Source organism: Enterococcus sp. DIV0294 (assembly GCF_050558155.1).
Classification (GTDB): Bacteria; Bacillota; Bacilli; order Lactobacillales; family Enterococcaceae; genus Enterococcus; species Enterococcus faecalis.
Genome location: NZ_CP187889.1, coordinates 1,917,736 through 2,148,421 on the forward strand (window position 1 = coordinate 1,917,736; position 230,686 = coordinate 2,148,421).

The 230,686-nt window shown below is 37.7% G+C and carries 211 protein-coding genes, 1 tRNA gene, 6 pseudogenes, 3 riboswitches and 2 other annotated features (2 of these 223 running past the window's edge); of the genes and pseudogenes, 33 read left to right on the forward strand and 185 right to left on the reverse strand.

All coding sequences use genetic code 11. The annotated features are described in order from the left end of the window. From IGJ20_RS09345 to IGJ20_RS09365, 5 genes are all read right to left on the reverse strand, one after another. A protein-coding gene (locus tag IGJ20_RS09345) for a xanthine phosphoribosyltransferase (RefSeq protein ID WP_002356804.1) crosses the window boundary here: on the reverse strand, window positions 1–556 show its 5' portion. It extends 26 nt beyond the left edge of the window; the window shows 556 of its 582 coding nt (coding positions 1–556); the start codon lies at window positions 554–556; the stop codon falls past the left edge of the window. Between the two features lie 154 nt (window positions 557–710). Further along, window positions 711–808, reverse strand: a riboswitch (purine riboswitch). Between the two features lie 146 nt (window positions 809–954). Next, window positions 955–1,641 carry a hydrolase gene (locus tag IGJ20_RS09350; RefSeq protein ID WP_002356802.1) on the reverse strand — a complete coding sequence of 229 codons (687 nt, stop codon included), beginning with the start codon at window positions 1,639–1,641 and terminating at the stop codon, window positions 955–957. A gap of 19 nt (window positions 1,642–1,660) precedes the next feature. Then, window positions 1,661–2,302, reverse strand: a complete 642-nt coding sequence (locus tag IGJ20_RS09355; protein WP_002366997.1) for a glycoside hydrolase family 73 protein — start codon at window positions 2,300–2,302, stop codon at window positions 1,661–1,663. Window positions 2,303–2,401: 99 nt separating this feature from the next. After that, on the reverse strand, window positions 2,402–2,581 hold the full coding sequence (locus IGJ20_RS09360; RefSeq protein ID WP_002384259.1) for a hypothetical protein: 180 nt from the start codon (window positions 2,579–2,581) through the stop codon (window positions 2,402–2,404). Between the two features lie 59 nt (window positions 2,582–2,640). Then, window positions 2,641–3,165 (reverse strand): hypothetical protein, encoded by a 525-nt coding sequence (locus IGJ20_RS09365; RefSeq protein ID WP_002382789.1) that lies wholly within the window; start codon window positions 3,163–3,165, stop codon window positions 2,641–2,643. A 166-nt stretch (window positions 3,166–3,331) separates the two neighbouring features. Between IGJ20_RS09365 and IGJ20_RS09370 the strand changes: the two genes are divergently transcribed. Further along, window positions 3,332–4,291 carry a Gfo/Idh/MocA family protein gene (locus tag IGJ20_RS09370; RefSeq protein ID WP_002382786.1) on the forward strand — a complete coding sequence of 320 codons (960 nt, stop codon included), beginning with the start codon at window positions 3,332–3,334 and terminating at the stop codon, window positions 4,289–4,291. A gap of 47 nt (window positions 4,292–4,338) precedes the next feature. Here IGJ20_RS09370 and asnS read toward each other — a convergent pair whose 3' ends face one another. The 15 genes and pseudogenes from asnS to rseP form a co-directional block, all read right to left on the reverse strand. Further along, entirely contained in the window at window positions 4,339–5,691 is a 1,353-nt protein-coding gene (gene asnS / locus IGJ20_RS09375; RefSeq protein WP_002376912.1) for an asparagine--tRNA ligase, read from the reverse strand. Window positions 5,692–5,707: 16 nt separating this feature from the next. Next, window positions 5,708–6,907: a pyridoxal phosphate-dependent aminotransferase gene (locus tag IGJ20_RS09380; RefSeq protein WP_002359774.1), complete on the reverse strand. Its 1,200-nt coding sequence runs from the start codon at window positions 6,905–6,907 to the stop codon at window positions 5,708–5,710. A gap of 38 nt (window positions 6,908–6,945) precedes the next feature. After that, the gene (locus IGJ20_RS09385) at window positions 6,946–7,464 is read right to left on the reverse strand and encodes a DUF5590 domain-containing protein (RefSeq protein WP_142425656.1); all 519 of its coding nucleotides are present in this window, start codon (window positions 7,462–7,464) and stop codon (window positions 6,946–6,948) included. 75 nt (window positions 7,465–7,539) lie between these two features. Continuing rightward, the gene (locus IGJ20_RS09390; protein ID WP_142425655.1) at window positions 7,540–10,329 is read right to left on the reverse strand and encodes an ATP-dependent DNA helicase DinG; all 2,790 of its coding nucleotides are present in this window, start codon (window positions 10,327–10,329) and stop codon (window positions 7,540–7,542) included. Between the two features lie 180 nt (window positions 10,330–10,509). After that, entirely contained in the window at window positions 10,510–11,886 is a 1,377-nt protein-coding gene (locus tag IGJ20_RS09395; RefSeq protein ID WP_010777836.1) for a hypothetical protein, read from the reverse strand. 218 nt (window positions 11,887–12,104) lie between these two features. After that, entirely contained in the window at window positions 12,105–13,562 is a 1,458-nt protein-coding gene (locus IGJ20_RS09400) for an amino acid permease (RefSeq protein WP_002356790.1), read from the reverse strand. A gap of 210 nt (window positions 13,563–13,772) precedes the next feature. Beyond that, entirely contained in the window at window positions 13,773–18,128 is a 4,356-nt protein-coding gene (locus IGJ20_RS09405; RefSeq protein WP_002381593.1) for a PolC-type DNA polymerase III, read from the reverse strand. A gap of 240 nt (window positions 18,129–18,368) precedes the next feature. Continuing rightward, a complete protein-coding gene (locus IGJ20_RS09410) occupies window positions 18,369–18,704 on the reverse strand; it encodes a hypothetical protein (protein ID WP_010818969.1) in 336 nt (111 codons plus the stop codon). Between the two features lie 3 nt (window positions 18,705–18,707). Beyond that, the gene (locus IGJ20_RS09415; protein ID WP_010818970.1) at window positions 18,708–18,998 is read right to left on the reverse strand and encodes a hypothetical protein; all 291 of its coding nucleotides are present in this window, start codon (window positions 18,996–18,998) and stop codon (window positions 18,708–18,710) included. 13 nt (window positions 18,999–19,011) lie between these two features. Beyond that, on the reverse strand, window positions 19,012–20,325 hold the full coding sequence (locus IGJ20_RS09420; RefSeq protein WP_202227645.1) for a hypothetical protein: 1,314 nt from the start codon (window positions 20,323–20,325) through the stop codon (window positions 19,012–19,014). A 13-nt stretch (window positions 20,326–20,338) separates the two neighbouring features. Then, window positions 20,339–20,874: pseudogene (locus IGJ20_RS09425) on the reverse strand (hypothetical protein). Between the two features lie 51 nt (window positions 20,875–20,925). After that, a complete protein-coding gene (locus tag IGJ20_RS09430; protein ID WP_002384246.1) occupies window positions 20,926–21,267 on the reverse strand; it encodes a hypothetical protein in 342 nt (113 codons plus the stop codon). 12 nt (window positions 21,268–21,279) lie between these two features. Beyond that, the gene (locus tag IGJ20_RS09435) at window positions 21,280–21,816 is read right to left on the reverse strand and encodes a hypothetical protein (protein WP_010818972.1); all 537 of its coding nucleotides are present in this window, start codon (window positions 21,814–21,816) and stop codon (window positions 21,280–21,282) included. 515 nt (window positions 21,817–22,331) lie between these two features. Then, entirely contained in the window at window positions 22,332–24,050 is a 1,719-nt protein-coding gene (locus IGJ20_RS09440; protein WP_002359769.1) for a proline--tRNA ligase, read from the reverse strand. Between the two features lie 71 nt (window positions 24,051–24,121). Continuing rightward, entirely contained in the window at window positions 24,122–25,390 is a 1,269-nt protein-coding gene (gene rseP, locus IGJ20_RS09445) for an RIP metalloprotease RseP (RefSeq protein WP_142425654.1), read from the reverse strand. A gap of 416 nt (window positions 25,391–25,806) precedes the next feature. Between rseP and IGJ20_RS09450 the strand changes: the two are divergent. Further along, a pseudogene (locus IGJ20_RS09450) lies at window positions 25,807–26,588 on the forward strand (SDR family oxidoreductase). 84 nt (window positions 26,589–26,672) lie between these two features. After that, window positions 26,673–27,275 (forward strand): YczE/YyaS/YitT family protein, encoded by a 603-nt coding sequence (locus IGJ20_RS09455; protein WP_142425653.1) that lies wholly within the window; start codon window positions 26,673–26,675, stop codon window positions 27,273–27,275. 163 nt (window positions 27,276–27,438) lie between these two features. On the opposite strand, the gene sufB is transcribed toward IGJ20_RS09455, so the two are convergent. The 11 genes from sufB to IGJ20_RS09510 all read right to left on the reverse strand — a co-directional run bounded on the left by sufB (window position 27,439) and on the right by IGJ20_RS09510 (window position 37,712). Further along, window positions 27,439–28,833 (reverse strand): Fe-S cluster assembly protein SufB, encoded by a 1,395-nt coding sequence (gene sufB, locus IGJ20_RS09460; RefSeq protein ID WP_002356769.1) that lies wholly within the window; start codon window positions 28,831–28,833, stop codon window positions 27,439–27,441. An 18-nt stretch (window positions 28,834–28,851) separates the two neighbouring features. Continuing rightward, window positions 28,852–29,319: a Fe-S cluster assembly sulfur transfer protein SufU gene (gene sufU / locus IGJ20_RS09465; RefSeq protein ID WP_142425652.1), complete on the reverse strand. Its 468-nt coding sequence runs from the start codon at window positions 29,317–29,319 to the stop codon at window positions 28,852–28,854. After that, window positions 29,306–30,541, reverse strand: a complete 1,236-nt coding sequence (locus IGJ20_RS09470; RefSeq protein WP_142425651.1) for a cysteine desulfurase — start codon at window positions 30,539–30,541, stop codon at window positions 29,306–29,308. Before IGJ20_RS09470 ends, sufU begins: the two co-directional genes overlap by 14 nt. Further along, a complete protein-coding gene (gene sufD / locus IGJ20_RS09475) occupies window positions 30,538–31,824 on the reverse strand; it encodes a Fe-S cluster assembly protein SufD (protein ID WP_010823041.1) in 1,287 nt (428 codons plus the stop codon). Before sufD ends, IGJ20_RS09470 begins: the two co-directional genes overlap by 4 nt. Window positions 31,825–31,838: 14 nt before the next feature. Next, window positions 31,839–32,609 carry a Fe-S cluster assembly ATPase SufC gene (sufC, locus tag IGJ20_RS09480; protein ID WP_002356763.1) on the reverse strand — a complete coding sequence of 257 codons (771 nt, stop codon included), beginning with the start codon at window positions 32,607–32,609 and terminating at the stop codon, window positions 31,839–31,841. 369 nt (window positions 32,610–32,978) lie between these two features. Beyond that, complete coding sequence (gene frr, locus IGJ20_RS09485) at window positions 32,979–33,536, reverse strand: ribosome recycling factor (RefSeq protein WP_002356762.1); 558 nt, start codon at window positions 33,534–33,536, stop codon at window positions 32,979–32,981. A gap of 3 nt (window positions 33,537–33,539) precedes the next feature. Further along, window positions 33,540–34,262, reverse strand: coding sequence for a UMP kinase (gene pyrH / locus IGJ20_RS09490; protein WP_002356761.1), 723 nt, complete (start codon window positions 34,260–34,262; stop codon window positions 33,540–33,542). 260 nt (window positions 34,263–34,522) lie between these two features. Next, window positions 34,523–35,404: a translation elongation factor Ts gene (tsf, locus tag IGJ20_RS09495; protein WP_002356760.1), complete on the reverse strand. Its 882-nt coding sequence runs from the start codon at window positions 35,402–35,404 to the stop codon at window positions 34,523–34,525. A gap of 105 nt (window positions 35,405–35,509) precedes the next feature. After that, window positions 35,510–36,295 (reverse strand): 30S ribosomal protein S2, encoded by a 786-nt coding sequence (rpsB, locus tag IGJ20_RS09500; protein ID WP_002356759.1) that lies wholly within the window; start codon window positions 36,293–36,295, stop codon window positions 35,510–35,512. 183 nt (window positions 36,296–36,478) lie between these two features. After that, entirely contained in the window at window positions 36,479–36,916 is a 438-nt protein-coding gene (locus tag IGJ20_RS09505) for a GNAT family N-acetyltransferase (protein ID WP_002382772.1), read from the reverse strand. 19 nt (window positions 36,917–36,935) lie between these two features. Further along, window positions 36,936–37,712 carry a TrmH family RNA methyltransferase gene (locus IGJ20_RS09510; protein ID WP_142425650.1) on the reverse strand — a complete coding sequence of 259 codons (777 nt, stop codon included), beginning with the start codon at window positions 37,710–37,712 and terminating at the stop codon, window positions 36,936–36,938. A gap of 106 nt (window positions 37,713–37,818) precedes the next feature. Between IGJ20_RS09510 and IGJ20_RS09515 the strand changes: the two genes are divergently transcribed. After that, window positions 37,819–38,094 (forward strand): acylphosphatase, encoded by a 276-nt coding sequence (locus tag IGJ20_RS09515; RefSeq protein WP_010706543.1) that lies wholly within the window; start codon window positions 37,819–37,821, stop codon window positions 38,092–38,094. A gap of 166 nt (window positions 38,095–38,260) precedes the next feature. Further along, window positions 38,261–39,193: a membrane protein insertase YidC gene (yidC, locus tag IGJ20_RS09520; RefSeq protein ID WP_002356755.1), complete on the forward strand. Its 933-nt coding sequence runs from the start codon at window positions 38,261–38,263 to the stop codon at window positions 39,191–39,193. A 33-nt stretch (window positions 39,194–39,226) separates the two neighbouring features. Here the strand turns inward: yidC and IGJ20_RS09525 are convergent, their stop codons facing one another. The 12 genes from IGJ20_RS09525 to IGJ20_RS09580 all read right to left on the reverse strand — a co-directional run bounded on the left by IGJ20_RS09525 (window position 39,227) and on the right by IGJ20_RS09580 (window position 50,270). Continuing rightward, complete coding sequence (locus IGJ20_RS09525) at window positions 39,227–39,418, reverse strand: hypothetical protein (protein ID WP_142425649.1); 192 nt, start codon at window positions 39,416–39,418, stop codon at window positions 39,227–39,229. A gap of 39 nt (window positions 39,419–39,457) precedes the next feature. Continuing rightward, complete coding sequence (gene glyS, locus IGJ20_RS09530; protein ID WP_002362185.1) at window positions 39,458–41,542, reverse strand: glycine--tRNA ligase subunit beta; 2,085 nt, start codon at window positions 41,540–41,542, stop codon at window positions 39,458–39,460. Between the two features lies 1 nt (window position 41,543). After that, the gene (gene glyQ / locus IGJ20_RS09535) at window positions 41,544–42,452 is read right to left on the reverse strand and encodes a glycine--tRNA ligase subunit alpha (protein WP_002379669.1); all 909 of its coding nucleotides are present in this window, start codon (window positions 42,450–42,452) and stop codon (window positions 41,544–41,546) included. Between the two features lie 525 nt (window positions 42,453–42,977). Beyond that, on the reverse strand, window positions 42,978–43,766 hold the full coding sequence (gene recO, locus IGJ20_RS09540) for a DNA repair protein RecO (RefSeq protein WP_142425648.1): 789 nt from the start codon (window positions 43,764–43,766) through the stop codon (window positions 42,978–42,980). An 82-nt stretch (window positions 43,767–43,848) separates the two neighbouring features. Continuing rightward, on the reverse strand, window positions 43,849–44,751 hold the full coding sequence (gene era, locus IGJ20_RS09545) for a GTPase Era (RefSeq protein ID WP_142425647.1): 903 nt from the start codon (window positions 44,749–44,751) through the stop codon (window positions 43,849–43,851). 13 nt (window positions 44,752–44,764) lie between these two features. Continuing rightward, the gene (locus tag IGJ20_RS09550) at window positions 44,765–45,166 is read right to left on the reverse strand and encodes a diacylglycerol kinase family protein (protein WP_002382764.1); all 402 of its coding nucleotides are present in this window, start codon (window positions 45,164–45,166) and stop codon (window positions 44,765–44,767) included. Continuing rightward, a complete protein-coding gene (gene ybeY / locus IGJ20_RS09555) occupies window positions 45,150–45,629 on the reverse strand; it encodes an rRNA maturation RNase YbeY (protein ID WP_142425646.1) in 480 nt (159 codons plus the stop codon). Before ybeY ends, IGJ20_RS09550 begins: the two co-directional genes overlap by 17 nt. Next, on the reverse strand, window positions 45,629–47,827 hold the full coding sequence (locus tag IGJ20_RS09560) for an HD family phosphohydrolase (RefSeq protein ID WP_142425645.1): 2,199 nt from the start codon (window positions 47,825–47,827) through the stop codon (window positions 45,629–45,631). Before IGJ20_RS09560 ends, ybeY begins: the two co-directional genes overlap by 1 nt. 28 nt (window positions 47,828–47,855) lie before the next feature. After that, entirely contained in the window at window positions 47,856–48,770 is a 915-nt protein-coding gene (locus IGJ20_RS09565) for a PhoH family protein (RefSeq protein WP_369810298.1), read from the reverse strand. Window positions 48,771–49,012: 242 nt separating this feature from the next. Then, window positions 49,013–49,462: a GatB/YqeY domain-containing protein gene (locus IGJ20_RS09570; protein ID WP_002356741.1), complete on the reverse strand. Its 450-nt coding sequence runs from the start codon at window positions 49,460–49,462 to the stop codon at window positions 49,013–49,015. A gap of 25 nt (window positions 49,463–49,487) precedes the next feature. Further along, complete coding sequence (gene rpsU / locus IGJ20_RS09575) at window positions 49,488–49,664, reverse strand: 30S ribosomal protein S21 (RefSeq protein WP_002356740.1); 177 nt, start codon at window positions 49,662–49,664, stop codon at window positions 49,488–49,490. Between the two features lie 165 nt (window positions 49,665–49,829). Next, window positions 49,830–50,270, reverse strand: a complete 441-nt coding sequence (locus tag IGJ20_RS09580) for a Fur family transcriptional regulator (RefSeq protein WP_002387080.1) — start codon at window positions 50,268–50,270, stop codon at window positions 49,830–49,832. Window positions 50,271–50,368: 98 nt separating this feature from the next. Here IGJ20_RS09580 and IGJ20_RS09585 point away from each other — a divergent pair, with 98 nt between their 5' ends. After that, window positions 50,369–51,226: a pyruvate, water dikinase regulatory protein gene (locus IGJ20_RS09585; RefSeq protein ID WP_002389973.1), complete on the forward strand. Its 858-nt coding sequence runs from the start codon at window positions 50,369–50,371 to the stop codon at window positions 51,224–51,226. Between the two features lie 44 nt (window positions 51,227–51,270). Here the strand turns inward: IGJ20_RS09585 and thrB are convergent, their stop codons facing one another. From thrB to guaD, 12 genes are all read right to left on the reverse strand, one after another. Then, complete coding sequence (thrB, locus tag IGJ20_RS09590) at window positions 51,271–52,134, reverse strand: homoserine kinase (protein ID WP_002364438.1); 864 nt, start codon at window positions 52,132–52,134, stop codon at window positions 51,271–51,273. Then, window positions 52,131–53,186 (reverse strand): threonine synthase, encoded by a 1,056-nt coding sequence (gene thrC / locus IGJ20_RS09595; protein ID WP_002356733.1) that lies wholly within the window; start codon window positions 53,184–53,186, stop codon window positions 52,131–52,133. Before thrC ends, thrB begins: the two co-directional genes overlap by 4 nt. 2 nt (window positions 53,187–53,188) lie before the next feature. Then, window positions 53,189–54,481 carry a homoserine dehydrogenase gene (locus tag IGJ20_RS09600; protein ID WP_049096089.1) on the reverse strand — a complete coding sequence of 431 codons (1,293 nt, stop codon included), beginning with the start codon at window positions 54,479–54,481 and terminating at the stop codon, window positions 53,189–53,191. 52 nt (window positions 54,482–54,533) lie between these two features. Continuing rightward, window positions 54,534–54,842, reverse strand: a complete 309-nt coding sequence (locus IGJ20_RS09605; RefSeq protein WP_002356730.1) for an ArsR/SmtB family transcription factor — start codon at window positions 54,840–54,842, stop codon at window positions 54,534–54,536. A 116-nt stretch (window positions 54,843–54,958) separates the two neighbouring features. After that, complete coding sequence (gene proC, locus IGJ20_RS09610; RefSeq protein WP_010730034.1) at window positions 54,959–55,741, reverse strand: pyrroline-5-carboxylate reductase; 783 nt, start codon at window positions 55,739–55,741, stop codon at window positions 54,959–54,961. Between the two features lie 106 nt (window positions 55,742–55,847). Then, window positions 55,848–57,572 carry a phospho-sugar mutase gene (locus IGJ20_RS09615; protein WP_010816158.1) on the reverse strand — a complete coding sequence of 575 codons (1,725 nt, stop codon included), beginning with the start codon at window positions 57,570–57,572 and terminating at the stop codon, window positions 55,848–55,850. A gap of 120 nt (window positions 57,573–57,692) precedes the next feature. Next, window positions 57,693–59,144: a PLP-dependent aminotransferase family protein gene (locus tag IGJ20_RS09620; protein WP_142425644.1), complete on the reverse strand. Its 1,452-nt coding sequence runs from the start codon at window positions 59,142–59,144 to the stop codon at window positions 57,693–57,695. Between the two features lie 134 nt (window positions 59,145–59,278). Continuing rightward, window positions 59,279–60,307, reverse strand: a complete 1,029-nt coding sequence (locus IGJ20_RS09625; protein ID WP_010712673.1) for a permease prefix domain 1-containing protein — start codon at window positions 60,305–60,307, stop codon at window positions 59,279–59,281. Then, window positions 60,304–60,636: a PadR family transcriptional regulator gene (locus IGJ20_RS09630; RefSeq protein ID WP_142425643.1), complete on the reverse strand. Its 333-nt coding sequence runs from the start codon at window positions 60,634–60,636 to the stop codon at window positions 60,304–60,306. The genes IGJ20_RS09625 and IGJ20_RS09630 overlap by 4 nt, the downstream gene beginning before the upstream one ends. Before the next feature lie 162 nt (window positions 60,637–60,798). Next, on the reverse strand, window positions 60,799–61,776 hold the full coding sequence (gene guaC / locus IGJ20_RS09635) for a GMP reductase (protein ID WP_430605182.1): 978 nt from the start codon (window positions 61,774–61,776) through the stop codon (window positions 60,799–60,801). A 141-nt stretch (window positions 61,777–61,917) separates the two neighbouring features. Continuing rightward, complete coding sequence (locus IGJ20_RS09640; RefSeq protein ID WP_002359736.1) at window positions 61,918–63,249, reverse strand: nucleobase:cation symporter-2 family protein; 1,332 nt, start codon at window positions 63,247–63,249, stop codon at window positions 61,918–61,920. A gap of 3 nt (window positions 63,250–63,252) precedes the next feature. Beyond that, window positions 63,253–64,638, reverse strand: coding sequence for a guanine deaminase (gene guaD, locus IGJ20_RS09645; RefSeq protein ID WP_142425641.1), 1,386 nt, complete (start codon window positions 64,636–64,638; stop codon window positions 63,253–63,255). A gap of 219 nt (window positions 64,639–64,857) precedes the next feature. On the opposite strand from guaD, the gene IGJ20_RS09650 reads away from it, so the two are divergent. Together IGJ20_RS09650 and IGJ20_RS09655 are read left to right on the forward strand one after the other, a co-directional pair. Beyond that, window positions 64,858–65,484, forward strand: a complete 627-nt coding sequence (locus IGJ20_RS09650) for an MBL fold metallo-hydrolase (protein WP_002356716.1) — start codon at window positions 64,858–64,860, stop codon at window positions 65,482–65,484. Window positions 65,485–65,524: 40 nt separating this feature from the next. After that, window positions 65,525–66,235: a histidine phosphatase family protein gene (locus IGJ20_RS09655; protein WP_010712674.1), complete on the forward strand. Its 711-nt coding sequence runs from the start codon at window positions 65,525–65,527 to the stop codon at window positions 66,233–66,235. A gap of 49 nt (window positions 66,236–66,284) precedes the next feature. Here the strand turns inward: IGJ20_RS09655 and IGJ20_RS09660 are convergent, their stop codons facing one another. The 5 genes from IGJ20_RS09660 to IGJ20_RS09680 all read right to left on the reverse strand — a co-directional run bounded on the left by IGJ20_RS09660 (window position 66,285) and on the right by IGJ20_RS09680 (window position 71,382). Then, window positions 66,285–67,133, reverse strand: coding sequence for a MurR/RpiR family transcriptional regulator (locus IGJ20_RS09660; protein ID WP_002382748.1), 849 nt, complete (start codon window positions 67,131–67,133; stop codon window positions 66,285–66,287). A gap of 86 nt (window positions 67,134–67,219) precedes the next feature. Beyond that, window positions 67,220–68,674, reverse strand: coding sequence for a PTS transporter subunit EIIC (locus IGJ20_RS09665; protein ID WP_010730037.1), 1,455 nt, complete (start codon window positions 68,672–68,674; stop codon window positions 67,220–67,222). 22 nt (window positions 68,675–68,696) lie between these two features. After that, window positions 68,697–69,587 (reverse strand): N-acetylmuramic acid 6-phosphate etherase, encoded by an 891-nt coding sequence (gene murQ / locus IGJ20_RS09670; protein WP_002384221.1) that lies wholly within the window; start codon window positions 69,585–69,587, stop codon window positions 68,697–68,699. Beyond that, window positions 69,562–70,671, reverse strand: coding sequence for a DUF871 domain-containing protein (locus IGJ20_RS09675; RefSeq protein WP_002380596.1), 1,110 nt, complete (start codon window positions 70,669–70,671; stop codon window positions 69,562–69,564). The genes murQ and IGJ20_RS09675 overlap by 26 nt, the downstream gene beginning before the upstream one ends. Before the next feature lie 150 nt (window positions 70,672–70,821). Further along, window positions 70,822–71,382 carry a PTS sugar transporter subunit IIA gene (locus IGJ20_RS09680; protein ID WP_002389987.1) on the reverse strand — a complete coding sequence of 187 codons (561 nt, stop codon included), beginning with the start codon at window positions 71,380–71,382 and terminating at the stop codon, window positions 70,822–70,824. A 115-nt stretch (window positions 71,383–71,497) separates the two neighbouring features. On the opposite strand from IGJ20_RS09680, the gene IGJ20_RS09685 reads away from it, so the two are divergent. Continuing rightward, the gene (locus IGJ20_RS09685; RefSeq protein ID WP_002356708.1) at window positions 71,498–72,328 is read left to right on the forward strand and encodes an undecaprenyl-diphosphate phosphatase; all 831 of its coding nucleotides are present in this window, start codon (window positions 71,498–71,500) and stop codon (window positions 72,326–72,328) included. Between the two features lie 38 nt (window positions 72,329–72,366). Here IGJ20_RS09685 and IGJ20_RS09690 read toward each other — a convergent pair. The 3 genes and pseudogenes from IGJ20_RS09690 to IGJ20_RS09700 form a co-directional block, all read right to left on the reverse strand. Then, window positions 72,367–73,152: pseudogene (locus IGJ20_RS09690) on the reverse strand (ChbG/HpnK family deacetylase). Window positions 73,153–73,170: 18 nt separating this feature from the next. Next, window positions 73,171–73,794, reverse strand: a complete 624-nt coding sequence (locus tag IGJ20_RS09695; RefSeq protein WP_002356705.1) for a DUF47 domain-containing protein — start codon at window positions 73,792–73,794, stop codon at window positions 73,171–73,173. Between the two features lie 12 nt (window positions 73,795–73,806). After that, on the reverse strand, window positions 73,807–74,841 hold the full coding sequence (locus tag IGJ20_RS09700; RefSeq protein WP_002356704.1) for an inorganic phosphate transporter: 1,035 nt from the start codon (window positions 74,839–74,841) through the stop codon (window positions 73,807–73,809). Between the two features lie 209 nt (window positions 74,842–75,050). On the opposite strand from IGJ20_RS09700, the gene rpsT reads away from it, so the two are divergent. Then, window positions 75,051–75,302, forward strand: coding sequence for a 30S ribosomal protein S20 (rpsT, locus tag IGJ20_RS09705; RefSeq protein ID WP_002356703.1), 252 nt, complete (start codon window positions 75,051–75,053; stop codon window positions 75,300–75,302). An 86-nt stretch (window positions 75,303–75,388) separates the two neighbouring features. On the opposite strand, the gene IGJ20_RS09710 is transcribed toward rpsT, so the two are convergent. Then, a complete protein-coding gene (locus IGJ20_RS09710; RefSeq protein ID WP_002382741.1) occupies window positions 75,389–75,946 on the reverse strand; it encodes an acyl-CoA thioesterase in 558 nt (185 codons plus the stop codon). 168 nt (window positions 75,947–76,114) lie between these two features. On the opposite strand from IGJ20_RS09710, the gene IGJ20_RS09715 reads away from it, so the two are divergent. Next, window positions 76,115–77,056, forward strand: a complete 942-nt coding sequence (locus IGJ20_RS09715; RefSeq protein WP_142425640.1) for a ketopantoate reductase family protein — start codon at window positions 76,115–76,117, stop codon at window positions 77,054–77,056. 51 nt (window positions 77,057–77,107) lie between these two features. Here the strand turns inward: IGJ20_RS09715 and holA are convergent, their stop codons facing one another. From holA to IGJ20_RS09815, 20 genes are all read right to left on the reverse strand, one after another. After that, entirely contained in the window at window positions 77,108–78,136 is a 1,029-nt protein-coding gene (gene holA / locus IGJ20_RS09720; protein WP_002364451.1) for a DNA polymerase III subunit delta, read from the reverse strand. 57 nt (window positions 78,137–78,193) lie between these two features. After that, complete coding sequence (locus IGJ20_RS09725) at window positions 78,194–80,458, reverse strand: DNA internalization-related competence protein ComEC/Rec2 (protein ID WP_185935497.1); 2,265 nt, start codon at window positions 80,456–80,458, stop codon at window positions 78,194–78,196. A 34-nt stretch (window positions 80,459–80,492) separates the two neighbouring features. Continuing rightward, a complete protein-coding gene (locus IGJ20_RS09730; protein WP_129193705.1) occupies window positions 80,493–80,996 on the reverse strand; it encodes a ComE operon protein 2 in 504 nt (167 codons plus the stop codon). A gap of 122 nt (window positions 80,997–81,118) precedes the next feature. Further along, window positions 81,119–81,796: a helix-hairpin-helix domain-containing protein gene (locus tag IGJ20_RS09735; protein WP_185935490.1), complete on the reverse strand. Its 678-nt coding sequence runs from the start codon at window positions 81,794–81,796 to the stop codon at window positions 81,119–81,121. 62 nt (window positions 81,797–81,858) lie between these two features. Continuing rightward, window positions 81,859–82,929, reverse strand: a complete 1,071-nt coding sequence (locus IGJ20_RS09740) for a SepM family pheromone-processing serine protease (protein WP_185935489.1) — start codon at window positions 82,927–82,929, stop codon at window positions 81,859–81,861. Continuing rightward, on the reverse strand, window positions 82,916–83,407 hold the full coding sequence (coaD, locus tag IGJ20_RS09745; protein WP_002356693.1) for a pantetheine-phosphate adenylyltransferase: 492 nt from the start codon (window positions 83,405–83,407) through the stop codon (window positions 82,916–82,918). Before coaD ends, IGJ20_RS09740 begins: the two co-directional genes overlap by 14 nt. A gap of 1 nt (window position 83,408) precedes the next feature. Beyond that, on the reverse strand, window positions 83,409–84,002 hold the full coding sequence (gene rsmD / locus IGJ20_RS09750) for a 16S rRNA (guanine(966)-N(2))-methyltransferase RsmD (RefSeq protein WP_002414371.1): 594 nt from the start codon (window positions 84,000–84,002) through the stop codon (window positions 83,409–83,411). 59 nt (window positions 84,003–84,061) lie between these two features. Beyond that, the gene (locus tag IGJ20_RS09755; RefSeq protein WP_002359714.1) at window positions 84,062–84,412 is read right to left on the reverse strand and encodes a YlbG family protein; all 351 of its coding nucleotides are present in this window, start codon (window positions 84,410–84,412) and stop codon (window positions 84,062–84,064) included. Continuing rightward, complete coding sequence (locus tag IGJ20_RS09760; protein ID WP_002356689.1) at window positions 84,402–84,836, reverse strand: YlbF family regulator; 435 nt, start codon at window positions 84,834–84,836, stop codon at window positions 84,402–84,404. Before IGJ20_RS09760 ends, IGJ20_RS09755 begins: the two co-directional genes overlap by 11 nt. Beyond that, on the reverse strand, window positions 84,833–85,957 hold the full coding sequence (locus tag IGJ20_RS09765) for a CAP-associated domain-containing protein (RefSeq protein ID WP_142425636.1): 1,125 nt from the start codon (window positions 85,955–85,957) through the stop codon (window positions 84,833–84,835). Before IGJ20_RS09765 ends, IGJ20_RS09760 begins: the two co-directional genes overlap by 4 nt. Before the next feature lie 16 nt (window positions 85,958–85,973). Beyond that, entirely contained in the window at window positions 85,974–89,402 is a 3,429-nt protein-coding gene (locus IGJ20_RS09770) for a pyruvate carboxylase (RefSeq protein ID WP_142425635.1), read from the reverse strand. Window positions 89,403–89,434: 32 nt separating this feature from the next. Then, entirely contained in the window at window positions 89,435–90,643 is a 1,209-nt protein-coding gene (locus IGJ20_RS09775; RefSeq protein WP_142425634.1) for an FtsW/RodA/SpoVE family cell cycle protein, read from the reverse strand. A gap of 3 nt (window positions 90,644–90,646) precedes the next feature. Next, window positions 90,647–90,952: a YlaN family protein gene (locus tag IGJ20_RS09780; RefSeq protein WP_002356684.1), complete on the reverse strand. Its 306-nt coding sequence runs from the start codon at window positions 90,950–90,952 to the stop codon at window positions 90,647–90,649. 226 nt (window positions 90,953–91,178) lie between these two features. Continuing rightward, window positions 91,179–92,948 carry a DNA helicase RecQ gene (gene recQ / locus IGJ20_RS09785; protein ID WP_002381558.1) on the reverse strand — a complete coding sequence of 590 codons (1,770 nt, stop codon included), beginning with the start codon at window positions 92,946–92,948 and terminating at the stop codon, window positions 91,179–91,181. A gap of 317 nt (window positions 92,949–93,265) precedes the next feature. Further along, window positions 93,266–94,081 carry a glycerophosphodiester phosphodiesterase family protein gene (locus IGJ20_RS09790; RefSeq protein ID WP_033594478.1) on the reverse strand — a complete coding sequence of 272 codons (816 nt, stop codon included), beginning with the start codon at window positions 94,079–94,081 and terminating at the stop codon, window positions 93,266–93,268. 74 nt (window positions 94,082–94,155) lie between these two features. Further along, the gene (gene typA / locus IGJ20_RS09795; protein WP_002356682.1) at window positions 94,156–95,991 is read right to left on the reverse strand and encodes a translational GTPase TypA; all 1,836 of its coding nucleotides are present in this window, start codon (window positions 95,989–95,991) and stop codon (window positions 94,156–94,158) included. 220 nt (window positions 95,992–96,211) lie between these two features. Continuing rightward, window positions 96,212–96,994, reverse strand: a complete 783-nt coding sequence (locus IGJ20_RS09800) for an inositol monophosphatase family protein (protein WP_002359710.1) — start codon at window positions 96,992–96,994, stop codon at window positions 96,212–96,214. After that, the gene (locus IGJ20_RS09805) at window positions 96,995–97,273 is read right to left on the reverse strand and encodes a UPF0223 family protein (protein ID WP_002356679.1); all 279 of its coding nucleotides are present in this window, start codon (window positions 97,271–97,273) and stop codon (window positions 96,995–96,997) included. Window positions 97,274–97,322: 49 nt separating this feature from the next. Beyond that, entirely contained in the window at window positions 97,323–98,588 is a 1,266-nt protein-coding gene (locus tag IGJ20_RS09810) for a voltage-gated chloride channel family protein (protein WP_002356676.1), read from the reverse strand. Between the two features lie 76 nt (window positions 98,589–98,664). Beyond that, window positions 98,665–98,734, reverse strand: a riboswitch (Fluoride riboswitch). Between the two features lie 64 nt (window positions 98,735–98,798). Beyond that, window positions 98,799–99,122, reverse strand: a complete 324-nt coding sequence (locus tag IGJ20_RS09815) for a hypothetical protein (RefSeq protein WP_002401897.1) — start codon at window positions 99,120–99,122, stop codon at window positions 98,799–98,801. Between the two features lie 93 nt (window positions 99,123–99,215). Here IGJ20_RS09815 and IGJ20_RS09820 point away from each other — a divergent pair, with 93 nt between their 5' ends. Further along, a complete protein-coding gene (locus IGJ20_RS09820) occupies window positions 99,216–99,548 on the forward strand; it encodes a helix-turn-helix domain-containing protein (protein ID WP_033626436.1) in 333 nt (110 codons plus the stop codon). A gap of 81 nt (window positions 99,549–99,629) precedes the next feature. Here the strand turns inward: IGJ20_RS09820 and IGJ20_RS09825 are convergent, their stop codons facing one another. The 7 genes from IGJ20_RS09825 to IGJ20_RS09855 all read right to left on the reverse strand — a co-directional run bounded on the left by IGJ20_RS09825 (window position 99,630) and on the right by IGJ20_RS09855 (window position 107,215). After that, on the reverse strand, window positions 99,630–100,130 hold the full coding sequence (locus IGJ20_RS09825) for an HD domain-containing protein (RefSeq protein ID WP_002356666.1): 501 nt from the start codon (window positions 100,128–100,130) through the stop codon (window positions 99,630–99,632). 155 nt (window positions 100,131–100,285) lie between these two features. Next, window positions 100,286–101,977: an arginine--tRNA ligase gene (argS, locus tag IGJ20_RS09830; protein ID WP_002372206.1), complete on the reverse strand. Its 1,692-nt coding sequence runs from the start codon at window positions 101,975–101,977 to the stop codon at window positions 100,286–100,288. A 73-nt stretch (window positions 101,978–102,050) separates the two neighbouring features. Beyond that, window positions 102,051–102,254, reverse strand: a binding site (T-box leader). Window positions 102,255–102,296: 42 nt separating this feature from the next. After that, window positions 102,297–103,343, reverse strand: coding sequence for a tRNA (adenosine(37)-N6)-threonylcarbamoyltransferase complex transferase subunit TsaD (gene tsaD / locus IGJ20_RS09835; protein ID WP_002362640.1), 1,047 nt, complete (start codon window positions 103,341–103,343; stop codon window positions 102,297–102,299). Beyond that, a complete protein-coding gene (rimI, locus tag IGJ20_RS09840; RefSeq protein WP_002384200.1) occupies window positions 103,340–103,804 on the reverse strand; it encodes a ribosomal protein S18-alanine N-acetyltransferase in 465 nt (154 codons plus the stop codon). Before rimI (IGJ20_RS09840) ends, tsaD begins: the two co-directional genes overlap by 4 nt. 7 nt (window positions 103,805–103,811) lie before the next feature. Next, complete coding sequence (rimI, locus tag IGJ20_RS09845; protein WP_002384199.1) at window positions 103,812–104,366, reverse strand: ribosomal protein S18-alanine N-acetyltransferase; 555 nt, start codon at window positions 104,364–104,366, stop codon at window positions 103,812–103,814. Beyond that, window positions 104,338–105,057, reverse strand: coding sequence for a tRNA (adenosine(37)-N6)-threonylcarbamoyltransferase complex dimerization subunit type 1 TsaB (tsaB, locus tag IGJ20_RS09850; RefSeq protein ID WP_202522636.1), 720 nt, complete (start codon window positions 105,055–105,057; stop codon window positions 104,338–104,340). The genes rimI (IGJ20_RS09845) and tsaB overlap by 29 nt, the downstream gene beginning before the upstream one ends. A gap of 115 nt (window positions 105,058–105,172) precedes the next feature. Further along, window positions 105,173–107,215, reverse strand: a complete 2,043-nt coding sequence (locus tag IGJ20_RS09855) for a penicillin-binding transpeptidase domain-containing protein (RefSeq protein WP_002400876.1) — start codon at window positions 107,213–107,215, stop codon at window positions 105,173–105,175. A gap of 207 nt (window positions 107,216–107,422) precedes the next feature. On the opposite strand from IGJ20_RS09855, the gene IGJ20_RS09860 reads away from it, so the two are divergent. From IGJ20_RS09860 to IGJ20_RS09875, 4 genes and pseudogenes are all read left to right on the forward strand, one after another. Further along, window positions 107,423–108,655 (forward strand): SPFH domain-containing protein, encoded by a 1,233-nt coding sequence (locus IGJ20_RS09860; protein WP_002356656.1) that lies wholly within the window; start codon window positions 107,423–107,425, stop codon window positions 108,653–108,655. A 103-nt stretch (window positions 108,656–108,758) separates the two neighbouring features. Beyond that, window positions 108,759–109,904 (forward strand): TFIIB-type zinc ribbon-containing protein, encoded by a 1,146-nt coding sequence (locus IGJ20_RS09865; protein ID WP_430605188.1) that lies wholly within the window; start codon window positions 108,759–108,761, stop codon window positions 109,902–109,904. Then, window positions 109,901–110,710: a TPM domain-containing protein gene (locus IGJ20_RS09870; RefSeq protein ID WP_142425631.1), complete on the forward strand. Its 810-nt coding sequence runs from the start codon at window positions 109,901–109,903 to the stop codon at window positions 110,708–110,710. Before IGJ20_RS09865 ends, IGJ20_RS09870 begins: the two co-directional genes overlap by 4 nt. A gap of 10 nt (window positions 110,711–110,720) precedes the next feature. Continuing rightward, window positions 110,721–110,915, forward strand: a pseudogene (locus IGJ20_RS09875) (SHOCT domain-containing protein); the annotation flags it as partial. 23 nt (window positions 110,916–110,938) lie between these two features. Here IGJ20_RS09875 and IGJ20_RS09880 read toward each other — a convergent pair. From IGJ20_RS09880 to IGJ20_RS09960, 17 genes and pseudogenes are all read right to left on the reverse strand, one after another. Further along, window positions 110,939–111,670: an HAD family hydrolase gene (locus IGJ20_RS09880; protein ID WP_002390007.1), complete on the reverse strand. Its 732-nt coding sequence runs from the start codon at window positions 111,668–111,670 to the stop codon at window positions 110,939–110,941. A gap of 146 nt (window positions 111,671–111,816) precedes the next feature. Then, complete coding sequence (locus tag IGJ20_RS09885; RefSeq protein ID WP_002362220.1) at window positions 111,817–112,044, reverse strand: hypothetical protein; 228 nt, start codon at window positions 112,042–112,044, stop codon at window positions 111,817–111,819. Between the two features lie 87 nt (window positions 112,045–112,131). Beyond that, window positions 112,132–112,782, reverse strand: a complete 651-nt coding sequence (locus tag IGJ20_RS09890) for a diphthine--ammonia ligase (RefSeq protein ID WP_142425630.1) — start codon at window positions 112,780–112,782, stop codon at window positions 112,132–112,134. A gap of 763 nt (window positions 112,783–113,545) precedes the next feature. After that, entirely contained in the window at window positions 113,546–114,346 is an 801-nt protein-coding gene (locus IGJ20_RS09895; protein ID WP_002359680.1) for a phosphatidate cytidylyltransferase, read from the reverse strand. Beyond that, window positions 114,343–115,158 carry an isoprenyl transferase gene (locus IGJ20_RS09900; protein ID WP_142425629.1) on the reverse strand — a complete coding sequence of 272 codons (816 nt, stop codon included), beginning with the start codon at window positions 115,156–115,158 and terminating at the stop codon, window positions 114,343–114,345. Before IGJ20_RS09900 ends, IGJ20_RS09895 begins: the two co-directional genes overlap by 4 nt. A gap of 347 nt (window positions 115,159–115,505) precedes the next feature. Continuing rightward, window positions 115,506–116,324, reverse strand: coding sequence for a MetQ/NlpA family ABC transporter substrate-binding protein (locus tag IGJ20_RS09905; RefSeq protein WP_016616121.1), 819 nt, complete (start codon window positions 116,322–116,324; stop codon window positions 115,506–115,508). A gap of 14 nt (window positions 116,325–116,338) precedes the next feature. Next, window positions 116,339–117,025: a methionine ABC transporter permease gene (locus tag IGJ20_RS09910; protein WP_002362617.1), complete on the reverse strand. Its 687-nt coding sequence runs from the start codon at window positions 117,023–117,025 to the stop codon at window positions 116,339–116,341. Then, complete coding sequence (locus IGJ20_RS09915; protein ID WP_002356639.1) at window positions 117,018–118,055, reverse strand: methionine ABC transporter ATP-binding protein; 1,038 nt, start codon at window positions 118,053–118,055, stop codon at window positions 117,018–117,020. The genes IGJ20_RS09910 and IGJ20_RS09915 overlap by 8 nt, the downstream gene beginning before the upstream one ends. A gap of 113 nt (window positions 118,056–118,168) precedes the next feature. Then, window positions 118,169–118,416 (reverse strand) — a binding site (T-box leader). Window positions 118,417–118,469: 53 nt separating this feature from the next. Continuing rightward, window positions 118,470–118,784 (reverse strand): glycine cleavage system protein H, encoded by a 315-nt coding sequence (locus tag IGJ20_RS09920; protein ID WP_002413422.1) that lies wholly within the window; start codon window positions 118,782–118,784, stop codon window positions 118,470–118,472. 5 nt (window positions 118,785–118,789) lie between these two features. After that, entirely contained in the window at window positions 118,790–119,149 is a 360-nt protein-coding gene (locus tag IGJ20_RS09925; protein WP_002368937.1) for an arsenate reductase family protein, read from the reverse strand. A gap of 24 nt (window positions 119,150–119,173) precedes the next feature. Continuing rightward, window positions 119,174–120,361, reverse strand: a complete 1,188-nt coding sequence (locus IGJ20_RS09930; RefSeq protein ID WP_002367107.1) for an FtsW/RodA/SpoVE family cell cycle protein — start codon at window positions 120,359–120,361, stop codon at window positions 119,174–119,176. A gap of 208 nt (window positions 120,362–120,569) precedes the next feature. Beyond that, window positions 120,570–120,971, reverse strand: a complete 402-nt coding sequence (locus tag IGJ20_RS09935; protein ID WP_225620469.1) for a hypothetical protein — start codon at window positions 120,969–120,971, stop codon at window positions 120,570–120,572. A gap of 377 nt (window positions 120,972–121,348) precedes the next feature. After that, entirely contained in the window at window positions 121,349–122,785 is a 1,437-nt protein-coding gene (locus tag IGJ20_RS09940) for a helix-turn-helix domain-containing protein (protein ID WP_142425628.1), read from the reverse strand. Continuing rightward, window positions 122,786–123,487: a bacterial Ig-like domain-containing protein gene (locus IGJ20_RS09945; RefSeq protein ID WP_002356634.1), complete on the reverse strand. Its 702-nt coding sequence runs from the start codon at window positions 123,485–123,487 to the stop codon at window positions 122,786–122,788. 198 nt (window positions 123,488–123,685) lie between these two features. Next, window positions 123,686–127,990: pseudogene (locus tag IGJ20_RS09950) on the reverse strand (bacterial Ig-like domain-containing protein). A 174-nt stretch (window positions 127,991–128,164) separates the two neighbouring features. Beyond that, window positions 128,165–129,496 carry a hypothetical protein gene (locus tag IGJ20_RS09955; protein WP_142425627.1) on the reverse strand — a complete coding sequence of 444 codons (1,332 nt, stop codon included), beginning with the start codon at window positions 129,494–129,496 and terminating at the stop codon, window positions 128,165–128,167. A 112-nt stretch (window positions 129,497–129,608) separates the two neighbouring features. Continuing rightward, complete coding sequence (locus IGJ20_RS09960; protein WP_002362234.1) at window positions 129,609–130,160, reverse strand: helix-turn-helix domain-containing protein; 552 nt, start codon at window positions 130,158–130,160, stop codon at window positions 129,609–129,611. Between the two features lie 213 nt (window positions 130,161–130,373). Here IGJ20_RS09960 and IGJ20_RS09965 point away from each other — a divergent pair. After that, window positions 130,374–131,081: pseudogene (locus IGJ20_RS09965) on the forward strand (AzlC family ABC transporter permease). After that, window positions 131,068–131,394 carry an AzlD domain-containing protein gene (locus tag IGJ20_RS09970; RefSeq protein WP_142425626.1) on the forward strand — a complete coding sequence of 109 codons (327 nt, stop codon included), beginning with the start codon at window positions 131,068–131,070 and terminating at the stop codon, window positions 131,392–131,394. Before IGJ20_RS09965 ends, IGJ20_RS09970 begins: the two are co-directional and overlap by 14 nt. Before the next feature lie 48 nt (window positions 131,395–131,442). Here the strand turns inward: IGJ20_RS09970 and IGJ20_RS09975 are convergent. Beyond that, window positions 131,443–131,515: transfer RNA gene (locus IGJ20_RS09975), tRNA-Thr, on the reverse strand. A 158-nt stretch (window positions 131,516–131,673) separates the two neighbouring features. On the opposite strand from IGJ20_RS09975, the gene IGJ20_RS09980 reads away from it, so the two are divergent. After that, complete coding sequence (locus IGJ20_RS09980; protein ID WP_002381528.1) at window positions 131,674–131,910, forward strand: hypothetical protein; 237 nt, start codon at window positions 131,674–131,676, stop codon at window positions 131,908–131,910. A 73-nt stretch (window positions 131,911–131,983) separates the two neighbouring features. Here the strand turns inward: IGJ20_RS09980 and IGJ20_RS09985 are convergent, their stop codons facing one another. The 8 genes from IGJ20_RS09985 to IGJ20_RS10020 all read right to left on the reverse strand — a co-directional run bounded on the left by IGJ20_RS09985 (window position 131,984) and on the right by IGJ20_RS10020 (window position 139,741). Further along, a complete protein-coding gene (locus IGJ20_RS09985) occupies window positions 131,984–132,256 on the reverse strand; it encodes a membrane protein (RefSeq protein ID WP_002356625.1) in 273 nt (90 codons plus the stop codon). A gap of 105 nt (window positions 132,257–132,361) precedes the next feature. Beyond that, a complete protein-coding gene (gene upp, locus IGJ20_RS09990; protein ID WP_002356624.1) occupies window positions 132,362–132,991 on the reverse strand; it encodes a uracil phosphoribosyltransferase in 630 nt (209 codons plus the stop codon). Between the two features lie 131 nt (window positions 132,992–133,122). After that, complete coding sequence (gene glyA, locus IGJ20_RS09995; protein ID WP_142425625.1) at window positions 133,123–134,361, reverse strand: serine hydroxymethyltransferase; 1,239 nt, start codon at window positions 134,359–134,361, stop codon at window positions 133,123–133,125. 75 nt (window positions 134,362–134,436) lie between these two features. Continuing rightward, on the reverse strand, window positions 134,437–135,459 hold the full coding sequence (locus IGJ20_RS10000) for an L-threonylcarbamoyladenylate synthase (protein ID WP_142425624.1): 1,023 nt from the start codon (window positions 135,457–135,459) through the stop codon (window positions 134,437–134,439). A 43-nt stretch (window positions 135,460–135,502) separates the two neighbouring features. Then, window positions 135,503–136,336, reverse strand: coding sequence for a peptide chain release factor N(5)-glutamine methyltransferase (prmC, locus tag IGJ20_RS10005; protein WP_142425623.1), 834 nt, complete (start codon window positions 136,334–136,336; stop codon window positions 135,503–135,505). Next, window positions 136,329–137,402: a peptide chain release factor 1 gene (prfA, locus tag IGJ20_RS10010; protein WP_002356619.1), complete on the reverse strand. Its 1,074-nt coding sequence runs from the start codon at window positions 137,400–137,402 to the stop codon at window positions 136,329–136,331. The genes prmC and prfA overlap by 8 nt, the downstream gene beginning before the upstream one ends. Window positions 137,403–137,413: 11 nt before the next feature. Continuing rightward, entirely contained in the window at window positions 137,414–137,998 is a 585-nt protein-coding gene (locus tag IGJ20_RS10015; RefSeq protein ID WP_002356618.1) for a thymidine kinase, read from the reverse strand. A 225-nt stretch (window positions 137,999–138,223) separates the two neighbouring features. Then, complete coding sequence (locus IGJ20_RS10020) at window positions 138,224–139,741, reverse strand: flavocytochrome c (RefSeq protein WP_002356617.1); 1,518 nt, start codon at window positions 139,739–139,741, stop codon at window positions 138,224–138,226. A 369-nt stretch (window positions 139,742–140,110) separates the two neighbouring features. Between IGJ20_RS10020 and IGJ20_RS10025 the strand changes: the two genes are divergently transcribed. Further along, window positions 140,111–141,526: a Ktr system potassium uptake protein D gene (locus tag IGJ20_RS10025; protein ID WP_002385738.1), complete on the forward strand. Its 1,416-nt coding sequence runs from the start codon at window positions 140,111–140,113 to the stop codon at window positions 141,524–141,526. A gap of 37 nt (window positions 141,527–141,563) precedes the next feature. On the opposite strand, the gene nifJ is transcribed toward IGJ20_RS10025, so the two are convergent. The 23 genes from nifJ to ssnA all read right to left on the reverse strand — a co-directional run bounded on the left by nifJ (window position 141,564) and on the right by ssnA (window position 170,017). Further along, complete coding sequence (nifJ, locus tag IGJ20_RS10030) at window positions 141,564–145,097, reverse strand: pyruvate:ferredoxin (flavodoxin) oxidoreductase (RefSeq protein WP_430605193.1); 3,534 nt, start codon at window positions 145,095–145,097, stop codon at window positions 141,564–141,566. A 20-nt stretch (window positions 145,098–145,117) separates the two neighbouring features. After that, on the reverse strand, window positions 145,118–146,536 hold the full coding sequence (gene gltA, locus IGJ20_RS10035) for an NADPH-dependent glutamate synthase (RefSeq protein ID WP_126254637.1): 1,419 nt from the start codon (window positions 146,534–146,536) through the stop codon (window positions 145,118–145,120). Continuing rightward, window positions 146,529–147,386 (reverse strand): sulfide/dihydroorotate dehydrogenase-like FAD/NAD-binding protein, encoded by an 858-nt coding sequence (locus IGJ20_RS10040; protein ID WP_161970845.1) that lies wholly within the window; start codon window positions 147,384–147,386, stop codon window positions 146,529–146,531. Before IGJ20_RS10040 ends, gltA begins: the two co-directional genes overlap by 8 nt. Window positions 147,387–147,423: 37 nt before the next feature. Continuing rightward, window positions 147,424–147,888, reverse strand: a complete 465-nt coding sequence (locus tag IGJ20_RS10045; RefSeq protein ID WP_002382673.1) for a flavodoxin — start codon at window positions 147,886–147,888, stop codon at window positions 147,424–147,426. A gap of 232 nt (window positions 147,889–148,120) precedes the next feature. Next, entirely contained in the window at window positions 148,121–148,951 is an 831-nt protein-coding gene (gene yqeB / locus IGJ20_RS10050; RefSeq protein WP_002379704.1) for a selenium-dependent molybdenum cofactor biosynthesis protein YqeB, read from the reverse strand. Then, window positions 148,915–149,670, reverse strand: a complete 756-nt coding sequence (yqeC, locus tag IGJ20_RS10055; protein WP_002384172.1) for a selenium cofactor biosynthesis protein YqeC — start codon at window positions 149,668–149,670, stop codon at window positions 148,915–148,917. The genes yqeB and yqeC overlap by 37 nt, the downstream gene beginning before the upstream one ends. After that, window positions 149,658–149,915: a DUF3343 domain-containing protein gene (locus IGJ20_RS10060; protein WP_002362598.1), complete on the reverse strand. Its 258-nt coding sequence runs from the start codon at window positions 149,913–149,915 to the stop codon at window positions 149,658–149,660. Before IGJ20_RS10060 ends, yqeC begins: the two co-directional genes overlap by 13 nt. Before the next feature lie 20 nt (window positions 149,916–149,935). Beyond that, window positions 149,936–150,523 (reverse strand): sulfurtransferase-like selenium metabolism protein YedF, encoded by a 588-nt coding sequence (yedF, locus tag IGJ20_RS10065; RefSeq protein ID WP_002374269.1) that lies wholly within the window; start codon window positions 150,521–150,523, stop codon window positions 149,936–149,938. A 15-nt stretch (window positions 150,524–150,538) separates the two neighbouring features. Continuing rightward, entirely contained in the window at window positions 150,539–151,561 is a 1,023-nt protein-coding gene (gene selD, locus IGJ20_RS10070; RefSeq protein ID WP_002359657.1) for a selenide, water dikinase SelD, read from the reverse strand. 15 nt (window positions 151,562–151,576) lie between these two features. Then, window positions 151,577–152,725 (reverse strand): selenocysteine lyase SclA, encoded by a 1,149-nt coding sequence (sclA, locus tag IGJ20_RS10075; protein WP_126254639.1) that lies wholly within the window; start codon window positions 152,723–152,725, stop codon window positions 151,577–151,579. A 13-nt stretch (window positions 152,726–152,738) separates the two neighbouring features. Beyond that, the gene (mocA, locus tag IGJ20_RS10080) at window positions 152,739–153,320 is read right to left on the reverse strand and encodes a molybdenum cofactor cytidylyltransferase (RefSeq protein ID WP_126254640.1); all 582 of its coding nucleotides are present in this window, start codon (window positions 153,318–153,320) and stop codon (window positions 152,739–152,741) included. A gap of 13 nt (window positions 153,321–153,333) precedes the next feature. Then, complete coding sequence (gene xdh / locus IGJ20_RS10085; protein WP_126254641.1) at window positions 153,334–155,907, reverse strand: selenium-dependent xanthine dehydrogenase; 2,574 nt, start codon at window positions 155,905–155,907, stop codon at window positions 153,334–153,336. A 121-nt stretch (window positions 155,908–156,028) separates the two neighbouring features. After that, on the reverse strand, window positions 156,029–157,036 hold the full coding sequence (locus IGJ20_RS10090) for an XdhC family protein (protein WP_104675244.1): 1,008 nt from the start codon (window positions 157,034–157,036) through the stop codon (window positions 156,029–156,031). After that, the gene (locus tag IGJ20_RS10095; protein WP_002356595.1) at window positions 157,033–157,392 is read right to left on the reverse strand and encodes a winged helix-turn-helix domain-containing protein; all 360 of its coding nucleotides are present in this window, start codon (window positions 157,390–157,392) and stop codon (window positions 157,033–157,035) included. Before IGJ20_RS10095 ends, IGJ20_RS10090 begins: the two co-directional genes overlap by 4 nt. A gap of 93 nt (window positions 157,393–157,485) precedes the next feature. Further along, window positions 157,486–158,805 carry a nucleobase:cation symporter-2 family protein gene (locus IGJ20_RS10100; RefSeq protein WP_002356594.1) on the reverse strand — a complete coding sequence of 440 codons (1,320 nt, stop codon included), beginning with the start codon at window positions 158,803–158,805 and terminating at the stop codon, window positions 157,486–157,488. 93 nt (window positions 158,806–158,898) lie between these two features. After that, a complete protein-coding gene (locus IGJ20_RS10105) occupies window positions 158,899–159,279 on the reverse strand; it encodes a RidA family protein (protein WP_002362244.1) in 381 nt (126 codons plus the stop codon). A gap of 14 nt (window positions 159,280–159,293) precedes the next feature. Further along, window positions 159,294–160,238: a carbamate kinase gene (arcC, locus tag IGJ20_RS10110; RefSeq protein ID WP_002362589.1), complete on the reverse strand. Its 945-nt coding sequence runs from the start codon at window positions 160,236–160,238 to the stop codon at window positions 159,294–159,296. 240 nt (window positions 160,239–160,478) lie between these two features. Further along, window positions 160,479–161,672: a knotted carbamoyltransferase YgeW gene (gene ygeW, locus IGJ20_RS10115; RefSeq protein WP_002359643.1), complete on the reverse strand. Its 1,194-nt coding sequence runs from the start codon at window positions 161,670–161,672 to the stop codon at window positions 160,479–160,481. A gap of 38 nt (window positions 161,673–161,710) precedes the next feature. Further along, on the reverse strand, window positions 161,711–163,036 hold the full coding sequence (locus tag IGJ20_RS10120) for a YgeY family selenium metabolism-linked hydrolase (protein WP_126254643.1): 1,326 nt from the start codon (window positions 163,034–163,036) through the stop codon (window positions 161,711–161,713). Beyond that, on the reverse strand, window positions 163,003–164,220 hold the full coding sequence (gene dpaL / locus IGJ20_RS10125; protein ID WP_126254644.1) for a diaminopropionate ammonia-lyase: 1,218 nt from the start codon (window positions 164,218–164,220) through the stop codon (window positions 163,003–163,005). Before dpaL ends, IGJ20_RS10120 begins: the two co-directional genes overlap by 34 nt. A gap of 23 nt (window positions 164,221–164,243) precedes the next feature. Then, a complete protein-coding gene (gene hydA / locus IGJ20_RS10130; protein WP_126254645.1) occupies window positions 164,244–165,617 on the reverse strand; it encodes a dihydropyrimidinase in 1,374 nt (457 codons plus the stop codon). Between the two features lie 29 nt (window positions 165,618–165,646). Further along, on the reverse strand, window positions 165,647–168,652 hold the full coding sequence (ygfK, locus tag IGJ20_RS10135) for a putative selenate reductase subunit YgfK (protein ID WP_126254646.1): 3,006 nt from the start codon (window positions 168,650–168,652) through the stop codon (window positions 165,647–165,649). A 30-nt stretch (window positions 168,653–168,682) separates the two neighbouring features. Beyond that, window positions 168,683–170,017: a putative aminohydrolase SsnA gene (gene ssnA, locus IGJ20_RS10140; RefSeq protein ID WP_126254647.1), complete on the reverse strand. Its 1,335-nt coding sequence runs from the start codon at window positions 170,015–170,017 to the stop codon at window positions 168,683–168,685. A 401-nt stretch (window positions 170,018–170,418) separates the two neighbouring features. On the opposite strand from ssnA, the gene IGJ20_RS10145 reads away from it, so the two are divergent. The 5 genes from IGJ20_RS10145 (at window position 170,419) to IGJ20_RS10165 (ending at window position 175,319) form a co-directional block, all read left to right on the forward strand. Beyond that, on the forward strand, window positions 170,419–171,057 hold the full coding sequence (locus IGJ20_RS10145) for a helix-turn-helix transcriptional regulator (protein WP_002381503.1): 639 nt from the start codon (window positions 170,419–170,421) through the stop codon (window positions 171,055–171,057). 468 nt (window positions 171,058–171,525) lie between these two features. After that, window positions 171,526–172,878, forward strand: a complete 1,353-nt coding sequence (locus tag IGJ20_RS10150) for a Mur ligase family protein (RefSeq protein ID WP_126254649.1) — start codon at window positions 171,526–171,528, stop codon at window positions 172,876–172,878. Continuing rightward, window positions 172,868–173,560, forward strand: a complete 693-nt coding sequence (locus tag IGJ20_RS10155) for a type 1 glutamine amidotransferase (protein WP_002356583.1) — start codon at window positions 172,868–172,870, stop codon at window positions 173,558–173,560. The genes IGJ20_RS10150 and IGJ20_RS10155 overlap by 11 nt, the downstream gene beginning before the upstream one ends. Window positions 173,561–173,674: 114 nt before the next feature. After that, window positions 173,675–173,719: riboswitch (PreQ1 riboswitch) on the forward strand. Between the two features lie 77 nt (window positions 173,720–173,796). Next, the gene (locus IGJ20_RS10160) at window positions 173,797–174,771 is read left to right on the forward strand and encodes a nucleoside hydrolase (RefSeq protein WP_002376589.1); all 975 of its coding nucleotides are present in this window, start codon (window positions 173,797–173,799) and stop codon (window positions 174,769–174,771) included. 2 nt (window positions 174,772–174,773) lie between these two features. Then, complete coding sequence (locus IGJ20_RS10165; RefSeq protein ID WP_002359620.1) at window positions 174,774–175,319, forward strand: ECF transporter S component; 546 nt, start codon at window positions 174,774–174,776, stop codon at window positions 175,317–175,319. Between the two features lie 54 nt (window positions 175,320–175,373). On the opposite strand, the gene manA is transcribed toward IGJ20_RS10165, so the two are convergent. The 10 genes from manA to licT all read right to left on the reverse strand — a co-directional run bounded on the left by manA (window position 175,374) and on the right by licT (window position 188,136). Then, window positions 175,374–176,345 (reverse strand): mannose-6-phosphate isomerase, class I, encoded by a 972-nt coding sequence (gene manA, locus IGJ20_RS10170; protein WP_002356580.1) that lies wholly within the window; start codon window positions 176,343–176,345, stop codon window positions 175,374–175,376. Between the two features lie 41 nt (window positions 176,346–176,386). Beyond that, window positions 176,387–177,430, reverse strand: coding sequence for a serine hydrolase domain-containing protein (locus IGJ20_RS10175; protein ID WP_126254650.1), 1,044 nt, complete (start codon window positions 177,428–177,430; stop codon window positions 176,387–176,389). Window positions 177,431–177,559: 129 nt separating this feature from the next. Continuing rightward, window positions 177,560–178,429, reverse strand: a complete 870-nt coding sequence (locus tag IGJ20_RS10180) for a VOC family protein (protein ID WP_161970843.1) — start codon at window positions 178,427–178,429, stop codon at window positions 177,560–177,562. Window positions 178,430–178,591: 162 nt separating this feature from the next. Then, window positions 178,592–180,460 carry an ABC transporter ATP-binding protein gene (locus IGJ20_RS10185; protein WP_002362258.1) on the reverse strand — a complete coding sequence of 623 codons (1,869 nt, stop codon included), beginning with the start codon at window positions 180,458–180,460 and terminating at the stop codon, window positions 178,592–178,594. After that, entirely contained in the window at window positions 180,457–182,184 is a 1,728-nt protein-coding gene (locus IGJ20_RS10190) for an ABC transporter ATP-binding protein (RefSeq protein ID WP_002356575.1), read from the reverse strand. Before IGJ20_RS10190 ends, IGJ20_RS10185 begins: the two co-directional genes overlap by 4 nt. Window positions 182,185–182,204: 20 nt before the next feature. Beyond that, complete coding sequence (locus tag IGJ20_RS10195) at window positions 182,205–182,882, reverse strand: TetR/AcrR family transcriptional regulator (protein ID WP_002367146.1); 678 nt, start codon at window positions 182,880–182,882, stop codon at window positions 182,205–182,207. 147 nt (window positions 182,883–183,029) lie between these two features. Then, window positions 183,030–183,599, reverse strand: a complete 570-nt coding sequence (locus IGJ20_RS10200; protein ID WP_126254651.1) for a guanylate kinase — start codon at window positions 183,597–183,599, stop codon at window positions 183,030–183,032. 181 nt (window positions 183,600–183,780) lie between these two features. After that, on the reverse strand, window positions 183,781–185,226 hold the full coding sequence (locus IGJ20_RS10205) for a glycoside hydrolase family 1 protein (RefSeq protein ID WP_010821044.1): 1,446 nt from the start codon (window positions 185,224–185,226) through the stop codon (window positions 183,781–183,783). Between the two features lie 24 nt (window positions 185,227–185,250). After that, window positions 185,251–187,131, reverse strand: a complete 1,881-nt coding sequence (locus IGJ20_RS10210) for a beta-glucoside-specific PTS transporter subunit IIABC (RefSeq protein WP_010821045.1) — start codon at window positions 187,129–187,131, stop codon at window positions 185,251–185,253. Window positions 187,132–187,293: 162 nt separating this feature from the next. Beyond that, window positions 187,294–188,136: a BglG family transcription antiterminator LicT gene (licT, locus tag IGJ20_RS10215; RefSeq protein WP_002356570.1), complete on the reverse strand. Its 843-nt coding sequence runs from the start codon at window positions 188,134–188,136 to the stop codon at window positions 187,294–187,296. Window positions 188,137–188,437: 301 nt separating this feature from the next. Here licT and IGJ20_RS10220 point away from each other — a divergent pair, with 301 nt between their 5' ends. Further along, the gene (locus IGJ20_RS10220) at window positions 188,438–189,064 is read left to right on the forward strand and encodes an FMN-dependent NADH-azoreductase (RefSeq protein WP_126254652.1); all 627 of its coding nucleotides are present in this window, start codon (window positions 188,438–188,440) and stop codon (window positions 189,062–189,064) included. Window positions 189,065–189,125: 61 nt separating this feature from the next. Here the strand turns inward: IGJ20_RS10220 and IGJ20_RS10225 are convergent, their stop codons facing one another. The 28 genes from IGJ20_RS10225 to groES all read right to left on the reverse strand — a co-directional run bounded on the left by IGJ20_RS10225 (window position 189,126) and on the right by groES (window position 214,662). After that, window positions 189,126–190,295: an AI-2E family transporter gene (locus tag IGJ20_RS10225; protein WP_002381494.1), complete on the reverse strand. Its 1,170-nt coding sequence runs from the start codon at window positions 190,293–190,295 to the stop codon at window positions 189,126–189,128. A gap of 4 nt (window positions 190,296–190,299) precedes the next feature. Then, window positions 190,300–190,668: a PTS glucitol/sorbitol transporter subunit IIA gene (locus tag IGJ20_RS10230; RefSeq protein WP_002356567.1), complete on the reverse strand. Its 369-nt coding sequence runs from the start codon at window positions 190,666–190,668 to the stop codon at window positions 190,300–190,302. A 127-nt stretch (window positions 190,669–190,795) separates the two neighbouring features. Beyond that, a complete protein-coding gene (locus IGJ20_RS10235) occupies window positions 190,796–190,972 on the reverse strand; it encodes a DNA-directed RNA polymerase subunit beta (protein WP_002356564.1) in 177 nt (58 codons plus the stop codon). A gap of 13 nt (window positions 190,973–190,985) precedes the next feature. Beyond that, window positions 190,986–192,287, reverse strand: a complete 1,302-nt coding sequence (murA, locus tag IGJ20_RS10240) for a UDP-N-acetylglucosamine 1-carboxyvinyltransferase (RefSeq protein WP_126254653.1) — start codon at window positions 192,285–192,287, stop codon at window positions 190,986–190,988. A gap of 102 nt (window positions 192,288–192,389) precedes the next feature. Further along, entirely contained in the window at window positions 192,390–192,626 is a 237-nt protein-coding gene (locus tag IGJ20_RS10245; protein ID WP_002356560.1) for a DUF1146 family protein, read from the reverse strand. 188 nt (window positions 192,627–192,814) lie between these two features. Next, the gene (locus tag IGJ20_RS10250; RefSeq protein ID WP_002356559.1) at window positions 192,815–193,234 is read right to left on the reverse strand and encodes a F0F1 ATP synthase subunit epsilon; all 420 of its coding nucleotides are present in this window, start codon (window positions 193,232–193,234) and stop codon (window positions 192,815–192,817) included. Between the two features lie 16 nt (window positions 193,235–193,250). Beyond that, window positions 193,251–194,657 carry a F0F1 ATP synthase subunit beta gene (gene atpD, locus IGJ20_RS10255; RefSeq protein WP_002356558.1) on the reverse strand — a complete coding sequence of 469 codons (1,407 nt, stop codon included), beginning with the start codon at window positions 194,655–194,657 and terminating at the stop codon, window positions 193,251–193,253. Window positions 194,658–194,730: 73 nt separating this feature from the next. After that, on the reverse strand, window positions 194,731–195,639 hold the full coding sequence (locus IGJ20_RS10260; protein WP_002395717.1) for a F0F1 ATP synthase subunit gamma: 909 nt from the start codon (window positions 195,637–195,639) through the stop codon (window positions 194,731–194,733). 15 nt (window positions 195,640–195,654) lie between these two features. After that, window positions 195,655–197,211 carry a F0F1 ATP synthase subunit alpha gene (gene atpA, locus IGJ20_RS10265; RefSeq protein ID WP_002356555.1) on the reverse strand — a complete coding sequence of 519 codons (1,557 nt, stop codon included), beginning with the start codon at window positions 197,209–197,211 and terminating at the stop codon, window positions 195,655–195,657. 28 nt (window positions 197,212–197,239) lie between these two features. Continuing rightward, a complete protein-coding gene (gene atpH / locus IGJ20_RS10270; RefSeq protein WP_002356554.1) occupies window positions 197,240–197,782 on the reverse strand; it encodes an ATP synthase F1 subunit delta in 543 nt (180 codons plus the stop codon). Continuing rightward, window positions 197,769–198,299, reverse strand: a complete 531-nt coding sequence (atpF, locus tag IGJ20_RS10275; RefSeq protein ID WP_002365031.1) for a F0F1 ATP synthase subunit B — start codon at window positions 198,297–198,299, stop codon at window positions 197,769–197,771. The genes atpH and atpF overlap by 14 nt, the downstream gene beginning before the upstream one ends. Before the next feature lie 137 nt (window positions 198,300–198,436). Beyond that, window positions 198,437–198,658, reverse strand: a complete 222-nt coding sequence (gene atpE / locus IGJ20_RS10280) for an ATP synthase F0 subunit C (protein WP_002356552.1) — start codon at window positions 198,656–198,658, stop codon at window positions 198,437–198,439. A gap of 48 nt (window positions 198,659–198,706) precedes the next feature. After that, window positions 198,707–199,426: a F0F1 ATP synthase subunit A gene (gene atpB / locus IGJ20_RS10285; protein WP_002356551.1), complete on the reverse strand. Its 720-nt coding sequence runs from the start codon at window positions 199,424–199,426 to the stop codon at window positions 198,707–198,709. Window positions 199,427–199,728: 302 nt separating this feature from the next. Beyond that, window positions 199,729–200,193, reverse strand: coding sequence for an SsrA-binding protein SmpB (gene smpB, locus IGJ20_RS10290; RefSeq protein ID WP_002356550.1), 465 nt, complete (start codon window positions 200,191–200,193; stop codon window positions 199,729–199,731). Window positions 200,194–200,205: 12 nt separating this feature from the next. Next, window positions 200,206–202,575: a ribonuclease R gene (rnr, locus tag IGJ20_RS10295; RefSeq protein WP_002388384.1), complete on the reverse strand. Its 2,370-nt coding sequence runs from the start codon at window positions 202,573–202,575 to the stop codon at window positions 200,206–200,208. Beyond that, on the reverse strand, window positions 202,575–203,348 hold the full coding sequence (locus tag IGJ20_RS10300) for an alpha/beta hydrolase (RefSeq protein WP_002384145.1): 774 nt from the start codon (window positions 203,346–203,348) through the stop codon (window positions 202,575–202,577). Before IGJ20_RS10300 ends, rnr begins: the two co-directional genes overlap by 1 nt. A 145-nt stretch (window positions 203,349–203,493) precedes the next feature. Further along, window positions 203,494–203,730, reverse strand: a complete 237-nt coding sequence (gene secG, locus IGJ20_RS10305; RefSeq protein WP_002356546.1) for a preprotein translocase subunit SecG — start codon at window positions 203,728–203,730, stop codon at window positions 203,494–203,496. A gap of 167 nt (window positions 203,731–203,897) precedes the next feature. Then, on the reverse strand, window positions 203,898–204,173 hold the full coding sequence (locus IGJ20_RS10310; protein WP_002388385.1) for a GNAT family N-acetyltransferase: 276 nt from the start codon (window positions 204,171–204,173) through the stop codon (window positions 203,898–203,900). Further along, window positions 204,163–204,447 (reverse strand): (4Fe-4S)-binding protein, encoded by a 285-nt coding sequence (locus IGJ20_RS10315; RefSeq protein ID WP_010710643.1) that lies wholly within the window; start codon window positions 204,445–204,447, stop codon window positions 204,163–204,165. The genes IGJ20_RS10310 and IGJ20_RS10315 overlap by 11 nt, the downstream gene beginning before the upstream one ends. A 91-nt stretch (window positions 204,448–204,538) precedes the next feature. Beyond that, on the reverse strand, window positions 204,539–206,368 hold the full coding sequence (locus IGJ20_RS10320; RefSeq protein ID WP_161970842.1) for a heavy metal translocating P-type ATPase: 1,830 nt from the start codon (window positions 206,366–206,368) through the stop codon (window positions 204,539–204,541). A 168-nt stretch (window positions 206,369–206,536) separates the two neighbouring features. After that, a complete protein-coding gene (gene nadE / locus IGJ20_RS10325) occupies window positions 206,537–207,364 on the reverse strand; it encodes an ammonia-dependent NAD(+) synthetase (RefSeq protein ID WP_002356540.1) in 828 nt (275 codons plus the stop codon). A 2-nt stretch (window positions 207,365–207,366) separates the two neighbouring features. Beyond that, window positions 207,367–208,851, reverse strand: a complete 1,485-nt coding sequence (locus IGJ20_RS10330; RefSeq protein ID WP_077932753.1) for a nicotinate phosphoribosyltransferase — start codon at window positions 208,849–208,851, stop codon at window positions 207,367–207,369. Between the two features lie 77 nt (window positions 208,852–208,928). Then, window positions 208,929–209,339: a GtrA family protein gene (locus IGJ20_RS10335; protein ID WP_002356537.1), complete on the reverse strand. Its 411-nt coding sequence runs from the start codon at window positions 209,337–209,339 to the stop codon at window positions 208,929–208,931. A 100-nt stretch (window positions 209,340–209,439) separates the two neighbouring features. Beyond that, window positions 209,440–210,921: a glucosaminidase domain-containing protein gene (locus tag IGJ20_RS10340; protein ID WP_126254655.1), complete on the reverse strand. Its 1,482-nt coding sequence runs from the start codon at window positions 210,919–210,921 to the stop codon at window positions 209,440–209,442. 16 nt (window positions 210,922–210,937) lie between these two features. Continuing rightward, a complete protein-coding gene (locus tag IGJ20_RS10345; protein WP_126254656.1) occupies window positions 210,938–211,648 on the reverse strand; it encodes a hypothetical protein in 711 nt (236 codons plus the stop codon). Between the two features lie 23 nt (window positions 211,649–211,671). Next, a complete protein-coding gene (locus IGJ20_RS10350) occupies window positions 211,672–212,391 on the reverse strand; it encodes a response regulator transcription factor (protein WP_161970841.1) in 720 nt (239 codons plus the stop codon). A gap of 303 nt (window positions 212,392–212,694) precedes the next feature. Beyond that, a complete protein-coding gene (gene groL, locus IGJ20_RS10355) occupies window positions 212,695–214,320 on the reverse strand; it encodes a chaperonin GroEL (protein ID WP_002362559.1) in 1,626 nt (541 codons plus the stop codon). Window positions 214,321–214,377: 57 nt separating this feature from the next. Continuing rightward, a complete protein-coding gene (gene groES / locus IGJ20_RS10360) occupies window positions 214,378–214,662 on the reverse strand; it encodes a co-chaperone GroES (RefSeq protein ID WP_002356531.1) in 285 nt (94 codons plus the stop codon). Window positions 214,663–214,894: 232 nt separating this feature from the next. On the opposite strand from groES, the gene IGJ20_RS10365 reads away from it, so the two are divergent. Together IGJ20_RS10365 and IGJ20_RS10370 are read left to right on the forward strand one after the other, a co-directional pair. After that, window positions 214,895–215,071 carry a hypothetical protein gene (locus IGJ20_RS10365; RefSeq protein ID WP_002356530.1) on the forward strand — a complete coding sequence of 59 codons (177 nt, stop codon included), beginning with the start codon at window positions 214,895–214,897 and terminating at the stop codon, window positions 215,069–215,071. Between the two features lie 18 nt (window positions 215,072–215,089). After that, window positions 215,090–215,743 carry a CPBP family intramembrane glutamic endopeptidase gene (locus IGJ20_RS10370; protein WP_002356529.1) on the forward strand — a complete coding sequence of 218 codons (654 nt, stop codon included), beginning with the start codon at window positions 215,090–215,092 and terminating at the stop codon, window positions 215,741–215,743. Between the two features lie 42 nt (window positions 215,744–215,785). Here IGJ20_RS10370 and IGJ20_RS10375 read toward each other — a convergent pair whose 3' ends face one another. Beyond that, entirely contained in the window at window positions 215,786–216,436 is a 651-nt protein-coding gene (locus IGJ20_RS10375; RefSeq protein WP_002356528.1) for a redox-sensing transcriptional repressor Rex, read from the reverse strand. Between the two features lie 213 nt (window positions 216,437–216,649). Between IGJ20_RS10375 and IGJ20_RS10380 the strand changes: the two genes are divergently transcribed. The 4 genes from IGJ20_RS10380 (at window position 216,650) to IGJ20_RS10395 (ending at window position 222,336) form a co-directional block, all read left to right on the forward strand. Continuing rightward, window positions 216,650–218,596 (forward strand): ABC-F family ATP-binding cassette domain-containing protein, encoded by a 1,947-nt coding sequence (locus tag IGJ20_RS10380; RefSeq protein WP_002381483.1) that lies wholly within the window; start codon window positions 216,650–216,652, stop codon window positions 218,594–218,596. Window positions 218,597–218,610: 14 nt separating this feature from the next. Beyond that, the gene (locus IGJ20_RS10385) at window positions 218,611–219,243 is read left to right on the forward strand and encodes a GntR family transcriptional regulator (protein WP_002356525.1); all 633 of its coding nucleotides are present in this window, start codon (window positions 218,611–218,613) and stop codon (window positions 219,241–219,243) included. 200 nt (window positions 219,244–219,443) lie between these two features. Then, entirely contained in the window at window positions 219,444–220,634 is a 1,191-nt protein-coding gene (locus tag IGJ20_RS10390; protein ID WP_161970840.1) for a quaternary amine ABC transporter ATP-binding protein, read from the forward strand. Next, window positions 220,627–222,336 (forward strand): ABC transporter permease/substrate binding protein, encoded by a 1,710-nt coding sequence (locus IGJ20_RS10395; protein ID WP_430605200.1) that lies wholly within the window; start codon window positions 220,627–220,629, stop codon window positions 222,334–222,336. The genes IGJ20_RS10390 and IGJ20_RS10395 overlap by 8 nt, the downstream gene beginning before the upstream one ends. Before the next feature lie 283 nt (window positions 222,337–222,619). Here IGJ20_RS10395 and IGJ20_RS10400 read toward each other — a convergent pair whose 3' ends face one another. Then, on the reverse strand, window positions 222,620–223,306 hold the full coding sequence (locus IGJ20_RS10400) for a YcjF family protein (protein WP_002389811.1): 687 nt from the start codon (window positions 223,304–223,306) through the stop codon (window positions 222,620–222,622). Between the two features lie 172 nt (window positions 223,307–223,478). Here IGJ20_RS10400 and IGJ20_RS10405 point away from each other — a divergent pair, with 172 nt between their 5' ends. Continuing rightward, a complete protein-coding gene (locus tag IGJ20_RS10405) occupies window positions 223,479–225,251 on the forward strand; it encodes a cell division protein (protein WP_225581371.1) in 1,773 nt (590 codons plus the stop codon). A gap of 44 nt (window positions 225,252–225,295) precedes the next feature. On the opposite strand, the gene IGJ20_RS10410 is transcribed toward IGJ20_RS10405, so the two are convergent. The 5 genes from IGJ20_RS10410 to IGJ20_RS10430 all read right to left on the reverse strand — a co-directional run. Further along, window positions 225,296–226,183: a diacylglycerol/lipid kinase family protein gene (locus IGJ20_RS10410; protein WP_126254658.1), complete on the reverse strand. Its 888-nt coding sequence runs from the start codon at window positions 226,181–226,183 to the stop codon at window positions 225,296–225,298. A gap of 122 nt (window positions 226,184–226,305) precedes the next feature. Further along, entirely contained in the window at window positions 226,306–227,319 is a 1,014-nt protein-coding gene (locus IGJ20_RS10415) for a CdaR family transcriptional regulator (protein ID WP_077932749.1), read from the reverse strand. A gap of 141 nt (window positions 227,320–227,460) precedes the next feature. Next, complete coding sequence (locus IGJ20_RS10420; protein WP_002367172.1) at window positions 227,461–228,609, reverse strand: glycerate kinase; 1,149 nt, start codon at window positions 228,607–228,609, stop codon at window positions 227,461–227,463. 21 nt (window positions 228,610–228,630) lie between these two features. Beyond that, window positions 228,631–229,923, reverse strand: coding sequence for a GntP family permease (locus tag IGJ20_RS10425; RefSeq protein ID WP_002359581.1), 1,293 nt, complete (start codon window positions 229,921–229,923; stop codon window positions 228,631–228,633). A gap of 109 nt (window positions 229,924–230,032) precedes the next feature. Beyond that, window positions 230,033–230,686, reverse strand: partial view of a TVP38/TMEM64 family protein gene (locus tag IGJ20_RS10430; RefSeq protein WP_126254659.1) — the 3' portion only. It continues 30 nt past the right edge of the window; 654 of the gene's 684 nt are visible here — the last part of the coding sequence; its start codon lies beyond the right edge, outside the window; the stop codon is at window positions 230,033–230,035.

Genomic DNA, 230,686 nt, shown 5'->3' on the forward strand with positions numbered 1-230,686 from the left:
CCGTTCCTTCACTTAATGAAGCAATACGCGCTAAAGAGACTACATTTAAGCCCATGTCTTCTAATAACTGACGACCATCTTGGAATGATTTTTCAATTACGATACCAATTCCTTCAACCTTTGCACCAGCCTGTTGGCATAATTCTACCAATCCTTTGGCAGCTTGTCCGTTAGCTAAAAAGTCATCAATAATCAACACTTTATCAGCATCAGATAAAAATTTTCTTGAAATTGAAATTTGACTTGTCACTTGTTTTGTAAATGAATAAACTGAAGCCGTTAAAAGCTCTTCATCCATGGTTAAACTTTTTGCCTTACGAGCGAAGATCATTGGCACGCCTAATTTTTGCGCTGCGTATAAGGCAGGAGCGATTCCTGATGCTTCAATTGTAATTACTTTGGTAATGCCTGCTTCTGCGAAAACCTCAGCAAAACGATTACCCATAGCCTCCATTAATTCTGGATCCACTTGGTGCGTAATAAAACTATCTACTTTTAAAACACCTTCACCTAATACACGGCCATCATTTTTAATACGTTCGACTAATTCCTTCACAATATGAACTCCTTTACTTATTTTTCGATAGATGCTTTGTTCTCATCCTGAGGAAAGGACGGTTCGTTAAAAACGAACGAAATAAAACAAAGTGCTATTTATATTCGTGTTCTAACAAAAGAAAAAAGCCCATTTTGCCAAAGCAAAAAAGGGCTATCCGCTCTTCTTCACTTATAGACCAGCATTTACGGTGCTGGGTAGAGACGGTCAACCGTATTTTGACCTTATACAAGCTTCTATGTTTCTCTAGGATAGTACAAAAATCTCTAACTTTCAATGGTTTAACAACTTTTTTTCATTAGAATTTTCAAATAATTGGTTCATTCTTCCATTGTTCCGTAAAAGCGAACATTAAATAGCCAAAAACGCTTTGGCAGGATAGACTGCCAAAGCGTTTTTTATTCTTCATCGGTTGCTTTTTCTTGTTCACGATATTTTTTCATTTTTTTGCTGAATAATTCACCGTTACTAGGGGGCGTATATGTAATAGCATTCGCTCCGGCGATAATGGTTTCATGAATACTCGATTCAGTTGGTCCTCCTGTTGCAATAATCGGTAATTCTGGATACTTGCCACGGAAATAGCGTACGGTGGCTGCAGTGTCTTTTCCTGCACTGATATTAATCATATCCACGCCAGCCGCAAGTTTTTCATCAATTGGCGTATGAATAGAAGTTACTGTACTGATAATAGGAATATCGATTGCTTCATCCACCATTTTAATTGTTTCAATTGGTGTAGGACCATTCAAAACGACACCCATTGAGCCTTGTGCTTCTGCAAATAAACTCATATAAGCAGAACGCATGCCTTGCGTTAAACCGCCGCCGACTCCTGAAAAGACAGGAATATCCGCTGCTTCAATAATGCCTTTTGTAATCGCTGGATGCGGTGTAAAAGGGTATACAGCAATCACTGCCTGTGCATCCGTATTGCGGATAATCGCAATATCTGTCGTAAAAATAATTGATTTTATTTTACGGCCAAAAATTTTAATGCCACTGGCTTGCCGAATAATCTCTGGCATTTTTACAATATCTTGTTTCAGCGGCGTCATAATTTCTGGAATCCACTTTTCGCTCATTGTCATCGTTCCTCCATGCTTAACGGTCGTATTTATTTAAATTGTATTCTTCAATTACATGAATGATCTTATCAGCGTATGTAGGATCCGTTGCGTATCCAGCATCTTGAAGCGCTTGTGCAGCCTCTTTATAATTTTTGGCTAACAAGACTTTTTCATATAAATTTGGATCCCAATCGACCCCATCAACAAATAACTTGGTATGATCTCGCATGGATTCTTCCCAATTGTCATAAACTCGAAAATCACCCTGAATCGTAATCCAGACCTCATTGACATACTCTTTTGTTTCTAAATTGACTTTTGGTTGATTGCCATATGCTTTAATCCCAAAAAGATTGTTATATTTCGATGCTAATTGACTTTGTCCAAAATTAGATTCTAAAACTGCTTGCCCCATAATAATACTTGGTAATACCCCGTAAGATTCTTGTAATTCACGTGCATACGGTGTGATTTCAGCAACAAATTCTTCTTTTGAGATGTTTTCATTTTGGCGATTGACTGACTCGCTTTGTCCCTTATCTGAATCAGAAAGGACAGATAACGAAAAGACAAAGGCCAAACCGACGACAACTACGCCTAAGAATAACTTTGGCAAATTCAGCTGCTTTTTTCTTTTTTTCTGATAGTTGCTCACTTCATTAATTCCCCACTTCATCTTTTATTTTCCGATAAAATGTTTCACTATCTTTCACTTTCGTGATTGATTTCATTTGTTACTATAACCGAATAATTGTATCATTTTCACAGAAAATTATCAACTTTCATCACTGCTTACGCTCGTGATTTCAGTACTTGATTCAGTGGTGGCAGTTGAAGAAACTGTACTACTTTCAGAAATTTTAGTGGATGATTTCACTGTTGTTTCAGTTGATGTGTGAACAGATTCTTCAACTGGCTTTTTGCCAAAAAAGACAAAAATTACCGCACCAAACATAATAATCACAGATAAAATCCCAGCAATTGTGTATTTCAAAAGACCATCCTTCCTATTCGTTATTCACCTACGTAAGTATCCATCAGATTTTCATTGACCCAATCTAATAATTCAACTTTTGAACCTTCCAATTGTCGTTGAATCGTAGCTGGTAACCGGAATGTAATAATATCATCAAAACCCCATTCGCCATAGGCCAGCGTCACTTTCAAATCAATATAACCAGCAGCAATTTCTTGTTCCTGTTTATTATTAGGAATCAATTCTACAACGCCCAAATCAGATTGTAACCATTTTTTGGCAATTGTTGTTTTTAACCGTTTATATTCCGAAACAGCTAGGTTACGTTTTTCCGGAAATAAGATGGTTTGGCGGAGTATTTTTTGAGTCAGCATCCACTCATAATCCGTAAATAAATTCTTAATTTTTTGCATGACTTCATTGTCCAAACCAAATTGGCCTTCTTTCCAAGCTTGCCAATCGGCTGCTTGAATTTGATAAGCGGAGTAAAAATTTTCTTCTGTTTGGTACTGTTCAATAATTGCGTCAACAATAATATCTACATAAACTTGATGCATAATCATTCGCCTCCATTTTCTATTTTACTGAAATTCTCTAAAAAAAGCATCTTTTTATCTCTGGATTTTATCATATTTACAAAATTGTCCTTGTTTTCTAATTTCTCTTGTTTACAGTATAATAAATAATGAAGAAGATTTGAAGAAATTGCATAGATTAGGAGGACTTCTTTTGACAAAAAAATTATATCAATGGGGCATCGTAGGATTAGGTGGGATTGCCCACGAATTTGCTTCAACGTTTAAACAAGAAACTAGCCAACTTGCAGCTGTTGCTTCACGGACATTGTCTAAAGCAGAACAATTTGCCGCTGATTATTCAATCCCTAAAGCCTATGGTTCTTATGAAGAATTGCTAGCAGATGAAACAATCGATGTTGTCTATATAGCAGTGCCAAATAAACAACATGCTGAACACATTTTAAAAGCGCTCCAGGCCGGAAAACATGTGTTGTGTGAAAAAGCTATTACGATGAACGCGGCAGAATTAAAACAAGCCTTGGCAGTTGCAGAAAAAAATGACCTTATTTTAGCAGAAGCCATGACTATTTTTAACATGCCACTATACGACGAATTACGTCGCTTGATGGATGCTGGCAAATTTGGTCAGTTAAAAATGATTCAAGCACCATTTGGAAGTTACAAAGAACCCGATCCTAAAAATCGCTTTTTTAATCCTGACTTAGCAGGCGGCGCATTGTTAGATATTGGTACTTATGCGGTTTCGTTTGCTCGTTGGTTTCTCAGCTCACAGCCAGACGTTTTAGCTTCTAGCATGGTTCCCTTCTCTACTGGCGTTGATGAACAATCGGTGACATTGCTTCGGAATAAAGAAAATGAGTTGGCGACTATTTCATTAACATTCCAAGCAAAAATGCCAAAGCAAGGAATTGTTGCTTTTGAAGATGCCTATATTACCATTACAGATTATCCACGCGCAGATGAAGCGATTGTTCACTACAACGACGGTACGGTTGAGACCATCGTTTCTGGGTACTCAGCTGAAGCCATGAATTACGAAATCTACAATATGGTTGAAGCAATCAAAGGTACACAACCCAATCGCTCCTTATTTTTCACGACAGAAGTCATTGATATTTTGGACCAGATGCAAAAATTATGGCAGAATTAAAAAAAAGAACTTCGGCTTTTGCTGAAGTTCTTTTTTTTATTTGTTCTCTATGGATAAATACGGTTTAACATACGTGGGAACGGAATCGCTTCACGAATGTGTTCATTACCAGTAATGAACGTAACAGCACGTTCTAAACCTAATCCGAAGCCAGAATGTGGTACAGAACCGTATTTACGTAAATCTAAATACCAGCTGTATTCTTCTTCTGATAAGCCAAACTCAGCTACTTTTTCTTTCAAATAATCATAATCAGTTGCACGCTCGGAACCACCGATAATTTCACCATAACCTTCTGGTGCAATTAAATCGGCACAAATTACAACATCTTCACGTGTTGGATGTGGTTTCATATAGAAGGCTTTAATTGCTTTTGGATAATTTAAAATGAATGTTGGAACGCCATAGTAATTTGAAATAAAGGTTTCATGTGGACTACCAAAGTCTTCGCCCCATTCAATGTGGTCATAATCATTGTTTGCTTCTTCTTTTTGTAATAACTCAATCGCATCATCGTAAGTAATACGTTTGAAAGGTTCCGAAACATATTTTTCTAGTAACGCTGTATCACGTTCTAAAACATCCAATGGATATTGTTGATTTTTCAATACCGATTTAATTAAATGTTTTACATAGGCTTCTTGAATATCTAGTGATTCTTCATGAGTTGTGTATGCCATTTCTGGTTCAATCATCCAGAATTCCGTTAAGTGACGACGAGTTTTGGATTTTTCCGCACGGAAGGTTGGTCCAAAAGTAAAGACTTTTCCAAATGCCATCGCACCAGCTTCTGCATATAATTGACCTGTTTGTGATAAGAATGCTGGTTGTCCGAAGTAATCTGTTTCAAATAATTCTGTTGTGCCTTCTGGTGCTGATCCTGTTAAAATTGGGCTATCAATTTTAATGAATCCTTGTTCGTTAAAGAACTCGTAAGTAGCACGAATAATTTCGTTACGAACTAACATGATTGCATGTTGTTTGCTTGAACGTAACCATAAATGACGATGATCCATTAAGAAATCTGTACCGTGTTCTTTCGGCGTAATTGGGTAATCTTCTGAAGCGCCAACGACTTCTAAATCAGTGATATCCATTTCATAGCCGAACTTAGAACGGCTATCTTCTTTGATAACACCAGTAACCATGACTGCTGTTTCTTGTGATAAATGTTTAATTTCTTGGAATTTTTCTGTACCAGCTTCTTCACCAAAGGCTTCAATGAAGTTTGGTTTGAACACGACACCTTGGAAAAAGGCTGTCCCGTCACGTAATTGTAAAAAGGCAATTTTTCCGCTTGAGCGTTTGTTAGCAATCCAAGCGCCAATTTTTACTGTTTCTCCAACATGTTTGTTTGAATCAATAATTTGAATTTGTTCCACGTTTGTCTCTCCGTTCATTTCTTAGTTTATTCTTTTAGGCGTTGTGCTGAATTCGTTTCTTTTCTATAAAGTCGTTCATTCGCTCAATCGCTTTTTCTAACGTCATTAAATCTGTCGCATAGCTCATCCGCACATGTTCTGGTGCACCAAAGCCCTCTCCCGTTACCAGAGCAACATGCGCTTCTTGTAATAAATCTTCCACCCAGTTAGTCACGTTATCATACCCACAAATTTCTAACGTTTTTTTGACATTCGGGAATAGATAAAAGGCGCCTTCAGGTTTTATTAGCGAAACGCCTGGCAAAGCTGCTACTTTTGGATAGATATGATTCAGGCGTTTTTCAAAGGCCTGACGCATGTCTTCAACTGTCGACTGTTCACCTGTTAAAGCCTCAATTGCCGCATATTGGCTAACCGCGACTGGATTACTGGTGGATTGTGAAGCGAGTTGTGTCATTGCTTGAATAATTTTTTCATCACCGACTGCAAAACCAATGCGCCAGCCTGTCATTGCATATGTTTTGGAAACACCATTAATAATGATTGTCTGTTGACGAATTGCTTCTGAGATGGTTGCAATTGGTGTGAACCGATGTCCATTGTACACCAAACGACCATAAATATCATCTGCAATAATGAGGATATTATGAGCAACTGCCCATTCACCAATTTGGCGTAATTCTTCTTCCGTATAAATAACACCAGTTGGGTTAGATGGTGAATTTAAAATGATTGCTTTTGTTTTGTCCGTTCGTACAGCTTCTAATTGTGCGACTGACACTTTAAATGATTGCTCTTGCGTGCTTGATACAAATACTGGCTTGCCTTCTGCTAACTTGACTTGTTCACCATAACTTACCCAATAAGGGACAGGGATAATCACTTCGTCCCCAACGTTCAAAATGGCTTGAAATAATAGATACAGCGCATATTTGGCACCATCTGTCACAATAACTTGCTTGGGTTGATAACGAAGTTGATATTCTCGTTCCACATAAGAGACAATTGCTTGCTTTAATTCAGGAATGCCGCCAGAAGGTGTGTAATAACTTGCTCTTCCATCCTCAATTGAAGCAATTGCTGCTTTTTGAATATTTTTCGGGGTTACAAAATCTGGTTCCCCAACCGTTAAGCTTAAAACATCTACACCTTTTGCTTTTAATGCTTTCGCTTTGGCGGCAGCTGCTAATGTAACAGAAGGAGTCAATTGCTGTGCTCGATTTGATACGTTCATACACCTTTCACTCCCACTTTCATCAAAACCTATCTAAATTAAATATCTTTGACAACGTTGATCTCTTCGCCTTTATCAAAGCTCATAAGATAATATGTTAGTACTCCTTGATCATTTTCGGTGACCACTTCCCATGCAGGGCGCTTATCATAAAGCCCTAACGAAGCTTTCATCACCGATTCATCGGGATGGGCTTTAGCAACAATGTCTGTTATTTGTTGTTCAGTTTGACCATCTTTTTGATTTAAGACCGTGACTTTTTCTCCCGATTTAGGGACAATCACGACAATCTCTGTGCCTTTATCATTTTTGCCGGTTAAAGTAAAATACGTATTTTTGCGTGTAAACCAGTAAAATTTATCAACTGTTTCTAAATTAGCAGAAGTTTTGGCAATTGCGGTTGCTTCTTTTTCGGCTTGAGCCATTGGTTGATTGGTTCGTACAAAAAAGATAATTATTGTTACAAGAATTGCTAAAAGGATTGCCAATAGGGTTAAAAGGACAGTAATCCGTTTCTTCTCTTTCTTTTCTTCTAATTCCTCCAAAAATCCTTCCATCCTCTCTAAACTTACTGGGTCTTATTATAGCAGAAAAATAGCGGCCTTTCACAAATATGACCTAAAAATAATCGATTATTTGTTTAAAAATTCCTTTAATTCTTCTAAAATTTCAGGCATGGGCGCTTCTTTTACTGAAAGTCCCTTGGGAAACGCTTTGATTAATCGTTTGCCATATTTTGCAGTGACTAAACGACGATCCAGAATCAGCAATGCCCCTCTGTCTTCTTCAGAACGGATTAAACGGCCCAGTGCTTGTCGCAAACGTAAGGCTGCTTTTGGTACCGCTTCTTGAGCAAATGGTTGTATCCCTTCTGCTTCTAAATACGCATATTTTGCTTGCACAAGTGGTCGTTTCGGGTTTTCAAAAGGTAAACGCGTGACTATCAATAACTGTAAAGCTGTTCCTGGTAAGTCCACACCTTCCCAAAAGCTATCGGCTCCTAGCAAGACATTCGGTTTTCCATTAGAAAACCGTTTAAGAATTTTTTCACGACTGCCGCTAATCCCTTGGGCGAGGACCTCTTGTCCTTTTTCCAATAATCTCGGCTGGACTTGATGATACACGGTGGACAATAATTCATGCGAAGTAAAAAGAACCAACATCGAACGTTCCTCTTGCGCCATCAATTTTTCAATGGTATCTGAAATGTATTGACCCATTTCATAGGAAGAGGCATTTTGAATGGCTACTGCTTCTTCCGGTACATAGACTCGCGCATTTTCTGCATAGTTATATGGCGTTGGCAGGGTTTTGAACGTCACCTCTGTTAAACCTAACCGTTGCGGTAAATACTTTTTATTGTTGCCAAACTTCAATGTGCCGCTTGTATAAATAATTCGTTCATACCGCGGATACCACTTTGTTTCAGGAAGCAAACTAGCTTCTAAGTCATGAATTTCAATCAAGCCATGGTCATCATTTTGTGGTAAATATTCTTTTACCCAACGTGGACGCCAATCATCAAGATAAATGGTAAAACAGTGATGAATACGTTCAATTTCATCAAAAAATTGAAACAAGCGAACAAAAACGATGCGATCAGCCAAACTAAAGGTTTCCAACTGACTCATAATTGTTTGCTGTAACTTACTTTGAATAGTCAACAGCTCCTGCAGTAAAAGCTGGAGCGTTTGACTATGTTTTTCTCCCGCAGCAGATAAATAATCAATACGTTCTTTGGTTAAAAGCAACTCCTGATGGTCTATTCGCTTCTGCGTTTTACTAAATAAACGATGCAATTCAAAAAGAAAATCTTGCCATTCATCCACAAAATCCAGTAAACCTTGCTGATAAATTTTTACAAGCCGCTGCTCTTCAGAAAACTGTTGAAAAATTTGCTGTAAAGCAACAAAAAGTTGCTCTTTTTCAATAAAATGCGTGACTTGTTTTTTTAGTATCACACTGTTTACTCGTTCGCTCGCCATCCGACTAGCGATGTCTGGTAAATGATGTGCTTCATCAATAATTAGCCACGGACTTTCAGGTAATAACGGTTGTTTTCTTAGCGACTCTTGCGCCAAAAATGCATGATTAACAATCAACACGTTACTTTGAGCGACTTTTTTATACAGATGTCTTAAAAAGTCAACTTCATAAAGTTCATCTTTTTTTGAAAGAAAATCCAATCCGCGATGTGTAACTTCTTTCCAGAATAAATGATTTAAATTCGTCAATTGTAGTTCATCTAAATCGCCCGTTTCTGTTTCTAGCAACCAGACGAGAACGCCCATTTGATAAAGAGCGTATTGTTTTTGCGGAGTTGGCTGATTCAACGTTGCCTTAAAGCGTTGTAAATCAAGATAGTGTCGATGGCTTTTAATAACAATGCCTCGTAATTTCCCTTGGCAGATTTGATTGGCTAATGGTAAATCTTTTTCCACTAATTGATTTTGTAAAACAATCGAAACTGTTGAAATGATGACTGGTTTTTCTGGCGTTGCTAAATAGCTCATCGGCAACAGATAGCCTAATGTTTTTCCCGTTCCAGTCGCCGCTTCAATAAATAAATCTTTTGTCGTTCCTTCTGTAAAATGATCATAGACTAAATTCATCATCCGACTCTGTTCCGCACGATAAGCGAAACGTTCGCCAAACAGTTTTTCTTTGGCTTTTTTAGTTTTGGGATACGTGCTAGTCTGATAGAACGTTTCTTCAAAAAGAGGAACTTCTTTTTTGCGTAAAGCAATGCCACTGACCACTTGATAAGCTGGATTTAATGGTGTGACTTGTTTTTTCATTTGTTCATACGTTTGTTGAATAAAAGTACTGGTTTCCCGCGCTGTCTGTTGACTTAATTCCGCAATTTTTTCCATAGTGACTAATGGTAAAGATTTCATTTTTTCTTGAATTAATAACAAAAGTTCGGCTGTAACCTGCGCATCACTATCTGCTTGATGGGGATTCTCATGAGACAAACCTAAGCTTTCCGACAAATCACTTAAACGGAAACTTTTTTCTGTCGGTAAAAAAATCTGTGCCAATTCCACTGTATCAATGGCTGGAATGGTAAGTGGCGGCGTGCCACACCGTACCAGTTCACGAGCTAAAAAATTATAATCAAAGTGGACGTTATGCGCCACAAAAATAGTATCTTCCAGATAATGATAAATTGTATGTGCTACATCTTCAAAATAAGGCGCTTTTTGAACTTGCGTATTACTAATCCCCGTTAAACTTTGAATTTGTTTTGGTACTACTTGATTGGGATTCACATCTGTCGCAAAGTTCGCAATAATCTTTCCATCTTGAACGAGAACGCATCCAAACTGAATGATCCGATCACTTGTAGGATCTGTTCCAGTCGTTTCAAGGTCAACTACTGCATACACTTGTTTGTCTTTCAATGACTTCACGCCTTTCATTCATCTTTGAAAATTATACTACAATTTATAGGATTTTCACTAGTATTTCAAAAATTCTCTTGAAATCTTTTCCAGAAATAATAAGAAAGAGCCTGAAACAAAAATCCAAAGTGATTTTTGTTTCAGGCTTAAAAGCTGATAAATTGAACGGTTTTGTCTTACCTTCTCCTAAATAAACGATTAATAACAGTCAAGGATTTTCTGCATATACTGGTTTAATTGCCCATAGCCTTCCAATTCTCTAATTACTGGTAGCGGACAACGAACCTTTTTATTAAATAGTGTCCGCTTTTCAACATATTCTGTAACTTCGTCTAAAAATTTATCTAATCCTTTTTCTAGTTTCATACAACTTAACTGATTGCAAATTCGCACATCTCCTGCCTTTTTCTTTTGAACTTGTTTAAATGACTGTGAGAATGCTTTTGCTTCAAACATTTGTGCTTCTAACTGTCTTTTTTCAATCGTTATTTTCGGTACTGCTTGATTTCCATCAGTATCCTCTAACTGGCGACTCATAAAGCGACGATAAATTTCCTCTTCTAATTCGTCCAATTGTCGTTGAAAGTCCGCAGGAATTGTCCGACTTGATGAATTTTCTTTCTCACTTTCCATAGAGACAGCTTCTTTTTCTGACTTCTGCTCCTCCTCTTTTTCGGCAGACTTATTCACTGAATTTAACGAGCTTTTTTCTGTTTCTTGTGGAAAAGTAAATAAAGGTTTTGCCGCAGTACTCTGCTGGTTTTCTTGTTTTTTTTCTGGCAACGCTTCTTTAAATGGCGCTGGTTCAGATAGCACTGGTTCTTTCGCTGGTTCTTCAAGTGCTAGTTTGTTAACAGGAAGCACAGCTTCACTTGTTGCTACAGTTGTTTCACCTTCTTGATTTTCCCGATTATCAGGCGAGAGATTGACGTCTGGTTGTTCCAGATTAGCATCCTCTGATACTTTCAGCGATGCCTGTTCTGCGGCTATCACAGGAGAAGCTCTTTTCAAATGGATCGTTTTTATTTGTCTAGAAATGACGGGATTTCTCGTTTGATTAACGGATTCATTTAAGGAGGCTAAATTTTCTTTTAAAAGTGTCAACATTTCACGTAAGACAGCAATTTCACCAGCTAATTCCGTTAATTGATTTTCTTGCGGCACTACTTGCACATTGGTTTCATTCATACGGACTGTTTTTTTATTTTTAGTTGTCGGTATTTCATACATCCATTGTTTCAGTGCGAATCGTAAGTCACGAGTGGTCGGCTCAAAGCTTCCAAAATAAACAGTGTAGTACATTAACTCCGTTTCAACATAGACATAAATCTTTTTAACAATTAACTCTTCAAACTGTTCTGATTCATCCCAACTTTCACATAAAGCCTCAAAAAATTGTTCCCCTTCTGCTAAATTTTGGTACTCTTTAGCTAAATAAAGCTTGCGAATTAAGTAAAAATTATACGGTGTTTCAACATTATCCGCATAAATTTCTCGTCCTAAAAAATCTGGATTCGTTTCTTTACAAAGAAAGACCGTTTTCTCTTCTGGTTGTGTTTCAAGTGTTTTAGTCATGAGGTTCACTTCCTTTTTCTCCGTTAATAACCATTTTTTAATGATAGATACCTTTAGTATACAGGAGAAGTTCTTCTGATTTTCTCATATTTTTAAGAGACAATAGAAATTTTAGAGAAAAATCGACAGAAAAAAACGTGAGACAAACAGTCCTGCTGACCATTTATCTCACGCAAAATACTTATACTGACTATTTTATTCTTGAAACATGTAACCAATTATTCTGCTGAATCAATTGGCAAAATCGTGTCTTTTTTCTCGCGACGTGCAATTGCTGGTAAAATCATTCCTAATAGAATTAAGACGATTGGTGTCACAATGTTAGAAGCTAATTGGAACAACCAGCCTTGGGGATCTGAGGCATACTCAAATTTAGGCACCATTCCTAAGATACAAGCAAAGGCTGTAAATAGGAAACACCAGAGACCAAACACAAAACCAATTTTAGGATTTTTAACAAATTTATATTCTGAATTAAATTGTTTGTACGCTTTGTTTAGAAGCATATAGGCAAAGAAGACCCACAAGTAACGCATTGGCATAACTACAGAATTTAAGTTAGTTAGCCATTTAACCACTTCGTTCATGTCCTTCAACCCAAACATCGGTAAAGCAATAATAATACTTACTAAAATACCTGTTAATAAGTAACCATTAATTAACGTACCTTTTTTCGTACGTTTACGTAACCAACTTGGAACAAATTCTGGATCTGCTTCAGCTAAAAGAATTTTCAGTGGAGCATCAATTGAAAAGGCTAACGCAGCCACTTGACCCACTGTATTCGTCAAAGCATAAACAATCATTAAGAGATTACCGACACCATAATATGCGCCTAATTTTTGGAAGGCACTGTAGGCACCATTTGCCATTAAATCTTTAGGAATATTGTCACTTGAGAATAACATTCCCATTGCAAATGAACCTAAAACAGCCGATAAACCAACCATTGCCGCTAGGAAAATCATTCCTTTAGGGAACTCTTTGGCTGGATTTTTAGTTGCATTTACGTAAGGAGAAATTTTTTCAGCGCCACCTACCGCAAAAACTAACATTGATACGGTTGTAAAATAACTAAAATCAAATTTAGGAATGTAGGTGCTGACTTGTGACATGTTTGGTGTCGCAAATTCAACCGTTGAATTAATAAATGGTGCGCCTACCGCTAATAAAATGAATAAAATAGACATCACAAACATGGCGGTTCCAGCTAAACCACCAATAACTTTTAAGGTGGTTAACCCTTTTGTTGATAATAACAAGAAAACCAAGAAAATTATTAATGAAATAAATGATACCGTTACGATTGGCATCGTATTGACTAGGTTTCCATTCCCTTGAACTGCCCAACCTAAGGCAATTAAAATTGCTTGTGGTTTTTGTGCCAAGTAAGGAATGTGCACTACCCAATAAGTCCATGCTGCATAATAGGCTAGACGTTTAGTACTGGTGTTTTGCACCCACGAACTAACCCCACCATTGCTGTCTTTAAATGTTGAACCTAATTGTCCTACGATTAACGCATAGGGAATAAAATATAAAACTAAAATCAAAAGCCATGAAGTGACCACTGAAATCCCTTGTTGTGCATAATTATTCACAACATTTCCAAGACCCCAGACCATGTTAAAGGCAATTAACCCGACGGTGAACCATCGTAATTGCTTTTTGTCCATATAACCAATTCCTTTCTTATTAAAAAAATAAAGCTCTTCATTTATCATAAGCATTTTACTTTTTATGCACAAGCTCAACATAATTAAATAAAGATGGCTTTTTAATAAGTAATTAAAACGCTTCTAGCAATGATTTTCTAATTTATTTGATGACTAAAAAAGGCCGGTGAATAAGTTGCTTCACCGGCCTTTTTCTAAAAGATTTTTCTTTTATAACATATCAAATAATGATAATTGGTTTTCATCTGGCAAGTCTTTTAAGACACCATTTTCATTCATGTATTCAATCAACGTTTTAGAAACTTTGCCTCGTGTTGCCAAATCTTCTTTCGACAAGAACGGTTGCTCTTCTCGCGCAGCGACAATGGCTTTCGCTACGTTGAGGCCTAAACTTGGCACTGCTCGGAAAGGTGCAATCAAGGTATCCCCTTCAATCACAAAATTTTCAGCATCTGATTTGTACAAATCAATCATGCCAAATTTATAGCCCCGTTCCAACATTTCATTACATAATTCTAAAACCGTTAATAAGTTTTTCTCTTTAGTGGAGGCGTCCATCCCTTTGTCCGTAATTTCTTTCATTCGTGCTTTCACAGCTTCTTTCCCTTGTGACATTGCCACTAAGTCAAAGTCATCCGCCCGAACGGAGAAAAACGCACAGTAATATAAGATTGGGAAATAAACTTTAAAGTAAGCGACCCGCAACGCCATTAATACGTATGCTGCCGCATGGGCTTTCGGGAACATATATTTAATTTTAGAACAAGAATCAATATACCAGTCAGGGACGTTGTTTTCTTTCATCGCATTTAAATACGTATCCCGTAGTTCATCAGGAATCTTATTCCATTGTCCTTTACGTACCGTTTCCATAATCTTAAAGGCCATCCCACTGTCCAAACCAGCATGAATTAAATAAACCATGATATCATCCCGACAACCAATTACTTCAGCAAGATTGGCTTCGCCACGACGAATCAATTCTTCTGCATTCCCTAGCCACACATCGGTTCCGTGAGACAGTCCAGAAATTTGAAGTAATTCTGCAAAAGTTGATGGATGGGTCTGTTCTAACATACCTCGAACGAAACGTGTCCCAAATTCAGGAATTCCTAAAGTTCCTGTTTTAGAATAAATTTGCTCTGCATCCACACCTAGAACATCAGGTCCTTCAAAAATACGCATCACTTCTGGATCGTCTGTTGGGATTGTTTTTGGCTCAATCCCAGATAAATCTTGTAACATCCGAATCACGGTTGGATCATCATGTCCCAGAATATCAAGTTTTAAAATATTATCGTGAATAGAATGGAAATCAAAGTGCGTCGTTTTCCATTCTGCCTCTTGATCATCTGCAGGGTATTGGATTGGCGTAAAATCATAAACATCCATGTAATCAGGAATTACAATAATACCGCCGGGATGCTGCCCAGTCGTCCGTTTAACCCCTGTTGAACCTTTAGCTAAGCGATCAATTTCAGCGCCGCGCAAATGTAAATTATGATCTCTTTCATATCCTTTAACAAAGCCATACGCTGTTTTGTCGGCTACTGTACCAATGGTTCCTGCCCGGTAGACATATTCTTCACCAAAAAGAACTTTCGTGTAGTTATGGGCTTCGGCTTGATAATCGCCAGAAAAGTTCAAATCGATATCGGGAACTTTGTCGCCATGGAACCCTAAGAACGTTTCAAAAGGAATGTCGTGACCATCTTTAAACAATCGAGCACCACATTTTGGACAGGCTTTTTCAGGCATATCAAACCCTGAACCATAGGAACCATCTTCATAGAACTCAGAATATTGACACTCAGGACAATAATAATGTGGCGCTAAAGGATTTACTTCAGTAATCCCTGTCATTGTCGCAACAAAACTCGAACCGACAGAGCCCCGTGAACCGACTAAATAGCCGTCTTCATTACTTTTATGCACCAGTTTTTGAGAAATTAAATAAATGACCGAGAAACCATTCCCGTTAATCGAATTCAGTTCCTTTTCTAACCGTTTTTCGACAATTTCTGGTAAAGGATCGCCATACAATTCGCGCGCACGATTGTAGCTTAAATCAGTGATCTCTTGTTCAGACCCAGGAATTTTTGGCGTATACAAATCGTCTTTTACTGGAATAACTTCTTCACATAAATCAGCGACTTTGTTGGGATTTTCTACTACAATTCGCTTAGCGACGTCTTGTCCTAAAAATTGAAATTCCGTTAACATTTCATCGGTGGTTCTGAAATGAACCTTTGGTAAACTATGGCGATTTAACGGATTAGCGCCACCCATAGACCCGACTAAAATTTTCCGATAGATGGCATCTTCTTCATTTAAATAATGAACATTTCCAGTGGCGACAACCAGCTTGCCAAGTTCGTCACCGATTTTCACTAGATTACTAATAATTTCTTCCAAATCTGCTTCATTTTTCACCAATTCTTGTTCAATTAATGGCGCGTAAACTGGTTTGGGCATAACTTCAATATAATCGTAGAATTTGGCACGATTTTTTGCTTCTTCGACACCTTTTTGCATCATTGCTTCAAAAATTTCGCCGTTTGAACATGCGGAACCGATTAAAAGCCCTTCTCTTAACTTCGATAATTGCGAACGAGGAATCCGTGGTACTCGGAAAAAATAATCTACATTGGACATCGAAATCAATTTAAAAAGATTTTTTAATCCTGCTTGAGTTGTTGCTAAAATCGTTGCATGGAAAGGTCGAGCACGTTTGTATGAGTCTCCTTCGCCAATATGACGATTCAAATCATCATGGAAATGCATATCATGATTCTCTTTCGCTTCTTTTAAGAAAATCCAGCACAAATGACCTGTTGATTCTGAGTCATAGATGGCACGGTGATGTTGTTCTAAGTTGACGCCAAATTTTTTCGATAAGGTATTTAGACGATGGCTTTTGAAATGTGGATACAAGAATCTGGATAATTCTAATGTATCGATGACGGGATTAGCCGCTTCAGGTATTCCATGTTTGCCATAACTTGTATTTAAGAACCCCATATCAAAAGAAGCGTTGTGGGCCACTAAAATAGTTCCTTCTGAAAACTCTTTAAACATGCGTAAAACTTCTTCTTCGGATTTTGAACCGCGCACCATTTCATCTGTAATCCCAGTTAAATTGATCGTTGTTTGAGATAATGGATGGCCAGGATCAATAAATTGCTCAAAAGTCTCAATGACATTTCCTTTGTGCATTTTGACAGCGGCCAATTCAATAATTGTATCATAAACAGCGGAAAGCCCCGTTGTTTCCACGTCAAAGACCACATAGGTGGCATCTGTTAATTCAATATGTTCTTCGTTGTAAGCAATAGGTACACCATCATCAACAATATTGGCTTCCACGCCGTATAAAATTTTAACGCCTGCTTTTTTACCTGCAGCATGGGCATCAGGAAACGCTTGGGCTCCGCCATGATCCGTAATTGCGATGGCCTTGTGCCCCCATTTCCCCGCTTGCGCCACCAAGTCACCGACTTTATTGGTCGCATCCATTGTACTCATGTTACTATGCATGTGTAATTCTACACGTTTTTCACCTTCTGGCGCGTAGTCTTTTCTTGGCGCATGGGCGACTTCCATCAAATCTTGAGCATTCATGACTAAATCACGCATGAAGGTATCTTCTTGTACACTACCACGAACACGAATCCAACTTTGTGGTTGAATCGCATCAAAAACTTGTTCATCTTTTTCCCCATTCGAAAATTTCTTCACCACGAAAGAGGAAGTATAATCAGTTATTTTCAAAATTAAAATTTTTCGTTTAGAACGCAATTCACGCACTTCTTTATCAAAAATAAAGCCTTCAATCGTTATACGACGTTCTTCTTCCAGTATGTTTCCCATTGGCATAATGGGTTCATCATTGGGAATATTCCGACCTAAACGAATTGGACCATCAAACGCAGGCGCTTGTTGTTGTTTTTCTTTTTTCATTTGTTCATGTTTAACAAGCGATTCAGCAGCTTGTTGTTGAAAGGCTGCGGCTTGTTCTAATTTTTGTTCTTCAAACTTTTTCAACACTTCTGCAGCTTGCTGTTGATCCATTTTTGGTTCAATATGAAACTTAGGAAACCCGTAAGAGAAGTAAAGTTCCTCAATAATTGGTAAATATTGTTGCTTCAAATAAGGAATAACTGCTTCATTATCAACAGGTAAGATAATTTTCCGATCTTCAAATTGTGGTGTCTGTGTTTTTAAGACTTTCTGAACTAACGGTGTATTGCATTGACTATTTAACAAGGCCAATTGCCAATAATCCGTTAATTGTTCCTCTGTAAATGTTGTCTGATTTGTGGTTATTTGAACGGAAACCTGCGCAATTTGTTGAAAAGCTAGTTCCAATTGTTGCATAAATGTTTGATATAACATCACTGGCATCAATTCATCAAAACTTAAATGAAATTCCCATAAGCGACTTTGTTGGTGAACAATGACCTTGTCAATCCGGCCATTTTGAATTAAGGGATGTTCTTTCGCTGTGTCATCTAACTGAATTTGCGTCATCAGTTTATCAAATAAATCGCGTGCTTTTTCTGTCACAAAATGAACCTCCTTCTATCATTGAAAAAAGGCCCTCAGACAAATCTGTCAAGTGCCTTTTTTCGGTTTCTCTGCATTCGCTTCTCTATTAAGTATACTCGTTTTTTGTAAAAAAACAATCTTGTTCCGTCACTGGCTTGCTAAAAATTAGAGAACAAGAGTAATGTACTCGTGAAGAATCCCATTATTTGTATGAACATATTGAAAAAAACATCCTTTAACTCCGTATTTACCAATCCCTTACAAATCCATTCTTGCTATTTCTTCCAATTTCTCAATCTCTTTTCGATAATTTTTCCGCATGGCTTGTTCTGTTTCTTCTAGGATTAAAACAAACCGATTTTCTGTTCGTTTCACTTCATCTAAACTGGTGGCTATTTGATGATGAAACATTCGTTTGTCCCAAGTATCATTTCTAGTAAAATAAGCCACCTTGTCTACTAGTTGGTTCGTTTGTTGTCTAAATCGCTGGATTTCAGCGGAAACATGTTGCTGTTGTTGATTGATTCTGCGCTTTTCTTGATAATAGTTGTCTTCAATCATCTGGTAACTGCGGCGTTTTTCTTCCGGTGTCATCTCCTAACCTCCTTTTGCTGGTGTTTTTAAATTTGCGTCAGGAATCGTTTTCAAATAATGGCTCGCTGCGTCCGCCACTTGCCCTTGAAACGTACCTTTTAAGGAAGAAGGCAACGTAGTTTTTGATTGTTTGCTCATCAATTCTGAAAGTTTCTTGATTGTATGTGTGGAGGTTTGTTTGATGGTTGCGATTCTGGTTTGTTTTGCTGTAATCACAGCTTGAATGGCTTGGCGTTCTTGTATCTTTTGTACGCGTTCTAATTCCAATTGAAGTTCTCTTTCCAGTTCATCCATGTGCGACATCCTTTCATTTCTGTGCAAATAACTGATTACCTGCTTGGCGATCGTATTCTTGAATATTTTTAGCCGCAGTTGTTAACTTTTCACTAAATGTCATCAGTTTTTGATTATATTGTTGAACTTGTTTCCGATTGTGACTGGCCTGTGCCTCGTCCCACAAACGACTTTTTTCATAGGGTGCAATCATTGCTTGGACCTCAGAATAAGACAAATATTGTCTAATTTCATTGGCACTTATTAAAATTTCCTTGGAAATTTCTGCTAACGCTTGTTCTGTGTCTTGCTGGCTTTGTTTCAGTAATTTCTCCGCTTCTTCACCGATTGTCCTAGCCTGATTAGCTACCTGTAATGCCAAGTCTGCTCGTAACTTGATTTTTTGACCGCCAGAAGCACTGGCGATTTTTGTATGTAAAGAACGAATAGCTTTATCAGTACCAGATTTTAATTTTTCAAAATTCGCATTCGTTTGCGCAAATTCGCCATAGAGTTCTAAGTACTCCTGCACTCGTTTTTTCGCTTCGGCTTCATTATTTGTGGTGGGATCCCAGTCGCCATTTTTCTTTGCCCAGACTTTTGCTGCTAACTTGACTTGCTCCAAAGTCATATTCGGTGCGAAAATGCCATCTTTGGCTAAACGATCCAAATCCAAGTCGTCTCCATCAAAATAGTTGGCTAAAGTATTATGTTCACCAACCCCTGAAATCGAAGAAATCGTGCCATATTTACTATCACGTCCTGACAGTGCTGCCCACGAATCATTTTGGTAGCGAATCAAAAATTCTGGATTTTCTTGTAGCCACTGTTTTTCACTCGTCGTTAAACGTTCAAATTGATTGCGGCCCCAATCATCAAAACTGGTGGTACGAAAGCCCATTTCTTGCCCGTATTTCCCTGCCATTTTCATCATGTAGCCACCTGATTGACTAAAGCCTGCAACATCGGTAATTGTGCCGTTTTGCGAGGCGATTTTTTGCTGCGTTTGTTTTAAAAATTTTTCAGCTTCCTGATATTCTTCAGAAAGTCCACCTACGAAAGCTGTCCCAGCTGTTTCAAAGCCTTTTTTACCTTCATCCCCAAAGGAATTGGTACCAGCGTACACGACAGCGACGTTGTTATAGTCAGGTTTACCTTGGTCATCTAAAGGCGCGATGGCCATGGCATTTAGTTGGCTGGATTGGGTGCTGGCGGCTTTGTGGATGATTCTAAAATCTTTTGTTTTTTCTTGAATTTCTAAAACTACTGTATCACTATTTAATTGAACTGTCTCTTTTGTAGAATCAATTGCTTTTGCTAAGGTCTCTGTTGTAATTTCATTACTCAAATTCCTTTCCCTCCTAATATGTTAATTCATGAATTTCTAAGTTATAAATTACTTTTGCATTTGGACTTCCTTTATCAGACTTTCTAAATCTCTCAAAAACTTTTTTTCAGCTTGGTTCAAATCGTATGTCGCATTCCTTAATCCTACTCTAACTGCAACATCTGTATTTTTATCGTTTAATGAGTCTAGCACAACATATTTTTTCAATTCATCATCATATTCGGTTTTATCGGTTAGACGAAAATACATCATGAAATAATCATCTTTAGATACATATACTCTAATTTCACTATTAACATAATTCCCCAACAACGATGTCCCATACCCTTTTGCATTCCGCCACTCTACACCAACGCCTTGCCACTCAATCTTCTCAATGCCTTCATAGTTTTCTACCAAATAGTTTGATACATATTTTTGAATTAAATCGATTCCTTGTTGGTAATCCTTTTCTATTGCTTTTTTATCCATGTATTGTTTTCCTCCTATTCCTAAAATAATTAACACGACAGTAGCTAAACCAATTAGCCACCATTTTCTTTTTTTCACTGGCTTTCCTCCTTTCTTTTTTATGTACACTAATTTTTTAAAACTTCTATGTTAAGATATTCTGGCTTCCTGATATTCTTCAGAAAGTCCACCTACAAAAGCTGTTCCAGCTGTTTCAAAGCCTTTTTTACCTTCATCCCCAAAGGAATTGGTACCAGCGTACACGACAGCGACGTTGTTATAGTCAGGTTTACCTTGGTCATCTAAAGGGGCGATGGCCATGGCATTTAGTTGGCTGGATTGGGTGCTGGCGGCTTTGTTTATAAGTTGAAAGCTTTCCTTTCGTTGATTAATTTCTAACTTGAATTCTTCTCCGATTCTAATCTCTTTTACTCTATCTTTGGTGTCGTCAATTGCTTTAGCTAACACTTCTGTTGTAATTTCATTGCTCATTACACTAACCTCCTAATACTTCAATTCATAAATATCTAAATTATAAATAATTTTAGGTATCGATAGCTTTACTGTTTTTTTCCTAACTTGCTGAAGTTTTATTTTTTCTTTGTCATTAAATCGTCTATTAGCATTCCGGATTTCCATTTCTAACATAGAATCTATGTTTTCAGAATTAAGAACATCACTTTGAACATATTTTTTTAATTCTTCGTTGTATTCTGTTTCATCAGTCAAGAGAAAATGTAGTTTAATGTAACTATTTTGAGAAATAAATAACTTAACATCGCTTTTCACATAATTCCCCAACAACGATGTCCCATACCCTTTTGCATTCCGCCATTCCACGCCAACACCTTGCCACTCAATCTTCTCAATGCCTTCATAGTTTTCTACCAAATAGTTTGACACATATTTTTGAATTAAATCGATTCCTTGTTGGTAATCTTTTTCTATTGCTTTTTTATCCATATATTGTTTCCCTCCAATTCCTATTATGATTAGTAATGCAGTAGCTAAACCAATTAGCCACCATCTTCCTTTTTTCACTAGCTTCCCTCCTTTCTTTTTATGTACAATCGTGTTTTAACATTCTATTGGATTCGTCCCATAAATCCCTTTCACTAGTACAGCGCCAATGCTACTGGGTTCCCTTTACTAACCTAACTTCATTCAATCGTTTCTGTTCTGAAAGAGTATTTTCTTTAATTTTCTAACCTATTTTTTATTGGTTATAACCTCCTCTATTCAATCTAATTAATTAGCCACCATTTTATAATATCATTAACATATAATTACTGTAAATATAATTTTAAATTCTATCTATATATGAAAAATTTGTTTAAAAACAAAAAAATATCATTTAATCAGCTTAAACCACTTATTTATTTCTCTTATTATTAAAAACAATAAAGGAAATAATTTTATATAGATTAATCTTTAAAATCAAATATTGTTTATAGCTTGAGACATTTAAGTTTTTTATTACATTAAAAAAGCTTAAAACAAAATCAGAGAAACTTTGATTTCGTTTTAAGCTTTATACTGTTATTAAGTTTGTTTATTTATTCTACTTCTGATGTTGTGTTCATCAAAATAGAAAGTGTACTTTCTAATTCTTCTTTGCGTACTTCCAACATTTCACCAGTACGTTTGATTTTGACTTCTACCACACCATCGACTGCTTTTTTACCGACTGTGATACGGATTGGACAACCAATTAAATCAGCATCAGCAAATTTTACGCCTGCGCGCTCATTGCGGTCATCAACTAATACTTCGTAGCCCGCTTCGGTCATCATTGCTTCAACTTCTTGTGATAGTTTTGTTTGATACTCATCTTTGACATTCATTTGGACCACGTGTAAATCAAATGGCGCAATTCCTGTTGGCCAATTAATACCACGCTCGTCTGCGTTTTGTTCAACGATTGCTGAAAGTAAACGACTAACGCCGATGCCATAGCAACCCATGATCACTGATTTTTCACGACCGTTTTCATCTAAAACTGTTGCGCCCATAGCATCACTATAACGCGTTCCTAATTTAAAGATATGACCAATTTCGATTCCTTTAGTAAAGGCTAAGACACCATTGCCATCAGGAGAAGGATCGCCTTCTTGAACAAAGCGTAAATCTTCGTAACTAATTGGTTGGAAATCACGATCTGGATTTACATTTGTCAAATGATAGCCATCTTCGTTAGCCCCAACAATGGCGTTGGCTAAATCTTGAACAGCTAAATCTGCATAAATTTTAACATCTTCGGAAACATTGACTGGACCAATTGAACCAAAGCCCGCTCCTAAGACACGGCGAGCATCTTCTTCTGTTGCTTCATCTAGGAAATCAGCGCCTAAGAAGTTTTTTAATTTGACATCATTGACATCATGATCGCCACGAACCAAGACCATTACTGGCTCTTCATCAGCAATAAATAGTACTGATTTAATAATACGTTGTGGCTCAACTTCAAAGAAGTTTGCCACTTCGGCAATTGTACCCACTTCTGGTGTTGCAATTTTTTCTAAATCTAATTGTGTTTCATGTGATTTTTTCGGCGTATAAAGACTTGTTGCCATTTCTAAATTGGCAGCATAATCACTTTCTGTTGAATAACAAATAGTATCTTCCCCAATTTCAGAAATCGCCATAAATTCTTTAGAATCTTTACCACCCATGGCACCACCGTCCCCAATAATGGCACGGAATTCTAGTCCACAGCGTTCAAAAATGCGTGAGTAAGCTTTTTCGTAATCACGGTATGATTGATCTAAACTAGCTTCATCGGCATGGAAAGAATAGCCATCTTTCATGATAAATTCACGGCCTCTTAATAAGCCAGAACGAGGGCGTTTTTCATCACGATATTTTGTTTGAATTTGGTATAAATTCAAAGGTAATCGTTTGTAAGAATTAATTTCATCACGAATTAATTCTGTGAAGGTTTCTTCATGCGTTGGGCCTAAGATATAGTCACGGTCATTGCGATCTTTTAAGCGATACAAGTTAGGCCCATAAGTTTCATAACGGCCTGATTCTTTCCAAAGTTCTGCTGGTAATAACGCAGGCATTAACATTTCAACTGCATCAATTTTCTCAAATTCTTCTCGCATAATCGTTTTTAATTTTTCTAAAACACGATTGGCTAAAGGTAAATAAGAATAGATTCCTGCAGCGACTTGACGAATATAGCCTGCGCGCAACAGAATTTGATGACTTAAGACTTCTGCATCATTTGGTACTTCTCTTAACGTTGGAATTAACATTTTTGACTGTTTCATTAAAACTCTCCTCTATTTTAAAATCAACTATTTTTGATTTCTTTACACACTTTTTTACTTAAGCTTTCTCCTTAAAAGAAAAAGCGTTGAATATCGTTCCAAGTAACTAACACCATTAACACCATGACAAACCCAAAGCCAATTAACGTAATGATGCCTTCTTTTTCAGGACTAATTGGTTTTCCACGTACACCTTCAATAATGTTTAAGACAATTTTCCCGCCATCTAAAGCTGGGATCGGCAACAAATTAATAATCCCTAAGTTCATTGACAACATGGCCATTAAGAATACAACTGTACTTACTCCAGCATTGGATGCTTCTTCCGATAATTTAAACATCATGACTGGCCCACCTAGTTTATTTAAGCTAAAACCGGTGAATAGTGAGCCGAGTGCTTTAAAAATCTGTGTCGTACTATTTAAAGTATCCTGAATACCGCCCATCAATTTTGACGGTAAATCGGTTTTCATATAAGGATAAACGCCGACTTTACCAATCGTTTGTTTTTCCACTTTTTGTTTTTCTGGTGTCACTGTTAGTTGCTCTTCTTTGCCGTTACGATCAACTATGAACGTTAACGGCTTTTCGGGGTTCTTCTGCACAATGGTTGTAAAATCTTCGTATTTTTTGATTTTTTGATTATTAATCGATAAGACTTTATCATTTTCTTTCAACCCAGCTTCTGCGGCTGGGCCATTAGGAATCACTTGTCCAATTTGATTCGTGTTTAAATCAGTGACGCCTCCTTGTAGAAAGACCGCTAACGTAAACAGAATAAACCCTAAGATAAAGTTATTCATGGGTCCCGCAAAGTTCGTCAAAATGCGTTGCGATAATTTCGCTGATTGAAATTGAACGTCAAGTGGCGCAATCCGCACCTCGGTTCCATCACTTTCAATAATCGTTGCATCATGGTCAACTTTATAAACGGTTTCTTCTTCCTCGTTTCCATTGACATAGCCCTTGATGAATAATTCTTTTTCAAGATCAAAATCAATGACTTCCATCGGAATACTATGAGGTAATTGTACTTTTTTACTTGTATTAATTTTAACCACATTACCCACGGCATTTAACTCAACAGATAGAGGCATACCTGGTGTGATTTCTGTCATGTCTTCGCCCATCCCAGCCATTCGCACATAGCCACCAATTGGCAATAAGCGAATCGTATAAGTGGTGCCATCTTTTCCACGATGCGCAAAAATCTTTGGTCCCATTCCGATTGCAAACTCACGAACTAAAATACCCGCTCGTTTTGCAAAATAAAAGTGGCCAAATTCATGTACGAGGACAAGAATACCGAAGACAATAATGAATGTGATAATTGTTTTCATAGATGTCCTTCTTCCTTCATTCACTGACGTTCAGTGCTTTTTATTATTACATGGGAAAGTCTCGTAAAACTTGCTCTGTTCCCTTCCCGATAAACCAGTGCAACTGTTTACTGAGAACAGTCGCCACTGTTAGTGAACAAATCTTTCCTTATGTAAGACAAGTTTTATTTTAGCATATTCACTCATAAATAACCATTGGACTTGACCACTTCGCCTAGATATTTTGTGTTTTTTTAGAAAACTGTATAAATGAGAGGAATTGATTACTACGACTAGTATTTATTTTAAAGACCTTCAACAATAGTAGCTGACTTTAGACCATAAACTTTTCCGACAGTTTGTCGTATTTTATCAACACGCTGATTGACATGTGCTACCATGAAAGTATTAATAGTAATTTTAGGGGGAATGAATCAATGTATGGAGAATTACATGGTAAAGTGGCCGTTGTCACTGGTGCAGCTACGGGTTTAGGATTATTTATTACTCTGCGTTATATCTTAGAGGGCATGAATGTTGTTGCTGACTATGTCGGTGAGCTGCCTAAAGAATTTGAAGATGTCCAAGCCAAGCACGCAGACCGCGTAAAATTCGTGAAGGCTGATGTCTCTAATGAAGAAGATATTAAAGCGTTAGCTGAAACCGCTTTAAAAGAGTTTGGTCATGTTGACATTTGGGTAAATAACGCCGGTGTGGAGGCTTCTTTTCCGACAATTGATATGCCATTAAAAGAATGGCAACGTGTCATTGATGTCAATTTAAACGGTGTCTTTTTGGGTTCTAGAGAGGCACTCCGAATATTTAGAGATCAAAAAATCAAAGGGTCAATCATTAATATGTCCTCCGTTCACCAAAGAATTCCTTGGCCAACGTTCGCCCACTATGCGGCAAGTAAAGGCGCAACCGAAATGTTCACGAAAACAATCGCTTTGGAATATGCGGAATATGGTATTCGTGCCAACTGTATTGCACCTGGAGCGATTAACACACCTATTAATGCTGAAAAATTTTCCGATCCCGAACAGTTAAAACAAACAACAAGCATGGTTCCTATGGGCATTATTGGTAAACCCAATCAAGTAGCTGCTGCGGCCGCTTGGTTAGCTTCTGATGAATCCTCATACGTAACCGGAACAACACTCTTTTTGTAGATGGCGGGATGTCTCTATACCCTTCGTTCCAACACGGAGCTGGTTAAAAAGTAGTCTGCAACAAAATTCTCTATGAATTTTTGTTGCAGACTTTGTACTATCACACACAAAATCTATTTAGGAGGTTTACCATGAAACTAGTCAAAAATGTTCTTTTAATTTTAATTGGTTTAGTTATTATCGGGATTGGCGCATCCACTTTAAGAGTGGCAGGTTTAGGAGTTGATCCTTTCACTGCTATGAATATCGGACTTTCTTCGATGTTTGGTATGCAATTAGGCATTTTTCAAATTATTGTCAATGCGTTTATTTTATTCTATGTCTATTTAAAAAACAAAAAAGCCATTGGTCTGGGAACTATTTTAAATATGCTTTTAGTAGGGATTTTGATTCAACAGATTTCTACTTGGCTTCAACCTTACGCCGATAGTTTAGGAGGCTCAACAATTGGCAAACTACTTTCTTTATTCGTCGGAGTCCTGATTTTTACATTTGGCTGCGCCTTATACATGGCTACAGATCAAGGTGAATCCCCCTATGATGCGATTGCGCCAACCATCTGTCAACAAATCTACAAACCTTACGCTTCTGTTCGAAAAGCACAAGATTTGTTGGTCCTATTAATTGGCTTTATTGCTGGTGGTCCAATTGGGATTGGGACAATCATTTGTGCATTTGGTGCTGGCCCACTCATTAGTTTCTGGAACAAGTTACTTCAACCTTTAGTAAAATGATTTTTTAACTAAAATATAAGAAAAAGCGATGACTCGAGAAGAAAATCTCTATGGAGTCATCGCTTTTTCTATTTGTGCTTTCTTTGAAGAAGCATGATTAGTATGTTTCTTGTCTGGCTTTCCGTTGTTATTTTGGTTGATTATTTGTTGGTAGAGTGAAAAACTATCCTACTGACCCTTCCATCTCATAACTAATCAACCGATTCAACTCAACCGCATATTCCATCGGTAATTCTTTCGTAAATGGTTCAACAAAGCCCATAACAATCATTTCTGTCGCTTCGGCTTCAGATAAGCCGCGACTCATTAAATAATATAATTGTTCTTCAGAAATTTTTGAAACTTTGGCTTCGTGTTCTAAGGAGACTTGGCTGTTATGGATTTCGTTAAACGGAATCGTATCTGATTTTGATTTTTCGTCCATGATAATCGTGTCGCATTCGATGTGGGAAATCGAGCCTGCGCTGTCTTTGCCAAAAGTCACTTGGCCACGGTAGTTAACCTCGCCGCCGTCTTTAGCAATTGATTTTGAAACAATTGAGCTAGAGGTATTCGGCGCATTGTGAATCATTTTGGCCCCAGTATCTTGGATTTGGTTAGCGCCAGCAAAGGCAATCGATAACATCGTGCCACGGGCACCTTTGCCATCTAAGTAAACGCTTGGGTATTTCATGGTTGTTTTAGCTCCTAGGTTACCATCAATCCATTCGACAGTGGCACCTTCGTAAGCTTTAGCACGTTTGGTTACTAAGTTGTAGACGTTATCTGACCAGTTTTGAATAGTGGTATAACGACAATAAGCATCTTTTCTTGTAAAAATTTCTACGATGGCCGCATGCAAGCTGTTACTTGAATACGTTGGTGCCGTACAACCTTCAACATAGTGAACGCTAGCCCCTTCATCGACAATAATCAAGGTCCGTTCAAATTGGCCGGTATTTTCAGCGTTGATTCGGAAATATGTTTGTAATGGTACATCAACTCGAACGCCTTTTGGTACATAAATAAAGGTTCCACCTGACCAAACAGCTGAGTTTAAAGCGGCCAGTTTATTATCTGTTGGTGGCACAAGTTTTGAAAAATACTCTTTGAATAAGTCAGGATATTCTTTTAAAGCAGAGTCAGTATCTGTAAAAATGATGCCTAATTTTTCAAATTCTTCTTTCATGTTGTGGTAAACAACTTCTGATTCATATTGAGCAGAAGCCCCAGCTAGATAAGCACGCTCAGCTTCGGGAATCCCAATTTTTTCAAAGGTTTCTTTGATTTTATCAGGTACATCATCCCAATCGCGTGCGGGTTTGTCGCTCGGTTTTTGGTAATATTTAATTTTACTAAAGTCAATATCTGACAGGTCTGGACCCCATTCCTGCATGGGCATTTTATTGAATTGTTCTAACGATTTTAAACGGAAGTCAAGCATCCATTCTGGTTCGCCTTTCACGCGAGAAATTTCGCGAACGACGTCTTCTGTTAGGCCGTCTCCGGTACTAAAGACTGGTTCCACATCGTCGTGAAAGCCAAATTTATATTCTTCTAATTCAGGTACTGTACTCAATTCGTCGTCACCCTTTCTTTATTTTTCACAATGTAAATGACCGGCTTCGCCTTGGCCGTTATTAGCAACAGCCTGCTCTAAGGCTTTCCAAGCCAGGGTTGCACATTTAATCCGAGCTGGAAATTTAGCTACGCCGCTTAACATTGCTGCATCGCCTAATTTTTCATCTTCGGCCACTTCATTTCCTTGAACAAGTTGGGAGAAATCCTCTGCTAAGGCCGTTGCTTCGGCGATTGTTTTTCCTAAGACCGCATCAGTCATCATACTAGCACTTGCTGTACTGATGGAACAGCCACTTCCTTGAAAGGCGATATCTTTAATCACACCGTCTTCAATGGCCACATCCAGTTCAATCACATCTCCACAAGTAGGATTATTCAGTTCAATTGTTTGGCTAGACGCATCTAGCGTTCCGTGGTGATGTGGGTGGCTAGAATGGTCCAAAATGACTTGGCGATATAAGTTATCTAATTTAGAAAGTACCATGCTGGAAAAACTCCTTTGTCGCTTTAATCGCTTTAACTAAGCGATCTGCGTCTTCTTTGGTATTGTATAAATAAAAACTTGCCCGTGCGGTTGCTGGCACGCTCAAATAGTTTAATAGCGGTTGCGCGCAATGGTGACCCGCTCTGACAGCGACCCCTTCCATATCTAACGCTGTAGCCACATCATGTGGATGTAAACCTTCAATATTAAAAGCAATCACACCTGTGTGGTCTTTTGGATCCTGTGGACCATAAATCGTCAAGCCCTCGATAGCTTGCAACTTCGGCAAAACATAGTGAACAAGGGCTGCTTCATGTTGATGAATGGCCTCCAAACCAATTTCTGTTAAATAATCAATAGCGGCACCTAAGGCAATTGCCCCAGCAATATTAGGTGTACCAGCTTCAAATTTCCAAGGAAGCTCTTTCCAAGTACTTTCTTGAAGATGAACAAAGTCAATCATTTCGCCACCAAATTCCACAGGTTCCATTTGTTCCAATAAATGACGTTTGCCATAAAGGACACCAATTCCAGTTGGTCCACACATTTTGTGACCACTAAATGCATAAAAATCAGCATCGATGGCTTGAACGTCCACAGGCATATGAGGAACTGCTTGCGCGCCGTCTACCACCATCACAGCGCCATTTTGATGAGCTAATTGTGTTAATTCTTCGATTGGATTAATGACCCCTAACACATTTGAAACATGAGCAATCGAAACAATTTTCGTTTTTTCTGTAATTTGTTGACGTGCACTTGCCATGTCTAAAAAGCCGTCTTCAGTGACGTCTATATACTTCAAAATGGCTCCTGTACGTTGGGCTAATTGTTGCCAGGGAATAATGTTTGAATGATGTTCCATGTAAGATATGACGATTTCATCCCCGGCTGTAACTGCCAAGTCACCATAACTTTTGGCAATCCAATTCAAACTGGTTGTTGTTCCTCGTGTAAATAAAACTTCCGCTGTTTCTTTGGCATGGATAAATTGGCGAACCTTTTCGCGGGAGGCCTCATAGTCCTTCGTTGCTCGTTCGGCTAACGTGTGCACCCCACGATGAACATTGGCATTATCGGTTTCATAATAATGTCGTAAAACATCTAACACTGCCGTTGGTTTTTGGGTTGTTGCAGCATTGTCTAAATAAACTAGCGGTTCATCATTAACTTCTTGAAATAAAATAGGAAACGATTGACGAATGGTTGCTGCATCCATCATGCGTTTAACTTCCCTTCAATTACTTCTACAAATTCATTTTGTACTTCTTTAACTGGAATTGCTGTAATGACAGAACCTAGGAAGCCACGAATCACCAAACGTTCCGCTTCTTCTTTACGCAAGCCGCGGCTCATTAAATAATACATTTCTTCTGGATCTACTCGACCAACACTGGCTGCGTGTCCGGCAGTCACTTCATTTTCATCAATTAAAAGAATTGGATTGGCATCACCACGAGCTTTATCAGACAGCATTAAAACACGACTTTCTTGCTGTGCGTCGGCTCCTTTTGCTCCTTTTAAAATGTGGCCAATTCCGTTAAACGTTAAAGTACCACGTTCACGAATAACTCCATGTTGTAAAATATGACCAATTGAATGTGGCGCTTTGTTTGTCACTCGTGTGTCGATGCCTTGTGTTTGTTTACCTGCACTAATTGCAACGACTTTAACTTCTGAATGAGCGCCTTCGCCAACTAAATCAGAATCAAAATCAGCCACAACATCGCCATCATTCATGACGCCTAGAGCCCAATCAACAGAGGCATCCCGCATAATATAGCCACGACGATTCATATAAGTCGTTACAGTTTGCCCTAATTGATCCACGGCTGAGTATTTAACTTTTGCGCCATCTTTCGCAATCACTTCCACAACAATATTTCCAGAAGCTTTCTCTGCGTGATGACCAGTGGATTGAAAACGTTCTAAATAACTGAATTCACTATGATTATCTGCAACGATTAAAACATGTTTAAAGAAAGGTTGGTTGCTATCTGAATCCTGAATAAACAAAGATTCAATGGGCTCTTCAATCACTACGTTTTTAGGAACGTATAAGAAAACGCCACTATTCATGAAAGCTGCATGAGCTGCTGTCAGCTTATCTTCTTCTGGTAATACGGCTTTAGTCATATAGTATTCTTTAACTAATTCTGGGTGCTCTTGTAAAGCAGTAAAAATGTCTGTAAAAATTACCCCTTGTTCCGCTAATGAGACTGGCAATTGCTCAAAAGCATGAAAAGATCCTTGTTGAACAATTAAAGGATTGTCTTTCATTTGATCAAAACTTGCGACATTTCCTTCAGAAGGCACATAACTTTCCATGTGAACATTTAATAAAGGCCAACGATGAAATTTCACACGATCAATATGTGGTAACTCACTTTCGTCAGCGTTTTTTAAAGCCGTTGTTCGCAATTCAGTCATCCAAGCTGGTTCTTCATGTTCTAGTGAAAAAGCGGTGACTTCGTCAAGATAATCCATTAGATTTACTTTTTTCATTTATCTTGTCCTCCTTACGCTTCTTCTTTGTAATCAATACCTAATTCTTGGCTGATACCAGCATAGCCTTCTGTTTCTAAACGTTTTGCCAAATCAGCCCCACCGGTTTTCACAACGCGGCCTTCCATCATGATATGAACAACATCTGGCGTGATATAGTTCAATAAGCGTTGATAATGGGTAATAATTAACGCACCAAAGTTCTCGCCGCGCATTTCATTAACCCCTTTAGAAACTACTTTTAACGCATCGATATCTAAGCCTGAATCAATTTCATCTAAAATGGCAAACGTAGGCTCTAACATCAATAATTGTAAAATTTCATTTCGTTTTTTCTCGCCGCCAGAAAAACCTTCGTTTAAGTAACGCTCAGCCATTTCTTCAGGCATATTTAATAATTCCATTTTGCTATCTAATTTTTTTAAGAACTGCATGACTGACATTTTGTTGTCTTCGTCACGTTTTGCATTGATTGCTGCACGCATGAATTCAGCATTGGTAATTCCTGGAATTTCGCTTGGGTATTGCATTGCTAAGAATAAACCTAAGCGAGCGCGTTCGTCTACTTCTAAATCTAAAACGTTGACGCCGTCAAATAGAATTTCTCCTTCTGTGACTTCATAGTTAGGATTTCCCATAATTGCTGCTGATAAAGTAGATTTACCAGTCCCATTAGGTCCCATAATTGCATGGATTTCTCCAGTATTAATTGTTAAATCGACCCCTTTTAGAATCTTTTTATCTTCAATTGATACGTGTAAATTTTTGATTTCTAACACAGACATGTACAATTCCCTCCAACTTGTTTTAATCGTTTTTCCGTTCTCACTCATTTTAGCCTAATTGAGAATGAATCGCAAATTACAATTGCTAAAAATAACAACTCTTATCATCAAATTTTAGGATTCAATTTGTGAAGGAAAATTTTAAAAGGCTGATATTTCAAAGTTTCTCTATATTTTTAAGTGATCCTCCCTACACAAAGAAAAAAATTCTGGTAGAATAAAAAAATTTATTAAAGAAAGCGTTTTCTTAAATAATTACTTTAGAATGACTTTCGCAAAGAGAGCGTTGAGATACGCCTTCATCATCTATACAAAAAAATCCAGAGCATTTGCTTCTCTGGATTCAATAATTTTTATTAGTGATTGGTTTTATACTTCTAAAAGTTCTTGTTCTTTTTCAGCAGTAATCGCATCGATATTTTTGATGCTATCATCTGTTAATTTTTGAACATCTTTTTCAAATGAACGTAATTCATCTTCAGTGATGTCGCCATTTTTTTGAGCTTTTTTCAACTCATCCATTGCATCACGACGAACGTTACGGACAGCAACTTTTGAGTTCTCCGCTTCTTTTTTCACGTCTTTGGCTAATTCTTTCCGACGTTCTTCCGTTAATTGTGGAATCACTAAACGGATGACATTTCCATCATTGGTTGGGCTAATGCCGATATCACTCATTTGAATAGCTTTTTCAATGTCAGCGATAGAATTTTTGTCAAACGGTGTAATCATTAATACACGTGCTTCTGGGATATTGATACTTGCTAATTGGTTAACTGGTGTTGGTGCACCATAATATTCTACTTGAATACGGTCTAATAGACTTGCGTTCGCACGACCAGCACGAATTTGACCTAATTCACGGCGTAAGCTTTCTTCCGCTTTTGTCATTTTTTCTTTGGCTGTTGCTAAAACTTCTTTAGACATTCTTTATTTCCCCCTTACAGTTGTTCCGATATTTTCACCAAGGATGGCACGACGGATATTTCCTGCTTCATTTAGGTTAAAGACAACTAAAGGAATATCGTTATCCATACTTAATGAGCTTGCTGTTGAATCCATTACTTGCAGCCCTTTAGAAATAACATCTAAATGTGTTAGTTCTTCAAATTTTGTCGCTGTTTCATCCACACGTGGATCCGCAGAATAAACACCATCAACATTGTTCTTCGCCATTAAGATGACGTCCGCATCTACTTCTGCAGCTCGTAAAGCAGCCGTTGTATCTGTCGAGAAGTAAGGATTTCCTGTTCCTCCGGCAAAAATAACAACGCGGCCTTTTTCTAAATGACGTTCTGCACGACGACGAATGTATGGTTCTGCAATTTGACGCATTTCAATTGATGTTTGAACACGTGTAGGCACACCAAGATTTTCTAATGTATCTTGCAATGCTAAGGCATTCATCACAGTAGCTAACATGCCCATATAATCTGCTTGTGCACGTTCCATGCCCATTTGAGCACCAATTTGTCCACGCCAGATGTTTCCGCCGCCAACCACGATGGCCATTTCGATACCTAATTCATGGACCTCTTTAATTTCTTGGACGATTTCTTTAATGACTGGTGGTTTAATGCCAAAACCGTCTTCTCCGGCTAGCGCTTCTCCACTTAACTTTAATACGACACGTTGATACTTAGGTTTAACCATCATAATTCCCTCCAAGATTCTCTAAAAATCATTCAATTCCTCATTTAGATGACTTTTCACCAAAATGATTTTTTAGACCAAGCAGTGCGATCCACTGGTTTTGCCTAAAAAAAGGGAGCGCATATCAAAGTTATGCGTTCCCAAATGGCTGAAAGACTGCCTTGAATCAAGCAGTAATCAATTTATGCAGCTTCCTTTGGGGATCGCTGTCTGTTTAGATACTTATGATTCACGGCTTTTCAACCGAGCGTTTGATGCTCTTAGTTTTTCATTTGGCTCATTACTTCATCCGCAAAGTTATCTTCACGTTTTTCGATACCTTCGCCAACTTCAAAACGTACGAATGATTTCACTTCGCCGCCTTTAGAAGCAACAAATTTTTCGACAGTCATATCTGGATCTTTAACAAATGGTTGGTCAACCAAAGCGATTTCTGCTTTGAATTTTTGTAGACGACCAACAACCATTTTTTCAACGATATTTGCTGGTTTACCTTCGTTTAATGCTTGTTCAGTTAACACAGCTTTTTCGTGTTCTAATTCTTCTTGAGGAATTTGAGATTCATTGACATAGCGAGGGTTGATTGCCGCGATGTGCATAGCAACATCTTTCGCTACTTCTTCGTCAGTTGTGCCATCGATAACTGTTAATACAGCAATACGGCCACCCATGTGTAAGTAAGCGCCAAATGCAGCATTGTCAGCTTTTTCGACAACTTCAAAACGACGGAAGCTGATTTTTTCACCGATAACAGTTGTTGCTTCGATTAAATCAGATTCGATTGTGCCTTTTTCAGTTTTAATAGCCATTGCTTCTTCCATCGTAGCTGGTTTGTTTTCAGCAACTTTAGTCGCAATATCTTTAACTAAATCTTGGAACATTTCGTTTTTAGAAACGAAGTCAGTTTCTGAGTTTACTTCAACGATTGCTGCAACGTTACCTACAGTTGCTACGTTTGCTAAACCTTCAGCCGCAATGCGGTCATTTTTCTTCGCTGCTTTAGCCATACCATTTTCACGTAAAAAGTCTACGGCTTTTTCCATGTCGCCTTCTACTTTTACTAATGCTTTTTTAGCGTCCATCATTCCAACGCCAGTCATATCGCGTAATTCTTTTACCATTTTAGCTGTAACGTCTGCCATTATTTGTGTCCTCCTCGGATATTATCAATTCTTTTTAAAAAAGCTATCTCAAAGGAGAATCAGGCTTTTTGTCGCCTAGCCTTTGAGACAGCTCCGTAATCATTATTATTCAGCTGATTCGTTGTTTCCTTCAACAACATCAACGATTTCTTCGATTGAAGTTGCTTCTGGTGTTTCTTCAACGAATAACTCTTCAGTTGCTTGGTCTTCCCCTTGGTTACCTTCGATGAAAGCATCAGCCATTTTAGCAGTGATTAATTTCACGGCGCGGATTGCATCATCATTTGAAGGGATTACAACATCGATCTCATCAGGATCACAGTTTGTATCAACCATTGCAACGATTGGAATGTTTAATTTGTGTGCTTCTTGAACAGCAATGCGTTCTTTACGTGGGTCAACGATGTACATTACATCTGGAATTCTTGGCATATCAGCGATACCACCTAAGAATTTTTCTAAACGTTCACGTTCTTTGTTTAAGCCAGCAACTTCTTTCTTAGGTAAAACTTCGAAAGTGCCGTCTTCTTCCATTGCATTGATTTTTTTCAAGCGAGCAATACGTTTTTGGATTGTATCCCAGTTAGTTAACGTACCACCTAACCAACGATGGTTTACATAGTATTGACCAGCGCGTATTGCTTCATCTTTGATTGCTTCTTGTGCTTGTTTTTTAGTTCCTACGAATAAAGCAACGCCGCCTTCTTCTGCAACGTTTTTCATGTAATCGTAAGCTGCATCTACTAATTTCACTGTTTTTTGTAAGTCAATGATGTAGATACCGTTTCTTTCTGTGAAGATATATTTCTTCATTTTTGGGTTCCAGCGACGAGTTTGGTGACCAAAGTGTACGCCGGCTTCTAGTAATTGTTTCATAGAAATTACTGCCATGTTGTGTTTCCTCCAGTTTGGTTTTTATTTTCCTCTTCTTTTCGTCAACTCCTTGAAGAACTACCGTAGTAGCACCACTTCGCAGATGGAAAAGAATGTGGATTTCGTGTGTGAAAATCACACCTTTAACAGTATAAGATATTTTCAGAAAAATAGCAAGCCTTAAAACTAGAAATGTCGCTCCTACTGCGCTTGCCAAACAAGATGACATTCTTCGTTTCCCGTTTCATCGATGGTTCGCTTTTGTTGGACAAAGCCTTGTTTTTGATAAAAGGCATAAGCTGCTTGATTTTCCCTGTAAACAGCCAAAGATAAGACATCCTGTTCTTCTTTTGCTACTTGCAGTAATTTCTGACCGATGCCCTTCCCTTGAAACGCTTTTTTTATAAAAATTCCTGCGATATAGTTATCCATTAATCCTAAAAACCCAATTATCTGATCCTCTTCTTCTGCTAAGATCAGTGTTGCTTTTGGTAACGCAGCGCGGACAAATGCTTTATTTTCTTGCCAATAAGTTGGCGCGACAAATGGATGAGCTTCTAGATTCGTTTGCAGCCAAATAGCCATAATGGTTTCTAATTCTTTTTCTGTTAACTGGGTTGTTTTTTTGATAGTCAGCATTTTTTGACACTCATTTCTGTTATTGATTATTTTCAAAATAAAACATTAACACACCCGCTGCGATAGCGACATTCAATGATTCTGCTTGACCTTTCATTGGAATATAAAGATTTTTCGTGGTTTCTGCTAACAATTCTGGCGAAACCCCGCTACCTTCATTGCCTAAAATCAACGCATAATTTTCCACTGCCTCTTGTTCATAATAAGCAATCGCAGCTTCATTTAGTTCTGTACCGAAAACTGGTACACCTTGCTTCTTGAATGCCTGAACCACTTCAGTCAACTCTCGTTGGAGAACTGGTAAATGATAGTGGCTTCCCTGCATTGAGCGCAACACTTTTGTATTGTAAATATCTGCTGTACCTTTGCCTAAAATCACACCTGCTAAACCTGCTGCATCAGCTGTGCGAATCATCGTACCAACATTACCAGGGTCTTGGATATTATCTAAAAGTAACCAACCACCTTTAAAAGAAAGCGACTGCTCTTGTTGCGTTTCCAAGGTGACAATTGCCAAAATTCCTTGTGAAGTTGGCAGCTCCGACAAGCTATTTAAAACCTCATCACTTACAAAAATTAATTTTTCTGTTTCTTGTTCAGCTAACCAAGTTCTCCATTCTTGTTGACCTCTTTGGTTAAACAAAATCCACTGAACATCGGCGTTGGCCTTCACGGCTTCTTCAACTAAATGAAATCCTTCTATTATATATTGGTTCAGTTCTTCTCGGTACTTCTTTTTGTGTAATTTTTTCCATTCTTTTAATTGGTTATTTTTCGTTGATATAATTTCTTTCATAAGTCACCTCGCCTTTGTATTATAGCATGCTTCTAGTTTGCTTGGATACTTGCTAGAACCAAGAAAAATCGCTATCATAAAGAAAAAAGCAAAGGAAGTGTCTCTCATGGAAAAACTAAGAATGAATGTACAAGGGCGTGTCCAAGGTGTTGGCTTCCGCTACATGACCAAAATGGTGGCAGATCAATTAGGTGTCACTGGTTCAGTGAGAAACGAAGACGACGGCTCCGTTTCAATCACAGCAATTGCACCTGAAGACATAATGGAAACATTTATCAAAAAAATCAAAGATTCCCCCAGTCCAGCGGGACGTGTAACGTATGTTGATATTCAAGAAGACCCTTTGTTAGAAGAAACGGAACAATTTAAAGTGATTCAATAAACTTACTTTCTAACGATTGATTTCTTTGGGAAGAAGCCTTGAACAGCAAGTAGTTCCTGCTTTTTATTGATTTTTGTAAGAGCTTCTTTTCGATTTTGATTGAAAAAGAGCGCTGTTTCAAGTATAGTTAACCATGTAAAAATTTTTTAGAAAAGGACCGAATTACATGCGTAAATTAAACCGATGGCTTTACGGCTCTGGCTTACTATTTTTAGTAATGTTTTTATCAGGCTGTGTGAAAACAGGAGCAGATGGACAACCAACTGGTGAAGGTTTTGTCTATAACTTCCTTGTTTTACCGATGAGTAATGCAATTACTTATCTTGTCGATAACTTTAATTGGAACTATGGTTGGGCGATTATTTTTATCACCATTATTGTACGGATCATTATTTTACCGTTAGGCTTACATCAATCGAAAAAAAGCTTTATCCAAACGGAAAAAATGCAAGCAATCAAACCCCAAGTGGATGTTGCACAAGCAAAAATGAAACAAGCAAGTACGCGTGAAGAGCAAATGGCCGCACAAGCAGAACTACAAAAGATTTATAAAGAAAACAATGTGAGTATGGTTGGCGGAATTGGTTGTTTGCCTTTATTAATTCAAATGCCTATTTTCTCTTCTCTGTTCTTTGCTGCTCGTTATACAAAAGGTATTGCCACAGCAAGCTTCTTAGGAATGAATTTAGGGCAACCAAATATGATTTTAGTGGCATTAGCTGGTTTAGCCTATTTAGCTCAAGGTTATATTTCAATGATTGGTATTCCTGAAGAACAAAAGAAAACAATGAAATCAATGCTGATTGTTTCACCATTAATGATTGTTTTCATGTCCTTTAGCTCACCTGCAGGCGTAGCGCTTTACTGGGTAGTTGGTGGTATTTTCACATGTATTCAATCTGCCATCACAAATATCCTCTTACGTCCAAGAATTAAAAAACAAGTACAAGAAGAATTGAAAAATAACCCACCAAAACAAGTGGTTACTCCTATTAAGGATGTGACACCAAAAGAAACAAACAAAGTAACGCAAAAAACGAACCAACCAAAAGCAAACGGCAATAAAGGTCGCAATGCTGGAAAACAAAAACGTAAATAAAAAAAGGATCGCCTCTAAACGGCGATCCTTTTTTTACTTCAATTCTTTCCCAGTCATCTCTTCAATAGTTCGAATAGACTTTGGACCAAAGCGATGCAACGAAAGTAACGCTTTTCGGCCTCGTGCGTAGAGTTCATCCACACTGTCGATTTTTTCATTCGTTAGTGCACGAACAGCTGGCTTTGATAATTGTGTTAAAATTTGTTCAAACGTTGTTTCAGACATGCTGTCGGTTCCTCCTTAGCGGTCGAAAAACAGCGCTTTTTATTTTACAATTAATAAATCTAAGCTAGCAATTGATAACGCCATTTTAGCAATTTGCATTAATTGTTTTAATCGGTTTTGTTTGACTTTTTCATCCTCAACCATAACCATCGTTTCATTGAAGTACGCATCAATTAACGGACGTAGATTTACTAGTGCTTCATAGTTTTCTGCAATCGTGCGTGTCGCAAATGCTTCAGATAAATCGTTAACCGCTTGATACAGTTCTTTTTCTGCCTTATTTTCAAACAGACTTGGATCAATCCCTTCTTCAGTATCACCTAAAAGTTCTTGACCTTTTTTCGCTAAATTAATAACACGCGTTAAGGCTTCCATTGATGGTTTAAAATCTTGATCTTCAAAACGGCTTTTTAAAATATTTGCTGAAGCAAATAATTTCGATAAATCGGCTTGCTCAGCAGACACCACTGCATCGATAATGTCATGGCGAACATTTTTCGTCATTAATAATTGACGTAAGCGAGCTTTCACAAATTCAACGACTTCTGCTTGTCCTTCGTTTAGTAAAACGCCATATTTCTCAACATCTTGATTCACTGCTTCATCAACTTCTGTTTGTAATTGGACTAATGGGAAGGTCCAGCCTTTATCTTCAATAATTCGGATAACGCCATAGGTTTGACGACGAAGTGCATAAGGATCGTTAGAACCTGTTGGAATCATACCAACTGAGAAGAATGAAAAGACGCTGTCAAGCTTATCGGCTAAGGCCAAAACAGCCCCGATTGCTGTTTCTGGCAATTCACCTTCACTGGAAGTTGGTAGATAATGTTCTCGAATCGCCGTTGCTACGGCTGGTTTTTCGCCTTGTAATAAGGCATATTTTTCTCCCATAATTCCTTGTAATTCTGGGAATTCACCAACCATATTTGTTACTAAGTCAAATTTATAAATTTCAGAGGCACGTTTTAAATCTTCCAATTCCTCCTCAGATAAGCCAACTTTTCGACCAATGATTTGTGCAATCAAAGCAACCCGTTGCATTTTTTCATAAATTGAGCCAATCTTTTCATGGAAAGTCACATTTTTTAGTTTTTCAACACATGCTTCAATCGTTAATTTTTTATCTTCATTGTAAAAGAATTCTGCATCTTCTAAACGAGCAATTAACACTTTTTCATTTCCTTTAATCACGTTTTCAAGGTGAACATTATCCCCATTGCGAACAGCGATAAAATGCGGCATTAATAAGCCTTGGTCGTTACGAACTTCAAAGTAACGTTGGTGTTCTTTCATAGAAGTCACTAATACTTCATCTGGAACAGATAAATATTTTTCATCAAAACTGCCTACAAATGCAGTTGGATATTCCACTAAATTCGTAACTTCTTCCAATAACTCTTCATCTAAAGCTAACTGCCAATTTTTTTCTGCAGCGAGTGCGTTCGCTTGATCAACAATCATTTGTTTCCGTTCATTCGGTTGAACCACTACAAATTGTTCTTTTAATTTTGCTTCATATTCATTAGCATGTTGGAACGTCACATCGTCTCCCAAGAAACGGTGGCCACGAGAAGTTTGCCCTGTCGTCACGTCTAACACGTTGAAAGGAATTACTTCATCATCAAGTAGTGCCACAATCCAGTGAATTGGACGAATATATTCGAAATCATAGTTTGCCCAGTGCATTGTTACCGGGAAAGTTAGACTTGTAATCACGTCATTTAATTTTGTTAATACTTCTTTGGCACTTTGGCCTTTGGTAAACTTCGTCACATAGACATATTCGACACCATTTAATTCTTTGAAAACAATGTCCTCAGTTGTGACTCCTTGGCCGCGTACAAAACCTTGTGCAGCTTTTGACCAATTTCCTTCAGCATCTAAAGCAATCTTTTTCGCTGGACCTTTTACTTCTTCTTCAACATCCGCTTGTTTTTCAGGAATCGCAGTTACTTTCACGGCTAAACGACGAGGTGTGGCAAAGGATTGCACTGTTTCATAGTCTAAATGATGTTCATCTAAAAATTTGATTACTTTTTCTTCAAGTTGGATACGGCTTGGTGTGACAACATGTGCGGGCATTTCTTCTAAGCCAATTTCTAATAATAAATCTTTTGCCATGTTATTCTGCCTCCTTGGATACACTTTGATCTTTATTTAATAATGGGAACCCTAATTTTTCACGTTCAGCCACAAAAATTTTCGCTACGGAACGAGCCATATTCCGAATGCGGGCTAAATATCCTGCACGTTCCGTTACAGAGACAGCGCCGCGAGCATCTAATAAATTGAATGTATGGCTACATTTTAAAATATAATCATAGGCTGGGTGAACTAAGCTTTCTTCAATACAGCGTTTAGCTTCTTTTTCAAATTTGTCAAAGTTTTCTAAAAGCATTTCTTGGTTACTAATTTCAAAGGAATATTTTGAATGTTCATATTCAGGTTGGACAAAAATTTCACCATATTTAACGCCTTGTGTCCATTCTAGATCATAGACACTTTCGACTTCTTGGATATATGATGCCAAGCGTTCTAACCCATAAGTAATTTCAGAAGTGACAGGATGACATTGTAAGCCCCCGACTTGTTGGAAATACGTAAATTGGGTAATTTCCATGCCATCTAACCAAACTTCCCAACCTAAACCAGCACAGCCCATTGAAGGATTTTCCCAGTTATCTTCTACAAAACGAATGTCATGTTCTAATGGATCAATTCCTAATAATTTCAAACTTTCTAGATAAAGTTCTTGGATATTTTCAGGAGAAGGCTTCATTACAACTTGGAATTGATGATGTTGGTATAGACGGTTTGGATTTTCACCATAGCGTCCATCAGCTGGACGACGAGAAGGTTCTACGTAGGCAGCATTCCATGGTTCAGGTCCAATGGCACGTAAAAACGTGTAAGGACTCATGGTGCCGGCTCCCTTTTCTGTATCATAGGCTTGCATTAACATACAGCCATTAGATGACCAAAATTTTTGCAAGGTTAAAATCATTTCTTGTACGGTTAACTTGTTTTTCATTGTTTTCCTCCTTGGAATATTTTTTATAGACATAGGGATTGGCTTTGCTTCGGGAATGTAAATTTAAAAAGGGCTACAGAAAAACAATTTTGTAGAATGGGATAATTTTTATGCTGTTATAACGTTCCACATCTACTCCATGTTTTTGGCTAAGCAGTTTGTTTTAACATAGAGGAGACAACGTTCCCTTTGGTCACCTTGTACTGTTCATCATCTACTCTGTCGCTTTTGCGCCAATCGTAGTGATTCACAGCAAAAAGTCCCTATGCCTATTAATAGACATAGGGACGAATAATTATCGCGGTTCCACCCTACTTCCGATGTGTTCATCGGCAGCTTCGTTTGTCGTACTCCAAAGTGCCTTTCAAAAGTTCCGTGTTTCTGGCTCCCACTCTCCCAGATTCGCTTAACAGAGGGTTCTTTTTACTTCTCTTTTTCTTCGTACGTATTTAACTTCTCTATCATAATACGGTGTCTGAGGGAAGTTGTCAAATTTTTTTTAGAAAAACGTCTGCTTGTTTATGTTTATTTTTCTTCCTTCTTTCGTGGCGGAATTTTTAACGTATTTTCCCACGTTTTCATTTGATCAATAAATTTTTTACTTTTTAAGTGCAAACCAACATATTCATCGTATAACATATCAATCGTTTCTCGAATACTCTTCTTAGTTTCTTCTTTTACTTGAATGTTTTGGACTTTTTCATAGGAGATTTGCGAAAATAAGCGAATAAAATGAATTGCTCTAGGATCTGCATGGTAGCGCTGTTCATCTAAATGCCAATGTTTTTCACAAAGCACACCGCTATACTTTGAAGAGTAGTCAAATTTCCCTTGTGTTTCGCCACAAGCCACACAATGATGCCATTCTGGTCGTACACCAAACCGTTCTAACAATTGAATTTCAAAAATATTTGTAATGATTTCCGGATCTTTTTGCTCATTTAAAGCGGATAATGCCATGTGGGTAAATTGAAATAAGTTCGGATCATAGTGCTGATCTTCAATTGCTGCATCGACTAAGTTTAAAATATATGTTCCATATGCGTTAATAAATATGTCTTGTTGAATGTTTCGAAAAGGTTGAACTTCTTTGCTGCTATTGAGAAAAGATAAGCCTTCTTCTCTAAAATTTCCGATGTAGACGGCTTCTGTAAATGGCAGAATCGCTGGCATAAGAGGATTATTTTTTCGATGCGCACCTTTCACAAAAAACATCAATTTTCCATAGGATTCTGTAAAAATTTTGACGAGTTTATCCTTCTCTTTAAAATCCTTCGTAAATAAAATAATGCCTTTGGTCTCCCCTAATGCCATTCAATTCACTTCCATTTCTTATGTAAATTAGTGTAGTGTTTGGAAAGTTCGTTTATACACTCGCTTCCCAAACACTACTTTCTTAATATTCTTCTTTGCGATAACCAAAATCTTGTAAATAGATTTTTTTGTCACGCCAGTCTTTTTGGACTTTTACCCACAGCTCCAAATACACTTTGTCATCTAATAAATATTCAATATCTTGACGCGCCTTGGTACCAATTTGTTTCAGCATTTTTCCGCCTTTGCCAATAATGATACCTTTTTGACTGTCCCGTTCCACAATAATGGTTGCTTGGACATGGACTTTATCGTTTTTATCCCGTTTCATTGAGTCCACAACAACAGCGACAGAATGAGGAATCTCATCTCTTGTTAAAAGTAACACCTTTTCACGAATTAATTCAGAAACGATAAAATATTCTGGATGATCCGTAATTTGGTCATCAGGGAAATACTGGGGGCCTTCTGGCATTTGCTCAACGAGAACATCCATTAAATGCTCAAAATTATTTCCTTCAGTGGCAGAAATGGGAATAATTTCTTTAAAGTCCATTTGTTTCGAATAGTCTTCAATAATACTCAATAAATCATCTGGATGGACTTTGTCAATTTTATTAATAATCAAGTAGACTGGACTATTATTATTTTTCAATCGTTCAATAATAAAGTCGTCACCTTTCCCGCGTTTTTGATCAGCACTTACCATAAATAAAGTAGCATCTACTTCACGCATCGCATTGTAGGCACTTTCCACCATGAAATCGCCTAAGCGGTGTTTAGGTTTGTGAATCCCTGGAGTATCGATAAAAACAATTTGTGCTTCAGGAATTGTATAAATTCCTTGAATCTTATTACGAGTTGTTTGTGCTTTGTCACTCATAATTGCAATTTTTTGGCCGACAATTCGATTTAACAATGTTGATTTCCCAACATTTGGTCTGCCGACAATGGCTACAAAACCAGATTTATGTTCAGTTGTCATTGTATTTCTCCTCTTATTTCCACATTTGAATGATTTGTAAAATTTTTGGTACAAATAGAATTAGTCCTACTAGCACTGCGAAACCGGCTGTTAATAAAACAGCTCCTGCGGCCATGTCTTTAACCTTTTTTCCGATTGGATGAAAGTGAAAATCCGTAAACATATCTACGACATTTTCAAAAATTGTGTTGATAATTTCTGCCAACCAGACAAGAAAAACGGCCAATAACAACCACAGCCATTCAGCAAGTGTTAAAGAAAACAAGAAACCAAACACAATGGCCGTGACGCCAAACGCTACATGTTTGCGCATATTACGTTCTTCTCGAAAAACTGTTTTGATTCCTTGCCAGGCAAATTCTAATGAATTAATAAAATGTTTATTTTTTCCTGTTTGCTCATCTTTTAAGGCCATACGCATCTAAAATCTCTTTCTGTAAACCAAACATTTCTTTTTCATCTTCAGGTTCCATATGATCGTACCCATTCAAATGTAAAAAGCCATGTACTGCCAAAAAGCCCATTTCTCGCTCCAATGTGTGCCCATATTCAACTGCTTGTTCTGCTGCTCGCTCTGTTGAAATAATTAAATCACCTAGATTACGTGGTAGCTCTGCCAACTCTTCATCATCAAAAATAATTGGCAATTCGTCTTCCCCTTCATCCTCTAAAGCAAAACTGATGACATCTGTAGGCATATCTTTGCCCCGATAGTCACGATTAATCACTTGGATACCTGCGTTATCTGTAAAAGTCACCGACATCTCCGTATCTTCGGCAATTTCTAGAAAACCCGCTGCAAATTTCAGCAAGTTTTCGATTTCTTTGATTTCTTCTGTTGGTACTTTCTCGGTTTCATCAATGAAAGTAATATCCATTAGTCATCTCTCTTTTCTTGTTCATCTTTCATTTCTTCTGCTTCAGCTTTCATTTTTGGATACTTAATCCGTGAATGGAAGGTACTGCATAATCCATTAATTAATGATTTTTCAATGATGCGAATCTCTTTCATCGTTAACCCACATTCATCTAATTGGCCATCTGAAATTCTATCTTGAATCACATTATGCACAAAGGCTTGAATTTTTTCGTTGGTCGGATGATCCATCGCCCGCACAGCAGCCTCACAAGTATCAGCAATACTCACAATCCCTGCTTCTCGTGTTTGTGGACGTGGCCCAGGATAACGGAAGTCTGATTCTTTAATTTCAGGATTGCGTTCTTTTGCTTTCACATAGAAAAATTTCATCAATGTTGTGCCATGATGTTGACGACAAATGTCAATCACCATTTGCGGCATATTGTACTCTTCTAAAATTTTGGCGCCATCAATTACGTGGCCAAAAATAATTTGTTTACTATCTTCTGGCAATAAAAAGTTATGTGGATTTTCTGCGCCAGCAGGTAAGTTTTCCACAAAGAAATTGGCGTGTTTAATTTTGCCAATGTCATGGTAATAACAAGCAACTCGTGTTAATAGCGACCGTCCACCAATCTCAGCAACAGCGTTAGCGCTCAAACTAGCCACCATCATGCTATGATGATAGGTACCTGGCGCTTCTTCTAACAGTTGTTTTAACAACGGATGGTTCGGATTACTTAATTCATTCAAGACAATCATACTATCATCAGTCACTAATAATTCGATATATGGATGCAAGCCCATTGTTGCTAAAAATGAAAGTACCGTTCCTGCACCTGCACAAATTAAAGCTGTCCACGTTTTACCATCTGTTATACTCATTCCTTGATAAATCATTAAGACAACCGCCATGAAAACAGGAAAGACCACTACCCACATTAAAGCTGGGAAAACTTGCTCACTCATCCGTTTCCGTTTAACAACTGTTGCTAGAAATCCTGAGAATAAGTACATAATCAGAATAACCGTCAACGAGTTTGTGCCAATAGAATTATAAAAGATAAATAACGCAAAAACGACTTGGAAAATGGCAGCGATTATCCCTGAACGACGATTTACAAAATGATTTAGAATCAGCGGCGCAAAGGCTGCCGGATAGAACAAGGGAATATACATCAACTGCTCTGTTTGGAAAATCTGGAAGAATTTCATTAAAATAACACTGATTAGCATAGCACCCGTGTAAAAGATAATAAACGAGCGTTGTCGCGAAGGCTCAGTCACTTGTTTCGTAAAGAAAATTAACACTTCAACTTGAAGTAAAATAGCTAATGCTAATGCCACCATCGGAAAAATAGAGGTATTTTGACTAGTCATTCCTAGTAACTCAAGTTTTTCGACCGCTTTTGCATCAATTTGAGTACCTTCACGAACAATAATTTCGCCTTGATAAATCATTGCGGGTTGAACAGCATTCATCGCTTTTTGACGCAGCTCTTCTGTTCGTTTTTCATTGGCAATATCGTTTACCACAATCCCTTGGTTAACAATGTAACGAATGACTTGTTGCATGGTACTCGTAATATCTAAGTATTGAATTTTACCGTTAGCTTCTTGGCGAATTTTATCCAAATCAGATTCTCGAACGTGATTTTGCATTGCGTCATCCACCAACATCAAACTTTCTGAACGAACCTTATCCAATTGCTCAGAGGTTAATGTAAAGATTGTTTGATAAAAAACATTAGGAAAACTTTGATAAAACGTAACTTCATCTTGCGGTAAAGATTCAAACAATGACTTTAAGCTAGCTACTCGTTCTTCCACGGTCGGCGCAGGAATCGTTTCTTCCTTTTTGGCCTTCGCTTGCTTATTGCTGTACTCTTTGTCTACTTTTTCATTCGCAGAATCAATCAATTTAAATAATTTATCAATACGATTATGTTGGACAGATGCCGTATCTTCTTGATAAATATATTCGGGGGTGACAGCTTCTGCTGCCAATTTTTTTCTTTGTTCTGTTTCGTAGGTATTCTCGATATTTTTATTTGCACGAATGGTTTTCTCGGCCAGTTGACCTTCTTTAATTTCTACTCTTTTCTGATGGACACTGCCAAACATAATCATAAATAAAAGAAGAGAAAAAACGGCTAATAAAATAGGTAAGTAGGCCTTACCTAAACGATCCCCTAACTTTGTAAGTACTTTTTTCAAAAGGTACTTTCACTCCTTCCCTAACTGCTTAGGAATGCTTTTGTTGTTCTTTTTCATAGGCTTGAATAATTTGTGCTACAACCGGATGACGCACAACGTCACTGGCTTCAAAATTTACAAAGGCAATTTTTTCAATGTCTTTTAACGTACGCTCGGCGTTAACTAAACCACTTGTTACACCACGTGGCAAGTCAATTTGACTAGTATCTCCATTAACAATCATTTTTGAACTAAACCCTAAACGAGTTAAAAACATTTTCATTTGGGCAACCGTGGTATTTTGTGCTTCATCTAGAATGACAAAAGCATCATCCAATGTACGACCACGCATATAAGCAAGCGGGGCAATTTCAATAACGCCGCGTTCCATTAAACGATTTGTATGATCCATACCAAAAATTTGATATAAGGCATCGTAAACTGGACGTAAATAAGGATCGACTTTTTCTTTTAAGTCACCTGGTAAAAAGCCCAAGCTTTCGCCAGCTTCCACCGCTGGACGAGTTAAAATAATTTTTTGTACTTCGCCTTTTTTTAAGGCTGCTACTGCCATCACCACGGCTAAAAAGGTTTTTCCTGTCCCCGCAGGTCCCACCCCGAAAATGACGTCATGAGTTTTAACTGCATCGATATATTTTTTTTGACCAACATTCTTAATTCGGATCGCCCGACCATGATGGTCCTTCATAATTTCTTCTTCATACATGGCAATAAACGCCTCTAAATTTCCAGCTTTGGCCATTTTTAAAGCAGAAACGACATCTGGCGTATGCACTTTGATGCCTCGTTGAATTAATGTTTGTAGCGCTCTTAACACGGAAGCGACTAACTCTACCTCTGATGATTCGCCAATTAACTGAATAACTTCGCCACGACTATTAATCGTTACGTGGGTATTCTCTTCTAAAAATTTGATATGTTTATCATGTGTTCCTAAAAGCATGTGTGCATCATCAGAATCAGTAAGTATTAATTCCAAAGATTTTGACTGATTATCTGTCAAAAAACGTCCATCTCCTTTATTATATAGTCCTTTACAATGATACCACATTCTTATCTGTTTAAAAAGAAGTCGTACCTGATTTGACTTTGAAAGTCAAAAAAGAGAAAACCGTAAAAAGCTACCGGTTTTCTCTTTACATAAAAAAACTAGGACAGTATACTGTCCTAGTTTCGATAACGCTCTTAGTTTTCTTGTAATAATTCTTTCACAATTGCGTTAACTTGGTTGCCATCGGCTTTGCCTTTGACTTTCGGCATCATAGCGCCCATCACTTTACCAAAATCTTTTGGTGAAGTGGCGCCAGTTTGCGTCATTACCTCTTGAACTAGTTGACGAATTTCTTCCTCTGTTAGTTGTTGAGGCATATATTTTTCAACAATTGCTATTTCAACTTTTACTTTTTCAACAAGATCGTCGCGTCCCGCCTTTTCAAACTCTGATAAAGAATCTTTTCTCTGTTTCATCTCACGAGACAATACAGTGAGTTCTTCTTCTCCGTTCAATTCACGGCCCGCTTTAATCTGATCATTTTGAATGGCAGTCTTTAACATACGAAGTACGGCTAAAGTTTCTTTGTCTTTAGCTTTCATCGCTGTTTTAATGTCGTCATTCAATGTGGTTAGCAATGACATACCACCAACTCCAATTCATTCAAAACTAGAATTTTTTACGTTTTCTAGCTGCTTCAGATTTTTTCTTACGCTTTACACTTGGTTTTTCGTAGAATTCACGTTTACGTGATTCTTGTAAAGTACCCGCTTTTGAAACGGAACGTTTGAAGCGACGAAGAGCATCATCAAGAGATTCGTTTTTACGAACGACTGTTTTTGACATGTTATTCCCTCCCTCCGAGCTTAAAAAGTAACCGTTTTTCTTATTTGTGGGAAAAACCCACAAATTAAAATACTGTCCTTGTTATATTATAGCTAAAGCATAAATAACCGTCAACCACTCTACTGATAAAATACGAAATTTTTGTTTGATTTTTCGTCTTATTCGCTATTTTTCGCAACAATCGGCACAACGACCAAGTATTTCAAAGCGATGTCCTTCAATTGAACAACCTTTTAACTGTTCTTCAAAAAAATTCATCGGACACATGTGAATTTCTTCCGTTTTGCCACAAACCGTACAAATAAAGTGATGATGATGTTCCACCTCTTGGCAACAACGGAAGCGAAACTTTTGCTCGCCATTTAATTCTGTTTTTTCCAGCAATTCCAAGCGCTCAAAGTCATGCAAGTTACGATAAACCGTATCATAACTGACTCCTTTAAAGGTTTCATTCATAAATTCATACACTTCACGTGCAGAAACATACCGATTTCGCTTAATCAAATAGCTCATCAGTAATTCTCGTTTTTTAGTATATTTTAATCCACTGGCTTTCATGGTTTCTAAGGCTTGTTCAATATTGGTTTTTACTGGTGCCATCGCCATTTCCTCCCTCACCAACCTAAATCAGAATCATTACGAAATAGATTCTGGACTTATGGTATAATAAAATTATTAAAAATGCAAGAAAGGACTTACCTTCTATGACTATTTCTGAAGAAAAAAAATGTGTGACGATTTTTGTCATCTCAGATTCTGCTGGCGAGACCGCTTCAAAATTGGCGGCTGCTTCAATGGCCCAGTACCCCACTGTTGATTTTACTTTGATTAGACGAACATTCGTTAAAGACGAAGATAAACTGGTGCAAGCGTTAGAAGATGCCAAAAAAGCAGAGGCCATGGTACTGCATACTATCATTAATGATCATCTCGTGGCGATTGCTAATCAATTTTTCAATGAGCATCAATTGTTCCATTTTGACATTTTGACACCACCTGTTGCGGAAATCGAACGATTAACAGGTGTCGCACCCATGCGGGAACCAGGTGCCTTACATCATCTGAATGAAAATTATTTTAAACGAATTGAAGCAATGGAATTTGCTGTCAAATATGACGATGGCAAGGACCCACGAGGCTTTTTAGAAGCGGATGTGTTACTTCTTGGCGTTTCCCGAACTTCTAAAACACCGCTAAGTCTCTTTTTAGCCAACAAGAACTTAAAAGTTGCTAATTTGCCACTAATTCCTGAAGCACATTTACCGAAACAATTATTCGAAATGGACCCGAAAAAAATTGTTGGCTTAACCAATGATCCCAATGTTTTAAACGGGATTCGTAAAGAACGAATGCGCGCATATGGATTGCCTGAAAATACTTCTTATTCAGATATTGAAAAAATTCGGCGAGAACTGGCTTTTGCAAATGATCTTTATCAAAAATTAGGTTGTATCGTTATTGATGTCGCTTCTCTTTCAATTGAAGAAACTGCCTCAATGATTCTTAATGCTTTGAACTTAGAAGATCATAGCTATTATTCCACGGAAACAGCCGAGGATTAAAAAAAACGAGAAAAAATCACTAGTGATTTTTTCTCGTTTTTTTTTTAAAAGACTTGAACGCCTTCTTGATCAATATTGAAAATTTGGATGCTCGCTTTGGTAGATAATTTCTCCAAACTTTGAACAATTTCGTTGGTTCGTTCTTCTGGCGACAAGATTAGCACAGTTGGACCAGCACCGCTTAAGAAAGAGCCATAAGCACCTCTTTGCTGAGTTAAACGACGAATTTCTTTTAAGTGAGGAACCAATGAACGACGATACGTTTCATGCCATTTATCTTGTTCCATCATTTTGCCTGCTAAAGGTAAATCCCCGTTTAAAATTGCGGCAATCATAACATTGGCAATTGAGCTGGCCGCGACCGCTTCTTTATAAGTCAATTTTTCGGGCAAAACAGCGCGACTTTTTTCGGTAAATAACGGTTCCTCTGGAATAAATGCAATGACATCACACATTGGAAAATGATGTTTGACATGGTAGACTTGGTTTTCTACATGGCTAGCCACCACGAAATCTCCTAAAATAGCAGGGGCAACATTATCCGGATGTCCTTCCATCTCTGTGGCCAAACGAACTTTTTCTTTAGGGGACAAATTTAAATGTGCTAGTCGGTTAGCTAATTCAATGCCTGCTACAATCACACTTGAGCTACTGCCTAGTCCTCTTGCAAGGGGAATGTCAGAAACCATCCGAATAACTTTTGGTGTTAATTCTGGTGCAATTTTCAATGCCGTTTGAATTAATAAATTCTCTTCATTAGTAGGAATCTCTTCTCCCAAAGTATGTTGAATTTCCCAAAATTCACTTTCACCTAAAACGTTGATTGTTAAATAAGCGGATAATGCAATGCCACATGAATCAAAGCCAGGTCCTAAGTTGGCACTAGTGGCAGGTACTCTTATTTTCATAGTGTTGCGACTCCTTTTCGTAAGTGCAGACGCATTTCTTCCACGTCACTCATTTTTGAAATAGCTACTTCTGTCTCCATTGCTGTATCAGGATCTTTCAGTCCGTTACCAGTAAAGACTGCCACGACGGTTTCACCTGCTTTGATTTTACCGCTTTTAACATGTTGAATAACTCCAGCTAATGAAGCAGCCGAACCAGGTTCAATGAAAACCCCATCTTGAGCAGCAATTTTTCGGTAAGCCGTTAAAATTTCTTGATCTGTCACGGCATCAATGAAACCACCGGATTCATCCCGTGCCTGTTCTGCTAGTTGCCAACTAGCAGGATTTCCAATCCGGATCGCTGTTGCCACGGTTTCAGGTTGCTCAATCACTTGGCCTTTCACGATCGCTGCGGCACCTTCTGCTTCAAAACCATGCATTCTTGGTAAAGTTGTTCCTTGTTTTTCATGCCATTCCTTAAAGCCTTTCCAGTAAGCGGAAATATTGCCAGCATTTCCAACTGGAATCGCTAAGACATCGGGCGCTTGACCTAATTGTTCACAAACTTCAAAAGCTGCTGTCTTTTGCCCTTCTAAGCGATAAGGATTCACTGAATTAACTAGCGCAACTGCCTCAGTTTTCGCAATCTCTCGCACCGCTTTTAATGCTTCATCAAAGTTACCTGGAATCGAAATAATGTCCGCCCCATACATAATAGCTTGCGCCAATTTTCCCAGTGCGATTTTCCCTTCTGGAATCACTACATACGCTTTAATGCCTGCTCTTGTGGCATACGCAGCAGCGGCGGCACTAGTATTTCCTGTAGAAGCACAAACAATCGCTTTGGCACCTTCTTCTACCGCTTTTGCTACAGCCATCACCATCCCGCGATCTTTGAATGAGCCGGTGGGATTTAAGCCTTCGTATTTTCCATATAATTGAATACCTAATTCTTTGGATAAATTAGGTAAAGGAATCAGTGGCGTATTTCCTTCGGCTAAAGAAATCATTGGTGTTTTTTCTGTTACGGGCAAATACGCTTGATACTGTTTTAACAAACCTTCATACATGTTTACTCATCTCCTATAACCTTCATTACATTTAATAACTGAAAGGCTTCCGTATTTTGAATAGCTGTCACAACTTGTTGCATTTGTGCTTTTGATATCTGGTGTGTAATGGCAACAATTCTTGCTCGCTGTCCATCTGATTTCTGTTGAACTAATTGATCAAAGCTGACTTCTGCTTTAGTCATTAATTGCGTCAACTGCAAAAATTGTCCTGGCGTATCTGGAACATCTAATGAAAAATAGTACTGTCCAAATACATTTTCGGAACTCGTCAATTGGGTTTTATGTTGATACGAATTGAACATATGGCCAGTCGTTGCCAAGCGAATGTTTTTAGCAATCGTAATTAAATCACTGACCACACTGGTTGCTGTCGGTTTAGCGCCAGCTCCTGGACCGTAATACATTGATTCGCCCACACCTGCACTTTTTATAAATACTGCATTGTACTCATTCCGAACAGATGCAATAGGGTGCTTTTGATTGACTAGCATAGGCGCTACTTCCACCGAGATACTATGCTCATTTTGTTCAGCAGAGCCAATCAATTTGATTTCATACCCCAGTTGTTTAGCCATAGCGACATCATCTAAAGACAATCCGCGAATTCCACGAATATCAACTTGTGGTAATGAAACATTCATCCCAAAAGCAAATTGACTTAAAATAACCATTTTATAGGCTGCGTCAATTCCATCGACATCATTTGTCGGATCCGCTTCAGCAAATCCCAACGCTTGCGCTTCTGCTAAAGCTTCTTCATAACTTTTATCAGCAGAAACCATTTGCGTAAGCATATAATTCGTCGTACCGTTCACAATCCCTAAAACTTGTTGAATATTGTCTGCCGCTAAGCTATTAGCAATTGTTCTTAAAATTGGAATCCCGCCAGCAACACTTGCTTCGTAATATAAATCACAATGATGTTTTTGGGCTAACGCTACTAATTCACTCCCATGTTGCGCCAGTAAATCTTTATTGGCAGTCACAATATGTTTGCCCTTTTCTAAAGCTTTCATGATATAGGTTTTGGCTGGTTCAATGGTTCCCATTAATTCCACAACGATTTGAATCTCTTTATCTTCTAAAATATCATCAATTGAAGTTGTTAAAGAAAGACCGTATTCTTCCGCTTGCGCTTGTTTCGTTTCAAGATTTCGGACAAATGCTTTTTCAATGACTACATTCATTCCTGTCACTTGTGAAATTTTCTCTTGATGTTCTTTCAAAAGAGTTAAAACGCCAGTGCCTACAGTCCCTAATCCTAGTAACCCGATCTTTAAGGTATCCTTCATTTTTACCTCCATCAACAGCGCTATTCTAGTTACGCTATTTTTTCCCTACTTTTTATCGATGTTCAATATGCTCAAAGGTCTGATTTAAAATATCTATTACATGATGATCATCCAATGTATAAAAAATCGTTTTTCCTTCGCGACGTGCCTTGACAACCCGGCTATCTCTTAATAATTTTAGTTGATGAGAAACGGCGGACTGTTCCATTCCCAATTGTTCACTAATCGCCGTTACGTTATGTTCGCCTTCTTTTAAAAGTAGCAAAATTCTTAAACGTGTTGGATCACTTAATACTTTATATAATTGACTTACTTGTTTGATTTCTTCCATTTGTTTCATTATAGTCGCCTCACTTTGCACTCATTATAACACAGAGTTTTTTAAAATAAGAACTGCGATTGTTCTTTCCTACGAAAAATATGGCACAAAGAAAGTTGGAAAAATGACAAACTTGTCGATTTTCCAACTTTCTTCATCTATTCGTGGTTGGCTTGCTGAACTGCATCCATCACGGCATAACGGAAGCCATTTTTTTCTAGAGCTACGACACCGCGAATCGTACTTCCTCCTGGAGAAGTCACTTCATCTTTCAATGCTCCTGGGTGTTTTTTCGTGTCTAAGGCTAAGGTCGCCGTTCCTTTTATCATTTGAGCGACAATTTCATAAGATAAGTCCCTTGGTAACCCTTCTAAGACTGCTGCATCTCCCAATGCTTCCATAAAGATATCAACAAAAGCTGGACTGCAACCAGCCACAGTACCAAAAGTTTCCAGTTGCGCTTCACGAATTTCTTTGACTAACCCTAAAGTAGCAAGAAGTTCCATTACCAGGTCCTTCGTTCGGCCTTCAATTGTTGGTGCCAAGGCTACGCCAATCACGCCTTGATTCACGCTAACTGGTGTATTAGGAATGGCATGAACAACTTTGGCTTCTTTATTGCCAAGAGCCATTTGTGCTTCTTGTATGGTATGACCTGTTGCAACAGAAATCAATAGACTTTCGTTGGAAAAATGAGGGGCTAATTCCTGAAGGACAGGTAACACGACCTTTGCTCCTGTCGCAATAAAAATAACCTTACATTCTTGGAAAAGTGCATAATCTGTGACAAGTTGAAAGCCCCACTCTTTTTGAAGTGCTTCTGCTGTTCCACTTGAGCCACCTTTCACATATAAATGTTCCTTCTTGACTGCCTCAGCTTTCAGTAACCCTTTAATCATGGCACCGCCCATACTGCCAGCACCGATAAAGCCAATTTTCATAGCATTCCCTCCTTAGTTAAATAAAGTGTTTGTGTCAAAAGTCAATTAGCTTTTGACACAAACACTAACATTCGTACTTTTTTCCGTACAGCCTGTTTCGTTTATTTTATTTTGTTAATTCATTAACGACTGCTTCAAACGCAGCAATTTTTTCAGAAGCTTCTGAACTACTTGTTGCTTTTGTCGCTAGATAGAATTTAATTTTTGGTTCTGTTCCTGATGGTCGGATAGCAATCCAACTGCCATCTTCTAAATGATATTTCAACACATCAGAAGGAGGCGTTTGTAATTGTTCTGTTTGACCATCTGCAAAAGTGCGTGTTAATTCTTTAAAATCTTCCGTTTGAGCAACTTGAATCCCGGCAAACTCAGTTGGGGCTTGTTCACGACATTTTGCCATTAAAGCTTTGATTTTACCGCTGCCTTCAATTCCACTCATTGTTACGGAAATAGTTTTTTCTTCAAAGTAACCAAATTCTTCAAAGATATCTTGTAAGCCATCATATAATGTTTTTCCTTGTTTTTTATAGAAAGCCGCTACTTCTGCTAATAAAACTAACGCTTGAATTGCATCTTTATCACGAACAAAAGGTTTCACTAAGTAACCATAACTTTCTTCAAAACCAAACATAAACGTTTGACTGTGGTCTTCTTCGTATTGTTGAATTTTTTCAGCAATAAATTTGAAACCTGTTAAAACATTAAACATCTTCGTATTATATTTCTCAGCAATCGCTGTAGCAAGTTCACTAGAAACGATTGATTTTAGAACCGCAGCATTTTGAGGCAACGTGTCTGCTTGTTGATGGGCTTCTAAAATATAATGAATCATAATTGAACCTAATTGATTTCCTGTTAATACTTGGTAGTCTCCGTTTGGCATCCGCACAGCGGCACCTAAACGATCAGCATCTGGATCTGTTGCAATCAATAAATCAGCGCCTTCTTTTTCCCCTAAACGAATCGCGTATTCGAAAGCTGAATGTTCTTCAGGGTTTGGTGACTTAACTGTAGTAAAGTCAGGATCAGCAACGGCTTGCTCAGGTACTAAAACAAATTTTTCAAAACCGGCTTGTTTTAATGCCTTTTCTCCTAACATTTTCCCAGTTCCATGTAAGGGAGTGTAAACTAATTTTAATTCTTTACCCATTTCGTTAATTAATTCTTGATTAATCGTAACTGTTTTAATTTCTTTCAAATACGCGTTATCGACTTCTTCACCAACAATGTTAATTAAACCGCTGTGGGCAACTTCTTCATCTGATAAGACATCAATTTTCAAAGGATTTTCGATACTACGAACATATTTAGTTAATGCATCTGCATCAGCTGGCGGCATTTGACCACCGTCTTCACCATAGACTTTGTAGCCATTATAAGCAGCTGGATTGTGAGAAGCCGTAATCATGATTCCCGCAAAAGCTTTAAAGTAACGGACCGCAAAAGATAATTCTGGTGTTGGTCGTAAGCTTTCAAACACAAAAGAAGGAATATCATGTTTAGCTAATGTTTTAGCTGCTTCCATTGCAAATTCTGGAGACATGTGACGTGAATCATAGGCAATAGCTACACCGCGACGTTTTGTTTCAGGATCTTGCGTATCCATAAAACGTGCAAGCCCTTCTGTCGCTTGACGAACCGTAAAGATATTCATCCGATTAATACCGGCGCCTAAAATCCCGCGCATCCCGGCAGTCCCAAATTCTAATGGTGCGTAAAATGCATCTTCACATTTTTCAGGGTCTGTATTTAAGTCCTTTAATTCATTTTTTAAATTTTCTGGAATATTTTCTTCATTTAACCATTGTTGGTAAACTTGTTCCCAAGACATGGAAAACACCTCATTTGTTTTTTTGTTTTTACTTTTTAAGTATAGCATTGGATATTCGTTTAGAAAAGGGAAGTTGTAGCGTTTTCTCTCAGCAAATGATTTTTATAAGAAAAATCTTACTTACTGTTCTATTTTTGTTTGTCTATTTTCAGAAAGCTGTCGTGTAATCCGTACCATTCTCTCACAAAAAAGAGGCATTTCTTCTGGTGAAATTCGGGAACAGTTCAAGCGAATACTTCCACGTTTTTCACTAAAAGCGACACTTGGTGCTACCAAAACACCTTCTCGTAAAAACACTTGCCAATCTTCTGGCTTAAGTGCCCCTTGACGCCAATGTGCCCATAAATAAAAGCCGCCTTTTACTGGCGAAACTTCCCATTCTGACAACGATTTAAATACTTGATATACAGCTGTTGCTCGTTGTTCCACTTGTTTATTTAATAACGTAATTTTTTCAGAGAAAGAAGGATCTTCAATCGCCATTTTAGCGAGCATCTGTGGAAAAATACTCAACGAAACATCCATCATTTTTCTGGCTTCTGCAATTTGTTTCGTCACGGAGGCGGGCGCACTTAACCAACCAATTTTCGTGGTCGAACCTAAAATTTTTGACAACGAACCGATATACAAGACATTATCTGGATCTAATTTTTTTAAAGGAGGAATTTCTGTTTTCGGGATAAAACTTAACTGCCCAAAAACATCATCTTCTAAAATAGGAACTTGATACGTTTGACAGACTTTCACAAGCTGTTCTCTTTTTCTCAAAGGCATCACTGTCCCAGTCGGATTTTGAAAGGAAGGATTAACCATAACCATTTTGATGCGATGTTGTCGAATTGTTTGTTCTAGCGCTTCAAGATCAATCCCTTCCTCTGTCATGGGCACACCAAATAAGCGCACACCAGCAGCTTGGAAAATTGGTAAGGCATAGAAGAAAGATGGATCTTCTACGGCAATACTATCTCCTTGTCTCAATAAAACTTGTAAAACTAAAAAAAGTGCTTGTTGCGCACCTGAAGTAAGCAATAAACTTTCACTTGGTAAATGAAGCTGATATTCCGTTGCTGTAATGGCTTGGATTTCTTTTCTTAACGGCAAATAACCTAATTCATCTTGTGCTTCCTCTTTTAAAAATTGTTTCCAATTTAATGCTGGAAAATCGAAACTGGGAATTAAGTCTAACGGCAACTCGCCTGTATACATATCTAAGTCAGTCGGCAAATTTTGTTTAGCACGTAACTCAATCTCTGTCACCAAGGGATGAACTTGTTTGAACACATTTTGTTCTAAATAACGATGCCAATCCGTTCGTGGTGTCATCATTACCCCCCATTTCCCTTCGTTGACAATCGTTCCACTCCCTCTTTTTCGCACAATCCAGCCTAAGTCCACCAGTTCATCTAATGCATGAACAACGGTTGAACGATTGACAGACAAGTATTCTGCCAGTTTACGTTCCGAAGGAATTTTTTCGCCTGGTAATAATTCGCCTGTTTGAATCTTTTGAACAATCATTTCCATAATACTGCGATAAATGGGAACATTTTGTTCTTTTTTAAGTTGCCACATAGCAATCACCTCAACAATTGGATGAGTTAAAAGTAATCCAGTTTAATGCTTTTGTCAATCGAAAATACAAGAAAAGTGGGACAGCCGTTTTGACGAATGTCCCACTTTTCTGTTTTACTATTAACAGGTTTGTCTCAATGTTTGTGTAAAAATGCTTGGATGGTGTTATAAAAGATTCCTGCGAACATAAAGATTAACCAACTAAACCGCCAATCCCCTAAAACAAAACTAATAAATAGATAGAGTGCAACAACTAAGGGCCAATAAACGGATGCAATAATTGCACCGACAGGATTTCCCACAGGTCCTTCCTCTGTTTTTGTTTGTTGAGGGGCAAAATCAGGATGACCAACATGTTCTGAATAAAAATAAGTTTCATTCAACAATTTATTAAAACTTCCTTTAATTACTCCACCAAATATAAACAAGAAGACGCCAATCGATACTAAAAAGAAGAGCCAACTAATTCCCATCGTTCCATTATAATATTGTCCGCCCATCATTTGATGCATGGAACGGCGCATCATCAGATGAAGGCCACTACTAAAGACAACAACTGGGATTAAACCCAAAATACAAAAAACCACGCCCGCTGCCATACAAAAAATAAATGATCGTTGAAAACTTTGTTCTCTTTGTGCAACTTCTTTTTTTAACTTAATCGGAATCAATCGTTGCCCCAGTTGTTTGTCCATTGCAACAAACCGATTACCAGCAACAATAAATAATGGAACGCCGATTGCCACACCTATGAAAAGACCAACTAAACCAAGACCATTAGAAAGAACACCACGCATACCAACCAGCAAGCCAACACCCACCATGATTGCAACAACACCAAGACCAATTTGAATCGCACCTTTACGTTGGACAGCTAAATAGTCAAGTCCTTCCTCCACTGAAATTTCTGGCAAACCGTTCATTGAATCGTTTGTTTCATCCACTTGTTTATTTTCTAAATTCAATTCTTCCATTAATTCATCAATAGTACCAAATTCAGAAATAATTGTACCAATTGCTTCATTTTCCGATTTTCCTTGGCTGAGCAAATCTTCATAACGATCCTCAGCATTTGCTAATAAGTCCGCCTTTAATTGTTTTGTTTCAGGTGTTTCAACAACTCCTGAAAATAAGCTATCAATAAATTCTTCTATAATTTTCATTTTCCCATCTCCTTTACAAATGCTTCGACGACGTCTTTTGTTACTTCCCATTCTAGTAACTTTCCCTCTAAATAACACTCTCCTGCATGGGTTATTTGATAATAGGTCCGCTTTTTGCCATGCGTTACTTCTCCTGGAAATGATTCAATGTAGCCATTTTTCTCTAAACGTGTAAAAGCAGAATAAAGTGTCGTTTCTTTAATCGAATATTGTTCTTTAGAAATTTCACGAATGCGTTTAGAAATCGCATAACCATATGAAGCGCCGGATTGTAAGATTGAGAGAATAAAGGTATCGTTGTATCCTCGAATTGCATCACTACCAATCACATAAATTCCTCCCTCAAGTACTTCAACTATCGTACTACGTCTGTCGTTGTAATTATCTTAACACGATTACTACGATAGGTAAAGTAAAAAAAAGCACGTAATGCAGAAATCATTTTAATTTCTGCACTACGTGCTGTCTTCTTTTCAGTCTATAGTTGACTGTTAAATGGTATCACCATTAAAAATAGAATTTTTTACAATCACATAATCAACTTTACGAATCGCTTCTAAATCGCGACCTCCCGCGTATGAAATGGAAGATTGTAAATCTTGTTGCATTTCGACTAAAGTATCTGCCAACTTCCCTTTATGGCGTAACCAGATTTTTTTGCTTTCAACGTTTTTCTTTTCGCCTTTTTGGAATTCAGAGGCGCTACCAAAGTATTCTTTGTAAACAACGCCATCTTCCACTTTTGTTTCACCTGGTGATTCTTCATGTCCAGCAAATAATGAACCAATCATGACCATAGTTGCCCCAAAACGCACAGATTTTGCAATGTCTCCATGGGTCCGAATTCCACCATCTGCAATAATTGGTTTCCGAGCAGCTTTGGCACACCAACGTAAAGCCGCTAACTGCCAGCCACCTGTCCCAAAGCCAGTCTTAATTTTAGTAATACATACTTTTCCAGGTCCAATCCCCACTTTGGTGGCATCGGCTCCAGCGTTTTCTAATTCGCGAACGGCTTCTGGCGTTCCAACATTGCCCGCAATAACGAACGTTTCTGGTAAAAATTTTTTCAAGTGTTGAATCATATTAATCACCGCATTTGAATGACCATGGGCGATATCAATTGTCACGTAGTCAGGAACTAAACCTTCTCGGGCTAACGTTTCAACAAAAGCGTATTCCCCTTCTTTCACGCCCACACTAATTGACGTGATCAAGCCCTTTTGTTGCATTTTTTTAATAAATGGCACTCGCGCCTCTTCATCAAACCGATGCATGATATAAAAATAACCATTTTCAGCAAGGGTTTCCGCAATCGTTTCATCAATAATTGTTTGCATGTTCGCTGGAACGACAGGCATTTTAAACGAATGTTTTCCTAAAGTTACTGTAGTATCACATTCAGAACGACTATTCACGATACATTTATTGGGAATTAATTGGACATCTTCATAATCAAAAACTTTCATACTTACTGCCTCCTAGTTATTTACAAAAATAACGTAAAAACCGAACATTCGTCCGTTTAACGTTCGTGTTTAAAAACACCATTGTTAATTTACACTATTTATCGCCACTTGTCAAAGGCGTTTTAACGAAAATTAATCTTTTTACCCTTCTTGAACGTTTGGTAAAATGGCCTGCAATAAAATAGCAACAATTGAGGCAGTTGCCACGGGTGAACTAAATAAATATTGTAAAAATTGTGGTAGAGTTTCCAAAAACTCTTTTGGTAACAATGTCAACGCTAATGTCATAATAATCGGAACGGCAATTACATACATCTCTTTTTCATGAATTGTTACATCACTCATGACTTTCATTCCACTTACAGAAATGATGCCGCAAACAACCACAAAAACACCGCCGATAACTGGTGCCGGAATGGCCGAAATCAAGGTGGAAAGTTTTCCAGATAAGCCAAATAAGACAAACCACGCACCTGCAGCCACAAAAACCTTGCGACTAGCAACTCCAGTGATTGAAATAATCCCAGCATTTGTAGAGTAACTAGTCACTGGCGTGCCGCCAATGAATGAAGAAACTAAGCAACCTAAGCCTTCACCAATTACGCCGCGATTAATTTTTTCTTCGGTCAAAGGTTCAGCAACAACATGACTCACAGCAAACCAAGTGCCTGTTGTTTCCGCCATTAAAACCAGATAAATAACTAACATCGTGGCAATGGCTGACCAATCAAATTGGAAAGAAAAGTTAACTAATGGTAACTGAGGCAAACTAAACCAAGCCGCTTCACTAACGGCCGATAAATCAAGTACCCCTAACAATTGTGCCGCGATGCTCCCAAATAATAATGCCAAAATGACAGAAGAAACGCGGAAAATCCGCCCTTTTTTCAAAGCAGAACCTAAGAGTGCAAAGAAAATCAACGTACCCGCTGCTATAAATGCTAATAAAATATTTTGTCCTAATTCCCCTTTTGCGTGGTAAATATTATCCGATAAAGCGACTGGCATTAACGAAAGCCCCACCACAAAAATAATTGTTCCTCCCACAATTGGTGGAACAAATTTAGTGATTAAACGATTAAAGATACCAGTAAATCCTAATATAATAACAACAATTGCCCCCACTAAACTAGCACCTAAAACTGCGCCCCAGCCATTTCCTTGTTGGTTGTTGGCAAAATAAATTCCTGCAATTGCCCCGATTGGAATAAATGAAGGGCCTTGCGCAACTGGTAATCTCATACAAAAATGAGATTGAATAATCGTGGCAAGTCCTGCTGCTATGAATGTTGCTTGTATTAAAGAAGACGTTTGTGCTGTGCTAATCCCAATAATTGAAGCAATGATTACAGGTACGACGTACACGTCCATTGCTAAGACATGCTGAATCCCTAACATAGTGGCCTGCCCAAAAGATACTGAATCTTCTGGCCCCACTGTTAAATGAAGATTATTTTGTTTCTTTTCACTCATTTTTTATACTCCTTTAGTTGCTGACATTAAATTTTTATCATGTACTTTTTCACCTTGTACCCAGACTTCTCGAATATTTTCTGGTCGTGCTAAATATAAGATTTTTTGGAAAATATCAAGCAATGATTCCCCTGGATTTTTAGGGATTCGTGCTTGTGACAAGCTTGTATTAATAATTTGAATATCCCAAGCATACCCTTTTTCTAATTTTCCAATTGGCAAACTTAGCGCTTGACCACCACCAGCAGTAGCTAAATAAAACGCTTCATTTACGGTAATCCGTGCTGTTTTAACACCTCGTACTTCTGGTTTTTTTGTAGCATCGACGCCATCTTCTAACATTCTAGAAGAAATAACCGCTTGCTTTAAATTGTCAAAAAGACTTGGTGAAAAACCACCTGAAAGATCACTACCTAAACCAACTTCTACTTGATGTTGATGTACTAATTTTGCAATCGGTGTTACTGCATTGCCAAAATAAGCATTAGAGATTGGGCAGTGCGCCACAGCCGTCCCTGTTTCATGGAATAAATTCATATCTGCTTCTTCTAAAAAGCCTGCATGTGCCATCACTGCTTTTTCTGTTAATAAACCAAAATCATTCAATGCTTGGGCATCATTTTTTCCAAAACGTTCTTGAACAAATTGATGTTCCCAATCACTCTCACTACAATGACTTTGAACATGGACTTGATATTTCGCTGCTAATTCTCCTAATCCTTTAAGTGCTTCCTCTGTACAACTAGGAATGAAACGCGGAGTTACAACGGGATATACGCCTTGTTTTGTTTGCTGCGCTAATGTTTGAATTTCTTGAATAAACCGTTCCGTTTCTTCTAATGCTTGTTGCGTTGTTTGATCACGATAGTATTCAGGATTCTCATTAAGATCATCCATTACAACTTTACCAATTAAGCCACGCTGCCCTTTTTCCGCACAAATTTCTGCCAAACGACGGCTAGCTTCATAATGAATGGTTGCAAAATAAAGGGCTGTTGTTGTCCCATTAGCTAACAATTGGGTTACCAGTTCATCATAGACTTGTTGGGCAAATGTTAAATCTGCAAATTTGGACTCCAAAGGAAACGTGTACGTATTCAGCCATTCATACAATGGAATATCCAAGGCGGTCCCAGATTGTGCCCACTGAGGTGCATGGACATGTAAATCAACAAAGCCGGGTAAAAGATAAGAATCTTGGGGCAATTCTTGAAAACGTTGTGCCTCTTTTTGTTCTGCTAGCACAGTTTCATACGCTTCAGCATCTGGTTCAATTATTTCCTGAATTACTCCGGCCTCATCTATACAAAAAAGTGTCTCTTCATAAACTTTAATCTCTTGCAAATTTTTACTAGAAAAACCTGTTCCTTTTATTACAAAATGAAACATTTAATACTCCTCCTTACTATCACATGAAGATTATACATAAACTTTCGCTTAATAACTATAAAAATGTGATTTTTTTTAAAAAAATCCGTGTTAAAACAAGCAAAAACCGAACATTCTAAAAATGATTTATTTTTTCTTTGGATAAACAAGAAAACTTTCTATTCTTAAGATTCTTCGGTATACTTGAAGAGAATCGTTAGAACTTTAGGAGGTCCTGAGATGATACAGATTGAACAAATTAGAACAGGTGTTATTCAAGAAAACTGTTATCTTGTTTATAATGAAGAAGCATTATTAATTATTGATCCAGGTGCAGAAGGAGCAAAACTAATTCAAGAAATTACCCGTTTAGGGAAGAAACCAGCCGCTATTTTATTAACACATACTCACTATGATCATATTGGTGCGGTAGAAGAATTGCGCCATCATTATCAAATCCCTGTTTATGTTAGTCCATTAGAACAAGCGTGGCTTTCCAATCCTATTTTGAATCTTTCAGGATTAGGCAGACATGATGATATAGCAAATATTATTGTTCAACCCGCCGAACATGAATTTAAACTAACCGATTATGAAATTGGCGGCATGAAATTTTCCGTAGTCCCAACACCTGGTCATTCAATTGGTAGCGTCAGCTTTGTCTTTGATGATTTTGTTGTTGTTGGGGATGCATTGTTTAAAGGTAGTATTGGTCGTACCGATTTACACACTGGTGATATGCAACAATTATTACACAGCATTACGACCTATCTATTCACTTTACCAGAAGAATTTCCTGTTTATCCAGGCCATGGTGATGCCACGACCATTCAACATGAAAAAGCCACAAACCCATTTTTTAATTAGAGATTTATTCACTATTTAAAGAAACTTAGGAGGAGTAGCAATGACTGAAGCAACGACACTTTATATTATTCGTCACGGAAAAACGATGTTTAATACGATTGGCCGAACCCAAGGCTGGTCAGATACCCCCTTAACCAAACAAGGAGAAGAAGGCATTTATCATTTAGGCTTAGGTCTTAGGGACATAGACTTTAAGGAAGCCTATAGTAGTGATAGTGGTCGTGCCATGCAAACCGCTCAGATTATTTTACAAGAACATCAAAACCACCAAAAGATTCCTTACCTAACCGATAAACGGATTCGTGAGTGGTGTTTTGGTTCTTTAGATGGTGGCTATGATGGTGAACTTTGGGGTGTGGTGCCACGCATTTTAGCTTTTAAAAGTTATGAGGACATGATGACCACGAAGATTACCTATCGTGACCTAGCAAATGCTATTATTGAAGCCGATACCGCTGACTGGGCGGAGCCTTATGAAGTTATCCGTGATCGTGTTTGGTCTGGTTTCGAAGATATCGCTCATCATCGAGAAAAAAATGGTGGCGGCAAAGTCATGGTGGTTTCCCATGGACTAACAATTTCCTTTTTACTTTCCTTAATTGATGCAAGTTTGCCTATGCAGATGGCGCTGGAGAATGGTAGCGTGACGACCTTAACTTACGAAAAAGGAACATTTACCATTCAAGGAATTAATGATATTTCTTATATTGAAAAGGGAAAAAAGATCGCTGAAAAGCGCCGTTTGTTGTAAAAAAAGAGAAGGTTATCTGTCAAAATGACAGATAACCTTCTCTTTTTATTTATTCTTTTAAACGTTCTACATTTTTTCTTGAGATTTGAATTTTTTCTAAGGTTTCCTTATAGTTTTTTGCTGCATAAGCAAAAAATAAAACATCGACTACATACAATTGTGCCACCAAGGAAACAGTAGCCGCACTTCTCAATGGCACGTCTTCCCCACTAGAGGTTTGAAGGACGATATCACTTTTTTCACCAATCACTGATTTTTCATCTTGTGTGATACTAATAATAGGAATCCCTTGCTGCTTCGCTAAATCAGCTAAAGTACTTGCTTCTTTATTCGTTCCAGAATTAGAAATAACAATAAAAACACTAGGCTTTTCTGTTGAGCCTAACATAGAAGCAAATAAATGATGGTCCAATGTTGTAAATACCGTTCGGCCTAAGCGCGTAAACTTTTGATAAATATCTTGAGCAACCAACGAAGAGGCACCTAATCCATAGACAAAAATTACTTCTGTTTTTTCCAACAAATCAACGGCTTCATTCACTGCGACATCCTCTAATGTCTGACCGCTTCGCTCAACCACATGAACAAAGCGCGCCTGTAACTTTTGTTTAATATCAGCTGTTGATTCCCCTTTAGTAACTTCAGTATACATTTGCTGCTTCATTTGGCCAAGATTTGCAGATAATAAAAGTTTCAACTCTGTAAAGCCATTCACATCCATAGAATGACAAAAGCGAATAATTGCCGCTGGACTTGATCCTGCTTGTTTCGCTAGCTCTTGCGCATTCATTGAAATAACTGTTTCTGTATTTTTTAAAATATATTCTGCGATTTTTCGTTCTGATTTTGGTAATTGTTGTAGACGATCTTGGATAGATAAAACAATATTTTGTTGCATAAACATCCCTCCTGATACACCATTTCCTACGCAATTAAATTTTAACAAAGAAAAAGGGAGAAGCCAAGTTCTCCTTTTTCTATTTATTATTTAGTTGTTTGCATATCTTTAGGAATTCCAAAGAATAACGTTGCTACAAAACCACCTGCGTAAGCGGCCAATAACCCTAATACATAAGCAAGCCACTGGTTGTTGGCAATTAATGGAATTAAAGCCACCCCACTTGGTCCAATAGCAATCGCACCAACATTACCGAAGGCCCCAATCACCGCACCACCAATACCACCGCCGATACAAGCAGTAATGAATGGACGTCCTAATGGTAAAGTAACTCCGTAGATTAATGGTTCACCAATACCTAAAATTCCAACTGGCAAGGCACCTTTAATCATTTCAACTAATTTTTTATCTGATTTACAACGAATCCATAATGCTAAAGCTGCACCGACTTGTCCCGCACCAGCCATGGCCAGAATTGGTAATAACAAAGTCATCCCTGTTTGATTAATCATTTCAATGTGGATTGGCGTCAAAATTTGATGTAAACCAAACATTACCATTGGCAAGAAGGTTAAACCAAGAGTAAAGCCAGCAACCATGCCACCTTTTTCTAAGACAACATTGATAATACCAACTAAGCCATTAGAAATAGCTCCGGCTACAGGCATGATTAAGAAAATAGTTGCTAAGCCAATCACTAAAAGTGAAATGGTTGGCGTTACGATAATATCAATTGATTCTGGGACAATTTTATGCAATTGTTTTTCTAACAATGATAATAACCATACGGCAAAAATAACACCGATAATTCCGCCTTGTCCTGCAGATAATGTTCCCCCAGTGAAAATATTACTGATTGGTGCATCTGGATTCATTCCTGTCAACATTGTGACTGCCCCAATAACACCACCCAACGCTGGCGTTGCACCAAAAACGCTGGCACTGTTAATCCCAGTGTAAAGAGCTAAATAAGCAAAAATCCCATTTTTAATAATATTTAAGACATCAATATATTGTTGCCATGAAGCTGAAATATCACCAGCAACAACTAAGTTAGACATAACAGCTGCAATCCCGCCAATAATACCAGCCCCAACAAAGGCAGGAATCATCGGAACAAAGATACTAGAAATGGCTTTTAACACTTTTTTAAATGGTGAAGTGTTATTTTGTTTCGCTTTTTGTTGTGCTTTCATTTGAGCGGCTTTTTCTTCTACTAAATCTTTTCCAGATTTGCCTGCTGAAGCATCAGTTGCGGCGTCATGATTAAATGGTTCTCCCAATTTGACACCTGCTTGATCTACCATTTCTTGTGCAACCTTGTTAACAGTCCCTGGACCAACAACTACTTGCAACGTATCATCTTCTACGACGCCCATAACGCCATCAATTTTTTTCAATCCTTCAATATCCACTTTGTCATAATCGCGGATATCCATACGAACACGAGTCATACAATGAATGACTTTGTCCACGTTTTCTTGACCACCAACTTCTTTATAAATCCCATCAGCAATGCGTTTAATTCTTTCTTCTGCCATGTTAAAACACCCTCCTAATTCCTTAATTTAATGTATTCTTGATAAATTGATTCCCGTCAATTAATTTTTGTGTTGCTTCTTCTTTAGTACTATCAGTTAAAATCATTACAATTGCTAACTTCACATTTTCTTCTGCTTCTACAAATTTTAGTTCGGAAATTTCATAACTACAACCCGTTGCTTCCATAATAATCCGTTTGGAACGCTCCACTAATTTTTCATTGGTTGGTTTTACATCAACCATTAAGTTATTGTAGACTTTCCCAATACCAATCATGGAAATAGTTGATAACATATTTAAAATTAATTTTTGAGCTGTCCCAGATTTCAAGCGAGTCGAACCTGTTAAAAATTCAGGTCCTGCATCTACTTCAATAGGCATTTGTGCATACTTACTAATTTCAGCATCTTTATTACATGCCACAGTTGCGGTAGCTGCTCCCACCGTTGTAGCATATTCTAAACCGCCAATTACATAAGGCGTCCGACCACTGGCTGCAATCCCAACAACAATGTCATTTGCTGATAATTTTAGATCAACTAAATCTTGACGACCTAGTTCTTTTGAATCTTCAGCACCTTCTACTGCGACAGTCATTGCTTTTTGACCACCAGCGATGAGGCCTTGAACCATCTCTGGCTCGACGCCAAAAGTTGGTACGCATTCGGCTGCATCTAAGACACCTAACCGACCACTCGTACCAGCGCCCATGTAGATCAAGCGGCCGCCTTGATTGAAGCTTTTGATGATGGCTTCTACCACTGGTTCAATGGCTGCTAATTCTTGACCCACTGCCATTGCAACTTTTTGGTCTTCTTGATTCATTTTTTGTAAAGCTTCTTTGACACTCATCTCATCTAAGCCCATTGTATTTTCATTTCTACGTTCAGTTGTTAAGTTTTCTAAATTCATTTTCTATCGTTCCTTCCGTGACTAGCGTAAATTGATTGCCTGCCTTGATTAACGGCAATATCGTTTGATCTTTTTCAATAATTCGTGTAATCGTATTGACTTTTTCATCTTTCGGCAAGTCCACAAGTGTGACTTGAATTTCTCCCATATAGCGACCATATTTTTCATTATCAATCGTTACGGTTCCCACTGGACGGGCTTCAGTCTGCTCTGACTCAATCGTTGCAATTTCATCTTTTCTGAACATTTCACTCGTTCTTGATAATTCACTTCGCAAAACATCTCTTGCAGCATCTAAACGATTGGTATGACTCCCAAGTATTCGCTTCAAATAGCGGCTCTTGCTAGGTGCTACTTCTAACAGAAATTGATTGGTTTGGTGATAATAACCAAATTGAGCCATGGTTCGCTCACTAATTGTAGGATCACCAATATAAACAGCATCGACATAAGGATCAGCCATCAAACCAACGGCAGCGGCGAAAGGATTTTGCCCCCGATGTTTTTCTAATGTTGGTAAACCAGCAAAAATTGGGCCTCTTGTTTGCCCATCTCCTGGCACAAAAGTAAAAACTTGTAAGCCTAATTCTTTAAGCCAGCGGTTCTTTTCATTAAAAAATGTTGTTCCAATGCCGGTTTCAGGTCTTGGATAATAATTATGCCAAGCTTCTAAGCGAGAAAAGTCCGCTTGGTGAGCCTTTAACTCAGCCACTTCTTCCAGTGTAATGGTACTAGCATTCAATCCTATATCAATCTTATGTGAAGCATGAGCCATTTGTTCTATCGTAATGCCGTAGTCCATCCGGAGGCCAGTTACGCCCAACTCGATTAAAGGCTCTAATTCATCGAAAGAAAAACCCGCTCTTTTTAACGCTTCACCTGAAATATCTACCATAATTTTCATTTTTTCTGCCTTAGCAATTGCCCCTAAATCAGTCAAGCGTTGGCGATAAAGAGAAGTATCATCTTCTGGAATGTGTAAAGAAGTGAAAATACCATCAAATCCAAGCGCTTTCATCTTTTTGATATAAATAATTGTATCGTTTGTAATCTCTTCACCAAGAAAAACTGAAATACCATACATCTTTTTAGCTCCTCTCTAATACGCTTTCATTATAACTTGTTTGAAATAAAATTTCAACTATTTTTCTAAATATTTTTTAATTCCAAAATAAAATTTTATTTATGTTCAAAAAAAACAGATATTCCTTTATAGAAATATCTGTCTAATTCATTAATTGGCTGTGGCAGAGCCAACTGGTGTACCAGCTGTAACCACGCCAGTTTTCTCTAACGAAAATTGTGTTACTTTATCCATGTTGGTAATAATGACAACCATTTCAGTTCCTTTACCAGCTGCTTTAATTGCTTCTAAATCAGCAATTGCGACCACCGTATCTGCAGTCACTTGGTCGCCTTCTTTCACTTTAATAGTGAACGGTGCCCCGTTTAACTCTACCGTATCGATACCCATGTGTAATAAAATTTCAAGACCGTTTGTCATTTTTAAACCAATGGCATGTTTTGTTTGGAAAACGCTTAAAACTTCTCCTTCAATAGGTGCATAAATTTCACCATTTTCTGGAACTACTGCATAGCCATCTCCCATCATTTTTTGTGAAAAAACAGGATCATTCACTTCACTAATTGGGATAACGGTTCCATTGGCAACGGCATACATTGTATTATTTTCGACAACTTCATTCTTTTTCTTCAAAAATCCAAACATTTCTCTTCCCCCATTTTTTAAAGTATCACTAGTATAGAAAAAAGTTTCATGAATTACAAGTGGCACCTTTGTATAATTCTAAAATTTATTTTAAAATAAGAATTTGCATTGGCATTTACTTTGTCAGCGGGTATACTTATACTTGATGTATTTTGCATTTATTTCAGAAAGGAATGGTGACATGCTTTTTGCTAACCTATGGAAAGCAATTATTCTTGGTATTATCGAAGGAATTACCGAGTGGCTTCCAATTAGTAGTACCGGACATTTAATTTTAGTGGATGAGTTTATTAAACTCGATCTAAGTAAAGATTTTATGGAAATGTTCAACGTCGTTATCCAATTGGGAGCGATTATGGCGGTTGTTATTTTATACTTCCACAAATTGAATCCTTTCTCACCAAAGAAAAATGGCGAAGAGAAAAAAGATACTTGGATTCTTTGGTCTAAAGTCTTAGTCGCTTGTTTACCAGCGGCAGTTATTGGTCTAAAATTTGATGATTATTTAGATGCACATTTTTATAACTTTTTAACAGTATCGATTATGTTAATTGTTTATGGGATTGCTTTTATTATCATTGAAAAACGAAATAAAAATGTTGCACCGAAGTGTACTAATCTAAAAGACTTCACTTATAAAGCCGCTTTAATCGTTGGTGCTTTCCAAGTACTGGCATTAATTCCAGGAACTTCACGTTCAGGAGCGACCATTTTAGGGGCAATCTTAATTGGGGCCTCACGTTTCGTTGCAACAGAGTTTTCATTTTTCTTAGGAATTCCAGTAATGTTTGGAGCAAGTTTTTTAAAAATCTTTAAATTCTTGGCCAAAGGAAATACGTTTGGATCAGAAGAAATCATTATTTTATTAACTGGCTCTATTGTTGCCTTCGTTGTTTCCATCATTGCGATTAAATTCTTATTGAATTACTTGAAGAAAAACGATTTTACAGTTTTCGGTTGGTATCGTGTAATTTTAGGTGCGATTTTAATTGGCTACTGGTTATTCTCATAAAAATAAAACCGTTGCTTTCACTGTTGAAAGCAACGGTTTTATTTTTTTAAATCGCCAAACGTTATTCGCTCAATCCCCTGTTCTTCAAACCACTGACGAACACGAGGATCACAAATTGTTGCTAATTCTTTGCAGCGTAAAGTGGTATATGAAGAATTATCTAACACAAATTGATCCAAATACCCAACATCAAAATGCATCTCAGCAATTGCCGATTCCGGCATCCATAATAAACCAAAGTCATCTTCTAAAAAATTCTCCACTGATACGCCTTCGTGAATATAAGATAACGCGCCAGACTCTAACAAATGTGTTACCTGGAAATAACCTTGTTGCGGTGGATATTCTTTTTCCCCACTATATTTCAGGGTTGTATGAAGTCCGTACTCTTCTGCTAATTCTAAAAATACTTGATCAACCACTTCATCCCCAATCTAGTGGCAATCAAAATGTTCAGGATAATGTCCAGTTAGTTCCTTAAAGCGCGTCAATTGCGCAATCGTTTCAAGTCGTACTTCTTCATATACGAAGGTTACTTGCTTTTGTTGACGATAATAAGAAGAGCGATGAAAATTGCCTTGTTCATCTACCAGTGAAGGAATCATACATGGGTCCGCACAAGGTTTCCCTAATAAAAAATTCGTATGCTGACCTACAAATAAGCCTGGATAATTTTTTGCTAACGCAACGGCGTGTTCTGCTGTTGGTAAATTGGGCATCAAAAGTGTCGACGTTGTTAAACCATCGACATAACTTTTGATAATGCCATGATTAATCGCTTCTGACATCCCAAAATCATCAGCATCAACAATTACTTTAACCAACAGCTCCCCCTCTTTTCTTTACGTATTTTTGATGACAATTCCGACAATAATATTAACAGCTGATTCACAATCATTAATCGTGCGCTCAAGCTGATCATAAACATCTTTCCACTTGATAACTTTTAATAAATCTTTTTCGTTAGTCATCAAATCTTTCATGGCGCTACTGTATAATTTATCGCCTTGAGATTCAATCGTATTCACTTCATCAATCAATGAAACTAACGTTTTGGAATTCTTAAATTTTGCAAATTCCTTCGTTGCTGATTTAACGCCTTCTGTCGCTTTAACAATATAAGCAGTTAATTCTAGCGCGGGCGCAATCATTTCTTCGACAACTAAATGATCAAGTAAATAAGACAAACTATTAATGCTATCGATAATGTTATCTAAGTGATCCGTAATATCGACAATATCTTCTCGATCAATCGGCGTAATAAAGGAAATATAGAGTTCATTTAAAATTTTGCGAACAATTTCATCATTCTCTTTTTCCAATTGATGAATCGCTTCTGATTTTTTTACTAAGTTTTCTAATGAATAATTGTCTACAATTTCTTGCAAAACCTTTGCCGCTTCATAAGCATTTGTTGCTAACTGGTTTAATTCTCCAAAATAATCAAATTGTTTTTTACGTGCCATGTTTTTCTCTCCTTAAAAAATTGCAATAAATAATTTTGACATCACATAAGCGATCAGCCCACATCCTGGGAAAGTTAAAATCCATGCTATCAGCATTTCTTTCACGATACGCCAGTCAACACTTGAGATTCGCTTAGAAGCACCTACTCCCATAATCGCTGTCGTTTTTGTATGAGTAGTTGAAACTGGAATCCCAAAAGCCGATGCTAAAAATAAACAAATAGCCGTGCTTAAATCTGCAGTGAAGCCTTGATAGCGTTCGAGTTTTACCATATCCATCCCGACTGATTTAATGATTCTCATGCCGCCCACAGAAGTTCCAATGCCCATTGTAATGGAACACAGAACCATAACCCATAACGGAATCACAAAACCGCCACCTGTTTTTTCGACTAAATTATTATAAAAAAGCACTAACATGAACACGCCCATAAATTTTTGCCCATCTTGCGCACCATGTAAAAAAGCATTAGCTCCTGCACCAAAGGCTTGTCCAACTGTAAAAAATTTGTTGGCTTTTCTTCTAGGCACAGCCGAGAAAGCTTTCACAACAAGTTTGGCAATCAAATATCCGCCGCCAAAGCCCATAACGGTAGAAACAACTAGACCAACAAGCACTTTGATCCATTCCGAGCCATTGACTGCACCCAAACCACCTAATGCCATTGCCGAACCAGTCAAGCCGGCAATTAACGCATGGCTTTCACTTGTGGGAATACCAAAATACCACGCAGCAACTGCCCAAACCACAATTGAAAAAAGCGAAGCAGCCAAAGCCACCTGTGAAGCGTTTCCATTTGCGTCAAAACTAACAATGTTGCTAATCGTTTCAGCTACTTGGGCATTAAAAAAGGTCATGACTAATGCACCTAAAAAGTTCATCACAACAGCCATCCAAATTGCGACATTCGGTTTTAACACCCGAGTCGAGACAGCGGTTGCAATTGCGTTCGGCGCATCCGTCCAACCGTTAACAAAAATTACACCCATTACCAAAGTAATCGTTACCAATAATGCAATACTCACAAAGACACCACCATTTTTCATTTATCTATTTTATCATAGCATGTTTTAAAAAAATGTATGCTTTTTTCTTAAGGCTCTGGCAAATTTTCTTATTTTTTTCTTGAAATTGTCTGTTAAGGAAAAAAACTTGTCGTCTTTTATTGCAATGGAACAATGGATTAGGTATAATGATTACTGTTGAATTACATTGGCTGACCAGTGTAAAACCTAAATCATCGGAGGTGAAACAAATGCCAAATATCGAATCTGCAATCAAACGCGTACGTACAAGTGCTAACGCGAATGCGAAAAATTCATCTCAAACAAACGCAATGCGTACAGCAATCAAGAAATTTGAAGAAGCTGTAGCTGCTGGAGCTGATAACGTCGATGCTTTATACAACGAAGCTGTTAAAGCTGTTGATATGGCTGCAACTAAAGGTTTAATCCATAAAAACAAAGCTAACCGCGATAAAATTCGTTTAAGCAAATTAGCTAAATAATGTGAGATAGAAGTTAGCATTCATGTTAGCTTCTTTTTTCATCAAAAAATGTCCAAGTCTGTTTTCACAAAGACTCGGACATTTTTTTATAAAGGTGAATCAATCCACGGTAAATCTGTTGTGAGATGTTGACTAAATAATTTAGTCTCTTCTCGCAAAGCTAAACGTTGTTGTCGTCTCGTTTCATAATTGGAACAAATCAACTTTTCTTCTGCAGTTTCTGGGACGACTGCCGCTAATTGGAAGTCACTTTCAGGATTCATATGAGACGGAATGGCTACAAAAGTTGTAAAACAAGTCGCCGCTAAATAACGCTCTCCAGTTGTTAAATCTTCTCCTACAACTTTAACAAATACTTCCATCGATTTATGATGCACGCCAGAAACAAACGTTTCAACACACACTGAGTGATTTTCTTTTAAAGGTTTTAAAAAATTCAAGTTATCTAAAGATGCTGTAACTGCCCCTCTCCGACAATGTCGTGAAACGGAAATGGATGCGGCGTCATCAATTAAAGACATTAATTTCCCACCAAATAGTGCACCAAAGGGATTTAAATCAAAGGGAAATACACGATGTGTTTGAATCACTCGTGATTCTCGACAAAATTTTTCTTTCGTCATTAACGATTCCTCTACTTTCATTTATAAACTTTTCCACGCTTTACTTTAGCTTACTTTACCATTTGATGCAATCCTTACTTTTTAGGAAACATTTAAAAAATAACAAATTTGCAAGTCCCATTTATTCATTTTTAGGAAAGTTGCTGTATAATAATAACGGTTAAAGAACTTTTAAGGAGATGGATACACATGAAAATTGCAATTGCTGGTGCCGGCGCTATGGGCAGCCGTTTAGGAATTATGTTGCATCAAGGCGGAAATGATGTAACTTTAATCGATCAATGGCCCGCACACATTGAAGCCATTCGTAAAAATGGTTTAATCGCTGATTTTAACGGAGAAGAAGTTGTCGCGAACCTACCAATCTTCTCACCAGAAGAAATTGACCATCAAAATGAACAAGTAGATTTAATTATCGCTTTAACCAAAGCACAACAATTAGATGCAATGTTTAAAGCGATTCAACCAATGATTACCGAAAAAACATATGTACTATGTTTATTAAATGGCTTAGGTCATGAAGATGTACTAGAAAAATATGTACCAAAAGAAAACATCTTGGTTGGCATTACCATGTGGACAGCTGGTTTAGAAGGACCGGGACGTGTTAAACTTTTAGGTGATGGCGAAATTGAATTAGAAAATATTGATCCTTCTGGTAAAGAATTTGCTTTAGAAGTCGTTGATGTCTTCCAAAAAGCTGGTTTAAATCCAAGCTATAGTAGCAATGTTCGCTACTCTATTTGGCGAAAAGCCTGTGTCAATGGCACGCTAAACGGTTTGTGTACAATCCTTGATTGTAACATTGCCGAATTTGGCGCACTACTTGTTAGTGAATCCCTTGTTAAAACATTAATCAGTGAATTTGCAGCAGTCGCAGAAAAAGAAGCCATTCATTTAGATCAAGCAGAAGTCTATACACATATTGCTCAAACTTATGATCCAAACGGTATTGGCTTGCACTATCCGTCTATGTATCAAGATTTAATTAAAAATCATCGTCTCACAGAAATTGATTACATTAATGGTGCTGTTTGGCGCAAAGGACAAAAATACAACGTAGCAACACCTTTCTGTGCCATGTTGACACAGCTTGTTCACGGAAAAGAAGAACTATTAGGAGCTAAATAATAAGAAAGTACCAGAGACAATCGTTGTATGACGATTGTCTCTGGTACTTTCTTATTTTGCTTGCGCAGTCAATTTTAAAATAAATAATTGGAATAGTAATTCTTTATCCATTTGGCCCGTTTTCATGCGGTAATCATTTTCAACTAATTCATCATAAAGTCTTTCTAATCGAGACAATTCAAATCGTCGGACTTGTTGTAACGCTAACTTGACTCGATAAGGATGAACCTTTAATGTATCAGCAATATTCGCTTGTTGATAGCCCATCTTAGCCAAAATTTTTGTTTGTAGAAAAAGGCGAATCTGATTCAATAAGATTGCATTTAACTTAATGGTTTCTTCTCCTTGTAAAAGTAAATCTTCATACAATTGAACAGCTTTTTCACTGTTTCCAGAAAGTACTTCGTTGGTTAAGTCAAAAACATTATGTTCCAAAGACTTAGGGACTAATTCTTGAACCGCACCTCGTGTAATTGTCTTCGTTTCAAGGGCATATAAATACAGCTTCTGTAATTCTCCCATAATTTTTGATAAGTTCAAGTCTGTCAATTGAAGTAATAAATCAAAAGCATCGGAGCGAATAGTGTACCCTTCACTCTCAATCGTTTGAGAAATGTACTGACGAATAGCCTTTTCATCCATTGGATTGACGTCAACCACTGTGGCATTTTTTTTCAATGCTTTGGTAACTTTTTTGCGTTCATCTAATTTTTCATATGAGGCCATAAAAACAAGAACAGTTGTTGGTGATGGACTTTCCAAATAATTCAATAAAAGATTGACATCATGTTCCACACCGTTTGTTTTTCTTTCGGCAGTTAAAAAATAAGGATTTTCCACAAAGACAAGGCGATAATCACCAAAAAACGGAATTGTTTCCGCTTCAGCAATCGCTGCACTTAAAGGTGTTTCCTCCATATCAAATGAGAAAAAGTTAAATTGATCATCCTCTTCCGTCAACAATTCTTTCATCAATGTTGTTTTAAATAATTCAGTTAAATAAAGTTCTGTTCCTATTAATAAATACACTGGAGCGATTTTTTGCTCTCGCACTTCTTTCAAAGCTTTTTGTAACTCCATTGGCTCGCTCCTTTTCTCGTTTCTCTTGTTTATCCTATCATGTTACTCCTGGAAATACTAGTCTTGTTCTTTAACAAATTTGGCTTTAGAAAGCCCTTGCCAAGGTAACCATTGATAATAAATCATTCCTTGAAGATCGGTCCGATAATAATTTATTTTTTGCTCCTCCAGCGTCGCTAATGTCTCCTGATGAGGATGTTTAAAACGATTATTCAGTCCAGCTGAAATCAATGCTTCTCGCGGATTAAGCTGTTTGATAAATCTTTTAGTAGACGACGTTTTACTACCATGATGACCGACTTTCAAGATGTCGATTTTCAACTGGGGATAGCGAGCCAACACTTGTTCTTCTCCTTCGGCTTCCAAGTCACCAGTAAATAAAAAATGCCGTCCGCCTAATTGTGTGGAAAACACTATCGAGTCATTATTGCCCCCAATACTGCTCTTATTTGGTGATAAAATTTGAAAAGAAACGGGCCCATTAATTCGCTTGGGCGCTAAAATTGGCCGACAGTCTGTCCCGCTTTTTTGGAGTTGTTTCAAGACTTGGCGAAACGAAAAATTGGCTTCAGCTGCTCCTTTAGGAAAATAAAGAACAGAAATTGGAACCTTCTGCGCAATGGCTAATAAATCGCCAAAATGGTCTTCATGTGCGTGTGTGATGATCACTTCATCTAAACGTTTGACTCCTTGACTTTTGAGAAAAGGAATCACTGAATATTCCGCTCCTGATCGACTATTTTTCCGTTGCCGCCAAGCTTCTTTGTCAAAAGACAACCGACCACCTGTATCGATCAGTGTATTTTTTCTGTGAAAAGGCGCTTGGATAAACAAACTATCCCCTTGGCCTACATCGATCATTGCAACAATGCCAATTGGCGAAAGGTATTTACTATTTATCAAAACAATTAGTAGTCCGATTGAGAAAAAAATTTTTTTAGACTTGTCTGCTAAATAAATCATTGAAAGTCCGATTAGTAATAGCAAACTAATTTGTATCCAAGTATTTAAATAGCCGATGGTCAGCTTCGGATTTAAGTGAACTAGCACCCACTCAAATAAGCCATTCATTGTTAAAAATAGCGGTTCGAGCGAGGCTGCTAAATAGCGTGCTGGCATAATAATCACTAGAAAAAAGCTCAACGTCAAAAGCGGTAACAAGAACCGTTCAAAAATTGGTAACAAGAGAAATGTTAAGAAACTTCCTAACAAGGGCCATTCATAAAATGATTGGACTAAAATAGGTAAGGAAGCCACAGCCAATAGGAAAGAGCCTAAACAATTTTTAATGAAAGGCGAAGAATAACCAACCAATGTTTGCTCTAAAAACAGCAGAACAAAGGAAAGTAAGTAACTAAATTGACCGCCGACTGAAAAAAAGAGGGTTGTCTGAACAATCAAGTGCACTAAGAGAGTTAAACTCCAACAATCGAGGGCCGGAACCTGCCAATTAAACCGTCGATTGAACGTATTGAGGTTTGTTTGTAAAAGCGCCCGCATGACACTGACTGAGAATCCTGTTAAACCAGCATATATCAGTGAAAAACCGCATTGCCACAAAAAATAACTTTCTTGCGTTCGGCGAGCAATTCTTAGCATTAGCAAGCGAAATAAACGAAGGAAAAAAGAAACATGCATCCCTGACAAACTAAAAAGATGCAAAATGCCTAATGCTGAAAATTTATCGCTTATTTCAGCAAATTCTTCATTACGAAAACCTAAGAGCAACGCATTCATATACATTGCACTAGTCTCAGCAAAATTTTTCTGAATATGTACCATCGCCCACTTCCGCCAGCCGCTAATGATTTCTTTAAACCGCCAAGAAAAAAAGGAACGCTGTTGTCCTATCTCCTCAATGAATAAAATAGCTTCGATTCCTTGATTCTTTAAAAATAGTTGATAATTGAAGCCATTTTTGTTGGTTTGACCTTGGGGCGAGTCTAAAATACCTACAGCGGTTGCCTGAATGGTCGTGGTTAGTTGTTGCCATTGCTGTTTTTCTTTCACACTTTTTAATTGATAAAATGCCATCACTTTCTGCCTTTTGCCTTTTACGATCCAATTGGCAGGAAATTTTACTTGATCACCATCGACTTGTATTTCATCTGGTAATATCGTTAGCTGTACTGACAAGCGGACTTCTTTAGGCAACAAAGAGACTGGCTTTAACCACTGGAAAATCAATATGCCCCCTACTATTAAAAAACTGCACAAAAAACCTCCCAATATAACAGGAAAACTTTTTGTACAGACAATACGGATAACAGTGATAGAAAAAAGAAGAGCTCCTAATAGACTAGGTGCGAAAAAACACCACAGCCCACAACTAGTCAGCAGAGCTACGAAGAACCAATTATTCCTCAGATGAGGAAGGATTGTCCTCAAGTGTGGCAAATTCTTCTCCCCATTGTAATTCGGCAAAATATTTTGGTACTAAAGTCACTTTTTCAACCGTGGCTCCTACTTGTTCAATTAAATTTAGGGCGTACGCATCATTACGGTAATCCTTTAAATAATAAATCTTTTTAATCCCTGCTTGTAAAATCATCTTTGTACATTGCAGGCAAGGGAAATGTGTCACATAAATTTCTGCCCCTTCTGTAGGGACGCCAAACTTCGCACATTGTAAAATTGCATTCATTTCTGCGTGGATTGTCCGAACGCAATGATTATCAACAACATAGCATCCTTCATCAATACAATGCGTTCCGCCACTGACTGAACCATTGTAACCTCCTGCAATAATTCGTTTGTCGCGAACAATGGTTGCTCCGACAGTTAACCGTGTGCAAGTACTTCTTAATGATAATAAGACGCTTTGTCCCATAAAATATTGGTCCCATGGAATTCGTTCCATAATAAACCTCCTTTATTTTTAATGACTCCTGTGTTCGATTTGCCAAATCATTTAATCTTATTACAAATAGTATGTTATCCGCATCCCATAGTCAAGAATTCTCAGGAATTTTCTGTTAAAAGTTAGCCAGTCACTGTCAACATGTCTTTTAAACGTTCTACTGTTTTCTCTCCAATACCTGGAACATTTTTCAGTTCCTTGACGGTTTTAAACGGTCCTTGTTCGTCACGAAAGCGAATAATCTCTTGTGCTTTTTTCGCACCGATTCCTGAAATCGTTTGTAGCTCTGCTTCTGTTGCCGTATTAAGGTTGATTTTTTCCTCCTGATTTTGCTGATCAGGTGCCGATTCCTGCAGCGTTTCTAATGACTGTGCCACTGCTTCTCCTTTTTTGGGCACGTAAATAATCATTTGATCTTTTACTTTTTGAGCGTAATTGACCTGGGCAGTATCAGCTTCCTCGCTCACGCCTCCAGCTAAAGCTAAAGCATCCCAAATTCGCTGCTGATTTTTTAGTTGATAGATTCCTGGTACTTTCACTGCGCCTTTAATATCAACATAGATCATTGTTTCTGCCCTTTCTTTTGTAGCATCTGTGGCGACCTCTGCCGTAGTGGTCAAACTTGTCTCCTCCCACATTGTGGTGTCTACTTGTGGCTCCTTATTAACCATCAAATAAATGCCCACTAATAGAGTTATCAAAATAACTATAGACGCACCACTACCTAGCAATAGCCACTTTTTGGGTAACTGTTTCAACCAATCCATCGTTTGTCCTCCCTTCAAAATATAATTACGCATTTTTTAACAAAAAAATGCGCCTGGACCAAAAATCACTAGTAATTTTTGGCCCAGGCACACTTTTATTTTAATTTTTCTAGATAGTTCAAGGCATCTTGAACCGTTTTTACTGGGACAATTTTCATTTTTGTCCCAATTTTTTTCGCAGCTTCTTGTGCTTCTTGATAATTCGATTTGATTTTCGGCTCAACTTTTTTCATTTCTGAAGTTATTTCATCATCGGGTGCAAAGAAAATTTCTGCACCGTTCTCACTGGCTGTTACAACTTTTTTGTCAATGCCTCCGATTCTACCAACGATTCCTTGACTGTTCATCGTACCTGTTCCAGCAATTTCATGACCTTTACGTAAATCTTTATGACTTAATTGTTCATAGGTCTGCAAAGTAAACATTAAACCAGCCGATGGCCCACCAATATCACCCGCTTCAATAGATACTGGGATAGAAGAATCAATTTCTGTATGATCGGTCAAACCAATACCAATCCCCGCTTTTTTATCTGTTGGCAATTCAATTAATTTGCCGGTCGCTTCTTTTGCTTTGCCATCTTGAATAAATTGAACAGTGACTTTTTGATTCACTTTTTGTGCTTTAATGTAATTCATTAATTCTTCACTGCTTTTAAAAGATTTGCCATCCACACCTGTCACGGTATCGCCAACTTCAATTTTTCCTTTAAAACTTGAGTTGTCTTCCATCGCTAACACATAGACGCCTTTAAATTTCATCTCATATGGAACCTTCGCTAATTTTAAGGCTTGCTCAATTGCGGCGTTTTTTGAGGAATCCATATAGTATTGTTGAATTCGATTATATTCGCTATTACTACTATCTCCCATTAATTCTTTTTTGGACATGACTTCTTGAAAATCCGAAAAGTTTGCTTTTATGGCAGAAAAAATAGTGGCCGAACGAATGCCCACCGTTGTTAAATAAAAAGCACCTGACTGCGTATCTTTTTTCCCATCAACAGTTACAAACTCTTTTAAATTTTCTGTCGTTCCTGGTCCTTCAATATAATAAGGAATTGGGACGATAAACAAACCAATTAGCAGCAATGCCAATATCATTGGAATGAGTGATTTAAACGAAAATTTCTCTGTTTTTTTATTCATTATTTTAGCTCCAGTCATTCTTCTTTTGTTTTAACGCGTGATAAATATTGGGAGGAAGATAGTCAGACACATCGCCCCCAAAACGTAAAACTTCTTTTAGTAAACTGGAGCTTACATGTGCATATGGTTCTTCTGCTAATAGAAAAACCGTTTCAATTTCTGGCGCCAGATGTTGATTCATTTTAGCAATGTCTTTCTCGTACTCGTAGTCTTTGACGTTTCTAATGCCACGAATCAAAAAATTAGCCCCTAATGATTTTGCACTTTCCACAGTTAACTGGGTTTCTTGCATGATAACACGCACATTTGGCATTTCTTTAGTTGCTTCTTCAATTAAATATTTTTTCTCTTCTGGCGTAAATAATGTTTGCTTACTTGTATTTATAAAAACACCAATAATGACTTCGTCAAATAACTTCGCACTGCGTTCAATCAAATTTAAATGACCATTTGTCATCGGATCAAAACTTCCGGGAAATAGAGCAATTTTACGCATCCTACGCCTCCTGACGATAAATCGTTACTTGAGTGATTCCGTAAACGGTTTCTCTTGTTTTTTCTAGTGTACCAATCGTTTCCGGTAATTTGACAGTTTTATCTGTTTCACAAACGATAACGGCTTCGTTTGTTAATAATTGCCGTTCTAACATCTTTTCTAATTGTGAAACAATTTCTTGTTTGGCATAGGGCGGATCCAATAAGACCAAATCAAATTGTAGCTTCTCTTCATAAAACTGTTCTAAGGCACGATTAGCATCCATTTTTCTAACTTCAAATTTTTCTGGTTCTTTTGTAATCGCAATATTTTCTTTAATTACTTTTAGTGCAGCAAAATTCTTTTCAATACAAATACTTTTATCCATTCCACGAGAGACAGCTTCAATCGCTAACCCGCCACTTCCTGAATATAAATCCAGTGCCATTCCACCATCGAAATATGGACCAATCATATTAAAAATAGATTCTTTTACTTTATCTGTTGTGGGCCTAGTATTGTCGCCATCTAACGCTTTCAAGCGCCGGCCACCATATTCTCCAGAAATAACACGCATTGTTTCGACTCCTTTATCAATCATTCTTTTATAATTCATTATAACAAAAAGAGTGAAAAATGTTTGAAATTTCTCATAACATTTCTCACTCTTTTGCATTAGACATTCTCTGCTAAGCGAATCTCTGTAGATAATTCCTCTACTACATAGCCGTCGTCTTCTTGTTCTTGATAAGCCGCTTTGGTACCAATTTTTTCAGCAAAATTCATTTCGACATCTGGTCGATACGATTTATCGACACTACGAACAAAATGTAACTGATTAATTTTTTCCATGTTACTTTCAATATTTTCTTCATTCATGTAAATCACCACATATTTCATTTTTCGTGAAACATAGTGAATCAGTCCATATCGGCGTAACTGTTTTAACGGTTTTAATGTGTATACCCAAACAATTAGGCAACGACGCTCTTGAAGCGTAAATTCTTTTTCTTCTTTAGCTTGCATGGCAGCTTCCTCCACAACCTGAATGTTTCTTTCCTCGTTCAAAGAAAGGATTTCCAGCATCTACTTTAATATCTTCAGAAATTAGTTGCGCAATCTTTAAACCAATTGTATCTAGCAACGTTTGAACGTTTGTCTCAGCAAAACGATAATTTGCAACGATTTCATTTAAATCAAGCGCCCGCTTCGCTTTACGTAGGGCTCGTTGTTTCTCCCGAAAATCGGGTGCATGAATTCCATAAGCTTCTACTCGTTCAAAGGCTGACTTAGCTTCTAAAAATGCTTTTTGTAACTGAGCAACTTCCGCCGAAGCATACATAGCTTTTTTTGTTTCTTTATAGTTTTGAACAGCATCACTTTCTAAAAGTGCTGAAATTAAGCATTCTGTTTGATCTTCAATTGCAAATAAATGTTCTGTTACAATCATAACTTTTCACTACTCTCCGTGATTTGCCTATTTTCTGGTCGTTTCTCTAATAAGACTAACACACCTTCGTTGGAAAAGGCAACGCCCAATTCTGTCATTTCTGACTCAGCAAAATAGCTATCATATTGCGGGTCCGAAAACCATGACAAAATAGTAAAGGTACTATCATAAACAGGTTCTTGGAAAATACCTGCTGGTTCTCTCAACGAAAGTTTGCTCGTTTTAACTAATAAAGAAAATTCGTCCTTAGTCAAATGAAAGGGACGAATGGCTGTATGTTCCTCTCTCGTTTGTAACAATTCTGCTTGTCGATTTCCCGACAAAATTGTTGGTATATGATTAGCCAGCGTTTGATACAATGTTTGGGCATCTTTTTGACTTTGTGTGGAAACTGAAAAAGCAGCTTGCTTTTCTTGCTGTTTAACCAGATTCATGACATAAATCGCTTGGTTACTTTGAACAGGATCGAAGGTCATTGACTGCGTTATATCAACTGGCAAAGGAGAACCTTCATTTAATTGATACGGCATTTCCGTGAGCAACGTTTCTTTATTGACATAATTAACTGCCATCAAACCACCTGTCCGCTGATTAAAAAATAACACTGCAAAACTGCCATTATCAAAAGCAACCAGTGGTCGATAGTTCATATCTTCTTCCATCAGCTCGACATCGTAAGCTTCATGATGAAAATTAAATGCAAAATTCGAATAAATCGTCATTAAATCAGACAAGTCAGCAAGCTTCATATCTATCTTAAACGGTTCTATCATTTTGTCATTGTTAAAGGCCTTAATTGCGATGACTTTATTTTCTCGAACGTTGACTTCTAAGTAATCATTCATCGTCAAACCGAACGTCCATAATTCATACGTACGACCTGTTTTAATTTTTTCTTTAGGATTGCCAAACTGGCGGATAAAGGTTTCCACATCTTTCCCTATGTATGCTGCGTAGCCAGAAGCTGGCAATTCTTCATGAGGAACAGCGGTGTGAGCGCTGGATAAGCGCCCACTTTGAGCTGTTTCGGTTGGTTTTTCAGCAGGGAAAAAAACTGGCTCTAAATATCCGATGAGTAGAACTGTTAAAAAAACAGCAGTAAAGGCCCAAAATCGCTTCATTTTTTCCCCTCTCATCTTATTTTTCTTTTACTTCTAATAACAAATCACCTGAGCTGATTGCTTCGCCTTCTTCAACATAAATGTGATCTACCGTGCCCGCAAAACGTGCTTCGATAGTCGTTTCCATTTTCATGGCTTCTGTAATCAGCAACGGCTGACCTTTTTCTACTTTATCGCCACGTTTGACCAATACTTGTAGAACAGAACCAGACATCGTTGCGCCGATTTGTTCTTTATTAGTTGGTTCCGCCTTTTGTTTTACTTGAACAGCAGACTTAATGGAGGCATCTTTAACTAAAACCTCACGACGTTGCCCATTCAAATTGAAGAACAAGACACGGTTTCCGTCAATATCAGGTTCGCCAATTTCATCTAAACGAATAATTAACGTTTTTCCTCGTTCAATTTGAACTTCCAATGTCTCTCCTTGACGAATACCATTAAAGAATGTTGGCGTATCTAATAAGGTTATATCTCCAAAGGTTTCGTATTTTTGACGATACTCTAAAAATACTTGTGGATACATTAAATAACTTAAAACTTCTTCCAATTTAGGTTGATACCCAATTTTTTCGGCTAATTCTTCTTGTACTTTCGCAAAATCAACAGGTGCTGCTAAGTCACCTGGCCGCTCTGTGAAGGCTGGTCGACCTTTTAGAATAATTCGTTGGAGCTCTTTCGGGAACCCACCAACTGGTTGACCTAAATCACCTTGGAAAAAAGTCACAACGGATTCAGGAAAACTTAGTTCTTCACCACGCGCATAAACATCTTGTTCTGTCAGATTATTTTGAACCATGAAGAGTGCCATGTCTCCCACGACTTTTGAAGATGGCGTCACTTTTACAATATCGCCAAACATCAAATTCACTGTGTGATACATTTTTTTGATTTCATCCCAACGGTGCCCTAAGCCTACCGCTTTTGCTTGCTGCTGTAGATTAGAGTATTGACCACCAGGCATTTCATGCATATAGACTTCTGTTTGCGGGGCATTTAACCCATTTTCAAATGGTTGATAATACATGCGCACATCTTCCCAATAATGATTGATTTTCTGTGCATTATCAATGTTAATAGTTGGCGTCCGTTCACCATTGACTAAAGCATAATATAGACTGTTCATACTTGGCTGGCTAGTTGCACCACTCATCGCACTCATTGCGACGTCAACAATATCAACGCCTGCTTTAGTAGCTGCTGAATATGTGATGATCCCATTACCACTAGTATCGTGGGTGTGGAGATGAATTGGTAAATCCGTGGCTGCCTTTAATTCACTAATTAAACGATAGGCAGCTTGTGGTTTCAATAAGCCAGCCATATCTTTAATCGCAATGATTTGTGCACCTAAATTTTCCAATTCTTTAGCCATATCAAGGTAATATTGAACATTATATTTTGCTCGGGCTGGATCATTGATGTCCCCAGTATAACAAATTGCTGCTTCCGCAATTTTTCCGGTATCCCGAACGACTTGAATACTTTTTTCCATTTGAGGAATCCAGTTTAAGCTATCAAAAATTCGGAAAACATCGACTCCTTGGCGAGCGGATTCTTTAATAAATTCTTCAATAACATTATCAGGATAATTTTGATAGCCTACCGCATTAGATCCTCTGAACAGCATTTGTAAAAGTGTGTTTGGCATCAACTGACGAATTTTTCTTAAACGTTGCCATGGGTCTTCGGTTAAGAAGCGATAGGCAACATCGAACGTAGCGCCACCCCACATTTCACTAGAAAACAGCTCAGGCAGGGCTGCATCAGTTAGACCAGCAATTGCTTTAAAATCTTGTGTTCTCACACGAGTAGCTAATAAACTTTGGTGCGCATCACGGAATGTGGTATCTGTCATTAACACGCTTTCTTGATCCTTAACCCAATCGATGACGGCGGTTGCTCCTTGAGCGTCTAGAATATTTTTAGCTGTGATCACTTTTTCTGGAACTTCAATATCTGTCGGCACGCGCGGAGCTTCAAAATATTTTTTCTCCGTTCGTTCAATACCAGGGAACCCATTGACCGTTACTTCTCCAATGTATTTCATCGTTTTATTGCCACGATCGCGCATACGAGGAAATTCAAATAATTCAGGTGTATTATCAATAAAGGTTGTTTTGGCTTCGCCAGATTGAAACGCTGGATAGCTCACAACATTTTGTAAAAACGGAATATTTGTTTTCACGCCACGAATCCGAAATTCTTTTAAGCAGCGTTGCATTTTACTGATTGCCTGTTCAAAAGAGAAACCATGCGTACAGACTTTAACCAATAAAGAATCAAAGTAGGGCGTCACAGCGTAGCCAGAATAAGCATTCCCTACATCTAAACGCACACCAAAACCACCTGGTGAACGATACGTATCAATTTTCCCTGTATCTGGCATAAATTGGTTCAGGGGATCTTCAGTCGTAATCCGACATTGAATAGCCGCGCCTTTTAATGTCAATTCGTTTTGTTTTGGCAAATGCATATCTTTATGCAAATCAAGCCCTTGCGCAATTTGTAATTGAGAGATCACAATATCAATATCTGTAATCATTTCTGTGATAGTATGTTCTACCTGAACACGAGGATTCACTTCAATAAAATAAAACTGATCCCCTTCTACTAAAAACTCAACCGTTCCCGCATTCACGTAGCCGACATGCGCCATTAACTGCACAGCAGCCGAACAAATGGCTGCTCGTTGTTCTTCATTCATTGATACACATGGTGCGACTTCTACCACTTTTTGGTGGCGCCGTTGAACGGAACAATCACGTTCAAATAAATGCAAGACATTCCCATGATGATCGCCTAAAATTTGTACTTCGATATGTTTAGGATTAGAAATATACTTTTCAACATAAACCTCATCAGAACCAAAGGCTGCTTTCGCTTCACTTTTTGCTCTTTCGTAACCTTCTCGTGCTTCTTTGGCATCGTGGGCAACGCGCATCCCGCGACCGCCGCCACCTAAAGCAGCTTTAATCATGATAGGAAAGCCATGCGTTTCACCAAAAGCTACGACCTCTTCCACCGTTGCTACTGGCCCGTCTGAGCCTGGAATCGAAGCAATCCCCGCAGCTACAGCTGCTTCTTTCGCTTTAATTTTATCGCCAAAAATATCTAAATGATGTGTTTTAGGTCCAACAAAAATGATTCCTTCTTCTTCACAACGTTCGGCGAAGCGTAAGTTCTCTGATAAAAAGCCATAACCAGGATGAATGGCATCTGCTCCCGATTTTTTGGCAATTTGGATAATATTTTCAATGTCTAAATAGGCTTCAATTGGTTTTTTCCCCTTACCAACTAAATACGCTTCATCTGCTTTGAAACGATGAACAGAATACTCATCTTCTGCAGCATAAATCGCTACTGTACGGATATCTAATTCTGTACAAGCTCTAAAAATTCGAATCGCAATTTCGCCACGATTGGCAACTAATACCTTTTTCATAACGTCACTCCTACCATCAATTTCCTTCAAATTTATTGGTTCTGTTCTAAAGATAAATAGTACTCATTTTCTAATTTCTGACGTGTTTCATCTGCACTGATATTCAGGACAAAGGCCACAGCAATCGAAATAATCAGCAAACTATTCCCACCTTGACTCAAGAACGGGAAAGTAATTCCTGTTAATGGAATAATCCCAGTAATCCCACCAACATTAATAAAGACTTGAATTAATAACATTGTACCAATTCCAATACACATTAGTGAATTAAAAGGTTTCTTCGAGCGTACACCGACTAAAATAATTCGCGCAATCATAAACATCAACAATCCTAAAATCGCTAGACCGCCGATAATGCCTAACTCTTCTAAAGTAATCGCAAAGATAAAGTCCGTATGTGCTTCTGGTAAAAAGCCTTTTTTCTGAACACTATTCCCTAGACCTTTGCCAAACCAGCCGCCATTACTGATTGCATAATAAGAATTAGCTAACTGATGGCCTAAGTTCCGTTCATCTAAAAATGGATTTTTAAAAACAGCAAAACGATTATAAATATATTGATAACGCGCTGGGAAAATTTTCCCTTTAGACATAATTAATAACTGAATAGCCGTGATACTACCTAAAATGCCCAAGCCACCGACCAAGTAGGTATACATATAATTAATCCCACTTGCTAAAACCATCACGATGGTAATTAATGTTAGAATGGCCGCATTCCCGAAGTCAGGCTGGATTGCAACTAGAGCAATTAATACAAAAACGAGCATCAACGGGCGCCCGGCAGCTTGTTTAAATTGATCCATGCCTCCATTAATTGTCTTTTGTCGCCGTGCTAAAATATAAGACAGATACCAGACAACCATAATTTTTAAATACTCAGCTGGTTGCATCGAAAATCCACCAATCTCAATCCAACCACGTGCGCCGTTAATTTCTTTCCCGATACCAGGAATCCGAACGGCTAAAACCATAACCGTAATTATTGCAATGGCAAACATGATAAAACTTCGATTCTGGAAAACGGATGTTTTCATCTTATAAATAAAAAACATTGCAACTAACCCTACTACCCAAAAGGCAACCTGGTTAATAACGAATGAGGTAGGTGAAAAACCTTTCATTACTTGTAATGCGGATGTGGAACTATATACCATAATCAATCCCACGATACTTAAAATTAAATATGGAATAAAAATACTATAGTCTAGCAAATGCCGTTTCTTTACTTTGTTTGGCAAAGCTTAACCCTCCTTGCCAATCTCGTTTTTTTCTTGTGTTTCTTCATAAACATCTGTATATAATTGATTCAATTCGCGTTCTAAATCACTTAGTAAGCGATGTCCTTCATCATTAGTTAAAATTCCCAAACGGGTCGCATAGGTCACTTGTCTTGAAAAACCATACATTTGTGTATCCACCACTTCTTCAAATGCTTTACATTGAGAAATGCACAAACTGTTTTTTTGATTACGAATAAGCATTTTAATGCGTTCTGCATCGTCTTCTAATAATTGAATGGCAAATTTCTTTGAAATTCCTTCGTCCATTTGTACAGAACCTCCCTATCTTAATTAAATAATTATAACATAATTCTCAGTTAGATACATGATGATTTCAGAAAATTTCCTTTAAGAAATTTTCTAAAACCAAGCGATATATTAAGTAAGAAATCTCTTTATATAACAAGCTTATTTTATCAATACAACAACAAATACATTAAAAGACTTTTTTCTTATTTTCTGCTTTTAATTTTAAATAAAATAACAAACTATATCATTTTTTCGTCTCTTGATATTCTTTAATTACTTCTAAAAAGGCGGTGCCATATTTATCTAATTTATTTTGGCCGACCCCTTTTATTTGCAATAATTGAATCGTTGTTTGCGGTAATTTTTCACACATTTCTTTAAGTGTACTATCGGAAAAGACTACATATGGCGGCACGCCTGCCTCTTGAGCCATGTCCATACGTAATTCGCGTAATCGTTCAAACAAGGCATCATCCACTGCCACTTTTCGAACTTTTTGGTCTTCTTTTCTGAAGACTTTCCGTTCCCCTAAAAGCACCTGAACACCTTCTGTCGAGACTGATAACAACGGAAATTGCCCATCAGAAGGAATTAAATAACGTTCTGCTGTCAAATAATCAATCAGCTGTGTGACTTCTTTTTGCGTGCGACCTTTCATTAGTCCGTATGTTGGCAAACGATCAAAATGCCATTGATCAATTTTTTGATCTTTTGAGCCAGTCAAGACTTTACCAACTAAGCCCTTACCGAAACGTTCTCCCATACGTTTTACACAAGACAAGACTTTTTGGGCATCGACCGTAATATCGACTAATTCTCGATTATCCAGACAATTCGAGCAGCGACCGCAGTCCGTCCCTTCTTCACCAAAATAGCGTAAAATATATTTTTGTAAACACATTTGTGCATTCGCATATTGTGACATTTCCCGTAATTTCAAGTACTCTTTCTGCTTATAATCAATGGTCATTTCAGATTGTTCAATAAAGTATTGTTGAATTTGCAAGTCTTGTGGAGCAAACATTAACACAGCATCACTAGGCAGACCGTCACGACCAGCTCGGCCGGCTTCTTGGTAATAAGATTCAATATTCCCTGGTACTTGTGCGTGAATGACAAAACGAACATTACTCTTATTAATCCCCATACCAAAGGCATTTGTTGCTACCATCACTTGCACTTGATCATACAAGAATGCTTCTTGATTTTCACTACGTAACTGTTCACTCATGCCCCCATGATACATCCCAGCTGCAATTTTTTTACTTTCTAATAAATGATAAATTCGTTCAACTTCCTTCCGCGTGCTTGCATAGATAATACCTGATTGCCCAGTATTCATCTTTAAATATTCCAAAAGAAAAACGTCTCTGTTTTGATCCTTCACGACTTGAAAAGATAAATTTTCTCGAGCGAATCCTGTTTTGATTTCATTTTCTGATGGAATTCTTAATTGCTTGACAATATCCTCCGCTACTTGTGGCGTTGCTGTTGCTGTTAGTGCAATCACAGTTGGTTGCTGTTGAAATTGATCGATAATCTCTGCTAAACGCAAATAGCTTGGACGAAAATCATGCCCCCATTGTGAAATACAGTGTGCCTCATCTACTGCCAATAAATCAATCGGTACATGTGTCAGCATCTGTTGAAAATCATAAGATTCTAATCGCTCTGGCGCAACATACAATAGCTTGACTTCTTTGTTAACCGCTAATTGAATACGTTGATTCATTTCTTGATAGGAAATGGTACTATTGATATATGTAGCTGGAATTCCCATTAAATTCAGGGCGTCTACTTGATCTTTCATTAAAGAAATTAATGGTGAAATCACCAATGTTAAATTATCCAGAAGTAAGGCTGGCAACTGATAACAAATTGATTTGCCTCCACCTGTTGGCATAATGCCTAAGACATTTTCTTGTCGCAATACATGACGAATAATCGTTTCTTGTCCTGGCCGAAAATCATCATAGCCAAATGTATCTTTTAATAATTCTTGTAATGCACTCATTTATTGCGCTCCAATCTTTGTTCTACAAGTCATTTTAACACGCTAATCTAACAGGAACAAGGTGTGTTAAAACAAGACACAATCGTGAAACACCAGTTAACGTGAAACATCAAAAAGAATGAAAAATTGTGAAAGCTTGCTATCAAAAGCTTTCAAAAATAGCGACATTTGCTTGTTGTGGATAACGAGTAGTTATCCACACATAAAAAAATAACCTTATCTTAAAATACGCATTAATTCGTTTTTGCCATCAAAAAAACCAACTATTTTCGTAGTAAAACGAGCATAGTTGGTTTAAATGTTTATTCGTCGAAAAATTATTCAGCTTTATCTGGTACAACTTTATCTGTTTCAATTAAAGGTACTTTCATTTTTTTCAATTCTTGATATCGCTCTGAAGTTTGAACACCGTATACTTGATAACGAATTCCAGAAACATTGAGTTTCTCAATGACCGCTTCATCCGCAATATCATTAGCGACAGATAATAATGCGTTTTTATATGATTTAATTTTTTTTATCTCTTTAGGAATATCTTCTTTTTTATCACATAACCATGAGACAGTAGCATCTGGATACTTTTGAATCACAAAATTTCGACTTGGTTCATCACTAATCACAAAAAAACTTCGATCATAAATTTCATATTTTTTTAAGATGTCCATAACATTTTTAACAAAATGTTCATCCAACCAGTTTCCTTTAGATCCATCAACATTAACCATCAATCCATTATTTGCAGCTGCTTCAATTGCTTCTTCAAACGTCGGAATTTTTATTGATGTGTTTTCATATTTAGGATAACTAGCCGTTTTTATACTTAATTTTTTTAATTGTTTCATGGTAAATTTTTCTGATCTTCCCTGTCCATTCGTTGTTCTATCCAATGTATTGTCATGCATTAAATATAATTGACCATCTTTATTGCTACGAACATCAATTTCTACACCATTATAATTCTGGTTAGCTGCTTCATTAATTGCTTCAACAGTATTTTCTGGAGCTTTATTATGATCTCCACGATGAGCTATAATTTGTGTCTGGTTTTTAGGTAATAAACGTTCAACAGAACTATTAGCACAACCAGTTAATAGAAATACCCCTACTATCAGATATTTTGCGATTTTATTCACTTATCCACACAACTCCCTTACTTATTAAAAGAAAAAGTACAATAGCCATTGGCATTTTGTACTTTTCAAAAAAATTATTCAGCTTTTTTCTTTTTCTTGCTTGCTTTTTCGCGTTCGTTTTTGTTAAGAATTTGTTTTCTTAAACGGATGCTTTCTGGTGTTACTTCACAGTATTCATCTTCATTCAAGAATTCTAATGATTCTTCTAACGTTAATTTTTTCGGTTTTTTAATGACTGATGTTTGGTCTTTCGTTGCCGAACGAACGTTAGTCATTTGTTTGGCTTTTGTGATGTTCACAGTTAAATCATTGTCGCGGTTGTTTTCCCCAACAATCATTCCTTCGTAAACTTCTGTCGTTGGTTCAACGAAAACTGTACCACGTTCTTCAATACTCATGATTGAGTAAGTCGTTGCTTTACCAGTATCGATTGAAACTAATGCACCTTGATGACGGCCACCAATCGTTCCTTGAATCATTGGTAAGTATTGATCGAAGGTGTGGTTCATAATACCATAACCACGAGTCATTGATAAGAATTCTGTTGAATAACCAATTAAGCCACGAGCTGGTGCTAAGAAGATTAAACGCATTTGTCCGTTACCGGCATTAATCATATCTTGCATTTCGCCTTTACGTAAACTTAGGGATTCAATCACGCTACCCATGTATTCTTCAGGTGTGTCAATTTGAACACGTTCAAATGGTTCACATTTAACCCCATCAATTTCACGTTCAATAACTTCTGGACGAGAAACTTGTAATTCATAGCCTTCACGACGCATATTTTCAATTAAAATTGATAAATGCAATTCGCCACGGCCTGATACAGTCCAAGAATCTGGGCCAATTGGATCAACACGTAAAGATACGTCTGTTTGTAATTCAGCCATTAAACGTTCTTCGATTTTACGAGCGGTGATGTATTTTCCTTCACGTCCCGCAAATGGAGAATTGTTAACTAAGAAAGTCATTTGTAAGGTTGGCTCATCAATGTGTAGAATTGGTAATGCTTCTTGATTGTGAACATCTACAACTGTTTCCCCAACGAAAATGTCTTCCATTCCGGAAACGGCAATTAAATCGCCCGCTTTTGCTTCATCAATTTCCACACGTTGTAGGCCAAAGAAACCTAAAATTTTCGTTACACGGAAATTTTTCACGCTGCCATCTAATTTCATCAACGCAACTTGGTCGCCGACTTTCATTGTGCCACGGAACACACGGCCAATCCCAATACGTCCAACGTAATCGTTGTAGTCTAATAATGAGACTTGGAATTGAAGTGGTTCGTCTGAATTATCAACTGGAGCTGGCACATGTTCAATAATTTTATCAAAAATTGGGGCCATTGTTGGCTCTTGATCTGCTGGATCATCTGATTCACTTGAAGTTCCGTTTAAAGCAGAAGCATAAACAACTGGGAAATCTAATTGATCATCGTCTGCGCCTAATTCGATGAATAACTCTAAAACTTCATCTACTACGTGTTCAGGACGAGCAGAAGGTTTGTCAATTTTGTTAACAACCACGATTGGTGTTACTTTTTGTTCTAATGCTTTTTTCAATACGAAACGTGTTTGAGGCATTGTTCCTTCATACGCATCGACAACTAAAACAACACCGTCTACCATTTTCATGATACGTTCTACTTCACCACCGAAGTCCGCGTGTCCTGGTGTATCTAGAATGTTGATACGTGTACCGTTATAATCTACGGCTGTATTTTTTGCTAAGATAGTAATTCCACGTTCACTTTCAAGTGCATTGGAATCCATTGCACGTTCTTGTAATTGTGTGTGTCCATCTAAAGTGTCAGATTGTTTTAAAAGTTCATCTACTAAGGTTGTTTTACCATGGTCAACGTGGGCGATAATTGCCACGTTACGAATATCATCTCTGTATTTCAATTTAATTGCTCCTTATCTATATACGCTTATGTTACTTAAGTCCATAAAAGCCGACTGCTTATTATAGCAAACTTTTTTCATTAAAAAAAGGCTTTCGCCTGCAAAAATAATGAAAGTTTTAGAAATTATTCGGCTTTTTCTGAAAACAAGGACATTTTTTTACAAATTTTTCTCTTTTAAAAGAGGAAGAGCCTTACCTTTCAGCAACGCTCTTCTTGGATTATTCCGATTCATTTAAATATCGGGTAAATACTTCATCATAGGTTTCAGGAGTTGCTGCAATAAAGTATTCACGGCCATCAAAAGTTAATGGTTTTCCTGTAATACCAGAGTATTTAAACCCAAATTCTTCCAAAAGTACTAAGCCTGCTGCATAATCCCAAGGACTTAGATTAGATAAATAGCCATGATGGTTGCCTTTTAACATGGCAATAATTTCCAAACCTGCACAACCGCTAATACGCACGCCCATGCTTGCTTGTCCGATTTCCGTTGCGTGATGAATATTTTTTCCATGCATGTAAGCATTCATGCCCCATAATCCATCTGCCAAGGCTTTCATAGTAGGCGCTTTTAATAATTGATTATTCCGATAAACGCCAAGCCCTTTGCCGCCCCAATAAAGTTCTTCTCGCATCACATCATAGATAAAACCTAATTTACCAATGCCGTCTTCATAAACAGCTAACATAATACAAAAATTTTCTCTTTCCATCACGAAATTCATTGTGCCATCAATCGGATCGATGATCCACACGCGACCAGCAAAACTTTTTAAAGTATTGTAGCCTTTTTCTTCCCCTAAAATTTGATCTTCGGGAAAATTTGTTTGAATTTTATTCATTAAAAATTCTTGGGTTTGTTCATCCATATTTGTCACTAAATCGGTGCGGCCATTTTTCTGTTGAACGGTTAACTCTGATTCCAAGTTCATTCGAATCACATCGGCTGCTTCAAAAAGCCAACTTTGAATTGTTTGAACAAATTTTTGCGTTTCAGTCATCTAATCATCCCCCAGCTTTAATTTACCGCTTCCCTGTTTTTTAGCTTGTTGAAGCGTACGATATAACGAATATCCTGAAGCATTTTCAAATTCACGACCTAAGCGTTTTTCTTCGCCGATACTTTTAACGACCGTTTTAAATTGTTGATAAGTTGTTAAAAATTTGTCAACAGGCAAGCCTGTTTCGTTGGCTTGCTCAACTGCTGTCCACATATTAGTGACAATCACCATTTCCTCTGTCGTCCAATCTAAATCTAATGGATATTGATAGTCTTTCATGTCTTCACCTCATCTTCTCTAGTTTAGCATATTTTCATAAAAAAACATCTTATTTACGTCGATTTTTTAATGCGTTAAAGAGAGGATATTCTGCTGTTCCTTTACGATACAAACTTTGTTGCGAAGCATAAATACCGCTATTTCCTGAACACATAAAACTGATTAAGCAGACCATGAAAAAATAGACTGCCGCTTCACTACCAAATAGTTCAATGCCCATAATGAAGCAAGCAATCGGCGTATTCGTGGCGCCAGAAAAAACACCAATAAATCCTAAACCTGCTAAAAAAGGAATTGACAGATGTAACAAAGGGGCCAAAGAACTCCCTAACGTAGCCCCAATTTCAAACAATGGCGTCACTTCTCCTCCTTGGAATCCGGCACCCAAGGATAACACCGTAAAGAATAATTTCCCAACAAAATCAAAAGGCTGCGCATTGCCTGCAAAAGCATCTTCTAATAAAGGTAAACTCAAGCCTAAATAACGCTGGTTGTTTAAGACGAGCACAAACAGAACGACAATGGACGCCCCAAGAAACGCACGAAGGTAGACATTAGCAAACCAATTTGCGTAGGTCTTTTTTAAAAAGACAATGGAACGACTAAAAACCCAACCTGCCAAACCAAAACAAATCGATGCCAAAAATAATTTTACAAATAGTTCAACCGACCAAGTCGGAATTTTGCCCATCGGATAATGCGTATGTGTTACACCAAAACTTTCAGTTACAAAATTAGCAAATAAGCCTGCAAAAAAACTTGGGAAAAGTGCCTCTGCACGAACTTTTCCAATCGCCAAAACTTCTAATCCGAAAACCGTTCCCGCTAATGGTGTGCCAAAAACAGAACTAAAACCTGCACTAATTCCGCTAATAATAATTACTTGTCGTTCCAAAGCGGACAGTTTAAAGACTTTTCCTACAGCATTTGCGATTGCGCCCCCCATTTGCACCGCCGTCCCTTCACGACCAACAGAACCACCAAATAAGTGCGTAGTAATCGTGCCAAACAATGTTAAAGGAATTAAGCGCAAGGGAATATCTTCTTCCCCGCCATTGCCTTGTTCAATCACTAAGTTATTTCCTCGGCTAGCATTTTTCCCAAAACGCGTATAGAAATACGTAAAAACGACACCGCTAATGGGGAGGATAAAGAGTAACCAAGGGTTTGCTAAACGAACATCTGTTACATAGGTAAGACTCTTTAAGAAAAAGGCGGATAACGCCCCCATAAATAAACCAATAATTGCGGTAATGAGCAACCATTTTGCCATATAACCGCCGATTGATAGTAGTTGCTTTGTTTCTTTTTTCACTTTACATGCTCCTTTACAATTTTCTTATCGCCAATCCTAGCGTACAGAAAAAGCCTACCAAAGGGTACACTTCTCCCGTTTGGTAGGCGTCATTAATTTATTCGTCCAATAAATAGTTCGTGGTGAACACCATCACCATGTTGCTATTAAACTATTAAAAATAATACCACGCAACTCTGGAAAGTGCAATAGAAGAATAACTCATTACCTTTAACAACCTCCACGTGTCTTTTTAGACACTAGTTCATTAAAAAAAATAACCATGATTTCTTCGCTTTCCAGATCTAACAACTTAGAAATCAATTTAATATCTGAAGCTTTAAATACAACCTCTCCTTTTAATTTCTTATAAATTGTTGAAGCTGAGATTGGTTGACCTGCAGCGGTCATTTCACTTGCTAACCATTCAACATTTTTCCCTTTTAATTTCAATTTTGAATGAATTAAATTTGATTCCATTTTACTCCCCCTTTTCACCCCTTTTAGTGTCTTATTAGACACTGGAAGTATATCATTTTGTGAAAAAACCGTCAATATATGCCTATTCAATAGTTATTTATCACTCTATGTATAGAGTAAAACATGTTTCTTTTGCGACACTTTTTGTGCTAGAATGTTTTTACGGAGGTGTTTTTTTTGAAAGAAAATTTTTTGAAGCAAAAAAGGATGGAGAAAAATCTTACATTAGAACAAGTTGGAAATTTTGTTGGTGTTGGAAAAAGTACCGTCAGGAAATGGGAAACTGGAATGATTGAAAATATGGGGAGGGATAAAATTGTCGCCTTATCTAAAATTTTAGATGTATCACCTCTTGAAATCTTAGGTATTCCTGAAACGGAAGAAACGCCATTTGTTGTCCCAACCAATATTATGAACATTTACAAACAGTTAACAACTGAAAATCAAGAAGCAGTCTTTCGATACGCTCAAAAGAAATTAACAGAACAAAATTACTTTTAATATTTATTTTAAATAGATGAATGCTAGACTTTTTAGTCAACGTCAAACAAAAAAAGCTTATCCGTAAGGATAAGCTTTTTATTAGATTGACTGTTGGCCAAAATACTGACGCCATTTGGTTTTCATGGCTGTCGTCATCGGCAACGCTGCTTCTTTTACAGCACAATATTTGTCAACAAAGGTTACAATGTAACTTTCTTTGTATTTTGGTGGTGCAATAGTTGCGCCCCACATATGTTTAATAATAATGTCTCGTTCTAAATCAGACAACTCTGTAATTTTTTCAGCATTTTTGGCTGCAATTCGTGGATGAACATAGGCATGAGAGCCTTCGTCAAACTTTGTTGTGCGCCAATCATAGTAAAACAAATCATGTAATAAACCAGCACGAGCTGTTGCACGAGCATTGCCGTTCCAACGCTTTGCTAATTTATAGCTATGATAGGAAACACTAATTGAATGTTCTAAACGAGTTGAATGCATATGTTGTGTGTATTCTGCTAATTTTTGGACTTCTTCGGTTGCTAATAAATCTTCTACATAAGAAAGATATTCTTCGTCTTCACGCCATTTTTCTGTCATATAATTGGGTGCCACCTTTTCTAATCCTTTTATAACTTGACTCGAGTATAGCACCCCAGCTATTTAATTACTATGAATTTCTCAATCTGTAACTTAACTTTAATATTTACTTAATAAGTTTAGCGTTCAACGCAGTAAAATTTTCACAAAAACTTCTACATTTCTTCTGGTGCATGTAACCCTAGTAAACGTAAATCTTCTTTTAGAACAGTAGCTACTGCATAAACTAACGCTAAGCGTGCCTCTTTTTGAGCATCTTCATCCAAAATCCGAACATGGGCATAATATTTATTGAACGCTTGTGCTAAATGAATGCTATGTTTCGCAATAACAGATGGTTCATATTTTTCAGCAGCTTGCATCACAGTTTCAGGGAATTTTTGTAACAACTTCACGACTTCCCAGCTATCCTTGTCATTTAGTGCATAACGTTGTGTAGCGTCTGGTGTAAAGTTTGCTTTACGTAAAATACTCATCGCACGAGCATGTGTATATTGAACATATGGGCCAGTTTCACCTTCAAAACGAACAACTTCATCTAATACAAAATCGAAATTATTTAGACGATCATTTTTAAGGTCATGGAAAATAACTGCACCTACACCTACTTGTTTCGCCACTTCTTCACGATTTGCTAAGTCTGGATTTTTCTCGTTAATTTGATTTCCTGCTAAAGTAACGGCTTCATTCAATACTTCTTCTAATAAAACAATTTTCCCTTTACGTGTGGATAATTTTTTACCGCCTTGAGTAATTAAACCAAACGGAATGTGTTCCATATCATCTGACCATTCAAATCCTAGTTCTTTCAAGACTGCTTTTAATTGTTTGAAGTGATTGCTTTGTTCGTTGCCGACTACATAAAGCGATTTGGCAAAATCATACGTCCGTTTACGGTAAAGCGCAGCAGCTAAATCCCGTGTGATATATAACGTCGCACCATCTGATTTACGAATAAGTGCTGGATTTAAATTATATTCTGTCAAATCAACAATTTCTGCACCTTGATTTTCTGTTAATAAATGTTTTTCTTCTAATAAAGTAACAATTTCATCCATTTTATCATTATAAAAGGCTTCGCCATTATAAGAATCAAATTCAACTTCTAACATGGAATAGATTTTATCAAATTCTTTTAGAGACTCGCTACGGAACCATTTCCATAATTCATTAGCTTCTTGGTCTCCTTCTTCTAATTTTTTAAACCATGCACGTGCTTCGTCTTCTAATTCTGGTTTTTCTTCTGCTTCTTCATGAAATTGCACATATAAGCGCAATAATTCATTAATTGGTTGTTGGCGGACTGCTTCTTCAGAACCCCATTTTTTATAAGCTACAATTAACTTACCAAACTGTGTACCCCAGTCACCTAAGTGGTTAATCCGAATTGGCTGATACCCAATTTTTTCTAAAATAAAGGCAATTGAATTCCCGATTACCGTAGAACGTAAGTGCCCCATAGAAATTGGTTTAGCAATGTTTGGTGAAGACATATCAATAGGAACATTGCCATTATTGCCAAAGGTACTGTTTCCGTAGTTATTTTTTTCTTTGACTACTTCGCCAATGACAGCTTGACTGACTGCTTCTTTATTCATGAAGAAGTTTAAATAAGGTCCCACCACTTCAATTTTTTCAAAATTTGTGCCATCAATTTTTTCTGCTAATTCTGCTGCAATTTGTTGTGGTGCTTTACGATAAATTTTAGCTAATGAAAAGGCTGGAAAAGCAACATCTCCATGATCAACAGATTTAGGATTTTCCAATAATTGTTCGATTTGATCCATCGTTAATTCTTCATTTAAAACATCATGTAACGCTTTTGCTACGATTTCTTTGTTGTTCATAAGAACCCTCCTGATTAATTTGTAAGTATTAAAAAAACAAAAACGTCTCTGACAAAACAAAATAATTTGTTTTGTCAGAGACGAGAATTTACCCGCGGTACCACTCTAATTGTCTATACTACTTGGATAGACCTGCTTCATCGATAACGGTGATTGCCGTCTGCTTTCAGCAGAATTCTAAAAGTGCGCTTCCTCATTCCGATCACTCTTGGCTCCCACCTTCCCAAGATCGCTAAGCTGACGTTGAAATAAGTACTCTCTTTATCATCGAATGTCATTGTTAAACTGGCTTCATTATAGCAAATTTTTGTCTAGCTGGCTAGCCTTCTTCACTAATTGTCATAAAACTAACGCCAGGTTCTGCATTTAAGTTATACGAAGCAAAGTGATTCTTTTCAGCTTCGATAAAAGCGGCAGCGCCAATCATCGCCGCGTTATCCCCACAAAGTTTTAATGGCGGAATAAGTAATGTTACTGCTGGTAATTGTTCACTGATTGCATGTCTCATTGCTTCTCGTAATCCTTGATTCGCAGCAACTCCCCCAGCAATTAGCAATTGCTTAACAGGATATTCTTGACAAGCACGAATGGTTTTAGCCACTAATACTTCCACCACACTCGCCTGAAAACTTGCGGCTAAATCCTTTGTAGACAGTACTTCACCACGTTGCTCTGCATTATGAACCGTGTTAATAAACGCACTTTTCAAACCACTAAAGCTAAAGTCATAGTTATCCTCTTTTAGCATCGCCCGTGGAAATTGGTAGGTATCTGTGCCTTCATGGGCCAAAGCATCAATCTCTTTGCCACTAGGATAAGGCAACCCTAACACCCGTCCGACTTTATCATACGCTTCACCAGCTGCATCATCACGTGTTTCACCAACAATTTCGAAAGAGCCATCTTCTTTCATGTAGACCAATTCCGTATGTCCTCCACTAACGAGTAAGGCCATCAATGGAAATTCGAGCGGTGCTACAAAACGGGCAGCATAAATGTGTCCAGCCATATGATTGACTGGAATAAGTGGTAATTGGTGCGCCCAAGCAAATGCTTTTGCTGCAGAAAGTCCTATTAATAAAGCACCGACTAACCCAGGCCCATAGGTCACAGCGACGCCACTAAGCTCTTCTGGTGTGACTTTTGCTTCTGTTAATGCTTCTTCAATACAGATCGTCACTTGTTCAACATGATGACGACTCGCAACTTCCGGAACGACTCCGCCAAAACGTTGATGGCTCTTAATTTGCGAAGCTACGATATTGGAAAGAATTTTGTCGCCATCTTCAATGACAGCCACACTTGTTTCATCACAGCTACTTTCCACAGCTAATAATAATTTACGTTCTTTTGTAAAAATTGTCATTGGGCTTCCTTCCTTAATTTCGCACACATTACAAAGGCATTTTCTTGAGGTTCTTTATAATAATTTTTTCGAACAGCTACTTTCCGAAAACCTGTTTTCTCATAAAGTTTTTGAGCTAATGTATTCGATTCTCTGACCTCTAAGAAAATTTGTGTAATGTCACGACTTTTAACATATTCTTTAAAAGCTTTCATTAATTGACAACCAATTCCTTGGTGTTGTCTCTGACCATTCACAACAACGTGACTAATTTCTGCTTCATCTAAAATAAAATGATAGGCAATATAGCCTAACCACTGGCCATTTTCAACTAAAAAAAGATATTCGCTATTTTCCTGAGCAAAATCTTCCGCGAATTGTGTTTCTGTCCAAGGGGAGCCAGTTGTATAAGAAGAATTACTGAAACGCCATAATTCTTCACCAATATTTGCTACAGATATTTCTTTTTTTGTTACTAACATTTTTTCTTCACTCTTCTTTTAAATCAATTATCATTTCTAGTGCGTCTTCATTATTTTCGTCATAATAGCCTTTTTTCACCGTTTGTGAGGCAAAGCCAATTTTTCGATACAAACGTTGGGCTTTAACATTACTCATTCGTACTTCTAGCGATAAGGTTTCACAACGATTTTTCTTGGCAAAAATTCGCGTTTCTTCTATTAAAGAACGACCTAAACCTAAGCCTTGGTATGCTGTATGGACAGCGACATTCGTAATGTGTGCATCCGTTCCTTGAATCCGACAACCAATAAAGCCAACTGTTTTTCCGTTAATTGCCGCTAACAAATAGAGATGCGGCGCTTTTGAGCCAAGTTCTGCCATGAAAGCAGACATCGTCCAAGGAAGTTCTCCAGCGTAAACTTCACGTTCAATTGCTAGTAAATCCTTAATATCTTGGTAGGTGATTTCACGCAATTGAAATTCTTGCTGGTTCATTGCAATGGTTTTAGTTATATACCGTTGCCGTCTTTTTGTAAAGTATTTTGTCACAAAATTAAAGTTTTTCCACATAGCTTTCTCCATTAGGCGTGTGTGTCTTCAACCAATTTTCTTCCGCTTCTACTTTTTTCAAATACGCAGGTAAGAACCCATGAACATTTTCAACAGGTTCAGCCACACTACCTAACGCAGCCAAAACTGCAGCATTAGGAATTTGCCATTGCGGGACATCACAAATTTCTCCATGAGGAATGATTTGAGCTATTTCTTCAGTGAATTTTTCAACATCTTCACCAACAAAAAAAAGATTTGGTTCATTTTTTAGTTGTTCTAATAACTCCCGCAGGGAAATATGTTGGTCCGGTAACTCATTTTGCCACACGCCATTGACAAACCGATAAGCACCAGCATAGACGTTTTTACGACGCGCATCAAAAAGAGGCACAATTAAACCAGTTTGTCCAACACAATTGGCAGCTAACGTTTGTAGACTGGAAATGCCTACTAGCTCTTTCTTTAAAGTATAGGCCAATGTTTTGGCAGTCGTCACGCCTAAACGTAAGCCAGTGTATGATCCAGGTCCTTCTGCTACGACAAAACGATCAATTGCCGTTGGCACCAAGTTCAATTGACTCATCAAATAGTCAATTGCCGGCATTAATGTTAAGCTATGATTTCTTTTAACCGTTGCTGTATAACTTCCCAGAATTTTTTGATTTTCACACACAGCAATACTCAATGTTTGGTTAGATGTATCTATTGCTAAAATTCGCACACGAATCCCTTTCCTTCTACAATTTAGTCGCTTCATTGTAGCACACTTTCCTTTTTCTAAAAAGGGAAAACGAGGTTTCTTTTTACAGAAACCTCGTTTCGTTCATTTTCTCTTTTTATTTAATGGTTGCTTCTAAGTAATCAATTAATGGTTTACTGATATCTGTTGCAGAACCATTTTCTCCTGAATTTTCAACCATAATCATTGTTAAGAATTTATTGTTACTACGATCTAACGTTAGAAGGAAACTGTTTTCTTTGCCATCTGTATCTTGTTTATCTTTTATTTCAGCTGTTCCTGTTTTAGCAGCCAATGAGAAGTTCGGATTGTACATATTATAAACATAACCTGAAGGATCTTCCACACTACCTAAAAGATCTGTGGCAATTGTATTCGCTGCGTTGGCGCTGATTACATTGTCTTTTTTCTTCGTTTCTTTGTCTAAAACTAGTTTTGGATAGACTAATGTTCCATTATTTTGGAAAACACTATACATGGTAGCTTGCTGGATTGGCGAAATTAACAATTGACCTTGACCGTAGCCCGTATCTGCTAAAAGAATTTCAGAATTAAATTTATCTTCATTTGAAATTTGAGCAGGCGTCATGGCAATTGGTAAATCTAGTTCCTCACCGAAAATGAATTTATTAAGACCCGCTCTAAATTTGTCTTCTCCCATCCGTAATGTTTGTTGGGCAAAATAAATATTATCTGAATTAACTAAAGCGGTACGCAGATTGACTGGACTTGCTTCTTTTACACGTGTCGCAAAATAGCCGCCCCAAGATTTATCTTTTTGCCATTTCAAGCCATTAATTTCTAGCTCTTCATCTGGCTTCAATGTCCCTGCATCTAAACCAATGGCACCGGTAATTGTTTTAAAGGTAGAGCCTGGTGCATAGCCTGTCGCAAAACGTGCTGTGAATGGTAAATCTTTGTTGTTATTGTAAGCATCATATTCTTTTTGAGAAATGCCATTGGCCATTTTATTAGGATCATACGAAGGTGAACTAACCGTTGCTAATAAATCGCCTTTTTGAGGATCGGTAATGACCGCACTACCAGGGCGTTTGTCAAATATAGCGAAGGCTTGTTGTTGTACGCCACTGTCAATCGTTAATTTAATCGTTTGACCATCTTTTTTCTCTTTGGTTTGTAAAGCTTTTTTGACATTCTCTTTGTCATCTAAAATAACTAGTGAGCCACCATCTTGCCCTCTTAATTCTTTATCAAACGCTCGTTCTAAGCCAGTTTTACCAATTACGCCCGTACTACTTAACTCTGGATTTTTTTTAATATCTTCTGCAGTAATGGTGCCCGTATACCCGATTAATTGCGCAGCTGCTTCCCCCAACGGATAATAACGTGACTCTGTGTCTTTTGTCGCAGCCCCTGTTGGTAATTCTGTCACTGGTTCAGAAGCAACTGTGATTGGTACAAAGGAGTCTGCTTGGACCCATCCTTGGCTTAACTTTTGATTGATTTCATCAACAGAAACGCCGAACTTATCACTAAAAGCTTTGATATTGGCTGTTTTTTCTGCGCCAGAACCGAGTTTGCCAGGCACTACGCCCACTTCGTCAAACACTTTGTTAATTGCTAGCCCACTACCATTACGATCGACAATTTCTCCACGTTTGGCATTATCTACTTGAATCGAAATTTTATCATTTCCTGACATATCTGGAAAAATTAAAGACGGCTTCCAAGCGATTTGGTAGGTATCGCCTTTCTTGGCGATACTTGATTGATAAGACAAATCTTTCATTTCGCCTAAAGGAGTGCTCATCGATAATTTATAGGTAAATGTGTATTGATTGTCTTTCGCCTTTTTGACTTGAACATCACTAGCTTTGACTCCTTCTGCTTGAATCCCTGAATAAATTGCTTGGTATTTTTCAACAACAGATTTAGTATCATAGCCATTTTTCTTTAAGCTAGCTTCTTGAACAACGGACGGTAACTTATCAAATTTCTGTTTTGTCAATACGTTTAAAAATGTAGTAGCTGTTTTCTTCGCTTCGGCTAATTCTTGTTTGGCTTGCCATTGACTATAAGCATAATACCCGCCACCGGCAGCAGCGATTAGAACCAAGGCAGAAACACCAAGAATAAGTGGTTTTTTTGAAGATTTTTTATTACGATTGCTTCGTTCCATTCAATAATCCCCTAACTATATAATATGTCTTTTCTTCTATTATACGTAACTTTTTTTAAAATGCTTGTGTTTCACCTATACTTTTTTTAATTTCTTAATAAAGTTTGATCAATTTTTTCCATTTCATCAGGCTTTCGTTGGATTTCTCTGCATTCATTGTGTGGTATACTAGCTTTAACAATTAGTTTTTTATTAGGAGGAATGAACATGGGACTTATTAAAGCAGCAACAAGTTCAGTTGGCGGTGGCTTGGCCGATCAATGGCTAGAGGTTATTGAACCTGATAATATGGGGGACACAACCGTCATGACAAAAGGTGTTTTTGTGCGTAAAGATGATAAACGTGGTTCTAATCGTAAAGGAACGGACGATGTTTTAACAGATGGTTCTGTTGTACATGTCTATCCCAACATGATGATGCTTCTTGTTGATGGTGGCAAAATCATCGATTACACTGCTGAAGAAGGCTATTATACAGTCAAAAATGATTCTGCGCCTTCAATGTTTAACGGTTCTTTAAAAGATGCGATTGCAGAGACCTTCAGTCGTTTCAAATTTGGTGGCGTAACTCCACAAAAACAACAAGTTTTTTATATTAATTTGCAAGAAATTAAAGGCATTAAATTTGGAACACCTGCGCCATTAAACTATTTTGATAATTTTTATAATGCCGAACTTTTCTTACGTGCACACGGAAATTACTCAATTAAAATTACAGATCCTTTGCTATTTTATACTAATGCGATTCCTAAAAACCAAACGCAAGTAGATATTAATGATATTAATGAACAATATTTGGCAGAGTTCATTACAGCATTGCAAGCAGCAATCAATCAAATGTCTGCTGATGGGCAACGTATTTCTTATGTTCCCTCAAAAAGTGTTGAATTAAGCAAATATATGCAAACTGCGCTTGATGAGGATTGGCGCACCAATCGCGGTATGGAAATTGTTTCTGTAGCAGTTGCGAGCATTTCTTATACAGATGATTCAACTAAATTAATCAACATGCGAAATGAAGGTGCTATGCTCAGCGATCCAGGTGTTCGCGAAGGCTATGTTCAAGGTTCCTTGGCTCGTGGTATGGAGGCTGCTGGTAAAAATGAAGGTGGCGCAATGAGCGGCTTTATGGGCGTTGGTATGGGCATGAATGCGAATGGCAACTACTTTGCGCAAGCATCTCAAACAAACCAACAACAAATGCAAGAAAAACAAAACCAGCAAAACGCACAAGGGGCTACAGACACTTGGACTTGCCCACAATGTGGGACTGAAAACACTGGGAAGTTTTGTTCAAACTGTGGTACACCAAAACCAACAAACGAGAAACCAAAATTAGAAATGAAATGTAGTGAATGTAGCGAAATTGTTGACTTAAGTAATGGTATTCCTAAGTTCTGTCCACATTGTGGTAAACCATTCCAAGGGGTTCCTTTATAAGCAAGTAGTGAACAATTAAAGAAAAGGGTCAGGCACAAGTCTACCCTTTTTCTTTGAATCAGATTCCTGTTATTTACTCACTCTATTAGAAAGGACGGTTGCAATGGAAACAACATTTACCCATAAATGCCCCAACTGTGGCGGCCCGCTCTTATTTAATCCCAAAGATCAAAAATTTCATTGTGAATATTGTTTAAATATTTACACGGAAGAAGAGGTGACTCGTTATGAGCAACAGCAACATGAGGCGCATTTAGAGAATCCCTCAACAACGACTGCCGAGGAAAATTTGACTTTCACGGCGGAAGAAGAAGCCTCCGCTACGCAACAAACAGAGACCACTGAGAATGAAACAACTGCAGATACAGGCACAATGGAAATTTTTAATTGTCCAAGCTGTGGCGCTCAAATTGTCACCGATGCAACAACGGCAGCCACATACTGTTATTATTGCCATAATCCAGTTGTCTTGGCTGGTCGATTAAGTGGCGAATTTTTACCAGAAAACGTCTTACCCTTTACAATTGAAAAAGACGAAGCGATTGAAAAATTTCTCGCTTGGACCAAGAAAAAATGGTTCATTCCCCGAGATTTTTTCAGCAAAAATCAAATCGATAAATTAACTGGGGTTTACTTCCCCTATTGGGTCGTTGATGCAGAAGTCGACGGACAACTGCAAGCTACTGGCACAAGTATTCGCATTTGGCGCGTAGGTGATATTGAATACACCGAAACAAAACGTTTCAATGTGGGACGTTCAGGAAAATTATCGTTTAAAGAAATAGTTAAAAATGCCTTGTCAAAAAACGTCCAACAAAAAATGGTGGAAGGCGTTCAACCATTTTTAATTGATCAAGCGGTGCCTTTCAAAAGCCAATACCTAGCAGGTTTTCAAGCAGAAAAACGCGATATTGAATATGAAGCAATCAAAAAACACGTCCAACAAGAATTACAAGATTATTCGGAATCATTGTTACGGGACTCTGCTTCTGGTTATACTACGTTGACAAATGTTCGCACGGATATTTCTCTAAACCAAGAAAATAATCACTATATGCTTTTGCCAATTTGGTTAGTCACCTATCGCAGTCAGGAACAATCAAAAAAAGTTTATTATTATGCCATGAATGGACAAACAGGTAAAGTAAGCGGTGTGCTTCCAATTAGTTACACTCGTTTAGGACTAGCAACGTTAGGCATTTTCGCTGGACTCTTAGCACTCTTTTTATTAGGAGGTTATTTCCTATGAAAAAACGACTTTTACCTATTTTTTTCCTAATACTTCTTACCTTTGGCCTTGCCCTACCCGTTTCGGCGGCTGAAAATTCAATTGATGATGACGCACAATTACTGACACCTGATCAAATCAACCAACTAAAGCAAGAGATACAACCTTTAGAAGAAAAAACAAAAGCCTCTGTCTTTATTGTGACCACAAATAATAATACCTATGGCGATGAACAAGAATATGCAGATCATTATCTTTTAAATAAAGTTGGCAAGGACCAAAATGCGATTCTTTTTCTCATTGATATGGACTTACGGAAAGTCTACATCTCTACTTCTGGAAACATGATTGATTATATGACGGGTGCACGAATTGATGATACCTTAGATAAAGTAATGGATGGGATGAGTCAAGGAAATTATTTCGCGGCTGTTCAAACCTTTGTTCAGGAAACTCAAGCATTTGTTAATAAAGGGGTTCCTGGGGGACACTATCGTGTGGACAGCGAAACAGGTAAAATCACTCGTTATAAAGTCATTACCCCGCTGGAAATGGTAATTGCTTTTGCTGCTGCGCTGATACTCAGTTTGGTCTTCTTAGGCATCAATATTTCTAAATACCAGTTAAAATTTTCAAGTTATCAATATCCTTTTAGGGAAAAAACAACGTTAAACTTAACCTCCCGCACAGATCAGTTAACCAACTCTTTCATCACTACGCGTCGTATTCCTAAAAACAATGGCGGCAGTGGCGGAATGGGCGGTGGTGGCAGCACCACCCACTCAACTGGCGGCGGCACATTCGGTGGCGGCGGTCGAAGTTTTTAGATTTTTCACAGAAATACCAACTCCTATAAAGAGTGATAAAAACCAACCGATTGAACCAAAACTATCTGATTCACAAAAAAACTCATCTAGCACTATTGAAGACGTAATGGCTGAGTTAAGAAATTTAAAAATGTTAGTTGATGAAGGAGTTCTAACAGAAGAAGAATTTCAACAAAAGAAACGGCAATTGCTTCAATTAGATTAATAAAAAAATCCTGAAAGGACTCGTCATCTTTTCAGGATTTTTTTCTTCTTGGTATTTTCCCATAATTCTTGATAAGGTATTTCATGGATATCACGAAAATAAGCTACTTCAAACTTTTCAAAATCAGTTGACTGGCAGTTGCCGGTTAAAACACCAATTCCTGCTTTACCATGACACGTTCCCATGAAAACATCCACGAGCGAATCACCTACCATAATTACTTCTGTCGCCTTCAATTGACATGACTGACAAAAGGCTTGGAGCATGTCCGCATCTGGTTTCGGTAAGTAACGATCTCCTGTCGCAATAAAATCAAACATTTCTGTTAAACCAAGATATTCCATAATCAACATAGTCGCTGGCAAAGTATCTGAAGTTGCTAATCCAATTTTATAGTTCTTCCGTTTTAGCTCAAGAAATAACTGTTTTAAATCACCAATTGGTTCAATCTTTTTCAGATTTTTTCGTAAATAATCATAAAAAAATTGTTCCAGCCATCGACTGCTGATTCCCTGTTCGACTAATTCCTCAAATTGCGCCAATTCCTGATAAAGTTCCTGATAAAGGACTTCATCAAGTAAATGTTTTTGCAAAAAACGTTGCTCCTGAATAGCTAATATCTTTTTTATTTCTGCTGAATGATGAGGGGCTAACATACTTAGTGTTTCAAAACAAGCTTGCAAACCTGCTTGCCAAAGAGTGTCAAAACGAATACACGTACCATCTTTATCAAATAAAATTCCTCGATTTTCCATGAAAGAACACCTCAAAACGTTTGCTTTGCTTCCTATTTGTTTCTTCAAGTATACTAATCATTTATTTGATTTTGATATTCTTTTTGTATCATTTGTGTAAAAAAATATAAAAAACAACGAATTTAGAAAAATTCGTTGCTTTTTTATTAATCAATCACTTTTTTCACTTTGAATTCTTTTGTTTCAGCAGATGGTTCTGTTTGATCAGCTAATTCAAATAAAATATGGGTACCATTTTCTTCATCTTCAACGATAATCAGTTTTCCTGGAATCTTTCGAGTATCTTTCGCAATTTGGGCTTCTTTAATTAATTCTTTTTGATCTCTTTTTGAAGCAAGGGCATTTCCTAAATTAAAAAAGACAGTTTCTTCCATAATTAACCACTCACTTTCTCTACTTTTCTTAAGTCAATTATAGCATATCCCTAGAAAAAGTGGCAGCTTGTGTCCTTTTACTTTCATTTAAGCATCAATAATCAAAGAATAAGCATAAGGACTTTCATAAATTCCTGAAGTATAATAATTGAGCCTCTTTTTAAATAGCGGGCCGTCAATTACCAACGTATGGTACTCCCCGTTTTCTCCGCAAATATCTAATTGATGCTCTTTAAGGTACGTGATAAATGTTTCATCTAACGGTTCTCCTAAAAATTTTATTGGAATACCAGCCTCTTTGCTGACCGTTTTGATAATTGCTGTGTACCCTTTTGCCAAGAATTCTTTCACAAGTGCTTCGCGATTCTCCTGCCAAAGAGGTAATTGTGGCTCAAGCCCAGCACTTAATGCAACTTGGCGATCCCAAGCACCATTTTGTTCAATATCTATATCGCCAAAACAAACCGTTTCTGCACCTAATTTTTTGGTTTCCTGCAGTGCCTCAACCACTTTTTCTGTGTAATTTGTTTCATTGTTATGTGATATAACAAGTGGTAAATCTAACGCTTCGGCTGCTGCTTCTAAGACGGAGATTGGTATGCCGTGAAACCAAGAACGATTAATTTCATCACTTAATGTTGTCACTAACGCAACTGGCTGATTTCCTGCTTGTACCAATCGATCTATCGCCAATAAACAATCTTTACCAGAGCTATAACTTAAACAAAATTTTTTCATAAACGTTCCCTCTTTTCTCTATGACTATACCTCAAAACAATATATCCGTATACATATTTATTATTTAAGTATAACTAATACTGAATAGTTATTTGAATCAAAACATGGTATAAAATAGAGGTAAAGCAAGCTTTATTCACTTCTTTATATCTCTTTTCAACGGATGATCAGCTGGCGGAAACCAGCTGATCTTTTTTTCAAAAAACACAGCTATCTTTTGCAGTTTTCTTTTCCTCATGTTATAAAGAGATAGTAGGAAGCATTTATTCACTTCTTTACAAATCTATCTTAATCTTAGACAGTCGGCGGAAAACGGCTGTCTATTTATCTGGAAAAATTATGAACTCGTCAGCTAGTGGTCAGTTGACGAGTTTTATGTTATAATAATTAGAACACGAAAAATATTTTTAAACGAACCATTCAATTGTTTTGATGATTTTATTCAAAACTGGCGTGTCTAGAGAGATACAAGGATGTATTAGAGGTAGGGAATACATCGCTTAAATGAAAAATACTTGAATACTAGAAATAGTCTGATCCAACTTTAAAATAATAATATTGATTCGTTAGATAGCCTTCTCTTTAAAGAGAAGGCTATTGTCAATTAAAGAGTAAAACCACCGCATGTTTAAAATTAAACTTATCTCAAACATACCCTGTCAGTGTTTCACGCATTATCTCAATAAACAGCAAAAATCCAGAAGAGTCTCTCTTCTGGATTTTTGCTTATTTGACGATACTTTTTTTAAATTTGTTAATCAATTTAAAATAATCCACATAAGTGCATAATTGGGAAAACAAATAATAAACTATCAAAACGATCTAAAATACCACCATGTCCTGGCAAGATGTTACCAGAGTCTTTCACGCCATAATGACGTTTGATAGAAGATTCAACCAAATCACCGAATTGCCCTACTATAGAAAATAGAACCGTCAATACAAGCATCACCGGCATTGGATAAGGAAATAGCCCTTTATTAGCTGTGAAAACTAAAAACAACGCTGCTACAACCACGGCTGATAAAATACCACCAAGTGCACCTTCTATTGTCTTGTTGGGTGAAACATCTGGCATCAATTTATGACGACCAAATCGTCGTCCAAATAGATATGCACCAATATCCGTTGCCCAGACAATGAATAAAGCAAATAACAAGACTTCAAAACCTGCGGAACGGGCACTAATAAAGTTCTGGAACCCCATCCCTACATATAAACTGACAATAACTGGAAAGCCAGCTTCTTCAATCGTATATGTATTTTTAGAAATCACCGAAGCACCTAACAACAACATTACAGTGACATAAAATAAAATGAAATTTGTTTGCATTTCCGGCAAAAAGTTTAACCACTTAATTGTTGGGATAACTAAAAAAACGGCCCCTAATGCTGATAAAACACCTTCAAAACTTAATAACGTTAATCCTTTCATACGGAATAACTCGTACACGCCGACTACTGCCAAAGCAACAGCGGCAATCTCAATTGCAAAACCACCATACCAGATAATTGGAATAAAGATGATTAATGCGACGATAGCTGTGATGACACGTTGTCTCACTGCGGATCGCTCCCTTCTGTTTCTGTAGTTTCTTTTAGACCTCCAAAACGACGATTACGATTTTGGAAAGAAGCAATCGCGGTTTCTAAAGTGTCCCCTGAAAAATCAGGCCATAATGCTTTTGTAAAAAACAACTCGCTATAAGCAATTTGCCATAGCAAGAAATTACTAATTCTCTCTTCACCACTTGTTCGAATCAACAATTCTGGATCGCGAAGTTCCGTGGGTAAAAAGCCAGTCATTAAGTGATCTGCGATCGTTTCTTCTGTAATCTCATCTGCCGTATATGTTTTTTCTGAAACCTCTACAGCAATCTGTTTCATGGCAGTTAGTAGCTCCGCACGCGCCCCATAATTTAAAGCAAAGTTCAAAACCATGCCCGTATTGTCCTTGGTTTGCTCAATGGCCCGCTTAACAGCATCTTGCGTATGGCTTGGTAGAAACTCTTGGTAGCCCATTACATTGACTTTAACATTTTCCTTAATTAATTCAGGCACGAATGTATCAAAAAAATCAACAGGCAATTGCATTAAGAAATTGACTTCATCTGTTGGTCTCTTCCAATTTTCCGTTGAAAATGCATAAAGCGTTAAAACTTTAACGCCTAAATGACTAGCATGCTTCGTTATTTTTTTAACCGTATCCATGCCTTCTTTATGTCCAGCAATTCTCGGCAGTCTTCTATTCTGTGCCCACCGGCCATTTCCGTCCATAATAATGGCAATGTGCTGCGGAATTTGGCCTTCTTTATCAAAGGCATACTGGCTTGCTTCTTCTACATATTTATTTTTTTGCGGAAAAAAACGTAACATCTTTTTCCCTCCATTCCAAAAAATCTATCTTAATTATTATAACAATAACTAATGCAAATGCCTATGCATAGTCCCTGAATTTTCCTGATAATTAAGAAATTCCTTGTAACTTTATCATTTATGGTCCTTTTTTAAAAGAAAAAAACTTAGACTTGGCAAGTAAATCAACATGATGTATCTGCCTAGCTCTAAAATTTTAAATAAACAACGGGACAGGAGCAGCTTCTTCGGAAATAAGCTGAACGTCCTTGAGAGACAAAAAGCATCTTTCAGAACTTTCTTCTTATTTCTTGAAGCTTAACACGCCTGTCCCGACCTCAAGTTTTTATTCTATTGTCTTTTTCTCTTTATTCATTGACTGGAACAATGGCACCGTTCCATTTTTTCGTAATCCAATCTTGGACTTCTTTGCTACGTAACACTTTGACTAATTTTTTTACATTTTCGTTGTTTTCGTCTTCTTTACGAACCGCAATAATATTGGCATAAGGTGAACTTTCTTTTTCTAAGGCAATCGCATCTTTTTTCGGATTTAATCCTTGATCCACGGCAAAGTTTGAGTTAATTAAAACCGCAGCCCCTTCTTCATTGTCATAAAGAGTGGTCATGATTGCTGGATCACTTTCATGATTGAATTTCAACTTTTTAGTATTTTTATCAATATCATCGAAAGTAGCAGTTGTCCGGTCTACCCCTTCTTTCAGCGTGATTAAACCAGCATCTTCTAAAATCGTTAAAACACGTGGCCAATCTGAAACGGAAGAGCTAACGTAAATCGTTGAACCATCAGGAATTTCTTGTAACGATTTGTATTTTTTCGAGTAAAGCCCAACTGGTTCTAAATGAATCGCACCTGCATTCACAAAGTCATAATCATTTTCTTTAACCGCTTCATTAAAGAACGGCACATGTTGGAAATAGTTGGCATCGATATCGCCACTTTCCAACGCCTTGTTAGGTAGCACGTAATCTGTATAAGTCGTCACTTCTAGTTTTACGCCTTCTTTTTCTAATAAAGGTTTTACATGTTCTAAAATCTCTGCATGTGGAACCGGTGAAGCCCCAACTTTCAAGACCGAGTCATCACTCTTTTTATTGCCGCAAGCCCCTAAAATTAAGACAGCTACTGCTACAGTAATTACTGACCATAATGTACGTTTTTTCATCTTATTCCCTCCATTTATCGTTTATCTATTTTTTTAGCGACTGTATCCCCAATCCATTGAATCGCAAAGACAATAATTAAGATACAAATCGTTGCTACTAAGGTAACTGTATTTTGACCACGTTGGAAGCCATCTTGATACGCCAAACTTCCTAAACCGCCCGCTCCAATAGCAGCTGCCATTGCAGTATAGCCCACTAAGGAAATGGTTGTAACGGTTAAGCCAGAAACAAGCGCTGGCAGACTTTCTGGTAATAGAACTTTCCAAATTATTTGGAAACGATTGGCCCCCATTGCTTTGGCTGCTTCAATCACGCCTTTATCGACTTCACGAAAAGCAATTTCGACCATGCGAGCATAAAAAGGTGCTGCGGAAATAATCAATGCTGGTAAGGAACCTTTGACACCAGACATACTCCCTAAAATAATTTTTGTAAAAGGAATTAACAGAACGATTAAGATAATAAACGGAATCGAACGGAAAATATTTACAAAAATGGCCACTAGCCAATACAGTAATCGGCTCAAAATCCCTTTTCTGCCTGACGTTTCAAAAAGTAGTAGTCCTAAAATCAACCCTAAAATGGCGACCACTATGATTGAAATCCCTGTCATATAAAGTGTTTCAATCGTTTTTTCTTGTAGTTTACTTATATCAATTTGCGAAAAATCAAAGAAACTTGCTAAGCCACGATTATTCATTTCCAATCACCTCTGTTTCTACACGAAGTTTACGTAATCCTTCAATGGCTGCTAGAATATTTTGCTCTTCGCCTAATAATTGAATATAAAGAGAACCCACTGCACCCTGCTTTGTTTGCTGAATGTTCCCTTGAATAATACTGACTTCTACTTGATATTCTTGGACAATATGCGAGATAATTGGCAATTTCGCTTGTTCGCCGTGGAAAAGTAGGCGAACAATTTTTCCATTCGGATATTGTTCCAACATTTCTTCAACAACCAGTTCCGTTTCTTCAATGTTTTTATCTGCTTCTTGTTGGATAAAGCGTTTCGCAATTTCTGTTTGAGGCTTTTTGAAAATATCGATTACTTTACCTTCTTCAACAATTTCACCATATTCCATCACGGCTACGCGATTACAAATTTTACGAATCACGTGCATTTCATGGGTAATTAATACAACCGTTAAATTTAATTCTTGGTTGATTTTTAGTAGTAATTCTAGCACTTCATCGGTTGTCTGCGGATCCAAAGCACTCGTTGCTTCATCACAAAGCAAAATGTCAGGATTGTTAGCTAAGGCACGGGCAATCCCCACTCGTTGCTTTTGCCCACCAGAGAGTTGACTTGGGTAGGCGGTTTCCCGTCCCTCTAAACCAACCAACTTGATTAACTCTTCTGCGCGGCTTTTCCGATTTTGTTTTGGAACGCCAGCAATTTCCAATGGGAGCATGATATTTTCTAGGACCGTCCGTGACCATAATAAATTAAAATGTTGAAAGATCATCCCAATTTTTTTACGGAAGTTTCGTAGTTCTTTATTTGGCAACAATGCAATATCTTGTCCTTGAATTTCTACTTCACCTTCTGTAGGTGTTTCAAGCCCATTCAATAGGCGAACCAACGTACTTTTTCCTGCACCTGAATAGCCAATAATGCCATAAATATCACCTGATTCAACCGTTAAATCAATATCTTTTAAAGCCGTGACTTTACCCGCTTTACCGGAAAACTCTTTTTTTACATGACGTAATTCAATTAATGCCATTTTGTTCTCCTCTTCTTTCTGTTCTACTTTCTTATTTTGAAGGTTTCGCACTTTTTATGAAACGAATTTGCTTAATAAAAACAAAAAAACTTCCATCCTTTTGCTACTACAGCAAAAAGGACGAAAGTTTGTCATTTCGTGATACCACCTTAATTCGCTATTATTTCTCAATAATAACCTCATACGGTACTTGATTCTTCGCATACCGTTGGCTGTAACGGGCGCCCCGTAGTAAGTTCACTGCTTCGCTCACTTACTCTGCTCAAAGACCATCTTCCATCTTAAATCTGTTACCCATTCTCAGCAAACAGGGCTCTCTTCAAACGTCCTTAACATGTACTCTTCTTTTCAAAGCTTTCTTTTGATTAGATTGAGAAAATTATAGCAATAAACATTGGCCTTGTCAACGTAAGACTAAAGATTTTCAAATTCTGTTGGTTCAACATCTGCTAAAACAGCAATCCAGGCATTTTCTTCATCTAACGCACTTGGCTCTTGATCAGCCGCTTCATTAATCGCGACTACTTTACCAGATAATGGACTACTGAATTCACTGACTGCTTTTTCTGCTTCTAATTCAATTAAAGAGTCACCTTTAGCTAATGTTTGTCCGACTTTTGGAAACGTTGCAAAAGTAATCTTTCCTAAATCCTCTTGGGCTTCAGCGGTTAAACCAATTTTATAACCTGCTTCTGTTGGTACGATCCATAATTGATCGATTTGTTTCATTTCACTCATTTTCCAAGCACTCCTTCGTAATCTGCTTCTTTAAAACCATTCGTTAGAAATGTATTGTCTTTTAAGAGAATTGGACGCTTAATCAACATGCCATCCGCAGCTAAACGCTGACTTGCTTCTTCAATAGAAAAACTGTCCACAAGATCTTTTAAGCCTTGTTCTCTATATAAAACCCCACTTGTGTTAAAAAAACGACGAACAGGCAAGCCGGTTTCTTTCATCCATTTTGCTAATTGTTCACTACTAGGCGGTGTTGCTTTAATATCAATTGCTTGGTATTTAACGCCTTGTTGATCTAACCACGTTTTCGCTTTTTTACAAGTTGAGCATTTAGGATATTCATAAAGTGTGTACATTTCTACCCCTTCTTTCTTCTTTCTTTAACGACCACTTCTGGTACGAACCGTTTCTTGTTGGTAACGCATGGACATAATTAAGCCCACCCCAATCATGTTACCTAAAATGGAAGAACCACCTTGACTAATAAACGGTAATGGAATCCCAGTTAATGGTAGTAAACCAATATTCGCTCCAATGTTTTCAAAAACATGGAACAAAATCATCATGATAATTCCTGTGGCAATGTAGGCATAGAATTCATTATTTGTATCAAAACAAACGCGAATCATGCGGTAGATTAAAATAAAATACAACAAAATAATGAAACAGCCACCAATAAAGCCAAAGTTTTCACCAACAACTGTAAAAATCATATCTGACTCACGAACAGGGACATACACATCACTCACGTTAAAGCCTTTTCCGAAAAGGCCCCCAGAACCAATTGCTGTTAATGCTAGCGCTGGTTGGAATGAGCGATCTGGATCTGTATGGAAAGGATTTAGCCATAAATCAATCCGATCAAATTGATAAGCTTTAATGCCAATTTTAGACAATAAGTCTCTTCCTGTTTCTGTTGTTACCAAGTAGATGGTTCCAGCTCCGACTAGAGCAGCTATGATAAAGGCGGGCACAATAATTTTCCAAGTAATGCCAGACATTAAGAAAACTCCCCCAAAAATGGCTAAGAAAACTAACATCGTCCCGAAGTCTTTTTGTAAAAGTACTAAAACAATTACCGGAATCGCCACTAATAGCATTTTAGCGATTAGCCAAAAGTCGCTTTTGAGTGTTCGGTCCACATATTTAACATTATGCATGGTCACTATATAGGCCAACATCAAAATAAACGCAATCTTCATCAATTCCGATGGTTGGAATGTGGTGCCACCAAAGCGAATCCAGTTTTTAGAACCTGTTTGCTCTGCTAGCACTGGATCATAGAATTTCAGTAGTAATCCCATTAAGACTAATCCAAGTGCATAAAAAACGGGCGTTAACCGCCAGAGTAATTTTGAGCTAAAATGCATAATAATGACAATACTTAATCCTCCGACTAAATACCACAGTCCTTGTTTCATTAACAAGCTACCAATTTTAGGTTTGCTTGGATCATTGTAAAGCGCTACGTAAAGCGATAGCATACCAATTAGTGATAAAAGAAAAACTGGTAATATCACGCCGTAATCAATTCGACTATCTAAATTTGTTTTCTCTTTTCTATTCATTCGTCATCCCTTTTCCTTTGTTCATACGTTTTTTATTATATCTTTCTCACAGAAGAAAAGAAAGGAATTCTACTATATTTGAGAAAAACTTTAGAGAATTCAATAAAAATTTTTCTTTTCGATCGCCATTTATTCATGCTTAATTTTTCTACAAAAATTACGTTTCTTCCACTTCAGATAGGTATAGACTGCTTTCTTTCCAAAATAGCTATTGATTGGCTTTCGTATTTGCTTCTGAAAATTGAATGGACCAACTTCCTTCTGCTTTAATTTCTAAAATATACGTATCTGCGTCTTTAGGAATTTGAGCCATTGTTTTTCCAATGTAGTTTCCTTGTGTATCAATTAACTTTGCAATTTCTTGTCCATCACTGTCCACGATCCGAACAACTATTTTTTCCGTTCCTTTGAAAGTAATATTTGCTATAACTGGCCCCTTTTTAAAAGCTAAGTTTGTAAATACATCATCACCGCTTCCTTTTTTTGAAAACATTGTTCCAGCTAGCTTATCATCTACTTCATTAATACTAGTACTTGCCTGGGTTGTCTCACCGTAATTATCATCTCTGGCAGATTGTGGACTATTAATGTTAATTTTACAACCAGTCAAAATTAATAATGCCAGTACAGATAACCAGATATTTTTTTCATTTTCTCACATCCTCACAATGACACAACTAGTTAGAATCAACAATAATATGACTGAGACGAGACTAATTTTAAAAAATTTTTTCATAAAAATACACTCCTTTTTCTTTTTTAAATGAGAATTATCAGAAATAAAAACTCATCTATTTTTAATTATATCGATATTTTTTTTGATTCTCAATTCTTACTCGTAAAAAACGAGTGTGGAACAAAACCTGATAAACGGCGGGAATAGCATCAACACTACACGCTTCGATATTTCTCTGTAAAATACGAACAGATAAAATCAGCGTACAACTTGGTCCTCGAAGCTAAACAATTCTGTCCCGCCCTCGTCTGTTATTCGCTTTTTCTTTGTTTCGTTTGTTGTAGCTCTTTATTAATTCGGACAATTTCGTTGCCAAAATTTTGCCAGTCACTGGCTCGCGGGGGCGCTAACCAAATTAAACATTTTACTGAAAATAACGTTTTTGGTAAATAATCCGAAACTACTAAATCAGTATCTGGTCGAATCGCTGAATGAAAGTGAATGCTGAAAGATTCGAATATTTTGATTTGTTCTTTGATAAACTGAGTATATTTTTCTCCTTGCGTAAAATTCACATAAAGATTGATCGTGCTTTTTTCATTCCTTTGGTCATAAAGACGGGATAACACTAATAGCAAATCAAAAAATAAAGAAAGCTTACTAAACTCAAACGCCGAGCAATCCAACGCAAATAAAAACTGCCGACAGCTATTAAAAACAATTGGGTAGCGTTCCTGAAAAAATTCTAAATCCATAATTCGTAAGGTGATATCGATGAACGGCGTAATAAAACGATGTTGATAAATAATCGGAACAATTTCTTGATAAAATTCTTCGTCCGAAATTGTAAACGGCATATAAGAAAAGAATAATGTTTTCGTAGCCGTAATTGCCTCATTGTGAGAACTCAGCAAATGTTCCGAAATAAGTTCACTTTGATAGACCGATAAATTGCCGATAATTACTTGAATTTCTGCGTTTTTCTCTGCATGAGTCGCCTTCATCACTTCGTTGATCCAACTTTGAATTTCTTGATAAATCGAACTTTCTTCATCAAAAGCGAATGGATTTTCTTCTTGGGATAAAAAATAATTAGCTTTTCTTTGCGTTCGTTCTAACGCCACCAATACATAATGTTTAAATAAATGAAAATTAGTGATATTTTCATAAGAGCCTTTCAATTGAGCCAATAATTGGTTCACTGCGCGAAGATCTGTTTGATTATATAATTCTTCAGAATCTTTGTAAATTCGGTAATAGAGCATAGTAAAATATTGTCTAATCGCCATTTCATTGCCGCTAAGTTGTAAATTTTTGGATAACTTAATACCGTATTGACCTAATTCTTTCCGGATATGGTCAACAATTTTGTATACAACCGTTCGACTCATCCCGTGCTTTTCACCGTATTTTTTGATTGAGGTAAACTGATGAAAGAAAATCGTTTTTAATAGATTAAATTCTAACGAGTCTTTTAAATAATATTCTTCAATAATACTTGAAGAAATACGAAGGCTTTGAGATAACAAAATTTCATTATTTTTTTCACTGATTTCCATCTCATTAATCAGACCAAAGCGTTGCAAATCTGCATTGATTTCTGTTATGTTCCGTTCTAGCAAATAAGGAGAAATAGCTAATTGCTTACATAAACGATCTTTTCGTTCAGAAAATGAATATTGTTGCTCTAACTTTCTAATAATCGCTAATTTTAAATTTTCCCGATCATCTAATAACAAGAATTCCATTTAAACTCTCCTTGTTCCATACAAAAGTGAGCCTGACAGGAAGCTTAAAGTGGTGCCAAATTGAGAGGACCCACTTGCCGCTCCTCCAGTAATTTCCACTGGGGCTATCGTATCTATTTTTTTCAACAACTCATCATTTAACAGCACCTTTTTATTTACTCGTTCCTGTTCAATTTTATTTTTCTTTTTCTCCTGTTTTGTTTGTTGCTCCTTGTCCTGTCTCGAGGCAATAATTGGTCTTTCTGGGCCAATCATTGCTTGACTATAAGGAAGCTCTGCAAGCATATTCCCCTCTGCAGCAAAATTAGTAGGGTTGACATACACCTTCGCAATAGAAAGGTATGACTCGTAACGGAAGGTTACAAAATAAAGGCCTACTTTTTGAGTATTTACATTATTTTCTATAATTACATTTTCTAAATTTAAAGGGCGACCCTCTTTATCTTTTAAAAAAACGACATTGTCTAAGGGTGACCATGCTTGATTAACTCCTAAAAACGTGTCTTTTAATTTAAGTTCCGTTTGATTTTCTTTGACCGTAATGGTTGCTGTTTCAATTTTGCCATCCACTTCATAAGTCACGGTGTATTTGCCTGGTGTTGTCGCTTCGTTTGCATAGCTATTCACTGAAGCAATCAACATTCCTGAAGAAAGAAATAAGGCTGTGCCGATACTACCATAATAAATAGTTCGCTGGTTCATCTCGTTTATTATTCCTCCAAACTATTTCATAAAAATAACTATCTTAACAGAAAAACCTGCTAATAGGTGTTCTTAAAATAAAAGTCACTTGTAAAACTTCCTATTTTCCAAGGAAACAGCTACCCTCATTCATGCACTTATTCATCTTTTAAGCGTGGAACAAAAGTTACTTTAAACTTTTGCCCCACGCTCATTTAATTATTTTCGTTTCTTCTTGATGACTATACCACTAATAATCACAATAAGTAATACAACAAGTCCTAGCACACGATATAGACCATTAGTTTGTTCTCCCGTTTTGGGATAACGTCCTTGCTTGTCAGGTTTCACAATGTGTGTGACATACTGACTACGTTTTATCGTGGTTTGATTCGTTGAGGAACTAGTCTGGTTGTTCTCATTTTTATCTGGTAGTGGTGTAGGATTACGATCAATCACATGAACAGTTGCTACTGTCGTCAATTGACGAGGTGTTTCGTTTGAAAACATTGCGAAAAGTCGTGACTGCACAGCTGGTTTGGTTTCATTAACTGGCTCAGTGGTATAGGAAATCTGGTACTCTCCTGTTTTCTTTGTATCAACTTCCCCTTTTACTTGAACCTTATCAAAGGATATAGCATGACCGTCACGATCTGTTGCTGAAACGAAATTATCTTCAGGTTTCCACGAATCACCAACATAAATCGTTGTATCTTTAACCTCTAACTTAGATTGGTCGGGTTTGACGGTCACATGGGCTGTTTCTTCTTTACCTTCGTAACTGTATACGATTGGATAAACGCCTGCTTTGCTAGTATCAACTTGACCTGAAACAGTGATTTTTTCGAATGGGACATCTTGACCTGTTTTATCTGTTGCTGAAACAAAGTTCTCTTCTGCTTCCCATAAATCACCGACATAAATCGTTGAATCTTTGACTTGTAAGCGACTGTCATCACGAACATGAACGATTGCTTTCGCTTCTTTTGTGCCATTTTTATAGACAATTTCATAATCGCCTATTTTATCGACATTCACTGTTCCCTGAACGTCAATTTTTTCGAAGGGAATGTCTTGACCTGTTTTGTCTGTTGCGGAAACGAAATTATCTTCTGGTTTCCATTTATCACCAACATAAATCGTTGTATCTTTAACCTCTAACTTAGATTGGTCGGGTTTGACGGTCACATGGGCTGTTTCTTCTTTACCTTCGTAACTGTATACGATTGGATAAACGCCTGCTTTGCTAGTGTCAACTTGACCTGAAACAGTGATTTTTTCGAAGGGGACATCTTGGCCTGTTTTATCTGTCGCTGAAACAAAGTTCTCTTCTGGTTTCCATGAATCGCCGACATAAATCGTTGAATCTTTGACTTGTAAACGACTGTGATCAATTGTTTTCGTTAATGGAATTTTTAGTTGATTGTCTCCTTTGACCAGCTTAATGGCTTTTCCTGTCAAATACTCTTCATCCACGGAATATTCCTGCGGTACATTCGTTACTCGCAAAGTATAATCACCTGTCATGATGGCATCAAAGGAGTATTGACCTTTTTCATCTGTTGTAAATTCGGTTGCTGTATGCGTGACATTATCAATTAGTTCAAAAGAAACCTTCGCAATTGCTTGGTTTTCATCCTCTATGTTATGCGTATAGAATGTGGCAGTTGCTAAATAAACAATACCTTCCGCATCGCCTTCTGAGAATTTCAATGTGATTGGTGCAGTGGTGACTTTTTTCTTGTTAGCAGACATCTGGTCCAATGTTTCAGAGTCGATTGTTGTTTCTGTATAGATTTGGCCAGCGTTTGCAGAGACAGTATTGTATTCAATCGTAATGTTTTCTGTCAATGTATAGTCTTTAAAAATAATTTTCGCACCGTTTGTAGTCTTCTCTAATGAATAAGCATCTTCTGGCATGCCTTTCACGGTAATAGAATTCAAATCGATTTGAGCATTGGTTGTGCCTTTTGGTGTTAATTCAATCGTTGGATTTTTCACACGATGTGTTTTATTATCAATATTTTTTGTTGTTACTGTTGTTTTTGTTACATTTTTTAATGTTGGATTCGCCGCTTGTGTTGCACTCAAAATGTCTAACGCTTCATTTTGAACAGAAACCGAAGCAGACATTTCATTATTATTCGATTGTGGTTCTTTAGCTGTCCCTGTTATATAAAGAGTTGGCACGTCGATCCAGCCATTGGCGTTTTTATACTCAATAATGTAACGTTTGTTGGTTTTTCCAAAATCAAACGTGTAACTATTGGTATTTTCGTCAAAAGTAATCGTTGGATATCCAGGGCTGTTTGGTGTCATTGGTTTATCAAAGTATTGACCGCGGTCCCAGTATTGTGGATAAATTGAATCTACCTGATCGTTTGAAACATCATAAATGTCAAAAAGAACATCGGCGCCAGCTGGAATTTTTGTACGGACGCTTAGTGAGTCAAAAGAATCATTTCGTGCATTGACAAGGAATTGATTTTTACTACTTTGAAGTGTTCGTTCAGAACCACGCTTACTATTAGTAGTTACTGTCGTGTAAACTGGAGTTAAACCTTCAGCACTCATTGTTATCGGTATCGTATCGACTGGGATACTTTTATCTTTTGGCAAACTATCTGGCACATAATTAAAACCTATTGGAATTTGGATTTCATTGGTTATTGGCGTAGTGAACTTAATAACTGAGCCATCTGACGTTGGCATTACTGTATAATCCGTTCCTAACTTGTAATAAAAATAAATTTCTTTTGTAGCTCGTAATGAAAGATAGTTAGGATGCTTTACTTTAATTTCTAAATTTTGAATCGGTGTCTCTTTGCTTCCCATAACTGAGACAGTTGTTCTTGATGAATAGGCACCATTTTGATCATAATTACCCCAAGCAGTTTCAGCATTCAAAGGATTAACAACACTAATTGGTTCAATATATTGATCAGATACTAATTGAATGGCTTTATTGGGACCAATTACAGGTGTACTTAATGATAGATTGATATCTTTCTTGTCAAAATCCATTGTTAAATCAGAAATATTTATTCTTAAATAGCTATCTTTTGTGGCCGTTAAAGTGAGCTTTCCACCTTCAGTTTTAATATCAAAATAGTCTTCCAATTTTACATTTTCATATAAAGGACCATGCGCCGTAAATTTAGGATTCTTAATTTCTTGACCGTTTGTACTCTCTAATACGATTTGTTGACCCACTTTTGTTTCTGTTAACGTGCCATAAATTGTTACATAATATTTCCCTTTGCTTTGAAAACTGATATAGGACATACTACGCATTTCACGATCAGCAATTACTTTACTTGTTTGACTCGTCTTAGCAGTAAAATCGGTTGTTTGTTTAGTTCCTGTCGTACTTTTCAAAGAAATTGACCCAATTTTTGTGGTTGGGTACTGCTGCGAATATAAGTAGTTATAGTCCGAAGCACTCTCTAAATAAATTGTTCGATTAATCGATAAAGAATAGGCTTTTTGTTGATTCATGTTTGGAACAGTTACAGCAATCCGCCCTAGTGAATTATCGCTTAATGTATAATCTTTTCCAGGTGTTAACAGGGTTTGCGTTTCTGGTAAAATTTGACCATTAATGTCGACATCGTAACTGAAAACTTGAGGTTCCAAGTTATCTTGTTTTCCAAAGACAGCGCCTGGCGTCTCTGTTGTTAATAATTCTAATGTTTGATTGCCAGTTAATGTCCGGTCTAAATTATAAAAAATTTCGCCATCTAACCCTGTCGTTCTGGTTCGTTCGTTATATTGAATTGGTTCCACTTGTTCATATAAATCAAACGAGTAGGTTTTTTTATTTTTTCCTGGAGTTTCAATTTTGATTAATGGTTCCGCCTCTGTTGTTAGATAACTTTTTAGTTCTACTTTAAAGGAAGTATCTGAAACTCATTGATTAAACGTAATACTTAATGTTTTGGTTGCCGCATCGACTGCCCAAGTTGCGCCAATGCCCGTCACATCTCCGCTAACAGTTGAATAACCTAAATGTTCTGGTAATTGAACTGTATAAACTGATCCAGGTGCATAACCTGTGTTTCCAACAGCAAATTGGAACGTAGCGGTTACCGGTGTTGTATTTAATTCGCGGTGAACCTCTGTTTGGCTGTATTCTGTTCCACCAATCGGCGCAAGACTCATACTGTCAAGTAGTTCATCTGTAATTGGCGCTTGAACATCTGGTAGGGCTTTTTCATTAAGTGAGGTGTCCTTGTCCTCCGTTGTTTGTTGTTCAGATGGTGTAGTAGCATCACTGGAAGCTGTTGTGCTCGCCTCTGTGGTTTGCGATTCAGTTGTTGCAGTTGGTTGATTCATTTCTGAAGTAGTCGTTGTTGCTAAAGGTAAAGATGGTGCTGAGTTCGATAACTCTGCCTCTTTTTTTGCTGTATCAGTGGTCTCTGTTTGTGCTTCTGTCGTTGTTACAGCATAGGCATTTACGGCAAACCCGAAATTTTGTGCGAGAAGTATACTCAACATCACAAAAGAAAAAGTTTTTTTCTTCATACTAATCCCCTTTCAATAAAATTCATATAACCTAATAATAGCTTGTTAAAAATGAAACAATTGATTAATTTTTTTGAATCTTCGAAAAAAAAAAACAGCTTTTCATAAAAAAATACTTGGAAAATCAGCCACAATCACTGCTTTTCCAAGTATTTTTTTATTAATATTTGTAAATTATCGTTTCTTTTGACGAAAAACGACCACGAAATAAACTGCAATAAACAATAACACTAAGAGCGAGTTACTATTTTTAATGAAAGTTAAAAATTGACTTGTTTGCATTGAAATGCCTTTGCCGCCAGTCAATTCTAATAAAAATTGTGTCGTGCCACCTTTGCCTACTACAGTGACTAACATAAGCGCCATCAAAATAAATTGATGGAATAAACTCCCTTTTGTTTGTGTTGTATATTTGATAAGGATGCGGCTATCTTTAGGCAAATCTGTCTCTTGATAATATCGCCTAGCTAAAAAGCTGTTCAATGTGCTTTTGAAAAAACTCAAGAGAAACAGGCCTAAAATAGTCCACGAGGTAAAAAGTAATATTCCCAAACTTCCCGCCAGACCAATCATTGGTATGTTGTTTGACCATTGTTTCGTTTTACTAGCTGCAATCATTGCAAAAATCATCCCTAAAACATAAGGTAAATAGAGGTAGATGCCCATATGAGCTCTGCCGTAAACCCCTGCAACATAAATGGAACCAAATAAAAATAAATAGTTCCCGACAATCCCGTTAATCAAGGTCGCAAGATTCATTTCTAATGATACTTTATACGCGCCGCGTTTGCCATAATGACTAACGAAAAGGACAGCCACCACAAAGAAACAGCAGGCGCCAACAATCGCGTAATCAAATTCCACCGCATTCGTTAATAAGCGACCACTTCTTAATAAAAGTAATAACACAAAAAAGATAACAAACAGAATTAATTCTTTTCGTGAAACTTCTGCTGATTCTTCTTCTAGCTCGTTTAATGAAGCAGGATAGCTCTTGATTGCTACTAAAGCAACCAGAAAATAGAGCGCGTACACCAATAACGCCAGTCCAATCTCAGTCGCTTTAAAAAATAAAGCGCCAAATAAAACAGCGGTCAATAAGACTGTCGTTAAAAGATTGCTATGACTGATTTTTTGACCTTCTTCTTTCAAGAAAAAGCGAATTGATTGATTACTTGGTGGCAACAACGCCCCACTAAGTCCTAACAACATTCCTGAAATACTATAAAGCGGGAAAGAAAAAGCGCCGGCGATCCCAATTAAGGAACCTGCCAAGCCTAGCAATAGAGAAATCTTTAGTAGACCTAGACTAGTCAAAGACAAATTAATTCCTCGAACCAGAAAAATGCCTGTCATACGCAATGTATAAAATAAGACAAATGGTAAAATTGTTAGAAGGTTGTGTCCATCACTCAATTGAATGTAAAGTAAATAAGGCACAACAATAATTGTATTACTTAGTAAACTTAATGCTGTATTACCAAGACTTTCAATTTTTTTATTCATTTTGACCTCTTCTTTTATCTTTCATTTTCTATTATTTTTAGGGTAGCATTGTTTACTTTTTTTGTCCATAAAATAACAGATGCAGCAATTTCCTAATGTTTATTTTCCACTGTTACGTATAATAGTTAATGACGACAGCTTGGACTTTCTCTGTTCCGTCATTTATATACGTGTGTACTTGATTAGCATCAAAATACATAGCGGCGTCTTTTGGAAGAAGGTATCTCTGACCGCCCACTTCAAGAGCTAATGCTCCTTGAATAACCATGACATATTCTGTCGAACGTTTTGAATGCCCAACAGCTTGATACTTTTTCCCTGGATCTAATTCAAACTGAAAGAGTTCAAAGTTTCTTTCCTGGTTGTCTGAGTAGTAATTAAAGACTCGATAGGAGTGATCTTCAGAATGTTGTGTTACCGTCTCAGTTTTTTTAACCACGGGATTTTCTTTAACATAGTCATCTTCTAATAAATACGTATATGGAACATTGAGTCCATTACTTATTTTCCAAATTGTATTTATGGTAGGATTGGTGGTTCCTTTTTCAATCTGCGAAAGCATCCCTTTACTCACTCCGGTTATCCCAGCTAGTTCATCTAACGTAAGTTTTTTTTCTTGTCTAATTTTTTTTAAATTATTGCCAATAATTGTATTAATCTCCAAAATAGTTGCTCCTTCTGTTTCTTTTTATCATCCAAAAGTTTAATATATTGAACAAAAGTATTCTTTATTGTATTATACAATATATATCTTAGTTGTTCAAAAGGAGTGGTTAATAATGAAAACGCTCATTCGCTCGTTGTGTCTTATTATCGAAGGTCTAGATTTTCAGACACACGTGTTTAAATTTTATACAGAAAGAAGGAAAAAAAGAAAATGAACCACCAATTAGATGCACGCACTGGCATTCGTGAAGCCTTGCCAACGGTTTTTGGCTATATTGGTATTGGCATTGCTTTTGGTATCGTAGGACAAGCAGCAGATTTTTCCCCTCTTATTGTTAGTACGATGTCGTTTTTTATTTTTGCAGGATCTGCTCAGTTTGTAACAGTTAGTATGTTGACTGGTGGCAGCCCTATCTTATCTATTGTGTTAGCGACTTTCTTAGTAAATGCGCGTATGATTCTTATGGGAATGACCATTGCGCCTTACTTTAAAGCCGAATCTCTCGGTAAAAATCTCTGGTTGGGAACCTTACTGACGGATGAAAGTTTTGCACTAGGAATGAATAAATTAAACCACACCAAAGGACGTTTAAGTTTTGAGTGGTTTAATGCTGCCAATTTGATTTCCTATGCGACTTGAGTTTTTTCGACGATCATCGGTGCCTATCTAGGGCGCTTTATTGCAAACCCTCAAGCATTAGGTCTTGAGTTTGCGGTCGTGGCTATGTTCATTGGTTTACTTTATCTGCAGATAATTAGTGATCGTTCCATGAAAATCGCTTTACAACTCATCATGGTCCTGATTACTTTTGGGTTGATGTCTATTGGTCTAATTTTTATTCCCAGTAATTTAATTGTCTTAGTTGTCACGTTAATCGGTTGTGGAATAGGAGTGATGATAAAAAATGCCTTCTTCTGAGTATCTCTTTTTAACAATTTTAGGCTGTACCGTTGCAACCTGGCTTTCAAGAATACTGCCATTTTTACTTTTAAAAAAAATCAGTCTGCCACAGAAATTATTAGAATATCTAAGTTTTGTTCCCATTGTGATTATGTCCGCCTTATGGTTTAGTAGCTTATTTGAACAAAGAATAGGGCATTTACCAAGCCTCAATCTTCCTTATTTATTCGCTTCATTTCCTACCATTTTAGCCGCAATACTCTCTAAAAACTTATTGCTTATTGTACTGGTAGGCATTGCTTCATTTGCACTAATCCAATATTTTATCTAAAAAAACAGACAGGCACTACCAGATGGTAGTGCCTGTCTGTTTTTTAGATGCCAGCTGCAGGGATCGAACCTGTGACCTACGCGTTACGAGTGCGTTGCTCTACCAACTGAGCTAAGCTGGCCTGAAACAAATCTATTATAGGACTTTCTACTTTATTTGTAAAGTCTGTTTGTTATTTATTTATGCAAAATCTCTTTAAAATAAGCCAAATAGCGACTTTACAAACTTTTTTCTGAAAATGTGGTATAATAGAGATATCAAGAAAGGATGGTTTTTTGTATGTCAAATTTTAATGGTATGGTTACTCCTGTTGTTCCATCGGATGCTGGTAAGGATTTCGCCGTTGACACCCATGTTACTTTTCTTGTTCACGGACAGCCACAAACAGGCGTTGTTACGAAACAATTAAAAAATGCCGCTGTCGTCGAAATTGACGAAACGCAAAAAAACAATCACTTAATGGTGCACAGCAATGGTGTGATTGTTATTAATTACAAACAATTGAAAAAGATTTAATTCTTCAAGCGTGGGAAATTTCCCCCGCTCTTTTTTATGTACAGAATTGGAATACTTTCCAATTCGTCGAAAACTATAATGCTGTAATAAACGCAAAAAAACCAAAAATAATTCCGGGAACATTAGCAAAAATAATGGACTTATCTCGTGTTTCTCCATCGTCTCCATATAACCCATGAATCGTCCAAAAAATACAATTAATCATTGCCACTAATGGTTGCGTCGGATTGCCTTTTTCCCCATGTAAATTTCCATAAATTTGTGGAATATATGAAACATACATCAAAACTGACATCACACTAGCAATCACAGCGATAGCGTGTAAGACTTTTTTATTCTTTTTCATAGCTACTCCTTTGTTTTTTTATTTTTTATTATACACCTAGAAAAGTTCTTTAAGCAAAAGAAAACCGTTAGTAACCATAATCGGTTACCTAACGGTTTTTTGTTATTATTTTGTTCCGAATAAACGGTCACCAGCATCCCCTAAACCAGGAACGATATAGCCGTCTTCGTTTAAGCGCTCATCTAAAGCTGCTGTATAAATATCTACATCTGGGTGCGCTTCTTGTAAAGCTTTCACACCTTCTGGAACGGCCACTAGACATACAAATTTAATGTTGCTAGCACCACGTTCTTTTAATGAATCGATGGCCATAATTGCGGAACCACCTGTTGCTAGCATTGGGTCAACAACAAATAATTGACGACTTGCAATGTCTTCAGGTAATTTCACGAAGTATTCATGTGGTTGCAATGTTTCTTCATCACGGTAAAGTCCAACGTGTCCAACTTTCGCTGCTGGAATTAATTCTAAAATCCCATCAACCATGCCAATGCCGGCACGTAAAATAGGAATGATTGCTACTTTTTTCCCTGAAAGTGTTTTTTGTGTTGATTTACCCATCGGTGTTTCGATGACAACATCCTCTAAAGGCATATCCCGTGATACTTCATAAGCCATTAACATAGCAATTTCGTTGACAACTTCGCGGAAAACCTTTGTCCCACAGTTCTTTTCGCGAATCATTGTTAGTTTGTGTTGAATTAGCGGATGATCAATTACTTGAAATTTTCCCATATCTATTCTCCTTCATTATTTTATTCTTTCTTATTGTAAAACAAAAGAGCCTAGGACACAAGTTGAATTCCTTAAATCCTAAGCTCCGACTCTTATTTGTACAGAGAAGCGCGCTTCAGCTATCCCTGATGTTAGTTATATAATGGATATTTTTTAGTTAGCGCTGCTACAGCTGCTTTGACTTCATCATGAACTGCTGTATTTTCTGGATCTTTTAAGACTTGAACGATTAATTTAGCAACTTCTACCGCATCTTCTTCTTTAAAACCACGTGAAGTAATCGCAGGCGTTCCAATACGGATACCACTTGTTTTAAATGGACTTAATTGTTCAAACGGAATTGAATTTTTATTGACAGTAATATTTACACTATCTAAAATAGCTTCTGCTTCTTTTCCATTTAAACCAAAACCTGTCACTTCAATCAGTAATAAGTGGTTGTCTGTTGCCCCACTAATTAAACGAGCTTCTGGCGCTTGATTGAAAACTTTCGTCATCGCTTGTGCATTTGCAATCACTTGCTGACTATATTCAGCAAAACTTGGATCCAAAGCTTCTTTAAAAGCTGCGGCTTTTCCGGCAATCACATGTTCCAATGGGCCACCTTGAATGCCTGGGAAAATACTACTATTTACTTTTTTCGCCAATTCTTCGCTATTTGTCAAAATTAAACCGCCACGAGGACCACGCAATGTTTTATGGGTCGTACTTGTTACGATATCAGCATACGGAACTGGATTTGGGTGCAACTCTGAAGCTACCAAGCCTGCAATATGCGCCATATCAACCATTAACTTGGCATCTACTTCATCAGCGATTTCACGGAAACGTTTGAAATCAATCGTTCGTGAATACGCACTTGCGCCAGCAACAATTAATTTTGGACGATGTTCTCTTGCTAAAATTCGCACAACATCGTAATCGATTACTTCTGTTGAAGGATCCACTCCATAACTGACAAAATTATAGGTTTTTCCACTAAAGTTAACGGGCGAACCATGTGTTAAGTGACCACCAGCTGATAAATCCATCCCCAAAATGGTATCACCTGGTTCAACCAATGAAAGATATGCCGCTGTATTGGCTTGAGAACCTGAATGGGCTTGTACATTCGCGAATTTTGCACCAAATAATTCTTTGGCACGATCGATAGCTAAATTTTCTACGATATCGATAAATTCACAACCACCATAGTACCGTTTGCCAGGGTAACCTTCTGCGTATTTATTCGTTAAAATACTTCCTTGGGCAGCCATAACCGCTTTTGACACGACATTCTCAGATGCGATTAGTTCCAAGTTATTTTCTTGGCGCTCTTCTTCTCTTGCAATTGCATTCCATAAATCTGGGTCATACGTTTTGTAATCCATTCAAACAACACTCCATTTTGTTTTCTTTTGTCTGATTGTATCATACTTCTGTGTCAGCTTCGTTACAAATACCTCTTATTTTTCAAAAAATTTTTGATTAGCTGATTTTTTCAAGCGATTCATGTAAGCAGTGCCTAAACCAGTTTCTGCAAATCCTTGCGCAAAAATCGTGGTAGCTCCTTGCTCATCTAACGCTCTTAACCCTGCAAATAGTTCTTTCGTGGCATTTTCAACCGTTTCTGCACCATAAGAATAAACAAATACATTTTCTGTATCTAGTTGTGCTGCCTGTTTATCACTTAAAAATAAGCCGATTTTTTCCTGTTGTTCTGTTGCTTGCTGAATCGCCGCTTGCCATTCTGCTGTTTGACCGCTTATAATCCAAACTTCCGCATCAGGAGAATAGTGTTTGTATTTCATCCCTGGCGCTTTGGGTGCTGCAGTTTCACTAATCAAATGTGTATCGATTTTCAATTGAGGAATAATGCTTTCCAACTGCTCTTTGGTAATTGCTCCTGGTCGTAAAATAACTGGCACACCATCTTCCGCCGTTAAATCTAAGACCGTTGACTCCACCCCAATCTGCGTTGGGCCATCATCTAATATGGCAGCAATTTTCCCCTGCAAATCATGATAAACATGCTCTGCAGATGTTGGACTAGGCTTGCCAGAAGTGTTCGCACTTGGTCCAACCAACGGAACATTGGCTTGTTCAATCAAAGCTAAGGTCGCTTGGTTATCTGGCATACGAAAAGCGACTGTCTCTAAACCACCTGTTACTGTTTTAGAAAATGTATCGCTAGGCACATTAAAAATTAAAGTTAATGGTCCCGGCCAAAAGGCAGACACCAATTTTGTAGCGACTTCTGGTAAGGTCGCCACGTATTTTTTGACCATTTCAACGTTGTTCACATGAACGATCAATGGATTATCACTGGGGCGGCCTTTTACTTGGTAAACTTTTTTTACTGCCGCTTCATTTAAGGCATCGGCACCTAAGCCATAAACAGTTTCTGTTGGAAAAGCCACTAGCTCGCCTGCTTGAATGGCTGCTGCTGCTTGGGCTATTTCTTGTTTGGTTAATTTTTTTGTTTCCATTGCAAATCGCTCCTTCTAGAAAAGTGGCGACGAAGAACCTTAGTTACTCGGCTATCGCGAGGCGATCGTTGCCAGATAAATCTTTTTCAATTTTAATTGTTTTTTGTGGATAGGCGGCTCTCAATAATTCTTGGAGGGCCGCGCCTTGTTGAAACCCTATTTCAAAATAAATTTTACCGTCTGCTTTAAGCATCGTTTGACTTTCATGAATTAATTGTTGGTATAAAGCCAAACCGTTATTTTCAGCGAATAAAGCGGTTTTAGGTTCATACGTTCGGACACTTGCATCCATTAAATGCCATTCTTGTTCACTAATATAGGGCGGATTAGAAATAAGCAGATCAATTTTTTCAGAAGCAACTGGCTGTAAGCCATTCCCATGATAAAATTCGATGTCAGCACCTAATACTTGCGCGTTTTGTTTAGCGACAGTCAACGCTTCCTCTGAAAGATCAATGGCAATAACTCGCCAGTTGGGCCGTGCCAGTTTCAAGCTAATCGCAATGGCACCTGTCCCTGTTCCGACATCCACGACCGTCAAAGGAGTATCTGGATTGGCTTTTAAGCAACGCTCGACTAATTCTTCTGTTTCTGGCCTAGGAATCAAAGTATGTTCATTAACAATAAAGGAATGTCCATAAAATTCAGCTTGTCCTAGTAAATATTGTGCTGGGTAATCTGTCAATAATTGGGCTAAATCCGTTTTTAATTGTTTCTCTTCTTCTTTGGGCATTTCTTCTTGCATATGCAGGAGCCACTGCGTTTTATCCCAACCTTTACGTTCTAAAAAAACATAGCGAATAGCATAGCCTTCTTTGCCTTGCGCCTCTAAAAAAGAAGAAGCCCAGTTAAGGACTTCAAAGTAACGTTTAGCCATTTTGCATCTCTTCTAATTTCGATGTTTGATCATATAAGACTAACGCATCAATGATTTCATCTAATTTGCCAGCAAGAATCTGGTCTAGTTTTTGGATGGTTAAACCGATACGATGATCCGTTACTCGATTTTGTGGGAAGTTATACGTTCTGATTCGTTCTGAACGATCTCCGGTCCCCACCGCCGATTTACGGTTAGCATCATATTCACTTTGTGCTTCTTGTTGAATTTGGTCATACACACGAGCACGCAAAACTTTCATTGCTTTTTCACGGTTTTTTAGCTGTGAACGTTCATCTTGCATTGCGACCACGATTCCTGTTGGTAAATGGGTTAAACGAACAGCCGAAGCGGTTTTATTGACGTGCTGTCCACCAGCGCCACTTGCATGATAAATATCGACACGGATATCTTTATCAGCTAATTCGATTTCGACTTCTTCGGCTTCCGGCATAACTACAACGGTTGCTGTCGATGTATGAATCCGTCCTTGTGATTCTGTTGAAGGAACTCGTTGCACGCGGTGAGCGCCACTTTCGTATTTTAATTTTGAAAAGACGTTATCTCCTGAAATCATCATAATTACTTCTTTATATCCACCGATTCCAGTGACGTTCGCTTCTAAAACTTCCGCTTTCCATCCTTGTGCTTCTGCATATTTTTGGTACATATTAAATAAGTCGCCAGCAAAAAGTGCGGCTTCATCGCCACCGGCTGCACCACGGATTTCCATGATGATATTTTTATCATCATTTGGGTCTTTTGGTAATAATAAAATTTTAATGCGGTCTTCTAACACTTCTTTTTCTTTTTTCAAATCAGAAAGTTCTTCTTTCGCCATTTCGGCCATTTCCGCATCTAAGTTTTCACTTAAAAGTTCTTCGGCATCGCTAATCCCTTCAACAACTTGTTTATATCGGCGATAAACCTCAACCGTCTCACGTGTATTAGCTTCTTCTTTCGATAATTCCATGAAACGTTTTGTATCGCTAATGACTGCTGGGTCACTTAATAATTCGCCCAATTCCTCATAGCGATCTTCAATAGATTGTAATTGATCGTACATAGTGTCTCTCCTTACTGTTCTTCATTCACTGTTTTTGGATGAAAATAATGTTTGCGACAAACAGGATAGTAGGCTTCATTCCCACCAATTTGGACTTGATCCCCTTCATAAACGGGTTTGCCATCAATATAGTGCAAGTTCATAGTTGCTTTTTTATGACAGAACCAGCAAATCGTTTTTAATTCTTCTAATTTGTCTGCATATAAAAGTAAATACTTTGAGCCTTCAAATAATTCATTTCTAAAATCATTCTTTAGCCCAAATGCCATTACTGGAATATCTAATTCGTCAACAATTCGTGCAAATTCAATGACATGATGCTTGTTTAAAAATTGACATTCATCGACTAATACGCAAAAAGGTTTGTAAGACAAATCATTAATCAAGTCAAAGACATTGGTTTCTTCAAAAATTGGAATAGCATCTCTGCGTAATCCGATGCGACTGGATACTTTCCCGACACCATCACGTGTATCTAGTCCACTGGTCATCAAAACAACTGGTTTGTCTTGTTCTTCGTAATTGTGTGCTACTTTTAAGATTTCAATGGTTTTACCACTATTCATTGCGCCATACTTGAAAAATAATTGAGCCATGTTCACTACACCTTTCCGTTAGTTCCTTACGTATTTTACTATATTTTCAGCAAAAAAGCAGTATTTTTAGCTAAAATGGTCGTGCATTTTTCTGAAAAAAACAGAATCTACGCCAAAGTCATTTTAGCAGGGCTATTTATACTCCAACTAATGATCCTGCTAGTATGCAATAAAAAAGCCCGAAATTGTAGTTATTTGACTACAATTTCAGACTTTTTAAACTAGTTATTTTTGAGCAGAGGCAAATTCTGCTGATTGCGTACCTGCTTGACGACCATAAATGATAATATCGGCGATGGCATTGCCTCCGATACGGTTTTGACCATGTAAGCCACCTGTTAATTCACCAGCAGCATATAGACCTTTAATTGGTGTGCCATCTTCACGTAAAACTTCTGTTTTCGTGTTGATTTTCACGCCACCCATTGTGTGGTGAATCCCTGGTGCAATTTTAATTGCGTAGTAAGGCGCTGTGCTTAGGTCAGCTTCCATGCCAGTTGTCCGGCCAAATTGTTTGTCATCTTTGGCATTAACATCTTGGTTCCAAGTATCAATCGTTGCTTTCAATGTATCGGCAGGCATGCCAATTTTTTCAGCTAATTCTTCAATCGTTTCACCTTTTTCCACGAAACCTTTTTGATCATAGAAATCAATGGCTTTTGCACGGTCGCGAACGCCTTGGTCAAAGACTAAATAAGCTGATTTTTCTGGTAAGGCATTGATTGCTGCAGAAACTTTGTCGCGTGTATCTAACTCATTAACAAAACGTTCTCCTTTTTGAGAAGCCAAGATTGCGCCTTCTCCACGAACTGCTTCACCAATTAAGAAAGCATCGCTTTGTTGAACAGTTGGGTGAATTTGAATTTCTTTCATATCCACTAACGCACCGCCAACTTTTTGAATCATTTGGATACCGTCACCTGTTGTTCCTTCTTGGTTCGTTGTAACATAGTTTTTCAATTCTGGTTTGTATTGTGTAATTAATTTTTCGTTGGCACCGAAACCACCTGTTGTGACAACGACTGCTTTTGCTTTAACTGTTTTTTCTTTATCATCTTTCATTTTCACTTTTACGCCATCAATTTGACCGTTTTCTTCAACTAAGTCTGTGACGTCAGCATCAACAAACAATGGAATTTTTTCTTCGCGAACGTTACGTACTAAACCGTCAACTAGATAGCCCCCAATTGCTGATCCGTCAGCAGGTCGGTGTGTACGTTTTTCGCTCATTCCACCTGTAATCGTTAAATTGCTCAATGTAATTCCTTTTGTATCTAACCAATCAATTGCTTCAGCTGAATGATCAACAAAATAACGTAGTAATTCTTGATCGTTGGTTCCTTTACCGCCTTTTAGTGTTTCTTCAAAGAATTTATCGTTGCTATCTTTAATGCCTTCTTTTTCTTGGAATTTTGTTTGTGAAGCATTCATTCCTGAAGACGATTTAATTGTATTCCCACCTGCAACAGGCATTTTTTCTAAAATAACTGGATTCATGCCAGCTTCTTTGGCTTGTAATGCAGCGGTCATCCCCGCACCACCTGAACCAACAATAACAACATCATAACTGTCTTTTAGTTCACTTGGATCTGTATAACCATTAGCAGAGGCACCAGATGTTGCTTCTGTTTTTTCAGAAGACGCTTTTGTTTTACCAGCGGCTTTTTCTTGATCGCTTGTACAACCTGTTGCTGCACCTAATAATAACCCTAGGGAAAGAACTCCCATTAACACTTTTTTCATTGTTTTCCCACCTTATAAACTATTGATTTCTACCAACACAATTTCTTATTTTTCATTTGAATAAAAATAACAGTTTGTTACATAAAGTGAACACATTCACATATCAACCGAAATAAAAAAGCTACCACCACTTTTTAAAGTTGTATCGTTAGACAAACTGACCAATTAGCAATAAGTTGTTTGGGGAACAACCTATTTTTCTATTCTTTCATAAAATATCATGTTCTCGCTTGTTTGTGGATGTTTTCCAATTATTTCTAACGAATTTCTTATTTTTATTTGTCATTTCAAGGATTTTCTGGCAGAATTATTCGTTTGAGGCGAAAAGTTTTGGTATACTTAGTTTAATTAGAATTGGGAGGTTATCTAGTGAACCATACACGTTTGCTGTGGCTGGCACAGCGAAAAAGCGATCGATTTATTCGCAAAAATTTTTCATCTATTCAAATCATCGTCGCTTACTACATATTAATGACGGTTATTTCTTATTTATTGTTTTGCCTCCCTATTTTCAGAGAACCTGACTCGCATGTTCCTTTTATTGATTTATTTTTCTTAGCAATCAGTACAGTCAGTGTTACTGGACTCACCACAGTCGATATTAATTCGGTTTTTAATGATCGTGGGATTGTCTTATTGGAGGTTCTTTTCCAAGTTGGTGGCTTAGGGATTATGATGATTTCAACGGTCTTTTTTATTTTATCAAAACGGCGAATCACATTAAAGCAACGTCAGTTAATTATGACTGACATGAATCAGCCGCGGCTGAGCGGAATTGTTCGACTGATCCGCACCACTTTTTTGATTTTAATTTGGTTCCAAGTAATCTTCGGCTCGCTCTTTTCGCTTTATTTTTATATAAGTGGTTATTATACGAACTGGCGAGATGCGATATTTTATGGATTTTATCAAGCTATTTCTGCAGTGACTAATTCAGGCTTTGATATTTCAGGTGATTCAATTATTCCTTTTGCTCATGATTATCTCTTTTTACTGGCAATTATGTTCTTGATTTTTATCGGCGGGATTGGATTTCCCGTTTTACTGGAAATTCATGAGTGGTTACATTTTAAGAAAAAGAACTTTCGCAAGAAGAAACGAGGCTTGCCTTTCCGCTTCTCATTGTTTAGTAAAATTGCTTTGCTAGCGTTTATTGTTCTGTTTATTGGTGGGACTATTTTGATTTACTTATTAGAAAAAGATCACCTATTTTTGACAATGAATGAAAGTGGCCGTTGGGTAAGTTCGATGTTTTATTCGATGACTACACGAAACGCTGGCCTCCAAATTAATGATTTAGGGGACTTCCAAATTACAACGTTGATTATTTTTTCTGTGTTAATGTTTATTGGTTGTAGTCCTAGCTCTGTTGGTGGTGGTGTTCGAACAACGACTGTTGCGATTATTGGCTTGTATTTGTTAGCCTTTTTAAAAAGTGAAGATGATATTAGCGTCTTTAGCCGTAAAATAGATGACGATGATGTCAAAAAATCGATTGTCGTCTTCATGTTATCTTTGATTATGTGCTTTTTCGCTGTCGTCTTTTTGTCAGCCACTGAAAATCTTCCCTTGATTTCAATCATTGTGGAAGTCGCTTCTGCCTTTGGAACAACCGGTCTTTCTTTGGGCATTACAGACGATTTAACAACAGTAGGTAAATTAATGATTGCCTTATTAATGTTTATTGGACGTATTGGTATGCTTTATACCTTAATGATTTTTGTACCAAAAGAAACACGTGACTTAGGCTACGAATACCCTTCAGAAAAAATTATTATTGGATAAAAAAAACAAAGCCTCTCAAGTAAGAGGCTTTGTTTTTTTATTTTTTCATATGTGTGACTAGTTTGTTATAACTTTCAGAGCGTTCAATTGCATCTTCTTTAGTTTTATCAAGTAAATGTTCGACTACTTCTTGATTCTGTTTAATTGTATGCAACGCAGAGTAACGTGTTTGTTTTTCAAGGAAATCACGCATTTTGTCAAAATCTGTTTTCTTGTAGTCAATGACCATCGGATCTTTGCCTTTCTTAACTAACTCTGGATTATAGCGATAAAGTGGCCAATAGCCAGATTCAACGGCTTCTTTGGCTTGATCTAACGTCCGAACCATTCCACCTTTGACCCCGTGATTAATACATGGGGTATAACCAATGATAATTGATGGGCCTGGGTACCGCTCCGCTTCGTCAATTGCTTTAATCGTTTGCATTGAGTTTGCGCCTAAAGCCACTTGTGCAACATAGACATTCCCATAAGTGATTGCCATCATCCCTAAATCTTTTTTAGAGGTATGTTTCCCCCCCGCTGAGAATTTGGCAATGGCTGAAGCTGGTGTAGCTTTAGATGTTTGTCCGCCTGTATTGGCATATACTTCGTTATCCATAACAAAAATATTAACATCTTCCCCACTGGCAAGAACATGATCAATGCCGCTAAACCCGATATCATAGGCCCAACCATCGCCGCCGACAATCCATTGACTCGTTTTCACTAGTAAATCTTTTTGTTCGTGAATTTTTGTTAAAAGTGGATCTTCATCGGCTTCTTCACTTAATGCCTCCGCTAGTTTGGTTGCTCGCTGTTGTGTTCCTTCCCCTTCAGCCATGTGTTCCAACCAATCATTTAACAAGGCTTGAAGTGAATCTGATCCGACGTTTTTAGCAAGACTTTCTTCAACCAGACTAGCTAAATGTTGACGTTTCGTTCGATTGGCAATATACATACCATAACCATATTCCGCATTATCTTCAAACAGCGAATTACTCCAAGCTGGTCCTTGGCCACATTCGTTCGTTGTATAAGGCGTCACCGGTGACGAACCACCCCAAATTGATGAACAGCCTGTTGCGTTAGCAATCATCATTCGATCACCAAATAATTGCGTCAACAACTTAATATAAGGTGTTTCGCCACAGCCTTCACAAGCACCTGAAAATTCCATCAATGGCTGGTTAAATTGGGAACCTTTAACAGAAAGTTTTTTGACTGGGTTGGCTTTTTGTTTAAGAGTCATCGCAAAGGCCCAATTCATCGCTTGCTCTTTCTGAGTTTCATAAGGTTTCATTAAAATCGCCTTGTCTTTCACAGGGCAAGCCTGAACACAAAGACCACAACCTGTACAATCTTCTAAAGAAACTTGGATACGATACATCAATCCATCTGTGCCACGCATTTCGCGCATGGCAAAACCTGCAGGTGCTTCTTTCAGTTCTTCTTCATCCGCTAAAAATGGTCGAATAGCCGCATGTGGACAAACAAAGGCACATTCATTACACATCGTACACTTATCCATTTGCCACTCAGGCACTTCTAACGCAATGCCACGTTTTTCATAAGCCGCAGTGCCCATTGGAATGGCACCGCCCTTCATTCCGTTTTCAATCAAATCTGAAACGGTCAGCTGATCCCCTTCTTGACGATTGATTGGTTCTAAAATATTTGTCACAAAAGCTGGAGCTTCCGACTCTTGATTTTCTGGTTCTAAAACAATGGTTGCCCAATCTTCTGGAACTACGATTTCTTGCAGCGATTCAAAGGTAGCATCAATCGCTTGGTAATTTTTTTCAACAATTTCCATTGATTTTTTTCCATAAGTCTTTTTCACTTCTTCTTTAAGTAACGGTAAATATTGCTCTTTCGTTAAAATATCTGTTACTTCAAAAAAGGCAGTAGACATCACTGTATTGATCCGACGACCTAAGCCTACTTTGCGAGCTAACTCAACCGCATTGATAATGTAAAATTTGATTTGGTGCTCCCCAATATATTTTTTTAACTTAGCCGGTAATAAACGGTGAACCTTTTCTTGATCCCAAATAGTATTCAGTAAAAACGTTCCGCCATCTTTTAAACCTTTTAACAGGTCGTATTTATGCAAATAGGAAGCATTATGACAAGCGATGAAATCTGCTTGTTCAATTAAATACGTGGAAGTAATTGGCTCTTTACCAAAACGCAGATGCGAAACGGTTAAACCGCCTGATTTTTTAGAATCATAACTAAAGTAAGCTTGTGCATAAAGGTCGGTATGATCTCCGATAATTTTAATCGCTTGCTTGTTTGCTCCCACAGTTCCGTCAGAACCAAAGCCCCAAAATTTTGCTTGGAAGGTAGTATCTGGCGTTAAATCTAAAGTAGGTTCTTCTGGCAATGATTGATAGGTTACATCATCAACGATCCCTACCGTAAAGCGTTGTTTTAATTCTTTAAATGGCAATAACAAATGGTCATAGATCGCTTTAATTTGATTAGGCGCTACGTCTTTAGAACCTAACCCATAACGTCCACCAATCACAATTGGACGATTTTCATGTTGATAGAGAGCGCTTTGAACATCTAGCAATAACGGTTCCCCTTCGGCTCCTGATTCTTTTGTTCGATCTAGAACAGCAACCTTTTCTACTGTAGCTGGTAATTTTTCAAGAAGGTTTTCGGTAGGAAATGGACGATATAAATGAATATTGATAAAACCAACTTTGCGTCCTTGTTGATTGAGATAATCGACTGTTTGTTTGATTACTGGTGAAGCCGACCCCATTGAAATAATGACTTCTGTTGCATCTTCAACCCCATAATAATCGGTTAAATCATACGTTGTTCCACGAAGATTGTTAATTTTTTTCATGTATTTTTGAACAATTTTTGGCATTTCTTCGTAATTTTTATTGACTGTTTCTCTTTGTTGAAAATGAATGTCAGGATTTTGAGCGGTCCCTGAAACAGTGGGATGATTAGGATTCATGCCTCCCATTCTAAAACGAGTTACAGCTTCCTGATTCACCATTTCTTTCAGGTCATCATAATCAATCACTTCGATTTTTTGTAGTTCATGGCTCGTTCTAAAACCATCAAAAAAGTTTACAAAAGGTAAACTACCTTCTAAACTAGCTAAATGAGCAACTGCCGACAAATCCATCACTTCTTGAACACTTGATTCTGCTAACATACAAAAACCTGTTTGTCGGGTAGCCATCACATCGCCATGATCACCAAAAATACTCAACGCACTTGTCGTTACTGCCCGAGCCGCCACGTGGAACACAGAAGGCAGCAATTCTCCTGCGATTTTATACATATTGGGAATCATCAACAGTAAACCTTGTGAAGCAGTATAAGTAGTGGTTAACGCACCTGTTTTTAACGAACCATGAACTACTCCCGATGCCCCAGCTTCTGATTGCATTTCAATAACTTGAACTTTTTGACCATAAATATTTTTTAAACCACTTTCCGCCCATTCATCCACCAACTCAGCCATTGTTGAACTTGGTGTGATAGGATAAATAGCGGCAACTTCTGTAAACGCATATGAAATATAAGCCGCTGCGGTGTTTCCATCCATTGTTTTTTTCATTTTTTCACCTTTTATCTTTCCTAAGCATTGCTTGTGACTGTTGTTTTTTGTGTTTTGACATACTGATCAATTGCATTAGCTGCGATTTTCCCAGCGCCCATCGCTAAAATAACGGTGGCAGCACCTGTGACTATATCGCCCCCAGCAAAAACGCCAGGTATTGAGGTTGCTCCTGTTTTAGGATCAGCCTGAATGTACCCCCATTGGTTTAGTTCTATTTCTGGATATGTTGATAACAAGACTCGATTTGCCCCTTGGCCAATTGCCTCGATTACTGCATCAGCAGGAATGGTAAACGTGCTGTCTGGAACCGGTTCTGGTCGTCGTCTTCCAGACACATCTGGTTCACCTAAAACCATTTTGACACATTCAACACCGGCTAGATTTCCTTGTTGGTCATCTAAATAAGCAATTGGATTCGTTAACCAATAATAGTTAATTCCTTCTTCAAGGGAATGGTGGTATTCTTCAATTCTTGCTGGTAATTCTTCTAACGAACGACGATACACAATGTTCACATTTTCAGCGCCTAATCGTTTGGCTGAACGAGCGGCATCCATTGCAACATTCCCGCCGCCAATCACAACAACATTTTTAGCACGTTTAATCGGTGTATCATATTCTGGAAACTCATAGCTATGCATTAAATTGATTCGTGTTAAAAATTCACTAGAAGAATAAACCCCATTTAAACTAGTTCCTGGGATTCCCATAAAATTTGGTGCCCCTGCACCAACCGATAGATAACAGGCATCAAACTCTGACATTATTTCTTCCATCGTAATCGTTTTACCTACTACCACATTGGTTTTTATTGTTACACCTAAGGCTTCAATACTCGCAATTTCTTGTTTAACAATTTTTTTCGGTAATCGAAATTCAGGTATGCCATAGGTTAATACGCCACCAGCTTCATGAAGCGCTTCAAAAATAATTACTTCGTAGCCGAGCTTTGCCAAATCCCCCGCAACTGTTAACCCAGAAGGACCAGAACCGACCACTGCGATTTTCCCTTTTGTTGGTTCCGCTGTTTTTTTTGGAAACATGTGATTTTTTAATGCCCAATCGGCAACTAAACGTTCTAATTTGCCAATTGCCACTGGTTCAAAGTTTTTGGCTTTCCCTAATTTACAAACTTGTTCACATTGTTTCTCTTGCGGACAAACGCGTCCACAAATAGCAGGTAAATTCGTATATTTACTTAAAATATTGGCTGCTTGTTCCATGTTTCTTTCACGAATAGCTAAAATAAATCCAGGAATATCAATCATCACGGGGCATTTAGCAATACAAGGTGCATTTTTACATTGTAAACAGCGAATCGCTTCTTCTTGCCCTTCTGCTAATGTATAGCCTAAGCAAACCTCTTCAAAATTATTCTTTCTGATAGTAGGTGCTTGTTCCGCAATCGGTGTTTTTATACGACTTTTTCTAGCCATTTTTCTCCACCTGCTCTTTCAAACGATCTGTAAAGCAAACTGCTTCTTCTTCCTGATATTGCTTCATTCGATTAATGAATTCATCCCAATTTACTTCATTGCCTTTAAACTCAGGTCCATCAACACAGGCAAATTTCATGGTGCCATCAACAGTGACCCGACAACCGCCACACATGCCTGTTCCGTCAATCATAATAGGATTCAAGGAAACATAAATTGGTAATTGATGTTTTTCAGCTGTCAAGGTACAAAATTTCATCATGATGCTGGGCCCAATCGCCCAACTGCACGCTACAGATTCACGTGCAATAACTTCTTCCATCGCTTCTGTTACTAAGCCCTTTTTACCTAATGAACCATCATTCGTTGTAATGATTAGTTCATCCGAATAACGACGGCATTCTTCTTGTAACAGAACTAACTCAGCTGTTCGTGCTCCCAAAATCGTAATCACTCGGTTGCCTGCTTCTTTTAAAGCCTTGATAATTGGATAAATAGCCGCGATACCAACCCCGCCACCGACAACCATCACCGTTCCATATTGCTTCACTTTTGTGGGCATACCTAAAGGTCCAGTGATATCCAACAAAGAGTCTGAAGTTTTAAGTTGGGAAAGTGCAGCTGTTGTCTTACCGATTACTTGGAAAATAATTCGAATACTGCCTGCTTGTGGATTTGTCTCCGCAATCGTTAAAGGGATCCGCTCTCCTTTTTCGTCAATTCTTAAAATAACAAACTGGCCAGCCTGGGCATGTGTCGCTATTCTTGGCGCTTCCAGCCAAAAATCAAATGTATTACTAGATAATTGAGTCGACTGAAGAATATTAAACATTGAAATACCTACCTTCATCATTCCTTTTCATTCTGACTCCTACTTTCTTAAACCTTTAGGCAACGCTATCAGATAAAGTGGTGGCAACACTTTTAACAAATGTTTTTAGCATTTCGATGTCTTCTTCTTCTGCATTGTTTTCAATTTCAACTGTTTCAGCTACTTTTTTAGCACCAGCTTTTTCAAAAGCTCCTACAAAATCATGCGCTGATTTACAGAAAAATTCACCATATTCACGATCACCGGAACCAACAACGCCAAATGGCTTACCTGCTAAATCCTTTTCAGTTAATTCATCAAAGAAATCTTCAAATTCAAAAGGCAGTTCCCCATCACCATAAGTATACGTTGCGATAATACAAGCATCTGCATCATCAAAGAAGTCTACATCAACTTCTGAACATTCTTCACGTTCTACTTCAACTCCAGCTTCTTGAAACTGTTCTTCCAAAATCTCGGAAATTTCTTCTGTGTTTCCAGTCATACTTGCATAAACAATTTTTACTAGTGCCATCTTCATTCATTTCCTTTCTTTTTTCCTAAATATTTCAATGCATTCAAATGCAATTGTAACCCCTTACATTAATTCTTAAAAAAATAACTTTTACAAATGATTTTATTCACAAACTAATCTAACTAAGTATGTACTCTTCCCCTTTCGAGATAGAGTTTTTTTACTACGTCTTTACTATACCACATTCCAAACCTTTTTAACAATATTTTTAAGGTAAAAAAAATATTATTTAGGTTTTTTATAAAACGTTTTTCCTTCTTCCAATCATAAAAATTGCTTCTAAAACCGCTCCCCCTAATGCACGAGCTTTGTCGGAGATCGTCAAGCAATCGACTTTTTCAACTGGTCGAGGATCTACATCTGCACACTTCAACCCTTGATAACATGTTACCTTTTCTGAAATCAATCCTCTCAAAGTCCCTGTCAGAGGTGAATAAACTGGAACCTGATCGATAAAGAATAATGCTTCCCCTTTCAACACGAGATCCCCTATGTTTTTAAGGTGGGTAACTTGTCCTGAAGCAGGGGCATGGACAACTCGTTCCGCACTTTTTCCGCCAATTTCACCTGGAATACCTGTATTAGGTAAAGCTGTTCCTTCAAAGTATAAACGTCCCAACCTATGGCCACGCATTGTCTCAATCACAACATCGACATCTTGCGGTGCTGAAAAGCCTGGTCCTAAAGCAATCGTAATCGGTGCCATTCCTCGATGCGTACCTAAATTTTTCTTAGCCAAAATCGCATCGATAACAATCAGTGGTTTCAATTGTTGAATAGCACTTGCTGTTTGATCGACAAAAACAGGCAGCTTATTTTGCTGCCAACATTTCGCGCAATCCTTTAATGAAGTAATTCGAACAGCAACCAAATCTTCCACTCTTTGTTCTTTCTGAAAAATAGCATCACAAACTGAAACAGTCCGCCGAATGGCCAGAGGACATTCTGTTTCTAATACTAGTATTTTAAAGCCAACGTGCCATAATTTTTGGATAACACCTGTCGCTAAATCGCCCCCTCCGCGAACAATCACTAATTTTTCTTGGATGTTTTGACTGATTTCTCCCATAAAATAAGTCCTTTCTCTAATTCCATATTGCAAGCAATAATCTTGTCTAATTTTTCAAAACAGCTTTTGGGTAATTGAAGACAGACATTCATCGCTTGAACGAACTCTCTTCGCGTATGGGTTTGATTTAAACATAAAATTCGTTGGCCTTGGCTCTCTTTAAACAATCCTTTTGGATGAGCAATCAGTTGAGCTAACAATGTTTCTGTGATTGGTTCTTGTAGTTGCGCATCGGTTAATTCCAAAAAAAGCGGCAACCGATGAATGGTCGTTTCATCTATCTTTTGACCAATCACAGAAATCGGAAGCACACCAATTGTGGTGGTTGTTTCTTTTAATATCACGGGTTCATAAGAGGACCAGCCTTTCAAAGGTCGTTGTTTGGACCCATCCGCTTCTAAAAAAACTTTCGTGAAGTGCTGAAACAATGTTTGAAACGAGGTCATTGCAGGCATTGTTAGTTTTGTTTGGTTGTTGATAGCGGTTCCTGCTAAAGTGATTCCGCAGATATTCGGCGTTATTTTTTCAAAATGGTTTGTATAAAAATAATCATACAATTGACGTTGGGGAAACCCAATTTTTGTGGTTGTACTAACCAGAACAGCTTCTTTTCGATATGTTTTTGCTAGCGCCCACATTAAGCTTGTTTTCCCACCACTACCAACAATCGACACAATCTCCTTTCCTTGTAAATCAAAACACTTTTTTAAGGACTCCACAGTTGGTACCTCCTTTCCCCAAGGTCATTTTTCACAGAAAAAATAGAGGCTACGCGTACTTTTGCTTCTTCTAAAAAACATACACTGCGAGTTATTTCCGCTTCATTAATGAGTAAACCGATCCCACAGCCATCCGTCAATGATGGTGGCAAAGTAAAGACGCGAACAGCCACCTTTCTTGTCAACAGTACTTGTTCCGCCTGAACAGCATAATGTGTATTCGGAAAGGTTAGCAAATACTCCATCTTTTCACCTTCTTTTTTTGTTAAAGCGTAATTACTTTAGCCGCTTGATTCATTGTTTCAACAATTTCGTACATATTAGTAATAGAGCCGATGGCTAAGGTGTCTGTTAAATGATAAAAATCTAAACAGGCCCCACACGTTTTAATCGTGGTTCCTTTCTCCGCTAATTGTTGCAAATCAGCTAAGGTATTCGCTGCTTGATTCGTTAAAAACGCCCCTCGATTAAAGAATAATAGCTGTGTAGGAACAGTTTCTGCTTCTGATAATGATTGAAGATAACTTTTCATTAATAGTCGTCCTAGCTGCTCGTCTCCAGTACCTAATTGATCGGAGCCAATCGTAATTACTAAATCTGTTGCTGACTGACTTGTTTGTTGAGTCGCTTCTTCAGGTACCGTAATTTTGACAGAGAAAACCGTGGCTTCTATCTGCTTTGCAGTCAAAGTGGCCTGTTTTTTAGCAGCTAATTTTTTCAAATTTTCAACAGCTACTTCGTTATCGACTAAAACTTCGATAGTGCCTCCAGCTAAACCTAACTCCGCCAAGGCTTTTTTTGTTTCAATCACAGGTATTGGGCAAGGTTTTCCCAACGCATCTACTAATTTCATATTTGGTCCTTCTCTCTATAAAAGTACTACTGCTTGTTGTTCTTTTGGCAGAACCTCACCAATAATTTTGGCAACAGGGTCCTCTTTTTGAATAGCTGCTAAACAGGCTGCCGCTTCGTCAGCAGCGACACTAATTAACAGTCCGCCAGATGTTTGTGGATCAAACAAAAGTTCTTGCATTTCCATAGAAATTTTTGAATAATCGATTGTCGTTCCGATTGTTTGGCGGTTTCTTTGCCCAGCTGCAGTGACTAAACATTCTGCGGCGTAGGCCAACGCTCCTGTAATGGTTGGTAATGCTTCTGTATCAATCAGTAATGTTACCTGATTATCAGCCATTTCTTTTGCATGAATTAATAGACCAAACCCAGTCACATCAGTACAAGCATGTACTGCGTAGGATCGAGCATTTGCAGCGGCATATTTATTTAAACGTTCCATCGAATCTTGTGCGATTTTTTGTTCCGTCTGCTTCGCTAATTGCCCCCGAACAGCCGCTTGAATAATTCCTACACCTAATGCTTTAGTTAAAATCAAGACATCCCCCACCTGTGGCGTATTATTATGCCACAAATTTTCTGGATGAACTTCTCCAGTTACCGCTAAGCCATACTTGGGTTCATGGTCATAAATCGAATGGCCTCCCGCCAGTAAAGCACCCGCTTCCTTTAATTTTAAACTGCCACCCAAGAGCATTTGTTCCAACCATTCTTTTGACATCTTTTGTGGAAAACAAACAAGATTTAACGCATAAAGGACTGTACCGCCCATGGCATAGACATCACTTAAAGCATTAGCGACCGCAATTTTTCCAAATGATAACGGATCATTGACCATTGGCGAAAAAAAATCTACCGTTGAAATCAAAGCTTTTTCAGACGTTATTTGGTAAACAGCAGCGTCGTCGGCATGTTCAAATCCGACGAGTAGCCGCTCATTTGCCGGTGTTTCGGGTAAGTGTTGCAACAATTGGTTCAGTACACGGGATTCAATTTTTGCCCCGCAGCCACCTGATGTACATTGTGATAAAAAATCCATGCTGTCCGCTCCTTCTCAAATTAGTAGTTCTTGTAAAGCGTGAATTGTCCAAGTAATTTCTTCAGGCGTTGTCTGCCAACCAAAGCTAAAGCGTAAGGTGCCAGTTGCTAAAGTCCCAGCTGTTTCATGGGCTAATGGTGCACAATGCAAACCTGCGCGCGTCATAATGCCATATTGTTCTGCTAGTTGCTGTGCCACCACTGTTTCTTCCTGATTCCACAGTGTGATAGAAACAACAGGGACAGTTTGTGCCACGTCCTTGGTTCCTAAAATTGTGACAGGTAACCCTGATAAACCATTAAAAAAATTCTGCATTAAGGTTCGTTCGTGCTTTTGAATCGCTGCTAACCCAATTTTATTCAACTCTTTAACAGAACTATTTAAGCTTAGAATACCTAAACTGTTTAACGTACCAGCTTCAAATTTATCTGGTAAAAAAGAGGGTTGATCAAAGGAATTAGAATGGCTACCAGTACCGCCCGTTATCAGTGGTTTGACCGCTTCAGCCCCTTGCTCACTAAAAGCTAACCCACCAATACCTGCTAATCCATATAAGCTTTTATGTCCAGTAAAGGCTAACACATCAATGGCCATCTGGGTCATTTTTATTGGTAAAAATCCCGCCGTTTGAGCCGCATCCAAAACAGTTAATAATCCTTTCTGTTGGGCCCATTGAAAACATTCTTCAATGGGTAAAATGGTGCCTAAGACATTGGATGCGTGTGTCATCACCAAGGCTTTTGTATTCGTTCGCCAGGCTCGCTGAATATCTTCTACATCTAACAGGCCAGTTTTTTGACAAGCAACATATGTGACTGAAATGCCTCGTTCTTTCTCAAGCAAGTGAAGAGGTCTGGCTACTGCATGATGTTCTAACATAGTCGTAATCACATGGTCGCCAGGTTGTAAAATCCCCGCTAATGCAAGATTTAAGGAAGCTGTTGCGTTATTCGTAAACGTAATCTGAGCCGCACTGGGTGCCTGAAAAAAGTCTGCTAACAATTGACGTGTCTCTAAAAGAGGAAGCCCCTCTCTAAGCAAAGGGGCATTTCTTCCGTAATTCATGAACTGATTTTCTGCTAAATAGGCAGTCAAAGCCTCAATGGTTGCTGGAAATTTTTTATAGGAAGTCGCTGCATAATTTAAATAAACCAAGTCCTTCATACGCTTTTCCTCTCTAACTGTTGGTTTCTTGAATTAATTTTCTGTACTCTTCTGGCGTATCGATATCTTTTAAACGGCCAGGAGTCGCTATTTTCAACATCTGAACTGCTTCTGGAAAGCGTTCACAAATCATGCGTCCGCCTGTTTCACCAGTCAATGTTAATAGTTCTTGTCGAAATTGATTACCGAATAATACTGGACTACTAGGACAACCATCTTTTTGTAATGGCACTACAATTTTATTTCTCTGACATTTATCTAACACGGGTTGTAGCATTTTAGGTGTTAACAATGGTTGATCACTAGGTAAGTATAAATAGCCAGCTCCCCGAGCTTGTTCGGTTCCTAAACGAATACTGCTACTTTGTCCTTCTTGCCATTGATGATTGAGAATCAACTGAATGTTCTTAGGTAAAGGAAACGCTGGCTGATTCTCAGGCGAAACAACTAAAATCCGTTCTAATACGTCTAATTGATTCACTAAGGTTAACGTGTGCTCTAAAAATGTTTTTCCTTGATATTTTAAGAACAATTTATTTTGGCCCATCCGTTGTGAATTGCCCGATGCTAGAATAATGACACTAACGAGTGACATGAGTTGTCTCCTTTTATCTTTTTTTCTTTTGATAAGGGGTATTTTCTAAAGGCAGACTTGGTCGGAGCTGACCATCCAAGGCGAAATATGCGCCTGCTAAAGCTGGTGCGGTAGGGATCGTTGCTAACTCACCTACGCCTTTAATTCCATAGGCTAAACCTTCGTGAAGATTGTCAGCATGAACCAAAATTGTTTCGATTGGTGGTACTTGAGTAGCGTTCACTAATCCTAGCGTTGCATATTTTGCTTTAACATAGCCTTCTTCTAAGGCAAATTTTTCAGTTAAAGCATACCCCATGCCCATCGCAATCCCACCTTCAATTTGACCTTTAGCAGCTCGTGGATTCACCACTTGCCCCATATCATACGCAGCCACAAATTTAGCTACTTTTCCTTTGTCATCTAGAATAGCTACTTCAGCAGCATAACCATAGCCAGCATGACTAACTGGACTTTTTTTATCATTAATTAACGGATCCGTTTTCGCTGAATATTCCCCATAAAATTCTTCGCCTTCCAAATCGCTTAAAGCACGTCCCATATCAAGTTCATACCGTAATTGCATTGCCGCTCTTCTAGTTGCTTCTCCTGTGAAGAGTGACTGCCTCGAAGCCGTTGTTGTTCCTGAATTCGGCGTTCTTCTCGTATCAGGTGCTTCCGCAACAATCATTTCTGGTGGTAAATTTAATGTTTCACAGGCAATTTGCGTCGTAACGGTTGCCATCCCTTGACCGATACAAGCAGCACTTGTGCGGACATGTATTTTTCCTTCTTCAACAGAAATAATACAACGCCCTGTATCAGGTAGCCCCACACCCACGCCACTATTTTTAAAGAAACTAGAAATTCCAGCAACTTCCGCTTGTCCATAGACGTCTTTAACTGCTAACAAGGCTTCTTTTAACGCCGCATTTTTCGAGACCAATTGTCCATTCGGTAAAGTATCTCCTGGGGCGACGGCATTTTTAAAGCGTATTTCCCATGGTGATAGTCCGACTTTTTCTGCTAACAAGTTTAAATTACTTTCAATTGCAAAAGCCGTTTGGCAAACACCAAATCCACGAAATGCACCTGCTGGCGGATTATTAGTATATACAGCAAACCCTTCCACATCAATCGTTTGATACTTGTAAGGACCTGCCGCATGTGTACAAGCCCGTTGCAATACTGGTCCTCCTAAAGAAGCATAGGCCCCAGTATCCGCATAAATCACTGCTTTCATTGCAGTTAAATTGCCTTCTTCATCACAGCCGGTCGTAAAGTCCATTTCCATGCCATGGCGTTTAGGATGAACCATCAAACTTTCTTCACGGCTTAGCAGTACTTTTACTGGTTTCTTCAATAACCAAGCGGCTAAGGATGCATGATGCTGAACACTCATGTCTTCTTTTCCACCAAAACCACCACCAACAAGTTTTGATTGAACATGAATTTTTTCCTTGTCTAGTCCTAACATCCGAGCCACTTCCCGTTGTTCATCATAGATACTTTGACCCGCACTAAAGAGTAAAATGCCCTCACCTTCAGGCTGTGCAATCGCACACTCGGGTTCCATAAAGGCATGTTCGTTAATTGGTACGGAATAATGTTCTGTCACTACAAACGCAGAATTTGCTAATACTTCATCTGCGTTGCCACGTACCAAGTGTTCATGAGACAAGATATTGCCCTTTTCATGAATAGCTGGTGCACCTTCTGCTAAAGCAGCTTCACAAGAAGTAAGCGGTATCATTTCTTCGTAATCAACTTCCACTAAATTTTTTATCTCTGGTAAGGTTTCTTTTCTTTTTGAAACAACGAGTGCCACTGCATCCCCAACATACCGTGTTATTTCACCTTCTGGAATCATTACATCCCAATCGGAAATAAATTCTAAATGACCAATTTTATTATTTCCTGGAACGTCTTTAGCTGTGAACACAGCCACACAGTCAGGATGCGCCAATGCTTGGGTACTATCGATTGATAGAACTTTTGCGCGAGGATAGGCACTCCGCAAAGCTGATGCATGAAGCATTCCTTCTATGTCAATGTCATCTACATAAATCCCTGTGCCTAATGTTTTCTCCACTGCATCGACCCGTTGGAAGTCTTCCCCTAATTTACCATTTGAATGTTCTTCTGGAATGCTCGTTTCTTCACAAAACATTTTAGCAGCTAACTGAATGGCTTCTATTATTTTCACATATCCTGTACAACGACAAATGTTTCCTCGTATAGCTTTCTGAATGTCTTCTTTTGTGGGTTCGGGTTTCTTGTTCAATAATCCTTGTGCCGAAATAACCATCCCAGGGATGCAATACCCGCACTGAACTGCACCCGTTTTTGCGAACGCATAGGCATAGACATCTTTTTGCCGTTGGCTTAAACCTTCGATTGTCGTGACTTCTTTACCAGCTAATTTTTCTAGAGTAAACAAACATGCTTTGGAAGCCTTTCCATTTACTAACACCGTACATGCACCGCAAGAGCCTTGGTTACAGCCATCTTTTGTTCCAGTTAGGCCCAGATCCTCCCGCAAAAAGTCCATTAATTTTTTGTTTGTTTCACAGGTTTCACTTTGACCATTTACAATAATTGAATACATTTCTTGCACCTCGATTTCTGATATAGTTTAGTGTTCAATCACCTAGATTATACCACAAATCTTCGTTCTAAAAATTATTTTTTAGCAAAAAAACTTTTTTTATTTAACTTGAAGGTCCTCATTATTGATAGCGCTGTTGAATTAATTCTCCCGCGATGCTAATCGCTAACTCTTCTGGTGTTTCGGCTGCAATATTTAAGCCAATTGGCATGAAAATTCTTTCAATTTCATTCATTGTATAACCGACCTCTTTTAACCGTCGAACTTGTGAAGCAATTTTGTGTTTGCTCCCCATCACACCAATATATTTGGCTGGTGTTTCCAATAACTGTTTGGCAACGATGAAATCAAAATTGTGTCCTCTGGTAATTACTATACCATAATCGTCCGCCGTTATTTCAATAAACGCAGCTAAATTTTCTAAAGGAATAACCCGTAGTTCCTCAGCTTGTGGAAAAGCTTGTGCCGTCAAAAATTCTGGACGATCGTCCACTACAACGCAATAAAACGATAAATAGTTTAAAATAGGTACCAATGCGCGTGCGACATGACCACTTCCAAAAATATACACTTTCCCTACTTGGAGGATCGCTTCTGTTAAAAAAGTGATTTCCTCTTTTTGCTCACAATGGATACCTTTAGGTAGCAAACTTAATTCCCCCTCCCAAGAAGTGGAACCAATCAATTCGCCTGTTTCACTATAAAAGGATACTTTTCCTAAATTGTTTTGATCTAGTTCAGTCATTAACCAACCTTGTTGATTATTTTGAAAATGCGTTTCTATGGACTCACACAACTCTTTTAAAAATGGCGTTTCCCATGAAAGATAATGGAAAAAAATCGTGACATTTCCGCCACAGACCATGCCTAAATCAGCAATATTATTCGGGGCTAAAATAAATTGACGTTGTGCATTTTCTTTCTCAATAAGTAGCTTTTTTGCCACTTGTTCAGCCTGAAATTCAACCGCGCCACCACCAACAGTTCCGGCTATTCTACCTTCGGCGGAAACCAGCATTCTAGCCCCTTGACTTCGTGGTGTGGATCCTGAACTTGTACCAATCGTTAATAACATCGTGTCTTGCTTTTCCAATATTGCCTGTTTCAAACGCTGAAATACTTCTCTCATTTCAGTTCCTCCGATACTACATCCTGTTCTTTAAATATTTCTTCAAAGCATGCCTCTACCTGTTGATACACTTTTTTCTCAAATAAAAGATATTGATCAATCAACTCTTTTCCTTGATCCGTAACAATTGACCCGCCACCATTACAACCGCCAACGCTTTTGATAATTAATGGAAAAGATAGCTCTTCTTCAGCTACCCGCACAATCCGCCATGCCTTATTATAAGACATTTTCATCTCTTTTGCCGCTAAGTTTAGTGAACCAGTTTGCTGAATTTTTTGTAAAACTTCGACAACGCCAGGACCAAAAAAGTTCCGATCTGTTTTTAATTTTAAGTTCAAGGAATACGTAAACATCTTCTCCTCCTTTATTCGTTCATTTTTTTATAGATAACGTAAGGGAAAAAGGATACGAAAGCTTACTCACTTTCGTATCAAAAAAAGCAATCTTCACTCAAGTGCTACACGTTTTTTTGGTTTTAAAATGACATTTAAAAGGACTGCTACCAAAGTGGTTAAGATAACTTCCGAATTACCGAAAATCGTTGTTACCCAAGTTGGAAAACCAGCTAAGCTTCCAGTAGACAATGTGACACCAATTCCAAATGCTAGAGCTGTTCCGACAACCCCAGTATTTCGAGGAGTCATTTCCTGCGAAGCAATCATCCGAATACCTGTCATAGAAATAGAAGCAAAAACTGAAATCGTTGCACCACCAATTACCGCGTAAGGAATCGTAGTTAATAACGCAGCTACTTTCGGAACAAAACCAGCAATTAATAATATAACTGAAGCGAAAACCAGAACATACTTATTAATCACTTTTGTTACCGTAACCAGACCAACATTTTGTCCAAAAGTTGCCACTGGGATTGATCCAAATAAACTGCCAATAAAGTTAGTGAAACCACTCCCCATAATTCCGCCAGATAATTCTTCATCCGTTGCATCCCGATCCATTGCCCCAACCGTTGTTGCTGTAAATTGACCGATGGCTTGAACAGCATCAACAATAAACATCACTACAAGCGTAAAGATTGGTACCAATTGAAAATCCAGTCCAAAGTGAAACGGGGTAATTACCTGAACGATTTTAGCATTTTGAACTGGCTCAAAACTAACCATCCCTAAAGCTAAAGAAATCAAATAACCAATAACCATTCCGTTTAAAATTGCTGATAACTTCAAAAATCCTTTTGCAAAATAATTGAAGTAAAAAACAATCGCAAAGGTTAATAATGCAACTAACCAATTCCGGGCTGAACCAAAATCAGCACTACCAGCTCCTCCTGCCATATACTTAATCGCAACTGGAAACAGGGATAGTCCAATACTTAAAATAACCGTTCCTGTTACTAAAGGCGGAAACAACACACGGATTTTTTTAATGAACAAACCAACAATAATAACAAGAATACTGCCAACTAATTGGGAACCAAAAATTGCTGCAATCCCAAAATCAGCTCCGATGGCCATCAAAATCGGTACATACGCAAAACTTGCCCCCATCATAACTGGTAACCGTGAACCCACTTTTCCAAAAATAGGGAAAAGTTGAATTAACGTTGCAACTGCTGAAAAAATCAATGATGTTTGAATCAAAATAGTCGTATCACTAGGACTTAATTGGCAAACTTTGGCAATCATGATTCCCGGTGTGACAATCCCTACTACTGCTGCGACAACGTGTTGCAATCCCATCGGAATTGCTTCAGAAATTGATAGTTTCGCATCATATTCAAATAATGCTTGCTCTTTTTTTTCATTCATAGGATCGTTTCCTTCTTCTTTTTATTCTAAAAGGATTGTTCCCCTTAATCAGTAAAGAATGCAATCCTTTTTCCCTCAGAAACATCTTAAAAATTATCCTTTGACAGCAACTGCTTCAATTTCAAATAAACCATCTTTTGGCAACTTGGCTACTTCTACACAAGAACGTGCAGGCAAAACTTCTGAAAAGTAATTCCCATAGATTTCGTTAATTTTGCTAAAATCAGACATATGTTGTAAAAACACCGTTGTTTTCACAACATTATCATAGGTCATCTCGACCTCTTTTAAAATCGAACCTAAATTGATAAAAGCTTGTTTTGCTTGTTCTTCCACTGTAGTCTTCATTTCGCCCGATTGCGGATCTAATCCTAGTTGTCCAGAAATGTACAACGTATTTCCCGCTAAGACAGAATGTGAATAAGGCCCTACAGCAGCTGGTGCCTGTGCAGAATTAATCATTTTGTTTGTCATCGTTTTCCTCCATTCTATGATTCTTTATTTTCAATTAAAGTCCCTGTTTTTCCAGATAATCCTTCTTTGGCTTTTTCTAATAACGTAATCAATGTTTTTCGACCTGGCTTAGATTCAGCAAACTTAATCGCTGCTTCAACTTTTGGTAACATTGAACCTGGAGCAAACTGACCTTCTTGCGCATATTGTTTCATTTTTTCTGTTGAAACATTCCCTAAGGCTTCTTGATTTTCTTTACCAAAATTAATACAAACTTTTTCAACTGCTGTTAAAATCACGAGCAGATCAGCATCTACTTGTTCAGCCAGTCGTTCACTACAAAAATCTTTGTCGATGACTGCATTTACACCTTTTAGTCGGTTCCCTTCTTGAATGACTGGGATGCCACCACCGCCGCCAGCAATGACTGTTTGGCCAGCATCAACCAATGTTTGAATCGTGAGAAGTTCGACAATATTTTTTGGTTTAGGAGAAGCGACGACTTGGCGATAACCACGGCCAGCATCTTCCATCACTTGTATATTTTTTTCTTTGACTAATTGTTCTGCTTCTTCTTTTGTCATGAAGCGGCCAATTGGTTTCGTTGGTTTTTTGAACGCCGGATCATTTTCATCCACGACCACTTGAGTGACTATGGTGGTGACGGCTTTACTTATATTTCGCTGACGCAACTCTTCTTGTAGCGCATTCTCTAAATCATAGCCAATGTAACTTTGACTCATGGCTACGCACATGGATAACGGAACAACTGGATATTGTGGATTATTAAAGGAAAATTCTTCCATAGCTAATTGAATCATCCCCACTTGAGGACCATTGCCATGAGATAAAATAACTTCATATCCTGCTTCAATCAAATCTGCAATCGCTTTGGAGGTCTGTTTTACGGCAGTCATCTGCTCCGTCAAATTATTTCCTAAAGCATTGCCACCTAAAGCTACTACGACGCGTTTGCCCATTGCTTCACCTCATTTTCTGTTTTATAAAAAGGACGATGCTTTTTCTTTTTCACAACGAGTTTTCGTATTAACTGTCTGTTGTCGTTGCATGAAGTCAACGCACATGACTAAGCGTTCTTGACTCGAGACAATCACACATTCATGAATAGACTTGGGAAGGTCTTATTTGTTCATGTTGAAGAGGCAACTTCTAATGATTCATTGTGTAAAGAAAAAGCATCTGTCTTCATGCCAAATTCATTATTTTACTTCTCTTGGTGTCGCTTTATCCGCTAAGTCTGTTAAGGTTTTTTGCGGATTTTTTACTTTACTTAAGAAAATCATAGCCGCAATAACATACGGTTTGTAGCTAGCTTCTTTGTAAAGTTCGACCCGATAACGATCGAAAACAGAAGCTTCCACTTCGCCTTCTTCACAACTAACGCCAGTAATATCAGCTGGTAGACAATGCATATACAAAGCTTTGCCGTCTTTCGTTGTTTTCATCAATTCTTCTGTACATTCCCAATCTTTGTGCTTTTTATTTTGAGAAAGTAATTCTTGTTCTAATTGATCAATTCCTGCTTGGTCACCATTGCCATATAATTCAGTTCGCTTTTCCATTGCCGCAAAAGGTGCCCAGCTTTTCGGATAAACAACATCCGCATCTTTGAATGCTTCTGCCATACTATTCGTTTTAGTAAAGTTTCCACCAAATTCTGCCGCATTTTTCTTCGCAACTTCTTCTACTTCTGGCATAATTTCATAACCTTCTGGATGTGCTAAGACGACATCCATTCCTAAACGGGTCATTAGACCAACAATTCCTTGAGGAACAGATAATGGTTTTCCATAAGATGGTGAATACGCCCAAGTCATGGCAACTTTTTTCCCTTTCAGGTTTTCAATGCCACCAAATTCATGAATTAAATGCAACGCATCCGCCATTGCTTGCGTCGGATGGTCAATATCACATTGTAAATTCACTAACGTTGGGCGTTGTTCTAATACCCCATCTTTATATCCTTCTTGGACAGATTCTGATACTTCGTGCATGTAAGCATTACCTTTACCAATGTACATGTCATCACGAATACCAATGATATCAGCCATAAAAGAAATCATGTTTGCTGTCTCACGAACAGTTTCTCCGTGAGAAATTTGACTTTTTCCTTCGTCTAAATCTTGAACTTCTAAGCCCAAAAGATTACACGCTGAAGCGAAACTAAAACGTGTTCTTGTAGAGTTGTCGCGGAATAAAGAAATCCCCAAGCCACTATCAAAGATTTTAGTTGAAATATTATTTTCTCTTAAATAGCGTAATGTATCGGCAACTGTGAAAACAGCTTCTAATTCATCTCTTGTTTTTTCCCAAGTTAGGAAAAAGTCATTTTCGTACATTTTTTCAAATTCTAATTTATCTAATTTCTCAATATATTCTTTAAACGTTTCCATTCCATCTGCTCCTTTTTTCTTGTCTAATAATCCTTTACTTAACCACAATAGACCGTTGGTAATGCCGCATAAACGGCTGCACAACGAACCAAATCATCTTTCCAAGTTTTTTCATTTGGTGCATGTGCTTGTGCTTCCGCCCCTGGCCCGAAACCAATACAAGGAATACCATTACGTCCCATAATTGAAACGCCATTTGTTGAGAAGGTCCACTTATCTAACAATGGGCGTTCTTCACGCATTTCCACTGTTTCTACAGAGCCTTTCCGTGTTTCTCCATAGAGATTTTTATGCGTTTCCATCAAGGCTTTTGTTACATCATGATTTTCTGGAATTACCCACGTTGGGAAATAACATTCAATTTCATAAGTTAAATCAGTATAAGAAGGACGATCATAGTTGTACATTAAAACCGTCACATCATCTCCATATTTTTTAACAGCTGGTAAATTGCGAATTTCTTCTAAACAACTTTCCCAAGTTTCTCCAGCAGTCATTCGACGGTCTAGTGAAACGGTACAGCCATCCGCAACAGCACACCGACTTGGTGAAGAATGGAAAATTTGCGAAACAGTCACCGTACCACGACCTAAGAAACGGGCTTCTTGCCACTCTGGATTGTACTTAGGATCTAACATACGAACTAAACCACGAATCGCTGTGCTTTCTGTATCTCCATTGTTGTTTAAGGCACGAACATCTTGTAAGATATCCGCCATTTTGTAAATGGCATTATCTCCACGTTCTGGAGCTGAGCCATGACACGAAACGCCTTTGACATCAACTTTAATTTCCATTCGGCCTCGTTGACCACGATAAATCCCACCATCTGTTGGTTCTGTTGAAACAACAAATTCTGGACGGATACCGTCTTCTTTGATAATGTATTGCCAGCATAAACCGTCACAGTCTTCTTCTTGGACAGTAACTGTTACTAAAGCAGTATATTTTTCTGATAATAGACCTAAATCTTTCATGATTTTAGCGCCATAAATAGCCGAAACAATCCCGCCTTCTTGGTCAGATGTACCGCGACCACCGATCTCAGTTTCTGTTTCATAACCATCGTAAGGATCAAATTTCCAGTTACTCATTTCACCAATTCCGACAGTATCCATGTGCCCATCAAAAGCAATTAATTTTTCACCAGACCCCATATAACCAAGTAAATTTCCTTGAGGATCAATGTCAATTTTATCGAAACCTAATTTTTCCATTTCGGCTTTTGCTCGCGCAATTTTGTTGCCTTCTTCTGCACTTTCTCCTGGAATTTTGACAAGGTCTCTTAAAAATTTGACCATATCTTCTCTGTAACCTTCTGCTGCTGCATTTACTGCATTAAAATCCATTCCTTTTCCCTCCATAAAATTTTTTTATAATTGTCTGGATCAGTGTCCCCTTCGGTAGAAAACATTAAAACGTTTGACGTCTCATCCAGTTGCAATGCCTCACGTAATTCTTGATAGTCGGGATCTTGCATCACTGTAGCTACTAAGCCCATTGCTACTGCCCCAGATTCGCCTGATACAACTTGCGGATCCCCTTTTAATGGCGCTCCCAACATACGCATTCCCTTTTCAGAAACCCAATCTGGTGCTGAAACAAAGAAGGATGTATGATTTTTTAGAATATCAAAAGAAATCGTATTAGGTTCTCCACATGCTAGGCCAGCCATAATTGTCTGTAAATCACCATCGACAAAGCGAATTTCTCCGTCTTTTTTAATTGCTGATTGGTATAAACAATCAGCCGCCTGTGCCTCAACTACGACCATAATCGGTGGGTTTTCTGGAAAAGCATTAGCAAAATAACCAATCACCGCACCAGCTAAACTACCGACACCAGCTTGAACAAAAACATGACTAGGTCGTTCAGAGCCAAATTTTCTTAATTGTTGAGAGGCTTCTAACGCCATCGTTCCGTATCCTTGCATAATCCAAGTCGGAATTTTTTCATATCCGTCCCAAGCGGTGTCTTGAACCATGACACCGTTTTCAGTTTCTTCGGCCATTTTATTAGCCATTCGTACACATTCATCGTAATTAACTTCTTCAATTGTGACGGTTGCGCCTTCTTTTTCAATATTTTCTTTTCTCGTCTGTGTTGAACCCTTCGGCATGAGTACAACTGATTTTTGGCCTAATTTATTCGCAGCCCAAGCGACTCCTCGTCCATGGTTACCATCAGTTGCTGTAAAAAACGTAGCTTGTCCAAAAGCTGATCGTAATTGATCAGAAGTTAATTCATCATATGTTAGTTCCGAAACATCTTTCTTTAATTTTTCGGCAATATAGTTAGCCATGGCAAAAGAACCACCTAAGACTTTAAAAGCATTTAAACCAAAGCGATAAGATTCATCTTTAACAAAGAAATCATTTAACCCCAGATAAGCGGCCATATGATTCAATTCTGCTAATGGTGTTTCTGAATACTGTGGAAAACTTTTGTGAAAAGCCAAAGCTTTCTCAATTTTTTCTTTAGACATCAGAGGTAAGTACTTATCCTCCGTCTTCGGCATTTCATTTGCTGTCCATTTAATTTTTTCCAAAAATACTTCTCCTCCTTCTATTTTTAAGTTGCTTTACGAAAAACAAATTTACCTTGATTTGCCAAGATGACTTGCCCAGCTTCAGCAACTTTTTGACCTCTTAAATAAACCATTCGAGCCTGTCCTTGTGTTTCAAATCCTTCATACGGCGTATAGTCGACATTTTGTAACTGCGTTCTCGCAGCAATCACGCCGGTTGTTCTGGGATCCCAAACAACTAAATCGGCATCACTGCCTTCTTGCACCACACCTTTTTGTGGATACATCGAGAATTGTTTAGCAATATTTTCAGAAAGCAGAGCAACCATTTTTTCCAAGGTGATTCGGCCCTTCGCCACACCTTCCGTGTAAATTAATTCTGGTCTCGTTTCAACACCTGGCATCCCATTGGGAATTTTACTAAAATCATCTTCGCCAACTGTTTTTTGTCCGTGAAAATTAAAACTACAGTGATCTGTCGATATTGTATTGATTGCCCCCTCTTTAATCCCTTGCCACAAAGCCTGTTGATCCTCTCGTTTGCGTAGTGGCGGTGAGCAGACATATTTTGCTGCTTCAAAATTAGGCGCATCGTACAAGTGATCATCTAGTAAAAGATATTGAGGGCAAGTTTCTACATAAACTGATTGTCCTCTTTGACGAGCCCGTTCCACCGCTTCTAATGATCGTTTTGTGCTTAAATGCACAATGTTAACCGACAAATCAGCCATTTCCGCTATCATCAAATATCTTGCTACCGCTTCTGCTTCAACAGCCGCCGGTCTTGATAACGGATGATAGTGCGGGGTTAGCTTTCCTTGAGAAACATATGATTGGATTAATTCATCTACTAAATCACCATTTTCACAATGAACACCTAACATTCCATTAACTTTTTTTATTTCCTTCATCGCTTCAAAAATTTCCGCATCTGTGGTCCGCAAATTATCATAAGCCATATACATTTTGAAGGAAGTAATACCTGCAGCAATCATTTCCTGAATTTCAGCAGCTATCGTTGGTTTCCATTCAATCATGGACATATGGTAAGTATAATCACATGAACTCTTGCCTTCAGCCAATTGATTCCAAGTAGCTAAACAGTCTTTCAATGAGCCGCCTTTATTAGGTGTAGCCATATCAATAACCGTAGTCGTACCTTTGGCCACCGCCGCTTGGCTTCCAGTGGTAAAGTTATCCGCCGTACTTAACGAACCTTTGCCATTATTTAATTCCAGATGCGTATGCGCATCAATAAAGCCTGGTAATACATAACACCCCGTAACATCCTCAATCTGAGAATTTTCTACTGGTAAATTTGCCCCCATCTCTACAATTTGCTCGCCGTCAATTCGAATATCCAATTGACGACGATTATATGCAGATACGACGGTTCCACCTTTGAGCAGAATAGACATTTATTTATCCCCCAGTCGTAAATTTCCTTTTATGCTTGCATACAATAAGCATATTCTTCAATCATAGTTACCATTAATGCAATTAAATCTTCTGGTACATCTAATCCTTGATCTGTTAATTGAATTGTTGACACCGTTCCCCATAGACGCAGTAAACAAATTTTATCCACAGGATTTTGAACATAGAAACCTGAATTAGTACTGTCATAAAAATCAGCTTCACTGTTAAATAAGGTAAATTTGTCTTTGTAAGGGGCACTTGCATAAGGGCAAAATGTTTCACAGTTACCACATTCGTTACACATCCGATCAACATGGACAATTTGTGGTTTTCCTTCGACATACACAACAATATTTGCTCGGTTTGGACAGACATCCATACAAGATTCACAAATTGTGGAGCATTCTAAGCAACGACTAGCTTGACTACAAGACATCTCGTCTGTCACAAGGATACCCCGTTTGTTTCTAACAAATGCGACATCACTATTTAAATTATCTTTTTCATAGTGATGATTGTGGACAAGACAAATATTATTGGCCGCTTTGGTTGCATCAGCGATTGCTTCAACAATTGTGGCTGGTCCTAAATTAGCGTCACCAATGACATAGACGCCTGGTATATTTGTTTCCAATGTTTCTTGATTTGAAACGACTTTCCCATAGTTGTCCGTGTGAATGCCTAATGCTTGGTAAAACTCTGTATCTACTTTTTCACCAACAGCGGCAATCACTGTATCAGCAGAAATATCAATCATTTCTCCTGTACCAATTGGACGACGGCGTCCAGAAGCATCTCGTTCACCTAGGACCATTTTTTCACAAGTTAATTGTTGATTTTCATGTTTAATTGGCGAAAGTAATTCTAAAAAGTCAACACCATCTTCTAAGGCTAAATAAAGTTCTTCTTCATCTGCTGGCATATTGCGTTTATTCCGACGATAAACCACTGAGACTTTTTTAACACCAGGTAATGTTGTGGCTGCACGAGCACAGTCCATGGCTGTATTTCCGCCACCAACGACGACAATCTGTTCTCCGTAAGGATTAATCGTTGGATTTTCTCGATTTGCTTTTAAAAATTCTAACGAGTTCAATGCTCGTCCAGATTCTAAACGAAGGACCCCGTGTTTCCATGCACCAATGGCATAAATAACATTCGTATAGCCTTGGTTTTTCAATTCCGCCAATGATGGCGCCTCTTGTCCTGTACGGAATTCGGCTCCCATAAATTCCGCTAACTGAACGTCTTTTTGAACAGATTCCATAGAAATTCGAAATTCTGGTACAATCTGGCTACAAACGCCCCCAATTGTCTCGGATTTTTCAAACACAGTAACAGGCATGCCTTCACGTGCTAATAAATACCCAGCAGAGATCCCTGCAGGGCCTCCACCCACAACAGCTGTTTTAGGTGCATTTTCTTTTGGCTGTGGCTTTTCTAGTGTCGTCAATAATTCATCATAAGCATGTTTAGCTGCTTCTAACTTCACTTCCCGAATATGAATAGATTCTTCATAAAATTGACGTGTACATTTAGTCATACAAGGATGTGCACAAATGGTTCCAGTAATAAAAGGCAATGGATTTTTATCGACAATTACTTGCAAGGCCTTTAAATAATTGCCTTCACTGACATAACGAAGGTAAGCAGGAATATCCTGATTGATTGGACAACCACCGTCACTTCGACAAGGAGCAATATAACAATCTGTTAATGGAACTGTTTTTCTTAGTTTGGTACTTTCTGGTAATTTAATTGATTTTTGGTAACGTGCTTGTGTTTTAGCTTTCTCAACAACTTGAGCTAATTTATCCAAGTTGACATGAACCATCTGAGGATATTCTGCTGCGCTTAATACATTAGCAACTTGATTCATTCGTTGATAGCCACCAGGTTTCAACAGCGTCGTTGCCATAGTGATTGGCCAAATACCAGCATCAAATATTTCTTTACTATTGAAAATATCTGCACCGCCAGAATAAGAAATTTGTAGTTTCCCATCAAATGCTTCTGATAATTTTTGTGCCAATGAAATACTAAGAGGAAATAGCGAACGTCCTGACATGTACATTTCATCACCAGGTAATTCATTTGCTGCAATCGTTACCGGGAAAGTGTTCGTAATTTTAACTCCGAAGCTTAGATTTTTACTATTGGCTAATAATTGCAGACGTTGTAACATCGGTACTGCTTCTTCAAATTGTAAATCTTCTTTAAAATGGTGATCGTCAAAAACCATATAATCAAACCCTAGCTCATCCATCGTTTGACGCGCATATTCATAACCTAACATGGTTGGATTACATTTAATAAAGGAATGGAGCCCTTTTTCACTTAATAAATAGGCCGCAATTCGTTCAATTTCATCTGATGGACAGCCGTGTAAAGTCGACAGCGTAATAGAATGACAGACTTTAGGACTAATTGCTTCGATATATAAGTCATCTACTTTTTTAAAAGAAGATAGATATTTTTTGGCAGCTGCTTGGCATTCCGCCCAAATCGGCGTTCCTTCTGCGTTCTGCATTTCGTTAATATAACGATCAATTTTTGGTGATTGAATCCCTGCCAAATCATAGCCAACACTCATATTAAAAATGAAACCATTCGGGTCACCTAGCTCGAACTCTTTACTAAGTAACTTCAAAACAAACCATGCTTTGACGTATTCATCATAAGCTTGGGGAACACGCAGTTCTGTGGACCACTCAACGTTGTAACATTCATCCGCTGCTGCGATACATGGTTTACTCACTGGTAAATCTTCTCCATCCAGTATCTGGACTGTCTTAACTTCAAAAAAACGAGAACCTGTTAAATAGGCCGCAATAATATTTTGTGCTAATTGTGTATGAGGACCTGCTGCTGGACCACAAGGGGTTTCCATTTTTTCTCCAAATAACGAAATCGTTTTTGTAGGATCCGCATGATAAAATTTACGAATGCCAAAAATTGTGCCATCTTGTTGATACTCACTAAAAATCCAATTTAATAAAGCCTCAATTGAGATGGGATGCATAATATCACTCATTAACGTCACTCCTTTTATTTATAATGAAAGCTATTGATTTACTCGTTTCCAGAAAGATTGTGCTTGCGTTTGCGCATCATGCCAAACTTTCTCTTCATCAATTCCTTGAACTTCACGATTACGCATCCGAATTTCTCCATTAATCACCGTGTCAGTGACCATCCCACCATTCATGCCGAATAAAATGTGCATGTTATAATTCTCTTTTGTCATTGGTGTCGGGCCATGATAATCAACAATAATGACGTCTGCTGCTGCATCAGGTTCTAAAACGCCTAGCTTTGTTTTAAAATAGCGATTAGCCATTTGCGGATTATTATCAAACAGCATTGTGGGAATTTCTGCCCAACCCGCATTTGGATCAGCTAAATGATGTTTGTGGATAACATTTCCTACCTTATAAGATTCCGTCACATCATTCGTATAACCATCTGTGCCAAGCCCCATCAAAATACCATACTCATTAAACATGCGCATCGCAGGCGGGCAGCCGACCGCATTCCCCATATTCGACTCTGGATTCGTGACCACCATTGTGTCTGTATCTCTTAGTAATTCCATCTCATGAGGTCCAATATGGATGCAATGGCCTGCCATTGTCTGTTTTCCTAAAATTCCTAAATCAAATAATCGGTTCACAATCGGCTTCCCATATTTTTTCAAAGAATCATGAACATCGGCTAAATCCTCTGCAATATGAATATGATAACCAATCCCATCTGGCGTATTGGCTGCACATAATTCTAAAGAAGCATCTGATAAAGTAAATGCTGCATGCATACCCATCATCGCTTTTTGCATATCATCATTTCTTAAGGAACTGGCTTTAATAAAGGCGGCATTTTCTTGAACTGCTTCCCGCATTTTCTGCTCACCATCGCGATCAGAAACTTCATAACAAAGGCAGGTTCGAATCCCTAACTCGTCCGCTGCATTAGATAATTGGGTTAAACTCCCTGTAATTTCTCCGTAACTAGCATGATGATCAAAGACAGTTGTAACACCGTTGCGAATACTATCTAAATAAGCAACCTTACCACTTTGATAAGTGTCTTCTAATGTCAAGGCACGATCAATTCGCCACCATTGATCTACCAAAATATCCATGAAATTTTTAGGATGATAATTCGTTAAACTTAACCCACGTGCAAAGGTACTATAAATATGATTGTGCATGTTAATAAAGCCTGGCATAATCACTCCACCTTTAGCATCAATAAATGTCGCTTCTGGATAAGCTTGTTTTAAATCTTCTGTCGTTCCGACCTGTTTCACAACTTGACCATCAATCGCTACACACCCATTTTCAAAAAAATGATTCTGCGCATCCCGAGTGATTAAACGCCCATTTCCAATTAATAACATGTATTCTCCTCCTATTTTTCAACCTATTCCCCACAAGTGGCAAACGCTTACAAATCTATCGCTCAATCATTCACGAATATAGCTTGACTAGCTTGGCTAATCTATATCCCTAGGAAAAGCATTTGAAGCGCTTGCATTTTTTACTAACGAACTCATTAACTTGATTAAAGTATATCACCTTACCTAAAAAAAAACAATGCTACCTAAAAAATATTTTTTAGAATTTTAACAGCCGTTATCTTGTATTATTATTTTTATCATGCTATCATTATTTTTCAGAACAGGTAGTACGCGACATTAAAGGATTTAGCCCTGCCTATTCCCTTTAAAAATATTATGTTAAATTTGACACAATCTTATAAAAACTGTTTGTGCCAGGCACATTAGAAAGGAGCTTATTTATGTTATCCGACGAAAAACTTACTTTTTTAACACAAATTGCTAAAGGTTTAGCTGGTCAATTTGGGGAAAACTGCGAAGTCGTTATCCACCAAATCAATGAAGACAATATTAACAATTCTATTGTTTCCATCGAAAATGGTCATGTCTCTTCTCGTCATCTGGGCGATGGACCTTCTCAAGTAGTTTTAGAAGCCTTAAAAAAAGATCCCAGTGAGTTGAATGATCATATTAACTATCTAACCCGTACCCATGATGGTCGTATTTTAAAATCTAGTACAATGTATTTTAAAGATGAGAATGGTCAACTCGATGGTATTTTTGCTATTAACTACGACATCACTACATTGATCGCTGCAGAGTCAAACTTAAAATCTTTGATTTCCACTGCAGAACCTGAAGAAGATAAAGACCCTGATTACATTCCTCAGGATGTTAATGAGTTGTTAGACGATTTAATTCATGAATCAGTCAAATTAGTTGGCAAGCCGGTCCCATTAATGACGAAGGACGATAAAATCAAGTGTATTCAATTTTTAAACAATAAAGGCGCCTTCTTAGTCACTAAATCTGGAGACAAAGTTTCTAACTTCTTCAATATTTCTAAATATACGCTATACAGTTATATTGATGCGAAATAAAAATGGAAATCGATGGAGGTCGGGACAGAAGTGTTTAACTCCAAGAACCACGTAGGTACTGTTCAACATCTATTTGCTTTGCAAATAGTGTTTCTCAGCAATAAGAAGGAATTTCCGAAAATTATCATAAAACACAACGAGGTACGAGTTGATGTTGCATGATACCTACCCGGTGTTCTTTAGTTTTTGGAGACCAAGTAGGTATTGTTCATCATCGAAGCAACGCGGAGTGTTGCTTCTGTTCCCGCCGTTTATCAGTTTTTTTAAGCCTGGGACAAAAATCCAAAGTGATTTTTGTCCCAGGCCCTATTCTTTTTTCCTTCACTATTCTACTTTTTCTAAAAGACTTTTTAAATAATAGTAAGAAAAAGTAAAAGGAATTAATTTTTTATTTTAGTTATGGTATGATAGATTGAGTTTAATTTAAAATAACGAAAAATTAAAGATATAGAAATTGGGGGACAACAAATGGGGATTCGAAGTCATTTAGCAATTGCTGCAGGAAAAACTTCGCAATGGGTTTTACAAACATTTTTTAAAGGCGGCAGTAGCTACCCAGGGAAATTAGCCCTAAAAATCGATCCTAAAATTTTAGATACATTGGCAAAAGACTATGAAATTGTCGTAGTCACTGGAACGAACGGCAAAACATTGACAACTGCTTTAACTGTTAACATTTTACGCCAAGAATTTGATGAGGTATTAACAAATCCAACGGGTGCTAACATGGAGCAAGGAATTGTCTCTACTTTTTTAAATGCCAAGGCGAAAAAAGGACAAAAGAAATTTGCGGTGTTAGAAATTGATGAAGCAAGTTTAAGCCGTGTCACTAAATATATTCAACCAAAATTATTTGTTTTTACGAATATTTTCCGCGACCAAATGGATCGCTATGGTGAAATTTATACGACGTATCGCTTAATTATGGAAGGCGCCGCTGCTGCTCCTGAAGCAACTATTTTGTGCAATGGTGATTCGCCAATTTTTAATTCAAAAGAAACTGTAAATCCTCGCAAATACTATGGATTTAATCATTTACCACCGAAAGAGCAATTGGCTCATTACAATACAGATGGGGTTTTATGTCCAAAATGTAATCATATTCTTCATTATAAAATGATTACGTATGCTAATTTAGGTGATTACTATTGCCCAAATTGTGGCTTCAAACGCCCTGAATTGGATGTGCAGTTAACGGAAATGGTCCGGATGGATAACACATCTGCTGATTTTGTGATTGATGACGAAGAATACGGCATTGCTGTTGGTGGGATGTATAATGTTTATAATGCGCTAGCGGCCACAGCGGTAGCAGAATATTATCAGGTGGCACCAGATAAAATCCGAGCGGGCTTAGCTTATGATGAAAAAGTTTTTGGGCGTCAAGAAACTATTAAAGTTGGCGATAAAGAATGTACGTTAGTTTTAGTAAAAAATCCCGTTGGTTTAAATCAGGTCATTGATATGATGGGCTTAGCCCCTTACTCTTTCTCGCTGGTTTCATTATTAAATGCCAATTATGCAGATGGAATTGATGTCAGTTGGATTTGGGATGGTAATCATGAAGCCTTTGCTGATATGGACATTCCAAAAGTAATTGCTGGCGGTGATCGCCATGAAGATATGGCCTTGCGTTTAAAAGTTGCGGGTATTCCTGAAGAAAAATTACTAGAAATTCCTGATTTGGAGCAAGTAATTTCAGAAATTAAAACGTTGCCGACAGATCATGTCTATATTTTGGCAACCTATACTGCTGTTTTGCAATTAAGAAAATCATTAACAGCCCAAGGGTATATTCAAGGGGGAATGAATGGTGTCTAAAGAATTAGTCGTTTGTCATTTATATGGCAACTTATTAAATACTTACGGAGATAACGGAAATTTATTGATGCTTAAATATTTAACCGAAAAAATGGGCGTTACCTTCCGATCAGAAATTATTAGTATCTACGAACCGTTTGATCCCGAAAAATATGATTTAGTCTTTGTTGGTGGCGGTCAAGACTTTGAGCAACTGATCATCTCAGAAGACATTCAGAATAAAAAAGAAGCTTTGACTTCTTATATTGAAAATGACGGCGTCTTGTTAGCTATCTGTGGTGGTTATCAACTTCTAGGACATTACTATGTCGGCGCACAAGGCGAAAAAATTAAAGGAATCGGTGCGTTAGATCATTACACTTTGAGCCAAGACAACAATCGTTTCATTGGTGATATCGAAATTTATAATGAAGAATTTGATGAAACGTATTATGGTTTTGAAAATCATAATGGCATGACTTTTTTAGGCGAAGGTGAACGACCTTTAGGAACAGTCAAACAAGGCAAAGGCAATAACGGTCAAGATAATGGCGAAGGCGTTGTCTATAAAAATGTGTTTGGCTCCTACTTCCACGGTCCAATCTTAGCACGCAACAAAAATCTAGGGATTCGGTTAATTCGGACCGCTTTAGAGAAAAAATATGGTGAACCGATCGCTATTCCTGAAACGCTTTATAAATAAAAGAAGAATCTAGTTCCTACATATAGGGCTAGATTCTTTTTCATTTCTCCAACAACTATTTACATCTTTACAAAATATAGTAAGATAAAGAGGTGCATTTAAAATCGAGAATTTCTCGGACTGGTTCGGAAACTTCCCAGAATAAAAAACTAAGTATCTCTCAATACTAACTCAAGTCATAGCTTTTTTAACAAGAGTTATCATTTGCAGTTAACGAAAAAGGAGGATTGGAAAAAATGCAAAAAGTAATTATTGATTGTGATCCTGGAATTGATGACACGCTTGCTCTCTTGTATGCACTTGCTTCACCAGAGCTAGATGTCCAAGCGATTACAGTTGTTTGCGGAAATGTCCCTGTTGAGATTGGCGTGGAAAATGTTTTTAAATGTTTGGAAAAAGTTAATCGCTTAGATATTCCTGTCTACCAAGGGGCTGCTAGCCCTTTAAAACGGCCATTTGTTAGTGCACAAGATACACATGGCATGGATGGTTTAGGTGAAACATATTTCCCCAGAACTAGCAAAATCCAAGCACAAGCGCTTTCCGCTGCTGACTATTTAGCACAAACCTTTCAACAAGCTACCGATTGCTCAATCATTGCCCTTGGTCCTTTAACAAATATTGCGTTGGCTTTAAAAAAAGAACCTCTTCTGGGGCGAAATCTTCAACGTTTTGTCTCAATGGGTGGTACCTTTAAAAGCCACGGCAATTGCTCTCCTGTTGCAGAATTTAATTATTGGTGTGATCCTGATGCAGCAGCTTGGGTTTTTGAGGAATTAGGTGCAAAAATCGAGATGGTCGGCTTAGATGTCACACGAGAAATTGTTTTTACACCAACAATTCTCAATTATTGTCAACGACTCAACCCCAAAATGGGGAATTACCTCGCTGAGATTACTCAATTTTATTTTGATTTTCATTGGAAATATGAACGTATTTTAGGGTGTGTTATCAACGATCCCTTAGCGGTTGCTTATTTTATTGATCCTACGCTCTGCCAAGGCTTTTCCAGTTACGGACAAATTGTTCCTGACGGCATTGCTATGGGGCAATCAATGATCGATCAATATCATTTCCAGCAGCAACCAGCTAATTGTCATGTCTTGACTACGGTTGATAGTCAACAGTTTTTCGTGAAGTTTCTATCCATTCTTTTAAATGTACAAATAGATGAGATCGAAAGAGATTTCAAAAATTTAAGGATGGGATAACTATGAAAAAAATAACACCACGAATCATTACAATTATCGCTTTTAGTGTTGCTTTAAATTACCTTGGCAGTACCATTGCGTTACTCCTTCGTTTACCAATTTATCTTGATAGTGCGGGAACTATTTTTACAGGTGCGTTATTAGGCCCACTCTTTGGCGCACTGACAGGTATTTTAACAAGTCTACTAACTGGATTGACAACGGATATCTTTTCTCTGTATTATTCACCTGTCCAACTCTGCACAGGAATTTTAGCAGGTTTGCTCCTTCATCAGCAGTTAAAAGTAACCAAATTACCATTTAAAACGTTGTGGTTAACGATACCAGGAACAGTGATTTCTTCCTTAATCACAGTTTGTTTATTTGGTGGAATTACTTCTGCTGGCTCCAGCATAATTGTCCAATTTTTATATGGTTTAGGCTTAAATCAGTTAGCAAGCGTCCTGTTGGTTCAATTGATAACAGATTACGGGGATCGTCTGCTATCAGTCATCATCGTCACAGCTGTTATCGCTGCCTTACCTAAACGTTCCTTTATAACAAAATAAACTGTTTTAATGCCAAAAAAAGAGGAAATCATCTGTTGATGATCCCCTCTTTTTTTAGCGACTGCCAGGTTCTGAAGCTATAATCGTTAGATCACCTTCAAAACGCCAGCTCGGAATATCTGTTGGAAAGATAAAGCTATCGCCTTTTTTCAAATCAAAAGTAGCCACATCTGCTTTTGCAGCATCTTCTGTAATCAATCGACCCACACCTTCAATAACTGTTGCTAATGTATAAGGTGCTTGTTTTTTGACTTTTAGAATCCCACTGACACGCCACTCATAGACATTAAAGAAATCTGTTTTTACATAAGTAACAATGCTTGATTGTCCTTGATTTTCTTGTTGAATAGAGAGGTCAGGATCCTTCGCCGGAACAGTTGTCACATCAATGGATTGTTGAATATGCAATTCCCGGGTCTTTCCTTGATCATCTGTTCGATCATAATCATAAACCCGATACGTAGTATCACTGCTTTGTTGCGTTTCTAAAATTAAAATACCCGAGCCGATGGCATGAATAGTGCCGCTTGGTACATAATAAAAATCGCCTTTTTTCACTGGTACTTTTCTTAAAAGATCGTCCCAACGACCTTCTTCAATCATTTCTGCAAGTTCTTCTTTTGTTTTCGCGTGATGTCCATAAATGATTTCAGCGCCAGGTTCTGCATCAATAATGTACCAACATTCAGTTTTGCCTAGCTCGCCTTCATGTTTTTGACCATATGCATCATCAGGATGAACTTGCACGGATAAATCATCTTCAGCATCTAAAATTTTCGTTAATAATGGAAAGACAGCGCCACCTGCATGGCCGAATAACTCTTGATGGTCTGCCCACAATTCATCTAATTTTTTTCCTTTAAATTCGCCATTTAAAACAGTACTAACGCCATGTGGATGTGCACTGATTGCCCAATCTTCACCAATTTTATCGCTCGGTAAATCGAAACCAAATAGCGTGTGTAGACGATTGCCGCCCCAAATTTTTTCTTGAAAAACAGGTTGTAAAAATAATGGTTCTTGCATTGACTGTGACCTCCCAAATTGAATTCGCTCTCATTATATCACTAAAAACTAGTCATTTCATCTGAAACTGATGATTTCTCTTTTAAATAGGTTGCCAACAACTGATCTCTTTCTTCGATATAAGTGTTCCGGTGGTCCTCTGGATGGACTCGATTAGATAAAAAGATAAACGCTGATTGTTGTCGCACATCAATTAGCAAAAAAGTGCCTGTATAGCCTGTATGGAATAATAATGGCTGTTGCGTAGCTACATCATATTTAAAATCCCAGCCTAGAGAACGTGGTTTATCTGCAGCTGGCACTTGGTTAACTAGTAACAAATCAATTGTCTCTTTTTTCAAGAATTGGTGATTGTGATAACTGCCTCGATTTAAATACATTCGAACAAATTTTGTTAAATCATAGACATTGCTAAACAAGCCAGCATTCCCTGCATGTTCCCGTAAAACAAATGCCTTAGGATCATGGGTTGTACCTCGAATCAACCCTCTTTGTTCATGTAATTCTGTTGGCACACAGTTTAAAGGATTCTTTGGTAGAAACGTACTTTCGTTCATCCCTAAAGGAAGCAATACTCGCTCAGATAAAATTTCTATCATTGATTGCTGGAACATTTCTTCTAACATAAAGCCTAATAAAATAGTCCCTGCATCTGTATAAACAACTTTTTTACCTATCGCTTTGCCTGCGTGAAATGAATGATTGTAGGCGTCTTTTAATTCTTGAGCATTCAGCTGATCACGATTAGGAATATAGCCTTGTAAATCTGCCGTATGTGTCAACAAATGCCGGATTGTAATATTAGGATCTTGAAAAGAGGGATAATAGGTTTGTAATGATTGATCTAGAATAATTTTTCCTTCTTCCACTAATTGTAAAATAACGGTGGTGGTGCCGACTACTTTGGTTAAAGAAGCCACATCAAACAGCATGGCCGAAGTTAATTGTTCTTTGGTGGGTTTTATTTGTGCGAGTCCCCAACAATTGCTCTCCTCTTTTTCACCTTCAATGAAACAAAAACTAGCCCCCGAAAAAACACCTTTTTTCATCATTTTTTGAATTTTCCACTTTGTTTTTTCGTACATTTTTTCACCTTCTATTTTTAATATTAAAGGAAAAGTCTAGAATAAGTCCCGAACAAAAGTAGCGTTAAACTTTTATTCAGACTTTATTCCAGACTTGCTAAAACAAGCTTATTTTGTCTGTCTGAGCGTTTATTTTAAGACAAACCACCATTCCAAGCCAATTGGATCAAACACAGTGACAATCGCTTTTTTCTGGTCAATAAAGAACTCTTGATTTTTTGCCGTTAATTGTTGCTCCATTGCTAAAATATGGTCTTGATCAGAGAGCTTAATGGTAAAGAAATCTAAACCTAAGTGTGGATCAGGTAATTGATCCACTTCACTTGTTTCAGGTTTTTGGAATCCAATAGTTGCTTTGCCATCTTCTAAAACAAATTGATCTTTTTCATTGTGTTTTAAACCCAGAACTTCCTCATAATATGTTTTTATTTCTTTTTGATTGTTTGTTTTTAATTGCACATGCGCTAAATATGACCCAGCGGCTAACCCTTGATGTGGCTCTAAGTCCTCACTGATAAGATCTTTAAGCACAATCGGTTGCTTTTCAGAAGTCGAATTTGCTGTTGCTTCATCGTGAAAAATCTCAAATTGATTGCCTTCAAGATCAGTAATGAACATGCTTTGACGTGTGCCAATTTGGAAACTTTCATCAATTGGGTAGTCTTGTTCAAGCACTCGTTGAGCAATTTGTAAAAATTCTTTTTCCGTAGGAACTTTAATTGAAAAATAAGCCATTTGCTTTTCTTCATTATGAAAATCTTCGGCTTTTCTAGTTTCTTCTAAAATTAATAATTGCGTTCCTGCTTCACGTGTACCCCAGATAGACAGGTTATTTTCTTCTGACTTTAAAACAAAACCCATTACTTTTTTATAAAAGTCGACCATTTCGCCAACTTTTTTCGCACGAATGGCAATTGTTTTTAATGTCGCAGCTTTTTCTAATTGAAATTCAGTCATTTTTTCTGTTACCTCCATTTTCTTCTCTCCCATTTTATACATCTCTTGCTATTTCATCAAGTAATATCCTGTTTTTCTCAAAAGAAAATAGAAATTTTTCAATTTCGCTAACTTTTTGTCAAAAAAATAAGGCTTTAGGAACCAGTCTTTACGACTATGGTTCCTGAAGCCTCATCATGAATTACTATTTTTTTGCTTCGCCTTTTAGGCTACTTCTTCTGAAAACTGACTGTTATATAAGTCAGCATAAAAACCGTTTTTCGCCATTAATTCATCGTGGGTTCCTGTTTCTACAATTGAACCTTCTGCCATAACGATAATCGTATCGGCATCACGGATAGTTGACAAGCGATGAGCAACTACAAAGCTGGTCCGATTTTCCAATAAACGATTCATTGCTGCTTGAATCAGTATTTCTGTTCGAGTGTCCACACTTGAGGTGGCTTCATCCAAAATTAAAACGTCTGGATTTGCTAAGAATGCTCGTGCAATTGTAATTAATTGTCGTTGACCTTGAGAAATATTGCTGGCTTCTTCATTTAGAATCGTTTGATAGCCTTCTGGTAATTTTCTGACAAAATCATCCACATGGGCTGCTTTCGCCGCACGGATCACTTCTTCTTCGCTCGCTTGCTCATTACCATAATGAATATTGTCATAGATACTTCCAGTGAACAACCAAGTATCTTGAAGAACCATTGAAAAGTGTGCTCGCAACTCTTCGCGAGATAAATCGCGCGTATCTACGCCATCATATTTGATGCTGCCGCTACTAATATCATAGAAGCGTTCCAATAAGTTAATTAGGGTTGTTTTCCCAGCACCTGTTGGGCCCACGATTGCGACCATTTCCCCAGGTTTAACATTTAAATTGAAATCTTTCATTAATAATTTCTCTGGTGAATAGCCAAAAGCAACATGTTCAAAAGAAACACGATAAGGACTATCTGTTTCCACTGGTACGCCAGAAGGTTCATCCACCATTTCTTCTTCATCTAATACTTCAAAGACACGTTCTGCCGAAGCCACCGTAGCTTGGATTGTATTCATTAAATTAGCGATTTGAGTAATCGGTTGTGAAAATTGATTGGTATATTGAAGAAATGCTTGGACATCCCCTAAATCCATCATACCATTCGCTACTTTTACGCCACCAAGGACTGCAACAAACACATAGCCTAGATTTTTGATAAAGTTCATTAAAGGCATAATGATCGCTGAAATAAATTGTGCTTTGCGACCAGCATGGTATAATTTTTCATTTTCTTTTTCAAATACTTCTTGATCACTTTCTTCGTGGTTGAAACTTTTTACTACTACGTGACCACCGTAGGTTTCTTCGACTTGGTTATTCAATAATCCTAAGCTTTTTTGTTGAGCCGCAAAATGTTTTTGCGAGCGAGGCGCCACAACCATCACAACAATTAAACTTAATGGCACTGTCGCTAAGGCAATTAGTGTTAACTGCCAGCTAATGGTCAGCATCATCCAAAGTACGCCCACAAATGTCACGATACTGGTAATTAATTGGGTTAAGTTTTGTTGTAAAGTACTCGCAATATTATCCATGTCGTTAATTGCCCGCGACATGATGTCCCCATTACTATGAGTATCATAATAGGAAATTGGAACTTTGTTCATTTTCGCTTCTAATTCTTGACGTAATTCATAAACTGTTCGCTGTGAAACACGTGTCATAATTACTTGCTGCAAGAAATTAAAGACAGCAGAAATAAGGTACATGGCAATAACAATTAATAAAATTTGACCGATTTTGTCAAAATCAATTGGAAAAGAAGTTATTTTTAAGCCTTGTTTCATTTCAGCAGCGCCTTTCATGACGCCTTTAAAAATTTCAGTTGTTGCCTGTCCTAATACTTTTGGTGTTTGAATTTGGAAAACGACGGCTGCAATTGCTAATACTAAGACAGCAATAATTGACAGCATTCGTTTAGACATGTATCGAAATAAACGTTTCACTGTTTTCCAGAAATTTTTTGGTTTTGGCCCTTTTGCGCCAATGTTGCGTCCTGGTCCCCCGCCCATTGGTCCGCCTTTTGGTCGACTACTCATGCAAGGTCCTCCTCTCTCAATTGAGAATGTACAATTTCTTGATACGTTTGGTTGTTCGCTAATAACTCTTCATGCGTTCCTTTACCAACTAATTTCCCTTCGTCTAATACTAAAATTGTCGATGCTTCCATAACCGTACTTACACGTTGGGCCACTAAAACGACAATTGCATCCGTCATCTGCTCTTTTAAGGCTTTTCTTAAATTAGCATCTGTTTTAAAATCCAATGCAGAAAAGGAATCATCAAAAACATAGACATCTGCTGGTTTTACTAAAGCACGAGCAATAGCCAACCGCTGGCGTTGTCCGCCAGAGAAATTACCGCCGCCTTGTTCGACATGACTATCCAAACCTTCTGCCAATTCTGAAACAAACGCCTTCGCCTGCGCAATTTCTAAGGCTTGCCAAATTTCTTCATCGGTCGCATTTGGGGCGCCGTATTGCATATTTTCACGAATCGTTCCTGTAAATAAAACAGCCTTTTGCGGTACAAAGCCAATCATTTCTCGTAAATTATGCTGTGACGTATCTTTAATGTTTTTACCATTTAGCAAAATTTTGCCAGATTCAACATCATAAAAACGTGGTAAAAGATTAACCAGCGTTGTTTTCCCAGAACCTGTCCCACCAATAATTGCGACCGTCTCCCCAGATTTTGCTGAAAAATCTATATCTTCCAGTGCTAAGTTTTCAGCATGCTGGTAACGATAATTAACATGTTCAAACGCCAATGTTGCTTTGTCGCCTTTTAGAGAGAGTAGTTCTGGATTGGGTACATCTTTGATTTCTGAATCAGTATTTAGCACCTCATTAATCCGATCAGCAGAAGCTTGCGCCCGCGGTACCATGACAAAAATCATAGATAACATCATGAAACTCATCAGAATTTGCATGGCATAAGTCATAAAGGCAATTAAGTTCCCTACTTCTAGTTGCATTTCCGCAATATAATGACCGCCAAACCAGGTGATTGCAATATTGGTACCACTCATAATGAGTGTCATTAAAGGAATCATCAAAGCGACAATCGTATTCACTTTAATCGCCGTTTGTGTATAATCCTTATTGGCTTCATCAAAACGTTGTTCTTCATAGTTTGCTTTGCCAAAGGCCCGAATCACACGAACCCCTGTCAGGCCTTCACGAAAAACTAAATTTAAACGGTCGGTTTTCTTTTGCATGCTTTTAAATAACGGAACCGCTAAAAACATGATACCTCCCACTAAAACAGCCATAATTGGTAAAACATATAGAAAAATTTTCGTTAATTGTGGGTCCTTGTTATACGCCATAAAACTTGCACCAATTAACGTTAAAGGTGCGTTAATCATTAAACGTAAAAACATTTGCATAACCATTTGAATCTGATTGACATCATTGGTTGTTCGTGTAATTAGCGAAGCTGTCCCAAATTTGTCAAATTCATTATTAGAAAAATTTTCAACTTTTCGATAAATATCAGTCCGTAATTTTTTACCTAAACTTTGTGATTCTTTGGTGGCAAAAAAGGTATTTCCAATAGAAGCGACAATGCTAATCAAAGAAAAGCCTAACATGACAACTCCTGTACTCCAAATATAGTTAATATCTCCTTTAGCGACACCGTCATTAATGATATTAGATGTTAATGTGGGCAGATATAAATCTGCGATAATTTGCACGATCATAAATAAAACCGCTGCAAAGACTGACCATAATGACATCCGTTTGACTAGTTTAATCAACTAACTTCTCCTCCTTTTTGCTACTTATAAGCGCCATTTTTCAACCAATTTAATTTCATTTTTAATTGTTTGACTGCTTCAGTTGAATCATAGGCGGTATTTTCTCTTTGTTGACGATACCCGTCAACAATTGTTGAGAAAACGGCATGCATCGCCGTCTGCATGAACCATGTGAATTCTTTTGGCGTTTCAATGGTTAATTTCGAACGATCAATTATTTGATAAAGATGTTCTGCATAGGCAGCATGGCCTTTTCTTCCTCTATGCTTATGACAGTGCTGTTTCCTATTTTTTTCCTCTTCTCCAGTCGCTAAATTATCCGTCACCCGACGTGAAGCACGATAGTCCATGTTGACAAATAAATTCCGATAGAAAGAAGCATTCTCCCCAGTTAGCACTTCGACAATCATTTTGGAGAAATAGACATCCATGGCTTCGATTAAATCACCATTTTCTGCAATAATTTGTTTCTCTAAATCTCGTTCACTATTTTTTCTTAATGTCGCAAAGTAATAAAAATACAAATCTTCTTTGTTCTCAAAATATTGATAAAAGCTACCGCGAGGAATTTCCGCTAATTTAACAATATTTGCAATTGACGCTTCTTGTAAAGAATGGCGCGAAAATTCAATTTGCGCAGCATCTAATAAGCGTTGTTGCTTTTCTTCTGGCAAATGAAAAAACGTATTCGTAGGCATATTTGTGTTCCTCCCTTTTATGACACATTGTCATATGACACCATGTCATTATAGCACTCTCTATTCAGAATGCAAGTTTTTTACAAAAAAAATCAAGCACCTAGCAAGACAAAATTGATGTTAGATTCTGTCTCACCAGTTGCTTGATTAATAATAGTGTTTGATGCATTCTTGTAACAAGCCAGCGACCTCTTTTATAGGTCCATTGGCATCTATTCGTTGATAATTAGGATATTGTTCCAATTGGTTTTTGATAAGAATTTCTTGATCATATAGGTTTAAACGTTCTTCAATAATTTTAGGATCCGATTCCCGTTGCTTTAAACGTTGATAAATATTTTCTTTTGAAACGTCAAAAAAAACTGGAATGACGGACTCGCCGAAACGCTCAAAGACCGCTTGAAAACCTGGAAAAGTTAAGGTATTATAGGATGGATGCTCTTTCGTTGTTTCAACGATGGCAGCTACACCGACACCGTAATAGTTTCCATGGTAAAAATCATACTCCACTAACTGATTGGTTTCAATCAAGGCTTGAAAACTTGCTTTTGTTTCAAAATAGTAATCCACGCCATCCACTTCATCCAATCGTTTTTTCCTCGTAGTATGCGAGATAACTTTATAGTTTTTCGGAAAAACCTTACTTGTAATTGCGGTCTTGCCAGAACCACTCGGACCCATAATAACAAAAAATGGATGTTGTAATTGCTTAATCATTAGAAACGCTCCTCTCAGTTGTTTCTATTATAACGTATTGTGCACTATTTTGAAAAATTGACAAAAAAGAGCTTGGGCCAAAAATCACTTTGGATTTTTGGCCCAAGCTTAAAAATTAATAAACGGCGGGAACAGAAGCAACAACCTACTACGCTTATCTTGTTTTGTTTAATTACAATAACTAGTCTAAGTTTTGTCCATTAGTTTCAATAACTTGTTTGTACCAATTAAACGATTTTTTTTCATAACGGTTTTTAGTACCATTTCCTTCATCGTCTAAATCAACGTAAATAAACCCATACCGTTTACTCATTTCACCTGTGGAAGCACTGACTAAATCGATACAGCCCCACGGCGTATAGCCCATTAAATCGACGCCGTCTGCAACTGCTTCTGCCATTGCTTCAATATGACGACGTAAATAATCAATCCGATAGTCGTCTTCCACATAGAAATTTTCGTCTACTTTATCAATTGCACCTAAGCCGTTTTCCACAATAAATAAAGGTTTTTGATAACGATTATATAATTCATTTAGGGCAATTCGTAAGCCTTCGGGATCAATTTGCCAACCCCATTCACTTGCTTCTAAGAAGGGATTTTTAACGCCGCCTAAAAGATTCCCATTTGCTGTATCGTTGGTAGTACCAGTAACATCGACAGCAGTCGACATATAATAGCTAAAGCCAATGTAATCCACTGGGTATTCTTTTAATAATTCTAAATCTCCTTCTTCAATAACTAAGTCTTTCACAGCATATTTTTGATACATGCGTTCTGCGTATGCTGGATATTCACCACGAACTTGAACATCTGTACAATAATAATTAAACTCTTGGTTTTCAATCATTGTAGCAACTTGATTGACTGGATTCGAATCAATGCCATACGTTGTGGCATAAATAATCATACATCCAATTTGTAATTCTGGATTTAATTCATGGCCAATTTTTACAGCTTTACTACTTGCAACAAATTGATTATGCCATGCTTGGAAAATGTTTTGATAATCATTGGCTCCATTGCTTTTCACCAATCCTTGACTAAGTGCTGGGAAATGGAAAGCTGAATTAATTTCATTGAATGTCATCCAATAGTTAACTTTTTGGTGGTAACGTGTTAAAACAGTTTCCGCAAAACGTTCATAAAAGTCAACTAATTGGCGATTTTTCCACCCGCCGTATTCTTTCGCTAAATGCAGTGGCATTTCATAATGAGAAATCGTAATTACTGGTTCAATGTTATAGCTTAAACATTCATCGATAACCGCATCATAAAATTTCAAGCCGGCTTCATTCGGTTGTGTTTCATCTCCTTGTGGAAAAATACGCGACCACGCAATTGAAAAGCGATAACATTTGAAGCCCATTTTAGCAAACAACGCAATGTCCTCTTTAAAGCGATCATAGTGATCAATTCCTGTATGATTAGGATAGCGATATTTCGTTTCGTCAATCGTCCAATCAAACGCTTCATCTCCTAAAATAGCGAAACGTTGTTTTCCTCCCGGCATCGCATCTGCCACAGATAACCCTTTACCATCGGCTAAGTAAGCCCCTTCTAATTGATTGGCTGCGGTCGCACCGCCCCATAAAAATCCTTTTGGAAATTTTGTCGTTGTTGTCATGCTTGTTCCTCCTCCAATTGTCTTTTATTTAATAATGGCTAAAAAGTCTTCACCATGTAACACGTCTGTTTGGTTCATATCCAAAACATCTAAATAATCATTCGTATTCGTTACCACAATCGGTGTAACTACTGGATAACCAGCTTCTTTAATGGCAGCAATATCAAAAGTAACCAGCAAATCTCCTTTTTTAACAGAATCACCTTGTTTCACTGATAATTCAAAGCCTTTACCATCTAATTCGACCGTATCCATGCCAATATGCATTAATAATTCAACGCCCTCTGTTGTCGTCAAGCCAACAGCATGTCCTGTCGGAAATAATGTGGTGATTTCACCATCTGCGGGTGCATACAGTTTGCCTTCAGTCGGCTCAATTGCAACACCTTTTCCTAAAGCACCTGACGCAAAAACAGGGTCTTGTACTTTTTCTAGCGGTAAAATTTCACCTTGAAGTGGACTTGCTAAAATAATTTTGTCTTCTTGATTCGTTTTTACAGGTGCCACCACCTTATCAGTTGCTGTTTTTTCAGTTGCTGTTTCTGGATTAGGTTGATCTTCAAAACGTAAGACAAACGTTAAGACAAACGCAATGATAAAGGCAATTCCGGCACCAATTGCACCAGTAATCATCGGTGCAGTATCTTTTGTCTCTGCAGGAATAAAGCCAGGTAAGCTCAACATACTAACCAAGCCAAACGTAAAGTTTTTCACGTGATTCATAGCCACAAATGCACCACCGATACCGCCACCAATACAAGCTGCAATAAATGGTTTTTTCAATGGTAAAGTCACGCCATATACAGTTGGTTCAGTAATTCCAAAAATAGTCGTAATACTTGAAGACAAAGCCAAACCTTTTAGTTTCACATTTTTTGTTAGGAAAAAGACAGCTAAAGCAGCCCCGCCTTGTGCAATAACGGCTGGTAATAACATTGGTACCATCGTATCGCCACCTTGTGTTAAGTTTAACATCATAATTGGTACAAAGCCCCAATGCATACCAAACATTACCAAGACTTGCCACAACGAACCCATTAATAACCCTGCGATAATTGGACTAAAAGCGTAAATTGCGTTGTATCCTTGTCCCAACCAATCGCCGATGACCGTCCCGATAGGACCAATAGCTAAGAAGGTAACAGGTGCCATAATAAGGAAAACAGCTAACGGAACGCAGATAATTTGTAGAAAACTCGGAATTACTTTTTTGAAGAAACGTTCCACATAACTTTGTGCAAAAACAGCCAAAATAATTGGTAAAACCGAAGAAGTATAGCCACTTGGCCCAATAATCACTGGAAGACCAGCAAAGCTAATTGTTTTGCCTGCTAAAGCAGTAATGCTGGGATGAACCAAGGCCATCGCCAAAGCAACCGCTAAAAAGGGATTAGTATTGAATTTTTTAGCAGCCGTAAACGCTAACATAATTGGTAAGAAAGTAAATAAACCATCTGCAATCGAAAAGAGAACAAGATATACGCCTGAAGTGTCAGCTAACCAGCCCATAGTTACAGCTAATGTTAAAAAGCCTTTTAGAACCCCAGCGCCGGCCATTGCACCTAAAAACGGTGTAAAAATAGAAGAAATAATATCAATTAAACGGTTAAAGATATTTCCGCCACTTTCTTTTTCTCTATTATCAGAATCATTACCTAGTCCACTGTTGGCCATCAAATCCTTATAGACATCACTAACGTGACTGCCAATAACCACTTGATATTGTCCTGCACTTTGAACTACCTGAATAACATCTGGGTCAGCATTCAATGCAGCAGTATCTGCTTTATTTTCATCTTTTAATTTAAAACGTAAGCGTGTAGCACAGTGAACAACACTATTAACGTTGCCTTCGCCCCCAACAGCTTTTAACACACGTGCTGCAATTTCTTGATTTTTACTCATCTCTAGATCCTCATTTCCATTAATTTTTAATATCAAAAAAACCTACATTGAAAAAGAGCCAGATCCTTCTCTTCACAGCTGCGCAGTCTGCGAAAATCGTTATCGGTTTTTTCAATCTAGGTTTTGCCTGCATTATCAGTAACAATCCGCGATTATTGGTTGTTATGCTTTTTTATCATTGACCACTCTTTGGATATGAATGGTTAAATAAATCATTTCCGCTTGATCAATTGGTCGATCATAGCTTTTTAATAAATACTCATTAATACGTTGGACCGCTTGAAACGCCTTAGGATACTTTCCTTGGACCAATGCAAAAAGAAATTCGTCCTCATCATCATGCGCTTCTTGTTTTAAATAACGTTGCGCAAAATATTGAAGATGTGTAACAATTCGCTGATAGTTCAATGAATCTTCATCAAACACCTGTCCAAAGTAGCGACTAATAATCGTTAAAATATCACGAACCATCTTGGTTGCTTCCATGGTAACTTCCATATTGCCATTTCCTTGTTCAGCATTCACAATATGAAAAGCAATGAAGCCCGCTTCATTTTCTGAAAATTGAACCCCTAGCTTTTCAGCAATAATCGCTAATGCTTGCTTTGCGATTTCAAATTCTTTAGGATAAAATTTGCGTGTTTCGAATACAAGAGGATTCGGAATATCAATTCCTTCTTTGGCTCGAAGTAACGCATAGTGAATATGATCCGTTAAAGTTAAATAAATATTTGATGAAAGCTCAATCGCTAGCGTTGTTTCTGCTAAATCAACGATTTGTTTGACGACTTCTACTTCTTTGGTGGGGACGTCTTCAAACAGCTGCTGGAATTGCCCTGCCATAGCGGAGTCCTTTAACACGAATTCCTTTTCAACATAATCTGGATTGATCGTGTCTCCAATCTTCTTTTGAAAGGCTAAGCCGCGTCCCATATAAACAATTTCTTCGCCTTGCTCATTTCTTGAAAGCACGACATTATTATTTAAAACTTTTTCAATCCTCATGATGAATGCAACCTCACTTTTTTATAAAAAAAGCCCAGAATCCCTCCACTGATTGTGTTAATGGAAGACTCTGGTTTTGCCTGCAAAGCAGTAACAATCCTTATTTACAAAGTAATAATAGCATGCTTTTTTTTAATATGCAAGCCTTTCCAAAAAAATATTTTTATTTATTTTTTACTCTTTTGATCCATTTTAAAAAAAAGTTTACTAAAAGTAAAAAAAAGACTTGCTTTCTCTTACTTTTTATTAGTAAAATAGAGATGTTGAATTTTTAAACTATTTATTTTAAGGAGATTACACAATGTCAAAATTATTAGTTGTTAAAGCACATCCATTAACAAAAGAAGAATCACGCTCAGTTCGTGCGTTAGAAACATTTTTAGCTTCATACCGTGAAACAAATCCATCAGACGAAATCGAAATTTTAGATGTTTATGCCCCAGAAACAAACATGCCGGAAATCGATGAAGAATTATTATCTGCTTGGGGTGCACTTCGCGCTGGCGCAGCATTTGAAACATTAAGCGAAAACCAACAACAAAAAGTGGCTCGTTTTAATGAATTAACTGATCAATTTTTATCTGCAGACAAAGTAGTAATTGCTAATCCAATGTGGAACTTAAACGTACCGACACGCTTAAAAGCTTGGGTAGATACAATCAACGTTGCTGGAAAAACATTCCAATATACTGCAGAAGGACCAAAACCTCTAACAAGTGGTAAAAAAGCCTTACACATCCAATCAAATGGCGGCTTCTACGAAGGAAAAGATTTTGCTTCTCAATACATTAAAGTGATTCTAAACTTTATTGGTGTTGAGCAAGTCGACGGATTATTCATCGAAGGAATCGATCATTTCCCTGATCGCGCGGAAGAACTTTTAAATACTGCTATGACCAAAGCAACTGAATACGGTAAAACATTCTAAATTTTCCGAGTGATTTACATCAAAAAGAGACAAGCAGTTCGTTCACTGCTTGTCTCTTTTGTTACGTAGATTCTTGTTGATCTGGCTTATCTTCATCATACAAACCGGAAACAATTTGGTACCACTCAAAAATGTGTGTAATTATCACCTTAGCTGCGGCATAAACAGGAATTCCTAAAATCACCCCGACAATCCCAAATAGTTTACCAGACGTTAATAAAACAACCAAAATGGTGACTGGATGAATGGATAACTGACTGCCTAGGACAAGTGGTGAAATAAACCGACCTTCGACCGTTTGCTCAATGGCAAAAACAATCAAGACTTTAATTAACAAAGCTGGCCCACTGACAATTCCTAAAAAGACTGCTGGAATCATGGCTAAAAATGACCCTAAATAAGGGATTAAATTTAAAAAGCCTGCTGCAATACCTAAAGTGACTGCATAATCTAAGCCAATGACAGAAAAACCAATCATAAACATAATTGCCACTGCGAAAGCGACAGTTAACTGTCCTCTAATATAAGAAGAGACTTGATCATTGACTTCTGCAAGAACTTTTAAGGTTGGTTTACGCATCTTCACTGGTAAAAACTTCATTAAATATGGCGCTAAGTTTTTGCCATCTTTCAGTAAATAAAATAGAATAAACGGCATCGTAATGATGGCGACAAAGATCGTAGCCACCGCCCCAAAGAAATTACCAATTCCTTGTACTGTGAACGTTGAGACGTTTTTAATGATGGTACCTAACGAACTGACAACTTTATCGCCTGCCGCTTCAAGTTGTTCTCTAAATTGCGCGAAAAGTGGATCACTTAATATTTCCTGCGATTTTTGATCAATTGTATCAATATATTGAGGAAAATGATTTACAAAGCTGACAGATTGCTCACGAATTTTAGGAACGATTACAATACCACCCCAAATGAGTAGTGCCACAATTAAAATAAATAGGCCGATAATACTCCAGACACGTGAGATTTGTTTTTTCTCTAAATAATCGACAATCGGATTTAATAAATAATATAAAATCCCCGCCATAATTACTGGTAAGCCGACAACGCCGAAAAACTGCCAGACGGGCTTAAATAAATAAGAAACTTTCGTAAAAGTTAGAATAATTAACAGCACCAATAAGACAATCAGTAAGGCTGTTACTACTTGATTATTTAAAAACCAACGCCAAAACCAAGACAGGCGTTTATCAGTCGTTTGTTTTTTATCCATTGATTCACGCTCCATTTACTAAATAATCAATTGTTGTTCCAATGGTTATCTTTGGTAACTGATGGGGCGTTAAATAAACACCATTTCGGATAACATCATCCTCATCGGTTGGTGCATCAGCAAAGATTAAAGTGCTGTGAGCGATACTTTGCAAGTTACTATTGGCAAAAGAACCCACTTTTGTGATTGTATAGTTTGTATCGCCAATTTTCAGATGATCTCCTTCTGCCAAGGTAACTTGGTCTTTTTCTGGGAATGATTGAATAACTGCATGTTGCTTCAAGGTATCGGTAGCAGTTTCTCCAAAAAGAATAATCATTTTTTCTGAATCATCGATTGCATGTTTGCCTATTTCTGTTACGGTTGCTTGCATCTTCCATCCCACTCCTTCATTATCTTACTTCTATTATTATAGCATAGAATAAAATAGATATTCAGGAAAAAGAAAAGGCGGTGAACAATCGTCAATTGACTTTTGTTCACCGCCTTAAAATAAGTTTTTATTTAAAGAAGTTCATAATATGAGTCCAAATTTTTTCATCAAAGACATCCATTGGATTCCCATTTCCAATCAAACCATAACCAATCATTGTTCCCACAACAAATAAGATAATGACTAACGAAATGACCACTAGAATTTTCAATAATGTTACTAAAATATAACGAAATGAACTCATACGTTTGACTCCTTTAGATTACTGTCGTTGCTTGTTTTTCTTCAATTTTTTCATCATTGACACGTTCAACGTTCGCGCCTAATTTTTGAAGTTTTTTATGGAACTCATAATAGCCACGATCTAAATATTTCAAATTAGAGACACGTGTAATGCCATTTGCACGTAACCCTACTAAAATCAATGCGGCAGCTGCCCGTAAATCAGTGGCTTCCACTGCTGCTCCTTGTAACTCGTTGCCGCCATTAATAACGGCAATGTTGCCGTCAATTTTTAAGTCAGCGTTCATTCGACGCATTTCCTCTAAGTGTTGGTAACGATTTTCAAAGACTGTTTCTGTCACGATGCTTGTTCCTTCAGCAAACATTTGGATTGCTGTCATTTGTGCTTGCATGTCTGTTGGGAAACCAGGATGCGGCATTGTCTTAACATCTGTTGGTTTTAGATATTTTGGTCCAATTACACGGATGCCGTTTTCTTCTTCTTCAATGATTGCACCCATTTCAGTTAATTTAGAAATTAGCGGACGATTATGTTCAGAAATTGCTTCTTCAATTAAAACATTACCCTCAGTCATTGCTGCAGCTACCATGAACGTACCTGCTTCAATTCGATCTTGAACGATTGAATGCTCTACGGCATGTAATTTATCGACGCCTTCGATACGCATCGTTTCTGTTCCAGCACCGATAACATTGGCACCCATTTTGTTTAAAATGTTTGCTAAGTCAACGATTTCAGGTTCACGAGCAACGTTTTCAATGATGGTTGTTCCTTTCGCACGAACAGCAGCCATCATAATGTTTTGCGTAGCGCCGACACTTGGGAAGTCTAAGTAAATAGTGTTACCGATTAGTTCATCCGCAATTGCTTCAATATAACCATTTTTTTGGATGATTTTTGCACCTAATGCTTGGAAGCCTTTTAAGTGTAAATCAATTGGTCGTTTCCCAATGGCACAGCCACCTGGCATTGCCACTTTGGCATGGCCATTACGAGCCAATAAAGGTCCCATTACAACGATAGAAGCACGCATTTTACTAACGTACTCATAGTTTGCTTCGATCCCTAAAGGTTGTGTTGCGTCTATTGTTACTTCATTCGCGTCTTCATCAAAATCAATGGCTACATTCAAATGCTTAATTACTTGATTCATTGTAAATACATCAGATAAAATTGGTACATTTTTTAAAGTAGTAACGCCTTCTTCAGCTAAAAGAGTAGCTGCTAAAATTGGTAAAACAGCGTTTTTGGCGCCTTCAATTTTTACAGTTCCTTCTAATTTTGTATTACCACCATGAACAATAATTTGTTCCATTTTGTTCCCCCCAAAAAAATGAGAATAGGTATTCCTATTCAAAATCTTTACTATTATACCATTATTCAACTAAAAATTGTACCTTTTTTTATTTTTCAATTTTTAAGGAAAATACACAATGAAAAGATTTCGACAAAGCGCAATCAATTCTAAAGCAAACGAGCTAACTGTGTATCCGATAGCGATGGCGAAAAATACCATCAGCATTCTAATTTGCGGTGTAAATTGGGTTTTGAAAAATTGCTCAATACGCAATGATTGCAACGCCCAAAAACTTATGTAAATGAACATAAGATGACTAACGATTCGAACAATAGCATCTACTCCATAGTATTGCATAAGGAGCCTCCTTTTTTCTAACGTAGGAACATTTTATCACAAAATAATAAAAACCGATAATTAATCCACTTGAAATGCCAAAATTTGACACTATTTATTAAAAAATACGAAGAAATAGAGTTTAAGGCAACTGACTCAATAGCAAGCGCCTTAAACTCTACAAAAGTGACTGAATCCTTCAGCCTTTTTTACCCATGTTTCGATACGTTGATCCGGTTGATTGCACGATGCAAAGCAACAGTCGCACGACGTAGTTGATCGCGGTCATCTTTTGCTTTGGCTTCTTCAATTAAACGTTCTGCTCGTTGTTTTGCTCGTTCAGCACGAGGTACATCGATATCTCGTTCACGTTCGGCACTATCGGCAATAATAGAAACGACATTATCACGGACTTCCATGATACCACCATTTACAGCTACCCAGTCAACATGTGTATCTGAATCGGTCCGTTTGATGCGGACTTCATCAATCGCTAGCGGAACGATGATTGGCGCATGTTTTGGTAAAATACCAATTTCACCATCTGTTGTTTTCGCCACAACGATTTTTGCATGGTGGTCATAAACTAGACCATTAGGCGTTACTACATTCACAGTAAGACTATCCATTGTGTTTGCCGCCTTTCTAGTAGTTTAATTGTTTCGCTTTTTCGATGGCATCTTCAATTTTACCGACACTACGGAAGGCTTCTTCTGGCAGATTGTCATGTTTACCTTCAAGAATTTCTTTAAAGCCACGAACTGTTTCCGCAACTGGTACATAAGAACCAGGTTGACCTGTAAATTGTTCAGCAACGTTAAAGTTTTGAGATAAGAAGAATTGAACACGGCGTGCGCGACCAACAAGTACTTTTTCGTCATCTGATAATTCGTCCATCCCTAAAATAGCGATGATATCTTGTAATTCACGGTAACGTTGTAAAATATGTTGCACTTCGGTAGCCACTTCGTAGTGTTCTTCTCCAACAATTTCAGGAGCCAAGGCACTAGAAGATGAAGCTAACGGATCTACCGCTGGATAAATCCCTTGTTCGGTTAATTTACGTTCCAAGTTAGTTGTTGCATCCAAATGGGCAAACGCTGTTGCTGGCGCTGGATCGGTATAGTCATCGGCTGGAACATAGATTGCTTGAATAGAGGTAATTGATCCTTTTTTCGTTGAAGTAATCCGTTCTTGTAATTGTCCCATTTCAGTCGCTAAGGTTGGTTGGTAACCAACGGCTGACGGCATCCGACCTAAAAGGGCAGAAACTTCTGAACCGGCTTGGGTGAAACGGAAAATGTTATCAATAAATAATAGCACGTCTTGTCCTTCCACATCACGGAAATATTCAGCAATCGTTAACCCAGTTAAGGCCACACGCATCCGTGCACCTGGTGGTTCGTTCATTTGACCAAAAACCATGGCTGTTTTTTCAATAACGCCTGAATCTTTCATTTCATAGTACAGGTCGTTCCCTTCACGTGTCCGTTCACCAACACCAGTAAAGACGGAAATCCCTCCATGTTCTTGGGCAATATTATGAATTAATTCTTGAATTAAGACGGTTTTACCAACACCGGCACCACCGAAAAGTCCGACTTTACCACCTTTTAGATAAGGTGCTAATAAGTCAATAACTTTAATCCCTGTTTCTAAAATTTCATTACTGGTACTTAATTCATCAAATGCTGGCGCTTTTTTATGAATCCCACTACGTTCAGCATCTGCAGGGAATGGCGCTTCTAAGTCAATTGTGTCTCCTAAAACGTTAAACACACGACCCAATGTATCTTTACCAACAGGAACTGAAATTGATTTTCCTGTATCGATAACTTCCATTCCACGTTGTAAACCATCTGTCGATTCCATGGCGATAGAACGAATCACTCCATCACCTAGTTCTAAAGCGACTTCAAGTACTACTTTTTGTTTTGCTTCGCCATTTTTATAAACGACTAAAGCGTTGTTAATATCGGGTAAGGATTGATCTAATGAAAATTCCACGTCAACAACGGGACCGATTACTTGAACAATCTTTCCTGAACTCATAATTTCTTTCCTCCAGTCTTCATAAAGTCACACGCTTTGAACGTTTTTATAAACGTTCAAACGTAAGACTAGATTATTCTAGTGCAGCTGCACCAGCAACAATTTCTGTAATTTCTTGGGTAATCGCCCCTTGACGAGCACGGTTATAAGAAATTGTTAAATCGCTAATAATATTTTGCGCATTGTCAGTGGCTGTTTTCATGGCGGTCATCCCAGCAGCATGTTCTGCTGTTTTCGCATCAATGATCGCCCCATAAATTAAGCTTTCTGCATATTGTGGTAATAATTGATCCAATATTGCTTCAGGTGAAGGCTCTAAAAGATATTCTTGTTCGTAAGAGGTCGCCTCTGATGGATCTAAATCAGTAATTGGCAACATTTTTTCCACACGAAACTGACTCGTTAGTGAGTTAACGTGGTGATTATAACAAACATACAATTCATCAAACACTTCGTTTTGGTACATAGTCGTTGCCGTTGTCACAATCTTACGGACTTCTTCAAACGTTGGTTGATCCGTTAAGCCTCTTAGCTCATAGGAAACATCGATTCCGCGTGCTTTAAAGAAATCCGCCCCTGTACCACCAATGGCGATTAAGGCATATTCTTTATTAGAATCGTGGTCTTCTTGAATCATACTCATGGTTTGTTTTAAGATTGAGCTATTGTAGCCACCAACTAACCCTTTGTCAGAAGTGATAACGATATAGCCTGTTTTTTTGACAGGTCGTTGTGCTAACATCACATGATAGTTCCCTTCACTAAGAGAAGCTTGTTCTGTTTCACGTAATTCACTTAACTGAGCAGCTACTAAATGCGTAACGACACTACGAATTTTTGAAGAATATTCTTGAAAGCTTTTAGAGGCGCCTTCTGACTTGGTCAATTTGGCTGCAGAAACCATTTGCATCGCTTTGGTAATTTGGCTTGTCTTTTTTGTTGATGCAATGCGTTGTTTGATTTCGTTTAATGAAGCACCCAATGTCGCTCACCTCTCTTATGCGTTATCGATTTTTTCTAAAGCTTCTTTGGCTGAATCTCCGCTGTTGTTTGCCGCTGCAAACATTTCAGAAAACTCTGTAATCGCTGCATCTAATGCATCAGTATCTGGTAAGTCTTTCGTTGTACGAATAGTTTCCAATAAGTCTGCATGTTTGCCATCAAAATAATCGAATAAATCTTGTTCAAAGTGTAAAATTTTATCTACGCTCACGCTATCTAAAAAGCCGTGTGTTAACGCATATAAAATTAAGACTTGTTTTTCTACAGGCAGTGGCGCATGTAGTTTTTGTTTTAAAATTTCTACCGTACGACGACCACGGTTTAATTTAGCTTGTGTTGCCGCATCTAAATCAGAGCCAAATTGTGTAAAGGCTTCTAACTCACGGTAACTAGCTAAGTCTAAACGAAGCGTTCCGGCAACTTTTTTCATTGCTTTGATTTGCGCTGATCCTCCGACCCGAGAAACAGATAACCCAGCATCAACGGCTGGACGAGTGCCTGCATAGAACAAGTCGCTTTCTAAGAAAATTTGTCCATCAGTGATTGAAATAACGTTTGTTGGAATATAAGCAGAAATATCGCCTGCTTGTGTTTCAACGAATGGTAAGGCTGTCATTGAACCGCCACCTAATTCATCACTTAATTTAGCTGCACGTTCTAACAAACGTGAGTGTAAATAGAAGACATCCCCTGGATAAGCTTCACGACCTGGTGGACGGCGTAATAGTAAAGAAAGTTCACGATAAGCCACGGCTTGTTTTGATAAGTCATCAAAAATAATTAAGACATGTTTGCCGTTATACATGAATTCTTCACCCATTGCAGTTCCTGCATATGGTGCAATGTAAAGTAATGGTGCTGGTTGTGAAGCCCCTGCAGTCACAACGATTGTATAATCTAAGGCACCAAATTTACGAAGTGTTTCTACTTGGTTACGAACAGTAGATTCTTTTTGACCAATCGCTACATAAATACAAATTACATCTTGTCCTTTTTGGTTAATAATTGTATCAATTGCAATCGATGTTTTCCCTGTTTTACGGTCTCCAATAACCAATTCCCGTTGTCCACGACCAATTGGTACGAGGGCATCAATGGCTTTTAAACCAGTTTGCATTGGTTCAGCAACAGATTGACGTTGCATAACACCGGGAGCTGTTGCTTCCACAGGACGTGTTTTGTCTGTTTTAATTTCGCCTAAACCATCTAATGGTTGACCTAATGGATTAACAACACGGCCAATCAAAGCTTCCCCAACGGGTACTTCCATGATTTTGCCTGTGCGTTGTACTTTATCTCCTTCACGAATGGTTTCAAAATCGCCAAGGATAATAATCCCTACATCATTTGTTTCTAAGTTTTGTGCCATTCCGTATGAACCGTTTGAAAACTCAACAAGTTCTCCACTCATGGCATTTTCTAAACCGTGGGCGCGGGCAATTCCGTCACCGACGTAAGTGACTGTTCCAACTTCTTCAACAGCAAGCTGTTGTTGATAGTTTTCGATTTGTTCTTTAATCAAGGCACTGATTTCTTCTGCTTTGATAGCCATTCAATTCACCTCTTTGTAGTCCTAAAGATTATTTTAATAACTTCTGCTGCATATGTTCTAATTGTTTGCGGATGCTGCCATCGATTACTTGATGGTTTGCTTCAATAACCACTCCGCCGACAATTGACGGGTCAATTAAATTGACTAAATGCGCTTGTTCATACCCTAATAATTGGGCAGCTTTTTCTTCCATTGCTTGATGTTGTTCTTTTGATAAAGGAATGGCTGTTGTCACTGAACCCAAAATTAGTCCTTGGTGCTCATCATAACGTCGTTCATATTCATCAATCATCAAGAGCAGATCGTACATGCGACGATATTCGTAAACCACTCGCAAAAAGTTTTGCATCATTTCACTAAAACCTGTTACTAGTTTTTCCATGATGCTGTCTTTTTCATAAGGTTCTAAGCGATCATCACTTAAAATATCGCCAATACCAGGTACTTGGTGATAGACTTCGCGAAGCGTCAATAATTCTTGATAAATTGCTTCAGCTTGGTTCTTTTCAACTGCCAACTCAAACAAAGCCTTGCCGTAGCGTTTACCAACTGTATATTTATCTAGTTTCATTTGCTTTACCTAAACTTTCAATATAAGAATCAATCAATGCTTCATGTGCATCTGGTGTTAATTCTTTATTTAAAATTTTGGCTGCAATTTGAAGAGAAAGATCTGCCACTTCATTTTTTACTGAAGACAATGCTTCTTCACGTTCTTGTGAAATATCTGTCCGAGCTTTTTCGCGTAGGCGAGTAACTTCCGCAGTTGTTTCTTTTAATGTTTTTTGGCGAGTCTGTTCTCCACTTTCTTTCGCGTTTTTAATAATTTCAGCTGCTTCTGATCTGGAAGAAAGTAATTGTTGTTGACGTTCTTTTTCCATTTTCGCTGCTGCTACGCGAGATTGTTCTGCAGAGTCTAAATCGTTGGCAATTTTTTCTTCACGTTGTGTCAAAATATCTACGATTGCTCCCCATGCATATTTCTTTAATAAGAGCATCAAGATTAAAAATGCACCACTGACAACAATCATCGTGCCTAGTGTGGTACTAGGAGCCGTTTCACCGACTACCAATGTAGTAAGTAGCATGAAGTCTCAACTTCCTTTCCTGCAAAAATCGATTTAGCTTCTTCAACTGCTTTATCACCAGCTATTGAAAAGGCTAAAGATAGAAGAAAGCAGTGACGGTCCCGATAATAATCAGCGTCCTGCCTCCATTTTATTGCTTATCTGAATAAAAGTAATAAAGAAACAACGACACCTAAAATTGGCACAGCTTCGATTAAAGCGACCCCGATAAACATTGTTGTTCTTAATTGACCAGACATTTCTGGTTGACGAGTCATTGACTCGATTGTTTTTGAAATAACTTGTCCGTTACCGATAGCGGCTCCGATAGCTGAACCGAAAATTGCAATTGCTGCTGCGATAAAATTTAATCCTTCCATTGTGTAAAATCCTCCTAAAAGATAATTTTTGTCCTTCGTATTTCTTGATTATTCTTCTGTTTCAATTTTGTGTGACATATAAACCATTGAAAGTGTCACAAAGATAAACGCTTGGATACATCCAATAAAGATTGAGAATGCTACCCAAATCATTTCTAGCGGAATTGCTAGTGGGATAACCCATAATCCGACGCTTGCTACGGTTCCAGCAATTAAGCCCAATAGAACTTCGCCGGCAAAAATGTTTCCGTACAAACGCAAGCCTAATGTTAATAGATTCGTGAATTCTTCCATTAATTTTACCGGTAGTAAGAAACCAACGGGTCTTAAATAACTATTAACTAGATAGCCTTTAAAACCAAAGCGTTTCATACCAAAGAAGTGTGTTAAGACAATCATCATCATCGCTAACGTTAAGGTTACGATTGGATCGGCGGTTGGACTTTTCCAAACGCTGAGATCGTCGCCCACAACGATTTTTGTAACGAGACCCAAGATGTTTGAAACAAGCACAAACATGAAGAGGGTAAACGCCATTAAATGAAAATTGCTCACTTCTTTACGAGGTAAATTGTCTGTAATGATTCCACGAATAAAATCCACTAACCATTCGATGACCGTTTGTTTGCCCTTAGGTCGTAGCTTCATATTTCTCGTACAAGCATAGACAAAGGCGAAAACAATGATACACGTCAACAGCACCATCAAAACAATGGTTCCATCAAACCAAATTGGTCCGATATTGAAGAGTAATTTCTTCTCTTCCAAATCAATTCACCTCTTTTCCAACAATCTTTCAGAAGTTTCATCCTACTCCTGAGTGATAATCCCTGGCAAAGCTATCGTACCACCACTTGTTGATAATTTACAAATAGTTTACTTTTAAAATTTCATGTGTTGAAAATTGGTTGGAAAACCTTTTCCATAAACCAATCTAATGCAGGGTGGTACTGCTTTCCGAAGCGATTAAAAAATGAATCATTTACATTCATTTACTCAACACTTACCAGATTTTACACCTAATCCGAAGAAAGGCAAGCAAATATGCGAAAAAGAATAAATTTACATTTTTAACGTCGGTTATTTTTTAATGTTCGGCTGATTTGTCGGTCAACTTCCTTACGTTTCAAGTCTTCACGCTTGTCATACTGCTTTTTCCCTTTAGCTAAACCAATCAAAACTTTGGCATAGCCGTCTTTAATATAGACCTTCAAAGGTACTAATGTGATACCTGTATTTTTGGTTTCGCCGATTAACTTATTAATTTGTTTTTTGTGTAATAATAATTTTCTGGTACGTAATGGGTCATGATTAAAAATATTTCCCTGTTCATATGGACTAATATGAACATTATACAAAAAGGCTTCTCCGTTTCGAATTCGTGCAAAACCATCTTTTAAATTGATACGACCATTACGAATAGATTTGATTTCTGTTCCTTGTAAAACAAGACCTGCTTCAACCGTATCGATAATTGAATAATCATGTCTAGCTTTGCGGTTTTGTGCGATTAATTTTCCTTCCCCTTTTGGCATAAGCGACCTCCTCTACTTCTTCTTTTTCCCTTTTTTATTTTTTTGTTTCATTGCTTCTTTATAAAAAGGTTGTTTTTTGCCTTTGCCTTTTTTCTTATTTTTCTTTTTCTTACCATCAAATGATTCATCTTTTTTATTTCTTCGTTGATTATTTGAACGAGTTGAAGAATTGGCTTTACCTTTTTTACGTCCTTTTAGTCCTTCGACTGGCGCGACTTCCTCAGCTGAAATCAATTCAAAATCAACTTCTCTTGTTTCTGGATCAGCTTTTTCAACACGGATTTGAACTTTCTGACCAATTTTCAAAGTCATTCCCGTCCGTTCACCAACTAACGCCATATGATTTTCAATAAAGTGGAAATAATCTTGTTTTAAGTTGTTCACGTGAATTAAGCCTTCTATTGTATTAGGCAGTTCCACAAAGATACCAAATTTTGTGACTGAGCTGATAATCCCGTCATACGTTTCTCCCACTTTATCTACCATAAATTCGGCTTTCTTCATGGCGTCCACTTCACGCTCTGCATCAACTGCGCGACGTTCCATACTTGAACTATGATTGGCAATTTCTGGTAATGCTTCGTTCCATTTTTCTTGATTTTTTTCAGATTGATCTTGGCTATAGCTGCGAATCAAACGATGCACAATTAAATCTGGATAACGACGTATTGGTGAAGTGAAATGCGTATAATATTCAGCAGCCAACCCATAGTGTCCGTAGTTGTCTTCTGAGTATTTCGCTTGTTGCATACTTCTTAGTAACATCGTATTGATAACCACTTCTTCCGGCTTATTTTCAACTTGCTCTAAAACTTTTTGTAAATCTTTCGGTGAAATGTTTTCTTTTGTTCCTTTAACAAGAATGCCAAGTACTGCAGCAAAGTCAAAGAAACGTTGCATTTTTTCTTCTTTTGGTTGTTCATGAATCCGATAAATGAATGGCAGTTTTAAGTCATGATAATGACGCGCCACAGTTTCATTCGCTGCCAACATAAAGGATTCAATTAATCGTTCACCCACGCCACGCGTGCGTAAAAGAATATCTTGGGGATGACCATTTTCATCAACTAGGACTTTGGCTTCACGATCTTCAAAAGAAATCGCACCACGGCGCATACGCATCTCTTCTAATATATGGTGCAGCTCGCCCATCTCTTTAAACATGGGAACTAGCTCTTTGTAGCGTTCTAACGTTTCAGGTTTTTGCTCTTCTAAAATTTCATTGACTGCTGTATAGGTCATTCGCTCCGTTGTTTGGATTACACTTTGGAAAATTTCATGCGAAATAACTTCTCCTTCTGGTGTAATTTCCATCTCACAACTCATGGTTAAACGTGGAACATGTGGGTTTAGCGAACAAATCCCATTTGATAATCGCTGCGGAATCATTGGCACAACTCGGTCTGTCAAATAGACACTTGTGCCGCGTTCATACGCTTCCATATCCAATTGGCTTCCTTCAGTTACATAATAAGAAACATCTGCAATATGCACCCCTAAAAAGAAATTGCCATTTGCTAACTTTTGTACCGTTACTGCATCATCTAAATCTTTCGCATCTTCTCCATCAATCGTCACAATCAACTGATCACGTAAATCCCGACGACCGACTAAATCGCTTTCTGCAATAGTTTCTGGTACTTGGTCCGCTTCAGCCAAAACTTCATCAGGAAATGCTGTGGGAATTCCATGAGCCACCACGATTGATAAAATATCCATTCCTGGATCATTTTTATGACCAATCACTTGTTTGACTAGTCCTTCCATACTCGTTGGATATTCTTGATCTGGATAATAGGTAATTTCAGCAATGACAATGCTACCATCTACTGGCTTAATCCCTTCAGGTGCAATTGATACAGTATACTGATTCAATTTCTTATCTTTGGGAATCATGTAGCCATACAGTCCCATTTCTGCCATTTCTTCTTCACTATATGCCACAAATTCTCCGACAACTTGGCTCACTGCTCGCTCTTTAATTTCTTTGACTTTACCTTCTGCGCCGCGATCTGAAAAAGGATCCGCATGTTGGATCACGTCGATTAAAACCGTATCTCCATCCATTGCAAAGTTCGTTGCCTCTTTAGGAATGTAAACATCTGGTTCTTCAGGATCGATGGTCACGAAACCAAAGCCTCGTTCATTTGCACGAAACGTTCCTTCTATTAATAAGTCTTTCATTGGTAACAGGACTTTGCCTTTTTTGTTGAAACTAACTGACTTTTCTCGTTCCATTTGTGCAATGGTTTGCACTAAAATTTTAAAATCTGAACTTTTTTCTAAATTCAAGCCTTGTGCAATTTCTTCCATTGAAAAGCTTTTCTTTTTTTGGCTTTCCATGAAATGTAAAATTTGCTCTTTAATTGTTTGTTTTGTCATTATTTCTCCTCATTCCAAGGTAGTGTTGCTAAAAATTGCACCACATCTTGCTCTAATTGTTTGTGTTCTCCACTCACCGTAATGACATGTCCGCTGTTTGGGTACCATTGTAAGGTCACACGTGCTTGTGTTAGCGCTTGGGCCGTTTGATAGACGCCCATTGGCTCAATCATTTCATCTTTGCCAGCTTGCGCTAAGAAAAGAGGTGCGTGGATTTTGTTTAGTTTGTCAGCCGTCTGACTAGCAATCGTTTCAATCGCTCCTAATTGTTGTTTGACTCGTTGCTCAATCGATTGCAACCGGCTTTGTTGTTCCTCTGCAGGAACTTCTGCGATTTTCATCACGTTTTCTGCGTATAATACAAAATTTTCTGGGACTTTATTTTCGACAGGGTAGATCGGTGAACAGAAAAATCCACCACCAATTAATCCTGTTAATTGTTCCGTTAATGCATGCATACTGAAAATCCCGCCCATTGATAAACCAAAAATGGCAATTTCTTGGTAACCTCTTTCTCTCAAAAAAGCGACTGCTTCTTGTGTATCTTGCCACCATTGTTCCGTTGTTTGATCTAAAATATCTTCAGGAACTAGCGTGCCATGTCCTGAAAAATTAGGCGAATAGACAGTATAATTTTCTTTTTCTAAACGTCTGCTTAACATCCGTACATCATTACTGCTGCCAGAATAAGCGTGTAATAAAAGGACCGCCCGTTTTCCTTTTTCTGAAAATAACGGCTTCGGTAAATTGATTTTTTTTGCCACTTCGCTCACCTCAGCTTCATTCTATCATATTCTCAAAAGAAAACCTTCCGAAATGATAAGTTTCAAAGACTTTTTCAGAAAGAAAAAGAACAGAAAAATAAGTGTCCGCACTCATCTCTCTGTTCTAAACTTGTCATTTTAAAAGATTACGTACTTATTTTGAAGATAAGAACGCCAAAACAAATAATAAAATCATCCAAATTGCGCCAAGAACTGCTGTTGAGCGTTGCATAACAGCTTCAAAACCGCGCGCTTTTTGCTTCCCAAATAATTTATCTGCACCGCCAGTGAAGGCACTTGCTGCACTGTTTTGTTTGCTTGGTTGCATCATAACAGTAATGACGATTAAAACAGATAAAATGATGACCAACGTTAAGATTAGATTATACATGCGTTAATTCTCCTTTTTATACAAATATGCGAAATTCATCTACTTTAATGTAGCATATTTTATCTGTAAACACCAGTGAAATTTAATGTCTTTCCTTATTTGTCTCTAATAGCAACAGCCGCAAGTAGGAATCAGATTTCTACTTGCGGCTGTTGCTAGTTTCTTCTTTATTTTCTCAATACGTCTCCGTATTCAGGTTTAGTATCAAATTCTTTTTTGGCAAATGGACATAGCGGAATAATTTTTTTATGCTCTTTTCTCGCTTTTTCAACACCGGCTAAAACAAGTTTTTCAGCTAATTTTTGTCCACGATAACTTGGATCAACAAACGTATGATCAATAATCATCATGCTTTCGCCAGCGTCTGACCAAGTCATTTCACCAATTTCTTGGTTTTCATCGTTATATAGAGCAAAACGATTGTTTTCTTCTTTAATTTGCATATTCGTTCCCTGCTTTCCGAATATATTTTAGAGCCCCACTTGGACATGAATCTACCACAATCATGTCATTTTCAACACTTCCGTTATCTGGAATAATCCATGGTTTCCGACCAACTTCAAAGACTTCTGGATTTCCGCGAACACAATTACCAATATGTTCACAAATATCTTTATTATAAAAGATATCAATTCCTTTCCCAGTATATTTACGGTAGCCTTCTTTTAATAGTTGTTCTTCCGTGACTGGTTGCCCATCTATTTGGTTTCCTTTCATTGCACAATCTCTCCCCTGTAACTTATTAATATTAAAAACGTACCTTTATTTTACCACTAAGCTGGACATTCAGGCAATTAATTGTTCCACCTTACTTGCCAATTCGACGAGCACGCAAAGCAGATAAGATTGACACAGTGTCCACGACTTCTTGTAGCATAGCCCCGATTAGCGCCGGAATGATCCCGGTACTAGCAATTAGCATTAGTAAAACGCAGATAAAAATTCCGATTAATACAGATTGTTTGGCAATTTTCATGGTATCTTGGGCAATTTCGACCGCTTGGCTGACTTTACTTAAGTCATCTTTTAAAATAACAACGTCAGCAGTTTCACTAGCCGCAGTAGCTCCATGAGCGCCCATAGCAATACCTACGTCTGCAACAGCAAGCGAAGGTGCATCATTTACACCATCTCCTACCATGATGACTGGATGATTTTCTTTAGGCAATTCTTTTAAAATGGTTAACTTATCTTGTGGTAAACATTCCCCATGTACTTCGGTAATTCCTACTTCTGCAGCAATCGTTTCTGCGACGGATTCTTGATCCCCCGTCAGCATTAAAATTCGTTGAAGATGTAATTGGTGTAATTTTTCCATAGTCTCTTTTGCTTCTGGGCGTACAGTGTCTGTAAAAGTAATTCGCCCTAAATATGTGCCATTACGTGAAATATGAATAGTCGTTTTATCAATTTTTTCAGTTGCTTGAGACTCTTGTGTCACAAAATTCTTTTTACCTACCCGTATCTCAGCACCATCCACAAATGCCTTCACGCCAGCACCAGAAACTTCCGCTAGATCTGTAATATTTTTTAATGGGACATCTTGCTTTCTGGCATAAGCAACAATTGATCTAGCTAAAATATGACTTGATTCTTGTTCCACGCTTGCTGCCAATCCCACTAATTCAGCAGCAGTTATTCCAGCATTGACTGGTTGGACTTGATCAACAGAAAGTTGTCCTTGCGTAATCGTGCCTGTTTTATCAAACGCAATCGTTTTTGCAGAAGCTAATTTTTCGACCATCGTTCCCGATTTAATAACGACCCCATGACGACTTGAACGACCCATCCCTGCCACTAAAGCAATTGGGGCAGATAGAATTAAAGGACACGGCGAAGCAACCACTAAGACTTCCGCAAAGCGTGTCGGACTTTTCGAAACAAACCAAGCAACACCTGCAATTAGGTAGGCAACTAGTGTAAAAGGTACCGCATAGCGGTCTGCTAAACGTACAAAATGAGCTGGACGTGCCGCAGATTCTTTCACTAAGTTCACAATTGTTTGATATTGACTGTCTGCTACAGTTTTTTCAGCAACCATTTTCAAAGAGCCATCACCATTCACGGAACCCGACATTAATTCATCCCCAGGATTTTTTTCAATTGGTTTTGATTCTCCTGTTAATGAAGATTCATCGACTGTTGATGTCCCGGTTTTTACCAAGCCATCAACTGGAACTAGTTCCCCTGGTTTTACTACTAATTCATCGCCAACATTGATTTCCTCAACAGAAACATCTTCTAAATTTTCGCCATTCAAGCGATGAGCTTTTTGTGGCGAGTTATCCAATAATGACTTCAGCTCTTGGTTAGCTTTTCCAGCGGCATAGTCTTCTAATGAATCACCACCAGTCAACATAATTAAAATCATCAAACTGGCCCAGTATTCTCCCACAGCTAAGGTTGCAACGATAGCGGTAATCGCTAAAATATCGACACCATATTTTCCTTCACGTAAGGTTTGAATCATTTCCCAGAACATCATTAACGCCATTACAGAACCTGTTATTAAAATAATGCCATACGCCCAATTCGGCTGATGTAAAATAAATTCAAATAATAATGCCAAAACTCCTGTTATAATTGTAATCCCCAATTTTGTTACATGCTTCATCTCTTTTTCTCTCCCATCATTCACTTTACATTATTGAGCGTACCTTTTCTGTTTTGAAAAAGAAAGTGAAAACGCCTAAATGAAAACGACTTTCATTATCATAGGATAGTTGCTGTAGCAACGTTTACTTTCTGAAAAGTAGTTATGTAAAAAAAACACAGACCATCGTTCATTCGCCGATGGTCTGTGTTTTTATTTCCAAAAATCATCAAAAATTGTAATGGGTAAATGCCGTTTGTGTTGTCCTTTTTTATACCAGTTTTCAATTGTTTGTTGATCTGTTTCCGAGACTTTTTTGCCTTCCAAATAGTCATCAATGGCATCATACGTGACACCTAAGGCAACTTCATCTGCAACTAACGGTTTGTCATCTTCTAGATCAGCTGTTGGTATTTTTAGATACAAGGCTTCTGGTGCCCCAAGTTCTTTCAGCAAAGCTTTTCCTTGGCGCTTATTTAAACGAAATAACGGTAAAATATCCGCTCCGCCATCGCCATATTTGGTGAAGAAAGCTGTCACATTTTCGGCTGCGTGGTCTGTGCCAATTACTGCGCCAGCATTTTCGCCAGCTACTGCATATTGTGTAATCATACGTTGACGTGCTTTCATGTTCCCTTTATTAAAATCGCTAATTTGAACACCAGCGTTTTCTAGCGAACCAACCATTGCATCCACTGCTGGTTTAATATCCACTCGTAAAGAAACATCTGGCTGGATAAAGGCTAGCGCGGCTTGTGCATCAGCTTCATCTGCTTGCTCACCGTATGGAAGGCGAATCGCAATAAATTGATACGACATATCTCCTGTTTCTTCGCGCATTTCAGTCATCGCTAATTGTGCTAAGCGACCAGCTAATGTTGAATCTTGTCCGCCACTAATTCCCAAGACAAAGGTTTTTAAAAAAGGATGTTTAGTTAAATAAGCTTTCAGAAAATCAATACTTTTACGAACTTCTTCTTTTGGATCAATTGTCGGTAAAACACCTAACTCTTGAATGATTTTTTCTTGAAGTGTTGTCATTTCTAGGCCTCCTTATTCACCGTTTCCGTTAAATGTTTAACGTCTTTACGCACTTTTTCCAATAAATTCATTTTGTGGTTCCAACAATCTGTTGAAAGGTCCACTGGATATTTCTGCGGATTCAAGTCCCGCTTGTATTCTTCCCAAAGTGAATCTAAATTTTCTTTTGCATATTGTTTAATTTCATCTAAAGTTGGTAATTCGTACACACGTTTTCCTTCAACGAAAATATCCTGGAGTACTGGCCGTGCTTCAAAATCACGGACATACTTATTAATAAAGGTATGAACGGGATGGAACATATAAATTTCTTCTTCTTGGCGAGGATCTTCATTCCAAAGTGTCACATAGTCCCCTTCTGACTTTTTATCAGATTTACGTGTAATGCGCCAGACTTGTTTTTTTCCTGGTGTTGTCACTTTTTCAGCATTGCTAGATAGTTTAATGGTATCTTTCATTTGACCATCTTCACCTTCAATTGAAACTAATTTAAACACCGCTCCTAAAGCCGGTTGATCATAGGCGGTAATCAGCTTGGTACCCACGCCCCATACATCAATTTTTGATTTTTGCATTTTTAGATTCAAAATCGTATTTTCATCTAAATCATTCGATGCATAAATTTTTGCTTCAGTAAAGCCAGCTTCGTCCAGTTGTTCACGAACTCGTTTAGAAATATAAGCCATATCGCCACTATCAATCCGCACACCTAGGAAATTAATTTTATCCCCCATTTCTCGAGCTACTCGAATTGCGCTTGGCACTCCCGCTTTCAAAGTATCATACGTATCAACAAGGAAAACGCAATCCCGATGTGTTTTGGCATACGCCATGAATGCTTCATAATCATTTCCATACGACTGAACCAATGAATGGGCATGGGTCCCACTAACCGGAATACCAAAAATTTTACCAGCACGAACATTACTTGTCGCGTCCGCCCCACCAATATAGGCGGCTCTTGTGCCCCAAATGGCAGCATCTAATTCTTGTGCCCGGCGTGTTCCAAATTCCAATAAAGGATCATCGCCTATCACGGATTTAATTCGAGCCGCTTTTGTCGCAATTAATGTTTGGAAATTCACCATATTTAGCAAGGCAGTTTCTACCAATTGACATTGTGCCAAAGGACCTTCAATTTGAATTAACGGTTCGTTATTAAAAACCAAATCCCCTTCTAAAGCAGAGCGTACAGTACATTTAAATTCAAAATTTGCTAAATACGTCAAGAAATCTTCTGGATATTCTTCAACTTCTCGGAGATATGCAATATCAGATTCTGTAAACGTTAAATTTTCGAGATAATTGACTAAACGTTCTAAACCTGCAAAAATTGCGTAGCCATGATTAAAGGGCATCTCTCTAAAGTAACATTCAAAAACAGCATGTAAATCTGCTCTCCCTAATTCCCAGTATGTTTGCATCATATTGATTTGATACATATCTGTATGCAATGTCAAACTATCATCTGCATATGTATAGTTCATCGTTTTCTACCTCTATTCTTTGTATTAAAAACTTGTTTATATTATAACAAAAAAATTTTTTTTAGCCTAAAATCTGCTTAGACCTCTTTTTCTTTAAAAATGAAAAATTTACTGAAGAAATAATTTAAAATCACTACTACAACTTGTGTAATCATTTTCGCCCAAAACGATGAAAAATGAATGCCATCAATTAGGAGAATCATTAAACCCATATCAGCCACAAAAGATAAAATTCGGTACCAATAAAATAAGCCCATTTCTTTAAAAAAACCAGCTATGCTTTCATGCTTACTTGCGAATACCCAATATTTATTCGTGAAAAAGGCAAATAGAACAGATAAAAACCAACTAATTGTGTTACTTATCTTGTAATCCAGCCCTAACACATTTTGACAAACAAAAAATACAACTAAGTTGACGACAGTCGTTGCACCACCAAAAAATAAATAAGCCAGTACTTCTCGGTATTTACGAAATAATTCTTTCAATTTTCACGCATCCTTTCAACTAATCATTTTATCAAACTTCGGCAAGAAAACCTATCTATTTTGTGTAAAGACACAATTCTCTTGCTAATTTTACTATTTATTAAGTATTTATGAAAAACATAGTAAGAGAAGAGGAGAAGTTCATCCATGGATGAACTTCTCCTCTTTTTACTTCATAATACTCAGTAGACTCTGTTTTTGAGTCATTCGCTTTACCATTTGATTGCTCTGCTGTTTTCAAAGCATTAGTCACCGATTTACTGATTATTAGTGATTGAAGTAACGCTTGTTCTTTCGGTTCTAGAGAAGTCGCCGCTGTATGCTGAGGAATCGTGATTTTTTGGCCAATATAAAACATTTCTTGAGTCTTTGAATTTTGTTTTAAAATGGCTGTTGCTGACACACCAAACGTCTGGCTAATGGTGGCGAGAGAATCTCCTTTGCTTACTTCATAGATGACTGCTTCTTTTTTTAGCTGTTCTTTGACTGCTTCCTTATCAAGCGAAGGTTTCTTTTCTTCTGCCAAATTAGTCACTACTGGTTTCTTCTTTTCTTGATCGTATTCAGTTAATTGATAGGTTTCAATCAACGCGTTTAATTTTTTATCGTAATATGTATCCGTTGCATAACGACCTGTTAAAAATTTTGTTGCCTGCTGATAATTCGTCGTGTTTACTTTCAAAACGCCGTGATAAAACGTTGGATTACCAGCCAGCCCATTGATGATTAATTTACTATAGTCTGTTAATGACTCTTTATAGGATGGATACTGACGAAAATCGGCATGAATGGTGGTCATCTTCCCTTTACCATCATCTTCTTGTGTGGGAAAGCTGACACTTTGACCTTGATAAGCGCCTTTAATGCCAAACAAATTATAATTAGGCGGCGCTGCTAACGCACTATTGCCCGAGCCACTTTCTAAAATAGCTTGAGCTATCATGACAGAAGCGTATAGATCATGTTGCTGACCAATAACTCGTGCTTCTTCACCAATTTTTCTAATAAACTCAGAAGTAGAAGCATTCTCTTGAACAACAAAATTTGCCTCGGCTTGTTGTTGAATTCCTGCTTGCTTTTCCTTTTCTTGACTATTGTCTATCTCTGAATGTACCAACGGCTCTTTGGTCTTTTCAGTTAATGTAGAATTTTGTGGTTCCTGATTATGAGGTGACTTCTCAGTGAGCGCTTTACGCTCTTCAGATACTGGTTGCTCATTTTGTAACGATTCGGTTGGTTTAGTACTAGCAATTGGCTTTTCTTGTGGCGGTAAACTATTTTCAGATTCTGAAGGTTCCACATTATTTTCCTGATGGTCACTGCTGTCATCTTGTATTGAACTTTCTTGTTGTTCAGACGAACTTATTACTGTTTCGTTCAGCGTTGAAGAAGTAAGAGTTCCTTGGTCTTGATTGACTTGGTCCGCTCTTTTTTCTTCCAGCACTAGCTGTCGGTTTTCGTGACTCGTTTCGGTCTCCTCTTGAGCGATTAATGGTTCCGAATTGTAGTAACTGGCGCCAGCATAAGTCCCTAAGACTCCAAGACATACCAACTTCAAATATCTTTCCTTTCTTTTTTTCATCGCATTTCTCCTTCATTTACCTCTTTATTTCTGCTAATAATTGCTCTATCTGTTGGTACATTCCTGTTGATTCATTCTTGATGGTTAGCATTTGTTCACAATAAGCTTGGTACTCTCTTGCCACTTGCTTCATGCGCGTTAAAGTTGCTAAACGTTGTTCCATTTCTTCATGAACTGTTGCAACTTGTTGGTTGGCTTGACTAATTGTTTCTTTTGCTTGACGTTTGGCTTCTAATAACACTTCGCCAATTTCTTTTTGAGAAAGCGTAACGGCTGTGTCTAAGTTCTCTTCGCTAGTCTGTCTCTGTTGTATCTTTGCTTCAGACAATTGTTTCTGTAAAGAAGTGATAGTTGTTTCTTTATCCGTTAATGTTTCTTTAAGCTGTTCAAGTTGCACGTCTTTTTCGACTACTTGTTTTCGTAATGCTTCCACTTCATTGGTTTGCATTAATAATTGATCCGTTAGTTTTTTTATGGATTGCTGATATAGTTGATTTTCTTCTTCTAGTTTTTCAGCAAAAGAAAACGATTCTTCCGACAGTTCAGTCGGCACTTGTTGCTGGACCTGTTTTACTTTTGCGGATTGCTCTTTTGCATAAACGAACTCGTCATCAAAGCTTGCTTCTTCTGTTACCGTTGGTTGTGCTTTCATCGATTGTTCATTTTCAAAATCCGGCATCTTCTCATACTCCTCATCTTCATTGTTTTTAGTCAAAAATTGCCACATTTGTTTCTCCTCCTTCGTACCTTTTACACCGTTAACATATAGCCTTTTGAGCGAATTGTTTTGATATATTGTGGTTTGTTCACATCTTGTTCAATTTTTTTACGCAAATGGAAAATCACATTAGCGACACGATATTTTCGTTCATTCGCAGTATCTTTCCAGACATTTTTGTAGAGTTCTTCATATGTAATTGTTTGTCCTGCGTGTTTGTATAAATACTCTATTGTGAAAAATTCCAATTTTGTTAAAAGAATTTCTTCTCCACTTCCCAAGCAAACACTCAAATTTGGCGCAATTAAATACAATCTCTCAGAAAGATTCTTAGTAACTGTTTGTTCCTCGTTTGCAATAGCTAATTTAGGATAAAAACGTCTTTTTACACGTTGCAATAAATTACTCATGCTTAACACGCATTCTTGGCGATCATAAGAATGATCAAAAACGCCATCTGCGCCTAATTGTAAATAAATAATTCGATTGACTTTACTAATTGCTTCTGTCCGAGAAAATAACCAAATTGGCAAGTCTGACTGCTTGCGAATTGTCATTAATAACTCACAACAAGTATTTACTTGCTGGTGATCAGTAACTTCAATCACTAATCCATCAATATGGTGCAAATGAAGAAGTATATTTGTTCCTTGGATGATCTGACATTCTACTTGATTACTAACAAACCAATTTTGACAGTATTCTTTTGTTTCAATTGTCAAAGGGACGACACCAATTGTATATTTTTCCATTTTTTTACCTCAATCTTCCTAATATTCTCCTTCAAAATATAATAATTTTTATTTATATTCTATTAATAAATAAAAATCACCAACTACTAATTTTTCAAAAAATGATTGTTATTACTAAATTTTATCGAATAAAAACAAGGTTGTCTAGCTAAAACGAAACCTTTAAATTATCATCTTTTTTGTTAAATGAGTAAATATTTGAGAAAACACTACAAGCAAAGATATTATTTAGATTATTTATTCTTTATGTAAAAAAAAGCTTACGATTTTTCAATCGTAAGCTTTTAGAATACTTTTTTATTTTTACATCATACCGCCCATGCCCATTGATGGATCCATCATAGGAGCTGGTGCAGCTGGTTCTGGTTTGTCTGCAACAACTGCTTCAGTTGTTAATAATAAAGCTGACACAGAAGCTGCATTTTGTAAGGCAGAACGAGTTACTTTTGTTGGATCAACAATACCGGCTTCAACCATGTTTACCCATTCACCGTTAGCTGCATTGAATCCAATACCTAAGTCAACATTTTTTAGTTTGTCAACAATCACTGATCCTTCATAACCAGCATTTTCAGCGATTTGACGGATTGGTTCTTCTAATGCACGAACGACAATCTTGATCCCTGTTGCCACATCGCCTTCAGCTTCTAGCGCAGCGACTTTACCAATTACATTGACAAGTGCAGTACCACCACCAGAAACCATGCCTTCTTCTACAGCGGCACGTGTTGCGTTTAACGCATCTTCAATTCGTAATTTTAATTCTTTTAATTCTGTTTCAGTTGCAGCACCGACTTTAACGACAGCAACCCCGCCAGCTAATTTAGCTAAACGTTCTTGTAATTTTTCACGATCAAAATCAGACGTTGTTTCGCCGATTTGGTTTTTAATTAAATGAACGCGGGCATCAATGGCTTCTTTTGAACCAGCACCTTCAACAATTGTTGTGTTATCTTTGTCGACAACTACTTTGCTAGCATTTCCTAAGTTTTCAATAGTTGTGTCTTTTAACTCTAATCCTAAGTCGTCAGTGATTACTGTACCACCTGTTAAAATAGCAATATCTTCAAGCATCGCTTTGCGTCGGTCACCAAATCCTGGCGCTTTTACTGCGACAACATTAAATGTACCACGGATTTTGTTCAATACTAATGTTGGTAGAGCTTCTCCATCAACATCATCCGCAATGATCAATAGTGGACGGCTTTGTTGTAGAATTTGTTCTAATAAAGGTAAGATATCTTGAATATTTGAGATTTTTTTGTCGGTAATTAAGATATATGGATTTTCTAAAACAGCTTCCATTTTATCGTTGTCAGTAACCATGTATTGAGATAAATAACCGCGGTCGAATTGCATTCCTTCAACCACATCTAATTCTGTTTCAATCCCTTTTGATTCTTCAATGGTAATTACGCCGTCGTTACCAACTTTTTCCATTGCATCGGCAATTAATTGGCCGACTTTTTCAGAACCTGATGAAACAGCAGCGACTTGTGCAATCGCTTCTTTTGAATCAACTACAGATGAAATATTGTGTAATTCTTCTACTGCTGTTTTTGTTGCTAATTCAATCCCACGACGAATACCTAATGGGTTAGCTCCAGCAGTTACGTTTTTTAAGCCTTCACGAACAATGGCTTGTGTCAAAACAGTCGCTGTTGTTGTTCCGTCACCAGCAATATCATTCGTTTTAGAAGCAACTTCTGAAACTAATTTTGCGCCCATGTTTTCAAAATGATCTTCTAATTCAATTTCCTTAGCAATTGTTACTCCATCGTTAGTAATCAATGGTGAACCAAATGATTTTTCTAAAACAACGTTACGACCTTTAGGGCCTAATGTCACTTTCACTGTATCTGCTAATACATCTACTCCGCGTAGCATTGCTGCACGTGCATCTTCTGCAAATTTAATCTCTTTTGCCATGATTTCTTCACCTCATAATTTTTTTCTTCTATTATATTATTCTGTAAAAGTTGTTTATTATTCAACAGTGGCAATAATGTCTTTGGCTGATACAATTAAGTATTCTACGCCTTCGTATTTCACTTCTGTTCCTGAATATTTTTCAAACATTACTGTGTCACCAATTTTTACTTCCATCGGAACTTTTGTGCCATTTTCAAGCACACGACCTTCACCTACTGCGATAACTTCACCTGTTTGTGGTTTTTCTTTTGCAACGGATGCAAGAACAATTCCTCCAACAGTTTTTTCTTCTTCTTTCGCGACTCTAATTACGACGCGATCGCCTAATGGTTTTAACACAATAAATCCCTCCAAATAAAAAGTTTTCGCTTATTTTAGCACTCGATACACAAGAGTGCTAACTCACACTATTTATAATACTCATTTCACTCTAAAAATGCAAGTCTTTTCTCTCTTTTTCTTGTCAATTATAAGATACGCATTTTTTATTGAGTATTCTTTTTTCATGGAATGTTTTTCCAATCCTTTAATTCATGGTAAAATAAATTGACTACGATTGGAGGCGAATAAAATGAAACAACGTTTACTTACAGCATTAATAGCAACATTCGTTTATTTTGTGATAGCGAATTTAGGAAATCTTGTTTTCAGTGTCACAGAAGGAATTGTTTCGACACTTTGGGAATCTCTTTTCTTTTTCTTATTCGTTTTTCTTTTATTAGGATATCGCAATAATCGTAAAAAATAATTATAGAAAGGATTAACCATGACCTTAAGAAAATCAAGTTTATTTATTTTAGTCACATACATTATCGCTTTTTTCGGGCCGTTACTTTTTTCGGGTATTTCTCCCAATGCAGCGATCAATGTGACAACTGCTCTCTACATTATTGGTGCCCTTGTAATGATTGGCATCTTTTTAAAAACCACAGAACCTTCTCCTTTAGAGGAAACCGCAACCTTGAAATCACCTATTTTTATTTTTTTACTAGGTGTTAGTGGGATTTTCATTGCCATGCTGATTCAAGGCGTTACTTTCGCCATTGAAGTAGCCATCACAGGAGAACAAGCTACTTCTCAAAATACACAAGCTATTGTAGCGGTGATTTTGGCAAATCCTTTATTTATTTTGGCAACTACTATCGGTGGTCCGATTATGGAAGAATTCGTCTTTCGTTATGCATTTATCCATTTAATCCAGCCTTTTACAAATTTCTGGATTGCGGCTACTGTTAGTTCGGCGATTTTTTCACTCGCACATGCCGATGGTCACTTTTTTGTTTATTTCTTTATGGGATTTTTCTTTGCTCTTTTGTACAAGCAAACGGGAAAAATTTGGACCTCAATTATTGCCCATTGCGGCATGAATACGATTGTGATTATTGTTCAACTACTTTTGCATAATGGTGCAATTCAATAAGAAAAGGGCCTTCGTCTAAACGACTAGGCCCTTTTCTTTTGCTTATTCTTCTTCGTCAATCAATTCGTTGTCATGATGTAAGAAATAAATTAATGTTTGTAATTCGTTGGTTAAGTCAACATTTTGAATTAATACTTCAGGTGGCGCTACTAAACGCGCAGCCGTAAAGTTTAGAATTCCTTTAACCCCTGCTTCGGCAAGTTTGTTCACAACTTCTTGCGCTTTGCGAGCTGGAATAGTTAAAATAGCTACTTCGATTTGTTGAACACGGATTTGTTCCATCATATCTTCCATTGGATAAACCGGAATACCGTCAACAATGCGTCCCACAATATCTTCATTCACATCAAATGCGCAACTTACACGAATACTGTTGCTTTGATGGAATTTGTACTTTAATAAAGCACTTCCTAAATTACCAACCCCGATTAATGCGACATTGGTTAACTCATCTTCATTCAATGTTTTTGCAAAAAAGTTCATTAAGTTTTCAACATCATAGCCGTACCCACGTTTACCTAATTCACCAAAATATGAAAAGTCACGACGAATAGTCGCACTGTCTACTTGTACCGCTTCACTTAATTCAGTTGATGAGACTTTATTTTTTCCTGTATCATGTAACATTCTTAAGTAGCGATAATATAAAGGAAGGCGTCGCGCCGTTGCTTTTGGAATAACTTGATCTTTCACAATTGGACCTCCAATACTTTCACTTAAATCTTATCCATTAACATAATAGCAGTTTTTCACAATAAAAAGCAATTCTATGGCTCAAAAATAGCATTTTTCTTCAAAAGTTTGTGATAAAAGGTATAAACCTTCACAAAGCATTTTTTGATACGTGCTATTTTAGCAGATTTTATGCTACACTAAGGGCAATGAATTTAGAAATGAGGACTACTGATGATTTTATTACAAGCAAATCAAGTTGCCCGGCATTTTGGCTCGGAAACATTGTTTGAAAATATACATTTAGAAATTGCAACAAAAAGTCGGATTGCCTTAGTTGGTCGTAATGGTGCTGGAAAATCGACTTTTTTAAAAATCATTGCAGGCATTGATGCTCCCGATAGCGGAACCATTGCCAAAAATAAAACTGCTACGTTAGGTTATTTAGCTCAAAATACCGGCTTAGAATCAGATAAAACCGTTTGGGAAGAAATGACAAAAGCCTTTGCTGACATCCTAGAAATGGAACAGCGTATGCGAGAATTAGAAACCAAAATTAGTGAAATGGAGCCAACCACCTCCGTTTATGAAGGAATTTTAAAAGAGTACGATCAATTGCAACATACGTTTTCTGAAAAAAATGGCTACGGCTATGAAAATGAAATTCGTTCAGTCCTTCACGGCTTTGGCTTTGATGAATCCTTTTACACGAAAGATATTCAAACCTTATCTGGTGGTCAAAAAACCCGGCTTGCATTAGCGAGAATGCTTTTACAAAAACCAGACATTTTAATTCTGGACGAGCCTACAAACCACTTAGATATCGAGACGCTTTCTTGGCTGGAATCTTATTTGCCAAGTTATGCCGGCGCCCTATTAATTGTTTCCCACGATCGTTATTTTTTAGATAAGGTAGTTAATGAAGTTTATGAACTGAGCCGCAAAAAAATGACTCACTACAAAGGAAACTATTCCAAATACTTAGAGTTAAAAGCAGAACAATTAGCCAGTGAATGGAAAGCGTATGAAAAGCAACAAGAAGAAATCAATAAGTTAGAAGATTTCGTTGCCAAAAATCTGGTTCGTGCATCTACAACGAAACGTGCACAAAGTCGCCGAAAAGTATTAGAAAAAATGGACCGTTTAGACCGACCTCAAGGAGATGAAAAATCGGCGCATTTTCTTTTCGATAGTGAAAAAGTCTCGGGAAATGTTGTTTTACAAGTCGAAGATGCCGCCATTGGTTACGACCCAGAACATATTTTATCCGAACCTATTCACTTGGATATTCGTCGTAAAGAAGCCATTGCCTTAGTCGGACCGAACGGAATTGGTAAATCCACTCTCTTGAAATCAATTATTGACCGCATTCCTTTCATTAAAGGAAGTAAAACTTTTGGCACCAATGTTTCTGTAGGTTACTATGACCAAGAGCAAGCCAATTTACATGGCAATAAAACGGTCTTAGCGGAATTATGGGATGAACACCCAACCACACCTGAAAAAGAGATTCGAAGTATTTTAGGCGGCTTTCTCTTCAGTGGAGATGATGTTGAAAAAACGATTCCTTTATTAAGCGGTGGCGAAAAAGCCCGTGTGGCATTAGCAAAATTAGCGATGGATCGTGACAATTTCTTGATTCTCGATGAGCCAACCAACCACTTGGATATCGATAATAAAGAAGTTTTAGAAAATGCGCTGATTGATTATGAAGGAACCATCCTCTTCGTTTCCCATGACCGTTACTTTATCAATCGAATTGCAACAAAAGTTGTTGAGCTTTCTGAAAAAGGCAGCAAACTTTATTTAGGCGACTATGATTATTATTTAGAAAAGAAACAAGAGGAAGAAGAAATCGCTGCCCTCTTAGCTAATGAAGAAGCGGCGAAAAAACCCGAACCAGTTACAGCCAAAAATACCTTTTATCAAAACAAGGAGCAACAAAAATTACTCCGTACTTTGCAAAGAAAAATAACACAAGTCGAAGAAAATCTTGCTCAGTTAGATACGACAATTGCACAATTAGAAGCACAAATGAGTCAACCAGACATTCTAGAAAATCATGTTGAATTGCTGGCTCTAAACCAACAATTAGATGACGCTCGTCAGCAACAAGATGAACTACTTGAGCAATGGGAAAATTTCAGTTTAGAATTAGAAGAAATGGAAAATAACAATTAACGGAGGGATTCACTATGGCTTCCAAAAAAATCAGTTTAACGAAGCCCAAATATCAACAAATCGCCGTTGATGTTGCGGAAAAAATTGCAGAAGGCAAATTACATGTTGGAGATAAAATCCATGCCCGTTCCACCCTAGCTAACCAATACCAAGTGTCGCCAGAAACAGCCCGCAAAGCCATTATCGTTTTAGTCGATTTAGAAATCGTTAAAGCCAAACACGGCAGCGGCTTCTATGTGGCATCAAAAGAAAAAGCGCAGGACTTTGTGACACAATATCAAGACGTTCAAACGATTGCTGAAATTAAAGAAGAATTGCTAGATAGCGTAGCGAAACAAAAAGAAGAACTTACTCATTTTTCTAGCATTCTAGATACTCTTGTTGAACAAACAAAGCGTTTTGATTCTTTCAATCCAATGAATCCTTATTCATTAGTTTTAACAGAAGAAGCTGCTTATCTTGAGGCGACGATTAGCGAAATGAATTTTTGGCAAAACACTTCGGCAACGATTATCGCCATCAAACACAAAGAAGAACTTCTGGTCTCACCTGGTCCATATGCAAAGATTTCGTTGAACGACACACTTTATTTTGTTGGACATGACGAATCAACCTTACAACGAGTGCAGAATTTCTTTTATCCTTAAACAAAAAAGTGACTACTTATCTTGCGGTAAATAGTCACTTTTTTTATTTATTATTTCTATTTTTCATAAAAAACCACTATAAAACCTAGTTAAAATACTGTTTTTCTTCATTTTCAGAAAGATTTTCATCTAATTTGACAAAGTGACAACTTTATAGTAGTCTGATGTAGTCACTTTTTTTAATGAGGAGGAACAATGATTTGCCAAAAGTAAAAGTAAATCACCTTACCAAGATCTTTGGTAAGAAAACCAAACCGGCACTTGAAATGATTCGTGCCAACAAAAGCAAAACAGAAATTTTAGAAAAAACGGGTGCCACAGTCGGTGTTTATGATGTAAATTTCGAAGTTGAAGAAGGCGAAATTTTCGTTATTATGGGGTTATCAGGAAGTGGGAAATCAACATTAATTCGTTTATTAAATCGTTTGATTGAACCAACTTCAGGAAATATTTATATTGATGGACAAGATATTTCTTCTTTAGATAAAGAAGGATTACGTGAAGTACGTCGAAATAAAATGAGCATGGTTTTCCAAAACTTTGGTCTTTTCCCCCATCGAACTATCTTAGAAAATACGGAATATGGTTTAGAAATTCGTGGTGTTCCTAAAGAAGAACGCCAAGAAAAAGCTGAAAAAGCCTTAGAAAATTCTAGCTTAATTGCTTTTAAAGACCAATTACCAAGTCAATTATCTGGTGGGATGCAACAACGTGTCGGCCTTGCTCGTGCCTTGGCTAACGATCCAGAAATTTTATTAATGGACGAAGCGTTCTCTGCTCTTGATCCGTTAATTCGTCGTGAAATGCAAGACGAACTATTAGATTTACAAGAAAATGTCAAAAAAACCATTATCTTTATCACACATGATTTGAATGAAGCTTTACGAATCGGCGACCGGATTGCTTTGATGAAAGATGGTCAAATTATGCAAATTGGGACTGGAGAAGAAATTTTAACCAACCCAGCCAACGAATATGTGCGAACCTTCGTGGAAGATGTGGATCGTTCAAAAGTCTTAACTGCCCAAAATATTATGGTACCTGCTTTAACTACTAACATTGAAATTGATGGCCCAACTGTTGCTTTAAAACGGATGCGTCAAGAAGAAGTGAGTATGTTACTTGCCGTGGATAAAAAACGCCAACTAAAAGGCGTTGTACGCGCAGAAAAAGCTTTAGAAGCGCGTAAAAACGGGACTTCTCTTGTAGAATGTGTGGATCCAGAAATTCAAACAATCGACAAAGATATGTTAGTGAATGATATTTTTCCACTGATTTATGATGCACAAACACCTCTTGCCGTGACTGATAACGGCAAACTATTAGGCGTGGTCATCCGTGGTAGCGTACTTGAAGCACTTGCAGAAACAGAGGTGAACGAACATGAATAAGTATCAATTACCTGTCGCGTCTTGGGTTGAAAGTTTTACTGATTGGTTAACTTCAACATTTGCTGGATTATTCAGCTTTTTACAAACAATTGGTCAAAGTGTAATGGACAACATTACTGCCTTACTAACAGCCGTACCACCACTTGTGCTGATCGTGCTATTAACGATTGCTGCTTTCTTTATTTCTAATAAAAAAATCGGCTTAAGTTTATTCACGTTTATCGGCTTAATGTTTATCTATAATCAAAACTTATGGAACGATTTAATGAGTACCGTTACGTTAGTTTTACTTTCTAGTGTTATTTCCATTATCATTGGTGTGCCACTAGGGATTTTAATGGCGAAAAGCGAAAAAGCCAAGAGTATTATTACACCGATTTTGGACTTCATGCAAACAATGCCTGGTTTCGTTTACTTGATTCCAGCCGTTGCATTCTTCGGAATTGGTATGGTTCCTGGGGTCTTCGCCTCTGTTATCTTCGCTTTACCACCAACCGTGCGCTTTACGAATTTAGGAATTCGACAAGTACCAAATGAACTTGTTGAAGCAGCTGATTCTTACGGTAGTACTGGCTGGCAAAAATTATTCAAATTAGAATTACCTTTAGCCAAAAACACGATTATGGCTGGTGTTAACCAAACAACCATGCTAGCTCTATCAATGGTAGTTATTGCTTCAATGATTGGTGCGCCTGGATTAGGACGTGGCGTCCTTTCTGCTTTACAACGTGCGCAAGTCGGGAACGGTTTCGTAAATGGTGTGGCTTTAGTTATTTTAGCGATTATCATTGACCGTTTTACTCAACATTTAAATAATAAAAAAGCAGCCCTTAAAGCAGCTGGTGCCACCTCTAAAAAGAAAAAATATGGGATTATTGCAGCGGTTGTTGTAATTGTCGCTGGCTTAGTTGGTGCTTCAATTTTTACAACAACAAATGATAAGCAAATTTCCCTTTCTTATGTGGAATGGGATACCGAAGTAGCCTCCACACATGTGGTTGCCGAAGTTTTAAAAGATATGGGGTATGATGTTAAAACGACTCCTTTAGATAACGCAATCATGTGGGAATCTGTAGCTAAAGGTGAAACAGATGCCATGGTTGGTGCGTGGCTGCCAGGAACTCACGCAGAGCAATATAAACAATATAAAGATAAATTAGACGACCTTGGTGAAAACCTTAAAGGCGCGAAGCTAGGAATTGTCGTCCCTTCTTATATGGATGTTGATTCTATCGAAGATTTATCTGATCAAGCTGGGAAAAAGATTACTGGAATTGAACCTGGGGCTGGTGTTGTTGCAGCAGCAGAGAAAACTAAAGAAGCTTATCCTAATTTGAAAGATTGGTCTGTTGAAACTTCTTCATCAGGTGCCATGACTGTCGCCTTAGGACAAGCAATTAAAAACAACGAAGACATCGTTATTACTGGCTGGTCTCCTCACTGGATGTTTGCAAAATATGATTTAAAATATTTAGCTGATCCAAAAGGCACTATGGGCGGCGAAGAAGCGATTCACACAATGGCTCGCCAAGGCCTAAAAGAAGATCAACCAGAAGCTTACAAAGTGTTAGATAATTTCCATTGGACCACTAAGGATATGGAATCTGTCATGTTAGAAATTAACGAAGGCAAAGACCCACAAGAAGCTGCACGTGATTGGGTTGATTCACATAAAGACCAAGTAGCAGAATGGAAAAAATAATTCTTAACAAATGACTTCCCCATCTATTAAAAGTGGGCGTTGAACAAATTGTTCAACGCCCTCTTTTTTCGCCAAAAAAACCACTCAGTTGGGTAGACTGAGTGGAAAGGAGTTATTTTTACTTGAGGAGTAAAAATGAAAAGTGTTTATGTTGGGTGTTTTGTTGGTATGCTTATATATTAACGAGAACCTGTGAATAATTTGTGACGAAAACCTTGGAAATTTGCTACGAATTACTTAAAAAATTTTAAATGTGTCTCACCCTAGTTAATCGATACAGCGATTATTTCTTTTTAGCATTTTGGATGGCTTTAAATAATGTTGAAAATTGTCCTTTGAAAGACATCACATCATCAAAGATATCAACACCATCGTTTAACATTTTGACGGTAACCCAGCCAAGCGCTTCCGTAATTGCTACCGCAACTGAAGCATTGACCATGCCACCAGTCACAGTTCCGACAACAGGAATCACTTTTAGAATATTCCCAACTGCGCTCTTACCTAAACTAACCACTACTAATTCTTTGGTTAAACTTTTACCTAAGCTTTCAGACCAAGACTGACCAAAAATTTTATGCAGCCGTGACATCATAGTTAATTGAACAGGTACCAGTAAAAAAGCATCCGAAAACGGAATTGGTGAAAACCCAATAATTGCTGCTGACAATGCAGCAAAATGAATCGTTTGATGACTTTTCTTTTTCACGTCAGGTGAAACACCAGCCAAAAATTCATCAAATACTTTGTCGAGTTGTGTTTGACTGTTCGTCACTAATTGTTCTGCTTTACCTTTAGAAGTTGCGAAAGCATTCATTATGGCCGTAGACGTTTTTTGTGGAAATTTTTTCAAGACATCTTGAAAAAAAGAACGAAATTCTGGGTCTTCTATCACTTCTTCTGGTACTTCTTTTGTTAGTTCATTTATATTTTTTTTCGATTTTTCAGATTTAATTTTACTTTTAAACATAGAATCCCCCTTTATGCTTTCACTGTAATAAAGTATATCATATTTTAATTTTTAACATGACTAAAAGACTTTACAATCTTTTAGAGTAGAAAAACCAATTTTTTTTATGATCAATGTAGTGTGCTTCTATAAGTATGTTATAATTAAGAAAAAAATTGAAAGGACTTTTATCTTGAATAAAAAAAACAACACCTTTTCTTGTTTTTTAAATAACTACAAGAATCTTATCTTATCTATTGGAATTATTTTACTAACAGCTTTTTTGATTATTTCTGCTCAATTATTCAGACATTCAATTATTTTAGGCTCTGATAATAATTTCTTCATGAATAAAATTTATGAAAGTTATATGCAACAAAAGACAGGAACTTATAACTATTTTCAATCTGTTTATGGGTTTCAACAGTCTGGAAGAATTATTAACGCTGTTTATGCACCAGACTTTTCTTTTATTTTAGGAGGTCTGTTAGCAATCGCTAAAAATTGGTTTAGATTCCAAGTTCTATCTGGATTTTTTTGCCTTTTCTCTGCTGGGATATCAATGTTTGTTTTAGGTCGTTATTGTAAAATCACCTATAAATATTCTGTGAGTATGTCTTTATTATATATGTCAACAAGTGCAATTAGTGTGTTTATTACATCCGAAGCTTCATCTGGTTGGGCTAGTGCAATTTTACCTTTAGTCTTTATTCCTGCAATTAAAATGGTCACCGATAGTTCAAGACCTATTCAGCCAGTATTGTTATCTTTACCTGTAGTACTGATTATAAATTTGCACGTTTTCAGTACCTTTCTTGTCATTTTAGCGTTAATTCCTTTTTTTATAATAGGAATATTTAAAACAAAAGATAAACTAAAAATGCTTATTGATGCGTTTTTGGCAGCTTTACTCACACTCTTATTAACTTCACGTTTAATTACAGGAATGTTAGAAGTCTTCACGACAAATCAGTTATTAAAACCTTATTCTGTAGACAAAATGTTGCCGTATAGTATGAAAGTTTCTTTAGATGTCCAAGGATGGTCTTCTTTAGGTATTGTTTTTACAATTATATTTCTTTTTCTTTGTATTCTAACTATTTTTAATTGGACAACTATTCCATTTATTGAGAAAGTACTAAACAGTATAGGGTTATTCTTTCTTTTAATTTCTTCGAACCTTTTACCTTGGGATGATATTCCTAGGCTGATACCTATAATCCAAGGAATCCAATTTCCACAACGATTTGCTAGTGTATCATTTGTATTACTAATTCTAAGTTTCACGTTATTTTTGCAAAGAATCAGTTTTAACAAATTTCATTTGTATAGCTATAGCACTATAATTTACATGACCGTATCTATACTTTCTTGTTTGCTTATCCATCAAGCAATCCTCTCTAGCGCAAATACTTGGCATTCAAATAAACCTTTATCTAATGATAGCAGCTCCTTGAAGACAAAAATAAATGATATGACTAAAGTGAAAGAATTATATGGTGGAAAAAATGAGCTAGGTGATCCACTTAAAGTAGTTATTAAACCGTTAACTGATTATTTACCTATAAATAATCAATTGCAACAGAAAGAGTCCCCCTACACAACATACTGGAATGAAGTTGCTAACAGCAATCTAAAAGTGGCAAAACATGTTCTTTCTGACGGAAGGCTCCAATTGAATTGGACAAATGAATCCAATGAATCAGTTGAAACTTTACTTCCAGCAATTGCTTATTCTAGAAGTGAACTTTGGTTGAATGAAAAAAAACTAAGTACTTCTCAATATAAAACTTCTACTATTGGGAGTATCATTCTCCAAGCAGTGCCTGGTAAAAATTCGTTAGTGCTAGGATATAAACCAACCACTGCTTTCATTATTACAAAATATGTCCAAAATATTTCTTACATTTGCTTAGTTCTTTATCTTATCTATGCAGGAATTTATAAAATAAAAAAACGTCATTAAAAAAATAAAACGAGTCGGAAATTATCTTCCACTCGTTTTATTTTTTATCCACAATACACTGTCAAGTGTTTAGGCAAAATTTCCAGCGTAATTGGCAAAGCAGCTCCTTCATCACCATCCACATTAGTGGTTAATTCTTCTTGGTTTTCTAAGGAGATTGTTCCTTCTTTAAAGGTTAGGTAAACTAAATTATCAGTGGACTGGTCGACTCCTTTTAACAAATCTGGGACTGCTTTTACTGCATCCCACAATGATTGATCTTTTAAATAAACTAAATGAAGTTTGCCATCATCCACTTGGGCTTCTGGTAATAATGTTTCAAACCCACCGATTGAATTCGTTAAGCCAACTAAAACGGTACTACTTTCAATGGTTTGTTCTTTTTGATCCAAGCTTAAATGAAAAGGATACGTTTGAGCATTCGCTAAATGTTTGGCACCTGAAATAAAATAAGCGAGTTTTCCTAACTTCGTTTTTTGTTCAACGTCCACGTCGTTAATGGACTCTGGAATCGTCCCAATCGCAACGACATTCATAAAGTAGTCGTCATTGATTTTCCCCACGTCTAAAGCACTGGTTTTTTCTAAATCTAATTGTTGAATCGCTTCTTCAGGGTCCATCGGTAAATTCAAGGCTCGCGCTAAATCGTTCACCGTTCCTAAAGGAAAAAAGCCAAATTTTGGGCGGTAAGCTTGTTCTGCCAACCCGCTAATTCCTTCATTAACGGTTCCATCTCCCCCCATTACGAAAACACTGTCGAAGTGACTTTCCGCAGCTTCACGGGCAAATTGTTCTGCATCGCCGCCTTTTTCTGTTTGTTTCACTACAACTTCATCAAATAACTGCTTTAATTTTTCTTCTGCTAACGTTTCAAATTCTTTGGCTTTTTCACCACCAGAACTGGGGTTAACAATTAAAACTGCTTTTTTCACTGGTACCACTCCTCGTTGATATCTAAATCGTTTGATTCCTTACAATTATTATAAAAGATATTTTTGATTCTGGCGAAAAATATGCTGACACTTGCTTAACAAACAAGCATTCCTGCTCCTCACTACTTTTCAAAACGTTCTTTAAAGCAATAGGCAAAATAATAGAACAATTTCCAAAAATCTTGCCAAACTTTTGGATCCATCCCCGTCAATTCATGAATTCGTTTCAAGCGGTAATTCAATGTATTTCGATGGATATGTAATACTTGTGAGGTTTCATTGATGTTTAAGTTATGATTGGCGAAAAAAATAACGGTTTCATAGTATTCATCATAAATCGTCTGGATGGTTTCAAAAAAATCCAATTCAATATGAAAAGGAAAATTAAAAATTCCTTGAATGAAAAAATCTTCTGCTTGGTAAAACTTAGCCTTTTCTAATTGGAGAAACGATAGAAGTAAATACGTGTTTTGTGCCTCTTGGACCATTTGTTGAATCGTGGCTTTTTCCGAACTTATCACAAGATATTCTGTTACTGGCTTTGTTATCTGAGGTAGTTCAGAAGTAATCACCAGATAACAATTCTCCCATTCAAATATTTCATGGCCAGGATAAAAACTGGATAATAAGCGCTTGTCCTTGGTCAGTACACAATGATTCTGGTCGTCTAATTGAAGGTTATATAGTTCCAACGCTTCAAGTTTTAAGGCTTCTGAGTAAGCAGAATCAACATGCATTAAGTGCTGGATAAACTGATTTTTTTGTTTCTTCTTTTTTTCGCGTTCTTGTTGTGTATTTAATTCTTCTGTCAGTAAAAGAACAATCGAGCGTACAAGCTTGGTAAATTTGCGCACCTCGTCTGGTTCTCCTGAAATGCCTACGACACCTAAAATGTGATCATTCAAAATAATCGGTTCATTGGTGCCTTTTTTCTCTAAAGAAGTATCTTTATAAATTTCAATATTTTTTCGTTCATTGATGGCTCTTTCTGCGCCACGATGGCGCTCCCCAATTCGAGCAGAATCTCCACTCGCAATAATTTTTCCTCGTTCATCCATAATATTGATGTTATAAGGAATATCTGCCATCAACTTTTCAACAATTTTATTTGCTTGGATTTTGTCTAATTTTAACATTGCTATCGCCAACTTTCTAAAAAGCGAGTAGCGTTTGGGACATAAGCCGCAATGACTTATGTCCCAAACGCTTAATTCTTCAGATCAACGACTGAACATTTTTATTTCAGCTTTCATTACTGATGATACCATGGTTAGTTCTTAGTCACAAGGCACCAGCTGTAATGTACGAGCAATATTTTCAACGGTTCTTTCTAAGTTAACTGGTCCATTTTTCAATGCTGCTTCCAATGGTTCGGCTTTGGCCAAAATTCCAAAAATAGCCGTCATCCCTTCTTCATAGAGGACATCCACATCTTTGCCGATATAGCCAGCACAAGCGAAAACCGGTTTTTGATACTTCTTGGCCAAACGTGAGACGCCATAAGGGGCTTTGCCGAATTTTGTTTGAAAATCCATACCGCCTTCACCAGTAAAGACATAATCAGCGGCTTTTATTTTTTCTTCTAATTGATTCACTTCTACGACAATATCAATTCCTGGGCGTAACTGAGCTTTTGTGAATGCTAGTAACCCTGCACCCAAACCGCCAGCGGCTCCTGCGCCTGGCATCATCTCAACATCAATGCCGATCTCTTTTTTGATGATCGCTGCATAATGGGCTAAGTTTTTATCTAATTGAGCCACCATTTCTTCTGTCGCACCTTTTTGCGGGCCAAAGACATGAGACGCCCCTGTTGGCCCTGTTAGTGGGTTATTCACATCACTTGCTACTAGAACTTCGGTAGCAAAAATGCGTTGATCAAACTGTGTTAAATCGATCTGCGCCAGTTTATCTAATGCACCACCGCCACGTGTCAATTCTTGCCCTTCCTTGTCTAACAAACGCGCACCAAGTGCCTGAATCATACCTGCACCCCCATCATTTGTCACGCTACCACCAATGCCGATAATGATTTTTTTTGCCCCATGATTGAGCGCATGTTGAATCATTTCTCCTGTACCATAAGTAGAAGTGATCAAGGGATTACGTTCTGCTGCTTTGACCAATTCAATTCCGTTGGCTTTCGCCATTTCAATGACCACCGTTTCTTGGTCACCTAATAAGCCGTAATAGGTTTCAACGATTTGATCAGGAAGCGGTCCTGCCACACGCACTGGTACTCTTGTGCCTCCTGTTGCATCCACTAAGGAATCCACCGTTCCTTCCCCGCCGTCTGCCATCGGGACGTGTTGAATGTCTGCATCTTTAAATACAGCTAAAATCCCTTTTTCCATTGCCAGACAGGCTTCTTTTGCACTCATACTTTCTTTAAATGAGTCTGGAGCCAAAACAAATTTTTTCGTCATCTTTTCGCGCCTACTTTCCAACTAGTTTAAAATAAAGCCATATAAAATGGTTGCAACAATCGTCATTACCCCACCGACACACATTTCATAAGGAATCACTCGAATTCTTTCTTTAATCGTCATATTCATACTTTGTGCCGTAATATGGAAATAATTGCCTTGAGGAACACTATCAATCACAGTTGCCCCAGTATGCACCATGACTGCTGCTGAAAGTGAAGATGTGCCCATATCTAAAATCGCTGGCCCAAAAGAACCTGTCGCTAAGATAACCGCTGTGGATGTTGAACCAACTGCTAAGCCCATTAAAATACCAGAAATCGGTGCCAAGAAGGTTCCAGAAATTCCCATAACAGAAATTAAGTGGACAATTTGTGTTGATAAATCAGAAACAGAAATTAATCCAGCAATTGCACCTGCACCAATTAAAATTAAAACGGTATCGGTTACTCTCTTCAAGCCAGAAGATGCATAAAAGGCCAGTTGTTTTGTTTGCCCAATCGCAATTGTCCCAACAACTGAAGCGAACGGCAAAATATACAGAGCATCAATATTCAAACTTTTGATGAAAGAAATATTTAAAACGGCGCCAATCGGATTAAGTAATAATAAGACAATCGCTAACACTGGCGCGATTAACGCCTTTTTCAAAGGTAATAATTCTTTTGTTTGTTCCTCCACAAGATCCGTTTCTTTGACCATTGATCCTTTGCTTCTCATGATATTTGCAAGAACAACAGCTGTAATTAAACCAAATACGGCTGGAATAAAGCCAGCAATCATAACGTCACTTAAAGGTAAATCAAAGCCGTTCGCCGCTGCAATAGTATTTGGATTAGGCGAAATAATATTGCCCGCTTTGCCGCCACCTGATAAGGCAATCAATAATGATAACTTACTGATACCCGTACTTTTCCCAACAGATAGAGCAATCGGGGCAACAATCAACACTGCAACAGGAATGAATACGCCCACTGCTGTAATTACCATTGTAGATAATGCCAAAGATAAAATAGCTTTTTTCTCGCCAAGCTTTTGTACAATGGCGTTGGCAATTGATTCTGCCGCACCGGATTCCATCATCACACCTGCCAACATGCCGGCTGCTAAGACACGGATTGCGGTTCCCATAATACTTTGTGTTCCGTTTAATAGAACAGCGACTGTATCTGACAGGGAAGCGCCTCCAATAAGACAACCAACAATTGCACCAAAAAACAAGGAATACACAGGATTAAATTTTTTCAAAATTAATACTATCGCTACAACTAATCCTAAAATTGCAGCAACCCAAGATATTGTAATATCTGGCATTCAAAATCAGCTCCTTAAATTGTTTACGCTTTCATTCTATCAAAGTCCTTTCTTTTTAAAATTGTAAATTTAACAGGATTTATTGTTCAAATGCACAAAAAAACCGTTCTTAAAGAACAGTTTTTTGAAATCTTTTTCTATCTTTCTTAATAATGACCACCAATCCAACGAACAAAAGAACACTCACAATTAACAATACTGCCGTTTTATTATATCCATGAAATAGTGCTTCGCCTCCACATGCGTAAAGTATTGAGGAAGGAATCACACCAATGAATATAGCGGCTATTAAATTTTTTAATGGCAACTGCATAGTATCTGCAGCAAAATTAATCACAGAAGAAGGAATAATTGGAATCATGTAGCCTACCATAATCCCAATTTTTGGATGTTTCATCCGTCGAATGGACTGAACCCAACGATTGGTCTCCGTTTTTTTATCTAAAAATTTTATATGATGCATCAAAAAGATTGCAACTAAATTTCCCAAACTATTCCCTAAAACGTTAATGAGTGTGCCGCTGAAGGGACCAAAACTCAATCCTGCAATCACACCAATTACTGAGGTCGGAATCCCTGGTACTGCACACATGATCGCGGTCAAAAAAACCAACAATAGCGCTGCTGAAAAACCATGTGAACGAATTCGCTCTAATAATTGTGTCTTACTGGCTTTAGGATTCAAAAATAATTGAATATCTGTTTGGTATTCTAGATACAAACGGTAGCCAACCAGCAGGATTAAAATAAGCCCGCTACTGAT

What these genes read in the sequence shown, in the direction of transcription:
- IGJ20_RS09350 (WP_002356802.1), bottom strand. Translation starts at nt 1,641, where the DNA reads ATGAGCGAAAAGTGGATTCCAGAAATTATGACGCCGCTGAAACAAGAT.
- IGJ20_RS09355 (WP_002366997.1), bottom strand. Translation starts at nt 2,302, where the DNA reads ATGAAGTGGGGAATTAATGAAGTGAGCAACTATCAGAAAAAAAGAAAA.
- IGJ20_RS09360 (WP_002384259.1), bottom strand. Translation starts at nt 2,581, where the DNA reads ATGTTTGGTGCGGTAATTTTTGTCTTTTTTGGCAAAAAGCCAGTTGAA.
- IGJ20_RS09365 (WP_002382789.1), bottom strand. Translation starts at nt 3,165, where the DNA reads ATGATTATGCATCAAGTTTATGTAGATATTATTGTTGACGCAATTATT.
- asnS (WP_002376912.1), bottom strand. Translation starts at nt 5,691, where the DNA reads ATGAACGGAGAGACAAACGTGGAACAAATTCAAATTATTGATTCAAAC.
- IGJ20_RS09380 (WP_002359774.1), bottom strand. Translation starts at nt 6,907, where the DNA reads ATGAACGTATCAAATCGAGCACAGCAATTGACTCCTTCTGTTACATTA.
- IGJ20_RS09385 (WP_142425656.1), bottom strand. Translation starts at nt 7,464, where the DNA reads ATGGAAGGATTTTTGGAGGAATTAGAAGAAAAGAAAGAGAAGAAACGG.
- IGJ20_RS09390 (WP_142425655.1), bottom strand. Translation starts at nt 10,329, where the DNA reads ATGAAAGGCGTGAAGTCATTGAAAGACAAACAAGTGTATGCAGTAGTT.
- IGJ20_RS09395 (WP_010777836.1), bottom strand. Translation starts at nt 11,886, where the DNA reads ATGACTAAAACACTTGAAACACAACCAGAAGAGAAAACGGTCTTTCTT.
- IGJ20_RS09400 (WP_002356790.1), bottom strand. Translation starts at nt 13,562, where the DNA reads ATGGACAAAAAGCAATTACGATGGTTCACCGTCGGGTTAATTGCCTTT.
- IGJ20_RS09410 (WP_010818969.1), bottom strand. Translation starts at nt 18,704, where the DNA reads ATGACACCGGAAGAAAAACGCCGCAGTTACCAGATGATTGAAGACAAC.
- IGJ20_RS09415 (WP_010818970.1), bottom strand. Translation starts at nt 18,998, where the DNA reads ATGGATGAACTGGAAAGAGAACTTCAATTGGAATTAGAACGCGTACAA.
- IGJ20_RS09430 (WP_002384246.1), bottom strand. Translation starts at nt 21,267, where the DNA reads ATGAGCAATGAAATTACAACAGAAGTGTTAGCTAAAGCAATTGACGAC.
- IGJ20_RS09440 (WP_002359769.1), bottom strand. Translation starts at nt 24,050, where the DNA reads ATGAAACAGTCAAAAATGTTAATTCCAACGTTAAGAGAAGTACCAAAT.
- rseP (WP_142425654.1), bottom strand. Translation starts at nt 25,390, where the DNA reads ATGAAAACAATTATCACATTCATTATTGTCTTCGGTATTCTTGTCCTC.
- IGJ20_RS09455 (WP_142425653.1), top strand. Translation starts at nt 26,673, where the DNA reads ATGAAACTAGTCAAAAATGTTCTTTTAATTTTAATTGGTTTAGTTATT.
- sufU (WP_142425652.1), bottom strand. Translation starts at nt 29,319, where the DNA reads ATGGTACTTTCTAAATTAGATAACTTATATCGCCAAGTCATTTTGGAC.
- IGJ20_RS09470 (WP_142425651.1), bottom strand. Translation starts at nt 30,541, where the DNA reads ATGATGGATGCAGCAACCATTCGTCAATCGTTTCCTATTTTATTTCAA.
- sufD (WP_010823041.1), bottom strand. Translation starts at nt 31,824, where the DNA reads ATGAAAAAAGTAAATCTAATGGATTATCTTGACGAAGTCACCGCTTTT.
- sufC (WP_002356763.1), bottom strand. Translation starts at nt 32,609, where the DNA reads ATGTCTGTGTTAGAAATCAAAAATTTACACGTATCAATTGAAGATAAA.
- frr (WP_002356762.1), bottom strand. Translation starts at nt 33,536, where the DNA reads ATGTCTAAAGAAGTTTTAGCAACAGCCAAAGAAAAAATGACAAAAGCG.
- pyrH (WP_002356761.1), bottom strand. Translation starts at nt 34,262, where the DNA reads ATGGTTAAACCTAAGTATCAACGTGTCGTATTAAAGTTAAGTGGAGAA.
- tsf (WP_002356760.1), bottom strand. Translation starts at nt 35,404, where the DNA reads ATGGCAGACGTTACAGCTAAAATGGTAAAAGAATTACGCGATATGACT.
- rpsB (WP_002356759.1), bottom strand. Translation starts at nt 36,295, where the DNA reads ATGGCAGTAATTTCTATGAAACAATTACTAGAAGCCGGCGTACACTTT.
- IGJ20_RS09505 (WP_002382772.1), bottom strand. Translation starts at nt 36,916, where the DNA reads ATGCTGACTATCAAAAAAACAACCCAGTTAACAGAAAAAGAATTAGAA.
- IGJ20_RS09510 (WP_142425650.1), bottom strand. Translation starts at nt 37,712, where the DNA reads ATGAAAGAAATTATATCAACGAAAAATAACCAATTAAAAGAATGGAAA.
- IGJ20_RS09515 (WP_010706543.1), top strand. Translation starts at nt 37,819, where the DNA reads ATGGAAAAACTAAGAATGAATGTACAAGGGCGTGTCCAAGGTGTTGGC.
- yidC (WP_002356755.1), top strand. Translation starts at nt 38,261, where the DNA reads ATGCGTAAATTAAACCGATGGCTTTACGGCTCTGGCTTACTATTTTTA.
- IGJ20_RS09525 (WP_142425649.1), bottom strand. Translation starts at nt 39,418, where the DNA reads ATGTCTGAAACAACGTTTGAACAAATTTTAACACAATTATCAAAGCCA.
- glyS (WP_002362185.1), bottom strand. Translation starts at nt 41,542, where the DNA reads ATGGCAAAAGATTTATTATTAGAAATTGGCTTAGAAGAAATGCCCGCA.
- glyQ (WP_002379669.1), bottom strand. Translation starts at nt 42,452, where the DNA reads ATGAAAAACAAGTTAACCGTACAAGAAATGATTTTAACCTTGCAAAAA.
- recO (WP_142425648.1), bottom strand. Translation starts at nt 43,766, where the DNA reads ATGGCATTAGGGGAGACCAAAGGCATTATTTTATTTACGAAGGATTTT.
- era (WP_142425647.1), bottom strand. Translation starts at nt 44,751, where the DNA reads ATGACAACTGAACATAAATCTGGTTTTGTAGCCATTGTCGGCAGACCA.
- IGJ20_RS09550 (WP_002382764.1), bottom strand. Translation starts at nt 45,166, where the DNA reads ATGGCCTTAAAAGATGAGCAAACAGGAAAAAATAAACATTTTATTAAT.
- ybeY (WP_142425646.1), bottom strand. Translation starts at nt 45,629, where the DNA reads ATGGATATTACTTTCATTGATGAAACCGAGAAAGTACCAACAGAAGAA.
- IGJ20_RS09565 (WP_369810298.1), bottom strand. Translation starts at nt 48,770, where the DNA reads ATGCTTTTAGGAACACATGATAAACATATCAAATTTTTAGAAGAGAAT.
- IGJ20_RS09570 (WP_002356741.1), bottom strand. Translation starts at nt 49,462, where the DNA reads ATGTCATTGCTAACCACATTGAATGACGACATTAAAACAGCGATGAAA.
- rpsU (WP_002356740.1), bottom strand. Translation starts at nt 49,664, where the DNA reads ATGTCAAAAACAGTCGTTCGTAAAAACGAATCTCTTGATGATGCTCTT.
- IGJ20_RS09580 (WP_002387080.1), bottom strand. Translation starts at nt 50,270, where the DNA reads ATGGCGATGGCACCAGTAAAAACCAATATTGAACAAGCCTTAGAAACC.
- IGJ20_RS09585 (WP_002389973.1), top strand. Translation starts at nt 50,369, where the DNA reads ATGACTATTTCTGAAGAAAAAAAATGTGTGACGATTTTTGTCATCTCA.
- thrB (WP_002364438.1), bottom strand. Translation starts at nt 52,134, where the DNA reads ATGAAAATAAGAGTACCTGCCACTAGTGCCAACTTAGGACCTGGCTTT.
- thrC (WP_002356733.1), bottom strand. Translation starts at nt 53,186, where the DNA reads ATGTATGAAGGTTTGTTAAAACAGTATCAAGCGTATTTGCCCGTAACA.
- IGJ20_RS09600 (WP_049096089.1), bottom strand. Translation starts at nt 54,481, where the DNA reads ATGAAGGATACCTTAAAGATCGGGTTACTAGGATTAGGGACTGTAGGC.
- proC (WP_010730034.1), bottom strand. Translation starts at nt 55,741, where the DNA reads ATGAAAATTGGCTTTATCGGTGCTGGCAGTATGGGCGGTGCCATGATT.
- IGJ20_RS09615 (WP_010816158.1), bottom strand. Translation starts at nt 57,572, where the DNA reads ATGTCTTGGGAACAAGTTTACCAACAATGGTTAAATGAAGAAAATATT.
- IGJ20_RS09620 (WP_142425644.1), bottom strand. Translation starts at nt 59,144, where the DNA reads ATGTGGCAACTTAAAAAAGAACAAAATGTTCCCATTTATCGCAGTATT.
- IGJ20_RS09625 (WP_010712673.1), bottom strand. Translation starts at nt 60,307, where the DNA reads ATGAAAATTATAGAAGAATTTATTGATAGCTTATTTTCAGGAGTTGTT.
- guaC (WP_430605182.1), bottom strand. Translation starts at nt 61,776, where the DNA reads ATGAAAGTTTTTGATTATGAAGATGTCCAATTAATTCCCAATAAATGT.
- IGJ20_RS09640 (WP_002359736.1), bottom strand. Translation starts at nt 63,249, where the DNA reads ATGAGTGAAAAGAAACAAAATAATCTTCATTTAACAGTGGGGCCAGAA.
- guaD (WP_142425641.1), bottom strand. Translation starts at nt 64,638, where the DNA reads ATGTTTCATTTTGTAATAAAAGGAACAGGTTTTTCTAGTAAAAATTTG.
- IGJ20_RS09650 (WP_002356716.1), top strand. Translation starts at nt 64,858, where the DNA reads ATGATACAGATTGAACAAATTAGAACAGGTGTTATTCAAGAAAACTGT.
- IGJ20_RS09655 (WP_010712674.1), top strand. Translation starts at nt 65,525, where the DNA reads ATGACTGAAGCAACGACACTTTATATTATTCGTCACGGAAAAACGATG.
- IGJ20_RS09660 (WP_002382748.1), bottom strand. Translation starts at nt 67,133, where the DNA reads ATGCAACAAAATATTGTTTTATCTATCCAAGATCGTCTACAACAATTA.
- IGJ20_RS09665 (WP_010730037.1), bottom strand. Translation starts at nt 68,674, where the DNA reads ATGGCAGAAGAAAGAATTAAACGCATTGCTGATGGGATTTATAAAGAA.
- murQ (WP_002384221.1), bottom strand. Translation starts at nt 69,587, where the DNA reads ATGAATTTAGAAAACTTAACAACTGAACGTAGAAATGAAAATACAATG.
- IGJ20_RS09675 (WP_002380596.1), bottom strand. Translation starts at nt 70,671, where the DNA reads ATGTATGGTATTTCAGTTTTTCTTGGTGAAGAGATTACAAACGATACA.
- IGJ20_RS09685 (WP_002356708.1), top strand. Translation starts at nt 71,498, where the DNA reads ATGCTTTTTGCTAACCTATGGAAAGCAATTATTCTTGGTATTATCGAA.
- IGJ20_RS09695 (WP_002356705.1), bottom strand. Translation starts at nt 73,794, where the DNA reads ATGGCACGTAAAAAACAATTTGATTATTTTGGAGAATTAAACCAGTTA.
- IGJ20_RS09700 (WP_002356704.1), bottom strand. Translation starts at nt 74,841, where the DNA reads ATGAAAAATGGTGGTGTCTTTGTGAGTATTGCATTATTGGTAACGATT.
- rpsT (WP_002356703.1), top strand. Translation starts at nt 75,051, where the DNA reads ATGCCAAATATCGAATCTGCAATCAAACGCGTACGTACAAGTGCTAAC.
- IGJ20_RS09710 (WP_002382741.1), bottom strand. Translation starts at nt 75,946, where the DNA reads ATGAAAGTAGAGGAATCGTTAATGACGAAAGAAAAATTTTGTCGAGAA.
- IGJ20_RS09715 (WP_142425640.1), top strand. Translation starts at nt 76,115, where the DNA reads ATGAAAATTGCAATTGCTGGTGCCGGCGCTATGGGCAGCCGTTTAGGA.
- holA (WP_002364451.1), bottom strand. Translation starts at nt 78,136, where the DNA reads ATGGAGTTACAAAAAGCTTTGAAAGAAGTGCGAGAGCAAAAAATCGCT.
- IGJ20_RS09730 (WP_129193705.1), bottom strand. Translation starts at nt 80,996, where the DNA reads ATGGAACGAATTCCATGGGACCAATATTTTATGGGACAAAGCGTCTTA.
- IGJ20_RS09735 (WP_185935490.1), bottom strand. Translation starts at nt 81,796, where the DNA reads ATGCGTAATTATATTTTGAAGGGAGGACAAACGATGGATTGGTTGAAA.
- IGJ20_RS09740 (WP_185935489.1), bottom strand. Translation starts at nt 82,929, where the DNA reads ATGACTGGAGCTAAAATAATGAATAAAAAAACAGAGAAATTTTCGTTT.
- coaD (WP_002356693.1), bottom strand. Translation starts at nt 83,407, where the DNA reads ATGCGTAAAATTGCTCTATTTCCCGGAAGTTTTGATCCGATGACAAAT.
- rsmD (WP_002414371.1), bottom strand. Translation starts at nt 84,002, where the DNA reads ATGAATTATAAAAGAATGATTGATAAAGGAGTCGAAACAATGCGTGTT.
- IGJ20_RS09755 (WP_002359714.1), bottom strand. Translation starts at nt 84,412, where the DNA reads ATGCAAGCTAAAGAAGAAAAAGAATTTACGCTTCAAGAGCGTCGTTGC.
- IGJ20_RS09760 (WP_002356689.1), bottom strand. Translation starts at nt 84,836, where the DNA reads ATGATTGTAACAGAACATTTATTTGCAATTGAAGATCAAACAGAATGC.
- IGJ20_RS09765 (WP_142425636.1), bottom strand. Translation starts at nt 85,957, where the DNA reads ATGAAGCGATTTTGGGCCTTTACTGCTGTTTTTTTAACAGTTCTACTC.
- IGJ20_RS09770 (WP_142425635.1), bottom strand. Translation starts at nt 89,402, where the DNA reads ATGAAAAAGGTATTAGTTGCCAATCGTGGCGAAATTGCGATTCGAATT.
- IGJ20_RS09780 (WP_002356684.1), bottom strand. Translation starts at nt 90,952, where the DNA reads ATGGACGAAGGAATTTCAAAGAAATTTGCCATTCAATTATTAGAAGAC.
- recQ (WP_002381558.1), bottom strand. Translation starts at nt 92,948, where the DNA reads ATGAGTGCATTACAAGAATTATTAAAAGATACATTTGGCTATGATGAT.
- IGJ20_RS09800 (WP_002359710.1), bottom strand. Translation starts at nt 96,994, where the DNA reads ATGACTGAAACGCAAAAATTTGTTCAAACAATTCAAAGTTGGCTTTTT.
- IGJ20_RS09805 (WP_002356679.1), bottom strand. Translation starts at nt 97,273, where the DNA reads ATGAAAGACTATCAATATCCATTAGATTTAGATTGGACGACAGAGGAA.
- IGJ20_RS09825 (WP_002356666.1), bottom strand. Translation starts at nt 100,130, where the DNA reads ATGACAGAAAAATGGCGTGAAGACGAAGAATATCTTTCTTATGTAGAA.
- argS (WP_002372206.1), bottom strand. Translation starts at nt 101,977, where the DNA reads ATGAACAACAAAGAAATCGTAGCAAAAGCGTTACATGATGTTTTAAAT.
- tsaD (WP_002362640.1), bottom strand. Translation starts at nt 103,343, where the DNA reads ATGACAATTTTTACAAAAGAACGTAAATTATTATTAGCTGTGGAAAGT.
- rimI (WP_002384200.1), bottom strand. Translation starts at nt 103,804, where the DNA reads ATGTTAGTAACAAAAAAAGAAATATCTGTAGCAAATATTGGTGAAGAA.
- rimI (WP_002384199.1), bottom strand. Translation starts at nt 104,366, where the DNA reads ATGGAGAAAGCTATGTGGAAAAACTTTAATTTTGTGACAAAATACTTT.
- IGJ20_RS09855 (WP_002400876.1), bottom strand. Translation starts at nt 107,215, where the DNA reads ATGGAACGAAGCAATCGTAATAAAAAATCTTCAAAAAAACCACTTATT.
- IGJ20_RS09860 (WP_002356656.1), top strand. Translation starts at nt 107,423, where the DNA reads ATGGGACTTATTAAAGCAGCAACAAGTTCAGTTGGCGGTGGCTTGGCC.
- IGJ20_RS09865 (WP_430605188.1), top strand. Translation starts at nt 108,759, where the DNA reads ATGGAAACAACATTTACCCATAAATGCCCCAACTGTGGCGGCCCGCTC.
- IGJ20_RS09870 (WP_142425631.1), top strand. Translation starts at nt 109,901, where the DNA reads ATGAAAAAACGACTTTTACCTATTTTTTTCCTAATACTTCTTACCTTT.
- IGJ20_RS09880 (WP_002390007.1), bottom strand. Translation starts at nt 111,670, where the DNA reads ATGGAAAATCGAGGAATTTTATTTGATAAAGATGGTACGTGTATTCGT.
- IGJ20_RS09885 (WP_002362220.1), bottom strand. Translation starts at nt 112,044, where the DNA reads ATGGAAGAAACTGTCTTTTTTAATTTAGGAAATGCCCTTGCTTCAAAA.
- IGJ20_RS09890 (WP_142425630.1), bottom strand. Translation starts at nt 112,782, where the DNA reads ATGAAAAAATTTTGTTTAAGTTATAGCTCTGGTAAAGATTGTTTATTG.
- IGJ20_RS09900 (WP_142425629.1), bottom strand. Translation starts at nt 115,158, where the DNA reads ATGTTACGTTTTTTTCCGCAAAAAAATAAATATGTAGAAGAAGCAAGC.
- IGJ20_RS09905 (WP_016616121.1), bottom strand. Translation starts at nt 116,324, where the DNA reads ATGAAAAAACGTACATTATGGTCAGTAATTACTGTAGCAGTAGCTGTC.
- IGJ20_RS09910 (WP_002362617.1), bottom strand. Translation starts at nt 117,025, where the DNA reads ATGAATAATCGTGGCTTAGCAAGTTTCTTTGATTTTTCGCAAATTGAT.
- IGJ20_RS09915 (WP_002356639.1), bottom strand. Translation starts at nt 118,055, where the DNA reads ATGGCATTAATTGAATTACGTCATGTAAAAAAAGAGTTTTCCGGTAAA.
- IGJ20_RS09920 (WP_002413422.1), bottom strand. Translation starts at nt 118,784, where the DNA reads ATGAAACAAATCGATCAATTATGGATCGTACCAACAGAAGCAGGTTAT.
- IGJ20_RS09925 (WP_002368937.1), bottom strand. Translation starts at nt 119,149, where the DNA reads ATGTACACACTTTATGAATATCCTAAATGCTCAACTTGTAAAAAAGCG.
- IGJ20_RS09930 (WP_002367107.1), bottom strand. Translation starts at nt 120,361, where the DNA reads ATGAATAGAAAAGAGAAAACAAATTTAGATAGTCGAATTGATTACGGC.
- IGJ20_RS09940 (WP_142425628.1), bottom strand. Translation starts at nt 122,785, where the DNA reads ATGGAATTCTTGTTATTAGATGATCGGGAAAATTTAAAATTAGCGATT.
- IGJ20_RS09945 (WP_002356634.1), bottom strand. Translation starts at nt 123,487, where the DNA reads ATGAACCAGCGAACTATTTATTATGGTAGTATCGGCACAGCCTTATTT.
- IGJ20_RS09955 (WP_142425627.1), bottom strand. Translation starts at nt 129,496, where the DNA reads ATGAATAAAAAAATTGAAAGTCTTGGTAATACAGCATTAAGTTTACTA.
- IGJ20_RS09970 (WP_142425626.1), top strand. Translation starts at nt 131,068, where the DNA reads ATGCCTTCTTCTGAGTATCTCTTTTTAACAATTTTAGGCTGTACCGTT.
- IGJ20_RS09980 (WP_002381528.1), top strand. Translation starts at nt 131,674, where the DNA reads ATGTCAAATTTTAATGGTATGGTTACTCCTGTTGTTCCATCGGATGCT.
- IGJ20_RS09985 (WP_002356625.1), bottom strand. Translation starts at nt 132,256, where the DNA reads ATGAAAAAGAATAAAAAAGTCTTACACGCTATCGCTGTGATTGCTAGT.
- upp (WP_002356624.1), bottom strand. Translation starts at nt 132,991, where the DNA reads ATGGGAAAATTTCAAGTAATTGATCATCCGCTAATTCAACACAAACTA.
- glyA (WP_142425625.1), bottom strand. Translation starts at nt 134,361, where the DNA reads ATGGATTACAAAACGTATGACCCAGATTTATGGAATGCAATTGCAAGA.
- IGJ20_RS10000 (WP_142425624.1), bottom strand. Translation starts at nt 135,459, where the DNA reads ATGGAAACAAAAAAATTAACCAAACAAGAAATAGCCCAAGCAGCAGCA.
- prmC (WP_142425623.1), bottom strand. Translation starts at nt 136,336, where the DNA reads ATGGCTAAACGTTACTTTGAAGTCCTTAACTGGGCTTCTTCTTTTTTA.
- prfA (WP_002356619.1), bottom strand. Translation starts at nt 137,402, where the DNA reads ATGTACGATCAATTACAATCTATTGAAGATCGCTATGAGGAATTGGGC.
- IGJ20_RS10015 (WP_002356618.1), bottom strand. Translation starts at nt 137,998, where the DNA reads ATGGCTCAATTATTTTTCAAGTATGGCGCAATGAATAGTGGTAAAACC.
- IGJ20_RS10020 (WP_002356617.1), bottom strand. Translation starts at nt 139,741, where the DNA reads ATGAAAAAAGTGTTAATGGGAGTTCTTTCCCTAGGGTTATTATTAGGT.
- nifJ (WP_430605193.1), bottom strand. Translation starts at nt 145,097, where the DNA reads ATGAAAAAAACAATGGATGGAAACACCGCAGCGGCTTATATTTCATAT.
- gltA (WP_126254637.1), bottom strand. Translation starts at nt 146,536, where the DNA reads ATGGCTAGAAAAAGTCGTATAAAAACACCGATTGCGGAACAAGCACCT.
- IGJ20_RS10040 (WP_161970845.1), bottom strand. Translation starts at nt 147,386, where the DNA reads ATGAAGGTAGGTATTTCAATGTTTAATATTCTTCAGTCGACTCAATTA.
- IGJ20_RS10045 (WP_002382673.1), bottom strand. Translation starts at nt 147,888, where the DNA reads ATGAAGATGGCACTAGTAAAAATTGTTTATGCAAGTATGACTGGAAAC.
- yqeB (WP_002379704.1), bottom strand. Translation starts at nt 148,951, where the DNA reads ATGGGAGAAATCAGTCAAAACATCCAAGAAAAATTAGTGATTGTTCGC.
- IGJ20_RS10060 (WP_002362598.1), bottom strand. Translation starts at nt 149,915, where the DNA reads ATGGAGTATTTGCTAACCTTTCCGAATACACATTATGCTGTTCAGGCG.
- yedF (WP_002374269.1), bottom strand. Translation starts at nt 150,523, where the DNA reads ATGAAATTAGTAGATGCGTTGGGAAAACCTTGCCCAATACCTGTGATT.
- selD (WP_002359657.1), bottom strand. Translation starts at nt 151,561, where the DNA reads ATGGATTTTTTATCACAATGTACATCAGGTGGCTGCGGGGCAAAAATT.
- sclA (WP_126254639.1), bottom strand. Translation starts at nt 152,725, where the DNA reads ATGAAGGACTTGGTTTATTTAAATTATGCAGCGACTTCCTATAAAAAA.
- mocA (WP_126254640.1), bottom strand. Translation starts at nt 153,320, where the DNA reads ATGTCACTCGTTAGTGTCATTATTCTAGCATCGGGCAATTCACAACGG.
- xdh (WP_126254641.1), bottom strand. Translation starts at nt 155,907, where the DNA reads ATGTATTCAATTATTGTAAATGGTCAAAGTGAAACCTGTGAAACAAAC.
- IGJ20_RS10090 (WP_104675244.1), bottom strand. Translation starts at nt 157,036, where the DNA reads ATGAGAGAAGTATTTCAGCGTTTGAAACAGGCAATATTGGAAAAGCAA.
- IGJ20_RS10095 (WP_002356595.1), bottom strand. Translation starts at nt 157,392, where the DNA reads ATGTTTACGTATTCCTTGAACTTAAAATTAAAAACAGATCGGAACTTT.
- IGJ20_RS10100 (WP_002356594.1), bottom strand. Translation starts at nt 158,805, where the DNA reads ATGAATGAAAAAAAAGAGCAAGCATTATTTGAATATGATGCGAAACTA.
- IGJ20_RS10105 (WP_002362244.1), bottom strand. Translation starts at nt 159,279, where the DNA reads ATGACAAACAAAATGATTAATTCTGCACAGGCACCAGCTGCTGTAGGG.
- arcC (WP_002362589.1), bottom strand. Translation starts at nt 160,238, where the DNA reads ATGGGCAAACGCGTCGTAGTAGCTTTAGGTGGCAATGCTTTAGGAAAT.
- ygeW (WP_002359643.1), bottom strand. Translation starts at nt 161,672, where the DNA reads ATGGAAACGTTTAAAGAATATATTGAGAAATTAGATAAATTAGAATTT.
- IGJ20_RS10120 (WP_126254643.1), bottom strand. Translation starts at nt 163,036, where the DNA reads ATGGAGGGAAAAGGAATGGATTTTAATGCAGTAAATGCAGCAGCAGAA.
- hydA (WP_126254645.1), bottom strand. Translation starts at nt 165,617, where the DNA reads ATGTCTATTCTGCTCAAAGGTGGAACCGTCGTATCTGCATATAATCGT.
- ygfK (WP_126254646.1), bottom strand. Translation starts at nt 168,652, where the DNA reads ATGAGTGATATTATGCATCCCATCTCAATTGAGGCTTTATTAAATTGG.
- ssnA (WP_126254647.1), bottom strand. Translation starts at nt 170,017, where the DNA reads ATGTTATTAATTGGAAATGGGCGTTTAATCACTCGGGATGCGCAGAAT.
- IGJ20_RS10145 (WP_002381503.1), top strand. Translation starts at nt 170,419, where the DNA reads ATGTTATCCGACGAAAAACTTACTTTTTTAACACAAATTGCTAAAGGT.
- IGJ20_RS10150 (WP_126254649.1), top strand. Translation starts at nt 171,526, where the DNA reads ATGGGGATTCGAAGTCATTTAGCAATTGCTGCAGGAAAAACTTCGCAA.
- IGJ20_RS10155 (WP_002356583.1), top strand. Translation starts at nt 172,868, where the DNA reads ATGGTGTCTAAAGAATTAGTCGTTTGTCATTTATATGGCAACTTATTA.
- IGJ20_RS10160 (WP_002376589.1), top strand. Translation starts at nt 173,797, where the DNA reads ATGCAAAAAGTAATTATTGATTGTGATCCTGGAATTGATGACACGCTT.
- IGJ20_RS10165 (WP_002359620.1), top strand. Translation starts at nt 174,774, where the DNA reads ATGAAAAAAATAACACCACGAATCATTACAATTATCGCTTTTAGTGTT.
- manA (WP_002356580.1), bottom strand. Translation starts at nt 176,345, where the DNA reads ATGCAAGAACCATTATTTTTACAACCTGTTTTTCAAGAAAAAATTTGG.
- IGJ20_RS10175 (WP_126254650.1), bottom strand. Translation starts at nt 177,430, where the DNA reads ATGTACGAAAAAACAAAGTGGAAAATTCAAAAAATGATGAAAAAAGGT.
- IGJ20_RS10180 (WP_161970843.1), bottom strand. Translation starts at nt 178,429, where the DNA reads ATGTATAAAATGGGAGAGAAGAAAATGGAGGTAACAGAAAAAATGACT.
- IGJ20_RS10185 (WP_002362258.1), bottom strand. Translation starts at nt 180,460, where the DNA reads ATGAGTAGTCGACCAAAAGGCGGACCAATGGGCGGGGGACCAGGACGC.
- IGJ20_RS10195 (WP_002367146.1), bottom strand. Translation starts at nt 182,882, where the DNA reads ATGCCTACGAATACGTTTTTTCATTTGCCAGAAGAAAAGCAACAACGC.
- IGJ20_RS10200 (WP_126254651.1), bottom strand. Translation starts at nt 183,599, where the DNA reads ATGATTAAGCAATTACAACATCCATTTTTTGTTATTATGGGTCCGAGT.
- IGJ20_RS10205 (WP_010821044.1), bottom strand. Translation starts at nt 185,226, where the DNA reads ATGACAACAACGACAAAATTTCCAAAAGGATTTTTATGGGGCGGTGCG.
- IGJ20_RS10210 (WP_010821045.1), bottom strand. Translation starts at nt 187,131, where the DNA reads ATGAGTAAAAATCAAGAAATTGCAGCACGTGTGTTAAAAGCTGTTGGG.
- licT (WP_002356570.1), bottom strand. Translation starts at nt 188,136, where the DNA reads ATGAGGATTGAAAAAGTTTTAAATAATAATGTCGTGCTTTCAAGAAAT.
- IGJ20_RS10220 (WP_126254652.1), top strand. Translation starts at nt 188,438, where the DNA reads ATGTCAAAATTATTAGTTGTTAAAGCACATCCATTAACAAAAGAAGAA.
- IGJ20_RS10225 (WP_002381494.1), bottom strand. Translation starts at nt 190,295, where the DNA reads ATGGATAAAAAACAAACGACTGATAAACGCCTGTCTTGGTTTTGGCGT.
- IGJ20_RS10230 (WP_002356567.1), bottom strand. Translation starts at nt 190,668, where the DNA reads ATGCAAGCAACCGTAACAGAAATAGGCAAACATGCAATCGATGATTCA.
- IGJ20_RS10235 (WP_002356564.1), bottom strand. Translation starts at nt 190,972, where the DNA reads ATGAGTTCATTTCGTTATATTTTAGTAACATTATTGAAAATTCTAGTG.
- murA (WP_126254653.1), bottom strand. Translation starts at nt 192,287, where the DNA reads ATGGAACAAATTATTGTTCATGGTGGTAATACAAAATTAGAAGGAACT.
- IGJ20_RS10245 (WP_002356560.1), bottom strand. Translation starts at nt 192,626, where the DNA reads ATGCAATACTATGGAGTAGATGCTATTGTTCGAATCGTTAGTCATCTT.
- IGJ20_RS10250 (WP_002356559.1), bottom strand. Translation starts at nt 193,234, where the DNA reads ATGGATAGTCTTACTGTGAATGTAGTAACGCCTAATGGTCTAGTTTAT.
- atpD (WP_002356558.1), bottom strand. Translation starts at nt 194,657, where the DNA reads ATGAGTTCAGGAAAGATTGTTCAAGTAATCGGTCCCGTTGTTGACGTG.
- atpA (WP_002356555.1), bottom strand. Translation starts at nt 197,211, where the DNA reads ATGGCTATCAAAGCAGAAGAAATCAGTGCCTTGATTAAAGAACAAATC.
- atpH (WP_002356554.1), bottom strand. Translation starts at nt 197,782, where the DNA reads ATGAAACTAGATAAATATACAGTTGGTAAACGCTACGGCAAGGCTTTG.
- atpF (WP_002365031.1), bottom strand. Translation starts at nt 198,299, where the DNA reads ATGCTACTTACTACATTGGTAGTCGGTGAAACGGCTCCTAGTACCACA.
- atpE (WP_002356552.1), bottom strand. Translation starts at nt 198,658, where the DNA reads ATGGAAGGATTAAATTTTATCGCAGCAGCAATTGCAATTTTCGGTTCA.
- smpB (WP_002356550.1), bottom strand. Translation starts at nt 200,193, where the DNA reads ATGCCAAAAGGGGAAGGAAAATTAATCGCACAAAACCGCAAAGCTAGA.
- rnr (WP_002388384.1), bottom strand. Translation starts at nt 202,575, where the DNA reads ATGACAAAACAAACAATTAAAGAGCAAATTTTACATTTCATGGAAAGC.
- secG (WP_002356546.1), bottom strand. Translation starts at nt 203,730, where the DNA reads ATGTATAATCTAATCTTAACGTTGGTCATCATTTTATCTGTTTTAATC.
- IGJ20_RS10310 (WP_002388385.1), bottom strand. Translation starts at nt 204,173, where the DNA reads ATGCAAATTAAAGAAGAAAACAATCGTTTTGCTCTATATAACGATGAA.
- IGJ20_RS10315 (WP_010710643.1), bottom strand. Translation starts at nt 204,447, where the DNA reads ATGAAAGGAAACCAAATAGATGGGCAACCAGTCACGGAAGAACAACTA.
- nadE (WP_002356540.1), bottom strand. Translation starts at nt 207,364, where the DNA reads ATGACAACACTTCAAGAAAAAATCATTCAAGAGTTAGGTGTTTTACCG.
- IGJ20_RS10330 (WP_077932753.1), bottom strand. Translation starts at nt 208,851, where the DNA reads ATGAACTATACATATGCAGATGATAGTTTGACATTGCATACAGATATG.
- IGJ20_RS10340 (WP_126254655.1), bottom strand. Translation starts at nt 210,921, where the DNA reads ATGAAAAAAAGAAAGGAAAGATATTTGAAGTTGGTATGTCTTGGAGTC.
- IGJ20_RS10345 (WP_126254656.1), bottom strand. Translation starts at nt 211,648, where the DNA reads ATGTGGCAATTTTTGACTAAAAACAATGAAGATGAGGAGTATGAGAAG.
- IGJ20_RS10350 (WP_161970841.1), bottom strand. Translation starts at nt 212,391, where the DNA reads ATGGAAAAATATACAATTGGTGTCGTCCCTTTGACAATTGAAACAAAA.
- groL (WP_002362559.1), bottom strand. Translation starts at nt 214,320, where the DNA reads ATGGCAAAAGAGATTAAATTTGCAGAAGATGCACGTGCAGCAATGCTA.
- IGJ20_RS10365 (WP_002356530.1), top strand. Translation starts at nt 214,895, where the DNA reads ATGAAACAACGTTTACTTACAGCATTAATAGCAACATTCGTTTATTTT.
- IGJ20_RS10370 (WP_002356529.1), top strand. Translation starts at nt 215,090, where the DNA reads ATGACCTTAAGAAAATCAAGTTTATTTATTTTAGTCACATACATTATC.
- IGJ20_RS10380 (WP_002381483.1), top strand. Translation starts at nt 216,650, where the DNA reads ATGATTTTATTACAAGCAAATCAAGTTGCCCGGCATTTTGGCTCGGAA.
- IGJ20_RS10385 (WP_002356525.1), top strand. Translation starts at nt 218,611, where the DNA reads ATGGCTTCCAAAAAAATCAGTTTAACGAAGCCCAAATATCAACAAATC.
- IGJ20_RS10395 (WP_430605200.1), top strand. Translation starts at nt 220,627, where the DNA reads ATGAATAAGTATCAATTACCTGTCGCGTCTTGGGTTGAAAGTTTTACT.
- IGJ20_RS10400 (WP_002389811.1), bottom strand. Translation starts at nt 223,306, where the DNA reads ATGTTTAAAAGTAAAATTAAATCTGAAAAATCGAAAAAAAATATAAAT.
- IGJ20_RS10415 (WP_077932749.1), bottom strand. Translation starts at nt 227,319, where the DNA reads ATGTTAAAATTAGACAAAATCCAAGCAAATAAAATTGTTGAAAAGTTG.
- IGJ20_RS10420 (WP_002367172.1), bottom strand. Translation starts at nt 228,609, where the DNA reads ATGACGAAAAAATTTGTTTTGGCTCCAGACTCATTTAAAGAAAGTATG.
- IGJ20_RS10425 (WP_002359581.1), bottom strand. Translation starts at nt 229,923, where the DNA reads ATGCCAGATATTACAATATCTTGGGTTGCTGCAATTTTAGGATTAGTT.